Raw genomic sequence first — 229,118 nt, forward strand, 5'->3', positions numbered from 1 at the left:
GATAAAGCTGTCTTCGAGGCTTGCAAGGAGGCTTGCTGTCGCAGCCCGCGACCGCCGGAATGTCCCGAGCGACCATGCGCTCAAGACCAGTAGAAGGAGGGCAGAAACGACAAGCACGAGGTTCTCGTTTCGCTGCAATACGCCCAGCTCAGCGTCCTCCAGCTCGGTGAGGTCGTCAGAAGCCTTCGAAAGGAGGTCGAGCCGGTCGTCGCTGCCGAAGTCCGGGTTACCATGCGCCTCGCGCAAGGGGGGCGCAGCGCTGCGCTCACGGGGGAACGTCTCCGTCCTGTGCGCTGCAAGCGCACTACTGAGAGCCTTCGCCAACACCCGTTCCTTGGGGCTGTCTGCCGACGCGGCGATGGCATCGACCGATGCCTGGGCCCGCTTGGTCGCCAGTTTCAACCCGTGAAGGGACGCGGCGTCGTTTTCCGGCGTTGGTCCGGAGACGGCTATTCTCATTAACTGGCCCTGTCGGGCGACGTCCCTGGCGTCGAGCATGATGGCGTGGCGCTTGGCGATTTCCGCCTGCACCTCCAACACGCCGGCAACCGTCGAGATCCATGCAATCAGCAGTACGACGACGAGCGCTACGGATGCCCGTGTGTTCCGGTCGACTAGTTTGGAGATGTCTCTGTGGCGCGCTTGGGGCATCAACGTCTTCTGCGGGCAAGTTCGCCGTATCTTCGACCGGGCCGGGGTTGTGCCGGACCGTATCCGGCTGTCGGATGGTGGTATGACGGACGATATCCCAATCCCTCAAAGGTTGCGATAACCCGGTTGAGGTGGTTGGCTTTCAACCAGGACACGTCGCCAACGGGGACTCAACGTTTCTCGCCGGACAAAACGGGGGGCGATCTTTTTGATGTGTGGAACCGGTTTGCGCGATGCGTTGCACTGCTGGGACCTCCGCCTGGGTAGGGACCCGAAGGTGCACGCACTGGTCAGCCTGCGTCGCGCAAAACAGCGTGCGCTGTCGCCATCGTCGCCCGGTTTGAGAATCGTGGTCTGGCCAGACTCGGTCGGTAGACGCAAGCGTGCGGCTGGGTCTGGCCATTGATCTACGGGGCACCGGATTGGTCGCACGGCTCCGGGTCTCGGCCCGCTTTTACCGGACTGCCACGACGGACCCCGCAATGGCGTCCGGGAACGCCGATGCCCGGCCGAATGTAGAGGGCAGCAGGGCCGTCCTCTACATTCGGCCGTCGGGCAGCGTCAGGTGTAGATGCGCTGATCGAGAAATGTCGACACGAGCTCCGCCACTTCCGCGGGTGCCTGGAGGGGGACAAGGTGGCCGATGCGGCAGCACATGGAACTCAACATCCGCCACACGGGGCAGCAACTCGCTCTTGTGCGCGCCAACTGGATCGACCTTGTCGCCGCCGCCGGCAATGACGAGCGCTGGGACCCGCACAGACGCCAGCTCACCGCTGATGTCTTCGCAGTCAGCCTTGCATTGTCGATAGGATGCGCGAGAGTGCGGCTATCTTCCCGACGCAACGGCTTGACAGCGCGGCATCACACAATGGGTCAGGAGATCGGCAACGTTTTCGCAGGCCAGTCAGGCGGTCGGATCCGCGAGCGAAGCAGGAGGCTGGGACAGACAGAGGGCCGGAGCCTGCTCGCCTGTTTGGGTTCGGTGGCCGCCCGCGAAGCGCTGTTCGCCCATGCGGAGCAAGACGGTGTCGAACCATCCGCCGGCTGTCGAAAGGACGTACGCGTGCGCGTCGGGCCCATCCGCATCGATGGCTGATTGGGATGTCGGAACTGTTGGCTGAGATGCGCATCCGGATCCCTCGGCAGGGCTTGTAAATACGCCGAATGGAAAGATTCCGTGGTCGTCGTCACGCTCAGAGTCGTTAGGCCGTAGATACCTCGTTTGAGGTATCTACAAGAGTCGCGCTTGCGTCGCATGCTATGAGATCGTTGACGAAGCCCTCGGTTCAATGGAAAGACACCCATGAAGTTCGTTACCATCCCTGTGCTTGTTTTGGCCCTTGCCGCATGTGTTGCTGCTCCGGTGCACCCCGGCGACGTCGCCGCTCGACCGGTGGATGCCCCCGAGGCGACCGTTGAGCGAACCACGTCGTCCGAGCTTGTTTCCAAAATCAACGGCGAGGCATATCGGATAAAGGTTTTCCTACCCGCCGCCAAAGCGCCCGATGCGGGCTTCCCGGTCGTTTACGTCCTAGACGGAAACATACTCTTCGGGACTTTCGCAGGTGCGGTCCGCAACGAGTCCCAGGCCCGCGACATCAAGCCGGCCATCGTTGTCGGCATCGAGAGCGGTGAGGGTAAGCTGAGCGCTGGTCGTACTTACGACTTTACTTATGCGGACCTGACCGATTACGAAAAATCGATCATCGTCGACCTGGGTGATCATCCCCGGTTTGGCGGATACGAAAAGTTTCGCCGGGTGATTGAAGAAGAGGTCAAGCCGATGGTTGAAAAAATGGCAAGGGTAGATCGCACACGCCAAGCCATCTTCGGCTGGTCGCTGGGCGGTCAGTTTGTTATCCACACGATGCTGAAATTCCCCGAATCGTTCAGCGCCTACGTTGCGGTAAGCCCCGCATTATGGAGGAGCAATCGCTCGGTGTTTGGCGAGCTTGAAGGCCTTCAGCGCGGCGCGACAGAAGGGAATCTACCGTTTCTGTTCATCGGTGTGGGCGGCGAGGAGGGTGAGTACACGTCAGCCTTGTCAAAATGGCCTGTCGATCAGACAAAGTTTGCTGCCGAGGTGAAGTACGCCCGCATGGTCGAAAACGTACGCGACTTCGCGAGCGACGTGAGCCCATATTTCAAAAAAACGCCGCAGCGTCTGCAGATGCGGATATTCGAGGGGGACACTCACAATACAGTGCCCTGGTCGGCGCTTAACCCGGTGCTTCGATTTCTCCTTGCCGATCCTTCAGGCGCCCTGGCTTCCCCGTGAAGTAAGTCGACAGTCCGCCAAAAGACAAGGAAGGGCGTTAGACCAGGGCCAGTTGACGACGTTCCTTTTGGTGAACTTCCCCAGGACCAGGTACGGGGTCGTCTGGTCAAACCTCGAGGTATTCGAAGGCGAAACGTTGAAGACCGACATCGACATGGTCCTCAGGCTGGGACGTCGTGTCGGCATTGCCGAATGCAGGTCACGCGCCGGGTTCGGTGAGGCGCCGCTACGCGCCTTGCCTGATGCCAGCCATGAAGAGCGAATTTGTCTTCTTTTCGACCTTGCTGTCGCCGGATGATGACTGAATCCGTGCTGTAGTTGAATCGCTCGCGTTGAGAGACCTTCCCTTTCCGGTGTTTGTCGTTACGGACGGCTCCTTGATTGATACACAGAAAGCGCTGCTCGCCGAACACTTTGAACTCGGCCGGGTCGGGTTCGCCCTCGCAGCGCCCATTCTTCTTTAACGACCCGAAGGTCGCCGGCCGAAGCAGCGGTGAAGGATTCATGTCGAACCGGCAGGGTTGGCCAGTGGAGCTTTCTCGCTTGCAAGGACTTGCTGGCTAAACGTTAACCCGGCTTAGCCGGACGACTACGTCCGTTGATATGATTCCCATCCTAGAAGTCAGGGAGAGATGCAATGGAAACGATGCCGGGTTGGGGTTGGGCTCTTTTAGCGGGAGTGGGCGTCATTGCAGCGGCGATTGTGGTCATCGTTCGGGCGGGAGCCAGCGCGGCACAGCGCCAGCTCCAGGCTCGTCTGGAGCTGGCGCTGGCGGACGCGAGTCGTTTTCCCGATGCGCAAGACCGCGCTACTCGGGCAGAATCCCGCGCCGAAGCCCTGACCGCTGACGTTTCCGCTGCTGCGGCAAGAGAAGCCGGGCTCGTAGCTCGCGCGAACGAGGCGGCTGGCACGGTGCTGAGGCTGGAAGCAGGCATTGTCGCCCGCGACGGCGACAGTTCTGCACTTCGGGAAGCAGTCGGACGCTTGCAGCGAGAACTTGCAACAGCCAACGCGACGTCCGAGTCCAGGGCGAGCGAGGTTACGCGTATCCGGCAAGAACGCGACGCATCGCGGGCCGCACGCGACGAGACGACACGCACAGTCGACGGGATCCGGCAAGTCGCGGCGGTGGCGGAGGCCAACCTCGCGTCCAAAACGCAGGAAGCGGCCCAGCTGTCCATCGAGCGAGATGCCGCGCGGGAAGAGCTTCGGTTGTTGTCGGCCCGGTTCCAGCAAATGCGCGCCGACCACGCGACAGCCGCATCCGAGCGCGATGCCACGAGGGAGGCGGTCGTCGATACCAAGGCCTTCCTCGCCAGGGCTCAAGCCGAGATGCGGACGGCGTTTACCGAAGCGGCAAGCAAGGTGTTCGACGAGAAATCCCTGCTGCTCGACCAGCGCATCCAGGCAAGTTCCGAGGTGTCAAAGGTGAGCCTAGAGGCAACACTGAAGCCCTTCGCCGAGAAGGTCACCTCGTTCCAGGCCAAGGTCGAGCAACTGGGGACCGACCAGGCCAAGGAGCATGCGCAGCTCGTGGGCACCATCGGCGAACTGAAGGGCCTCAACCAGAACATGGCCACCGCCGCCGAGGCGCTGACCCGCGCGCTCAAGGGAAATGCAAAAACGCGCGGTGACTGGGGTGAGCTTATTTTGGAGACGGTGCTCAAAGGCTCTGGTCTTGAAGAGGGCAAGAACTACGTCACCCAGATGCACACGGTCGACGAGGACACCAACCAGCGGAAGTATCCGGACGTGGTGGTGAACCTACCCGACGGGCGCCGCGTCGTGGTCGACTCGAAGATGAACTTCGTTGCCTGGACGGAAGCACAAGATGCCCAGACGCCCGAAGGGCACCAGGAAGGCCTAATTCGGCATGCGGCGGCCCTTCGCGCTCACATGCGCGAACTGTCAGACAAGAATTATCCGAAGGTGCTCGGTGCCGATGCGCTGGACTTGACCATCTTGTTCGTGCCCATCGAGGGGGCCCTGTCGGCGGCGCTCTCTGTCAACCCCGACCTGCAGACCGAAGCTTTTGCAAAAAAGGTGGTGTTTGCATCACCCAACACGCTCATGGCCATGCTGCGCGTGGTTGAACGGCTCTGGACGCGAGACCGGATTCAACGCCAGGTGGGCGTCATCAACGAAGAAGCGACCAAGCTGCTCGACGCGCTGGGCGCCTTCATGGATGACTTCGACGCCATCGAGACGCGTCTTCGGCAAACGGGCGAGGCGTACTCAAAAGCCAAAAACCGCCTCAACGAATCAAACCAGTCCGTGGTCTCCCGCGCGCAGAGGCTGGTTGCCGCCGGCGCCCGGCCAAAGAAGAGCCGGCGGGAAGAACTGCTTCCGGTGTCCGGGGGCGCGGAGATTGCGTTGGCTCTCGCTACCGACGGCGCCGAAGACGGGACCGAAGCGTCAAGCAACGTCTAAGCGAACGGCATCTCGCCGCCAGCCAACATCAAAGGCCCACTGGGCCAGCGTCGGATGGAAACCATCCGCGAAGGGGATTGAACATGGAACCCGTCACCGAAGTTACCGACGCATTGATTTTCCAAAGCTCGCTTCCCAATGCAGAGAAGCTCGAACGCGCCCGTACACAGTTGCTCGACTTGTCGGCCCGGAACCGTCTGCTGAATATGCCAAGGACCAGCAAGTCGATGGCCATCGCGGTCATTGATGAGAAGGCTGCGGAGGTTTACCGACTGCTGGTTCGCGAAAACAAGGCGTTCACCTTCCTTGCTGGCAAAGCCGCGGCGGGAGAAGGTGTTGAAGAGGACGCGGAGGCAGAGGAGGCAGCAGGCGACGAGCCCGACGAAATCGACCAGCTTGCGCAGCCCGACGACGACGGCACGGACGAGCGTGGCGTGCTGTTGCGGCACACCGACACCAAACTCCAGACACGGCTCACGGGCAAGGGCCTGCAAAAAAGACTGCTCGAGTTGTACCTCAATTCAAAGACGCTTGAAGAAGAGCAGGGCGTCAACGTTCTCTATGCCACGCTCGGTGCCTTGAAATGGGTTGACCCGAACAAGGCAACGAACGTCCGCTACGCCCCCCTGGTCCTCATCCCGGTTGAGCTCAGTCGTGGCGCCGCCGGCGAGCGGTTTCGGCTGAAGGCCCGAATGGAAGATGTGGCGTCCAACCTCTCACTTGAAGCGTACCTCGACCGTGTCCACAAGCTCCGCATGCCGGTGTTCGACGCGACCGACGCCTTTGACATCGATGCGTACTGCGCTGACGTCGCACAAACCGTGTCGGAAAAGCAGGGCTGGGAAGTGCTTGCCGACGAGATGACGGTCGGCTTTTTCTCGTTTGCCAAGTTCTTGATGTACCGCGACCTCGACCCTGCCATCTGGCCCAAGGGCAACACCATTGTCGACCGTGCCCTCGTCAAGGGGTTGTTGTCCGACGGGTTCCCCGGCGGTGAAGGGATGCTCGACGAAGGGGCAAACATCGACCCGGTCATTCCGCCGGCCGACATGCTCCATATTCTCGATTGCGACAGCTCGCAAGCCATTGCCATCCGTGAAGTGCGCCGTGGCCGCGACATGGTCATCCAGGGCCCTCCCGGCACCGGAAAAAGCCAGACCATCGCCAACGTCATTGCCTCCGCCATCAAGGACGGGAAGACCGTGCTGTTCGTCGCCGAGAAGATGGCAGCACTGGAAGTCGTCAAGCGGCGCCTTGATGAGAAAGGTGTGGGCGACGCCTGCCTCGAACTCCACAGCAACAAGGCCAACAAGCGGGCCGTGCTCGAAGAGCTGCGCCGCACCTGGGAACTGGGCGCACCCAAGGCAGCACCGACCGGGACTCTGATTTCCCGTCTGACCGAAGCAAGGGACGAACTCAACGCGCACGTATCCAGGCTCCACAGTGTCGACCCCGCGTCCGGCCTCTCGCCCTTCCAGGTGATGGGCCACCTCTCCCGCTTGCGGCAGGCCGGCGTGATGCCCAATGATGTGGCACTCCAGGGCATCGATGGTTGCGGTCCGGATGGGTTCGAACGGCGTCACGCTCTCCTGAACGACCTCGTTGCCCGCATCGACATCATCGGCAAGCCGGACGACCATGCCTTTACCGGCGTCGGCATCGAGGCGATGGCGCCAACCGACCGCGAGCGGCTTGTGGTCCGCATCGAAGCGCTGCGTGACCAGCTCGAGCACGCGCGCGAACACATGGCGGCAACCGCCGCACTGCTCGAAGCCGGTGCGCCGCTTCGGCTCAATGATGTTGCTCCCCTCAGTGTGCTCGCCCAGCGCGTCAGTGCTGCCCCCGTGCTCGACGCTGAGGCCATGGCCCGTGACGCCTGGACTGAGGCATCGGCTGTCGATGCCCTTCTTGGCGACGGCCACCGCTTTGCCGCCTTGCGCCAGGCCCTGTCTGCGGAAGTCGCCCCGGGCGCCTGGGATGAGGACATCCGGGAAGCGCAGCAGGCGCTCGCCGGCTTGCCCGAAGCATTCGATGCGGCTGCCATCGAACGCCTCGCGTCGGTCCGCGACGCAATTCCGGGACTGGTCCAGGCGGCCAAGGGCCTGTCGCACGCCCTGGGTCGCGAATGCTCGCCGACGACCAGCGAATTTTCCCGGATGGCCAAAATCGGCGAGCGGGTCGCCAACGCGCCACCGGCGAGTCCGGAGACGTTTGCTTCCGAACTGTGGGAGGGGGGCGTCGAGCGTGCCGGTGGCATTGCCAACACGGTCGCCGATCTCGAGGGCGTCCGTGGCTCGCTCGCCGGTCAAATCCAGGAACTGGCGTGGGACATCGACGTCGGGTCGGCCCGCGCCGTGCTTGCTGCGAAGGGCACCGGTTTGCTCCGGTACCTGAGTGGAGAGTGGCGGGCAGCCAACAAGCTCATGCGCTCTGTGCTGACGAACCCGGCGCAACCCCTCCCTGTGACACTCGCCTCCCTCGACACGCTCATCCGGGGTCAGGAGGCACGTCGAATCTTGCGCGTAGACGACAGTTTTGCGCGTGCGGCATTTGGCGGTGACTGGCAAGGGGAGCGGTCCGCGTCTGCGCCCCTGATTGCACTCGTCGAATGGATGCGCTCGTTGCGCGGGCTCGGCGCAGAACCCAGGCTCATTGCTTCCCGTGGTCCTGAAAAAGAAGACGTCGCCCAGCGCTCAAAACAGGTCAACGTGCTCCTCGCACAGCTCGCTCCGGACCTCTCCGGCGTCCATGCCGACTTCCTCTCCCGGTCCGCGCAGGTCTTCGGTGAGGCAACAGGTCCGGAGCAGGTCGACTTGGAGTCCCTGCTGCAACTCGCTGTGCGCCATACCAATGCCTGGGCCGTGGCAAGCCGCCTGCTTGCTGCGCCTCCGGCGAGTGCGGGTTCAGTCAACGCCATTTTTGACCGGCTCGACGCCGGGAGAAACGCAAGGCAGCGACTGCAAGACAAAGACATGTTGGGCCGTGCGCTGTTCGGGTCGGCCTGGAACGGTCTTGACAGCGACTGGGACGCGCTATCGGTGGCGGCCGCCTGGGTGCACGCCAATGGCGACATCCGCGCGCTCGCAGGTCGTGTCATTGAGCGTTCGGCGCTCATCCCGCGTGCCAGGGTTCTCGACGCGTCGGTTACACACCTAAACGCCGCGTTCCGCGCGATTGCAGACGAGCTTGATCTCGATTTGTTGGCGAGCGTTGGTGCCGACGTCATTCATGACGTGCATCTCGACACCCTGGGCTGGCGTCTGTCGCGTTGGGTAGCCGAGCAAGAAGAGCTTCATCGCTGGGTGACTTACCGCGACCGCGCGGCAAGGGCCATTGCCGAAGGATGCGGGGACGTGGTCGCCCGCCTTGCCGATGGGCGTCTTGCGGCCAACGCTGCGGTTGCCGCCTTTGAGTTTGCCTACTTTGAGGGGCAATACCGCCGTGTGCTCAAGGCAGAGCCCGCTTTGGGTCGGTTCGACGGAGTGGCGCACGGCCACCTTGTCCGCGAGTTCGCCGACCTTGACCGCCAGCGAATTGTCGCCGCATCCGGGGAGGTCGTCCGTGCCCACCATCAGAACGTTCCCCGGCGCGACAGTGGCTCGGTCGGACCGCTCGGCGTGCTGCGTGGTGAAATCCAGAAGAAAAAAGGCCACATGGCGTTGCGAAAGCTTGTCGAGCGAGCGGGGCCGGCGCTGACTGCGCTCAAACCCGTTTTCATGATGAGCCCGTTGTCGGTCGCCCAGTTCCTCCCGCCTGGGGCGATGGAGTTCGACCTGCTCGTCATGGATGAGGCAAGCCAGATCCAGCCCGTTGACGCCCTGGGTGCTGTGGCCCGCGCGAAACAGGTCGTCGTGGTCGGCGACCCCCGGCAGCTGCCGCCGACGAACTTCTTCGCCAAGATGACCAGCGGCGACGAGGAAGTCGACGAAGACGAGCCGACCAAGGTGGGTGACGTCGAAAGCATCCTTGGCCTGTTTACCGCGCGCGGTCTGCCCATGCGCATGCTTCGCTGGCATTACCGCAGCCGGCACCAGTCGTTGATTGCCGTGAGCAACCGGCAGTTTTATGAAAACAAGCTCTTCATCGTGCCGAGCCCCTGGACGCAGGAAGGGGGACGGGGGCTGAGGTTCCATCATGTCCGGGATGGTGTGTTTGGGACGCCGGTCAAGAGCGTCAACGCCCCAGAGGCACGGATGGTCGCTGAAGCCATCGTCGAGCACGCGCGGCTCCATCCGAAGCTGTCTCTTGGCGTGGCAGCGTTCTCGGCAACACAAAGCCGTGCCATCAACGATGAGCTCGAAGTCTTGCGCCGCACCTTGCCGCCTGAAACCGAAGCGTTCTTCAACCGCCGCAACAGCGAACCGTTCTTCATCAAGAACCTCGAAAATGTCCAGGGCGACGAGCGCGATGTCATCTTCATCTCGGTCGGCTACGGCCCCACGGTACCCGGCGGAAAGGTGCCAATGCGCTTTGGCCCCCTCAACAACGAAGGGGGTGAGCGGCGCCTCAACGTGCTCATCAGCCGCGCCAAGCAGCGATGCGAGGTGTTTTCCTCGATGACGGATGAAAACATTGACCCGTCGTTCTCCGCCAATCGCAAGGGTATCGAGGCGTTCCGCATCTTTCTCCGATACGCGCGAACCGGAAAGCTCGACACTGCCGCCGTCTCGGGCCGTGATTTTGATTCCGTGTTTGAAGAGCAGGTTGCAACCGCCCTTGAAGAGCGCGGTTATGAGGTCCACCGACAGGTCGGTCTCGCGGGCTTCTTCATCGATTTGGCCATCACCGACCCCGAGCGCCCCGGCCGGTTTCTCCTTGGCATTGAGTGCGATGGCGCTTCGTATCACAGCGCGCAGTCCGCCCGTGACCGCGACCGCTTGCGCCAGCAGGTGCTCGAAGACCACGGATGGAACCTCCACCGCATCTGGAGTACCGACTGGTTCCAGCGCCCGCAAGAGCAACTCGACCTCGTCTGTCGGCAGATTGATGCGGCACGCGCTTCCTTCGACGAGCACGCCGCTGAAGAAGCCGTCGCATCCGAGCTCGCAGCAGCTGCAGCCGTCGTCGAGCGCGAGGAAAGGGCGGAGGACGGCGACTTTGCTTTTGCCATGTATGTTGAGGCGAGTCCGCGACGGCCGATGCATCGCACCGAGGAGATTCACGAGATACCCACCGGAATCCTCACTCAGCTTGCTGTGGACGTCGTCACCACCGAGGGACCTGTGCACACCGACGAGGTTGTCTCCCGCATTCGCGATGCCTGGGGCGCCAAGCGTGCCGGCAGCCGCATCCAGATTGCCGTGGAAAAGGCCATTGACGTTGCAGTAAGGCAGCGCTACATCGAGCAAGACGGCGTGTGGCTGTCGATGCCCGGTGCAACCATCATTCCCCGTGACCGGTCGGAGGTCGCGTCCGTCGCCCTGCGAAAAGCCGAATATCTGCCGGAAGCCGAACTGGTTGAAGCTGTCTTGCTGGTCGTCGAGCGCAACTTCGGTGCGAGTCGTGACCAGGTCGTTGAGCGTGTGGCCCGCGCCATGGGCATCCGCGCGATTTCAGCCCAGGTCAGGGAGCGTATCGGCGGTGTGGTGGACGGAGCAGTGTCCAGTGGTCGTCTGGCGGCGGACGCAGGCCTGTTGACCATCGCGTCTCCGTAGGGGACCCGCACGACCCGCACGACCACAATGGGCGAAGAATGTCACACGGCGGGGTGCCAGCCCGGCATTTTCGTCGATGTCCGGTGAGAGTCTCCGGGCTAACAAGGCAACTGGGATGGGAACGGGTTGCTCGACGGCGAGGGCTGGCGTTTCATGTCGACCCGCGCCAGCGCCGTCGCCGACGGATATAGCGCCCAGAAGACGAATGTATGGCGGGCAGTGGGACCAGGGTGCTGGCTGGCCGACAGGTCTTGGCGGCGTTTTTTTGAGTCAAACTACCGGTTCGAAGTTCGACTGACCAACACCAGGGGGCAACATGGGTCGGGTTATCATGATGTGCGTGACAGTGCTTACTCTCGGCGCGTGCGCGAGCGTCCCACCGAGCAGCGTCTACCTCTCACAAATGCGGCAAGCGCATCCGGCGGACATCGCTTCAATCGCTTCCGGCGACGTTGCTGCGCCACTGCTGAAACCCGGCGTCAACAAGTTTGACGTCGGTGCCGGTGACAGGGTGCTGGAGCTTTCGCACTACTCGTCATACTACAAGCTCCTGAGGGTCGGTCAGGCCCGACCGCTCAAGGTGACGATCAATTCGTATTGCTCGTGTCTCGGCTATGACAAGCGGGTGATGATGCCCGTGGTCTATGGTCTCTCGGTGACAGGGCAGGTGGTCGACGCCCACCCGGGAACCTATGCCCTTCACCAGGCAACCGGTCTGACGTCACCACTCCACATCTCGCTGGAGACAGACTTCGCCAATGCCAACGTCGCCTACGTCGTCGTGGCAGCGGACAACTCGCTTGTCGACAGGAAAATCGAGAGTCTGACCACCGTCGTCAATGCCATCAGCTTCGGGCCGGTGTATGTCCGCACATATCCTGTCGGAAGGTTCGAGATTGAAGTTGCCGGGTTGGCCCCGGCGGCGTCAGCACCGCACTGAGGGCACAGCGGTGTAACGATGGCCGGCCGCTCATCATCGACCAGCCGGAAGAGAATCTGGACCCCAGGTCCATCTACGCCGAACTCGTCCGGCTGTTTTGCGAAGCCAGGACCCGGCGGCAGGTCTTCCTGGTTACACACAACGCGAATCTGGTGGTCAACACCGACGCAGACCAGGTCATCGTGGCGACCGGTGGAACCCACGAAGCGGGCGGTCTGCCTTCCATGGCCTGCCAGGCAGTCGGCATCGACGACCCGACCGTCCGGGGATTGGTCTGCGAAATTCTTGAGGAAGGCCGGAGGCTTTCCGGGAGAGAGCGCGCCGTTTGCGGGTAGACCCCGCTGTTGCCGCACCGTCCTCTGAAACACTCAAACGCTGGTTCTCTCGTGCCGAATGGCGCGTCCCACTGAGTCCCTTCCGAGTTGCGGTCGTCCCGAGCAGGCTTTTTGGCTATCTGGTTCTATCGGCCACTGGCCGCCGAGAACATGATTCCAAGACGGCTGTCAGGACAGGCAGGCGTGGCGACACGACGATGGGCACGGTGACAGCCTGGACGGGATGCGGGGCGTCCCGATTATCGCTTGAGGCCGTGACGTTTCGGCAGACGGCTTCGAGGTCAAAACGGAAGTGCGCGGCGAAGAGACCCAGGTGGAGCGGGCATGCCTGGCGTCTTGGTTCCGTTTAACGCCCCAAATTCCTGTTACATGATGGTTGAACTTTGATAATGTACGGGCGCTGTCGCGCACGTCCGCCATTCACGGAGGTGGGCGCTCGCTGTGGCAGCAACCGCCGGTTGGCTTGCCTTTCTAATTACGAAATGGAGATTCGAATGTTTATCATCATGGTCATTGCCTGCGGGGTCGTGCTCGCCGCCGGATTGCTCGACATTTCGCGTTTTCCGACTCAGAACCGGCTTTTCCGCTGGGGCATCGGTTTCATCGTTCTGGGCCTTTGCTGTTCGCTTTTGGGTCCAGCCTATGTGGATGTGGCGAACGCTCCCCAGGCCGACTATCTCAAGAACTGGTTTTTGATCGTGGCGAGCATCGGTGCCAACCTCGTCGCCGCGAGCACCATCCAATCCAAGAGCAACGCATGCGCGTGCGCGTGCAGCGCAACCAAGCCGGGCACAGCGTGCACGCAAGTAGGGGCCGCGGAAACACCGTCGACCCCGTGAAAAATGGAAGCCGCGGAAAAACGTCATTTGCCATGGCCGGGTGGGCGTGTTCATGGCTCGGATTTTCCGGGCCGCCGGCCACGCTTTCGTGTTGTGTGCCGCGGCGGAGTGGCGGCCCACCAACGGATGATCCAGCTGATGAGGAGTCCCAGCAGAACTCCTCCGATTACCTGAAAGCTGAGCGCGGTCGTGTCTGACATCGTTATTCCTTGTGGAGTGCACGGACATCCTGGCTGTCGCACAAGGCGCGTCTACTAGACTGCGACAAATTGCGCACGGGCCACAGGGTGCCTGCATGGCTGACCCGAGGCCTGAGTGTTCAGCAGCAGGGCTCTTGCACGGCGCCCAGCCCGGCTTCGACCGTGCACATTCCACCTACCACGGAAGGAGGTGCAGCTCCCGGTAACGCCCGGTCAGGTTGCACTGGCGTCGGTCCTCCCGCGAGAAGGCTTAGCCCGCGAGTCATCCAGCTGACACCAACGAAGCGGCAACATTCGCGGATTGAGGCGGCAGCTGGCTGCGCTTGCCATGATGAAGTCGGTGTTCTGCGCCCGAGCGTTTCAAGCGGCTGCCAATGCCATCTGCAAGTGAGGCGACAAACAGACAAAGCAGCTGACGTGGGGAAGCATCCACCGAAGGGGTGACTGACCCAGACCAACGGATACTCTCGTCAGGTTCGTTGGATCGCGCTGGTTTGTCGACGGGGGGGGGCAAATCAGCCCTGCAGAAAAACGTAGAGCACGTCTTAGCATGCGTTGCATGCGAGCGGTCCGCGTTGCTCCCCGGGTCAGTGCATAGCGTCCGGTGCAGATGTCCAGTCGCCCAGATGTACAGTCGTTCAAGTCAAAAGCCGTGCTTTTCGGCTGAAATCGCTAAGTTGAGGGGTCTGTTTATGATCCTGAAAATGGCGACACCCTTGTCTGCACATCGCACCCGACTGGTCGCGTTACACCCAGGTTGACACCCAAAAATAATTTCGCGTCACCCCTTGACGGCGTCGTTATTCGATGTATGCATATAAGCAATGCGGACGGGTTTGTAATTTACCCAACTGCCAAACCGGCCAGGAAGGCCAATGACCAACGACAAGGAAGTACACCAATGGCAGAGCACGCCCGTCCGCATCTCCACACCCACAACCGAGACCGCAACCACAGCGCGGTTGCGGCCGCCGCCTACAGGCTCGGCATCAAACTCTTCGATGAGCGCACCGAAACCTGGCACGACTACTCGAAACGTTTCGGCAAGCAAGTCGTTTATGGCGAAACCATGGGGCCGCAAGGCGCGCCCGCATGGCTGCTTGAACCCGGAACCCTGTGGAACGAAATCGAGAAAGCAGAAAACCGCGTCGACGCGCAAATCTGCCGCGACTACCGCATCCCCATCCCCCTCGGCGTCGATGAAAAGGCAGCGATTGCCATGGCCCGCTCCATGGCCGGCTACATCGTCGCCCGCTTCAATGTGCCCGTCTGCATTGCTGTGCACAGGGACAACACCGTTGATCTGGATGGCAACGCGAAGCCCGGCGAGAAGATTGGCTTCCACGCGCATCTCCTCTTCCCGACCCGTGAACTCATTCGCGAAGGGGAGGGCGGTTCCGATAGCTGGCGCCTTGGCCGCAAGCTCTCGGAATTGTCCAACCGCCGCCAGTCCGCACCCATCGTCGATTCGATGAACGAAAAATGGGCAAAGCTTGCCAATGCACATCTTGCGGCGGCAGGGCTCCCCGCAACGTACGAGTCCAAGAGCTACAAGCGCCTCGGGCTCGACAAGACACCGAAGCCCACCCGGGCACGGCGCCATGGCGCAAAGAACCAGTGGTATCCGAAAACCACCGGTGCGGCACCGGTGCCGCAACTCGACGCTTCCTCGGTCAAGCAACGCCTGCATGCAAGGCGGGAAAAATCGGTGGAGACCGCGCTCAAGGGTGGTGTCGTGCGCGCCCGGCGTGCGGCAACGCGGGAGATCCGCGGCAAGTCACCGCTCATCAACCGGGCATCGTTCGTCGGTGGCCGCACTTTGCGCATCGACTCCCACCTGCGGCTTGCGGAACTCATGCGGAGCGTTGGCCCTCGTCCGACCAGTGACGCCGAGCAAGCCGCGTTAGAGCGTTCGATGCTTCTGGCGGACTTCATCGAGTCACTCCTTTTCGCACAGGAGCGCGCACGGCAGGCACAAGGCGACTTTGATATGCAGATGATGCGGGAAGAGTCCGCGTTGGCCGACGCGCGCGCCCAGAAAGCTGTTACCGACGCGGCCTTGCACCGCGCCGAAGAGCGACTGACCGCCTGGCTCGTGGCCAACCCCTTGCGGGCGCGGCTGCACATCCCGTCGGACGAGTGGTCCATTCTGCAGACCAACCGTGAAACATCGGCGAGGCTTGCCGCGCGCGCACAGTCTGACATCCATCAACACGTCGAGGTCATCAAGACACTCTCGATGGCGCGGGACATCGAGAAGGATCGTGACGAAAAGGTCCGGGCTGACATCGTTTCAAAGATGAACGCCTACAAGCCTGACTTCCGGTCTGTCATCGGTACCATCGCGGTAGCCTTGTCTGACGAGCAAAAAAACGATGTGGCCGAGCTCGCCACCGTCCTTGAGCTCGAGGTCCAGGACGTCATGTCTGCCGCGCGGGCTGAAGCACCGTTCCTGTCACCCCGGAAAACCAACCCGTAAAACACTGGCCAAGGAGGGCCTTTCATGAACACCAATCTGGATCTCGACCTTCAACTGATGACCCGGCCCGATTCGGGCAACGCCGTGGCCCTCGTCGCCGAACGCCTGCGCCTCCGCCTGCTCGATGGACGCTCGGGGCTGACCCACGACTACCGTCTGCGACGAGACGAGCGGCACACGGCAACGACGCTTGCCCCCCTCAACTCGCCCGGATGGGCAACCGACACCGAAAACGTGTGGGGAAGGGTGGAGTGGACCGAGCGCCACGGCCCGGCACCCTTGCTGTTTGAAGTCAGGTCCGAAGTGCCGGACTCCATGGACGACGACGGGATGCGCGAGTTCGCGTGGGCACTGGCCGGGTTCGTCTCGCGCGAGCTCCGTGTCCCGGTGACCTACGTCGCCTTCGATGGCACGGCACCCGTGCCGACGCCTGCAGACGCAGGCCGCCAGGTCCGCCTGTGCTTTCCCACGCGCTCACTGGCGCTGCCCGACGGGTCCGACTCGGTTCTCGACCGCTCGAGCACGCGGTCGGGCTTTGCCGGTCGCCTGGCGATGACTGGCAATCCCCATTTGGGCAAGGCGTTTGCCGGGCGACTGATGCGGGAATCGTCCCGGCTGTGGGACCTGGAATCGGCAGGCTACCAGCGGGGAAAGACAGCCCTGTCTCGCGTCACCAAAAGGCCGTTCGTGTTCGACTTCGTGGACGATGAACCCCCGGTCGTGTTGGAGACAGATCCCAAAACCCATCCTCTGGTCGCCCGCCTTCGTCGAGAGGCTCCACGGGACATGTCGCTCCCCGAGTTGCGCGACTTCGAGTTCGCCATGGGCATTGCGACCCACGTTGAAGACGCACTCAAGGCCGTCAGCGAGCAGGAGGGCACTCATGACACACTCGGTGAGCAGCAGACACGGTTGACCGCCCACGCGCTCGACCATGAGTTTGAGCTCGACCGCGCACGCGAACGACGGGCAAAGGCCCGGGAGGCACTTCGCGAGGCCAACCAACGCGCGAACAGTCTGTTTGAAATGCTTCGCCGCAGGATGGACGCGGCATCCCGTGTCCGGGACCGTGTGGCGGCCGAAGCGGCAAAAGCCAACGACCACGTCCAGGAATTGAAAGCCGCAGTCAGCTCGTTGCGCGACGAGGCGGAACACATGCGGCAAGAGAAGGTTGTCGCGGCTCATACCCTGACCCGGGTGAGGGATGAACTCAAAACCGGGGTGCGACGACTGCACGGGACGGATCCGAGGCTGCTGGAGCATCTGCTCGGCATCATCACGGGGGTCGAGCGGACCTATCTGCAATCGGCCATGGCCAAAGTTGTCCCGGTCGGGGAAAACCCGGCCGAGTCAAACACGGACCAGGGTAAATCGGGCCCACCGGTCAAACCGTCGAGGGGCAGCGGGCCGGGGCGGTAAGCGGGAGGCACATCCTGCAGCCGGCGAGTGGTGTATCCACCAGCCGACAACGACAGGCCGCCGGTGGGATGGATGAGAAACGGGAGGGGCGGCCGCTCAGTGCTCAGTGCCCGCGTGGGAGGGGCGGGGCGAGATGCAACAGGCCTTTTTGCTGCAGGCTCTGCAGCGTCTGCATCTCACCCTGCGTCAGTTCGAAGTCAAACGCAAACGCATGGCCCGGCATCATCACGCGAATCTTCCGCCCAATGTCAGCATGCACGCGCGTGACGGGGACAGGCAGGCCGTCCATTTCCGTCATTCCATAGACAAACCCGCTTGGCAGAACGGCGATATAAGCGTAGTACTTCGCGACGCGGCCCCGGTCGCATTCGATGAGCGGCTTCTCCGGCAGGTGTCGCCGGGCCGCCGCCGCCGCATCCTTCTTTTGAGCATTGAGCGATGTGACGTGACCCGCAAAATCCGGCGCAATCAGTGCCGCCCGACGGTCGAGCCACGCGATGGCGAGCTTGGCTTCCGATTCCGGCAGCAAGCGGCTCCAGTTGCTGGCGACAAGATTGCTGTGGTCGATGGCGTGGACGCTCTCTTTCTCAAAAACATCCGGCACCTTGAATGACGTAAGCCACAGACGCGCCCGGCCGGTCTTCGGCGGCGTTTGCCCCGCGCGCACGGGAACGGGCACGAAGTCGGGTGCGTGGTATGACGCGACCGAGCCGAGCGGCATGCGCACAACGCCCGCATCATCATTCATTGTGATGACAAGGTCCTTGTTCGCCTCATCGATGGCCAACGTGAGGTGGCCACCCTTGAAGACCGGCGCGCGTACGACAGAAGCGCGGCGCATGGCTTCGACAATCAGAAAGAGCAAAACAAGGCCTGCGAGGACGGCGGCCGCGTACCACGGCGAATAATTGGACATGGTGACTCCGAATTTGGGGGACGTATTCGCCCCCGCCTCACCTGCCGCGCATGAACGGCAGCAGCAGGGGTGGGGCGGGGACGACGGTAGGACACGGCTGACTCAGCCTCTGTTGCCGTTCGGGTCATAGCCGGCAATCCACATCCTGTAATCGTGTCCGTTCGCGATGCCGGCGCCGAAACCAGTGACGCGCAACAGACGCGTGAGCACGGACCACTGGGCTTGCACGAGCCCGGATGGGATGTCGCGCATGAAAAGCATCGTGGGCGGATTGGGGCCTTCAGTTCCGACGACGCCCGTGGTCTGGGTCGGCGGGTACGTCTGGGCGCCTTCCGCCAACCGCGCTTCCTGATCGTTGGGCATCGCATAGCCTGACTGGCCCAAATCATTCGTGGCTTTGATGGGCGACTTGCGACAAATCTGGAAACGTTCGTCGTGGTGATTCATCGCATCGGTCCAGATGCGTGCACGGGCTGTCCAGCAGTTTTTGTGCTCACCGTACTCTTCAAAGGTCACGGCCACACGCGGCCACGCGAGGTGTCGCAGGGCAGCTTCGCCGGCCTGGCTCTTCGGGAAGATGTCGACGAGCTGACTTGCGCCAGGGGTGAGCGGCCGGAACGCATCGCCTTGGGTCGAGCCCGGATTGCTGATTTCCTGGCCGACCCGGGACGCGGAATCTTTGATGCCGCTACCGAGGCGATGCCAAAAGGAGGGCGCGGTCGATGCGGGTGCGGGTGCTTCCTGGCCGATGGCGGGCAGGCCGGTAAGCAAGAGCAGAGCGGTCAGAGCGGTTTTCATTCCAAGATCCCCAGGTCCATGTGGGGCAAATGGTAGATCGAAAAATACAACAACATGGAGTATCCCATCTTGTTGTTTAGCGTCGCTTCACGATTCCGAGAAGCGAGCCGATGCCAAAGGGAAAGACGATTTACGCCAAGGAGTACCCCATTCTCCTTGAGCTCCTGCTCGAGACCCGCGAAAAGGCAGGCCTTACGCAAAAGGAGCTCGCCACCAGGGCGGAAATCTCCCAGCAATACGTGTCGTCCGTCGAGCGGGGTAACCTTCGCCTGGATGCGTTGCAGCTCCGGCGCTGGCTGCGGGCATGTGGGTCGAACCTCGGCAGGTTCGGGCGCGAGCTCGACAAGAGGCTCGAAGCGGCAGGGTTCTGAGACGGTGTGCCGCCATCCACGCCATCGTAGCTAACGAGCTTCCGTATTGTGACGATTCGGCATGCTTCGCGTCGGCTTATCCACGGACAGAAATCTTCAACGCGCTTTTTTGGTGACTACCGGGGCGGCAGCACGACATGGTTCACCACGTGTTGACCTGTCCAGCACTGGTGCCCAATGCGGCCCACTTCGCCGGCCCCACCACATGCTTGCCGCATGTGGATCAACAGACCACATCCGGTTGACAGCCGTCGACCTCAAAGAAACGCGGGCGGGAGTGGGCAGTTGGTGGCTTGGGGGAGGGCGGCGGCTTGGTCGATGACGACAAACAAGGCTTCAATGGCATTGGCGTGCAAAGCGGTTGTCACCGGTTTATTGGCCGCAGTCACAAATTCGAGGGCCACCCCGGTTATACATCCCGCTTGTAGGGGACTGCCTACATACATTCTTGCGAGGTACTGCTATTTCTTGCGCGCGGAAAGGCCCGCACCAAGGAAGTGAGATGAGAATAAGTAATTTCCTAGGACTCCTCGGACTGCTTGTGAGTTCTCAAGCAATTTCCCAGTCCGTGCCAGGTGAACCCATCAGCATCACGCTTGAGCGTTCACCGAATCCGGCGGACGCGCCAGTTGTCGTGCATCTGACGATTACCAACAACAGCGATCAAACAGTCATCCTGTCGCGCCGAACGATACCGTTCAGTTTTGACAACGTTCTCCCCCCTAACCAGTTTTCGGTTAGAGACGAGGGCGGAGCGGAAGTCGACTACCGGGGCGACTTCGAGTACATCATCGAAGACAGCAGCTCGATGCCGCGACTGGGACCCCATCAATCCATGGATGGCCTGATTGACCTCAGAAAGACGTATCTCTTCAGCAGCGCCGGAATTACCAACAAAAAATCCATTACCTTCATTCTTCCTCTTGGGTCGCTTCCTCCAGATCTCGAACCGGATCCGAATGACCCCGGGTATGCATCGAATCCAAACCGCGTACGCACTGTATCGTCGAACGAGCTCATCGTTGTCTATAACCCTGGCACGTGGACTCCTCCGCCTTCAGTCCATCCAAAAGGACTGAGCTCCTGGCAAGGCACGGACAAAGCCAGTGACGAGGCGCTCGCGCTCGGCATGTCTCCCGCACTGAACTTGCTCTCTGTGCCTTCCATCCTCGAACCGGACCCGCGTGACCCGTCTACCCTCAACGACCCCAAGGGCACGTGCAACGCTGACCAAACCACATCAATCCTGACCGCGTACCAGCATGCAAACGACGGTGCACAAACCACGGTCACTGACATCAACGCTGCCATTCTTCCCGGTGGAATCGATACGTCCACGCCCATCGGCAAGATATATGCCTCGTACTTTGGGGCTGATCTCTATGGCATGTCTGGCAGGATTTCCACCCGCATTTTGGCGCTGTTTTCGGCCACCCAGCGACCCAATCCGGGATTGAAGAACGACCACATCACCTCATGCTATTGCGTGGGCAGAGACCCGAGCGTTGCCGCGTTCATTCGGCCTGGTTTTGAAATCGTTCTTTGCCCCAAGTTCTTCAGTTTGCCGGCGGTAGGGGGTTACCAGTCACGGGCGCTGGTACTGCTCCACGAAATCAGTCACTTCAACTATTACGTTGGAAGCCAGTATGTCGCTCGGACGTGGGATTACACCTATGGTCAGACGTCGGATCGGGCCATGGCCAATGCGGTGGGTGCCCGAAACTCTTCGCTTAACGCCGACAGCTATGAGCAGGTCGTCCGCGAGACGATGTTGAACCACGGCGCACCCGGGTGGTGATCTCCTGGTGAGCCAATGCTTCGCAGTTTCCTAGCCAGTGGCCGCGGGAACGCCGGCTTGGTTACGACGCTTTGATCCCGAGCCCAGCGACGCCGCCCATCGTGTGACGAGACGGAACGAACGCTGGGATCCATCGCCAGGCTTTGACTGACATGCCAAGCCTTATGTGGTGCCCTTGCTGGGAGACGGGGGATCAATCTAGTCCCCAGTCAAAAAACAGAGGGCCCTGATTACTGAACTGACCTTCGGAAGCTCGATACCTACGGTCATCCCTATGCGCATGCCCGGTTGAGCAAGCCGGGCGATGCTGACATTTGCGCTTGTCCAGGCTCCTATGCGGTGGCGCGCACGTTCCCGCCACCGTCCAGTGAGCGAAGTGAGATGCCGCCATAATGCTTGTGCACGCCGGAGTGTCGGTCCCGATGCATGATGCATGCGTCAGCGTTTGCTTCCTTACTTGTTCCGTCTCTTTCGACCTCAGCGCATGCACGAAGCCATGCGTCGTCACCCAGGCGACAGCAGGCGTGCTGAGGACGTGAGTCCGCGCGGTCGACTGTGGCCTCAAGTTTTGACACGGCTTCCGCCGTGGTGCCCCCGGGGCGGCGGACAGCGATTGCCGAAATTACCTGGCGATGCGACCGATTGCCCCGGTTGACGCGCTCCTCTCGATTGCCAGGATGAAGCCTGATCCATGCGCAGCACCAGGAGCTCTCATGCCAAAGGCAGTTCCGCGCAAGACCCGCGACGCCCCGTCCTTTTCGACCTTCTCATCGAGACGCGCAATAAAGCCAAGCTTACCCAGACCGAGCTCGCTGAGGCCGCTGGCGTCTCCCAGCCGTACGTGTCGCAAGTGGAAAGCGGGCTCGTCCGGCTCGATGGCTTGCAACTCGTCGACTGGCTGCAGGCGTGTGACTCGAATATCGAGCGGTTCGGCCGGACATTGACGAAACGGCTGGTAGCGGCGGGATACTGAAGACCTTCGGCCGGGGCCGGAGTTGCCCGGCGCCCAGGTCGCATGGAGTGGCTCGCCCATCGGCAAAATGAACGTGCCAGGCCCGGACCGGAATGTTAGCCTCGCCGGCCGCACATTCGCTCAAGGATCACATCTCATGCAGCCGTCGTCCGCCATACCGTGGTCCGTGCGAAGGGCGGAGTATCTGAAACTCCTTCCCTCCTTCGTCGGTGCGTCCGTCGTGTGTGGGGCTGTTCTGTCCCTTCTGAAGTCAGGGTTATTCCCGTTGGGCTTGGATGAGCGCGCGACCATCGGGGTCACGGTTCTCGTCATCGCCTCGACAGCGGGCTACATCAGGATGGCGCGCCAGATTTCACGCTCGCTGGTCATCCGCGAGAATGACTTGCCCCATGCTGTGTTGGCGTATGCAGGGCTTGCCGGTCTGCTTGTCTCGCAGTGTGCGCTCTTCGGCTGGTTACCCTACGATCTTGTCGTGGCGACCGACGCAGCGAGGCACAGCGGGGCGTTGTCGCTCATCGACGGGATGTACTTCTCGGCGGCCACGTTCACGACCCTGGGGTACGGTGACTTCGTGCCGGCAGCGGGGCCTGGCCGGTGTCTGGCCATGTACGAAGCGTTGCTGGGTTCAGCGCACTCGGTCTTTTTTATTCTCATTTTCCTCAAGGGCGGCGCGCCGACCGCCGGTGATGACCGAATTGGGATGCGTCAGCTTCCGGAGTGACCCGGCGCTGTCCCCGTCGGCAAACAGTCGATATGAGTGTACTGGGGCCGCCGGTCAGCCTGACATCTGCCAGCGTGCGTTGACTTCCTCACAGGCTGCTTCGACGTCACTCATTTTCTTCTTGTTCGCCTTCGTCGCACAGGTCACCGAGCGGGTTGGCACGTCCACGACATAACACCGCTTCGGGTCGACCGAATCGGCGTCGTAGTTCAGCGCCAGGTACTCGCGGAGGGTGGTCGCAACGTAGTCAGGCGCTTTGTCCGTCAGGGGCGCGGTCTTCGGGAAGTGCAGCTTGACGGCGCCCACGACGTCGCCAGTGAGCTCGTCGCGAAGCAAAACCTCCGGCCGGACCGAGACTGTGACGTTGGCTATCTCCATCGAGGCCGACGCAGTCGGGTCGGTTGGCTCGACCGTCAGGCCGTCGAAGTTCAACTGGTCAGCCACCTCGAGGAAATCTTCGATGGCGTCAGCCGAATTTGCCTTGTCCTGGCGGACGAAGTCGGTTCCCGGCGCCTGCCGCAAATGGGCAGCAGCGTTGGCCAAGGCATCGTCATTGGTCATCCCGCCCTCCATGTAAGTCACAATCTCCTGCCGGGCGTCGGCGTAGCGGGCGACGATGAACGTACTGGGTTCTTTCTGGTCCTTGACGATGCGCCGCCGACGGGCGGGGGACGCGGTCAGGTATTCGCCGAGCTTGTTGACACTGATGCGGGCTTTGGTCATTCCATTCTCCCTATGCGATGCCCGGAAGCGTTTTTGCTGACGGTGCGCTGTGACATTACGGCGGTGATGTGACGGATTGTCGATACGCCCTTTGTCTTACTGCGCCGTTTCGGCCAGCGGGCGTGTCTGGCTTCTCGCATGGTTTTCCGGCCTGAGAGCCAGCATCGAAATGACCAGGTGCCCCGCGGCTTCCCGCTTGCAAGCCAGGCGCCGGCGACGAGCCGGCAGGCCGTCGCCTCTGCTTCTGACCAGCCGTGGCAGCAGGTTTGTCCCGCGCGGAGCTTCTGGTCGACGCAAGGTCGCTGTGAATCAACGGCGAATAACAGTTATGCAGCAGGGTGCGACAGGGATGGGGACCTGCTATGGCACGGAAGGATTTTTTCCATACGACCTTCGTTGCGCCCGCGGCCATATGTCGTTGCGCGATAATCGACGTTTCCATCCCTCAGACCAATCCATGTCAGCTGATCGAATTTCCCATCCCGTCTTGCGCGACAAGGTTGTGACCGCCGAGACCGCCGCCGCGTTCATTCTGCCGGGGGAAACCGTGGCGATGAGCGGCTTTACCGGGTCGGGCTATCCGAAGGCCGTTCCGGCCGCGCTGGCACGACGAATCGAAGCGGCGCACAGTGTCGGAGAGTCTTTCAAAATCACGTTGATGACGGGCGCATCCACCGCGCCGGAGCTCGATGGCGCCCTGGCCAAGGCCGAAGGCCTCGCGCTGCGCATGCCTTTCCAGTCTGACCCCGATGCGCGCCAGCGCATCAACGCGGGGACTCTCGATTACATCGACATCCACCTCAGCCATGTCGCGCAGCATGTGTGGTTTGGCTTTCACGGCGAGATAGACACGGCGGTGATCGAGGTGTCGGGCATCCGCGAAGACGGAAGCCTGATTCCGTCGACGTCGGTGGGCAACAACAAGACGTGGCTCGATCTCGCCAAAAAAGTAATTATCGAGGTCAACGATTGGCAACCTGAAGGCATCGACGGGATGCACGACGTGTACTACGGGACCGCATTGCCGCCCAACCGAAAGCCCATTCCGCTCGTCAAGGCCGACGACCGCATCGGCGAGCCATCGCTCCGGTGCGACCCCGACAAGGTGGTTGCTGTGGTGCGCACGCACGGCCCGGACCGCAACAGCCCCTTTGCCGCGCCGGATGAAAACAGCGAGCGCATCGCCGAGCACCTCATCAGGTTCTTGAAACACGAGGTGAGTCAGGGCCGACTGCCCGCCAACCTGTTGCCGCTCCAGTCGGGCGTGGGCAACATTCCCAACGCTGTCCTCGCCCGCCTTGCAAGCAGCGGGTTCAGGGATCTGACCGCGTTCACAGAGGTCATCCAGGACGGCATGCTCGACCTTTTGCGGAGCGGTGTTCTCAAGGTCGCTTCTTGCACGGGTTTTGCGCTCAGTCCGGCGGCCAACGAGGAGTTCAAGCGCAACATCGGTTTTTACCGGGAGCGAATCATCTTGCGCACGCAGGAGATATCGAACCATCCTGAACTCGTGCGCCGGCTCGGCTGCATCGGGATGAACGGCATGATTGAGGCGGACCTGTACGGCAACGTCAATTCCACCCACGTCATGGGCACCCGCATCATGAATGGCATCGGCGGATCGGGGGACTTTGCCCGCAACGGATTTCTTTCCATTTTCCTCAGCCCCAGCACAGCAAAGAACGGGGCCATCTCGTCCATCGTGCCAATGGTCAGTCATGTCGACCACACCGAACACGACGTGTCCATAGTGGTGACTGAGCATGGCCTCGCCGACCTTCGTGGGCTGTCCCCACGCCGCCGCGCGCGCGCGGTGCTCGACCATTGTGTGGACCCGTCCTATCGCGCGCAGCTCTCGGACCACTTTGACCGCGCCATGAGCGAGAGTCATGGGAAGCACACGCCGCATGTGTTGCCTGAGGCTTTGTCCTGGCACCAGCGTTGGCTCGATACGGGAACCATGCACCTGTCTCAATAGGAGTCATCCCGCCGGGGTGAGACCGCAATGGCCCAGCCGCCTGGGCCTCGCGGCTCAACTATCCGGCAGTGGGGCAGCTTCGGTCGGGGTGGGGTGGATAGGAGACGGCAGCCTGGCTCGCGGCACATGTGACGGCCAACGGCGACACGTTGCACGACGGATGGCAGGCGAGAGGGGGCGAGAGCATGGAAGTGCGGGTTGGTCTGTCTCTCATGTCCATCGCCGTCCCCGACGGCGGTCCCAAGGCAGCATCCGCGTCGGTAAAAATGCCAAGTCGCTTGCCGAATATGCCTGGCATGCGACCAAACGTCCGGTTGACGCGTCCATCCCGGAGGCCAGGCTGTGTACCCGCACCGTGCGCTTCATCAGGAGCCCGCTCATGCCCAAAGGCAGTTCTACCAACGATCTGCGACGTCCCGTCCTTCTTCAGCTGCTTGTCGAGACGCGCACTAAGGCAAAGCTCACTCAGGCCGAACTGGCCGAGGCTGCCGGCGTGTCACAGCCGTACGTGTCGCAAGTCGAAAGCGGACTCATTCGGCTCGACGGCCTGCAACTGGTCGACTGGCTGCATGCATGCGACTCGACTCTTGGCACGTTCGGCAGGGCGTTGGAGAAGAGGCTGGATGCCATGACCTAAAAGTGCCCCCGCCGGTCGCAGCGTTGTCGCTGGCCGAGCGGGCTGACCGGTACTTTCCGTGTCGGCTGTAGCGTGACAAAGTCCGCCAATCGCCCAGGAGCACGTCCGTCATGGAAGAACAGAGCACCACGAGGCTGGGAACCACCGTCCACGCCTATGCCGTGACCGCAAGCCTTTCTTCGCCGACCGCCTTCCGGTGTTATGCGCCCTATGCATCGCTGTTTGCGGATGGACCGCTGCCTGTGGCGCCAGCGGGGCCGCGTGATTGCGATAGAGAACTTTTAAGATCATCGGACATCCGTTATTAAACTAGCGCGATGTGGTCGCCCCAAACTCGCGGGAGTGTCGCAATGAGCAGACGGCTGGCAACGAGGGTCCAATTGTTGGACATTTTGAACCGTATCTCAAATCCGAAACGACACGCCCTGACCGCAAAAGAGTTGGAGCAAGCAGTGGAGGATTTTTGTGCCGCTTGCCCTGATCCCATCCGAGCGTACTCGCTTATTGCGGAAAATCCTGATTCGTTGACGGACGAGGAAATTGTCGATGTTGCTCTGAGTATGGCGTATCTCCCGATATCATCTGTGCCTACATCCATTGTCTCTGCTAGCCATTCTGTTAGGGCTATCATCGCTTAGGCGAGATGCTTCGACTCATCAAGTTCTATGGAAAGGGTGTCTGTATCTACGCGTTTGGTGGGATGACGCCCGCTTGGTTCAGACAGAAAATTGACCTGTCCAGGGCGAGCGGCGCTGAGCTCGGAATTCGGCCCTTCGTTGAACGACGCCCTCGTCGGAGCTGTCGAATCTCCTGCATTACTGGTCGAGCGAATGTTGGTCCCGTGGTCTACGGGAGCAAGTGATCTGACTGCAGAAGAAAAAATCTGCTTGAGATGGGAATGGAAGATGGATGGCAATAGGGCTGTTCAGCTCGCTACGCGCGCCATTGTGGACCTCGTGTGCGATGGTCGCTTCGAAGAGGCGATTCGGATGTGTTCTTCGTCACGGCTTACGGCCAAGGATCTTGAAAGAACAACCAGACGCTATGGATGCACGTTCGTTCAGCCCCCCTTGGCATTCGATTGGCTCGTCGACGCCGTCGCCATCAAAGGAATGGGGCCTCTTGCGTGGTCGGTCAGGGCCCCCTTGTGGACTCTCGAGGAGGGGCGTTCTGACTTAACGCTGGAGTTGACGGTTACGGCGTCTTCTACCGGTGCAGTCGTGGAGCTCGATGACCTTCGTGTTCTGTAGCGAGAGTCGAATTTAAGACCGCCGGTCTGGTAGATGAGTCGGGATACCATTCCACGGCAGGGCTCGCTCCAATGTCTCATAACGTTTTTCTCATCCATTCGACAACAAAGGCAGGCTCATGGGGGATTGAACTCGAAACCGGCGCGGTACTCAAAGTTAGGGGGACGTCGCGTAAACGCGCCTTACACGCCGCGGCAGCTTGGTCACTTTGATAACCTTCGCGAGTACGGGGGTGTTATTGTTGGCAAGAATGGCGTCTCACTTGGTCTCTCGCCTGGTACCCGCATTGGCCGCTGCCAATTCGACGCATTGACGGACCAAACGCATCAAATGTTCAGTTTGATTGGGATGCAAAATGAATATTCTAGAGAAGCGCGTGGTCAAAGCCCTTCGACCTTCGCTCGAGAAGAGCCGATTTCGGTGGGTTTCGTCGCGCGAGATGTTTATTCGTGCGGAGAACTTTGGCTACTGCGCAGTCGTATGGACAGCGCATCGAGATCTCACGGACAACGCAGTCGGTACCACCTTTACGCCATTCTTGACGTTACGCCAAACGATTGTTGAAGACTTGGTCAATGGTCTTGACGTCATGTACGGCACCGATAATCAGAAGTATTCACCCACAGTGGTTAGGGCCGGTGCCACGTCCGCGCCCTCCGGGGACTTTAAATTTTTTCTTAACGCCGACGCCCAGGATGCAGAGGTTGAGGCAGCAGCATCTGAAGTGACGCGGATCGTATTTCACTCAGAGGTGCCGTTCTATGCGCATTTTTCATCGTTACTCGCTTGTTCTCAGGGACTGAACAGCAATCCGGAGCAAGTGATTCATCCATTAGGTCGGGATTTCGCAACGCGCGTGTACCATGGCATTGTTTGTGCGAAATTAAGCGAGCCTGAGCGTGTCGATTCCTTGGTGATGAGCTACCGTCGTGCCGCGTTGACCTTAGGCCGACCCAGTCAAATCATAATCGAGAACATCGGGAAGTTGCTCGCAACATTTGATAAGTTGGATGTTGAGTCAGACTTGAGTGCTTGACTGCGTGTCAGATGGGATTGGGGCATGCCGGTCAGGACGCCGTACCGCAACCATGACTTCGGCGAGGTCGCGTTCGGCCTTTGGCGAAGCGAGTGGTATGACCGTTCGCGCGGCCAACCGACTGAGGGATCTCTAGTCAGATAACGGCCACTTCCAGAAGGGCTGGCCGAGCAGCTTCTCCAAAATGACGTCGAAAAGGAAGCCTTTCGGAAAAGTGGTTAGTGCTCCCGGCTCGCTCAAACTGACGTGCTATCTGATAGGTCAGAACCTGAGTGGAAGCAGGCCTCGGCACGAGTGCAAGCGCCATTGAAACGAACGGTGACCCGACCTCAACGTGGATCTGCGTGCTCGAAGATCGCCATGACTGGCCCATCTCCATTCCAACAGCACCGGTGGCGGAAGACCGTCGATGACCGGCGGTGCCTCTGCCGCGGCAGGGGCTTTGGCGTCCGGGCCGGCCATTCACGTGGAAACGCTGCAGCCGGATTCGCGTCGTGCATCGATTCAGGGAATCAACGCACCCAACAACTTCATCACCGTGGAAATTGGCTCGGCTTCACCGGCCGGCACAGGTTCCGGCCCGACATCGCAGCAGGCGGCGGGTGACTCGAGCAACTCAACCGGACATTCGGCAAATGGCTATCGTCCAGCAGCGGCTGATTCGGTCAGCTCTGTACATGATCTCAGTAACCTTCAGATTGTTTCGCCTAGGACTCACAATGACATCCACTACAGATCCGGACTGTGAGAAATGAGCGAGGTATCCAGTCGGGAAGACTTATTGGAAACGTTGAAGGTCATGCGTAAGCTTCCCCGTCAAGCAGACATTTCAAAACTAGAGCATCAGGCGGCTTGTTGACGGTACTCGCTGGGTGTCATGTTGCCCAACGAGGCGTGCGGTCGTTGCTCGTTGTAGTCGATGATCCACCAGTGCGCTGCTTCGCGTACGTCTTCGAGGCGAGCGAAGAGGTGTTGATCGAGGACTTCCTCGCGGAAGGTTCGATTGAACCGCTCAATGTACGCGTTCTGGTTGGGCTTGCCTGGCTGGATGTATCGCAAGGCCACGCCGTTAACCTTGAGCCATTGAACGAAATTCTCGCCCAGGAACTCCGGGCCGTTGTCCGAGCGAATCACCTGCGGCAATCCGTGGTCGCGCTTGATCTGCTCGAAGATGCGCACCAGCCGGGCCGATGTGATCGAGGTATCGACCTCGATGTGCAAGGCTTCCCGATTGAAGTCGTCGACGACATTGAAGGTGCGGAAGCGTCGGCCGCACGCCAGCGCGTCGCTCATGAAGTCCATCGACCAGACAGTGTCCGGATGCCTTGGCACGTAGAGCGCGACCCGCTCGCGCTTGGGAAGCCGCCGTCGCGCAGCACGTCGAAGGTTGAGCTTCATCGCTTTGTAGACTCGGTATATTCGCTTCGGATTCCAGTCCGGACGCGTGCGCCGCAGGATGGCGCAGCACTTCCAGAAGCCGCGACTGGGTCGGTCCTCGACCACCTTGGACAAGGCCGCGATCAGCTCCGCATCACGTACCGCGGGGTCAGCCGGCGGCCGGTAATACGCGGCGCGAGAAAGCCCGACGCATTCACAGGACCGGCGGAGCGGGCGCGCATGCACCTCGATGAGGTACTGCACCGCCTCACGCTTGCGCGCCGGCCCTAGAGTTTTTTTGCAATCAGGTCCTTCATCGCGACGTTGTCCAACGCCAGTTCCGCGTACATCCGCTTGAGCTGGGAATTCTCCGCCTCCAGCTCCTTGACCCGCTTCAAATCCGACGCTTCCATGCCACCGTATTTACTCTTCCACTGGTAGTACGTCGCCGAGCTGATCGCTGCCTGTCGGCAGATATCCTTGATCGGCACGCCTGCATCGGCTTGCTTGAGAATGGAGACAATCTGCGTCTCGGTGAACTTTGATTTCTTCATGGATCCTCCGGAGGGAAAGATGCCAGAAGTTCTAGTTCTTGTGTGTCTACCTATTGGGGAAGCTTACGACGTCAGCGGGTCACGTGGCGCCAAGTTCGGCTGCCACAGAGCAACGCTCATCGACGCCACTGTGGCAGTCGCGGCGGTGGGAATTTCCGGCGGTGCCGCTGGGGCTGTAACGACCCGCCTTGGCACGGGTATTGCCAGCTCAGCCATCACAGCGGGTGCCGCTGGCGGCGCACTCGACGCCGCGGTCCAGGCGGGGCAGCTCAGCACCTACACCGCAACCAGTGGCCAAGCGGGCAACCAGCACTTCTCGGGAACGGAGTTTGGTACGTCGGTCGTCGCCGGGGTGGTGCTCGGCGGTGTGGGCAGGGCGGCAAGCGACGTGTCCATCGGGGTCGGTCGTGGCGGTGTGACTGTCACGACACCGAATCAGTCTTATCGTCTTCAGTCGCCAATTTATCCCGCCGGTTCGCCCTATCAGCTCAATTCGGGGGTGCCAATTGGCGTTCGGTCACCGCTCGCGCCTCTCGGCTTGAGCCGTGGTAATGTTCCAAACACGACGGCGACCTCTATCGGAAAGTCGGGCTATGCCTCGGTGCAAGAGTTCTCGGATGCGGCCTATACGAAATATCAGGGGTTCGTTGACGAAGGCTACGCGGCGGCTAAGCAGGATCTTCAGGATGGAAGGTGCGGCCCAGCAAGAGACTGTTGAGCACGACCCAGGCCACCAGGATGGACACGAAGACGATGATGAAGGTCCACGAGCCGCCGAAGGCCGCGACCTTGTCCGCCAGGCGTTGGCCGTAGGTGGTCTTGGCATCGATACGCTGGTTGATATCCTCGGTGACCGTCGCGCGCCGCGTGGCTCGTTCGAGCACGCGCCGGGCGGTCTGGTTGAGCTTCGCGCCTTCCGTGCCGAACCAGCGTGCGGACGAGGTCAGGTAGTCAAAAGGCGGCAGGTGGCTCATTGGGGCGTGCTCCGGGGAAAAGGGACGTGCTGCAAATGCGCTGAAATTACGCTCCTGCCGTCGCAATGTCTTGTCTGATGGCATGGCGGCGGACGAGAATGACTCCTTTACGTCCTTCCGTGGAAAGGAGCCCTCGTGGCTACCGTCGTTGCGCAACCTGTCGTCGCCACGCTTACGCGATCGGCCATCTTCCTCGTCCTCAAGGTCAATCCCGGTCGGCAGGCCGAAGAGGCCGTGCGCTCGCTTTGTGGCGATCTCGCCGGCTTGCTGCGTGCCGTCGGCTTTCGTGACCTCGATGGGCGGCTCACCTGCGTCATGGGGTTCGGCTCGGAAGCGTGGGATCGCCTCTTTGCCGGCCCTCGTCCCGCCGAACTGCACACGTTCCAGGAGATTATCGGTGTCCACCGGGCCGTATCGACGCCGGGCGACATCCTGCTGCACATACGCGCGACCCGTGAAGACCTCTGCTTCGAACTGGCTGCGCAGATCCTCTCGCGTCTGGGCGACGCGGTGACCACGCTGGACGAAGTACACGGCTTCAAATACTTCGACGACCGCGACCTGATCGGCTTCGTCGACGGCACCGAGAACCCACAGGACGCCGAGGCCATCGAAGCGGCCGTGATCGGTGACGAGGATGCCGCCTTCTTCGGCGGGAGCTACGTGATCGTGCAGAAGTACCTCCACGACCTGAAGCGCTGGAATGCCGTACCCGTCGAAGCGCAGGAGCGCATCATCGGCCGGGAGAAGCAGACGAATATCGAACTCGACGACGCCGTGAAACCGTCGTACGCGCACAACGTGCTCACCTCCATCGTGGAAAACGGCGTGGAGCTGGATATCGTCCGCGACAACATGCCGTTCGGCGAAGTGGGGAAGGGCGAGTTCGGCACCTATTTCATCGGCTATGCCCGTTCGCCCGCGCGTACCGAGCAGATGCTCACGAACATGTTCGTCGGCAAGCCGCCGGGTAACTACGACCGCTTGCTCGACTTCAGCACGGCGGTCACCGGAACGCTGTTCTTCGTACCGTCGGCGACCTTCCTCGACGGTATTCCGGATGCACCGGGTGTCGCGCCAGGCGCCTCGAACGACGCGAACGCACAAGACAACACGCCGCGGGCATCGGATGGTTCACTCGGCATCGGTTCGCTAAAAATGGAGAACACCCATGAATAACCTGTTTCGCGAACTCGCGCCTATCAGCGGCGGCGCCTGGGAGCAGATCGAAGATGAAGCAACGCGCACGCTGAAGGAATACATGGCGGCACGCCGCATCGTCGACGTGATCGGCCCCAAGGGTTACGACTACCCGGGCGTTGGCACGGGACACACGCGCGTCATCGAGACGCCAGCAGACGGCATCCAGGTGCAACAGCGCCAGGTGGCCGCCATGGTCGAGCTGCGGGTGCCCTTCGTGCTTTCGCGCCAGGACCTCGACGATGTCGCGCGCGGCTCGAACGATCCGGATCTTCAGCCGCTGAAAGATGCCGCGAAGAAGCTCGCCTTCGCCGAGGACCGCGCCGTGTTCGACGGCTATGCCGCCGCCGGCATCGCAGGCATTCGCAACACCACCAGCAACAAGGCGATCGCCCTGCCTGCCGACCTCACGGCGTATCCCGTGGCCGTGGCGCAGGCGCTGAACGAACTTCGCCTCGCCGGCGTGAATGGGCCCTACAAGCTGGCTATCGGCGCAAAGGCCTATGCAGACCTCAACGGGGCAACCGATGAAGGTTACCCCGTGTTCCGCGAGCTGCACGCCATGCTCGATGGCGGCATCGTCTGGGCACCGGCCGTCGAAGGCGGTGTGCTGATGACGGCCCGAGGCGGCGACTTCGAACTGCACCTTGGCCAGGACGTCTCCATCGGTTACGACTCGCACGATGCATCGAGCGTTCGTCTGTACCTGCAGGAAACCTTTACCTTCCTGTCGCTGACCACGGAAGCATCGGTCAGCCTGAGCGCCTAGTTGCTGAGCGCTCAGGCTTTCTGCAACGTGGCCATCAGGGCGAGCAGCGCCTTGGCGGTCACGGTCGACGACGCCGGGTTCTGGCCTGTGATCAGGTGGCCGTCGGTGATCGTGAAGGGCTGCCAGTTGGCCACCTTCTCGAATTTGCCGCCCAGCCGTTTCAGTTCGTCTTCGACGAGGAAGGGCACGACCCTGGTCAGGCCGACTTCCTCTTCCTCTTCATTGGTGAAGCCGGTGACGCGCTTGCCTTTGACGATGGGCTCGCCCTTGTAGGTCACGTGGTGCAGCACGCCGGGTGCGTGGCATACCGTGGCCACCGGCTTGTCTGCGTTGTAGAAGGATTCGATCAGTGCGATGGAGACGGGGTCTTCCGCGAGATCCCACATCGGACCGTGGCCGCCCGAGTAGAAGATGGTGTCGAAGTCCTTCTCGGAAACGCTGTCCAGCTTCACCGTATTGGCGAGCACCTTCAGGGCGGCGGGATCGGCCTTGAAGCGCGTCTGCGCCGGTGTCTGGTTGTCCGGCTCGTCACTTTTCGGGTCGATGGGCGGTTGCCCGCCTTTGGGCGATGCGACCGTGACAGTCACGCCCGCGTCGGTGAATACGTAATAGGGTGCGGCGAATTCTTCCAGCCAGAACCCCGTCTTGCGCCCTGTGTTTCCCAGCGTGTCGTGCGACGTGAGCACCATCAGAATCTTCATGGCATACCTCCGCAGTGGCCCCCCGGCCGGGCACTCTAGCGCTGACTTTTCCGGCGGGACAATCATCCGCAGGTATGAGTGGTTATCGCAGGATCATCACGTTCAAACCGTCGGGTGCGCTTCCAAGACCGCCGGAACACGTTCGTCAGACGCTGATGAACGCGTCCGATCGGCCCAGCCGTCCGCGATGCACGACTCTGGCAGGTACGACCCACGTCAAACGGAGGGGTATTGTCATGGCGTCACCATTCATTCGCTCGGCGCGTTCGCAGTTCCTGGGTGCGGCAGTCATCGCCGGTGTGGTCTGTAGCGTCCTTCCGGTACCCGCTCACGCGGCGGCTGCCGCACCCTTGCAAGCCGCATCATCGGCTGAAGACACGTCCATCCGCCCATTCCCGAAGATCCATTTCTCCGACGAAGCTCTCCAGGACCTTCAGCGACGCGTCGCCGCAACCAGCTGGCCAAGCCCTGAGCTGGTGCCGGACGCTACACAAGGCGTGCAGATCGCCACGCTGAAGAAGCTCGCCGATTACTGGCAGTCGGGGTACGACTGGCGAAAGGTCGAAGCGCGTCTGAATGCGTTACCGCAATTCGTCACGACGATCGACGGTGTGGACATCCATTTCATCCACGTCAAGTCGAAGAACAAGAATGCCTTGCCGATCATCATCACCCACGGCTGGCCCGGTTCGATCATCGAGCAGATGAAGGTGATCGATCCGCTGGCCAATCCCACGGCGCACGGCGGCAAGGCTTCGGACGCGTTCGACGTGGTGGTTCCGTCCCTGCCGGGATACGGTTTCTCCGGCAAGCCGACCGCCGTGGGCTGGGACCCACAGCACATCGCCCGCGCCTGGACGATCCTGATGAAGCGCCTCGGATACAAGCACTTTGTCGCGCAAGGCGGCGACTGGGGTGATGCCGTTACCGAACAGATGGCCGTGCAGGCGCCACCTGAATTACTCGCCATCCACAGCAATATGCCGGCAACCGTACCTGACGATATCGCCAAGGATCTCGCTGCCGGCGCACCGGCGCCTGCCGGCCTCGCGCCCGACGAGAAGAACGCGTACGACATGCTCGACACGTTCTACAAGCACGGCCTCGGCTATGCGCAGGAGATGACGAACCGTCCGCAGACGCTCTATGGGCTGGAAGATTCACCGGTCGGCCTGGCTGCCTGGATGCTCGACCACGATGCGCGGAGCTATGCCCTGATCACACGTGTCTTCGACGGCCAGCCCGAGGGCCTCTCGCGTGACGACATCCTCGATAACGTCACGCTCTACTGGCTGACACATACGGCCGTGTCGTCGGCACGACTGTACTGGGAGAACAAACTGGCGTTCTTCCAGCCGAAGCACGTCACCATTCCGGTGGCAGTAAGTGTCTTTCCGGACGAGATATACGCAGCGCCCCGCAGCTGGGCCGTCAAGGCGTTTCCCAAGCTCATCCACTTCAACACGTTGCCCAAGGGTGGTCATTTCGCCGCATGGGAACAGCCTGATGAATTCGTGACCGAGATCAGGGCGTCGTTCAAGACCGTGCGCCCGAAATAGTCGTGCTTAGACCAGGCCCCGGGCCTTCAGCAGGCCCGGGACCTCGCGCAGGTCCGAGGCCTCTTGCAGGCCCGGGGCCTCATGCAGGCCCGGGACCTCATGTGGGAGCCGCTTCATCGGCGAAGCTCTACCCGCCCGACGCAACCCGCACACTCTCCCGCTGATCCACCCGCGCCTTCCACTCCCGCAGCGCCACCAACGACTCAGGCACCGGGATCTGCGCATACGACGCGAACAACAACCCGCCAATCACCGTCGTGTCCGCCATCGAAAATGCCTTGCCCGCAACATAAGGCTGCGTCTTCAACACCTCATCGAAGTACCGCATGCCTGCTTCGGCCTTCTCGCGGTGCATCTGCCCCCAGTGGTTACGGCCTGCCCATTCCGGGCTCTTGTACGGAAGAAGCCCATCACCGAGCCCCGCCGTGGCGTAATGAAAATAGATGCCGATCGCGTCGATCAGCTCCGACTCCGCACGCTTCTGCATCATGTGGATCGTGGCTTTCTCGAGCGGCGTGGTACCGGTAAGCGTGGGGTGACCGTCGAGGTTGTCGAGGTATTCGGTAATGGCCGTGCATTCGGAGATGTACGTGCCGTCGTCGAGTTCGAGCACGGGGACCGTGCCGGTGGGATTGATGGCGAGGAAGGCGGCCTGCTTATGCTCGGCTGCCGGCAGATCGACCTTCACGAACTCGACCTTGTCGAAAAGGCCCTTCTCGGCCAGGACGATGCGGACGCGGAGGGGGTTGGGAAAGCCGGGGTTATCGTGGATTTTCATAGTTCACCTATCTAGTGGTAGATAGATCGTGAGCCTTGCAATGCAGGCTGTCAACCCCTATCAATCGATAGGTAGCCTCAAGGACATGCCAATGAACGCCCCCGACACTCGCCAGAGCATCCTTTCCACCGCCCGGAAAATGGTGCAGTCACGCGGCTATTCCGCCTTGAGCTTCCGCGATATCGCAGCGGCCGTCGGCGTAAAGAGCGCGAGCGTGCACTACCACTTCCCGACCAAGGGATCGCTGGGTTCGGAACTTGCCAGGGAGTACACCGAAGAACTGGGGGGCTATCTGGCGGAGGTTCTCGACGCGAGCACCACGGCTGCGGCTTTCATGACGAAGTACGTCGGCGTGTTTCGCGCCGCACTACTCAACGAAAATCGCATGTGCATGTGCGCGGCGTCATGGCTGCGGAGCGCGATGAGTTACCCGAAGAAGTGCAGGTGGAGGTCGAGCGTTTTTCCGAGACCAACGTGACCTGGTTGGCGAAGGCGTTGGAGCGGGATGACGTGAAGGTCTCGGCCAAGGTCAGGCAGGGGAGGGCGCTGGCTATTTTTGCCGGGGTTGAGGGCGCGCAACTGGTAGCGCGCAGTCGTGGAGACGTTGCGGTTTACGATCAAGCAATTGCGGCCATGCGCGTGGCTGGGCTGATTCCTTAGCCTGTCACCACACAAAACTCGTAAGCACGGTGTCGGCATCGATGAACTGGCTGCGCAACGTGAAGCGTCGCCCCTCGGGAAGCGAATCTGCCAGCGAACGCATGAGCGTGAGTTCGAGCGTGCCGGCAGCGACATCCAGCGCCGTGAGCTCAACGGCATCGAAATCGAAGTAGGTGCCCACCGTGGCGAAGCAGCCCTTGAAAAAGCTCTCCTTCGCCGAAAACGCGATCGTCAGCAGCATCTCGTAAGGCAGCTGGCCACTATGCGCGCGGAGCAGTGTCCGCTCCGTCGGACCGATCACGGTCCCCTCGACGGACTCACGCGTCGCCACCCCAATCCGGCACTCGATATCGATGCCGATACCCGTGATGCCACTGGCGCTGGCGGTCACGGCAGCCGCATAGCGGCCGGCATGCGAAATACTCCCGACAACCCCCTCCACCCAAACCGGCTCCCGCGACCGCCCAATTCCAACGCTCGCCGGCTGTCGTGGGAGCCGATTCATCGGCGAAAACCCGCCGCGACCACCCCCCACCAACCCCCCAACAGCATCCGACGCCGCCAACCGCCCCATAAAAAACTCAGCCTGCCTTTTCCGGACGCTACGCCCAATGCTCGCGGGCATCTCAACGCCATGCCGCGCAAACGCAGCCACATCGAACGCATCGACGTCATAGCTGATGAGCACAACCGGCGGAACGACAACCTCGCCCCAGCCCAGATCGAGCAGCCGAATGTCCACGACGCCCGATGCGCGCCGCTCGGCAGAAACCGGCTGGCTGCCTCGCTCATCGCTATCGTGGGAGTCGGAGTCGCTCATGGACGATGAGCTTATCTCAACACCAACGCTCAATCCGGCTTCTTGTCGAGTGCCCTTTCGTCGAGCAGCAGACTCGTCCGCGGATTCGAAATAACGATGCCGACCTCACGGAAGTGCTCGAGGATCCGGCGGTTGAGCTCGCGCTGCACCCCCCAACGCCCCTTGTCCGTGCAACTGATCTGCCCGGCCAGGGTGAACATGCCGCCGTCGACCGCATCCACGCCCCAGACTTCGATGTCGGCAAGGATTTGCGGTGCGAAGGCAGGGTCGGCGCGGAGCGATGCGCCGATCGCCTTGAGCTCGGCAATGGCGCGAGCCACGTCCGTTCCGTACGCCACGCTGACACGCATGGCCGCATTACCGATGCCGCGGTTCGTGTTGTTCACCGTGGTCACCGAGCTGAAGGGCACGATGTAGAGCGAACCATCGCCGCCACGCAGTCGCACGGTGCGAATCGACAGGTATTCCACGGTGCCCGACACATCACCGACCGTGACCGAATCGCCCACCTGCATCGCGTTCTCCATCAACAGGAAGATGCCTGTGATGAAGTCCTGCACGAGCTTCTGCGAACCGAAGCCCACGGCCACACCGATAATGCTCGCGCCCGCCAGCAGGGGCGTCGTGTTGACGCCGATCTGATTCAGCACCGTCAGGCCGACGATCAGGACGATGGCCACCAGTAAGCCGGTACGCAACATCGGTAGCAAGGTGCGCAGGCGAGCGGCGCGCATGATGTCGCCGGCATCCTTCCAGCGCGTGAGCCGCCTCTCGACACTGGCATTCGCGGCTTCCCAGACGAGGACGGCAATCGTCGCGGCGACAAGAATCGTGACGACCGCCGATGCGAGGCTGCGGCCGATCGTTCCGCGAGAGAACCAGGAGAGCGCATCCACGCCCCAGACCTGAAGAAGCGCAACAGCGGAACACACCACGAGGACCGCCGTGACGATGGAACGCACCAGCGGGTAATAACGTTGCGCGTGAAGACGCTGCGCCGCCGCTTGAGCCGCGGTCTCGGTGGCGTCCTTCGTTGCGGCGGGCTGAAACAGGTGACTCACGCCACCGAGTACCAGCACCGCGACGATGCGTGCGCAAACGATCACGGCAGCCGTCACTCCCACGAAATGAAGCAGCTTCGGAAAGCCGTCTTCCACGCCGAGCGCCCAGACGAACCAGGCGCCCATGACGACCACCGCAGCCAGAACGGCCCAGACATCGGCTAGCCAGTGCCTGACGGTCGCGAGGGGCCCGACGGCGTTCTGTGGCCCCCTGATCGCCGCAGCGACGGGTCGGCGAACCTTGAATAGCAGGACAACCAGGAGCACGTGGACCACGAACGAGATCGCCTTGATAAAGACCAGACGCTGTTCGTCGGCGGCGCCCAGTTGCTGGAACGCGTTGGCGAGCGCAAAGCCGACGGTGCCGACGATAAGCATGGCCCGGAACGAGCCGATGATCCGTCGTGCCGTGTGTTCGCCGACGCGGATGAGCCGCAGTCCGTGTCCGACCGGGGAAACGAGCAGGCGAAGCACGGTCATGCCGATGCGCGCCGTGACGTATCCATCCACGAAACCACTGACGATACTCGTCATCCGCGGATCGTCGCTCATCCAGCGCAGGATGAGCCCAGCGATGAGGAAGAAGATCGCGATCGGGATCAGGTCCAGGAGAAGTCGCGCCAGCGCGAACGGAAGATGCCGCAAGGTGCGCCAGTGATCGACGTGCTTCGGGGCATCCGCGCTGACGGCGGTCTTCGTGACGTCGGGCGCAACGTCAGCTGGCGGCGGCCCGCCTGCCGCGCCCTGGCCGGCCTCCACCGGTACCGCTTCGACGTGTTCGACGCCATCGCGCTGGGTGCGGATCAGCGCCACATCCGCGGCGACGGGTTGCACCCCGGCGTTCGCATCCGCGCGGGCAGCCTCAGGCGGTGTTTCGGTCGGCGGAGGTGGTGCAGCGACGATATCCTCGGCGCGTGCGCGTTGATCCGCCTCATCCGCATGCTCCGCCAGGCCACCTCGCGGCTTCGCCAGCAGGCGAAAGACGCCCCATTCGACCGCCAGTCCCAGCCCGAAGACGAGCGCGAGTGCCAGCAGGATATGCCCGAGCAAGGCGCGTTGTTCACCCTGCGCGACGTTACCCGCGGCTTGGTGGGCGGCCGCCGGGAGCGCTGCGACGACATGGCGTAACTGCGCGAGCTGGCCGCCCAGTCCATTCTCCCACCGACCGATGCGGCGAAGCATGCGGGCGATGAGGCCGTCCTGCTCAAGTGGGATGGCGGCGGGCGTCAGGGCAGGCGCTGCGGCCGGTGGCGCGGCGGAGGCGGGTGCTGTGGCGGGTGCAGCGGCGTTAGCAGCCGATGAGGAGGCCGCCGGTGCCGGCGCACCCGCTGCGATCGCCTGCAGCGTGCGAATGGCCTCCGCACGCTTGTGGTCGTCCTGAAGCACCTCGGCAGCGCGTCGGGCATCGGCGGGCGAGAGGGTGGCCGATGCGGAGTTGTCCTGCGCACAGAGAGGCGTCGCGACAGCCGCAAGCAGCATGGCCAGGAGTGCGCAGATAGGGGCGAAGCGAACAGCGGAGCGGGGCATGCGATGGACCGGAGCGAGGGCAATGCTCTTAACCCTCGGCTATGGCCGGGGGATCGTCAATCGAAGCTGTGTGAAACCACGCTCGTTATTTCGCTCAGTCCAGCCCGATCCACCGATGCTTCTCCGCCATCGCCAAGGCCAGCTTCGGCCCGCGTCGCGCAACACGCTCACGCGTTTCGCGCTCGCTGCGGATCGTCGGCCATGCCGCGAGATACGCCGCGAGCGTGTCGGCATCGCACGCATAGCGGGCGAAGGCCTCTGGTGTCGCCGAGCGCAGCGCGACGGCACCGTTGTAGCCCCCGAAGCCCTGGGTAGCGCAGATCGCGCCACCGTCGGCATTACCCGGCGACGGCTCGGCCTGCAGGTGAAAGTGAGCTGCGATCTCGGCCAGGTCAGGGTCCAGTCGACGCAGCGTGGGCACGCCCGGTGCGGTGCGGCCGAGCACGAACTGCACGGCCTGCGACATCGCTTTCAGGCCGGTCTCGCCCATGGTGTGTCCGTCACCGACGGCCTTCGGCGTGCCGACCATGAGCTTGGGTAGCTCTTCCGTGCGGCCCTGGCGCTGGGCCGCGCCGCGCAAGCCGGCCAGTGCCGTGCCGAGGTCCGTTTTGGAGTTAGTGCGGGTACCGGTCGCGTGCGCTGCCAGGTACTGGAAGTCGCCGACGCTATAGCCATGGCCTTCGAAGGCCATGTCCAGTGCCTGTACCAGCGCGTTCTCACCGCCGAAGCCCACGCCCGCGAAATGCGCCTTGCCACCGGCTTCGCCGCTCTGGCCCCAGCCGACGATGATGGACGTGACATCCAGCTGATTGCGCAGTGCGAATTCCAGCGTGGTAACCAGCAGGCCCGAGCCGCCATGACCGACCACGGTGCCATCGGCGTCGATGTCGAACGGGGCGAGCGAATCGTGCACGCTGCGAACGTTGCCATCGGCATGCGCGGCATTCTTGGCCGCCAGCTTGTCGCCGGTCATCAAGGCGCCACCACCGAAGGCTTCGAGAATGCCGTAACGAGACTGCAAGGCGGCATCCGCAGCGGTCAGCAGCACCATCGTCGGCTTATGGAAGCCGGGATAGTCGAACAGCATCTGCGTTGCCACGTCCGCCAGCGCGATGAGGCTGGAGGCGCAAGCGCCCACGGCGGTCATCGGTGCCTGCGGCACGCGGGTATAGCCGATGTCCTCCGAGCGCAGCGATTCGCGCAGCTCCGGATTCTTCAGCACGCGGCTGATGCTGTAGCTCGGTGCGAGCATCGTCGACACCAGCGCCGGCCCATGCGAGCCCAGCGAATGCGACAGGCGCACGGCGAAGGTGTCCTTGGGAATGCCGCCTTCGGGCAAGGGGGCGTCCGGCCGCAGCCACTGGGCGAGCGCGTCCATGCCGCCGAAAGCGGTCGCCGAGGCGACGCGGAAGTCGAACGGGTTCGGCACGAGTTCTGACAGCGGGCGCGGCAGGCCAGCGAGCGCACCCAGTGCGCCGTAGGCGAAGAGTTGCGCCTGCAACGAGGGGCTCAGGAGCGCGTCGTCCTGGAAGAGGCCGTGCATGTCCTTGAGCTTCGAGCCGCGGATGTCTTCGTAGCGCAGGCCGGCCAGGCGCCGCAGGCCGACGGTTTCGAGATCGTGCGGCAGCGGCGCGGCGATGTCGGTGACCACGCGCGGCGCCAGTTCGCGCACGCCCGGCACGTGCCGGATGCCGCTGTTGGCGCGGAGGGCATCGCCGTGCAGCCGCTTCAGCTCATCGAGCGTGAGTGGCTCGCCGGCTTGTTCACCCGTGGCCCAGCGCATGCCATCGACGGCACTCGTGGCCTCGGGGTCGATATCCACCAGGCCGGCGTCGAAGGCAGCAAGGGGGAGAAATTCGTCCGACCGGGCTACGAGGGCCTGGTAGGTTTCCGTCGAACCCACTGCCGAAAGGGTGCAGGCGGTGCCGACGGTGACAAGAACTTGGTCGCTTCTCAACATGTTTTTGGGTACGTAGTGAAACAAACGAGTCACATAGTATAAGCGTCAGGGGCCCAGCAGGCGGTTGCGGGCCCGCGTCGTTCAGCGAGGCTGCTTGTCCAGGAAGGCCAGGACCAGCGCAGCGATCTCGTCGACCTTTTCGTCCCACGGAAAATGCCCGGCATCGACCAGATGCACCTCGGCGGCTGGCACGTCGTGCTTATAAGCCTCGCCGCCCTGATCGATAAAGGAAGGGTCGTTCTTGCCCCAGACCACGAGGGTCGGCGGTTTGTGCTCGCGCAGCCATGCCTGCCAGGCAGGGTACGAGGCCACGTTGGTCCTGTAGTCATACAAAAGCGCCGACTGGATTTCCTGTTGTCCGGGACGCGACAGATGCGCGAACTCGTCCGTCCAGGTGTCGGGGTTGTAGCGCTCCGGGTGCGATGTTCCCAGGCTGTGCCGCGCCTCCGTGGCGGCCGGCGAGACGAAGTTCGCGAAGACCTCGGGATGAGCCTTCGGGTCCTTCCAGTATTCGGCTATGAGCGCCCACTTTTTGCCGAGGCCTTCCTGGTAGGCGTTGGCATTGGAGACGATCAGGGCCTGCACCCGCTCGGGGTGCTTCACCATGATGCGAAAGCCGACCGGACCGCCATAGTCATGCAGGTAGAGGGAGTATTTTTTGAGACCCAGTTGTTCGAGCAGGCCGTTGGTCGTTTCGGCGAGGTGATCGAACGTATAGGCGTATTTCGAGGGGTCCGGTGCATCGCTTTGCCCGAAGCCCGGGTAGTCCGGCGCAATGAGGTGGTATCGCGTCGCAAGCAAGGGAATGAGGCTGTCGAATTGGCGCGACGACGAAGGGAAACCATGCAGGAGCACGAGGGTGGGCGCATCGGCGGGTCCCGCCTCCCGATAGAACACGCTCACGCCATCGACGGTGGCGCGGTGATAGGTGGTGGTCGTGTTGGTGGAACCCAGGGGCGCGGCGTGCAGAGTGGAAGCCATGATCATTCCGGCGGCAAGGAAAGCGAGGGTCTTCATGAGGGTGATCTCTTCGACGGACTTTCCCAGTATCCCTCCGGAAGCCCGTCTGCGGCACGTGAGCGACGCATACCTAGGTTTGATGGGCGCCTTGCCGGGGAAGTGCTAGCGTGACCGGAGGCAGGTTCCCCCACGGGAGACACGGGATGAACGAGCAGAGCATCCGGACGGCGCTTGACGAGCATTGGGCGGCTTCCGCTGCCGGCGACCAGTTCGCCGAGCATGCGATCTACCATGACGACGCCATCTGCGAGTACCCGCAATCCGGGGAGGTAATCCACGGACGCCACAACCTGCAGGCGTTGCGCAGTCATCATCCCGGCAAGCCGTCGGGTTTCAAGGTGCGGCGCATCGTTGGACAGCACCACCTGTGGGTCACCGAATACATCATCACTTACGAAGGCAAGCGCGCCTTCACCGTGAGCATCATGGAATTCAGGGACGGCAAGGTGGCTCACGAGACGCAATATTTCGCGGATCCGTTCGACGCGCCGGCGTGGCGAAGGCAATGGGTTGAAGTGCGCACCTGAGGGCGTTCAGTGCATGCCCAGCGCGGACGCGATGAATCCCGCCAGCACGCCGAACGCGACGACGGCCGTGGCGAGGGAAAGAAGCAACGGCACGGGCAGGGAGCGCCAGAGCATCGCCATCGACGGCAGGCTCACCGGTGGCAGCGTGATGAGCAAGGCGGCAGCAGGTCCGATACCCATGCCAAGGGCGAGCATGGCCTGCACGATCGGCACCTCGCCGGCCGTTGGTATAACGAACAGCATGCCGGCCACGGCGAGTGCGACGATCCAGAACCATTGCTCGCCGATGTCCGGGCCGATGTGCGGGAACATCCAGGCGCGTACGGCGCCGAGCAGCAGCACGATCACGATGTACTCGGGAATCAGGCGCAGCGTCATGCGAGCGAAGAGGGATATCCACCGGCGGCCCACGTCGACCAGTGACGAGGCTTCGGGTTCTGGCACGGGCCGGCTGCGTAGCGCGTCGTCGGGAGCCGCGTTTTCCGGCGTAACGAACCGGTTTGCCAGGTAACCCAGCCCGAACACCATTGGCACGCTCAGCACGATGCGCAGCAGGGTCCAGTGCCATCCGAGCACGAAGCCGGTAAAGATCAGCGTGGCCGGGTTGAGCATCGTGTTCGCCAGCCAGAAGGCGACGGAGGGTCCTGCCGCCGCCCGGTGTTTGCGCAGCCCCACGACGACGGGTGCGGCACAGCAGGTGCACATCATGCCGGGTATCCCCATCAGGCCACCGACAACCGTGCCGGCAAAGCTCGGGCTGCCCAGCGCACGCTGTACCCAGCTCGCCGGAATCAGGGCCTGCAGCCCCGAGCCGAGCAGCAGGCCAAGCAGCATGGCCTTCCAGATGGCCTTACCGTAGGCGAGGGCGTAACCGAGGGCAGCGGCCAGCGAGGGATCCGGCGCACTGGACGCATCGCCCATGAGGATGGACTTGCCGATGGAATGTTGGGCGGCGGCATCGAAGGCACGGCCGTAATACGGGTACCACTTGACGTAGAAGAGGCCGACGACAGCCAACAGCAGGAAGACGGACCAGCGTACGGTGCGGGCGCTGCGCAGTGCGACAGTCATGGGGTCCCCTCGTGCATTCGTCTGAGGTTATGCTGCCGCAACATCCGTCCTTCGCGCTATCGCGACTTTGGTGGAGCGTCTCATGACTTGTACGCGTTTGACTGAACTTGCGCATGGTGGGGGCTGCGGCTGCAAGCTCGCGCCCTCGGTACTGCGGCAGTTGCTCGCCGACACGCCTGCGGCGGGGCCGTTCGCCCAGCTGCTCGTGGGCAACGAGTCGAGCGACGATGCCGCGGTTTGGCAGGTCGACGACACTACCTGCGTGATCGCGACGACCGATTTTTTCATGCCGGTCGTCGACGACCCGCGAGACTTCGGCCGTATCGCCGCCGCCAATGCGCTGTCCGATGTCTACGCCATGGGCGGCAAGCCGATCATGGCCCTGGCCATCCTTGGCATGCCGCTGGGGAAGATCGAGATCGAGACCGTGCGGGCCATCCTTGCCGGCGGCGAATCGATCTGCGCCGAGGCGGGCATTCCCATCGCGGGCGGTCACTCGATCGATTCGGCCGAGCCAATCTACGGTCTTGCGGCGATCGGCCTCTGCGCGCCGTCAAATGTTCGGCGCAATACCGGCGCGAAGCCGGGTGATGTCCTCATCCTGACCAAGGCGATCGGTGTCGGCGTCTACTCGGCCGCCTTCAAGAAACAAGCCCTGCCAGCGGACGCTTATGACGAAATGATCGCCTCGACCACCTTGCTCAACCGCATCGGCCACGAGCTGGGCAAGGACGAAGATGTGCATGCGATCACCGACGTCACCGGCTTCGGCCTGCTTGGCCACGCGATGGAACTGGCGCGCGGAAGCGGTGTTCGCGTGGCCATAGATGAGGCACGGGTACCGTTCTTTGCGCAAGCGAAGGCCCTGGCTGAGGCCGGATTCATCACCGGCGCGTCGAAACGCAACTGGGACAGTTACGGCGAGGGGGTGACCCTGGATGCGGCCATGCCCTCATGGCGTCGCGACCTGCTTACCGATCCGCAGACATCGGGCGGACTCCTTGTGACCTGCAACGCGGAGCGCGCAGCTGCCATACGGGAGACGATCGAGGCGGCGGGTTATCCGCACGCGAGCATTATCGGCACCGTCCTGGAGGGCACCCCGGGAATCGTCGTGAGCTGACGATGGCGGAAGAGCATGGGAGTCGAACCCACCCAAGGCAGTCTGGCTGCCTCACCCGGATTTGAAGTCCGGACGCCCCACCGGGGACGATGCTCTTCCATGACCTCGCACGCTACGTGGTCGGCGCGAAAAGGTCCAGAAAGCGTGGCTGGATCCGGCGCAGCGTGCCGCGCCTGAGCATCACGCCGTGACGGTCGAAGAACTCCAGCACGAGAATCGCCACCTTGCGCCCGCAATCCAGACGGTCGCGGAAGGGCGCAGCGGTGAGCCAGCCATCCGCGGCATGTGCCTCGATATCCGCGGCGATCTGCAGCATCTCGTGCACGGTGCTACGCAGGAAGTAGTGGTCGTGGCTGACCTCGTCCACGAGACCCATGCGCGCGACCTGCTTCAGGAGTTCGCGTATCTCGCCTTCGGGTCGTGCAAGCACACCGGCGATGTCGCGCACGCGCGGTGGACGGAAACGTGCTTCGCCACCTACCAATGGCATGACCGATGCCCATCGTGCCTCGCTTGCAAGGCTCAATTGCATCGTATGACTGGCAAGGCGTACGAACGCGCCGTGGCGCCGCACCCGGCCCGCAAGGTCACTGTGCTGGAGGGCAACGAGGAAAGCGCCCGGCGGAAGCTCTGGCTTCACGGCCTTGCGGAGTTTTTCACGCGCGATGCCTTGAAGGTCCGGCGACGCCGCGTGAAACGCTTCGAGGCGCTCGATCACCGCGGTGATCCACTGCTGCCATTGCGCGTGACTGAGGGCGGTACGCTCCCCGTCCGCCTCCAGCAATAGCGGCGATAGCGCGCCGACCAGTTCGTCGAGCGCTACAGAGGAGAGCGCGCGGTCGCGCGCGAAGGCATCAAGGTTACGCGCTCGCGACGGCACATCGAGCAAGGCGGCCAGGCTTTGCGCGGAGTCGGCGATACCCATGGCCGCCCGTTCGGCGTCTCTCGCCGGGGTGCGGCGCCGACGCTCCGGCGCGCGAAGGTCGAGGAACTGTCCCCCGCCCATGGTGCGTCGGGCGGAGACATCGCGCAGCACGAAACGATCCAGCACGGCAGCGGCGATGGGACGGTCAAGCACGAGCTGCACGTCCGCCGTGTCGCCAGGTCGCAACTGCGAACCTTGGAGAGGGACGACACGTGCCCCGATTTCCGCGGAACCATGGTGCAGCCGGACCGCGGTCCACGCATCGATGGGCTTCGGTTCGGAGGGGAGCAGGTACAACCGTGCATCGACACGGTCGGTCGGCGCATGAACCAAGGGATCCACCACCATGTCACCGCGATGGATGGCATCCTTCGCGATGTCTTCCCCGGCGAGGTTGAGGGCGCAGCGATCGCCTGCGCGTGCCGTCTCGACGGGGCGGTTCTGCGCATGCAGGGAGCGGACGCGCGCAGCTAGTCCGGATGGGCTGAGTTGCACAGCGTCGCGCACGCGAACCACGCCCGAGAGGATCGTGCCGGTGACTACCAGTCCGATGCCGGGCAGGGTGAAGACGCGATCGATCGCCAGGCGGAAGCGTCCTCCATCGCTGCGTTCGTCCAGCGAGCGTGCCTCGGCGACGAGTAGCTCGCGCAGCACATCGATACCTTCGCCCGACTCGGAGGACACGGGCACGATCGTGGCGTTCGACAGTCCTGTGCCCGTTGTCGCGTCGCGAATCTGCGCGCGAACCTCGTCAAGACGCTCCGGTGTCGCCAGATCGACCTTGGTCAAAGCGATGATTCCGCGTCGCGTGCCGAGCAGGTCGAGGATCGCCAGATGCTCGCGTGTCTGCGGCATCACGCCGTCGTCGGCGGCGACCACGAGCAAGGCGATATCGATGCCGGCAGCGCCCGCGACCATGGTGTGTACGAAGCGCTCGTGGCCGGGAACATCGATAAAGCCCAGTGTCTTTCCATCCGCCAGCGGCAGGTACGCGAAGCCGAGGTCGATCGTGATCCCACGTGCTTTTTCTTCTTTCAGACGATCGCCGTCGACGCCGGTGAGCGCCCTGACGAGTGACGTCTTGCCGTGGTCGACATGCCCTGCGGTGCCGACGATCACGGGGCGCGGGCGGCCAGTCCGGCCGTGTCCAGTTCGCCCAGGGCGACGAGGAACGAGGGCTCCTCGGCCTCGACCAGGCAACGCAGGTCAAGCCAAAAAGCGCCTTCGGCTACCCTCCCGATCACCGGGCGTGAGAGGGCGCGCAGGTCGTTCGCGAGATATTCGAGGGCCGTCTGGCTACCGCGCGCGCAGATGCGCAGGGCGGCGCTGGGCAGGGTGTCCATCGGCAGCGCACCCGACCCGATCTGGCTCTGGCAGTGGCTGACGTCGACCACGAAGGCCTCGCCGACGCATCGCGCGACGTGCGGCAGGAGGCGCTTTGCCTGTGCCTCGATATCGAGATGCGCACGGGCGAGAAAGCGCAACGTCGGCAAGCGTTCGGCCAGGCGATCCGGATCCCGGTACAGCGCCAGCGTCGCTTCAATCGCCGCTAGTCGCGTCTTGTCGACGCGGAGCGCGCGCTTGAGCGGATTGCGGTTGATCTCGGCGATCAAGGCGCGATCGCCGACGATGAAGCCCGCCTGCGGACCACCGAGCAGTTTGTCGCCAGAGAACGTGACCAGCCGCGCGCCTTCGTCGACCGCCTCGCGCACCGTCGGTTCCTTCGCCAGCCCATGGCGCGAGAGATCGACAAGGCTGCCCGAGCCCAGATCGTTGAGCAGCGGCACGCCGGCGGCATCGGCGATGGTTGCCAGCTCGCGCGCCGCGACTTCGGCCACGAAACCCTGGATCCGGTAGTTGGACGTATGCACCTTGAGCACGATGCCGGTGCGTTCGTTTATCGCATCGCGGTAGTCGGCGGCATGGGTACGGTTGGTCGTCCCCACCTCGACCATGTCGGCGCCAGCACGCGTCATGATGTCCGGCATGCGGAACGCGCCGCCGATTTCGATCAGCTCACCGCGTGAGACGACGGCCTCACGACGCAGCGCGAAGGTGTTGAGGCAGAGCAGCACGGCCGCCGCGTTGTTGTTGACCACGGTGGCGTCTTCGGCGCCGGTGAGTTCACGCAGCAGATCGCGCACATGGTCGTCGCGTTCGCCACGCGAGCCCGTGTCGAGGCTGTACTCGAGGGCGACCGGGTGGCGCATCGATGCCACGGCCGCGTCGATGGCGCTTTCTGCCAGCACCGCACGGCCGAGGTTGGTATGCAGGACGGTGCCGGTGAGGTTGAATACCGGTCGTAACCCTGGGGTTCGGGCATCGAGCAGGGCGCCGGCGCGCTGCGCCAGTTCGTCGGCATCAGGAGCGAGCGCAGCGGTAGTGCGTACGGCGGAGCGCGCCTCGTCGGTTACCTGCCGAATGGCGTCCGTGGTTGCGGTGCGCCCGTGGCGTTCCAGCAACACGGCGGCACCAGGGGTCGCCAGGATGGTGGCGACGGCGGGGAGGCGACGAAGGGCATTCGATACGGGCTCGACCATGCCCTGATTATTTACCCGATATCGTCCTCGCTGTCTCCCGTCAGCAGCAGCGGGTTCGGTGCGTGCCGGGCGAAGCCTTCTTCACTGACCATCAGGTCGAGGCCGAAGGAGGCGAGGTCGTCGGCATAGGGGTCGACCTGGGTGTCGTGCAGCTGGTAGAGCAGCTTGCTGTAGGTATGGCAGTCCGCGCAGGTTTCCGCCTTGACCACACCGTTATCGCCTTCGATGCCCTGCAGCGAAAGGTGCTGCGTGTGGGTGCAGGTGACGCACACGGCGCGAGTGTGGTTCCACGCCGTGGAGCACATCGAGCAGTAGAGGTAGCGGGTGCCCGGAATGATGCCGGTGGCGGTAATCACGCCAGCCACCGAGGGCGAGCCGCAGCAGGGGCAGAGGGCGCGTTCTTCGAGCAGACGCAGGTCGGAGGCGGCCAGGCGTGCTGCGGAGCCGGTGAAGTAGACCTGGAGGGCGGCGACGATGAAGACGGTGGCGCCGGTGTCGGCGGCGGGGATGTGGCCGCGGAGGAAGTTGTTGGCGAGGGTTTCCAGGGCTTCGGGGGTGCTGTGACGCAGGTTGTCGATGGCGGTGAGGGTGGCTGGGGGGAGGTCGGGTTCTTGCGGGTCAGAGAGCGCAGCCAGGAGCCCGGCCAGGGCTTCGCGCCAGCGGGGGGGTGCGGTGGTGGCCGTCGGCGGCGAGGGGTGGGAGGCGGGCTTCTACGGCGCGGGCCACGTCGTCGGGATCGAGGATGGCGGCAGGGGCGAGGGTGGTCGCGACGGCGTGTTGGGCGCGGTTGAGCCTGGCGACGAAGCGTAGCCAGGGTTCCATGGGATGGCCTGCAGCGAGGCGATCGAGCCGGGCCGCTGTTGCTGCGAAACGTTTCGCGGGGTCGGGCGTGACGATCGGGAAGGGCGATTTCACTCCGGGGTGGGAGGGGCCGCTCCATGCCTTGTCGGGTGGTGCCTCGGCTTGCTTCACGGATTCTTCCTGGGCGTGGTCTTGCTGACGCGACGGCTCGCGGTCAGCTGGTAGAACCACTTGCGATGATGGTGCCATGCCCAGCCGGGAGTGACGTAGCCCTGGGTCATGCTGCGCACGGAGTCGCGGATCCAGATGGCCGCATAGACGTGGACCACCCAGACCAGGATGGCGCAGATCGCGGCCGCGCTATGGATGAGCACCGCCACGCGTTGAACGGGGATCGAGGTGGCTTCGCCGAAATAGACTTCCCAGATCAGCAGGCCGGTGACAAACAGCACCGGAATCAACAGGGTCATCGACCAGAACACCAGTTTCTGGCCACTGTTGTTGCGGCCGATCGGCGGCACGTGCTCGTCATCGTTGACGATCACATGGCCGATCGCCTTCGACCAGGCGACATCGTCTTCGGTCGGAAGGTTGGCGCGCCAGAACTGGATGATCATGCCAATCCAGCTGATCACCAGCAGCACGCCGAACCACGGATGCGCCGCACGCGCCCACTGGCCACCGCCGAACAGCCCGGAAAGCCAGAACAGGATCGGGTGGAACATCGAAAGGCCGGACAACACCAGCAGCATGAACAGGCCGGCGTTGATCCAGTGATTGACCCGGTTCAGCGTGGTGTAACGCGTGATGGCACGGTCCGGGCGGGTCATGTCGACTCCTCCTCTTCTTCCTCCCGCAGCACGCGGTCGGCCTCGAGCTCATCGTCGACGGTGACCTCGTTCGGGCCAACCGTGACCCAATGGAAGAAGGCGCCGACGGCCGCCAGCGCGATGCCGATCACCGCGAGCGGCTTGATGACGCCCTTCCACAGTTCGACAATTGGGCTGATCCGCGGTTTGTCCGGCAGGCCCGAATAGAGCGACGGCTTGTCCGCGTGGTGCAGCACGTACATCACATGGGTGCCACCGACTTCCGGCGGGTCGTACAGCCCGGCTTTCTCGAACCCGCGCGACTTAAGGTCCTCGATGCGCTCACCCGCCCAGTTCGTCATGTCGGTCTTCGAGCCGAACATGATCGCGCCAGTCGGGCAGGCCTTCACGCAGGCCGGTTCGAGGCCCACGGCAACGCGGTCGGAGCACAGCGTGCACTTGTACGACTTATGGTCGGTCTTGCTCACACGCGGGATGTTGAACGGGCATCCCTTGATGCAATAGCCACAACCGATGCACTTGTCGCTGATGAAGTCGACGATGCCGTTGGCGTACTGCACGATCGCGCCCGGCGCAGGGCAGGCCTTCAGGCAGCCGGGATCCTCGCAGTGCATGCAGCCGTCCTTGCGGATCAGCCACTCGAGGTTGCCTTGCTCGTTCTCGTACTCGGCAAACTTCATCAGCGTCCATACGCTGGGCCCGAGGTCCATCGGGTTTTCATACGAACCTTCGAAGTGGCCGATCTCGGGTCGCAGATCGTTCCACTCCATGCAGGCGGACTGGCATGCCTTGCAACCGATGCATCGACTCACGTCGATGAGCTTGGCCACCTGGTCCTCATGACTTCGCGTCGCCGGCGGCGTCATCGTCGTGGCGGAGCGACGTACATAGTCTTGCGATTGCATGTCCGACATGACGTTCGCCTCAGGTGACCGGTGCAGCGGTGCGTTCGATATTGACCAGGAACGCCTTGAATTCCGGCGTCTGCGTGTTGGCGTCGCCGACCGACGGCGTCAGGGTGTTGGCGCCATAACCCTTTCTTGCCTGGCCGGTGAAGCCCCAGTGCAGGGGCACGCCGATCACATGCGTTGCCCTGCCGTCGACGGTCATCGGCTTGATGCGCTTGGTCACATAGGCCTTGCAGATCACCTCGCCACGCTTGGACGACACCTTTACCCAGCCGCCTTGCGCGATGCCTTTTTCCTTCGCCAGCACCTCGCCGATCTCGATGAATTCCTCAGGCTGCAGGATCGCGTTGATCAACGCGTGCTTGGTCCAGAAGTGGAAATGCTCGGTGAGCCGGTACGTGGTCGCGACATACGGATAGTCGTCCCGATGGCCGAATGACGCGCGATCGTCCGCGAAGACGCGCGCCGCCGGGTTGTTGCTCACCTTCGGATGTAGCACGTTGTCCGAAGGCGATTCGAACGGCTCGTAATGCTCGGGGAAGGGACCTTCGGCCATCAGGTTGAGGGCAAACAAGCGCCCCAGGCCTTCGGTATTCATGATGAAGGGACCGACGTTGTCGGCGGGCTTGGTGGTGGGGATGTAGTCGGGCACGTCGATGCCGGCCCAGCGTGTCCCGTTCCATTCGATGACGGGCTTCTTCGGGTTCCAGGCCTTGCCGTCCAGGTCGGCACTGGCCCGGTTGTAGAGGATTCGGCGATTGGCCGGCCACGCCCACGCCCAGTTCGGCGCGATGCCTTGCTCGCGCGGGTCCGTGGCGTCCCGGCGAGCCATCTGGTTGCCCTTCTCGGTGAAAGAGCCGGCGAAGATCCAGCAGCCCGAGGCTGTCGTTCCGTCGTCCTTGAGCTGCCCGAACCCATCGAGCAGGGTGCCGGCCTTGGTGACGAGGTTGGTGACAGGGTCGGTCAGGTCGGCCAGCGCACGACCGTTCATTTCCTTGGCCAGTTCTTCCGGATCCGGCGCCGTGGGGTTGGTGTACTTCCAGCTCATGTTGAGGATCGGGTCGGGGAAGGCACCGCCGTCCTTGCGATACATCTCGCGCAGGCGATGGAAGATGCCGCTCATGATCCAGATGTCGGACATGGCCTTGCCCGGGCCTTCGGCCGCCTTCCAATGCCACTGCAGCCAGCGCGCCGAGTTCACCAGCGAGCCGTTTTCTTCAGCGAAACAGGTGACGGGTAGCTGGAACACCTCGGTCTGGATGTCGGCCGATTTGGCCGGGTTCTGCGGACCGAAGTCCTGCCAGAAGCGCGAGGTTTCGGTATCCAGCGGGTCCATGGTGACGAGGAACTTCAGGTTACTCAGGCCGCGACGGATCTTGCCGCGATCCGGGAAGGCCTGCAGTGGGTTGAAGCCCTGGCAGATGTAGCCCGTCATCTGTCCGTTATTCATCATCTCGAAGGCCTTGATGATGTCGTACAGCGGTATGTCGAGCTTGGGCAACCAGTCGTAGCCCCAGTTGTTTTCCTTCGTCGCAGCGTCGCCCCACAAGGCCTTTTGCAGGCTCACCACGAACTTGCCGTAGTTCTGGTAATAGCTGGTCTGGCCCGGGCGTAGCGGCTTGAACAGCTTGGTCTTCATGTACTCGTCGTACGTGGTTTCCTTGTCCGTCGGCAGGCTCAGGTAGCCGGGCATCTGGTTCGACAGCAGGCCGATGTCGGTCAGCCCCTGGATGTTGGAGTGGCCGCGCAAGGCGTTCATGCCGCCGCCCGCCACGCCAATATTGCCCAGCAGCAACTGCACCATCGCCATAGCGCGGATGTTCTGCGCGCCCACCGAGTGCTGCGTCCAGCCCAGCGCGAAGAGGCTGGTCATGGCCTTGTCAGGGGCGGCGGTGCTGGCGATCAGCTCGCACACATGCAGGAATTTATCCTGCGGCGTGCCGGTGATCCGCGAGACCATCTCCGGCGTGTAGCGCGACACGTGCTGCTTGAGCAGGTTGATCACGCAGCGCGGGTCCTGCCAGGTGTCGTCCGCTTTCGCGAAACCCTGGTCGTCCAGCTGGTAGTTCCAGGTGGCCTTGTCGTACGTGTTGGTCTCGGCGTTGAACCCGCTGAAATGCCCTTCCTCGAACGCGAAGCCGTCGGCGACGAGCAGGCTGGCATTGGTATAAGCACGCACGTACGCATGCTGGATCGCATCTTTTTCCAGCAGGTAGCGCATCACGCCACTGAGGAACGCGATGTCCGTGCCCGGGCGGATCGGGGCGTAGTAGTCAGCGACCGAAGCGGTTCGGGTGAAGCGCGGGTCGACCACGACGAGCTTGGCCCCGTTCTCGATCTTCGCTTCGATCACCCATTTGAAGCCGCACGGATGCGCCTCGGCGGCATTGCCACCCATGACGATAACGACGTTGGCATTCCTGATGTCCTGCCAGGTGTTGGTCATCGCACCGCGACCGAATGATGGGGCCAGACTGGCCACCGTCGGTCCGTGTCAGACGCGCGCCTGGTTGTCGAACACCACCATGCCGAGGGATCGGGCTACTTTCCAGGTCAGGAAGGCGGTTTCGCTGGAGGAGGCCGAAGCCGCCAGCATGCCCATGCTGGTCCAGCGGTTGACGGTGGTGCCGGCTGCGTTCTGCGTGATGAAGTGCTTGTCGCGGTCCTCCTTCATCAGCCGGGCTATTCGATCCAGCGCGAAGTCCCAGGACACCTCCTCGAACTCGGTGCCTCCCGGTTTTCGGTATCGCGGCACTTTCAGGCGGGTTGGCGCATGCACGATGTCCAACAGGGCCGAACCCTTCGGACACAGCGTGCCGCGGTTCACCGGATGATCCGGGTCGCCTTCGATATGGATGATGTTGGAGAGGGCGTTCTTGGCGCGGTCGCCCATGCTGTAGATGAGGATGCCGCAGGCCACCGAGCAGTACGTACACGTGTTACGTGTCTCGGTGGCGTGGGCCAGCTTGAAAGGTCGCACCGCAGCGGCCTGGGCCACCCCCGAGGCGCCGAAGCCAAGCATGCCCATGCTTCCGGCTGCCAGGCCGAGGCCGGTGACTTTGAGAAATTCACGACGAGTGAGAGGCATGACTTGAAGCTCCCTCGAAACCTGGCTTGTTAATGCCGACCGGCGGGCGGTCGGCGACTTGGCTCGGATTCACGTGGGAAAAACGTAGCACGAATGATCGGGCGCGGTCGATGACGTTTCTGCTCCGCTTTAACTCGTTGAAGCGAAAGCAAAAATAGCGTTTCCGGCGTGCCTGGATGTACGCGACCACCGCGGCGTCACTCGCTAAGTAGTTATTCGGAACGATGCCCAGCAGAACTGCGCTAGCGACGCCTGGTGTGGAGGACAAGACTTGCGTTACTCGTTACGCAGGAATTTTCCATGTCGAAACGTCTTCTCGCCGAGTTCTTCGGCACCTTCTGGCTGGTCTTCGGCGGCTGCGGCAGCGCCGTCCTGGCCGCGGCCTTTCCCGAGCTGGGTATCGGCTTCGCAGGCGTCGCCCTGGCGTTCGGGCTCACCGTAGTCACCATGGCTTACGCGGTGGGTTACACCTCGGGTGCTCACTTCAATCCCGCCGTAACGGTGGGGTGCTTCGCCGCTGGCCGCTTCGCCGGCAAGGACGTCGTGCCCTATATCGTGGTGCAGGTCATCGGCGGCGTCGTCGCCGGTGGCGTCCTCCTCATCATCGCCAGCGGCAAGCCGGGCTTCGATATCGCAACAGGATTCGCGACCAACGGTTACGGTGAGCATTCCCCCGGCGGATTCTCCCTTGGCGCAGCGGTCGTGACGGAGTTCATCCTCAGCGCGTTTTTCCTGGTTGTCATCCTGGGCGTCACACACAAACGTGCGCCCGTCGGTTTCGCGCCCCTCGCCATCGGCCTGGCGCTGACGCTTATCCACCTGATCTCGATTCCGGTTACCAATACCTCGGTCAACCCGGCACGTAGTACGGGCGTCGCGATTTACCAGGGCGGTTGGGCACTGGCCCAACTGTGGATGTTCTGGGTGGTTCCGTTGCTCGGCGGCGCCTTCGGCGGCTGGATCCATCGCACGTTGCTGGAAACGGCCCCGGATGATATCGAAGGTGGCAAGCGCCCCAACGCCGATACGCCTGCGTAATACCGCCCTCGACGCCTTGTCTTCGCGGACAATGCTTAACGGTTGAAGCAAACGCTCACTCCTGTTTCACGCGCGCTCGATACGCTTATTCGGCGCAGCCCCGGCTGTCCCTAAAGTGATCGAGAACAGGAACCCGCACGAATGATTGACCAGGTGTCCGCCGAGGACCAGGCACGACCGACCGCACCGCTCCTTGGAAAGACGCCGACCGGCATCGAAGGTCTGGATGCACTGACCTTCGGAGGCATTCCGGAAGGGCGTCCGACCCTGCTGTGTGGTGCTGCCGGTTGCGGCAAGACGCTGATGGCGATCACCTTCCTGGTCAAGGGTGTCCAGGAAAGCGGTGAGACCGGCGTCTTCATGAGCTTCGAGGAGCGCGAAAGCGAGCTTGCGACCAACGTCTCGTCACTGGGTTTCGACCTGAATAAGCTGGTCGCTGACAAGCAGCTGGTCATTGATCATGTCCGTATCGAGCGGGCAGAGATCGAGCAGGCGGGTGACTACGATCTCGAGGGCCTCTTCGTGCGTCTGGGCCACGCGATCGACACCATCGGCGCCAAGCGCGTGGTGCTCGACACGGTGGAAGCCCTGTTTGCCGGCCTGGAAGACTCCGCCACGTTGAGGTCGGAGCTTCGCCGCCTGTTCGCCTTCCTGAAGCAAAAGGGCGTAACGGCCATCGTCACCGCTGAGCGCGGCGAAGGTCAGCTCACGCGTTACGGCATCGAAGAGTACGTGTCCGATTGCGTGATCCTGCTGGATAACCGTGTGATCGACCAGGTGACGACGCGGCGCCTGCGCGTGATCAAGTATCGCGGCTCGTCGCACGGCACCAACGAGTACCCGTTTCTGATCGACGAGAAGGGTGTCACCGTCCTTCCGATCACCTCGGCAGGCCTGGCGCACGAAGTATCCACGGAGGTCGTTTCCTCGGGTGTTCCCGGGCTCGACGCCATGCTGGGACGCCACGGCTACTACCGCGGCTCCAGTGTGTTGATTTCAGGTTCCGCAGGTACGGGTAAGTCGACCATTGCTGCCTCGTTCGTCGACGCGGCCTGCGCGCGTGGCGAACGCAGCCTGTTTTTTGCTTTCGAAGAATCCGCGGCACAGGTCATTCGCAATATGGCGTCTGTCGGCATCCATCTGCAGCGGCATCGCGATGCGGGCCTGCTGAAGTTCGAAGCGGCGCGACCGAGCCTCTACGGCTTTGAAATGCATCTGGCGCGGATGCACCGCGACATCGACGCCTTCAAGCCCTCCGTCATCGTGATCGATCCGATATCCGCCTTCCGTGGTCCGGCGGTCGAGGTCAATGCCACCCTGTTGCGGCTGGCGGACATCTGCAAGAGCCGTGGCATCACCGCACTGTTCACGTCGCTGGCGCCGTCGGGTGCATCGATGAGCGACAACGAGCGCAACGTGTCGTCGCTGATGGATATCTGGGTGGCCCTGGACGATGTGGAGTCCAATGGCGAGCGTAATCGCGTGCTGTCCTTGCTCAAGGCACGCGGCATGAATCACTCCAAGCAACTGAGGGAGTACCGCCTGACCGACCAGGGTATCGATATGGTTCCGGTCTATGTGGGACCGGACGGCGTGCTCACCGGCACGGCGCGGGTCGCCCAGGAGGCCCGCGAACGCGAGGCCGAGCAGTCCAGGCAGGATGCGATCTCGGCACGTCGCCGTGTGCTGGAACGCCGCCGCGTCACGGTCGAACGGCAGATCGCGGAATTGCAGGCCGAACTGGAAAGCGAGGAGGCCGAGGTGGGACGCATTGCCGAGCAGGACCAGGCCCATGCAACCAACCGCGATGCCGATCGCTCCATGATGTCCACCCTGCGGGGTGACCTGTGATCGCCGCCAATGACATGCCCTCAGCCGACGACGGCAAGGTCCACCTGCGCCTGTACGTAGCAGGCCAGACCCCGAAATCGCTGGCCGCCATCGCCAACCTGAAGCGCCTGTGCGAGGAACATCTTGCGGGGCGCTACACCATCGAGGTCGTCGATCTCCAGGTGACGCCACAACTGGCCGCGGGCGACCAGATCGTCGCGGTGCCCACGCTCATACGACGGCTGCCGCCTCCGCTTCGACGGGTCATCGGAGATCTCTCCAACGCCGAGCGCGTGCTCGTCGGCCTGGACATGCTTCCCCGGCCGTCCACGCCATGACCACCACGACGACTTCGCCATCGCTGCCTCACTATCAACTGCGTCTGTACATCACCGGATCGACGCCGCGGTCGACGCGCGCCATCGAGAACCTGCGGCGCATCTGCGCGGAAAACCTCGACGGCCGGTATGAGATCGAGGTGATCGACGTCTACGATCGCCCCGAGACGACGCGCGACCTGCAGATCGTCGCCACGCCGACCCTGGTCAAGATATTGCCCGAGCCGATGCGACGCATCATCGGGGATCTCTCCGATGAGCTCAAAGTCCTGGCGGGGCTCGATCTTGCCCCGCGGCCATCTCAACAGGGCTGACCGTGCACGTGGACGACTACCCGAACAACGATGTGCCCAGCCGCGAGGAGCTGGAAGAGCGGCTGCGCGAAGCGGAAGAAACCCTCGATGCTATCCGCCGCGGCGAAGTGGACGCGGTGGTCGTCCATCATCCCGATGGCGAACGCGTTTACACGCTGGAAAGCGCTGATCGGCCCTATCGCGTGCTGGTGGAACACATGCAGGAGGGTGCGGTCACCCTCACGGGTGAGGGCGTCATCCTGTACTGCAACCACCGGTTCGCCGTACTGCTGGGTTCGACGCGCGAAGCGATGATCGGGCGCTCAGTGGTGCCTTATCTTGAGCGCGCGGATGCTGCGGTCATGGCCGAGATGCTGGCGCCCGGCGCGGATGCGGGCCGGGCCGCCGAAGTGAGCCTCCGGCGGATCGATGGCCGCATCGTCCCGGTGACGCTGTCTGCGGTCGACCTTCCGTTCGAGCCGGGCATGCCGCGCATCGTCTGCGTGATCGCGACGGATCTGACGCACGCGCGCCAACGCAGTCATGAACTGTCCGCCGCGAATGCACAGCTGGCGGGGGAGATCGCCGAGCGACGCAGCGTCGAGGATCGCCTCGCCGTGGCGCTCGACGCGGCGGGCATGGGCAGCTGGGACATCGACCTGGAACACGGCACGGTGACCATCTCTCGCCAGGCGGAAGTGATCCTGGGGTTGTCGGAAGCTGGCGCCGAGCCGCGCACTCTGGAGTCGCTCTCGCTGCCTTTTCTTGTGCATGAGCAGGCAGATGTAAGAGCCGATTTCAATCAGGCTATGACGACAGGCGTCCTCGAGTTCGAGCGTCGCGTGCGCCCCAAGGGGGACGCCGCCTCGCATCGCTGGGTTCACGTCAAAGGTCGTACCTATCACCGTGAAGGCGTCCCGGCACGGCTCGTCGGCGTGGTTGGCGATATCACCGAGCGACGCCTGATGGAGCTGCAGCTGCGTCAGGCGCAGAAGATGGAAGCGGTCGGCCAGCTCACCGGCGGTATCGCTCACGACTTCAATAACCTGCTTATGGTGATCGGGGGCAGCCTCGACGTGCTGGAAAGCGCGGTTCCAACCGACAATCCGAAGGCCCAGCGTTTCTTCTCGGCTGCCAAAGCGGGTGTCGAGCGCGGTGCCAGCCTGAACCAGCAACTCCTCGCTTTCTCCCGTCGACAGGATCTGCAGGCTCAATCGGTCTGTGTCGACGACCTCCTGCGCGGCTTCGCCACGCTGTTGAGCCGCGCACTCGGCGAAACGGTGTCGCTTGAGCTTCCGCAACCGGCCCAGCGCTGGTACTGCCGAAGCGATCCGCACCAGCTGGAAACCGCGATCCTCAATCTGGCGATCAATGCGCGCGACGCTATGCCCCACGGCGGTCGCCTCACGATCATGACGGCGCTCACCACACTCACGCCGCGCGAAGCGCTGGCGATGTCGGCTGAACCGGGAAGCTATGTCGTGTTGCGCGTGCGCGACAGCGGCACCGGCATGACCCCGGAAACCGCCGCACGCATCTTCGATCCCTTCTTCACCACCAAGGCGATGGGCAAGGGCACCGGGCTCGGTCTCAGCCAGGTCTACGGTTTCGTACGGCAGTCGGGTGGCTTCGTCAGCGTCACGAGCGAGCTGGGGCAGGGCACGACCATCGACCTGTGCCTGCCGCACACCGAGGACGAAACGACGGCAGCGCCCAGCGCAACCGCCGCGCCGGCGCAGGCCGACGGACGTATTCTCGTCGTCGACGATGACATCAACGTCCGCGACGTGTCAGTCGCCATGCTGGGTGCGCTGGGATACGCCACGGTGGAGGCCGGCGACGCGGAACAGGCGCTCGCCATCCTCGCGCAACGCAGCGATATCGACCTTGTATTCAGCGACGTCATCATGCCCGGCGAACTCAACGGCCTCGACCTCGCGCGAGAGGTGCGTGCCAGGTACCCCACGGTGGCCGTCGTCCTCGCTTCCGGCTACACCGCTCAACTCCAGGGCGACAAAGGCAGCCCCAGCGACGTAGAAGTCCTCCGCAAACCCTATTCCCGCACCGCCCTGGCCACCGCCCTGACCCAAGCCCGGACCACGCAACGCTAACGGCAACGGCCCTTGTGGGAGCCGATTCATCGGCGATGCTCTCACCTACCCACAAAACGACCACCCCACATTCACCCTCTCAGGCGCCCGATAAACCTCCCCACCCAAGAGGCCCCGCCATGACCCACGACCGACAGGACGTAAACCACCCCAACCACGGCCAGCCCACTCACGCTGAAACACCGGAAGAGAAGAAATCCCGTAAGGACAAGGCAAGCGACAACCAGGACCAGGCCCTCGAAGAGACCTTCCCGGCCAGCGACCCGGTGTCGCCGTTTGTGCCGGCGAAAGCCCCGGACTGACCCGCAAATGCCCGTCCTTGGGCTCTGTGCCACTGCCCGCGCCGCCATCCAGAAGGTAGCGGGCCGCCGGAGCGATAGGCCAGACTTGGGTTTCCCAGGCCGTCCAGTCGGAGTAATTTCATGAGGTCTATCGATTTCGCCCAAATCAGATCCGGCTTCGACAAAGTGCTTGAGACCGTCGCAAAGACCGGTCGTCCCACTCTCATCAAGCGATTCGCATCCGAAGACGTTGTTGTCATGTCCGCACGTGAATACAACTCCATGTCTGAGACCCTTTACTTGTTCGGAAGCTTTTCAAATGCGTCAAGGTTGCGCGACGCGATGGTCGAGGCAGAGGCAGCATTACCGCCGGGCGCACGGGTGCAGGAAGCGGAGGCCAGCTAATCGGCTAGCCACCTCGGTGCGGGCCGGGGCCAGGTCGAGTCAACGCTTCTCGGTATTGAAAGCAGGCATTTGAACCTCAAAGTTCACGCGCATGACCAAGAAAATGAAGATCGACTTCGTCTCCGACATCGCCTGCCCCTGGTGCGTCATCGGCCTTGGTGGCCTGGAGATCGCGCTAGAGCGCCTGCAAAACGAGATCGAACCGGAGATTACCTTTCATCCATTCGAGCTCAATCCGAACATGCCGGCGGGCGGCGAGAACACGGTTGAGCACATCGTCGCGAAGTACCGTATCCCGGCTGACGAAGCGCGCGTCAATCGCGAGCGCATCAAGGCGCGCGCGGCAGAGGTGGGCTTCACCATGAACACCTCGGACGCGACCCGGATCTACAACACCTTCGATGCGCACCGCCTGCTGGCGTGGTCGGCATCGCAAGGTAAGCAACAGGCGTTGAAGCGTCAGCTGTTCGTCGTGAACTTCACCGATCAGACCGATCCGGGGAATCACGATGTCCTCGTCGACGCGGCCACGAAGGTTGGCCTCGATCCGGCCGAGGCGCGTGCCGTGCTTGAATCCGATCGCTACGCCGAAGAGGTCCGCCGCGACGAGGCGCTCTGGCAGAGCCGCGGGATTACTGGTGTGCCGGCGGTTATCGTCAACGACCGTTACCTGATCTCTGGTGGCCAGCCGCCCGATGAGTTCGAGCGTCAGTTGCGTAAGATCGCTGCTGAAAGCGAGGCTTGAGTCAGCCGGTCCTGCTCACGCGGATGAGCAGGGCGCCATGGCGCGGGACGTTTCCCTCAAACGGTTTTTGCGTGTCGACCGCCGCGTGTCGCCACAGATCGCGGGCATGGATGCTCTTGGCGAACCGGGTACCGAGTGTCTGCCACGGCAGTTGCACCGAAGCCTGACGCTCGCCCCGGTTGAAAAAACCCACAACGACTGACCCGTCACTCATGTCGCGCACCAGAACCTCCACGTCACCTCGTCGCTGCAGGCGCCGCGCCGGATGCCCCGCAGGATCCTGATCCACGGCGATCACTTCTCGGTTCAACAGGATCTCCCGCGTCGTGGCATCCATCGTGCGCAGGTCGTTACCCGCGAGTAGCGGCGCCGGCAGCATCGACCACAAGCTCATCTGCGTGCGGTATTCGTCAGCCGTCATGCCACCGTTACCTATCTCCAGCATGTCGGGATCGGACCAATGCCCCGGCCCTGACCACGCGCTGAGATCGAGCTGACGAAAGCCACGTTGCGGCATGGAGTCCCAGGTGTCGCTGATATCCGGCGTCGTGCGCCACAGGTTGGCACCGGTCTGCGGGCCCCACTTCCAGATGTCGAAGTCACCTGACTGCGAGAGGCTGTACACGACAGGCCGGCCCGCCTTGCGCAGGGCGTCGCCCATCTTCCGGAACAGCATTTCCTGGTTCCGCTGGGTGACCGGGTAGATGTCACGGGCGCCGCAATAGTCGTACTTCAGGAAATCCACGCCCCAGGCCGCAAAGCGGCGCGCATCCTGGTCCTCGTGGTCGTGGCTGCCTGCGAAGCCGGCGCAGGTCTTTGCCCCTGGCGACGAATAGATGCCGAGTTTGAGCCCGCGTGCGTGGACGTAGTCGCCCAGGGTCTTCATGTCGCCGAATTTGTCGTTGGTCTGGATATCGCCAGCCGCATCGCGTTCGCCTTCCCAGGTGTCGTCGATATTGACGAACACGTAGCCGGCGTCCCGCATGCCGTTCGTGGCCATGGCATCGGCCATCGCACGGACATCCGCGGCGGTGATCCTGCCGGCGAAGTGGTTCCAGCTGTTCCAGCCCATCGGCGGCGTCATGGCCAGGCCGTTGGCGGGAACCGGGGCAACGGCGGCGGGCGCGGCGGCCTCGCTGGCTCCGACCAACCCGGTGGCGGAGGCGGCGATGGCAGCAAGGAACGTGGTGACGACACGACGAGCAAGGGGAAGGGGCACGGCGGCATCTCATGGCGCGAAACGAAGCATGGTAAACGGGATAGGTGCAGGCATACGATAACTGCTCGCGATTTCAACCGGACGGGCCTCATGGAAACATCCGCTGCAGCGCATCACGATGTGACGATCCGCGCCCTCGTGCCTGGTGACCGCGAGGCGTGGAATGTTCTGTGGGACGGCTACAACACGTTCTACGGTCGCCATGGCGACACCGCCTTGCCGCAGGACATCACGGACATGACCTGGTTGCGGTTCTTCGATGGCTACGAGCCGATGTATGCCGTGGTCGCCGAGAAAGGGGGCGAGCTGGTCGGCCTGGCTCACTTCCTCCTGCATCGCAGCACCACGCAGATCCTGCCGAACTGCTACCTGCAGGACGTGTTTACCGCGGAGAATGCGAGAGGCAAGGGCGTCGCCCGCAGGCTCATCGAAGAGGTCTACCAGCGCGCAGCCGCGTTGGGGGCAGCGCGCGTTTATTGGCAGACCCACGAAACGAATACGACGGCGATGTTCCTTTACGACAAGATCGCGGAAAAGTCGGGCTTCATCGTTTACAAGAAACTTTTGTGACCCATCCCCGGAGAATCCCATGAAGCGAGTCACAGGTATCGGCGGCATCTTCTTCCATGCGAAAGACCCCGTTGCATTGATCGCCTGGTACAAGGACCGCCTCGGCATCGACGTGCAGCCATGGGGTGGCGCGGCATTCGACTGGACGGACGAAGCAGGCAAGCCCACGGGAGGCACGACCGCCTGGTCGATCAGTGCCGCGGGCAGCGACCAGTTCGCGCCGAGCACGTCCACCTTCATGGTCAATTACCGCGTCGACGACCTGGATGCGCTGCTTCAGGCGCTACGCAAGGAAGGCTGCAACGTGCTCGAGAAAGCGGATGACTCCGAGTACGGAAAGTTCGGCTGGGTCATGGACCCGGAAGGCAACAAGGTAGAGCTCTGGGAGCCGCCGAAAGACGCATAAGCAGTCGTCGCTCCACGGTGGTCGCGCCCCCTGTGGGAGCCGATTCATCGGCGAAGCTCTTCGCCATGTAGCCAGACCCGTTCGCCGATAAATCGGCTCCCACAAAGGCGAACACGCGGCAAATTTCCGATTGCACCTACAGACAACAAGAAGTTGTTTTGATACGGTCGTCCACGTTGTCTGCGTCGTCGCGTGCAAATGCTGCGCAGCCAACCATCGCTCAATGCGGTGAGAAGCGCGGGCCAGAGGTGGTGAGACACCCCTGACCCGCTAACCGAAACCAACTAGAGAACAGTTGATATGGCTACCACCGATCATACGGTAACCGCTCGCCCGCTGGCTCCCCCCAGCGACACCCCCATCGGTCACCGGACGCTCTGCAGTCCCTGCAGATACGGTTGAAGAACGGCGGCGCCAGCCGTTTCCCTGAGTATTTTCTCGGCCGTGCCACACGGCACGTCGCCGTGCGACCCGAGATCGGGGGCTGCCGCCGCCACACACTTCGTCAATCAAGCCGCACGGCGTCCGGACACGGACAGCCGATGAACCCGCGAATCCGTTAGATCCGCGGCACGCTGCGTTCGCGTGGCGTGCCGCACCTGGACGGCGGGCAGGGCGATATTCAAGGAGAGCGTCATGAGCAAAGCGAAAGGCCACCACACCCATCCCGGCTTCCATTACCACATTGATCCCGAAGCCACGTCGCACGATCTGATGAATGAGGCCACCGAATGGCTTCAGTACGCACGTAGTCTCACGAGGCTACTGGCCGACTTCATCCACGAGTCCGAGACGGTGGACTGCCAGCGTGTATCGCACGGACTGGAGGCCATCTGTGCGCTCACCCACATGGGTGTGCAATGCACGGCGCAGGCGCACGCGCGGATGTGTTGGGAGAAGAGCAGTGCCTAGCGGCACGGTATATGGTGGGCGTCCGTGATGGTTGAATTCACGACCGTTTTTCGAGATACTCCGCTCAACACACCCGCCACGCCTCTGCAGCTGTTCACCGCTGCACGCGCAAATAGGCGGGTTTTTTTTGCGCTTGCAAGGAGCAGGGCGGCGGTGCAGTACTCGAAAGGACCTCTCTCGTACGCGGAGCAGCTGCAACAGCTCCAGCAGAGGGGCCTGCACGTTGCAGACCCTGGGCGCGCACTCCACTATCTGGAGCGTGTCGGCTACTACCGCCTCATGGGCTATCTGTTCCCGTCTCGAAGGCTCGGAAGCGATGACTACGGTGCAGGGGCTACTTTCGAGGATGCCGTAGCGCGCTATGAGTTCGATCAGGTGTTTCGTTCCTTGGTCATGGAAGCGATCTGCAACATTGAGGTGGCAGCAAGAACGGCGGCCACGTATCGAATGGCTCATACCTACGGCGCTTTCGGCTACAGCGACCCTGCCAGCGTGGCCTACAATAGCCATTGGCACGCCACATGGATTGCTGCTGTCGAAGACGAGGTGCGGCGTTCGCGAGAAACGTTCGTACATCACTATAAATCGAGGTATACGCTGCCACCCCATCCATGCGTGCCCATCTGGATGGCGAGCGAGGTGATGTCGTTCGGTTCCTTATCGCGACTCGTCCAAGCAATGCATCCCGCCGACAAGAAAGCCATAGCAGGTACTTTCGGCGTCGCTGCGCCAGTGCTGGCGAACTGGCTACACGCCATCAGTGCAATTCGAAATATCGCCGCTCATCACGGCCGTATGTGGAATCGGGTCTTAGGCATTATTCCTGTGAGGCCGAATCGCGGGCCTTGGCACAACATGGCGGACACCTATCCCGCAGATAGGATGTATTTCGCACTGCTTGCCATCAAGGCGTTACTTGGCTCATGTGCTGGAGACGTAAATGATTGGCGAGAACGCGTAAGCAATCATCTACGTCCACTCCTTGCTAGCTACGATCACAGACAAAGCATGGGCGCTCCTGACAATTGGGAGCAGCATCCGCTTTGGAGATAGGTGTGCGCATTCGTTCGAAAGGCCACTGCGAAAAATCGAATCGATAAGGTAAAGGACCATGGCTGCTCGACAAGGCTGGAAAATCGTGATGAAAGTTGAACACGCCGCAGAATCGATAACGGCCTTCGAGGAACTCGCGTCAGCAGCTGGCTATCAGATTGAGGTGGACAAGCCCTCAGACGAGAAGGCGGAATGGTTCATCGACGTACAGCGAGGCGAGTTTCGAGAGTCGTTGTCGTGGCAATTCGGACGTGGCTTCGGGTTCTACACCGGAGAGCTGGGATACGGGGACAAGCCCGATAGGTTGTATCTCGATGCAACTCAGGCATTCGAACGACTCAGGCATTGCCGAGCCGCATTGATCGACGTATAAGCCTCAAGGGGTCCGGTGATCCATCAAGCTCACTCAGGGGAAGTCGTGGAAGACAAGCGCGCGTTCGAAGAAGAGGTTCGGTACGTTTACGGGGTGCTGCTCGATCCGAAGCAAGAAGGCCTCCTGGTAACGCAGAACGCACGGATCAGGGGCAAGTCCCGGGCGTTCCATCACTTCGATGTTTATTACGAATTCGAACGCGATGGCGTCCGCCGCAGGGTTGCCATCGAGTGCAACGATCCGAAGCAGCCGGTCGACAAGGGCACGATTGGTGAGTTCGCCAACAAGCTTGGCGACATCGGTAACACCGTGGGCGTCGTGATTTCCCGCGCCGGATACCTCCCAGGCGTGGACGCGTTCGCCCGGCAGTCCGGTATCGACCTGCTGCGGCCAGAAGACCTGCCATCGCTAGGCGCGCTCCTGGCAAAGCGAGCCGTAACCATCGCCGAGCCGGCAGCACCGATTGCGCCGGATGAAGCTTCGCGAGCTGAGCCCTTCTGGACCATCATGGAGCTCAACGAAGGGAGGGCGGTGGGCTATTACGCCACCGAACAGCCCGGGACCAAACGAGGCCGTATCCCGTTGCTGTACGCCCGCAAGCACGCGGAACGCATCATGCGCGAAGGTAAGCTGGACCCGCGCAAGTGGGGCGTGAGAGGGCTTTCCCGGCCCTCCCTGCACGCCTTCATCGGGATGCTCGGGCAGTTCGAGACGCAAGGCGGCGCCGCCATGCTTCTCTTCCTCCCGCCGGCCGCGCGGGAGGATGCCGATTTCATCGCCATGGATATCTCACGGCAGCAGCTGATCGACCAGTACGCCAGCGCTTAAGGGCGCTTCGGCGGAGCGTCCCTCAATGCCTTGCGGTGATTCGCCCAGAAACCGGCGATCACCGCCAGGATCATGAGGACTTGCGCCGCGACGCTTTGAACCGTCGGAAATAACCCAATCAGTTCAAGGCGTGGCACACCCGCAAGCGGTCGGATGCCGACAATACCGGCTTCCTGAAGCGCAGCGATGCCCTTGCCAGCGAGCACGACGGTGAGTATCGCCATCAGCCACGAGCTGTAGTTGAAGAACTTGGCGATAGGAAGAATGCGGCTGTAGCGAAGCAGGGCCCAGGCGATGATCGCCAGGGCGACGCACGCGGTTGCGGCACCGCCGAGCAGGGCTGCGCCGCTGCCAGGTGTCCACAGCGCGGCGTAGAACAGGATCGTCTCGAACACCTCGCGATACACCACGATGAAGGCCAGCCCGAACAGGAACCATGCCGAGCGGCCCGAGAGTGCCGTGGCCATGCGTTCCTTGATGTAGCGTTGCCACTGTCCGGCCTGCGACTTTCCGTGCATCCAGATGCCGATGGACAACAGCACCACGGCAGCGAACACCGAGCCGAAACCTTCGGTCAGCTCGCGACTCGCACCGCTGATGCCGATAAGCCACGTCGCCACCACCCAAGTGAGGAAGCCGGCGCCCAACGCGCCTGTCCACCCGGCGTGGACATAGGGCATGACCTCCATCCGTTCGGCCTTGCGCAGGAACGCGATCATGGCGACGACGATCAGCAACGCCTCGAGTCCCTCTCGCAGAAGAATGGTCGCCGCGCCGATGAAGGTGGAAAGCGTGCTGCTGGCATGCGGCGAGAGCGCCGCCTCCGCGTCGTCGAGCAAGGTGCCGAGGACCTGTTCGCGCATCGCGACATCGTCCGCAGGCGCACCGTGTTCGATGGCCGCGCGGTACTCGCCCATCGAACCTTCGATGTGCTCGAGCAGGGTGCTGTCGCGCGTGCCGAGCAGGGGCTCGATCGGCTCGAAGCCATCCAGGTAGGCGGAGAGCGCCAGCGTGCTCGCGCCCGGGCGGTCACCGGCCTGGTAAGCGACGAGACTCGCCTTGAGCTTCTCGCGGACGACGGACAACGACGAGGCCGAGACCTTCGGTGCCAGCACCTCCGGATGGCGACGCAGGTAGCCCATGATCTCGTCGGCCTGCTCCTGACCGATGTGCTTGCCGAGCGCTGCGGGGGTCGTGGTGACCAGTGCGGTGAGGTCAGGGACCTCCTTGTGCATGTTCGCATCGCGCTGCCACAGGCCTTCGCCCTTGGTGGCGACCGCATCAGGCGCGGCAAAGTGGCCGACATAAAGCGCCAACGCCCAGCGATCGTCGTCGGGGAGGCTGGCAAAGCTCGGCATGGGCGTGCCGTCGACGCCCTGCGTCACGATCTGATACAGCGAGAACAGGCTGCGCTCACGGGCGCGATCCTGGTCGGTGAAGGCGATCGGCGGTGTGGCCAGTGCTTTGGCGGCTGGACCGTCGCCGTTGCCGGTGGCGCCATGGCACGCCATGCAGTTCTGTTGAAAGAGCTGGGCGCCGCGCGCGAAGTCGGGCGTGCGCGCCGGTGCGAGGGGTACGGGATAAGCGGCAAGCAGCGAAGACGCCAGCTTGTGCGACGCGTCCGCGACGTCCTTGGTCTCGGCCTTGCCAGCGATCGCCTTCTGCAGCGCGCTCGCCTTGGCCACGAGGTCGGCTTTTGCGGGCTTGTCCGGGAGCGCGGCGATCCTCGCGGCAACAGTGCTCGCAAATTCTTGCTGTTCGGCGAACTCGGCGGGGCTGGAGACTACGCCATGGTTCACCGCACCGGCATAGTCCACAGCGATGTAATCGAGTAATCGCCAGGCCGTCTGCGCGTCTTTCGCATACGGTTCGGCGGCGAGGCTGGCAGTGGCGACCAGGAGAAAGAGTGTCAGGCCAGCGAGCCACCGGGTTGCGCGGGGGAGCATGTTGCGGCGCCATTGCTATTGAGAATCGTTATCGTACAGCAATGGAGGCAGGGGACGCTTTAGTTGACGGTATATCCCCGCCCCCTCATACATGAACCGTACGCCTGAGCCAGCGACGCATCGTTCTGCGACTGCACGTTGGAGGAGGCCTGGTTCTGCTCCCGCTTTGCACGGCGGGCGCGAACACCGCCAGCGACCACACCCGCCGTGGCGCCGACGGCGGCACCATGTCCGGCATCGCCGTGCCCGACGCCACCGATCACCGCACCGGCCGCTGCGCCGCGCATGGCACCCCCGACACGCTGCCCGCCGCCAACGGCGGCCCCGGTCTGCTGTGCGGGCACGGCTTGCGTCTGTGCGTTCGACCGCGCCCACGAATCGCAGGCGCTCCTGTCGCTCGCCTGCTTATCCTGACTTTGCCCCTTGGCAGGATAGGCAGCAGGGAACTGCTGCGCGAAGGCTACCGGGGCCGGCACGACGACCGAGACCATGAGCAAGGCAAACGCCGCTTTCGAGGTGAAGTTCATATGCTTGCTCCGGATGGATAGCGAAAGTCCGGCTTGCATGTTTCGCGAAAGGCGACCGCGTGGCATCGGGATTCTTGCGGAGCGCTACCTAAGTACTACTACCGGTGTGCCTGGCGCGGCGTCACCTACGAGGAAGAATGCCAGGCCGTACGACGGCGTCACACGGCAATAACCGGTCGGTGTCGTCCAGTTCCTCGGCGTGACGTTCACCCCATTGCCGGAGCTGGGCAATCAAAGGCTCCAGGCTCATGCCCAGCGGGGTCAGGGCGTAGTCGACGCGGTGCGCGTCGTCAGCGCTTGCCTTGCGATACACCAGACCGTGCTCCTCCATGGCGCGTAACTGCTGGATCAGCACCTTCTGGCTAAGCGACGGGATGTGTCGTTCCAGTTCACTGATGCGTTTCGGACCGGTCAGAAGAACAAAGATGATGACGGCCTTCCAACGGCCCGAGATGACGCCGAGCGCTCGCTCGATGGGAAGGCCCGGGAGGTATTTGGTGATGGTCATGATGCTCACCAAATGGTGTGTGGATGGCGGAATACAAGCGGACTAGCGTACGTCGATCCCATCTTCTCTTGAGGAACTATCGATGACGACCTTGTTCGAAACGCACATGTTGGGTGCGGGATTATTGCTGAAGAATCGCGCCGTGATGGCGCCCATGACACGGACGCGCACGTCACCTGGTGATGTACCCAACGCGATGATGGCGACCTACTACGGGCAGCGCGCCGGTGCCGGATTGATCGTGACGGAAGCGACCGACGTTTCCCCTCGCTCGAAGGGCTACGCGTGGACGCCGGGTATCTACTCGGGGGACCAGATACGCGGATGGCAGCTGGTGACGGACGAAGTGCATCGCCGTGGTGGGACGATCTTTCTTCAGGCGTGGCACGTGGGCCGACTGGCGCATACGTCCATGTTGCCCGAGGGTGAAGCGCCGTGGGGCGCAACGGGCGAGCGCGCAAGCGATTCGGATGTCTTCGCCCACGATGCCAGCGGCAAGCTGACCTTCGTCCGCGCAAGTACTCCACGCCAGATCGAGACCGCGGAGGTGGCTGTCGTGGTAGACGAGTTTACCGCCGCGTTCGAGCATGCCAGGCGCGCCGGCTTTGACGGCGTAGAGCTCCATGCAGCAAACGGTTACCTCTTCGACCAGTTCATGAATGCAGTGTTGAACACGCGTAGCGATCAGTACGGTGGCCAGTCACCGCAGAATCGCACCCGGCTATTGCTTGAGGTCGTGGATGCGGCGATACGTGTCCTGGGGGCGGGCAGGGTAGGTGTGCGTCTCTCGCCCTTTGGACGGTACGGCAGCATGCCGTTCGATCCGCGCGTGGAAGAAACGCTGGAGTACCTGAGTGACGAACTAGGGCGTCGTGGTATCGCCTATCTGCATCTGGTCTACCAGCTGATGCCATCGGGAAACGTCGAGAACAGCCGCTTCGATCAGCCAAACCTCAGCGATGAGCTAATGCGCACCGTACGCGAGCGCTTCCCGGGCACTCTGATCTGGTGCGGTGGTTTCGACGGCGTGACCGCGCAGGCGGCGCTCGACAGCGGTCTGGTCGACCTGATCGCCTTCGGTCGTCCCTACATCGCCAACCCCGACCTGGTCGATCGCCTTCGGCATGGCTGGCCGCTGGCCGTGGCTGCGCAGGCGGACTTCTACACTCGTGATGGGGAGAAAGGATTTACGGATTTTCCGGCGTGGGACGCTACCGTGCGGCTGTTCGGCTACCGGTAGGCTTCGGCATGTAGAAGCGGGCCGGCTTGCCCATTTTGGTGAGGACGCCGGCCGCGTTTTAACTACTCCACGATATTCGCCGTCACATGATAAACCCGCCCACCCCAACCGTCGTTGGGGAACGCATCCGAAACCTTCAGGTAAACCGGCTTCGATCCGTCGACGGCTGCACCCAGGTACGGCGTCAGGTCAATCGTGCGGTCACCCTTGTTCGATCCGTCGGTCACCGCTTGGGTTTCCTGCAGTACGGTCGTCCAATGCTCGTTGTCGGTGCTGGCCTGTACCAGGAACTCGGCATCGATCGTCAGGGTGACGTGTGCGCTTGTGGTGTCGGCGGGCAAGGGGAATCGATAGGTGAAGTGGGCGTTGCCGTCCGCGAAGCGATTCTGCACGCCATTGCTCTGCGAGCCGCCTGCGTCGAACAGCCACGGATTCTCGTCGACAGTGCCCGTGTCGAAGTTGATGGTATGCGCGATCAGCACGTCGGCTTGCGTCGTGAAGCGTAGTCCCGCGGCGACCAGGTTAGTGGTGATCACGTGGTGACCGTCGGCCGCCGAACCAGGCACGCTGACTTTCAGTGCGGTGACGCTGTTGGCAGGGATCGCGTTGCCATGCGGTTGCAGGCGCACGAGAGAGCCGCGGGGCGATGCGGTCCATCCCGAGGGAACGTCGACCGAGGCCAGTGCGAGCAGGGGGAAGAAGCCGGTTGCTGAGCTGGTAAGCGCGATGGGAAGGGTCGTTACACCCGATGCCGCCGGCATGATCACGGGCTGGGCTGGCGACATGGTCGCAGCCAACGACGCCAGCGGCGTGAACGTCGGCACATCGCCAACCAGTGCACTCAATGCACTGGCCTGCGTGCGCCAGTCGAACACATTGGGATGGTCGTCGCTGGTCAGTCCAGACCAACGCGTGCCGAGGCGACCGGCGGCGTCGCGATCGTTGTCCCAGATGGTGTCCGCCTGCTGATCGAGGAAGTCTGCGTAGCGGCGATCACGGGTGGTGTCGACAAGGTCGGTCCAATAGCGCGTGAAGATGCCCTTGAACTGCTTGGCATTGTCGTCGCAGGTCTGGTCGCTGGCGTCACAGGTTTCGGTGAGCACGCTGTTGGTAACGAGCGCCTCCGGACCGATCGCCGCGTCGGCAAGGCGCCTTACCGAGGTGAGAATCTGCGGATCACGCGTGGCGCGCCAGAGTTCGAGGCCCGCGCCGATCGCCAGGCCCTGGTTGTAGCTCCACACGTTCTGGCCGTTGTTCGTGCACGCGTCGGTGAGGCCGTCGTTGACGAGCCCCTTCGCGTTGATCATCCCGCTGCCCTGGAACCACGACCAGGCTGTTTTCGATCGACCGAGCCACAGGCTGTCGCCAGGAATCCGATTGTGCAGTTCGGCGGTGAGGCGGATCCACAAGCCATTGACGATGGCGTTCTTATAGGTGCGCTCGCCGTCCCACCACACGCCGCCACCGCAGGTGCTGGTGTCCCAGTAGCCATTCACGTACTCGGCGATGGTCACGGCCATGTTGAGGTACTTGGGATCGTGGGTGAGGTCGTAGGCCTGCAGCCAGGTGAGGCCCCACCACTCGGAGTCGTCGATGGCCCGGCTGGTGAAGTTGCCCAGCAAGGGGTCACCCGACAACACACCCGCGGGGAAGACACCCTTGTCCTTCTCGAAGGTGTTGTTCAGCTGGCCGAGATAGCGCCGGTCGCCCGTACGTTGCATGTAATCGCCGATGGTCTGCAGGGCCACGGCGGAATTCCACCAGCTCGAGGGGAACCAGGCCTTGTCGGGCTCATAGGAACTCATCAGTACGTCCGCCGCGACCCGCGCGCGGGCCATGGCCGTCGGGCCATCGGTCTGCCGCGACGCCGCGGCGGCCTGTCCGGCCGTTACGGCGGATGATGCGGCGGCCATGGTCGTGGCCGCGAGGCTGGCGACGGCCAGCACGATCTGAATGCGTAAACGCCGTGCGCCAAGCTTCATATCGGAAGCGCTCCTCTTGAGTTACCCACGAAAATTTAGACGTCTAAATTCGTGCAATGGCTCGTGGGATTCGGGCGAGTGTTGCAGAGCGCGTTCGTCGATAGTGAGAACCGTGTCATGACACGGGCGCTCACTTTGAGTCTTTGCGAATGCTGCGCCGCAGCTTGCGGACAGGTAATGAATAAATACTACAATTGAATCACAGGGGAATTCGATCGGCGAACGAAGCCAAAGTAGGGAGCAAGGCGACTTGCTTCCCGGGGATTCGTGCGCCGTGCATCCATCCAATTACAGGAGTAAGGAATGCAGCAGCTTGTCACGCAATCGTGGGCGCACCTTCGCCGATCCGTTCCTTCCCTGACTCGCCTGGCCGTGGCTTGCGGGCTTCTGTCCTTATCGGCGGGCGCGGCGGCACAGGTCAACGGTGTTGGCCAGAAGCCCTATCTGGGCTGGAGCAGTTTCAGCCAGCAGACACTCGATTCTTCGTTCCTGACCCAGGCCAACATGATCACGCAGTCGGACGCCCTCAAGGCATCCGGACTGCAAGCGCATGGGTACACCTATATCAATCTCGACTCCGGCTGGCAGGGCGGATTCGACGTCAATGGTCGCCCCACGCCGGATCCGAAGACATTCCCCGACATCAAGGCGATGATCGACCACATCCACGCCAACGGGCAGAAAGCCGGCATCTACTGGATTCCCGGCGTCGAGCAGCCGGCGGTACAGGCGAATGCTCCCATCCTCGGCACGCCGTATCACATCACCGATATCCTCGCGGTGCCGTACCGCGCGGGTAACGCCTTCGGTGCGCCGGGTACATCGCCGTACCACTACAAGATCGACTTCTCGAAACCGGGTGCGCAGGAGTACATGGACTCCGTCGTGGCCTTGTTTGCGTCCTGGGGTGTGGATTTCATCAAGCTCGACGGCGTGACGCCCGGCTCGTACAGCGACGACCTCAGCATCGACAACCGCGATGACGTGAAAGCCTGGTCCACGGCGATCGCAAAGAGCGGACGCCCCATCTGGCTCACGGTGTCATGGGCCGTCGACAAGGATTACAAGGACGTCTGGACCACGTATGCCAACGGCCGTCGCATCGACGACGACGTGGAATGCGAGAGCCGCTGCGCCACGCTGACCAACTGGCCGCGCATCGAGAAGCGCCTTCGTGACCTTCCGTCGTGGCAAGAGACCGCGGGTCCGGCGACAGGCTGGAATGACCTCGACTCGCTGGACATTGGCGATGGCGCACTGGACGGCCTGAGCATCGACGAGAAGCGTTCGGCCATGACGATCTGGGCGATGGCGAACGCACCGCTCTACCTTGGCGGCGACCTCACTCGTATTGATGCCGACGGCAAGAGCCTCGCTGGCAATGACGAAGTCATCGCGGTGGACCAGTCGGGCAAGCCTGCGAAGCAGGTCCTCGGTGGTGACCTCAATGTATGGGTGAGCGATCTCGGGAATGGTCGCTACTACGTGGCGCTGTTCAACATGAATGCCACGACGACGGTGGCCACCGTGCCATGGCATCTGGTCGGCCTGACCGGAGCGCGGCGCGTACGCGATCTCTGGAAGCACCAGGAAATGGGTCCTTCGCTTGGCGATCATGAGGTCGTCCTGCCGGCGCACGGAACGCAGTTGCTGTTGGTCGAAGCGTTACCGGGGCACGTGCCCGTGGTGCCAACGGCGAGCTACGAAGCGGAGCAGGGCACGCTGAGCGGCAACGCCGCACCCTACGCGTGCCCGGGTTGCTCGAATGGGACGAAGGTCGGCGGCTTGGGGCTCGGTGCCAACAACACCGTGAGCATCGACGGGGTTTACGCGCCGCAGAACGGCATGTACCTCATGCAGATCGACTCGCTCACGCTGGGCCTGCGTTCGTATCTGTACCAGGTGAACGACGGTCCGTTCCGCACGTTCAATTCCGGCGGTAGCAGCTTCCAGTTGCCCTCGAGCACCACGGTTCCCGTGTGCCTTCTAAAGGGTCTGAACCATATCCGCTTCGGTAACACCGTCAGCTATCCGCCGGATCTCGATCGTATCGTCATCAGCGGTCGCGGCGACGCGCCTTTGCCGACCAGTACGACATACGAGGCGGAAGCTGCCGTGCTTGGCGGCGGCGTCACTGCGGGTTTCAGCAATTACTTCTCGGGCCTGGCCAAGGCGGGGAACATTGGCGGCGGCAGTGCGAACAACGTGACGTTCAATAACGTCACGGTTCCCATTGCTGGCGTGTACCAGCTCGAAATCGACTACGCCACGCAAGGGCCGCGTTCGCTCTTTCTTTCCGTTAACGGAGCGACGGCGCGTGAGCTGAGCCTGGACGGAAGCAGCTTCGACGATCCGGTGGCGAAGGTGCTGGAGGTGCCGCTCCATGCGGGGCAGAACACGATCCAGCTCGGCAATCCCGCCGGCAACGCGCCAGACCTTGATCGCATCGTGGTGACGCCGCGTGTGCTGCCTGCGGTGCTGGGCGTTTCCACCCAAGGGTGCAACGGCGCCCGGTAGCAGCCGTGAAATGACCAGGCCTTCCCGTGGAATCGGGAAGGCCTGCTTTTCTGATGCGGGAAATCGCTGGCCGGGAGAATCCCTGCTATTGCGCCGACGATGGTCGAGGGGTAGAAGGAAGGTTCACTCGTGGCCGAGGGAACGGTCATGACCGTGTCTGCCAAGCGATTGCCCGTGGCTGGGTAGCACGCCGTGGAGACGATTGATCAAGGGGAACCGAATGAGGCATGCGATCTTTAAGGTGATCGTCATATCCGTCGCCATCGTGTGCACGGTACCGTCCATTGGATTGGCGCAGACAGGCCTTGGGAGAACGGTGAAGCAAGCGTCCCAGCAGCTCCACCAGAAGTTCCTTAAAGCGGATACGGACAAAGACGGGTTCCTGACCCTCGATGAAGCCAGGGCCGGCAACCTGCGTTCGACCACCAAACACTTTGCCGATATCGACACTGAGCGCACGGGGAAGGTGTCGGAGAAGCAGATTCAGGATTACTTCGCGAAGCGCGCTGTTATGCAATCGAACGCCAAACAGTAGAGGAACATATGGCGACCCTGCGTGTCATTCGGCTCGCGGCGCCCGGAGTGCTCCTCTTGGTTTGCGGTATGGCGTGGGGACAAAGTGCACATGGAGACGACAGCAGCGGATGGGGTGCCGTCGTCAGCCCTTTTGTATGGGCAAGCTCGCTTGGAGGACATGCTTCGGTCGCCGGGATATCCACCCCGGTCCATGCGCCTTTTCGAGACGCCGTGAAGAACCTTGACGGTGTTTTCATGGGCAATATCGAGCTGAAAAACCGTCAACTAGGCGGATTCTTCGTTGATGGCGTCCACATCGACGCCAGTGCCACTGAGCAGCTCCTAGGCCTGCGCGCAAAAGTGTCCGTCACGTCCACCACAGGCGCATTGGGTGCCTTCTTTCGCGCCTATTCTCGACCGCTGGACGGGCTAAACGCATTTGGCGAGACCCGATCGTTCGCGATCGAACCTGCCGCCGGCCTGCGGTGGACCCGTCTCTCCGCGTCCACACCAGGGATTTTACGAACCATCGGTTCGTCTACGACATTGTCCAAAAAGGGCCGGTCATCGGCGTCTCCATGATGTTCTGATCAGTCGTCGTTCGTTCAACGTTCCGCCTGCGGAGTAGAACCATGCGATACAAAGCTGATGTCATCCTCGGATCGTTGCTTCTCCTTGCCGCCTGGACGGTGGAGGCGAGCGGGCAGGCGGCACCCTCGGAGCCGCCATCCACTCAATCGTCGGTTACGCCGAAGCCTCAAGTGATGTTTAAGAATGTGCGCGTCTTCGACGGCAAGGCGACCGCACTTTCCGGACCCAGCGACGTACTGGTCCGAGGGAACCTTATCGAGAGCATTTCCGGGCACACCGCGACGGTCACCGAAGATGCGAGCGTAAAAGTAATTGATGGTGCAGGCCGGACGCTGATGCCTGGGCTGATCGACGCACACTGGCACGCCACGATGGCCGCCATCCCGATGGACGCGCTGATGACCGCGGACTACGGCTATATCTTCATTCTGGCCGGGAATCAGGCGACCGCCACGCTGATGCGTGGGTTCACCAGCGTCCGCGACATGGCTGGCCCGTCGTTCGGATTAAAGCGGGCCATCGATTCCGGTGTGGTTCCAGGTCCGCGAATCTGGCCGTCGGGCGCAATGATTTCCCAGTCCGGTGGACATGGCGATTTCCGTTTTCCCTTTGAGGTGCCTCGGCCCGAAGGTGCGCCTCTTACACGGGGCGAGCTCTTCGGTGCGGGAATCATTGCCGATGGTCCCGCTCAGGTCCTTCAGCGCACGCGCGAGCAGTTGATGCTTGGCGCGTCGCAGATAAAGCTCGCGGCAGGAGGGGGTATTGCCTCGAACTACGATCCCCTGGACGTCAGTCAATACACTGAAGCCGAATTCCACGCTGCCGTGGAGGCCGCCGATAACTGGGGGACATACGTGACCGTTCATGCGTACACCCCCAAGGCGATTCAGACCGCTATCCATGCCGGCGTGCGTTGTATCGAGCACGGCCAGCTCATGGATGAGGACACAGCCAAGCTCATGGCGAAAACCGGCACCTGGCTGAGTACGCAGCCCTTCCTTGACGACGCTGACGCCAATCCTTACCCGGACGGATCGCCGAACCGTGCCAAGCAGCTGCAGATGACCCAGGGAACGGACAATGCGTATCGGCTGGCCAAAAAGTACCACCTGAAGACAGCATGGGGCACGGACACCTTGTTCGAGCCCAAGCTTGTGGGCCGCCAAGGCGCTCAATTGGCAAAGATGGTGCGCTGGTACACGCCCGCGGAAGTCTTGCGCATGGCTACGAGTACCAACGCCGATCTGCTCGCCATGTCCGGGCCAAGAAACCCTTATCCGGGGCGACTCGGCGTCGTGGAGCCCGGAGCGCTGGCAGACCTTCTACTCGTTGACGGTGATCCGCTCGCGAACATTCAACTGGTAGCCGATCCGGACCGGAATTTCGTCGTAATCATGAAGAACGGCGTGGTCGTCAAGGACTCTCTCGACAATCACCACTGAAAACGAAGAACGCGCTCGAAGCGTGTCGCCGGTGACCCTCGGCATCGGACATTCTTCAGCCGGCCTGTCGAATTCCCTTCACGCCGTTCGTCGTACTCATGAAGGCAGGCATCGGGCCGCCTCACGACTGACCCTGGAGAAGACAATGCCGCAGTATCTGGTAGCTGGTTACCTTCCCGACGACTTCAGCCCGTCTCCCGACTGATCCGGCACTGGAGTGCGGCGCCATGGCAAAACTCGTCTTTGGGTTGAATCAGTCCCTGGATGGTTACATCGACCATGAGGCATTCGTGCCTCCTCCAGAGCTCTTTCGACATTTCATCGAAGAGTTACGTCACCTGACGGGCAGTGTGTACGGCCGGCGCATGTATGAGGTCATGCGCTACTGGGACGACCAGTCTTCCGACTGGGGGCCCGAAGAACGCGAGTATGCCGTGGCCTGGCGGAGTCAGCCAAAGTGGGTCGTTTCGCGCACCCTGACTTCCGTTGGCCCCAACGCGACACTGATCTCCGAGGACGTCGGGAGCGCGATTCAGCGGCTGAAGGCGGATCTTCCCGGAGAGCTCGAAGTCGCCGGCCCGGAACTCGCCCAAAGCCTGGGCGACCTTGGCCTGATCGATGAGTACCGGATCTATCTCCACCCCGTCGTGGTGGGTCGCGGCAAGACCTTCTTTGCGGGTGCCCGGCCACCACTGCGCCTTCTCGCCCACGAAGTGATCGTCGGCGATGTGCTCAGGTTGAGGTACGCCCCCGGCTAGCGGGAGAACTCAAAGGTGTCGAGCATGGTTTCGAGTTTCGTTCGCTCATCGTCGGGGAGGCTCGGTGAGTCGAGGAGATCCTTGACGAGATAGAACTCTTCCTCGTTCTTCAACACGCCACGTTTTATCGCCGGTGTCAGTTTCTTCGACATTAGCGCTCTCACACTCGCGATAGGGGGCGCATTCGCCGCAGCGAGTCGTTCAGAGAGCAGGGCGACCTTCTCTTGGGGCGCATTTTTTACATCCGCAAGGGCATCTGACACGCCGAGCCGAACCGACTGACGTCCGGCTGCTGGACTTCGCTTTTCAAATTCAGCGATCAGGTGCATAGGCCTTTCATTTTCAGGCACAGAACTCAGATCGATCATGGTCTCCGTATAGATTTTAAAGAAACGCTTGAAACTCTCGTGTTGGTCCATCGCGTTGACCCCTAACCAAGCGAAAACTCAAATGTGTCGAGCATCATCTCAAGCTTCCTTCGCTCATCATCGGGGAGGCTCGGTGAATCGAGGAGGTCCTTGACGAGATAGAACTCTTCCTCGTTCCTCAGCACGCCACGCTTAATGACTGGTCCCAACTTCTTCGACACCAGGGCGCGCACACTCGCGACGGAAGGAGCGTTAGCGGCGGCAAGTGCGGCAGATAGCGATTCAAGCTCCGGGGCCGACAGGTCTCTCAGGTTAGAGACAGCGTCCGCTACGCTAATTCGAAGAGCCTTTCGTCCCAAAGCAGGGCTTTGCCTCTCAAATTCAGCCAGGACGCTCATTGGGCGGTCTTCTTCCGGGTAAGAATACAGATCGAACATCGTTTCCGTATAGACCTCAAGGAAGCGTTTGAGATCCTCGTATCTGCTCATATAGCCTCAGTGAATCGCCGTCGTGTCTGGGGTCGTCCCATGCATCGGTCTTCGTCTCAGATAGTAAGTCCGGAGCACGCCGAGAGCACAATTCGGGCGACGGAAGGCTGAGGTCCACATTCCGGTCGTCGTATCCCCCCCCCCGCCCATCTCGACATGTAATTGTGTAGCAGCCAGTGTCGGAGTAAGTTACGCGTAACGTTACGCCTAACACTGTTCCCGAGACCGGATCGTCCCGACCATGCCGCCCACGAAGAAAGTCAGTACCGGAGCGGAGCGCCAGAAAGCGCTTCGTGACCGCATGACACAGATGGGCATGACGATCCCCAGGATCTACATGACCGAGGGCGAGCAGGGGCTGGTCAGGGAGTTCCTGCAACATCACCGCACCGAGCGCACCGATCAGTTGATTGGTGGAATGGATTTGCAGGCCATGAGCCAGAAATGGACGACGCAGCGCTTGTTCGATGCTTTGCAGGAACACGCCAATAACCAGCAGCAGTTCTCGCGAGTGTGGCTGCAGGCTACGCCATCGTCGATCGAGCTTGCGCTGGCCAGCTATGGCGACCAGCCCGTGCACCTGGTGGTGACCGAGTACGAGATACGCATGACGACGCCGCTGTGCGAACAGCGCACGGTGCGCGATCCCTTGCGTTTCAACGAGGCCTGCCTTCGCCTTGGGCCGAATATGCCGCTGTCGAACGTGGGCCTGGTCGGCTCGCATTACATTTTGTTTGGCCAGCTGTCCGTGCGATCGCCGCTGGCGAATATCGTCGAGGAGCTCGACGTCATGGGGCGGAACGTGATCGATGCGCAAGCCGGGCTATCTGACCTGATCGGGTAAGAACAGACGCTTCAACCCCATTGTCCAATAACTTTTCTACTCGCGTAGTGGCGGCCGCCGCTTGCGCTGTGTTTCGTGTCGCCTGTTTTTCAGATGTACCGCGTTATTCCCCCGGCACATGCCGGGCCTTTCTACCTTCAAGGACATTCAGCCATGACCTGGCTTATTGCTATCGCAGTCGCCGTTGTCGTACTGATCGTGCTCGTCGCTATTTCCAATGTCATTGTCTACATCCCCAACGACCGCGTGGGCGTGGTCGAACGGTTATGGGGTGCTCCCTCGGTCAGTCGTGGACTGATCGCGCTCAATGGTGAAGTGGGTTACCAGCCGACCGTGCTGCGTGGTGGTCTGCATTACTTCGCGCCCTTCCAGTATCGCGTGCACAAGGTGGACCTCGTGACCATCCCGCAGGGTGAGATCGGCTACGTGTTTGCACGTGACGGCCACGACCTCGAGGAAGGCCAGGCGCTCGGCCGCACCATTGCGGAAGGTATCGAGGATGTCTCCGTCTTCTTGCGTGCCGGTGGCCAGAAGGGACCGCAGCGCACGATCCTTCGCGAAGGTACGTATGCGTTCAACGTCGCCCAGTTCGCCATTATCACGGCGTCGCGCGTGCACGGCCTGCTGCTGTCCGAAGAGGAACGCGGCACGATCGACCATATGGGCAGTGTGTTGAAGGAGCGTGGCGGCTTCTCGCCGGTGATCATCGGTGGGCGTCGCGAAAAAGCTTCGGCTGACGCGGACGACACGGCCAACGATATGCTGGGTGTGGTGACGGTGCACGATGGCCCGGTGCTCCCGCCGGATGAAATCGTTGCGCCGCGCGTCGGCCAGGACACGACCGACAAGGCCACCTTCCACAACAACTTCCAGAACATCGACGCCTTCCTGCGTGCCGGTGGTAACCGCGGCCGTCAGCACCAGGTGTTGGTGGAAGGTACGTATTACATCAATCGCCTGTTCGCGACGGTGGACTTCATCCCCAAGACGGTCGTGCCGGTCGGCTTCGTCGGCGTGGTGGTCTCTTATATCGGCAAGGCCGGTGCCGACCGCTCGGGCGAGGGTTACTCCCACGGTGAGCTGGTCGACAGCGCGTGCCGCGGTGTCTGGAAGGAGCCGCTGCTGCCCGGTAAGTATGCGTTCAACCTGTATGCGGGCAAGATCCAGCTCGTGCCGACGACCAACTTCATCCTGAAGTGGACGCCGGAGGTAACCAATGTGCACAAGTTCGACGAGAACCTCTCCGAGGTCTCGTTGATCACCAAGGACGCGTTCGAGCCGCTCCTGCCGCTGTCCGTAGTGGTGCACATCGACTACCGCAAGGCGCCGCTGGTGGTACAGCGCTTCGGCGACATCAAGCGCCTGGTCGACCAGACGCTGGACCCGATGGTCAGTGCCTACTTCAAGAACATCGGCCAGACGAAAACCCTGATCCAGCTGATCCAGAACCGCGCGGATATCCAGCAGCTGGCGAGCGTGGAGATGATGGAGCGTTTTGCGGCCTACAACCTCGAACTGCAGGAAGTGCTGATCGGTACGCCGCACGGTAGCGCCGGCAACCCGTCCGGTGCGCGCATCGATACGCTGCTAAACCAGTTGCGCGATCGCCAGGTCGCGATCGAACAGGTCGCTACCTTCGAGCTGCAGGAGCAGTCGGCGGTGAAGGAGCGTTCGCTGCGTGAAGCGCGTGCCAAGACGGATATCCAGGCCGAGCTGACCAATTCGGTGATTCATATCGAGATCAAGAAGAACGTCGGTGACGCCAACGTCGTGGAGGCCACGAAGCGAGCGAACGTCATCGGCATCGACGCGGATGCGGAACGTCGCCGCCTGACCGCGGAAGGTGACGGCCGTGCCTCGGCGATTGCCGCAGTGGGTAAGGCCGAGGCCGAAGCAATCGAGGCGAAGTCGACGGCTTTGACGGGCGAGGGTGCTCGCTTGCAGCTGATCAACACGCTGGGTTCGCAGTTTGCCGACGCCATTCGCGATGGCCACATTGCCATCGTGCCGAAGATATCGCTGGGCGGCGGCGACGCCGGCGGCAATGGGTTGTCGTCACTGATTCAGTTGGCGAGTTCGTTGTTGGCTGAGCGGGCCGATGCGGGGATGTCCGAGGGCAAGGCGCTGCAGGGCTCGCAGGGGTGAGGTAAGCCATGGCCCCCTCTCGTCAAAGGACGAGAGGGGGCTGGCGTCGTTATAGAGACGGCCAGGCGACTAGCCGGGCCGGAAGACGGAAGACGGATGACGGATGACGGATGACGGATGACGGAGGTCGCGAGGCGGTAAGCGCACGACTAACGCTCACTGCCGTTTCTTTGGTAAAAAGCGATTTGACCGTTTAAAGGAAGATAAACGATGAGTCGTCAGTGGATAGTGGCATTCCTGCTGCTAGCGGTTTGCACATGTGGCCACGCCCGGGCGACCGAAAAGGTGACCGATCCCGCGGTGGCTTCCTCGCCCACCCAGTACCCAGCCTCGGCGGTGGCCGCCGGGGAACAAGGTGTTGCGTCTGTAAAGGCCCTAGTAGAAGCGGACGGGCACGTTTCGAGCACGACCCTCAACAAGTCCAGCGGACACGCGTCGCTGGATGCCGCGGCTCGGCAAAGCGTCGCCCAATGGACGTTTACTCCCGCAACCAGGAACGGCGTACCGGAAGCCCGGTGGGTGGTTATCCCCGTCGGCTATCAACTACAGGAGGCGCCCGTCGATGGCGCGGTGCGTCATGTCAGCTGGCTCGCCATCGCGAGCTCGGCGGCTGGTGTTCTGGGGACGGCCATCTGGCTATTCGCCTTCGGGTGGTCGGTCGTCCTGGCAAAGCGAAAATCGATCTTGTGGCTTTCCGGCATGGTCGCGCTGTGGTTGCTCACGTATCCGCTGTTCGTCGCCACGCATTGGTCACTGGCGAAACGAAACCTGCTCGTCGTCGCCATCGCATTCGCCTTCCTTGGCATCGGCTTCTACCTCGGGCCGTACCAGATCAAGGTTTAGGCGCTGGAGCCGCTACAACAACCATCGAGAGATCGTAATGTGACGCATCAACCCCTGGCTTCGTGGTGAAGCTCAGCGTGACGTCGCGGTTCTCCTGGTGACTGCTCCAGCGATGTGGACCAGCCGCTTTCCACAGCCCGGTCTTGCGGACGCCCACGTCGAGGCGGTCGAGTAGTTCGGCGGCTGGCGTAACCGTCTGTACGTGGTAGCGGGTCACCCATTGATCGAGGTCGCCGACGGAGATGTACTCGTCGAATTTCGCGTCCTTCGGCCAGTCGACGCCAGCCTGCACCTGCTGCTTGGTCAGGTAACGATCGGCGAAACGTGAGCGGACGAAGCCGCCGTCGGGTTTCCAGTCGTATTCGAAATGAACGACAGCAGATAGCGGCGCATTGTCAATTCCCTGGACGTGGCGTGGCGCACCTTATCACCCATGCCGGCGTAGATCACAAGGTGTCCGGTGTGTCCTGTGTAAAGTGTCCGCGGACACACGGCTGCGGGCGCCCTTTGCTCGAGGCGCGCGGAGCTACCGCGCCTTCCGTTTGGCACTAATATTGCTCAGCCTCATTCAGGAAAGGGGATAAAGGGACGATATGTGGGGGCATTACGTTGCGCTGGCGTTGCGCAGCACCAGGCGAAGCAAGGCACTCACGGCGCTGGTCGTCGCACTGCTGGCTTTCGGTGTTTCGACGTGCATGGTCTCGTATGCGGTATTCCGCGCGACGACCAGTGACCCTATTCCGGCCCGATCCTCGCGGCTGTATACGCCGTTGATCGATAATGCCGGGCCGGAGCATGCAGACGACGGCAAGCCGCCCGAGATGCTGAGCTACGCCGACGCGATCGCGCTATGGCAGGCCGGTAAAGCGAAGCGACAGGCCCTGGTGTATTCGACGCGGTGGGGCGTGGAATCGAATGAGCGTTCGGCTCCCGCGCTGTCGATGGCGGGCGACGCCATCACAGCCGACTTCTTCCCGATGTTCGACGTGCCGTTTCAGTTCGGCAGCGGCTGGTCCGCAGCCGACGACAACCGGCATGCCTCGGTGGTGGTGATAAGCCGGGCATTGAACCAGAGGATGTTCGGCGGTCGCAACAGCGTGGGGCAGGGTATCCGGCTCGACGGCAAGGCGTTCCAGATTGCCGGCGTCCTCGATACCTGGAATCCGAAGCCGCGCTTCTTCGACATTGTGACGATGGGATCGGCCAGCCCGTTCGATGATACGGGAGATGTCTATATCCCGTTCACGCGTGCGATCGACATGAAGAAGGACATCAAGTTTCCACAGTGCGGGGCCGTTTCCGGGGAAGTTGATACCCATAACTGGGACGCCTACCTGCACAGCGAATGCAACCGCATTGCCGCGTGGGTCGAGCTTCCGACCGCGGCCGATGTTTCGCGCTACCGCGAGTTCCTGCAAGGCTATTCGCTGGAGCAACAACGTACGGGCCGCTTTGGCTGGCCGCCCAACGTCGGCCTCCATGGCCTGATGGAATGGATGGACTACCAGCACGTCACCCCCGTGGCATCGTCATTGTCGATGCTGATCTCGGCCAGCTTCCTGCTCATCGTCATGGTCAATGTCGTCGGCCTCATGCTTGCCCGCTTCATGCGACGGGCGCCGGAGATCGGCATTCGGCGGGCGCTCGGCGCATCGCGTGCTTCGGTCTACCGGCAGTTCCTGGTGGAAGGCGCCGGCATCGGCCTGGCCGGTGGCGTCCTTGGCGTGACCCTGACCTTGCTGGGCCTGTGGTGCATCGGCGGACTGTTCGAGCCGGGCATCGCGCGCCTTGTGCACGCCGATGCATCGCTTATCGGCCTGACGGTGTTGCTTTCGATCGCGGCGACGGTGGTAGCTGCCCTGTATCCGACCTGGCGGGCGGCGCAAACCGAGCCCGCCTGGCAGATCAAGATCAATCCTTGAGGTTCCCGATATGGCACTGACCAGGGCATTCATGCAGCTGCGCCCGATTCTTGCTGCGTTGGGTCGGCACAAGGTCGCCACCTTGCTGATCGTGCTGCAGGTAGCGCTCACCCTCGCTGTGACATCGAACGCGCTGTATATCGTGGCGACGCGTGTCGTCCATTTTTCTCGTCTTACTGGCACCGACGAGTCGCATATCTTCGCGATCCGCAATGGCTGGAGGAACGGGCAGAATGCCGCCCAGATCGACGCCGATATTCGGGCCGACATCGCCGCCCTCCGTGGGATATCGGGCGTGCGCGATGCCTTCGCCAGCCAGACCTACCCGCTGGCGGGGGCCAATGGCGTCATCCTGCCCGGCCTCAAGCTGACACAGGACCAGGCCACGAATACAGCGCGCGGCGTGGCTTACCTCGCGGACGACCATGCGCTTGATACGTTCGGCGTATCGGTGCAAGAGGGGCGGAACTTTCGGCCCGACGAGATCAACCCGTTCAACGCGGAAGCGCCGACAGCAGCGCCGACCATCATCGTGACCCGAAGCCTGGCCAACAAACTGTTTCCCGATGGCTCGGCCCTCGGCAAGACGGTTTATCTACCGGGTGGGGCGACGACGATCATCGGTATCGTTGCCAGCCTGCAGTCGCCTCTCAGGGCGTCAGCGGTCCTCGACTACAACACGATCCTGCTGCCGGGCCGGTCTATGGATCCGGAGGGCGTCGTCTATCTGGTACGCACCCAGTCCACACCCATGGCGCCGGTGATTGCGGCAGCCCTGAAGATATTGGATCAACGCGGCAGCATGCGCGTCATCGACCCGAAAGACGGGGTCGTCACGCTGCCCGAAGCCCGCGAGCGCGCCTACGCGCCCGATCGCAGCGTCGCGACATTGCTGAGCATCGTCTGCGGCTTGCTTCTCCTGGCGACGGCAGGCGGCATCGTCGGCCTGAGCAGCTTCTGGGTCAGCCAGCGGCGCACGCAGATCGGCATTCGCCGTGCCCTTGGCGCAACGACGGGCGACATCCTGCGTTATTTCCACACCGAGAACTTCATGATTGTCACGGGTGGCGTGGCCCTCGGGGTGGCGCTTGCTGTCGTGACGAATATCGCGTTGATGAAAACGTATCCACTGGATGCGATGCCACTGTACGTGCCCGTGATGGGCGCGCTGGCGTTGTGGCTGCTCGGTCAGCTGGCTGTGTGGGGCCCGGCGTCGTACGCGGCGAAAGTGCCGCCCGTGGTCGCGATTCGTACGACGTGAGTTCCATTGGTGCGTCACCGGCAACATCGTGAGCCCCTTGCGATGCCTACCGGCGATTCCTGCTGAAACCTAGGATGGGGACCACATCGGTTCCCACGCCGTGGTTAGCAGGAGATGAAGATGAGCGCCGTACACACGATTCCGCAGACCGTTGAAGCAGCATCCAGCAAAGATCTGGTCCCCTCGCGCTACGCGCTGAAGATCGGAGAGATCGACGTCCTTGTAATCAGCGATGGCGTGTTACCGCTGCCATTCGCGACGATGTCCACCAACGTCGAGCCAGCGGGTCGGACGGCCTGGCTGGACAACATGCTCCTGCCGGAGTCGTTCGATTGGGCGGTAAACGTTGTTGTCATTCGTAGCGGCGATCAGACCATCCTCGTCGACTCCGGTCTGGGCGGGGAGTTCGAGGGTTTTCCGCGCGCCGGGCAGTTGGTCAAGCGACTGGAGGACGCCGGTATCGCGCTGGCTTCCCTTACCGACGTGGTGCTCACGCATCTGCACATGGATCACGTGGGCGGCCTTCTGGGCAAGGGCGTCAAGGAGCAGTTGCGTCCTGACGTACGCATCCATGTCGCGGCATCCGAGGTTGCGTTCTGGGAATCGCCCGATTTCTCCCGCACGGTCATGCCATCGCCGATTCCGGATGTGCTCCGTGTTACCGCCAAGAAGTTCCTCGCCGACTACGGCAGCAAGCTGGTGACGTTCGAAGAAGAGCATCAGGTGGCTCCCGGGGTGATTGCGCGTCGCACGGGTGGTCATACGCCCGGGCACTGTGTCGTTCGTATCTCGTCCGGAAACGAGGCGCTGACCTTCGCGGGCGACGCCCTGTTCCCGGTCGCCTTCGACCACCCCGAATGGCAGAACGGTTTCGAACACGATCCCGAAGAAGCGGTGAATGTTCGGCTCCGCCTGTTCCGCGAGCTGGCATCGACCGGCGAGCTGCTGGTGGCCACACATCTGTCGTTCCCCTCCGTTGGCCGCGTTGCAGCGAATGGAGACGCTTTTCGTTGGGTGCCGGGCTATTGGGATTACTGAGCGGCTATAGCGCCAAAGCGGGTGCGGCCCACACGTGATTGACACCGTCGCTTCAGGCGATGACGATACGGGATGTATCGAGCTTCGAGAGTCATCATGCAGGCACCTCCAGGGATCTGGGTATTGCCGCCCCCCGTAAGTGCGGATGCCATTAGCGGGGGTTGCTGATGAACGCCCGCGAAAACTTCCTCGTCGCCGGCATTGGCGCGTCAGCGGGCGGCGTCGAGGCGATCGAAGGCTTCTTTAAGCGGGTGCCGTCGGATGCGGACGCGGCGTTTATCATCGTCACGCATCTCAGCCCGGACCGGGAGAGTCTTCTTCACGAAGTCATCACCCGCTTCACGCCGCTTGCAGTGAAGGTCGTCGCCGATGGAACACCCATCGAGCGAAACACCGTCTATGTCGTGCCGTCGAATGCCAGCGTCAGTGTTGACGACGGCATTCTTCGCATGCGTGTCGGAGGGCATCGCGAGGCGAAGCCTATCGACGTTTTCTTCGGTACGTTGGCAGTCGACATGGCGGAGCGCGCCGCCGGTGTCATTCTTTCCGGCGGGAACGCGGATGGGACACTCGGGCTGAAGGCGATCAAGGAATATGGCGGTCTCACCTTTGCGCAGATCCATGACGGGTTCGGCCCCAGGCATCCGGACATGCCCGACGCCGCGATTCTCTCCGGTCTGGTGGACTTCGCCTTGCCCGCCGAAAACCTCGGCGAGAAGCTGGTTCAGCTGGCAAGGGACGTGGCGCGGGGCAGCGAAGGCTCAGGCGACACTGCGCGGGTAACGAGCACCGAGAACGCGATCATTTCCTCGCTCCCGGTGATTTACGACATTCTTCGCGGACAGGTCGGCCACGATTTCAGCGGTTACAAGACGCGCACCTTTGTCCGCCGCGTGCAGCGCCGGATGCATATCGTGCAAGTGCCCGCCGTCGATGCCTACCTCGATCGCCTGCGTGGCGATATGCAGGAGGTGGCTGCCCTTTTTCGTGATCTGCTCATCAATGTTACTAACTTTTTCCGCGATGCCGATGCCTTCGAGGCGTTGGCGACGCAGGTCATTCCTCGCCTTTTCGAAGGGCGCGAGACCAAAGAGCCCGTACGCGTCTGGGTGCCTGGCTGTGCCACGGGCGAGGAAGTGTATTCACTGGGCATTCTTTTCCGGGAGTATCTCGACTCCGTCGACGAAGCACCGGACGTCCAGATATTCGCCACTGATATCGACGAACGCGCGCTTGCCGTTGCGCGGGCAGGCCGATATCCCGCGCCGTTGCTGGAGAGCGTCTCGCTCGCGCGTCGCAAGCGGTTCTTCGTTCCCGACGCGGACGCCTTCGTTGTGTCCAAGGAAGTGCGTGAGCTATGCATCTTCTCACCGCACAGCGTTATCCGTGACCCGCCGTTTTCTCGAATCGATCTGGTTTCCTGCCGCAACCTGCTGATTTACTTCGGTTCGGACGTGCAGAGCCAGGTCATTCCGACGTTCCATTACGCGCTTCGGCCGGGTGGTTTCCTGTTTCTGGGCACGGCGGAAAACGTGTCGCAGTTCGGCGACCTGTTCGCGCCGGTCGAAAAACGTCATCGCATCTTCCAGCGTCGTCACAGTGCTGCGGCCAGTCTTCCGATGTTGCCCCTTCCGCATGCACTGCGGGAAGGGAGCGTTGCCTCGCTGGTACCCCGTCGACCGCCACTGAGTGGACTGGCGCTGCGGCACGCCGTGGATCAGCAGGTCCTCGAACAGTTCGCTCCGGCGCATGTCGTCATCAATCGTGACGGTGATGTCGTCTACTTTTCCAGCCGGACCGGGAAGTATCTCGAAGTCCCTGCGGGATCGCCGACCCGGCAGCTGCTGACCATGGCCCGCCGCGAGCTTCGTCTCGACCTGCGCGCTCTGCTGCGCGAGTGTTTTGAAAGCGGCCGTGGTGCCAGTCGGCAAGGCTTGACGCTGGATGTGGACGACCACCGGGTCCAGTCGGTGACCATCAGTGCGGAGCCCCTGGCTGAGCGTCCTGTCGGCGAGCAGCTCTTCCTGGTCTCTTTCATCGACCAGGGCCCGGTCGTTACGATGCAAGGAAGTGAGGAGCGGCGTGCGGCGCTGGATGGAGCGGCGCTGGCCGTCGAGCGCGAGCTCCACGAGACTCGCGATCGCCTGCAATCGATCATCGAGGAATACGAGACCGCCATGGAAGAGCTCAAGTCTTCCAATGAGGAGCTCGTATCCGTCAACGAGGAACTGCAATCCTCGAACGAAGAGCTGGAAGCGTCGAAGGAAGAACTGCAGTCTGTCAATGAAGAACTGCATACCGTCAACGTCGAGCTCGGCGGAAAGGTCGATGCGCTGGACCGGGCAAACAGTGACCTTACCAACCTGTTCGAAAGCACCAACGTTGCGACGGTGTTCCTCGACGACAAGCTTGTCATCCGCAGCTTTACGCCTGCGGTATCCGAGGTCTTCAGTATTCGCGCCACCGATAGTGGACGACCCATCACCGACCTGACCAGCCGTCTCGACGTGGCCGAGCTGGGAAGGGACATCGCGGATGTATTCCGTGGTGGCACACCTGCTGAGCGCCGTATTCCCACGGTCGATGGGAAAGGAACGTTCCTGCTTCGCGTTGCGCCTTACCAGACCAGTAACCTTGCCAGCCGTGGTGTCGTTGTCACCTTCCTCGACATCACGACGATCGCGCGCTCCGAAGTGCGCCAGCGCGTCCTGATTTCCGAACTTCAACACCGCACGCGCAACCTGCTCACGCTGATTCAATCCACCGCGCAGAAGACACTCGGCCGGTTGCCAGAGGTCGGTGAGTTCTCGTCACGCCTGGATGCCCTCAGCAGGGTCCAGGGCCTGCTCGGCGGTCACCTCGACGAATCCATCGACTTGCGTGACGTCATCCGGCTCGAGCTGGAGGCCCTGTGCATACCGTCGCAAAGCGTCAATGTCACCGGGCCGGAGGTGTTGCTCGGTTTCGATGCCGTACAAACCTTCTCCTTGGCACTGCACGAGCTGACGACGAATGCGTTGAAGCATGGCGCGTTTGCGGATTCCGGGAGTGAAGGGCGCCTGGATATCGCCTGGAAGGTGCAGCCCGATGGCCAGGGCGCGGACCATCTTGTCTTCGACTGGGTCGAAAGCGGCGTCTCGATCGACGATCGGCCCCAACACCGAGGCTTCGGCCGCGAGCTTCTGGAACGTGCGCTCAGCTTTACCCTTCGGGCTCAAACCACACTGACCTTCCGGCCCGACGGCGTGACCTGCCACATTGACCTGCCACTTCGTTCCTTGAATGGGGGTCAGGCTTCCCACGTGGAGACGACGACATGACCGAGAGAGTCCTTCATGACAAAACCATCCTGGTGGTCGAGGACGACTATCTCATTGCCGAGGTGCTCGTCGAGTTGCTGGAGAGCGCCGGCGCCACGGTCATAGGACCTCATGGTCTGGCTCAAGAGGCGCTGTGGGTCGCCATGGACACCAGCCAGCGCATCGATGCCGCCGTACTGGATATCAATCTCCACGGAATCGTTTCTTATCCCATCGCAGACGTGCTGATTGATCGTCAGATCGGCATCGTATTCGCTACAGGATATGACGCGGGCGGTGTCGATGAAGCCTACCGGCACCATGCGATCTGCACGAAGCCGTTCAATAAGAACGCGTTGCTCGCCGCGCTACTTGCTGCGTTTGTTCCGGCGGCGGTCACTGGATCACACCCAGCACGCAGTTAGGGAAGTGGCCCAGGCTGAGAAAGCGTAATCATCGCGTGCACGGCTGCAAGGTGACTCAGTCCTTGCGGCACGTTGCCTAGCCACGCATGCGTCTCTGGGTCGACCATTTCGGCCAGCGTGCCCGGGCCGCCGGCAAGTGCGGCGAATGCCGCTTGCATCGTCGCGTTGGCGCGTTCGGTTTCACCGAGCAGGTGCCACGCCTCGGCAACCCAGAAGGTGCACGCCACGAAACACCCCTCGGCACCTCGAGCATCCGTGTAGCGGAAGTGGAAGGGTCCTTCGCCGAGCTCCCGGTCGATGGCGGTGAGCGTACGTTTCAGTCGCTCCTTTCCGTCGAAACCGAAGCGCACGGCAAGAGCGAGCGAGGCATCGAGCTGGCTGCTTCCCGGGTAAAAAACGAACGCGTCCTTTTCCGCGGACCAGCAGTGTTCCTCCACCCACGCGGCGATGCGGTCTCGCTCCCTGGCCCAGCGATCGCGGCAAGTGGTCGGAAGATGCCCGGCATCGGCAAGCTCAACGGCACGGGCCAGTGCCTGCCAGGCACTCACCTTTGACATCGTGTAGTGCTGCGGTGTTTCGAGCTCCCAGATACCGGCGTCCTTTCGTCGCCAGCTGTCTGCGCATTGATCGGCGAGACGCGAAAGGACACCTTCGCTTTCGGCGTCCAGGATGTTGCCCCCTGCGACGAACCGCGCGGCGGTTTCGAAGATGTCGCCGTACACCCCGTGCTGATGCTGATGGGTGGCCTGGTTCCCGATGACGACCGGCCTTGAGTTCCGGTAGCCCGGCACGTCGATGCTTTCTACCTCTGCCGGGTTGCCGCCGTCGAGCCGGTAGAAAAGGTCGCCGTCGCTGTCGCGCAGTCGCTTGAGCAGCCATGTGAAGGCGGCTTTCGCTTCGGCTTCGGCGCCGATGCGCAGGAATGCCTTGATGGTGTATCCGGCGTCCCGCACCCAGGCGTAGCGATAGTCGAAGTTGCGCGTGCCGCCAATGAGTGCGGGCAGGGAGGTCGTCCCCGCTGCGGCAATCGCACCCGTTGGGGAATACAGCAGAAGCTTCAGGGCGAGTGCGTGGCGCACGAGGAGGCAACGCTGTTCACCGTCGAAGCGAACCGTTGAGGACCAGTGCTTCCACTCTTCGTCGGAAAGATCGATGCGCCGGTCTATCTCGGCAATGGTTGGAACGACCAACGGCTCGTCCTGTCCCGCTACGATCGCCAGGACCTCCCTTTCCCCCGTGCTCACGGTAAGGTGACCCCGAAGGCCGAGGTCGTCTTCCCTGTCGATGTCGAGACCGCTGCTGCACAGGAAAACGCCAAGTACCCGGCCAGCGTGGAAAACTCGCTGCTGCCCCGACTCCGTCAGATAGGGATTCACCTTCCCGGCCTGGCGCCCTGGACGAAACCGCACCTGGAAGGTCACCGATCCCTCGACGCCTTCGATGCGTCGCGCGAGTTCCTCCCAAGGGAGACGCCCGGCGCTTCCGCTATTGAGTGACTCGGTGAGGCGCGCGGTACCGCCGGCCGTCTGGAAATCGGTTTCGAGGACGTTGCTGCCGGCCCGATAACGACGCTCGACAGCGAAAGGACCGACGGGCTCGATGGCAAAGAAGCCGCCGTCGTCAGGGTCGAGGATCCGGTCGAACAGAGGAGGGGAATCCATATTGGGGACGCACCACCAGTCGATGCTGCCGTCGCCACCGGACAGGGCGATGGTGCGGCCATCACCCAACACGCCATAGGCTTCGATGGGCAGGAACCCGTCGTGGCGTCGGGTGGCATTGAATTGCGGCGGCATTAGGCGGCCCTCAAAACAGCAGTCGACCAAAGCGCTCGTGGAGCAGACGTGTGCATACCTGCACCTCTTGGGCACACATCCGTTACGGCGGTCGCGGCATCGTCAGACAATCCTTTGCTGCGGAGTCTGCCTCATGACCCTTCCCAACTATCCCCGCCCGCCCTTTGACACGCCGAAGCAGCCGTATCCGGGCACCACTGAGCAGATGACGCCCGTTCCCGATCACGGTGAAAAGACCTATGTCGGCCATGGGCGACTGAAGGGCAAGGTGGCGCTGATCACGGGCGCTGATAGCGGCATCGGCCGTGCGGTCGCCATTGCGTTCGCCCGCGAAGGCGCAAATGTCGTTCTCTCTTACCTGGAGGAGACGAATGACGCGCAGGATACCGTCAAGGTGTGCGAAGAGAGCGGTCAGAAGGCAAAAGCTGTCGCTGGCGATATTGCCGATTCGAAGCATTGCGACGCGCTCGTCAAGACCGCAGTGGATACCTTCGGCCAGCTGGACATCGTGGTGAACAATGCCGCGTATCAGAAGGAAGCGCAGTCGCTCGCCGATATCACCGACGAAGACTGGAGCCGCCATTACAACGTGAACATCCACGCGATGTTCTACATTCTTCGCGCTGCGGAACCGCATCTTAAAGCCGGTGCGTCGGTTATCAATACCGCGTCCATCAACGCAAAACGTCCCCCCGTCGGCCAGCTGGCCTATTCGTCGACCAAGGCGGCCATCACCAACTTCACGACTGGCCTCGCAGGACTCTGGGCGGAGAAGGGCATTCGGGTGAATGCGGTGCTCCCTGGCCCGATCTGGACGCCGCTCATCCCGGCAACCATGAAGCCCGAAGCAATCAAGGACTTTGGCAAACAGGTACCCATGCAGCGCCCGGGGCAGCCTGCTGAACTCGCAGGGGCGTACGTCTACCTTGCCTCCGACGAAAGCAGCTACACGAGTGCAGCGATGATCACGGTAGCGGGTGGCGCGCCGAATCTTTGAGGTGCCATCACCAGCATCGTTTGATTGCAACGGTTTAAAAGTGTGCCCGCAAGGTCACACCGACGAGCCTGGGGTCGCTGGGTTGGCCCAGGATCAAACCCGAATTACCGGTTTGAACGGTAAGCGCCGTGATGTAGTTCCGGTCGAAGAGATTCCGCGCGAACACATCGACCTCCCAGTTGTCGTTGAAACGATAGCCGATGCTTCCGTTGACCACGGCATAGCCTGCGATCTTCGTGTAGATCGAATTGGCGGTATCGGAGTTGTATCCGCTGCGCGCACTCGTGTCCGCATGAACGAGGAAAGCGTCATTGCCGATGGGCAGCTCGTAATCGAAGCCCAACGATCCGGCCCATTTGGACAAACCTGCCAGAGGCATCCCGGTCAGCACGTAGGCACCCGGTACGTCGGGATTGCCACGAGGGTTCGACGTCTTGATCGCCAGGCTGGCAGGCGCAACCAACGGCTGGCAGCCGCCGGCGGCGTTCGGATTCTGCCATTCAAGCGGGCAGGGGCCTTTGGGGTAATCCGTGTACTTGCCATCGGCATACGCGAAGGACGCACGTACGGTGAAGCCCCTGAACACCAGCGCTGCAAAGTCGGCCTCGACACCTTGCACGCGCACCTGCGGAATGTTCGCCGGGTAGGTACGCAAGGCTGCGGTTTCGGTGCTGGACGTCACGTTTGCCTGGTAGTTGTTGACCACGGTGCGGTACGCGGCGAGGTTCAACGTGGCGCGGTCCTCCCACCAGGCGGTCTTCAGGCCCAACTCTGCTGTCCTGTTGATTTCGTCCTTGATCACGGCCGTCGCAAGGGCCGGGTTATTGGCCGCGTCCAACGGAAGGCCGGACATATTGAGGCCGCCCGACTTATAGCCATACGCGTAGCTGGCGTAGCCGAGCACGTTATCGGTGAACTGATAGCCGAGGTTGACCCGGCCCGACGGATTGCCGCCGCTATCCGACGCGCTGTAACTCTGGGGCCGGAACAGCGACAGCTTCGCGTTGTCCTGGATAGAACCCGGTGTGGTCGGCAGGCCGCCGGAAATAGTGGTCGAGTAGTTGCCGTTCTTGTCTTCGTAGGTGTAGCGCAGGCCGAGCGTGGCAGTCAGGCGATCGGTGATCTTGTAGTTCGCCTCGCCGAACGCCGCGTAGCTCTTCATCCGGTAGTGTGAATTGCCGAACTGGCCGTAACCATCGGCAAGGTTGTCGGGCATGCGGGGAAAGCTCGTGGTGCTGACCAGCCAGTACGTGGCGGCGGGGCCATAAATGCTGATCGGCTTGCCGTTGATCTCCTGGGTGTAGAAGTACAGGCCACCTACGTAGCTGAAGGGGCCATCGCCGTTGGAGGCGATACGGAATTCCTGGCTGTATTGATCCTGGCGCGAGGGGATGCGCTGGACGGTCTGAATGGGTACGCCGATGTAGTCACGATCGTTGGCGACATCCCATTTCCAGTAACGCCATGCGGAGATCGAGGTCAGCGTGACGGCACCCACGTTCCAGTCGGCGTTGAGGGATACACCGCCATCCTGCGTATCGATATGCAGGGGTGCATCGATGTCGGTCAGTCGATCGTAGACGTTACGGCTCGGCGGTGCGTACGCCGGAAATCCATGGGCGGGAAGATTCGCGGCCAGTCCGTCGAACTGCCGCGCCGCACTGCGCAGGCTGCTCCCGACGCGAAGGTAGTTCTGCGTGCAGCAATCGGAATCCAGATTGGAGACGTCGCCGATCAGCCGTACATTCAGGCTGTCGTCCGGCTTGAACAACAGCTGGCCACGCAGGGCGTAGTTGTTGATCTCGTTTTCGTCCTTGCCGGTGGTGACGTTGTGCAGCGATCCGTCTTTCTCGGTGAACTGCGCAGAGAAGCGGCCGGCTACCGTGTCGGTCAGCGGGCCGGACACCGTGCCTTTTGCCTGCAGGAAACCCTGGTCGCCGTAGGAAATTTCACCGCTACCTTCGGGCGTGAACGTGGGTGCGCGGCTGGTGATGTTGATGGCTCCGGCTGTCGTGTTCTTGCCGAACAGGGTGCCCTGCGGCCCGCGAAGCACTTCAATGCGGTCGATGTCGGTGAAATCGAATGCGGCGGTGGCCGGACGTCCGTGATAAACGCCATCCACATAGAAACCCACGCCGGGCTCGATGCCGTCGTTCGCCGCGCTGACCGACAGGGTGTTCGATCCGAGGCCGCGGATCGTATACGCCGTGTTCCGGGGGTTTGCGGAGTTGTAGTACAGCGACGGCACGAGCTGGCTGAGCTGCTGGGTGTTGACCGTGTAGGAGCGGTCGAGCCATTCGCCGCTGACCGCCGAGATCGCCATGGGGACCTTTTGCAGGTCCTCCTCGCGCTGGCGGGCCGTGACCGTCACGTTCCCGAGGGTCGTGGCGTCTTTCTGGGCTTTCTGGTCGTCGACCGCCGCAGGAACATCCGAGGCCTGGGCGGAGATAGCAAATAGCGGACAGAACAGCGCCATGGCGCCGAGAACAAGCCTTTTCATGGTGTCTCCCCTTTTCCCCAGGCGCGCCGGGCCCACTCCGGTCGCGATATAAAGCGGACTATATAGCGAAATATCGAGGCTACAAGATGGGCAGGCGGGTGGCCTGTAGATTCCGGTCATCCATTTGGAGGGACCGGCTCCGGAGACTAGACTGCTTCGGTCCTCCGGATCGGTACAGACATGCTTCAGTACGAAGGCTCCCTGTGGCTCTCCGACGGCGCGCGACGCTGGGGAGGGGTGGACCGCGTCGAACTGCTCTACCAGATCGGCCAGACCGGCTCGATCACTGCCGCCGCGAAGGCGGTGGGCATGAGCTATAAGGGCGCGTGGGACGCGGTCGAAGCCATGAACAACCTCGCCGGCGAGCCCCTCGTGTTGCGTGCCACGGGCGGCAAGGGCGGCGGCGGCGCGAGCCTTACCTCACGTGCCGAGCGCCTTATCGCCTCGTTCCGCAGTATCGAGTCCGCTCATCGCCTCTTCGTCGACCACCTGGCATCGCTCGGGGACGAGGCTACCCATGACATCCATCTTTTGAGGCACCTGACTATGCGAACCAGTGCGCGGAACCAGCTTGCCGGCGTCGTCGATCACGTCCAGCAGGGCGCCGTCAACGACAGTATTGCCATCCGAACCACGGGCGGTGCCACCCTCATCGCGACCGTGACCCGCGAGAGCAGCGACAGCCTGGGCCTGGCTCCAGGCCGTCCGGTCATCGCGCTTATCAAAGCGAGCTGGGTGATGCTTGGGCTACCGGGTGGAGGGCGCCTGTCTGCGTCGAACCAGCTGCCTGGCAAGGTGGACCGCATCCATCCGGGCGCGGTGAATACCGAGGTGACGGTAGCGATCGAAGGGGGCGGGACGATTACCTCGATCATCACGAAGGACAGTGTCGAGAACCTCGGTCTTGTCGAGGGAATGGACGTGCTGGCGATCTTCGATGCCGCGTCGGTCATCGTGGGTGTGACGGACTGATCAGCGCTTCGACGTCGCCATACGAACTGCGAGCACACCCAGGACGCTACCCATGAGCCAGCGCTGCATGAGCATCCAGCGGGGGCGGGTGCTCAGGAACAGCGAGATCATCCCTGCAAGAAACACGATCGTCGCATTGAACGTGACGCTGATGGCGATCTGGGTGAAGCCGAGCCATAGCGACTGGCTGAGCACGTGGCCGAGCTTCGGTTGAATGAAGGGCGGTAGCAGCGAGAGATACATGACCGCCGCTTTGGGATTGAGCAGGTTGGTCAGGAAGCCCATCAGCACGAGGCGCCGTGGGCTGTCCGGCGCGAGCTCCCGCACCTGGAACGGGGAGCGGCCGCCAGGCTTCAGCGCCTGGAAGGCCAACCAGGCGAGATACAGCGCGCCGGCGATGCGCAGCGCGTCGTAGGCCAGCGGCACCGTCGATAGCAGGGCGGTGATTCCCATGGCTGAGAACAGCATGTACACAAGAAAGCCGATGCAGGTGCCGATCAGCGAGACCAGCGCGGCGTTCCTGCCCTGGCTGAGCGCCCGCGAGATTAAATAGACCATGTTCGGGCCTGGCGTCAGCGCAAGGCCGGCGCACACGAGCGAAAAGGCGATCCAGGCGGACGTTGCGGGCACGGGAAGCTCCGGTCTTCGGGTAGCCGTAAATCTTCCGGCGTCGGCGCCGGGTTATCAATAGCCGCTCGGCCATGACAGTCATGGCGGGATGTCGCCAATCGCCGCAAATTATGGGTACGATGGCCACCCAAACGCTCCAGGAGGGTTCGCGTTGAAGACCAGTCTCGAACGAACGGTGTGCGCGATGTCGCTCGCCCTGTTTTGCCTGGCGCTCAGCACAGTTTCGGCACAAACGCGTGCCGACACGAGCGACGACACGGCCAGGGCGGAGCTTCGCAAAGTGGTCACGGGTTGCGCGGAAGGCCTCGAGCGGTTTCTTCCAGGTGACTATTACTTCTGCGCCGCCGCGCGCGACATGGGGGAGGGTCACGATTCACTGAGCCGGGATCGTCTGCGTGACGCCGCCCATTGGGCTAGCAAGCCGGCCCAGTACGTGTTGGGGCTGATGTCCTTCCACGGCGACGAAGTCCCTCTGGACAGGCCGCTGGGTATTGCCTGGCTGGCGTTGGCGGCGGAGCGTCATGATCACCGGTTCGAGGGTGCCTTTGCCGAGGCGTATGCGAGCGCTTCCCCCGAGGAACGTGCCCAGGCCAACATCTATTGGCGGAAGATGCGTGAGGAATATGGCGACCGCGTAGCCGGTCGCCGCGCAAAGCGCCGTTTCGAAGGCGCGATGCACGACGTCTCCGCGATGGCGCAGCACGGCGGTATGGTCGAGATCACCGGGATGGGTCCGATGGATCAGTTCGCCTTTGTGCGGAAGATGGACGACAAGAGCGAGGAGTTCTTCCGTGGTCTTGACGGCACGGTGACCGTGGGCGAGGGACAGATGTCGCTGGTGCCGGTAGGTAAGCTTGCCGACCGTGCTGGCACCGGGGCCGACAAATAACCCTGTAGGCAGGCCTGTCGCGCGGGGCGGTGGCTGCCCGCCCTCGACCGGCCAGACGTGCGAAAATGGCCGGCCAAGCCGCCCGACCGCCATTCCGCATGATCCGACTCACCGACATCAAGCTTCCCCTCGACCACGCTGAAGGCGCTATCGAGGCGGCCATCCGCGCCAGGCTGGGGCTTGGCAAGAGCGGAATGCTCGGTTTCTCGGTCTTCCGTCGGGGCCATGACGCCCGCAAGCGCGGCAATATTCAGCTGATCTATACGCTGGACGTGGAAGTGACAGACCAAGCGGCGCTGCTAAAGCGCTACGCCGATGACAAGCACGTCCAGCCGTCCCCGGACACGACTTATAAATTCGTGGCGCAGGCCCCTGCTGACTTGCAGCAACGGCCGATCGTCATCGGCCTCGGACCATGCGGCTTGTTCGCTGGCCTGCTGCTCGCGCAGATGGGTTACCGGCCGATCATCCTGGACCGCGGCAAGGCCGTGCGCGAGCGCACCGTCGACACCTGGGACCTGTGGCGCAAGAAGAAGCTGGATCCCGAGTCGAACGCGCAGTTCGGTGAAGGCGGTGCGGGTACGTTCTCCGATGGCAAGCTGTATAGCCAGATTTCCGACCCGCTGCACCATGGCCGCAAGGTGCTCACCGAGTTCGTGAAGGCCGGCGCACCGGACGAAATCCTCTACGTCAGCAAGCCGCACATCGGCACCTTCCGCCTGGTGACCATGGCGGAAACCATGCGCGAAACGATTGAGTCACTGGGCGGCGAAATTCGCTTTACCCAGCGAGTCGACGACGTATTGGTCGACACCGCTGCCGACGGTTCACGCCAGCTCCGCGGCGTGGTGCTGGCCAGCGGCGAACAGCTGCTGAGCGATCATGTCGTGCTTGCCGTCGGGCACAGCGCGCGCGATACCTTCTTCATGCTGCACGACCGCGGCGTTTACATGGAAGCCAAGCCGTTCTCCATCGGCTTCCGTGTGGAGCATCCGCAGTCGATCATCGACCAGGCGCGCTTTGGAGCGCAGGCGGGACACGAGCTTCTCGGCGCCGCCGATTACAAGCTCGTGCACCACTGCAAGAACGGTCGCTCGGTATATAGCTTCTGCATGTGCCCAGGCGGTACCGTGGTGGCAGCCACGTCCGAACCGGAGCGCGTGGTGACGAACGGCATGAGCCAGTACTCGCGTAACGAACGCAACGCGAATGCGGCCATCGTGGTGGGTATCGAGCCGGAAGACTTTGCCGCCTTCGACGACAGCGGCAGCCCGCTCGCCGGCATCGCACTGCAGCGAGACCTCGAATCGCGTGCGTATCAACTCGGTGGCCGCGATTACAGTGCACCGGCGCAGCTGGTGGGCGATTTCATCAAGGGCAAGGCGTCCGCCGAATTCGGCAGCGTCCAGCCTTCGTATAAGCCGGGCGTGCGCTTGACCGACCTCGCGCCATCCCTGCCTCAATACGCGATCGACGCGATCCGTGAAGCCCTGCCGGCGTTCGATCGCAAGATCAAGGGCTACAGCATGAACGACGCGATCCTCACCGGCGTGGAGACCCGTACGTCTTCACCGGTGCGCATCCGCCGCAACGAGGAGTTCCAGAGCCTCAACACACGTGGACTGTATCCCGCGGGCGAGGGTGCGGGTTATGCGGGCGGGATTCTTTCCGCCGCGGTGGATGGCATTCGTGTTGCGGAGGCCGTTGCGCGGAGTATCAACAGGATCGGTTGATCAGGACTTGCCTGCGTGATCGCCGTACTCCCAGTCAAAGGGAACGCCGGCATCGCCAAGGATGAACCTGATCATCTCAGGGTAGCCAGCCTCGGCGCGGACGTCGTTGGAAAGGAGGACAGCACATCGCTGGGTTTTCTCCAGGCAAACGACGGTGTTCGCGGTTTGCTCGTCGTGTCCACCCTTGAAGAACCCGTGACCTTGCGGCCCGTCGAACACGATGACGCCCAGTCCTGCATACAGGTCCTTCCGTTGCTCGCTTACCGGAATCGAAGGTGCAAAGTTGGGAAACTGATGCGCGGTGGTGATCTTCAGTTGCGGCTTGGTCATCTCCGCGCGAGAGGCTTTGCTGAGGCCATCGCCGCGCACGAGCGCGGCAACGAACTTCGACAGGTCCGAAATCGTTGTATCCATGGATCCGGCGACGCGCACCTTGCTGCGGGAATCGTGCTCCTTCGGCTCGCCTCGATCATTCCAGCCGTCGGCAAGGTTCGGCGCAAAGTCCTCTCGCCACATGAGACGGGTACGCGACATACCCAGCCGCGTGAAGGTGGCTGTGGTCAGAGTATCCACCTCGATGCCAAGCCCCTGGGACGCCTTACCGTTTTCGATGGCGAACTGCAGGAGACTGAGGCCTTCGCCGGAATAGCTGAACTGCGTGCCTGGGTCGAAGTGGATATGCAGCTTCTGGTCCGGTTCGATGAACCAGAAGTTCGCGAAGCCGGTGGAGTGGGTCAGCGACATGCGGGGAGTGATCTTCTCCCAGCGCGGGTCGTTGGCGAGATCGGTATAGGGGCCGTACTTGCCGATGAACTTTTCGTCCTTATGGGCGCCGTAATCGATGAGCGGTTTGTCGAGATCGTCCTTGATCGGTGTGTCGAGTTTGAGCGCACCCCGGTCGACCAATTGCATCACGTGATAGCTGAAAACCATCTTCGTGAGTGACGCGCCGTACATCACTGTGTCCGTGGTGAGGCGGTCACGGTGCGCGTTACGTATCCCATAGGCTTGCACATAGGTGACTGCGCCGTGGTCGATGACGGCGATGGCCAGGCCGTTGGCGTGTGTGCGAGCCATGAGTTCCTTCACGTGTGCGTCGATCGCACCCGGGATGGGAAGCACGACAGCCGCCGGGCTGGCGGCGAGGTTTGCGGACATCAACATAAAGAGCGTCGAGACTAGTGCGCGCTTCATCAATGGCAACCCCGTGGTGGATTGGCCAGCAGCATGGGGCAAGGAGTAGTCGGGCGCAATTACCTGCGTAATGGTCAAGGAGGCGGGAATTATTGCGCCGGAGGGGGCAAGGCCGATGGGAAGCCGAAGCTCAGACTGGAGAAAACAGTCTCATAATCGGTTTCAGCCGACGGTGGTTGGGGCCTGGTCCAGATGACATTCACAAGCCACGTCCCGCTGTTGGGCATCGTAAAAACCGCCCGACCCGAAGCGTCCGTCACGTGCGTCTCGAATGGTGTCGCGTCGTTCTCCAGTCGGGTCAATTTTACTAGTGCGCCAGGTAGTGGGTGGCCTTCGTAAATCACCCGAACTGGCAGCGTCGCCGACCGGGGCTGGGCGTACGGACTTTGCTCGGGAACGATCTCAAGCGGGAGGCCCAGCGGCCGCGTGATCTGCGCTTGTGAGCTTGCGCCGGCTGGGCCGGCCTGCATGATCGCCTTGGCACATCGGCTATAGCTTTCCGACTCGTCGGCATCCATGCGCTTCAGTCGCGTACGCTGCGCGATAGCCGGGGTAAGTCCTTCGACCTGCAGGTAGTCGTTGAACCGAAGCGCAGGGAGATGCGTCTGCGCCTTGTCATCGGTTTGCAGTACGACCATGTATGTGCCGGCGGCTGGAAGCGCGATATCACCGTCCTTTTGCGCTTCGCCTAACTGCAACCTGCCTCGCAAGTCCTCCGCCGCGCCATCCGGCCCGATGACGTCGAACCGCAGGACCCTCCGCAGAGTGATCGGCGAGCGTTGCCGGGCCGGCCCGTGCCCGACCTGGATCGTCATCGGGACGACGGCTCTCGGCTGCACCCAGTAAGCGCCCGGTTGGACCCAGAAATCGTGGGCATGGACGACGGAGGTGCTGCACAGGGCAAGCAGCAGCAAGGCCGTCACGCGACCTTTTGAAATGTGCATGGCGATTCCTATTCCAGGTGATCGGGCATGTAGCCCGGCGTTACCGGCAGAAACGGAAGAACCGCGGCGAGCAGCGCAATGGCGATCAGCCAGCTCGATGCGACCTTGACGGCGATCGAGGCTCGTCGCGCGACGAGCCAGGAAGCGGGCAGCACCAGAAGAGTCCAGGGAACCGCCTTGACGAGGTCGAGTGGTGAGCCCGACAGGTCGACGACTGCGCTGGCCCACATGGCCGCGTTGAAAGACAGAGCAAGCGTGCCGGGCATGCCCAGGCCACGAGGTAGGTGGACGAGGGCGGCGGTCACTGCGACGCTGATCCAACATCCCAGGAAGGCCGTCTCGAGCCAGTCGCGCGGAACGGTCACGAATGACAACGCGGCCAGTGTCGCGACTAAGAGCAAGAGGCTCCATGCCCTCGCACGAGCCGGCGCGAACGCGAGTGCCAGCCCAAGCGCCGCGAACAGCAGGGCAGGCGGGAGCGCTCCGCCTCTCAAGGTACAAGCGCCTTGTAGAGGAACCAGACACCAATGACCGCGATGATCCCGCCAGCACTACGCGTCATCACCAGTCCGCCTGGCCGGTCGTTAAGCGTTCCGATCCCGATACCCAGAACGTGCAGGAGCCCTGTCGCCAGTACAAATCCTACGCTGTAGCCGACGGGATCGGCGGCTGACGGTAGCTCGATACCGTGAGCGTAGCCATGGAAGAGCGCAAAGGCGGCAACGATGATGGAGGCGACCCACACCGGCGCTTTGACCGCAAAGGCGATGCAAGCCCCCAATACGAGCACCGAGAGCGCTATGCCGATTTCCACGGGGGGCCAAGCGCAGTCCGATCATCGCCAGAACAGCACCGCCGGCCATGACGGCGGGGAAGATCACCGGCAGGAGATAGATCAGGGGCCGCCCGAGGAATGCGCCCCACAGTCCGACGGAGACCATGGCCAGGAGGTGATCTAGCCCGCTGAACGGATGCCTGAAGCCCGAGGCGAAACCGCCCGGTAGTCCGGTACCGGTATGCGCGTCCGCCTGACCACAGAGCAGCGCCAGGGAGACCAGCGTGGTGATCAGCAGCGTGGTCGTGAACTTCAATGATCGATGCCGTGTGGATCCGGTGGTGCCAGGAAGGGGAAGACAGTCGCGGAGGGCGGATGCTCGTCACCGCTGAGACCATCCCAGTGGATGCCGTCGGTGCGTCCGTCGACGAGGAGCGACCTCCACTGGTTCGGCGTGTCGTAGACCGGTGAGCGGCCCCCGCAATCCCGTTCGAATTCCTTGCGGCCGGCAAGGCTGGCGAGTTCGACGGCGAAGAACTGGGTACAGACCTGCGATGCGCTGTTTACCCATAGGCGGTCGTCCGCGAAGACGCGTGCGAGTGCGCTGTAGCGTGTCGACGACCCTGCATCCTTGCCGGCCAGTAGCTGGTTGCCGCACTTGCCGTCCAGGCTGTCCTGCATGGCCAGGCCCTTCTCGATCATCGGCGCGAACGACCCCGATGTAGCGGGCGTCGCTGCGTCGAAGCGGTCCCGGATGTCGGCGCTTGGCTGGTCGGTCGAGAAAGGCGAGGCGCCTAGCAGCGTGTTGCCGACGTAGGGACGTGCCATGCGGTCGATCTGTCGTGTGGGTGACGCCGTGGAGCCCCAGACCGCCAGGAGGTTACCTCCCTTGTTGACGACATCCAGGTCCAGCGAGATGACGATTGCGGAGGCCGTCCAGTTGGCCAGGAGATTGGTTGCAGGGCCACCGTCGGTGTGTCGCCATTGTTCCGCGACCTGCTTCGCGGCCGACGGATCGAGCTGCGCGCATCCCGCCTTGTCGACGACCGCACCGGCTTTAACGGCCGCGGCCTGCGCGCCATAGGCGCCGAGGGACCCCTTGACGTTGTTGTAGAACGGATCGTCCCGCAGTCCGGCGAAAACGCGGAACCGATGATTCTTCCCCTCGAGGCCCGCGGGGCCGGTTGCGTCACCGTGGGCCGAATCTGCTTCGCCCACCTGGCAATCGGCAACCTTGGGTCCCGGGAAACGACAGACGATCAATGTCGAGGCGGTCGTCTGGCCGAACACCTTGCCACTGTCGACATGAAACGCGTAGGTGATCCTGTCGGAGAAGCTGTGGCCGACGATGGTCATGACCAGGTTGAGCCGGTTGTCGGCTGCCGTCCAGGCGTAAATATCTGCGATGTCCGCCTGCGGATTGGCCACCATCGCTGGGGAATCGAAATGGTCCGACGCCCATGTTTCTTTCGTTCCGCCGAGGGATAACGCCACGACAAGTGCAGCGGCCGCGAATCCCGCGGCCGGGAAGTTCGATGACTGAAGCATCGTCCTCACTCCTGCTTGTGGTGACAACGGGACCGATATCCCGCGTCATCCGGCAGATGCTAGGCCTGCGCGCTGTCGAAAAACATAAAACCAAGGTATGACCGGTCGCAACCTATCCCGTCGTTACGGGCTGAGCGGCCTGACCCAGATATTGCGGAAGCTGATGGGTTGGGAGTGGTCGCCATGCGCCTGAAGCTTGATCGGCGCGTCCGTATACGCCTTGTACTTCGGCTTTCCAATGTAGAAGGTCTCGCCGGTAAGTTCGGTGTGGTTCTGCACGAGCACGCCGTTGTGGAACAGGGTGACGTACGCCGGCGATTTCACCGAACCATCGGCAGCAAAAACCGGCGCCGTCCAGACGATGTCGTAACGCTGCCATTCGCCAGGGCGACGTGCCGCATTGACCAGGGGTGCTGCCTGTTTGTAGACACTCGCAGCCTGTCCGTTGACGTAAGTCTTGTTTTCCCATGAGTCCATGATCTGGATTTCATAGCCTTCATCGCCCGGTCCCGTGGAGGCGAGGAAGACACCGCTGTTTCCTCGCGCCTGGCCTTCGCCGGTGATGTCCTTCGGTATCTGCCACTCCAGGTGCAACTGGTAACTGCGGAAACGCTGCCGGGTCTGAATGTTGCCGGCGGTCTTGTCCACGGTGAGCACGCCGTCATGCACCTTCCATCGTGCGGGAGAGTGATCCGCCGATGCTTCCCAGCCGGCGAGATCGCGGCCATCGAAGAGGACGATCGCGTCGGAGGGCGGTGCATCCTGTGTTGCGCCTGAAGCGACGACACGGGGCACCGGTTCCCATTGTTCCGTGGCCTTTGGATCGTCCTGCGCCGCTGCACCGGACGATCCTGTCACGGCCGCAGCGACGGTGAAGAGAGCAAGCGTTGCCGAAGTGAAACCGTTCATTCGCATTCCTGGTGTGAGTTCATACCGCGCATATCCTGAAGGCTTCAGCAAACGAATCGAAAGGATCGGAACGGGACGGCATGAACTCATGCGCGATAAAGCCCTGGTAGTTCAGATCTGCGATGGCGGTGGCAATGGCGCGATAGTTGAGCTCCTGCGTGCCGTCGATTTCGTGTCGGCCGGGGACGCCGCCGGTGTGGAAATGGCCGATCCACTGGATGTTGTCGCGGATGGTGCGGATCACGTCGCCTTCCATGATCTGCATATGGTAGATGTCGTAGAGCAGCTTGACGCTGGGGGAGTTGATGCCCTTGGCCACCGCCACGCCGAACGCCGTGCTGTCACCCTGGTAGCCATGGTGATCCACCTTGCTGTTGAGCAACTCGACGCACAGCGTGATGCCGTTTTCAGCCGCGTAGGGTGCAATTTTCGAGAGACCGGCGACGCAGTTGTCGATGGCCTGCTGGTTGTCGATGCCCGCCTTGCGGTTGCCGAACATGGTGATCACGTTGGTCACGCCGGCACGCTTTGCCAGCGGAATCGTGGTCTCGATCTCCTTGATGAGCGTGGCGTGGTTAGCGGGATCGTTGAAGCCCATGGTGATGAAGTTATCCCGTTTAGCCGGGTAACCCATCGAAACGGTCATGCCGTTGTCCGCCACTACGGCCCATTCGTCCGCGTAGAGCAGGTCGACGCCCGTGAATCCGATGGTCTTCAGGCGCTTGCAGAGCTCGGGGAGAGGTGCCTTGGATGTCCAACGGCTCAGCGACTGCTTGAGCCGTCCGCCCGAGGCTGGCGCCGTCGCCTTGCCGCTGGCGGTCATGGCGGAAGCGAGCAGGGGCGCGGCGCCTGCCAGTGCCGCAGCGGTGGCGAGGCGCCCCAGCGCGCTACGGCGGCCGATATCGGTGCTGTCGTCAGCTACGTTCATTCGAGCCCCAGGATCTGGCGGTTGAAGGCGCGATCGCTGCCCGACGAGGCGAAATCGTCGAAGGCACGTTCGGTGACCTGGATGATGTGGTCGCGGATGAAGGGTGCGCCTTCCCGGGCACCCTGCTGCGCATCCTTGATGCAGCACTCCCACTCGAGCACGGCCCAGCCCGGGTAATCGTATTGCGCGAGCTTGCTGAAGATCGCGCCGAAATCTATCTGGCCGTCGCCAAGCGAACGGAAACGCCCGGGACGATCGATCCAGCTCTGATAGCCGCCATAAACGCCCGAGCGCCCGTTGGGCCGGAATTCGGCGTCCTTGACGTGGAAAGCACGGATGCGCCCGTGGTAGTTATCAATGAACTGCAGGTAGTCCATCTGCTGCAGCACCATGTGGCTTGGATCGAAGAGAATGTTGGCGCGTGGATGGTGGTCGACCGCATCGAGGAAGCGCTCGAAGGTGGCACCGTCGTGCAGGTCTTCCCCGGGGTGTAGCTCATAGCAGACATCGACGCCCGCTTCGTCGAACGCATCAAGGATCGGTGTCCAACGCCTGGCGAGTTCCTTGAACGCCTCTTCGATGAGCCCTGCCGGACGCTGGGGCCACGGATAGAAAAGCTGCCAGGCCAGTGCGCCGGAGAAGGTCGCGTGCGCCGTCAGGCCAAGGTTCCTGCTCGCCGTGGCGGCGAGCTTGAGTTGCTGCACCGCCCACGCCTGCCGCTCCTGCGTATGGCCGCGCAGGGCCGGCGGCGCGAAGCCATCGAACAGGCGATCGTAAGCGGGGTGCGATGCGACCAGCTGCCCTTGCAGGTGTGTGGAAAGTTCCGTGACCGCCAGGCCGTGTTCGGCGAGCATGCCCGTGATGTCGTCGCAGTAGGTCTTGCTCGCCGCTGCCTGCTCGAGATCGAACAAGCGACTGTCATTGGATGGGATCTGCACGCCGACAAAGCCGAGCGATGACGCCCAGCGCGCGATGTCGGGCAGGGAATTGAACGGCGCCTCGTCCGATGCGAACTGGGCGAGGAAGATGCCTGGACCCTTGAGTGTCTTCATGTCAGATCTTCAGTTCGGTCTCGACCGCCCACGCGCGGCCATTGCCTGCCTGGGACAACGGAATGTCGGCTTTCCAGGCTGCGGGAACCGGGTCGTACTGGAGCACCTGCGTGCAGCCCGGCTGCGAAAGGAAGAAGCCGAGCATCGTCAGCTTCTTGGTCATCAGCACGAAGTCGGCCGTCGGCGACAGCTTGCCGCCACGGGGCACGGCCAGCGCCTCGGTATGCAACCGGGCTACCAGGGCCTTGCGCTGTGTGTCGTTCATTTGCATGAAGGGTTTGCCGCCCGCCTTGTCGAAGGCCGACAGGGCGGCAACGTAGCGCGACTGGTCGGTGCTGTTGTAGACGGCCTTGAACAGCTGGTCGATGAACAGGGGTACGCCCGCGTCGACCGCTCCCGGCGTATCGGTGCGTGGGATGACGATGTCCGACACGGCACCGACCAGGCTGTATTGCGCCGGATTGAAGAACTGGGGCTTCGCATCGGGTTTCTGCGACGCGGCGTGCGCGTCGAAGACCATCAGCAGCGACGGGCCCGCGATGGCACCGACCGCCAACGCCGACATGCTTTTCAACCATTCGCGACGATTCATGGGCGATCCTCAGATGTTGCCGCGCTTGAGTTCTTCCACGGCGTGGTTGGCCGCACGTGCGGTCAGCGCCATGTAAGTGAGGGACGGGTTCTGGCAGGCGGACGAAGTCATCGACGAACCGTCGGTCACGAAAACGTTCTTGCAGGCGTGCATCTGGTTCCAGCCGTTGAGTACCGACGTCTTAGGATCGCGGCCCATGCGCGCCGTACCCATTTCATGAATGCCGGCGCCGACGTTCGCCTTCATCGTGAAGGAGTTGACGTTGCGATAGCCCGCGCCGCTAAGCATCTCGACCGCGTCGGCGATGATCGCCTTGCCCATCATGATTTCGTTTTCCTGGTGCGCGGCATCGAAATTCAGGACTGGCAGGCCGTACTTGTCCTTGTGGTTACGATCCAGCGTCACGAAATTCTTGTGGGAGGGCAGCATCTCGCCGAAGCCCATCATCGACACGTACCAGGGTCCGGGATTCTGTGCCGCGCGCTTGAGCTCTTCACCCAGTGCATCCTCGTTGACCAGGCGTGTCCAGTCCTGGCGACCCGCGCCGCCCTGAAAGCCAAAGCCGCGCAGGTAGTTCTGCTTGTCGGTACCGACGTTGCGATATCGCGGAATATAGAAGCCATTGGGGCGTCGGCCGGAGTAGTACCGATCTTCATGGCCCTCGACCATGGCGCGCGCGCCGGTACCGAACAGGTGATCCATGATGTTGTGGCCGAGCTCGCCGCTGTCGTTGCCGAAGCCGTTGGGGAAACGGCTCGAGGTCGAGTTCATGAGCAGGTGCGCCGTACCGAAGGTGGACGCGCACACGAAGATTACCTTGGCGAAATACTCGGTCTGGTGGCCGGTCTCTGCGTCGAGGACACGGATGCCGGTGGCCTTCGCCTTGTCGTTGTCGTAGATCAGCTCGTAAACGATGGCGTTGGTCACCATGGTCATGTTGCCCGTGCGCTCGGCGGAGGGCAGGGTGGACGAGTTACTGCTGAAATACCCGCCGAACGGGCAGCCACGCATACACAGATTGCGATACTGGCAGGTGCCGCGTTGCGGGCTCTGGTCGTGTTTCAGCGGCGCAGAGAGGTTGGCGGTGCGGCCGATGATCAGCTTGCGATTGAACTTGCTGTCCAGCTTGCCCTGGAAATCCTTCTCGACGCAGTTGAGTTCCATGGGCGGAAGGAAGTCGCCGTCCGGCAACTGGGCAAGATGGTCGGTATTGCCGCTGACGCCGATGAAGTGCTCCACGTGGTCGTACCAGGGAGCGAGGTCGTCATAGCGGATGGGCCAATCCACGCCCACGCCTTCCTTGCCGTTCGCCTCGAAGTCCATCTGGCTGAAACGATAGCTCTGCCGGCCCCACATCAGGGAGCGCCCGCCGACGTGGTAGCCACGGAACCAGTCGAACGGCTTGGTTTCTTCGTACGGATTGTCGATGTCGTCGGCGAACCAGTGCTTGGTGGACTGGGTAATGCCGTAGAACGAGGGACGCGTATGCTTCGGCCACCGCGCGATGTCTTCCTGCGTTGGCTCATCACCGTAGGGCAGCTCCCACGGCGCCTTCATGGCGGTGGGATAATCCAGGTGTTTGACCATGGGGCCGCGGTCGAGCACGAGCGTCTTCAGGCCCTTCTCGGTAAGTTCCTTGGCGGCCCAGCCACCGCTGACGCCGGTACCGATGACGATGGCGTCGAATGTGTTCTTTTCCATGCTCTTCCTTCAGCGCAACGGATGCAGATAGGCGTAATCCACGCGGGCCGCGTCGAGCGCGCTCATGCGAGCGTACGGACCCTCCTGTTCGACGAAGCAGTGCTTCAGTCCGGATGCGTCGGCTGCCGCCATGATCGGTTTGTAGTCGAGCTTTCCGCGGCCGAGCTCGGCACCCGGATAATCCTTCTGGTCCCCGCGCAGGAAGTCCTTCGCGTGCATCAAGGGGATGCGACCCGGATTGGCCTTGAAGTAATCGGCCGGGTTCTTGCCGCCGGCAGACACCCAGCCGCAGTCGAGTTCGAACTGCACGAGATGCTTATCCGTTTCCTTCAGGAGGACGTCGTAAAACACCTGGCCGCCGCCAACGTCGGTGAACTCGGCGTGGTGGTTGTGGTACGCGTACTGGAGGCCGGCCTTGCTTGCCTTCTCGCCCAGGCGGTTCGCGTATTCGGCGGTGCGCTTGGCGTCATCGAGCGAATAACCCGGGTCGCCGGATGTCTTCGCTTCCTTCTGCATGATCGACGGCAGCATGCTGCTGACGATGTATTTAGCGCCCAGCGTATGGGCGGCATCGATACCGGCCTCGAAGCCGAGGCCGTCGAAATGCAGGCTCGGACAGGCCAGGCCGGCTTCCTTCAGTTGATCGCGCAGGGTCCCGGCCGTGGTGGTGATGATGGCTTCGACTTCGGTGTAGCCGATCGCCTTGAGGGTCTTGAGGGTGCCGACCGGGTCGGCCTTGTAAGCGTCGAGCACCATGTAGAGCTGGATGCCCAGCCCTTTGGACTTCCCGGCCGCAGCGGCGGCGGCAAAGAGCTTGTCCGGCGCGGCAAGGCCGAGGCCCAATGCGGTGCCACACAGCGCGGAGCGCGCAAGGAACTGCCTGCGATTCATCATGTGTACTTATTCCGGGTCAATGGGTGCCGACAACGGCAGCGGGCGCGGGCGCGGCGGCCTTGCGATCCTTGAAGAGCAGGACGAAAAGGACGAAGACGAAGGCCGCGAACGCGCCGGCGACGAGCCAGATGCCGTGCCAGTCGTGCGATCCGTCGCTGCGTGTGTACGTTTCAACGGCTATGCCGGACAACCACGAACCGACGAACATGCCCAGGCCGTAGGTCAGGAAGGTGATAAGCCCCTGCGTGGCCGCACGCAGGGCGGGCGGCGCTTCGCGGTCGATGTAGATCTGGCCGACGACGAAGAAGAAATCGAAGCAGACGCCGTGCAGGACAATACCGAGCCAGAGCATCCACATCAGCTCGCCGCTGCTGCCATAGGCGAACATGGCGTAACGCACCACCCAGGCAAGCATGCCGACGGCGAGCATCCACTTCACACCCAGGCGCCGGAAGAACCAGGGAATGAGCAGCATGAAGAACAGCTCGGACATCTGCCCGCCGGTCATCTTGCCGGCGGCGTTGACCACGCCGGCCTCGTTGAGGAACAGGTTGGTGAAGGCATAGTAGAACTGCAGCGGAATGCAGATCAGGAACGAGGCGAGGGCGAAAACCGCCATCGAGCGCTCACGCAGCAGGTGAAGTGATTCGAGCGGCAGCACATGGCGCCATTCGAAGCGCGTGTGGCGCGCCAGGGGTGGCGTGGCGGGCAGGGTGAAGCAGTAGCCCGCCATCACCACCGAGAGGCCGGCCGCCAGCAGTAGCGGAGACGCCGTGGCTTCCACGCCCCACGCGCCGACGACCAGGCCGACGACGATCCAGCCGATGCTGCCGAACACCCGGATAGCGCCGAATTCTTCCTGCGGGTCCTTGATATGGCGCATCGCGAGCGACGCGGTGAGGGCCAGGGTCGGCATGTAACAGAGGCTGTATGCCAGCAGCGGCACGTATACACCGGCGAAGCTCGTCTGCTGCGCGGCTACGACGAGCAGGACAGCGCCCACCAGGTGCAGCAGCGTCAGCACCCGGCGCGTATCGAAGAGGCGATCGGCGAGGAGCCCGACAAATAGCGGCGAGATGATCGCGCCGACGGCGGTGGTGCCCGCGACGGCGCCGATTTCCGTGCCGGTGAAATGCAGCGTCTTGCCGAGCCAGGTGCCGACCGTGACGTACCAGGCGCCCCAGATCCCGAACTCGAAAAGCATCATCGTTCTAAGGCGCCATTTCATCCGCGTTTCCTCGTTGTCGGTGTGGTTTCGAGTGGGTCTTCGACCGGCTGCCACAGGCCGCCGGCAGCATGGCTCTTCAGCATCGCGTCGATCACAAGGCTATTGCGATAGCCGTCGGCGAACGTGGGCAGCGCGGGCGGTTTGGCTTCTGGCACCGCACCGCGTCGGATCCACGCATAGGCGTCCGAGATCACATTGCGGAACGCGTCCGCCCAGGCTTCGGGATGACCCGCGGGCAGGTGCGCGTAGCCGCGAGCGGACGGATCCAGGAGCGCGGGGTCGCGCGTAAGCACGGTGTTGGCCTTCGCGTGGTGCCCGATCCAGAGTTCGTTGGGTTGTTCCTGGCGCCACGCCAGTGAGCCTTCGCGGCCGTTGACTTCGAGCCGGAGGTCGTTCTTGTGGCCGGGGAGCACCTGGCCGACGGTGACGCAGCCGCGGGCGCCGTTGTCGAAACGCAGCAGCACGCTTGCCAGATCTTCGCTGGTGATCTGTTGCAGCGTTCCGTCCGGGCCTTCACGGGCAGGCACCACCGTCTCCAGGTCGGCGAGCACCTCGGTGATGCGCGCGCCCGTGACGTGTTCGGCCAGATCGCACCAGTGCGAGCCGATATCCCCGAGCGCGGAACTGGCACCGCCGAGCTTCGGGTCGAGGCGCCACGTGTACGCGTGGTCATCGGTAAGCCAGTCCTGGAGGTAGCATCCGTGAACGAAGACGCTGCGGCCTATCGCGCCTTCGGCGATGGTCGAGCGCGCCTGCTGCACGAGTGGATAGCCGCGGTAGTTGAACGTGACCACATGGGCGAGGTTTGCCTCGCGCGCGGCCTCGTAGAGCTCGCGTGCTTCCAGCATCGTGGCGGCGAGAGGCTTGTCGGATATCACGTGCTTGCCTGCACGCAGCGCCGCCAGCGAAACCTCGCGATGCATGTGGTTCGGCGTGGTGTTGTGCACCACGTGCACGGCGGGGTCAGCCAGCAGGTCGCGGTAATCCGGGTAAGCGCGGCCGGCATTCAATGCTTGCGCGCGTCGGGTCGCGGATTCAAAGCTGGAGCCGGCGATACCCACGATATCCACGTCACCGAGGCGCCGCACGGCATCGAGGTGGTGTGCAGCGATGAAGCCGGGGCCGACGAGTCCCATGCCGAGACTCATCGATATGTGTTCCTGGCGCTTGTCGATAGCGACTGGCTTGCCATGTCATTCCCCCGGCGGCTCTACGCCAACCGAAATGTATTCGATTACATTTACGCAGGACGGAAGCCAGAGGCTTACAAACTGCAAGGATTGGTGATTTCCCCGGGCCTTCCGTGAGTGAAAGACCGTGAACATGCCAAGATATGTATCAGACCGGTGAAGGTCACTGCAACGATTTTATGTAATCGGTTACATTGCGATGCAACATATTGGCGGCGTCACAGGCTGCTATCGTCAGGGTCGCCACGGGCAGGCAAGAGGGCGGAAAACGCGTGAGTGCAGACGGAACTAAATCTAAGCGGACGAGCGCGAGGGGCAAGCAGGCCGATGTTGCGCCGCAGCCGGCGCGCGTGCGCACGGTGAAGGAAATTGCCGCGGCCGCAAAAGTTTCAGTGGCAACCGTTTCGCGCGCACTGCAGCGTCCGGAACTGGTGAGCGAGAAAACCCGTGAGCGTATCAACGAGGTTGTCAAGCGCCTGGGTTATACGCCGAACGCGCTCGCCCGCAACCTGCGGACGTCGCGAACGCGGTTGATCGTGGCGCTGCTTCCGGACATCGCCAATCCGTTCTTCTCGGAGGTGATCCGCGGCATCGAGCAGGTCGCTTACGAGAAGGGGTACTCCGTCCTTCTGGGCGAGACGCAGAGCAATCTCGTTCGCGAGCAGGCCTATGCGGACATGGTCGCTGCCCGGCAGGTCGATGGCATGATTACGATGTTCCATCGCGTGCCGGCCATCCCCATGGATGGACGTCTGCCGCTGGTCAATGCCTGCGAATACGTCAAGGACAGCGCCATCTCAAGCGTCTATGTCGATAACGTCGCAGCGGCCGAAGCCGCCATCGATTACCTCGTTGCCCTGGGGCACCGCGACATCGCTTTCATTGCCGGGCCGTCATCGAGCCCGATCTGTGTCGATCGCGAGCAGGGTTACCACCTCGCATTGAAGCGAGCGGGCATTGCCGTCGATCCCGCCCTTACCGCCGTCGGGGATTTCTCCATCGAAGCCGGCGAGCGAGCCATCGAGATGTTCCGCACGCAGGGCCGCACGTTCAGTGCAGTGTTCTGCTCCAACGACGAAATGGCCATCGGTGCGATGCGTGCCCTGAGTTCCGCTGGCCTGCGCATTCCCGAAGACGTTTCCGTCATCGGGTTCGACGACATCCGCTTCTCCCGCTACACGACGCCACCGTTGACCACGCTTTCCCAGCCGAAGAACGCGCTGGGCCGCGAGGCCATGACGATGCTGATCGAAATCCTCAACGACCCCACGGTACCACCGCGCAAGCGGGTGTTGTCCGCCGAGCTGGTGGTGCGTGGGTCGACCGGGCCGCGCTAGATCACCCAAGGACCCAGCCGGGACGATACTCGCGGCGAAGGAAGGCGTTGGCCTCGGGCAGATTGGTGATACGCATGTTGTCGGCGTCGTATTCGATTCGGCCACCGGCACGCAGGGAAACGATGCCCAGCAGCATGACTTCAGTCAGCCGCGCGGCGTAAGCAAAGGGCGATGAAGCCTCTGCCTTGCCCTTGCAGGCATCGACCCAGTTCATTTCATGCGACGTGCCAATGCGCGCGAATTTCCGGGGCGGCGTACCTACCGAATCGTGCAACGACTGCGGCAGCAGGCGCGGGTTCGCACCGTAGGTCTCGTGGATCAGCTTGCCCTTGTCGCCCACGTAGAGCACGCCACCATCCTTGCTCATCTGTCCGGCGCCGAGCGCCTCCAGTCCGGGTGGGAGCAACGCACCGTCGTACCACGTGAGCCGCACAGGCGGCCGGCTGCCGCGTGCCGGGAAGTCGTAGTACGTCATGGTCGCCGAGGGGTACGACTCATGGTTAAAGGGTGTCGAGACGGTCTCTACGGACGTCGGGAAACCCAGGTCCAGCGACCAGAAAGGCGAATCGATCAGATGCGCTCCCATGTCCCCGATGGCACCGACACCCCAATCCACCCAGCCGCGCCAGTTGAACGGGTGATAGAGCGGGTGGTACTCGACCACGGGGCCCGGCCCGAGGAAGAGGTCCCACGCCAGACCCTGCGGAACCGGATAGTAGCCGGCCATGGCATTGGCCAGGCGGTCCGTCACCGCGCCCATGTCCCAACTCGCATCATCCGGCTTCGGCCGGGATTGTGGCCGCGGGATACCCTGCGGCCAGTAACCCAGCGGACGATTCGTCCAGACGTGGACCTCGCGCACATCGCCGATCGCCCCGGCCGCGATGTATTCGTTGATCAGGCGTGCGTCGTCGGTCGAGTGCCCCTGATTGCCCATCTGCGTGACGAGCTTCGGGTTGTTCGCTGCCTTCGCAGACAATGCGCGGGCCTCGTGGATCGACCAGGTGAGTGGCTTCTGTACGTAGACGTGCTTGCCGAGGCTCATCGCCGCACTGGCAATCACGGCATGCAAGTGATCGGGCGTGGCGATGACCACCGCGTCGATGTCCTTCTGCTTCTCGAGCATCTGGCGATAGTCGGTATATCGCCTGATCGAATCGAATTTGGCCGGAGAGCAGCTTGGTCTGCTGGATCTGATCGAGGAGTTCCCGGCGCTTTCCAGCAGTCTGAGCCTTGTCGAGCCGGGCCTGGGCCGGGCCGAGATCGGCGAACATCTTGCGGAACGTCTTCTCGGTATAGCCCCAGTCCACGTCGCACAGGGCGACGATGTTCTCGCCGGCCAGCGCGCGGATGTTGTGTGCGCCCATGCCGCCAACGCCTATGCCGGCAATGTTCAGGCGATCGCTGGGGGCTGTGTAGCCGGTTCCGCCAAGGACATGACGGGGCACGATAAGCAAGCCGGTCGCGGCGACGGCCGTGCCGGCGAGGAATTTACGACGCGAGGTATTTTCGATCTTCGATTCGTCAGTCATGCACTGCAATCTCCGCCTGGTTGGGTGCTTAAGCAGTCATAGATACACCTTTTGGCCTATGTCAAAAGCCCAGTCAACTTCCGCGTGCATCTTTTCCCCGATGCGCTACGTAAAACAATGGCTGCCGACGGAACGGTAAGGCCGACCGGGGGGTTGATGACATGCTGGTGGCAGAGGTAGGAACCGCAGGCAACGTCGACGGAATATCGGGAGCGGGATCCGTGTGAGGGAACCGGACGCGCCCAGGTGGCGCGCCGGTCACATCCATCCGTTCGACGTGAGAGATACGATCATGATCTTGAAACATACCTGTTTGGCCATAGCGTTGGCCTCCTTGCCCGCGCTTGCCATGGCATCCAGTCACCGGGAAGCGCCGTTCATCGCGACGCAGCCTCAGGTGGACGCCAGCGACTTCTACATGTTCATGAGCTATGAGGCCAACAGGGCCGGCTACGTCACCCTGATTGCTAACTACGATCCGTTGCAGGACGCCTATAGCGGGCCGAATTTCCATTCGCTCGACGAAAGCGCGGTCTACGATTTTCACATCGACAGCAACGGCAATGGCCGCTCCGACCTGACGTTCCGTTTTCGCTTCGACAATCACGACAAGAATCTCACGGTGCCCGCCGGCGGCAAGCCGCAGGCCGTGCCGCTGATCAACATCGGTGGCATCACGGCCACGGACCAGAGCAATCTCAATCGCATCGAGACCTATTCGGTCGAGGTGATGAAAGGGGAATCCCTCGCCTGGCGTGGTCAGGCCCTCCTCAATGCGGCAAACGGCTCCGGGCTCTTTACCAAGCCCGTGGACAATATCGGTAACAAGTCCATCGCCAATTACGAGGGCTACGCGAACGCGTACGTCTACAACGTGAAGATTCCCGGTTGCGCGGCTCCGGGGCGCGTCTTCGCAGGGCAGCGCAAGGATGGCTTCGTGGCTGACCTGGGCGGCATTTTCGACCTGGTGAACCTCAATCCGCTCGGTGCGCGCGACTCGACGCCCAATGCGTTGACCCAGAAGAACGTAACGACGCTCGCACTGGAGGTGCCCGCCACCTGCCTGGGTGCGACGAAGCAACAGCCTGTGATCGGTGGGTGGACGACGGCGAGTGAGCCGCGCTACCGCGTGCTCAACAATGGCGACAAGCCGTATAGCTTCGCGGACTTCGTCCAGGTATCCCGACTGGGTTCGCCGCTGGTCAATGAGCTCGTCATTGGCCTGAAAGACAAGGACAAGTTCAACGGCAGTCAGCCCAGCCAGGACAAGCAGTTCCTCAGCTACGTGACCAGTCCGACGGTGCCAGTGTTGCTGAATGCCTTGTTCGCCACCAACGTGCCGCACACGCCGCGCAACGATCTGGTCAGCGTGTTCCTCACCGGCGTCCAAGGGCTGAACCAGCCCGCGCACGTCACTCCCGCCGAAGAATTGAGGCTCAACACCTCGATCGCGCCGACACCAGCGGCTTCGCAGAATGACCTTGGCGTACTTGCCAACGATCTGGCAGGTTTCCCGAATGGTCGTCGTCCGTACGATGACGTTGTCGATATCGCGCTGCGCGCGGAAGCCGGGGCGCTGTGTAGCACCACGATCGGGACCTGCGGCGACCAGACGGCGGATCCGAACAACGCTGCGCCACTCACCGACGGTGCGCGTGCTGCCGGCGCGACGGCGGCGACCTCGGTGGTGACAGGCAAGATCTCCGCCGCAGATACATACCTGGACCATTTCCCGTACCTCAACACGCCCGTGCCCGGTTCGGTGAACCCGGCGGTCGCTAGCCAGTAAACCGGCGGCCCAAGGGCATCCACGCATGTACACCCACCTCGAGGTGGCACGCTCCAAGGCCATACGCCCTTCCTTACGGAGGGGCGTATTCCTCGTGGCCGTTTCCGCCGCGCTTTCCAGTGGTTCCGTCATCGCCGGGCATGCCACGCCGTACGTACCCGATTCACCGAACGTCATCCTGCAACGTGTTCCACCCGTAACCGATCCCCGCGTGCGCCAGTTCGAACGACTTCGCATCGATGCGGATGCCCATCCGGGGGACGCCCAGAAAGCTGTGGTCCTTGCTCAGGCGTACATCGACTTCGGACGTTCTACCGGCGACGCGCGCTACCTCGGGCGCGCCATGGCAGTGATCGATCCTTACATGAAAGCCTCCTTGCCACCGATCTCCGCGATGCTGGCCCACGCCACGATTCAGCAGAGCCGGCACGCCTTTGCTGCCGCGCGTAAGGAGCTCGACCAGATCATTCGCCGCGCGCCCGATAACGCGCAAGCGTGGCTCACCGTGGCGACGGTCGCCATGGTCCAGGGTGATTACCACGGCGCCAACGATGCCTGCGTCCACCTGACCAATACCGGTGGCGACTTCATGGGCATGATCTGCACCTCATCACTACGCGCGCTCGATGGCCGGGCGAAGCAGGCTTACGCGCTCCTTACCCTTATCGAGGACCCGGGCTCGAAGGCTCCTGCCGTCATTCGCGCGTGGATCGAAAGCCTGATGGCGGAAACGTCCGCACGCACGGGTAAGCTGGACGTCGCCGATGCGCATTTTCGTCGCGCCCTGCAATGGACCCCTGGCGACAATTTCCTGCTGGCGGACTACGGGGAGTTCCTCCTCGATCATGGCCGACCTGCCGACGCCCTCGCGCTGGTCGGCAACGACACCACCTCGGATACCTCGTTCCTGATTCGTGTCGCCGCAGAGGTCGCGCTTCAATCACCGGAAGCTACCCGCGATATCGCGGCGATGGACGCGCGCTTCGCCGCCATGGAACAACGCGGCGACCACATCTTTCTGCGCGAAGAGGCCACCTACCTTCTTCATGTCCATGGAAAAGCAGCAGAGGCACTCGCGCTTGCCCGGCAGAACTGGACCGTGCAGCGGGCACCCAAGGACGCGCAGGTGTACCTGGAAGCGGCGCTTGCGTTGCACGATGCGTCTGCCGCCAGGGAGGTGCTCGACTTCATCGCGCAAAGTGGCATGTCCGACGACATGGTCGATCCCCTGGCAACGCAGGCCCGGGTGGCTATCGCCAGCAAGAAGGCAGCGGGTCCGGCATCGGCAAGCCCCCGGACCGCACCTCGATGAAGGCGCCATGGTGGCTCCTCGCTTGCTACCTGGCCTTATCGCTGTTTACGCCAAGTGCATGGGCTCATAAGGAAAGCGACGCCTATCTCAGCCTGCGCACCGATCCGAAGGATGACCATCGGATGCATGGTCAGTGGGACATTGCCTTGCGCGATCTGGACTACGCGATAGGCATCGACGGAAACCACGATGGCGCGATCACCTGGGGTGAGGTTCAGGCCCATCGCCAGGCTATCGAGGCTTATGCCTTGCCACGGCTGACCGTCAAGGGCGATGGCCTGACGTGCGAGACGACGGCGACAGGTCAGGCCATCGACGATCATACCGATGGCACGTACGCCGTGATCCTGTTCGACGCGGTGTGCGACAAGAACATCCCCAGCCGGCTGACGGTTGTCTACACGTTGATGGTGGACATCGATCCCTACCATCGGGGCATCGTGACCCTTTACGCGGGAGATCGCGTTGCCGGCGCCGTGCTGGGACCGGATCGGCCGGAAGCCAGTCTCGATCTGCGTGTACCCGATCGGTGGAACGAATTTACGAGCTTCCTGAACGATGGTATCTGGCACATCTGGACGGGAACCGATCACATTCTGTTCTTGCTTTCGTTACTGCTGCCCGCCGTGCTCATAATGCGACAACGAACCACGACGGCAAACCTCGCATGGCTGCCTGTCGAGAGCTTCTGGCCGGCATGTCTCGATGTCATCAAGATCGTCACGGCCTTCAGCATTTCCCACTCCGTCGCGCTGTCGATGGCGGTGCTCGGCATCGTGCACGTTCCGAGCCGGCTGGTGGAATCGGGCATCGCGTTGTCCGTGTTGGTCGCTGCCTTCAACAACGTTTATCCCATGGTCGCCAAGCGGGTATGGTTGATCGCGTTCGCGTTTGGTTTCATCCATGGGCTGGGTTTTGCGAGCGCCCTGACGGGGTTGCAACTGCCTGCGGGTGCCATGGCCGCATCGCTGGGAGGTTTCAGCGTGGGTGTGGAAATCGGCCAGGAAGCTATCGTCCTGGCCTTCCTGCCTGCAGCGTTCGCGATACGGCGCACGAGGTTCTACCAGGTCGGCCTTGTGCGCTGGAGTTCGTGGATCATCGTTGCCATTGCCGCGGGCTGGTTGGTCGAGCGCGTGTTCGACGTATCGATCCCCGGCTTCGCCTCGATCTTTCCCAATTGATTCTAGAGATTCACGTTCAGTGTCACACGGTACTGCCGCGGCTCGCCGGGGTGAACCGTAATGCCATCCGCCACAAGCGGCCGGGTCGGTGCAATCTGATAGTCCTGATCGTAGGCGATGTCGAAGTAACGGCGATCAAAGGCATTGAGCACATCGAGGAGCAGGGTCATTCGCGGCGTCAGCGTACGACTCAGTCGCAGGTTCGTCACCAGGGACGACGGAGCACGCAGCGCGCCGTCCTGCGACAGAGGATAGCCGCCGATGTAAAGTGTCTTGATGCTCGCCGACCAAGGTCCAAAACGATGGAGGGTCACTCCCAGTGACGCGACCTTGCCAACGGCGTTCGGAATGCGATCGCCGGATTCGTCGTTCTCGTCGGCATGAGCATAACGCGCGTGGGTCCAGGCCAGATCGGCGTCGATGAGCAGGTAGCGGCCCAGTGTCAGGTGATTGTTCCATTCCACACCGCGGCGCCGGCTCGCGCCATTGATCTGCGTGCCGCCCGAGTCGGCACCGTAGACGAGTTCCGAATCGCTATTGAGTCGCCATAGTGCCAACGAGCTTTGCAGGCCGGGCACCCATTCGGTACGAAGGCCGATCTCTTCGCCGAAGCTACCGACCAGTGCCGGCGCGCGTTGTAGCGTGGCACCGGATGACGCGTCGAAACGGTCGACGGCGCCGCGCGCATCATTACTGTGGAAGCCCTCGCCAACGTTCGCGAAGAACTCCGTCTTCTGCCACGGCCCGAAGATCAGCGCCAGTTTCGGCGAGACGCGATGATCGTAGACGTTGCCGTTGTTCGAATGGTAGGTACTCGAAGTGAGGTCCAGTGCGATGCCGTCGGTCCGCACCCCGACGATGCTTCGAAACCAGTCGCGCCACTGCGTCGTATTCTGGATATAGAGGCCCGCTTCGGTCTCGCTGACCTGATTATCGCTGACCGTGTTGAACGCCTCCCGCGCCTGGGAATCGTAAAGGGATACGTGAATGCGATCGTGCCGCACCTGCAAGCCGACTTCGGTCGTGCTGTCGTGACCGAGCCAGGATCCCTCCCAGCCTTTGATCACATCGCCGCCCACGATATTGCGGGCGTCGCGCTGGTTGAACTGGTCACCGCGGATGGGGTCGTTCTCGAAGTAGGTGAAGTTCGACCACAACTGCAAGCGGTAATGTTCCAGATAACCCGATACCCGCGTGTAGGTATCGCCGTCCTGCGCATGCCATTCGCCGGAAAGGATGGCCCGTGCGGTGCGGCCGCCGTCGGTTGGGTCCAAGGCACAGAATCGACAGAGCTCCCCCGAACGGATGAGCTCCAGAGGCACTTGGTCGGTCGAATTCCAGCGTGCGGCATAGCCCAGTGCCTCGGCAGACCAGCCGTGACGCTCGTCGCCATCGGAAAGTCGAAGCAGGCCGTTGAGCTTGCGCATGCGATCGGGGTGCTTCCAGGGGCCGTTCTCCTGCATCGACTCGAAGGCACCCAATAACGTCATGCCGTTCGGCAGCACCGTTGAACCAGCGAGCAGCCCGCGCCGGTAGCCGTTGGATCCATAAGTCGCGCTCAGCAGGGGAGCCGGCAGGGAGGTGCGATAACGGACATCGGCGGTCCCGGCGGAGGAGAAGTCGCCGCTCTGCGCGAAATAGGGGCCTTTGCGGTAATCGATGCGATCGACGAGTTCCGGGATCAGGAAATTGATGTCGCTGTAACCCTGGCCGTGGCCATTGGTCGGCATGTTCACCGGAACGCCGTCGACGCGCGTCGCGAAGTCCGTCCCGTGGTCGAGGTTATAACCGCGCAGGAAATACTGGTTGGCTTTTCCCTCACCCGAGTGCTGGGTGACGACGAGGCCTGGGATTGCCTCGAGTATCTCGCCCGGTCGCAACGCCGGCACGTCTTGCAAGAGTGCGCCCAGGATCACACCCTGCGACGCGGCATCGGACTTTCCAACGCCGTTGTCATAGTGCCCATCGACCATGACGGGAGTGAGGTTCACCGGGGGAGGGGAATCCACAGTGTTTTCGCCAGCGTTGGCCGTCTGGGATGCGAGCAGCACTAAAAAAAGGCGGGCGATAAGCCCGAGGTGCCAATCGACGCGGTTTCGCTTGTTCACGCGTCGTCCCCCGAACCGATGACGAACCCGGTGCACCCCTGCGGAAGGGTATACGAAACGGATCGTCGGCCGGATGCGGTTCGCGAGCTAGCGGCTAGAGCAGGGCGTCCCGCTTGGCGAAGATGCGTGTCATCTCCGTCATGTTCTCGGTTCCCCACGTGCATAGCGGAAGGATCGCTTCGGCCAGCGTGCGTCCAAGCGGACTTAAGGCGTAATCCACGCGTGGCGGCACCTCCTTGTAGTCGTTCCGCGCGAGCACGTGATCGGCTTCTAGGTCCTTCAATTGCTGGATCAACACTTTGTCGCTCACGCCCGGGATCAAGCGCTTCAGTTCGCCATAACGCTTCGGGCCGTCGCGCAGGAAGAACAGGACCAGTGGTTTCCACTTCCCCGAGATGATACGGAGCGTGGCATTGAGGCCGCAGCCGGGATCGCAGGTTTCGGGAGGTGTCGTCATTTTTTTGATACTTACCAAAAAGTGCATACTTGTCCATTAGTTATCAGGGCCGCATCCTTCTTTTCAAGTAAGCAGTACCTCTGCTTCCGCACAACTTGAATGAAGGATGCACGTGATGAACCGACTGAATGGCAAGACCGCAGTAATCACCGGTGGCGCTACCGGCATTGGCCTCGCTGCAGCGAAGCGCTTCGTCGAAGAAGGCGCTTTCGTCTTCATTTTCGGGCGCCGACAGGAGCAGCTTGACGCTGCTGTAGCGGGCCTGGGACCCCATGCCCGCGGCGTGAAGGGCTCGGTCTCGGATGAGGCCGACCTCGATCGACTGTACGCAGCTGTGAAGGCCGAGCGCGGCACCCTCGACATCGTCTTTGCCAATGCCGGGGCAGGTAGCCAGGCGAAGCTTGGGGAGATTACTGCGGCGCACATCGACGAAACGTTCGACACGAATGTGAAGGGCACGATCTTCACGGTGCAGAAGGCGTTACCGCTGATGGGTGAGGGCGGTTCGATCATCCTTACCGGCTCGAGCGCCGGCACTACGGGCGCGCCGACCATGAGCGCTTACAGCGCGAGCAAGGCGGCTGTGCGCAACCTGGCACGTACCTGGGCAGAGGATCTGAAGGGCACCGGTATCCGGGTCAACGTGCTGTCGCCCGGCGCGACGGCGACCGAACTGGCAAAAGCAGCGTTGGGTGAGGAAGGCCAGAAGGTCTACGCCGCGATGACTCCGTTACTGCGCATGGCCGATCCGTCGGAGATCGGAGCGGTGGCTGCGTTCCTCGCCTCGTCCGACAGCAGCTTCATGACTGCCAGCGAAGTCGCGGTCGATGGCGGCCTGGCGCAACTCTGACCGACTACCGAAAGCGGAGATATCCCATGAGCACTGAAGAGAATGTTCAAGTGGTGAAGGCGTTCTTTGAAGCCATTGGCAGCGGCGACAAGCAACGTCTGCTAGAGCTGGCTGCTGAAGATGTCGAGTGGATACTCCCCGGCAAGGACTGGCCGCTTGCCGGAACGTACCGCGGACATGCGGGAATGGCGGAGCTGGTGAAGAAGGAATCCGACACCATCGAGATGTCGCTCTCCGAGCCCCGGGAATTCGTCGCGCAGGGAGACCGGGTTCTGGTTGTCGGCGCAGCGAAGGGGACCATCAAAGCCACGAACAAGCCGTTCGAGGACGAATGGATCTTCGCTATCACCGTGAGGAACGGCAAACTGGTGGGCATCCGGGAGTACATTGACACGCAGGCTATGGCGCGGGCGGCGCAAGCCGGCGCCTGAAGGCCGGCGTCATGCCAAAAACCGTAACGGAGATCATGATGTACGACGAATCCCAGCAGTCCGAGTTGATCCGGTTCGCCCGCGTCGATGCGGGATCGACGGTTATCGATGTTTACCCGGGAGACGGTGACTGGACGCGCCGCTTCTCCGAGGTTGTGGGGCCGGAAGGCCGTGTCTACAGCTTCGTGCCGACAGAAATTTCCGACCTGAAGGCCGATCAGGTCGATCGCATGCGGGCGATCGCACAGGAGCCCGGTCGCGCAAACGTCGAAGCCGTCTCCGCGGATCTCATCGGGATGCCGGAGGCGACGCAACCCGTCGACGTGCTTTGGATGCACCTGTTCTATCACGATCTCCACACCGAGCTGATGCGGAAGAAGGGAGGGAACGCGGCTGACTTTAACCGGATCGTCTTCGAGCGGCTCAAGCGTGGTGGTGTCTATGTCATCGTCGACCACGCCGCTGCTGATGGGTCAGGCACGAGCGACGCCCAGTCACTGCATCGGATCGACCCTGCATCTGTCCGTGCGGAAGTGGAGTCGGCCGGTTTCGTGCTCGACGCTGAAAGCGCCTTGCTCGCGAATAAGGACGATCCTCGCTCGATCAAAGTGTTCGATCCCTCGATCAAGGGACAGACCGATCGCTTCGCCTATCGGTTTGTGAAGCCCTGACAGCTACCCGGGGATGATCCGGCCCAGACTCGAAAGAGGTTGTCCCCGGGCCCGTTGCGCGCGCATCATCAGCCGATGAAGGTTTACCGCCACCGTTGGCCTGTACGGCTCATGCACTGGATCAACGTCATTTGCCTGACGGTGTTGCTTGGTAGCGGCCTGCAGATCTTCAACGCACACCCGAGCCTCAGCTGGGGGGAGACCAATACTCCCCAGTCGACCTGGCTGGAGCTCACCGCAGTCCGTGCGACGGACGGACGCCCGTACGGCCAAACCGTCCTTTTCGGGCACAGCATTCCGACGGACGGGGTGCTGGGGGCTTCGACATCCGGAGGGGAGCATGTCCAGCGTGGATTCCCCTCGTGGGCAACCATTCCCGGGCCTCGCTCCCTCGCCATGGGGCGCCGATGGCACTTTTTCTTCGGCTGGCTATTCGTCCTGAACGGGGCGGCTTACATCGCATGGTCGGTGGGATCCAGGCATCTTTCCCGTGACCTGATACCGACCCGAAGTGACTGGCGCAGCCTCGGCCAGTCGATCAAGGATCATCTTCGGTTGCGACATACCGATGGTGCCGACGCGCGTTATAACGTGCTGCAACGGCTTGCCTACCTCGGCGTCATCGTTGCAGCGTGCGCCATCGTGACGATGGGACTGACCTTGTCACCACGACTGAATGCGGCGTTTCCGTGGCTTGTCGATCTCGTAGGAGGCAGGCAGTCGGCCAGGTCGTTTCATTTCCTGCTGGCCTGCAGTCTCGTTGTCTTCGTCGCCGTGCATCTCTTTGAAGTCCTGATCAGTGGCGTGGTCAACCAGCTACGGAGCATGATTACCGGCTACGTCAGGGTGGAGGACAAGCATGAGCACGAATGAGCGTCGCGACTTCTTGCGGAATGCGATCACCTCCGCGCTCGGGCTGCTCCTTGTCGGCTGTGACCGGGTGTCGGACAGCGACAAAGGTAGCCGTATCCTCGACAGTGCGGAGGGCCTCACCCAGAGAGCTCAGGGCCTGCTGTCGCCGTCGACGCGGCTGGCGAAAGAATTCACGGTCGCGGAAATTTCCCCCGTTTTCAGGGGGAACGGCACGCTCATGCCGGACACGGCGGACTACGTCCAGTTGATGGCCAATGGGTTCCGGGACTACCGGGTGGCCGTGGGCGGCCTGGTGGAGGCGCCTCGGACATGGAGCATCGACGAGCTCGCGTCCCTGGGACAGCGCACACAGATTACCCGCCACGACTGCGTCGAAGGCTGGAGCGCGATCGGCCAGTGGACGGGTACGCCATTGGGCAAAGTTCTCGATGCCGTGCGTCCCCGCAAGACGGCCAGGTACGTCGTCTTCCATTGCTACGACAAATGGGACGACGACACGTTCTACTACGAGAGCATCGACATGGAGGAAGCGCGACACCCCCAGACGATCCTCGCCTACGGGTTGAACGGCGCGTCCTTGCCCGTGGCCAACGGCGCTCCCTTGCGACTCAGGGTGGAGCGGCAACTGGGCTACAAGCAGGCGAAGTACATCAAACGCATCGAACTCGTCGACAGCTTCGACGACATCGAAGGCGGTTATGGCGGCTACTGGGAAGACAACGGCTACGAGTGGTACGCAGGAATCTGACGAACCCGCGTCGCTCGCTGTTCAAGACGCTCCGTCTGTAAGCAAAACCGTGCCGTGCCCCCCGCACCGCAAAGAGTTGCATCGCGAGTGATCACATCTCGTTATGCCTCCTATACCAACCAATGATTTCAGCTCCGGCCGGGGTCGGCCGAGAATGGCCGCTCGATTGATGTCATGAAAAAGTGACGTCATATCCATTGATCGTATCTATCGATTACGTAGGAAAAACGATGGCAAAGTCGAGCAGCCAGAAGTTCATTGCACGAAACCGCGCCCCACGCGTCCAGATCGAATACGACGTGGAGCTTTACGGTGCCCAGAAGAAGGTGAGCATTCCCTTCGTGATGGGCGTCATGACCGATCTCTCCGGCGCGAGCGCGGCTGACCTGCCGCCGGTCGAAGAGCGCAAGGCACTCGAGATCGATGTCGACAACTTCAACGACCGTCTCGAGTCGATCCGGCCGACGGTGTCGTTCAACGTCCCCAATACGCTGACCGGCGAGGGCAACCTGGCCATCGAGATGCGCTTCGGCCACCTCGACGATTTCTCTCCCGCGGCCATCGCTCGTCATGTCGAGCCGCTGGCGAAGCTACTCGAGGCACGTACGCAGCTGGCCAACCTGGGCACCTATCTGGACGGGAAAGCGGGCGCCGAGAAGCTGATCGCGCAGGCGATCCAGGACCCGGCGTTGCTGGCCGCGCTTGCCGCGACCCGCTCGGCAAGCACCGATACGAAGGAAGACTGACCGATGGCGACCACGCAGACCCAGGCCGCCGAGGCCCTCGTCCAGACCACCGAGGGCGGTGACTTCGCCGCCTTGCTCACCAAGGAATTCCGCCCGAAGAGCGAGCGCGCCCGTGTCGAGGTGGAGTCCGCTGTTCGCACGCTGGCCGAGCAGGTGCTCGACCGCTCGGACATCGTTTCCGACGACGTCACGCAGACGATCAACGCCTATATCGCCGAGATCGACCGCAAGCTGAGCGAGCAGGTCAACCTGATCCTCCACCACCCGGACTTTCAGAAGCTGGAAGGTGCCTGGCGCGGGCTGCATCACCTGGTGACCAACACCGAGACGGATCCGCAGCTGAAGATCCGCGTGATGAACCTGTCCAAGAACGACCTCGGTCGCACGCTCAAGCGCTACAAGGGCACGGCGTGGGACCAGAGCCCGATCTTCAAGAAGGTGTACGAAGAAGAGTACGGCCAGCTCGGTGGAGAGCCTTACGGCTGCCTCATCGGCGACTACTACTTCGATCACGGCCCGCAGGACGTCGAGTTGCTGCGCGGTATGGCGCAAGTCGCAGCGGCATCACACGCGCCGTTCATTGCGGCCGCGGCGCCCGGCCTGCTCGGCATGGACGGCTGGAATGAGCTCGCCAACCCGCGTGACCTCGCCAAGATCTATTCCACGCCCGACTACGCGGCATGGCGGTCACTACGCGACAGCGAAGATGCCAAGTACGTGGCCTTGACCATGCCCCGCACGCTTTCGCGGCTTCCTTATGGTGCGAAGACCGACCCGGTGGAGGAGTTCGATTTCGAGGAAGACACCAGCGGTGCCGACTCCACGAAGTACACCTGGCAGAACGCTGCCTATGCGATGGGCGTCAACATCAACCGCTCCTTCAAGCAGTACGGCTGGTGCACGCGTATCCGCGGCGTGGAGTCGGGCGGCACGGTGGATAACCTGCCGGCGCACGTCTTTCCGACCGACGATGGCGGCGTGGACATGAAGTGTCCGACGGAAATCGCCATCACCGACCGTCGCTCGGCCGAGCTGGACAGGATGGGCCTGATGCCGGTGGTGCATCGCAAGAATTCCGACATGGCCGCCTTTATCGGGGCGCAGTCGCTGGCCCGTCCGGAGGAGTACGACGACCCGGATGCGACAGCCAACGCGGCGCTGAGCGCGCGCCTGCCTTACATGTTCGCCTGCTCGCGGTTCGCGCATTACCTGAAGTGCATCGTGCGGGACAAGATCGGCTCCTTCAGCACGCGTGAGCAGATGCAGGACTGGCTCACCCGCTGGATCCTCAATTACGTGGACGGCGACCCGGTCAACTCCAACGAAGAGACCAAGGCGCGCAAGCCGCTCGCTGCGGCGCAGGTGGTGGTCGAAGAGGTGGAGGGCAACCCCGGCTATTACACCTCCAAGTTCTACCTCAAACCGCACTACCAGCTCGAAGGCCTCACGGTCTCGCTGCGTCTGGTTGCTCGCCTGCCTTCCGGCAAGGCCGCCTGAGTCCTTCCCTAATCAAGCGTCATACGAGGAAAAGCGTTCATGGCTTTCGACATGCATCTCAAGTTCGGCCCCGGTCAGGTAAAGATCGAGGGTGCTTCCAATCACGCCAAGCACAAGGACCAGGTGCCGATCATCGCCTGGTCGTGGGGCGCCAGTAACTCGGGCAACCTCCACACCGGTGCGGGCTACGCGTCGGGCGGCAAGGCGAATGTGCAGGACATCACGATCACCAAGTTCGTCGATTCCTGTTCGAACGCGCTGATCAACGCCGTCTGCACCGGTGCACGCGTGGACAGTGCGACCCTTTACGTCACCAATGCGACGGGCGAACAGACCGACTTCGTGACCATCGAGCTGACCGAGGGCGTCATGATCACCTCGGTGTCCACCGGCGGCAGCGGCGGCGATGAGCGCCTGACCGAAAACATCACCCTGCATTTCGGTAAGTTCAAGTACTCGTTCCAGCCCCAGGACGACAAGGGCAAGGCGACGGGCGGCACCAAGGACTTCACCTACGACATGCAGCAGGTGAAGGGCACGGCCTGATCGTCGCATGGCCGAGCTGACCACCCAGGAGCGACTGCAGCCCTCGTTGCTCGATCGCCTGCGCGACGACGAACCCCACGTTGCGCAGGAGAGCCGGGACAAGCGCGTGATCACGGCGGCCCGCTTGCGTGAGTACGTCGTGCGCGACCTGGGCTGGCTGTTCAATACCACGCGCCACTGGTCGTCGGAGCAACTGGCCGGGTTGCCGTATGTCGAGTCTTCGGTACTCGACTACGGCATCCCGGACCTTACGGGTGCGGCCATCGCGGGACTGGATATCGAGGTGCTTCGCCAGCGTATCCGCACGGCGATCACCACGTTCGAACCACGCCTGGATCCGGCCACGTTGCACGTGGACGTCAAGGCCGACACCGCGCGAATGGACCGCCTGACACTGTCTTTCAGCATCGAATCGACGATGTGGGCGCAGCCCTTGCCACTCAACCTTTACCTGAAGACCGAAGTCGACCTGGAAACCGCACGCTTCAGCGTTTTCGACGGCCTCGGCTGAGATTATGGATCCCAGACTTCTCCGCTATTACAACCAGGAACTTCAGCACGTCCGTGAAACGGGCGCGGAGTTTGCCGCCGCGTATCCGAAGATCGCTGGCCGCCTGGGCATGGATGGCATGGAGTGTGCGGATCCCTATGTCGAGCGTCTGCTGGAAGGCTTTGCCTTCCTGTCGGCGCGCGTGCAGATGAAGATGGACGCGCAGCATCCTGTCTTCACCCAGCACCTCTTGCAGATGCTCTATCCCCAGTATCTCGCGCCCGTTCCATCGATGACCGTGGTCGAGATGTCGCCGGACAGCGGGGAAAGCCTGCCGGGCGAAGGTCATCTCGTGTCGCGCGGCACGGCGCTGCGCAGCCAGATCGGCTTCGGCGAGCGCACGGCTTGCGAATATCGCACGGCCCACCCGGTGAACCTGTTGCCCTTGTCGCTGGACGAGGCGCGTTATCTGTCCAGTCCCGCAGCGATTGCGGCGGCAGGACTGCATGTTCCGCCGGGGAGCAGTGCGCGCGCCGCATTACGCCTCCGCTTCAAGCTGAGTGCCGGCGTCCAGCTGGATGCGCTCGCCTTCGACGAACTGCCGGTGTTCTTCGCTGGTGCGGGCGACCTTGCCAGCCTGCTGTACGAGCAGGTGCTGGGTAACGGCATGGGCTTCTCCGTCGTCGCCGGCGACTCCGTTCGACACACGGGTCAGGCGGCCATCGAGCCGCGTGGTTTCACCGATGCCGAAGCCTTGCTGCCGGTGAGCGATCGCTCGTTCAGCGGTTATCGGCTGCTGCAGGAATACTTTGCATGCCCGCAACGCTTCCAGTTTGCCGCGTTCACCGGCCTGCGCCGGCTGCTTCCACGTTCCAGCGCAACCGCCTTCGACATCGTGGTCTGGCTGGACCGTTCCGTCGCGCGGCTGGACAAGGCGGTCGACGCATCGTACCTGCGGCTCTTCTGTACCCCGGCGATCAACCTCTTTCCGCGCCGATCGGATCGCATCCATCTTCGCGATGGCGCCGCCGAGTACCACGTGCTGGCCGACCGCACGCGGCCGATGGACTTCGAAATCTACGGTGTCGAAGACGTGCAGGGATTTGGCGATAGCCAGGAGCCCGAGCAGAGCTTCTTTCCGTTCTATGGTGGCAATGCGCGGACGTGGCACCAGCCCGCCTCGGCGTTCTATACGCTGCGCCGCGAACCGCGCGTGGCTTCCCAACGACAGCGCCGTGACGGGCCGCGCTCCAGCTATGTGGGCGGTGAGGTGTTTCTGTCGCTGGTCGATGGACGCGAAGCGCCATACGCGAGCAGCCTCCGCCAGCTGGGCATGCGCCTGCTGTGCAGTAACCGCGACCTTCCGCTGCATATGCCGGTGGGGAAGGGCAGTACGGACCTGATGCTCGACACCGATGCGCCCGTGCGGTCCATTCGCTGCGTAGCGGGACCAACGCGCCCGCGTGCTGCGATGGCGGAAGGGCAGGCGGCGTGGAAGCTGGTCAGTCACCTGCAACTGAACTATCTCTCGTTGCTGGAGCACGATGACGGCGCGGCGGCGTTACGCGAGATGCTCCTGCTTTATAGCGATGAATACGACGCGGCATCGCGCCGTCTGGTCGAGGGGCTGCGCGAGGTGCGTTCGGCGCCTATCGTGAGGCGTCTTCCGATCGCTGGCCCGGTGACCTATGGCCGTGGCCTGGAGATTCGCCTGACCTGTGAGGACCAGGCCTTCGAAGGCACCGGTGCCTTCCTGTTCGGCTCCGTGATGCAGAATTTCTTCGCCCGGTACGTCTCGCTGAACTCGTTCACCGAGACCGTGCTGCATACGCTTGAACGCAATGAGGTGGCACGGTGGACGGCTCGTTCCGGCACGCGCCCGATCCTGTAGCGCTGCTCGATACGTTGCGTGCCGATCCGTCGTCGTTCGACTGGTTCCAGGCATTGCGGCGGATCGAGTGCGTTTACACGGAGCATCCGCGGCTCGGTTATTCCGTGCGCCCCGCGGATGACCCCGTGCGTCTGGCGCACACACCCGCGCTGGTGTTTGCTTCGCGCACCATCGATCGCGTCGAGAACGACGACGGCCCGACCCCGCGCATCCACAGCCTGATGCTGGGCCTATGGGGCCCGAATGGCGCCTTGCCCCTTCACCTCACCGAGTACACGCTGGAGCGCGAGCGACTCGCGCGCGACCGCACATTCACCGCCTTCGCGGATGTGTTCCATCACCGCATGCTGAGCCTCTTCTACCGGGCCTGGGCCGACGCGCAGCCGACGGTTCAGATGGACCGGCCCGAGGAGGACGCCTTCGCGCACTTCCTTGGCGCGCTCGTGGGTATCGACAGTCCTTCGCTGGGCGCACGCGATGCCTTGCCGGACCGTTTCCGCCGTTACATGGCGGGACGCATCGTTGCCCAGGCGCGGAACGCCGAAGGACTCGTGGCGCTGCTTGCCGCCTTCTTCGCCGTGCCCGTGCACCTGGATGAATTTGCCGTGGCCTGGCTGCCGCTGCCCGACGAGGGGCGCCTGCGCGTGGGCAAGTCCATGGCCGGACTCGGCACGACCGCGGTACTCGGCGCCGCCGTGCGCGGTGCACAGCATCGCTTCCGCATACGCCTGGGGCCCATGGCGTTCGCCGATTACCGACGCTTTCTTCCCGGCGGAGATGCCCTCGGTGAGTTGCTCGCCGCCGTGCGCTTCTACGTGGGTGATGGGCTCGACTGGGACGTCCAACTGGTGCTGCGTCGCGACGAGGTGCCGCTGACGCACCTGGGTCGTGGTGCCCGGATGGGCCTGTCCGCGTGGATGGGCCGGTTCGCCGGTCCTGGCGACGCCGACGACCTGGTCCTGCAACCCCTTTCTGTTTCGAATCGTTCGAGGACGCCATCGTGACCGACATCAGTCGTACCGCCCTGTTCGGCAAGCTCAACGCCGTTGCCTATAAAGCCATCGAGGGCGCCACGGTCGCCTGCCGCCTGCGTGGACATCGCGAGGTCGAGCTAGTGCACTGGCTGCAGCAGATCCTGCAGCTGGGTGATTCCGATCTCCATCGAATTGTCCGCCATGTGGGTATCGATCCTTCGCGCCTGGCGCGTGACGTGGACGAGGCGCTGGAACGGCTGCCTGGTGGGGCAACCGCGGTCAGTGATCTCTCCGCCGACATCGAAGAAGCCGTCGAGCGCGCCTGGGTGTACGCCACGCTTAGCTTTGGCGAGACGCAGGTGCGCACGGGTTACCTGCTTGCCGGCATCGTTCGTACGCGTCGGCTTCGTCACGTGCTGACCGGGATCTCGAACGAGTTCACCAAGGTGCGTGCGGAAGGCCTGGTCGACGAACTTCCCGGCATGATCACCGGGTCTCCCGAGGAGCATCTCGCTGCCTCCGATGGCTTCCGGATGAGCGACGCCCCTGGGAGCTCGGCGGATGGCGCACCGGCACCGGCCCAGATGGGCAAACGTGAAGGGTTGCAGCGCTACACCGTGGACCTGACCGCGCAGGCGCGAGAGGGCAATATCGATCCCGTCGTCGGTCGCGACGATGAGATTCGCCAGGTTGTCGACATCCTCATGCGTCGTCGGCAGAACAATCCCATGCTGGTCGGCGAGGCCGGTGTCGGCAAGACCGCGGTCGTCGAAGGCTTTGCGCAGCGTATCGTCGCCGGCGATGTGCCGCCGTCTCTTCGCGATGTGGAATTGCGCGTGCTGGACGTCGGGCTGCTACAAGCCGGCGCAAGCATGAAGGGCGAATTCGAGAGCCGCCTCCGCCAGGTAGTGGATGAGGTGCAGGCATCGGCAACACCGGTGATCCTGTTCATCGACGAGGCGCACACGCTGGTTGGCGCCGGCGGCGCCGCCGGTACGGGCGATGCCGCCAACCTGCTCAAACCCGCCCTGGCCCGTGGCACCCTGCGCACGATCGGCGCAACTACCTGGGCCGAATACAAGAAGCACATCGAAAAGGACCCGGCCCTGACCCGTCGCTTCCAGACGGTGCAGGTCGCCGAGCCGGACGAGGCGAAAGCCGTGCTGATGCTACGCACGGTGGCCGGCGTGATGGAAGCGCATCACGGTGTCCAGGTGCTGGATGAAGCGATCGAAGCGGCGGTGCGCTTGTCGCATCGCTACATCCCCGCCCGACAGCTTCCGGACAAGGGCGTGAGCCTGCTCGACACCGCCTGTGCGCGGGTCGCGGTCAGTCACCATGCGGTGCCGGCACGCGTCGCCGATGCCCGTCGGCGCATCGAGGCACTCGAAGCCGAGCAGGCCATCATCGCTCGTGAAGGCGCGATAGGTATCGACGTCCTCGAGCGCAAGAACGCCGTCGAGGCCGCGCTGACCGCTGAAGTGCACCGCGTGAGCGAGCTGGAACACGACTGGACTGAGGAGGGCCATCTGGTCAGGGCCATTCTCGAACTGCGTGCCCGGCTTCGCGGCGTCGCGGAGGTGCCGCCTGGCGACACCGGTGACGGACGCGAGGCCATGCTCGTCGAGCTGCGCACACTGCAGGCTGAGCTCGCCGAACGCCAGGGCGAAGCGCCGTTGATCCTGCCCGCCGTCGACCAGCAGGCGGTGGCTGCGGTCGTCGCAGACTGGACCGGCATTCCTGTCGGCGGCATGGTTCGCAGCGAACTGCAGACCGTGATGAACCTGGCTGCCCTGATGAGCCAGCGGGTCATCGGGCAGGACCATGCCATGGAAATGATCGCCAAACGCGTGCAGACCTCGCGCGCCGGACTGGACAACCCCGACAAACCCATCGGCGTCTTTATGCTCGCGGGCACGTCCGGTGTGGGGAAGACCGAGACGGCGTTGGCGCTGGCCGAGACGCTTTACGGGGGCGAGCACAACCTCATCACGATCAACATGAGCGAGTTCCAGGAGGCCCACACCGTCTCTACGCTGAAGGGAGCACCTCCCGGATACGTGGGTTACGGCGAGGGCGGCGTACTTACCGAAGCGGTGCGTCGTCGTCCCTATTCGGTGGTGCTGCTGGATGAGGTAGAGAAAGCTCATCCCGATGTCCATGAGATCTTCTTCCAGGTGTTCGACAAGGGCGTCATGGAGGACGGGGAAGGGCGCCGGATCGATTTCCGTAACACGCTCATCATCCTGACGACCAACGCGGGCACTGAAACGATCGATCGCCTCTGCGCTGACGCGGCGCGCGTGCCGGACCTCGAGACGATGACGTCCGCACTGCGCGCGCCCTTGCTCGATGTCTTTCCACCCGCGTTGCTGGGGCGGCTCGTTGCTGTTCCGTATTACCCACTGAGCCAGCGGATGCTCGGCGAGATCGTCCGGCTGCAACTTCAGCGCATCAAGCGACGTGTCGAGGATCGCTACCGCGTGCCTTTCGAGTGCACCGAGGCGGCCATGTCGCTCGTCGTCAGTCGTTGCACCGAGAGCGAAAGCGGAGGTCGCATGATCGACGCGATCCTGACGAACACGATGCTCCCGGAGATCAGCCGCGAACTGCTGACGCGGACCATCAGTGGACAAACCGTGCAGTGCGTGACCGTTGACGCGGCTCCGGGCGGATTCCTGTACCGATTCGACCGCGCCGATGTTCAAGCCGAGTTGACCAGCGCCTGATGCCTAGCGAGACGACACAATGAACAAGAATCACATCGACAAATTCATCAAGGACATGGAGCTCTTCCTCCCGACCGGCAGTGACTATCACGCCAGGGCAGCCTCCGAACGCGACGATTCGGTGGAACTCATCGTTGCAGACATCAAGAAATACTCCGTCGAGTACGACCAGATCGTGGCCTTCGGCAAGCGCTATATCGAGGCGTGGGATCTCGTCATCTACGCGCGCCTGAAAGCCATGGTAAAGGCGTTCGATACCGGCAAGCGCGTAGCGGTTGACGAGACTGACGCCTCGAAAGGAAAAGTGACCTTCGACGACCTGTTGCAGCGGTGGGGGCGAAACGTGTCGTCCCGCACCGATATCGGGTTGATCCGGTTCGGCCAGAAGCGGGTCGCTTCCACCTTCGCTGAATCACGCACCGGCGATCAGAATCAGACGCTGGGCGTGCCGTTGATCAATGGTCGGCCATTGAGGGTCGTAGCATCCGAGTTCCAGGAACGTGGTCTGGGCATCGATCGGAATCCCCTGAAGATCTTCTATCACGAGCCCCATAACTGCTGGGTTGCCGCTAACAACCGTTCGTATGCAGCGCATTGCATGGCGGGCACCCGCCCCTTGCGGTTGTGGCCCGGTGAGGCTGACGACGGCGAGCGCAGGCGTCTCACGGAGACACTCACGTCGGGCGACGTCAAGTTGACTGCCGGGGTACGTGTGACCTTGCCCCGGTCGCTACCCTCGCTAGAGATGCCCATCACCAACGGGCAGCAGGACCTGATGGTCACCGATGTCGTCACGGTACCTCCGACGTTTTATCTGGACTGGTCGCGGTGACCCACGCCATCAAGCTGACATCGGGCGTGGGTGAGACGCTGCTCATCGCCAACATGAGCGCGACCGAAGAGCTCGGGCGGCTTTCCACGTTCCGTATCGAAGCGATCAGCAAGAACGCCTCGGTCGACCTTCGTGCGTTGCTGGGCACCCCGATGACAGTGACGGTGACCACGCCACAAGGCTATGTCCGTTACTACAACGGCATCGTCGCCGAGGCGGAGCAGGGCGCGTTCGTGCAGGTCGATAACGTGCGGTATGCCGTCTACACCTTCATGGTGGTGCCCAAGCCCTGGCTGCTGCGGCAGACCTCGGATTGCCGCATCTACAAGAGCAAGACGGTGCCGCAGATCGTTCGGGAGGTCCTGGCCGAGTTCGGCTACGGCGATGTCCGGCTCAGCCTCACGGCGAACTATTCCCCGCGTGAGTACTGTGTGCAGTACCGCGAGAGTTATTTCGATTTCATCAGCCGGTTGATGGAGCAGGAGGGTATCTACTACTACTTCACGCACGCATCGGGAAGCCACACCATGGTGCTGGCCGACGCCCTCGGGGCGCACTCGGCGGTAGCCACGTTCGAGACGATTCCTTACGCACCGCCCACCGAGCGGGGCCATCGGATGAAGGCATCGATCAGCGACTGGACAAGCGGACGTACCGTCAACCCGACGCGCGTGCGGCTGGACGCTTACGATTACCAGCGTCCGCGTGCGTCGCTGTTGGCGAACGAGCAGGCGACAGATAGCGCCGATCTGCATGGCGTTCCGGGTCTGGAAATCTATGACTATCCCTACGGCTCGGTAGGCTACGCACAGCAACTTGCGGACGGACAGCGTTACGCGCAGGTCCGCGCCGATGCGCTGAACGTGCCGCAGGCCACTTCTTCGGGCGCGACCGATGCCGTCGGGCTGACTACGGGCGCCCTGTTCCGGTTGAAGGATTTCCCGCTCGCCGACGCGAACCAGGAATACCTGGTGGTGTCTGCGACGACACGGCTGGTCGAGGTTGACTACCAGGGCGGCGGCGTCGAGCCGGACCAGGACGAAGCGCCCTTTGCCTGTCAGTTCCGGGTGATCCGCAGCCGCCAGCCTTTCCGCTCGGCACAGACGACACCGCGGCCGGTCATCGCAGGCGTGCAGACAGCCGTGGTGTACGGGGAGACGGATGAAGACATCGAGGTCGACAGTTACGGGCGCGTCCAGGTCACGTTCTTCTGGAATCCATCCTCCAAACCGAAGGCCGACCAGTCCTGTCCCGTACGCGTCGCCTCGAGCTGGGCGGGCAAGCGGTGGGGAGCGCAGTTCATTCCGCGCGTCGGCCAGGAGGTCGTCGTCGGTTTTCACGAAGGCCATCCGGACCGTCCGCTGATCCTGGGCAGCGTCTACAACCAGGAGCACATGCCACCTTACGCGCTGCCCGAGGACCGCACGCGCAGTGGCGTGGTCAGCCGCAGTCTGCGTGGGGCTTCCGGTGAGGCCAACGAGATCCGCTTTGAAGATCGCAAGGGCGCCGAGGAGTTGCTCTTCCACGCGCAGCGTGATCTTCGCCATGAGGCCGAGAACGACCACATCTCGACGATCGACCGCGACGAAAACGACACGATCAAACGCGACCGCTCCCACGACGTGGGTCGCGACGACACGCTAAAGGTTGGTCGCCGCCTGAGTATCGAGGCCGGTGAGGAGATCGAACTGGTGACCGGTCTGGCGCGCATCGTGATGAAGCGCACCGGCGAGATCCAGATCATCGGCAGCAGGATCGCGCTCAACGGCGCGGCCACGATCAATCTTGTTTCCGGTGGTGCGACCTCGCTTACATCCGGCGCCGCCGTGTCCATCACCGCCGGAGCCACGGTCACGGTGAACGCCACCGCGGCGATAGCGGTGACGTCGGGCGCCGCGTTGATGCTCTCTTCCACCCTGGGTCCGGCCGTGCTGAAAGGCATGCCGCCGTTGCTGCTGTGACCGCCATGCGTCTCACCATAACGGCGGCAGCCCGCGAGATGGGTCTGGACGTCCATGCCGTCGCGCTGCTTCGAGACGACATGAGCGAACGTGCGGCTGTCCGCGTGCTCCTCGCTCACGGGGACGTCGGGGTTGCCCTGCGCATGGCGCTGCGCCTGGCGCCGCGTGGCTACGTCGTGCCGTGGCTCTGCCAATGCGTCCGCGCCCAAGTGCCCGAGGGCGACGCCTTGGATGGCCTACTTGCCGCCGAGGCGTGGCTACGCGATCGAGGCGAGCCCCGCCGACGCAGCGCGCTGGCCTTTGCTGCGGACAGGCACTACGTCGGCGTCGGTGCGCTGGTCGCCGCGAGCGCGGCCTGGTCGGAAGGCTTCCTCCTTGACGCCGAGGGCAGTGAGGTGGCACCCGTCGCCGCCCAGCTCATGGCGGTCGTGGCAGCGGCTGCATTGCTGTCACTGGCATCCACGTTTCCCGATTTTGATGCGCGCAGCCGCGCGTTCGTCGCCTCGGCGATGGCACTGCTTCCCCCGGAGGAATCCGCATGAACTCATCCACCGCATCGAGCCTCGTGCTCTCGGTGCTCGGCGACCATGCCGGCGACGTGTCCGAACGCACTTCTGTGCGCATCGAGGGCCATGACCTGAGCATCGGCCGCGCCGAGCACTGCGACTGGGTGCTGCAGGCCCAGGGCGTGTCCCGCCAGCATGCCTTCGTGCGCCACCTCAATGGTCTCTACTTCCTGGAGGACCGGAGCACAAACGGCATGCTGTTGAACGGCGCGCCGCTGCGTGGCGGGGAGCCGGTATCGCTCAGTGATGGCGATCGCCTGCAACTGGATACGTTCGAGATCCTGGTGACCGTGGAGTTGCCGACGCCGGACGTGGCGGAGGCGACCGCGCGTCGTGACCGTGACGAGACCCTGCAAACCTTGCGCGTCTCGCGAAGGGAGCCCGCGGTGTCCGAGCCGGTACCGCTTCCCTTCATGGCACAGAGCGCGTCGCCCTCGCTGATACCTGGTGTCGCCGACGCTGTGGGGTCGCTCGATCCGCTGGCGTGGTTGGGTAGCGACGTGCCGTCGGCTCACGAGGCAAGTCGCGACATCGAGTCTGCCGCCCACTGGAGTCATGCGTCACCGATGGACGGACATTTCGATGCGCCGCAAGTGCAACCGCTAACCATCGAGCGGCAGGGTCCCGCGGTCCTACCCGAGAACTGGGATCGCACACGCAGCGTGTTTACCTTGCCGACGACGCAGGAGCGCGCCGCCCTTCCAGACCTCGTTGCCCCGGTTTTATCCGGGCCCGCATCTGTAGCAGTAGCCGCCGTCGCAGCGGTGGCCGTGCGGGAAGCCAATCATGCACCTGCATTTACGCAGGTAGCTGCACCAACACCGTCGTCGCAGACGCAGACGCAAGCATCGATACCGGTAGCGACCAACATGGAATCGCTGTTTACCCTAGTCCTCGAAGGGGTAATGGATGTACTGCGTGCACGCGCGGAACTGAAGAACGGCTTCCGCCTGCCGGCCACCTTGATCCAGCGACGGGAAAACAACCCACTGAAGTTCGCGCCCACGGGCAGTGAAGCCTTGTCACGCGTCCTGGCGGCGCCCAACGAAGCATTTCTCTCGGGTGAGGCGGCGATCACCGATGCGATGGACGATATCCGTCTGCACCAGGTCGCCTTGTTGGCAGGCGTGCGCGCGGCCTTCGACGACCTGATCACGCAGTTCGATCCGTCGCGTTTCGAGGAGGGCGAATCGCGTCGCCCGCGCTTTGGCTTCGCTGCGGCGAAGGGGCCGTGGGAACGCTACCGCGCACATTTCGATGGCCTGGCTGCCGACCCCGAAGAACGTTTTCGCCGCCTTTTCGGCGATGAATTCGCCCGGGCCTATGAAGATCAACTGGCGCGCGCCAAGCGCGACGGCGCTGACCGGAACCGACCATGACAGCATTCAATAAGGTGGTGTGGAGCGAGGGCCTGTTCCTTCGCCCGCAGCACATGCAGCAGCAGGACCGCTATACCGAGCGTTACGTGGAGTTGCGCGCAGCCACGTTGCGCCCGCATCCGTGGGGCTTCGACGAACTGGAAATCGAGCGCGACCTGCTGTCGATCGGCAAGCTCGGCATTCGGCGGGCGCGCGGTGTCTTCCCCGACGGCACGCCATTCTCCATGCCAGATCGCGATCCGCTACCACCGCCGCTGGAGATCGACACGAACTGGCGCGATCAGGTGATCTACCTGAGTCTGCCATTGCGGACGCCCTCCCAGCCGGAAAGCCTCTGGCCGGGTACGCAGGTGCCGGGCCAGCTCGCGCGGTTCGCGGTGCGCGAGGCGGAAGTCAGCGATGCCTCCGGAAGTACGACCGAGAGCGTGGTGCTTGAAGTCGCCGGCATGAGCACCCGGTTGACGGCGGCATCTCAGGCGCGCGAAGGGCTGGTCGAGCTTCCACTCGCCCATCTGGTGGAGTGCCGGGCGGACCGTCGCGTTGTGCTCGACGATGGCTTCGTGCCCAGCGCACTGGCCTGCCGGGCATCCGAAAGGCTCACGCTGTTCCTCACCGAATTGCTTGGCCTGCTGCACCAGCGCGGCGAAGCATTGGCCGGCCGTGTCGGGGGTACCGACCGGACGAGCACGGCCGAGCTTGCCGACTTCCTCATGCTGCAGCTGGTCAATCGGTACCAGCCGCAAGTGGCGCATCTCGCCGAGGCGCCCTTGCTTCATCCGGAAGACCTCTACCGCCTGCTAATAGGCATGGCCGGGGAAATGGCGACCTTCACCACGCCGGGCAAGCGCAGCGAGACGTTTCCCCCGTATCGGCACGATCGCCTTCGCGAGAGTTTCGAACCGGTCATCGCGGGACTGCGCGTGAGCCTCAGTGCCGTCCTGGAGCAGACAGCGATCCCCGTGCCGCTGCAACAACGCAAGTACGGCGTGTGGGTGGGAACGGTTGCCGATGGCAGCTTGCTCGACGGCGCGTCCTTCGTGCTTGCCGCCAAGGCCGACATCGCCGCCGCCGACATGCGTCGTCGGCTGCCGTCGCAGTCAAAGATCGGCCCGGTGGAGAAGATCCGCGACCTGGTCAACCTTCAGCTGCCCGGTATCGCCGTGGCGTCCCTCGCGGTCGCACCGCGACAGATTCCCTTCCACGCGGGCTACCAGTACTTCGAACTGGATACCGCCTCGCCGATGTGGAGAACCCTGCGTACTTCGGGCGGCGTCGCGCTGCACTTTGGCGATGGCTTCGACGGCCTGGCGCTGGAGCTGTGGGCGGTAAGGAGTTGATCGCATGAAGCAAGACGATTTCAACGCCTCGCAGGGGGCGGATGCCACGATCGTGCGGCCGAGCGGCGTGCGTGCGCCGACACCGCTGCCGCTTCGCGAACGCGAATCAGGGCGCGATCTGTCACGCGCGGCACAGGAGCTGCCGTCGGCTGGCGGCAATCCTCTTGTTCGCGCCGCGAATCCGCTGCTTCTGCTCGCGGCGCAGCTGCGCAACAGCGCCGAAGCCCCCGATCCGGCGTTGCTGCGCGACCGTGCCATCGCCTATCTGCGGCGCTTCGAGGACACGGGCGCCCGCGCCGGCATCGATGCGCAGACGGCGGTCGCAGCGCGTTATGTGCTCTGCACGATGATCGACGAGGCCGTGCTGGATTCGCCGTGGGGCGAGCAGACAGGATGGAGCCGGCAGACCCTGCTGGTCACCTTCCACGGCGAAACCTATGGCGGTGAGAAGTTCTTCGTCATTCTCGATCGCCTGGCCCAGGACATGGTTCGTCATATCGACCTGGTGGAGATGATGTATCTCTGCCTGGCGCTCGGCTTCGGCGGCAAGTATCTGGTCGAACCCGGCGGCATGGCGCGACTCGCCGACCGCCGCGAGGACGTCTACCGGCGGATCATGGCGTATCGCGCGGCGCCCGCCGCGGCCTTGTCACCTCGCTGGCAAGGCGTCGATCGTCCGCTCAAGCCGCGTCGCGGCGTTCCCGTGTGGATGGCCGGGTTGGCCGCATGCTGCCTGCTCATCGGCGTCTGGGTGTTCCTGCATACACGTCTTAACGGCACGGTCGAACCGGTCAGCGCACGACTGGCGACCATCGGCCTGCGCGGCGTGCCGTTGCCGGCTACGGCCGCGGCGAAGCCCGTCTCGGCAAGCCTTCGTCAGCTTCTCGCGGACGATGCGCGCGCAGGCGCGTTGTCGGTCGATGAGCGTCCGGATGGACAAGCGAGCCTGCGGCTCGCCGCCGCCGAGATGTTTCCCTCGGGCGGAGCAGACGTCGGGGCCGATCAGGTGGCCCTGCTTGGACGGGTCGCCCGTGCGCTGAACCAGGTGCATGGCCGCGTCATCGTGGTGGGGCACACCGACGACCAGCCGATCCGCTCGCTGCGCTTCAAGGACAACTTCGAACTTTCCACGGCGCGCGCACGCAGTGTCAGCGCCATTCTTTCCCGTGACCTCGACGACCCGCGACGCGTGGAATCGAGCGGGGCCGGTGCGTCGCAGCCGATCGCGACGCCGGCCGATCTGCCAGCCAACCGCGCGCGCAACCGTCGCGTCGACATTCTGTTCGTCCCGGAGGCCGGATGAAAAACCTGGACGATGTGTTTCGTCATGTTTGGGTGCGAGCCGCTATCGGTATCCTTCTCTGTGCGTTGCTGATCGCTTTTGGCGGCCCGTACCTCGGCATTGGTGACCACCAGCCACTGGCTGGCGTGGGTGCGCGTGTCGTCGCCATCTTCATCGTCGCCGCGTTATGGATCGGTATCGTCCTGTTGCGTCACTGGCTGGCGGGGCGACGTAGCCGGCGCATGGGAGACGAGATGGCCGCGCAGGAGGACCTGCAGCGGAGGGACGTCGAGGCGCGTACCCAGGCCGAGCGCGATGGACTGCGCAAGCGCTTCGTCGAGGCGCTTGCCGTGCTGCGCAAGCGACGCGATGGCGGCGGTAGCCTCGAGGCGCTGCCCTGGTATCTGTTGATCGGTGCCCCGGGGTCGGGCAAGAGCACCCTGCTGGAGCACTCGGGACTCGAGTTTCCGTTGCTGGGAGGTACGGGCAAACGCTCCGTGGCCGGCGTCGGCGGCACGCGCCAGTGTGATTGGTGGTTTACCGACAAGGCGGTCTTCCTCGATACGGCGGGCCGATACACCACGCAGGACTCCGATCCCGGTGTCGACGCGTCGGCATGGGAAGCCTTCCTGCAACTGCTTCGCCGTTACCGGCGTGGACGACCACTCAATGGCGTGATACTCACGGTCAGCGTGGCCGAACTGCTCACGATGAACCCGGAGGAACGCCAGCGTCATGCCGATGCGCTACGCGAGCGTATCGACGAGATCGGCACGCATCTTGGCGTGGCCTTGCCGGTCTACCTGGTGTTCACCAAGCTCGACCTGGTCGCTGGTTTCCTCGACCATTTCGACACGCTCGACGCAGCGGGTCGTGCGCAGGTGTGGGGCATCACCTTTCCCGAAGCGCGCAGTGTCGATGGCACGGCGCCCGACCTGCTTGCCGACGAATTCGATGCCTTGCTCGAATCGATCGACGGCGCCGTCGTGCCGCGCATGCACACGGAGCGTGACGTGCGCCGGCGCGCGCGCATCCTCTCTTTCCCTCAGCAGCTGCGCCATCTCCGGGAACTTGCCCTACCGTTGTCTTCGGCCGTGTTCGGTCGCCATGCCTATGGCCGGCCGCCCGTCCTGCGCGGGTTGTACCTCACGTCGGGTACCCAGGAGGGCACGCCGATCGACCGCGTGCTGTCGGTGGTAAGCCGTTCTTTTGGCATGCCTGCCACCACGGCATCGGCCTCGCGGTCGCCTCGCCGGACGTTCTTCGTCGAGCGCCTGCTCAATGAGGTGATCCTTCCCGAGGCGGGCTTCGCCGGCAGCAATCCGGTAGCGTTGCGTCGTCGTCGCGTCGCCGGGGCGGCTGTGATCGCCGCCATTGCCATCATCACCGTCGGTTTGCTGGTAGGCATGTTCACCAGTGCGGCGCGCAATGCCGACTTCGTCGCGAGCGTCGGGCAGGTGCTGCGCGATTATCCCGACGATGCCCGCACGGCGACGCCGTCGTCGCTACGTCAGTACGATGCGCTGGCCCTGCAAGGGCTGGACGTGCTCGGCCGCGCCGAGCAACTGGCCGCACAGGTGCGTGGCGAGTACCCGCTGTCGATGCGTTTCGGCCTGTTCGAAGGCAACTCGGTCTTCGACGAGGTGCGCAATGCGCATATCCGCGAAGTCAACGCCAGCGTCGTGCCGGGGCTTGCCCTGCAATTTCGCGATGGCGTGCGGGATGCAGCCAGCGATCCGCAGCGTCTTTACTACGCGCTGAAGGGATACCTCATGCTGGGCCAGCCAGGGCATCGCGACGGCAACAGCCTGGCCGCGCTGGCCCGGGAACGTTGGCGTGAGGTGTTCCCCGACGACGACGGCCTGGCCGATGCGCTCGAAGGTCACTTCCGCATCCTGTTCGACGGTCGCGACGCCTTGCGGACGTTCCCGCTGGACCCGGCCCTGGTCGATGCGGCACGGGCTTCCCTGCGTGCCGCGGACCTGGCGACACTGATCTACGGCGGGCTGAAGCTCGACAGCGAATCGCGTCAGGATGCACCGGTGCGGCTCGACCGCACGCTGGGGCTGCTGGGCAATGTGTTCCGCCGACGGAGTGGTGCGCCATTGTCGAAGCCCTTGCCCGCGCTGTACACGCGGCCGGTCTTCGCCGCCATGGTGCAGGAGGGTAATGCCTCGGGCATCGGTGGCAGTGGCGGCATCGCGTCGGCCGTGGCGGCCTTCGCCAAGGACGACTGGGTGTTCGGCGTCAAGGTGAACGATCCCGTGCGTCGCGCCTCACTCGCATCGCAGGTGAGGACACTCTACGTCGCGGATTACATACGCGCGTGGGACGAGCTCATTGGCGACCTGCAGTTGCAGCCGGTGAGCAATGTGCAGGAGGCCAGCGGTGTCGCGGCACGGCTCGCCGGCGCAGGTTCGCCGTTGAAGGCGCTGCTGGTACTGGTTCGTGACAACACCACGGATCTGCTGCGACAAGCTCCTTCGGACGGCACCGATCGCGTGGCCGCCGCGGCGGAGCGGCGTGTTTCCGATCAGCTCAAGAGTCGCAGCGAAGTTGCCCGCCTCGTCGCCGAAGGCAATACGCCGACGGTAGCGGCTGCAACGCAGCGCCCGGATGCGCCGATCGTCGAACACTTCGCCACCCTGAATCAGCTGACCGACGGGGCAGCGGGCGCGACGCCACTCGATCGTATCCTCGGCGTGCTGGACCAGATGAGCAAGACGCTGCTGACGTCGCGGCCCACGACGGATGCACTGGGGCAGACGGACCCCGCACTGGCCATCGCGCGGCAGGAGGCGGGGCAGTTGCCAGCGCCGTTGTCGACATGGCTCGGCAGCCTTGTCGGGGCCAGCCAGTCGTTGGTCAGCAAGGGTGCGGACGGCGCGCTCGCCGACGGATTTCGGCAGGCGGCAGGAGGCGACTGTTCGCGCCTGGTCCAGGGGCGTTATCCCTTCGCGGCTGAGAGTCGCTCGGACATTCCGCTGCAGAACTTCGCCGACCTGTTCGGCAACGGCGGCCGCTTCGACACCTTCTTCAAGCAGGTGCTTTCAAAGTCGGTCGACAGTAGCGGCAGCACGTGGACGTTACGCGAGGCCGACGGTGCACGCTCGGGTGGCGCGGTGGTCGCCCAGGCACAACTCGCTGACGCCATACGCCAGGCCTATTTCCGCGACGGTCCGACGCCGCAGGTAGGCTTCACGCTGTCGATCACCACGCCCCCACCCGGCGTCGGCCGTCTGCTGATCGAGATCGACGGGCAGCGCTTCGAGTACAAGGCGGGCGAAGCCAGTACGCCGGTCACGATGCGCTGGCCCGGTCCGACGCCGGGCACGACGCGGATCAGTGCGTGGGACAGTGGCGGCAATCCCTTGCCCGTGCTGGATTACCCCGGTGAGTGGGGTTGGTTCCATGCCCTGGACGCGGCGTCGATGCAACGGCGAACCGAAACACGTTTCGGTGCGAACTTCGGCTTCGGTGCTGCACACGTCACCGTCGATATTGAAGCAGCGAGCCTGCACAACCCCTTCGGCGATACCAGTGCGCGTCGCTTCCGGTGCCCGTCATGACCCGCGTGCTGGTGGGATTTCACGGCAAGCTACCGAACGTCGGTGATTTCGTGCAGCGCCGACTACCGGCCGGTTTTGTCGATCGATGGGACGCGGCGATGCAGTCGGCGCTCTCGACGGCGTCTGCTGCCATCGGTGATACGTGGCGGGACACCTTCCTCGCTTCGCCGTCATGGCGATTTGCGCTGGCCATGGACGTCTGCGATCACCTGCCCTGGGTCGGAGTGGTCATCCCGTCGCGCGACCGCGTGGGCAGGGTCTACCCACTCGTCCTTGCGGTATCCCCGCCGTGCGACGTGGAGGGCTGGCCGCGCATGCCGGCCAACGCGTGGTTCGACGCGCTCGACGCCGCCGCCGCGCGCACTCGCCAGGGCATCGACGTGAGCATGTTCGACGCCCTGGTGGCGATGTTGCCTGATCCGGCGGCGTCAACGGCGCAGAACCCACCTCCCGTCCTCGGTCCCCGCATCGGCAGCCTGTGGTGGCGCGGTGAACATCCCACCGATGGCATCGCCTTGCCCGGCCTTCCCGACGGCGCCGACTACCTCCGCCTGCTCGGCGTCGACATCGACGAGGTGACTGCTTGAGCCCGCCATACCTTTCCGCCGGTCGTACCGAGACCGGTCATGTGCGTCGCCACAATGAGGATGCCATCCTCGTTGGTGACGAGCCCGGTATCTGGGCCGTTGCCGATGGCCTCGGCGGGCATACAGCGGGCGACGTCGCCAGTGCGCTGATCGTCGAGCAACTGGGTTCGCTGCATCTGTCCACGGACATCACGGACACGATGGATGCCATCGAGGACGCGCTGCTGCGGATCAATCACCGTCTTCGCGCCATGGCGCGCGAGCGACGGGTAGACGCGGTCGCCTCGACGGTAGTGGTGTTGGTACACACCCGCGATCTCGTGGCGGTGGGCTGGGTTGGCGACAGTCGCGCTTACGTTTTCGAAGACGACCGGCTCCAGCAGGTGACCCGGGATCACGTCCACGGTGACCGCAGTGACGAGACACGGTTTGGTGGCGCACATGCCCATGCGTCGGCGGGTGTGCTCACGCGCGCCGTGGGCGCGGAGGATCGGCTCTTCGTCGATTGGGTGGTCCGCGCGCGCCGCCCGGGCACCTGCTTCGTCCTGTGTTCCGACGGCATCAACAAGGAACTCAGCGACGCCGAGATCGAAATCCATTGCCGCCGCAACGCTGACCCCCAGGCGCTGATCGACGCGCTGGTGGGAACGGCGCTCGATCGTGCCGGGCGGGACAACGTGTCGGCGGTCGCCGTGAGGCTGGACCCCCTTAAGGAAACGCACTCATGAAACAACCCAACGACGAAGAAACCCGCGTGCTGCCCGTGGGCGACAGCGATGCCACTGTGTTCAAGCCCTTGCACGCGCATGGCGGGGAGGGCACGGCGACCGGCTCCGCATCGCAGGGCACCGGTGACAGCTGGCGGCACATGGCCGACATGGCGCAGGGCGAGCGCATCGGCGTGGGCAGCCTGCTCAAGGACAGGTTCTTCATGGAGCGGGAGCTCGGTCGAGGCGGCATGGGTGTGGTGTACCTCGCCCGTGACGAGCGCAAGGTCGAAGCGCGCGACCGCGACCCCTATGTGGCCATCAAGGTGCTCAACGATGAGTTCCGCAAGCATCCGGATGCCCTGATCGCCCTGCAGCGCGAATCGCGCCGGGCGCAGCATCTGGGCAACGACCACATCGTGCGCGTCTACGACTTCGATAAAGACGGCACCAACGTCTTCATGACGATGGAGTACGTCGAGGGCCAGGACCTGCGCACGGTTATCCGCACGAAGGCGCGAGATGGCATGCCGTTCGACGAGGCCTGGCCGCTGATCGCGGATATGGGCGAGGCACTCGTGCGCGCTCATGGCGCCGGCATCGTCCACTCGGATTTCAAGCCCGGCAACGTCATGGTCACGCCTTCGGGCATGGCGAAGGTCTTCGACTTCGGGATCGCACGGGCAGGCAAGATAGGCGCCGAGCACAGGGACGACCGCACGGTATTCGATGCCGGCACGCTCGGTGCCATGACCCCTGCCTACGCCAGTCTCGAGATGCTGCAGGGGAAAGCGCCGACGCCCTCGGACGATATCTACGCGTTCGCCTGCGTTGTATTCGAACTGCTGACGGGGCGTCACCCGTTCGACAAGCAGAATGCCGAGGAGGCGATGGCCGCGGGTCGTCGTCCACCCGCCGTGCCGGGACTCGACAAGCGCCAGTACAAGGCACTCGTCGACGCGATCGCATTCACGGCAGACAAGCGCAGCAGCGATATCGGCAACGTGATGGCCGGATTGCGTCGCAGGCGCTGGCGTGAGCGCGCTACGCCGTGGCTCATCGCGACCGCCGGACTGATCCTCCTCGTTGCGGCAGGCGCATGGTTCGGGACGATGGAGGCCGAGCGCCGCCACACGGCGGATACCTTGCGTCGCTTCGCGCCAGCCCAAGTGGATGGCTTTCGAAGCGAGGACGACGTGCGCGCGGCGCTTGCCGCACTCGACAACGACGAACGTCGACACGTCGTGGTGGACGGTGCGGACGCCATCGACAGCTTCCTGGTCCGCCTGGTCGCCGCTCGCTGGGATCCGGCGAATCACCGCTATGACTTCGCCGGGGCCCAGAAAGTGTTCGCCCTCCGTGCGGAGTTGAAGACCTTCGCGCCGAAGGTCGATCGCCGTCGCGAGGAAGTGACGCACGAGCGCGACGAAGCGCTCAACAGCCTCGACACGCGTTTGAGCCAGGCGATCCTCGCCAATCGCCTCACCGGAAGCGGTACGGAAGACGTGCCAGCGATCCTGGCGACGATTCGTGCGATCGATCCCTCGAGCCGCTTGCTGGCAAACCCGGAGTTGAAGCTGAAACTGGCGGATGCCGCGAATGCCGCTGCGACACCGGCCGGCCGCGACCCGGGCGAGGTGCGTGATGCGGAACGCGCCGCGCGACTGGAATCCCTGCGTCAGGCCTCCGCCGCCGGCGACTTCGACAAGGCGCTGGACAGTTACAAGCAATTGCGTGGGACAGATGGTGCTGCGGCGACAGCGACGGACGAGCCAGCCAACCTGCTTGCGCGGGCGACACTCGACGCGGCGCGTGCGGCGTGCAGCGCCGGGCACTGGAAGGACGCTGCGGAGAAGGTTGCCGCTGGCCTTGCCGCAACGGGTGATCGGACCGACCTGGCCGCAGCAAATACGCGCTACCAGTTGGCGCTGGCGGTGATGACGGCAGCCAGGGCTCCGACAGTATCGGTTGCCGATCAGGACGCGCTGCGCAAGCAGGTGGATGCCGTAAAGGCCGCCGATCCCGAAGGACTCAAGGACCTCGAGGCGGCCATGAAGACGGCAAAGGCGTTGCCGGAGGGTTCCCTCGCGAACGTAGTGAACCGGTTGCGGAGTGCGCCGGTCGCCGCGACGCGCGTCGACGCTTGCGCGCGTCGCGGCCTGGCTGGCAGTGCGCGGGAGTGCTTCGACACCTTCTCGGCCGGTGCGCACGGTCCTGCGCTGGTGGTCGTGCCACATGGTCGCAAGCCCTTCGCCATGACCCGCACGGAAATCACCGTGGCCGACCTGGACCAGTTCTGCCGGGCCACGCGCACCTGCGCCATCACCCGTGGGCAGGTACCGACCCAGCCGGCGCGTTCGATCTCGGTCGAATTCGCACGGCGTTACGCGGCGTGGTTGTCGCAGGTCAGTGGTTACACCTATCGGCTGCCGACGGACGAGGAATGGCTGCTGGCAGCGCGTGCCGGCGCCGACTGGGACAGCAAGGCTGCGACGTGCGGCACCGCGACGACCGGTCTCGGTCGCTTTGTCCGCGGCGACGACTGGAGCAGCAAGGGTGTGACCAATCCCTGGGGCCTGGTGGACATGGTCGGTGGCATCTGGGAATGGACGACCAAGGGCGCGGGCCTTGCCGTTCGCGGGGGAAGCTATCGCAGCGGTCCTGATGCCTGCTCCGTGACGAGCACGCGCGAGAGCGATGGTTCGGCCGAGCGCGATGTCGGTTTCCGCCTGGTGAGGGATATCCCGTGATGGCTTGGGAAACGAAGGTGAATCGCGAACTGGGGCATCTGAACGACGCGCACAGTGCGGCGCGTATGGCCACGCCTGAATACAGGCAGCGTCGCCGCGCCTTGCTGCAGGCGGCGCTGCTGTCAGAAGGTTCGGCCTCGCATACGCTGCGTCGGCCCGCCGGTGGTGCGGCGGACGCGGTCAGCGCGACGACGATACGCGCGCTGCCGATGCGGCGCGCCGTGACGCGTCCCGCGCACGGGCGCCGGACGCGTCTCTCCTGGTGGCTCGGTAGCAGCGTGGTCGTCGTTCTCGTCGCGTTGCTGCTGAGTTGGACGCTGCTGCGTTAGTCCGCGTTGTCCTCGCCGGACAGCTGCTGAAACTCGGACAGGCCGCCCGGCGCGAGCGTCCGCAGCAGTTCGGCGAAACTCAGGCCGACCAGGCGGCTGGCCCGACGAAGCAAAGGCGGCACGGGACTGGAAGGCTCGTTCCGCGCATACCACGCACAGATCTCGTCGAGCATGCGCAGCACGTCGTCGGTGCCGCGAACCGGCCCCCGAGCCACGGGGACCGCACCGCTGGTCGGCTCGTTCCCTTGGTCATTGCCCGGGGCACCATCAGCGGCGACGAGTGCTTGTGGCGCACGTATCGCCACCTGCGTGCGCAGGAACGCGTCGATGTCACGAAGGTCACGCTCGAGCGTATCGAGGTCCGGTCCCAAGCCGGGCGTTTGCTCCTCGAAGAGACGGCCGATCGACCGGACATGAACCAGAGCGCCGGCAACCGCCGCCTCGGTGGTCACGAGCAGATCGATATCCACGTGCTGGACGACAGCGTCCACGATGTCCTGCGATACAGGTACCGCTTCCGGCGTGCTCTCACCGGATTTGAGCGTGCCGTTGAGCACCCGCAGGTCACGCAGCGAAAAGGCGCCGATGCGATCGGCGCGAAGGAGCGGCACGCTACGGAGGTAGCCCACGGTACCGTCGGTGGCGGCGAGCGCTGCCAGCGCGTTGATCCGCTCGACCGGGTCACCCTCATCCAGGCGCGGATGGACCTCGTTCCAATAGCGCGTCAACAGGCCCGCGACCAGCCCGACGGTCGCGCTCCAGGCCGTGAATCCCTCGGTCTTGAGGCGCGCATTGGCCCAATGGATGGCGACACGCAGGTCGCGCGTGCGTCCGGCCACCTGCTCGGCCTGGCGCGACACCTCGCGCCAGTCGGGTTCTTCCGCCTGCTTCACCGTGTCGCCGATCGCACGCTCCGCGCCAGGAGCCGCGAGGTTCTCCAGGATCAGGAACGCCGGATCGTACTCGAGGTTCGGGCCGCACGTTTCGGTTTCGTCGAGCGGCTCGAGGAAGGGTTCAGTGGTATCCATCGCGTGCAAGGTCCATCAAAGGGAAAGGGGGCGCCTGTGCGTGTCGCGTCGGCCGCAGGCCATGGCTGATGCGGACAAGCTCGTCGCGTAACCAACGATGAGCTGGCTGTTTATCGAGGCGACTGTGCCAGGCCATGGCAAGCGACATATCAGGCTGGTTGAAGGGCAGGGCGAAGGTCTCCACGCCCGGGCCGACTGCCGCGATCATGCTCTGCGGCAATGTGCAGACCAGGTCGGTCGTGTTGAGGAGCGAGCCGATGATGTCGCCGTAGGGGGCGGACACAAGGACATCCCGCGAGCGGCCCAACTCCTTCAGACGAACATCCATCAAGCCGTCCATCCGTCCGGTCGAGGACACGATGAGATGGCCCAGCGAGCAGTACTCGTCGATCGTGAGCTCGAAATTGCCCCGCGGGTGGCCAATGCGTTGCAGCATCACGAAGTCGTCCGCTAATAGCTCTTTCGCTTTCAACGAAGGTGGCACCTGCTCGTTCGGGACGAGGAGGATGTCGAGCTCCCCGCTTTCGAACTGCGCGAGCACGTCTGCATCTTCGCTGCCGCAGCGGAAGGCCAGCCGAAGGTGGCGGTTTCCCATGTCATGGAACGAGCGAATCAGGGGACGGGTGAAGCTACTGATGGCGCTGAAAGACCCGCCAACCCGGAACATGGCGGCGTCGCGCGTGGGATCGAACGAATCGGCGGGATCGGCAAGGGTCCCCAGTTGGGCAAGCGCGTCGCGGAGCGACATCGCCATTTCCTCCGCCTTGGGCGTTGGGACCATGCCGCGCCCGGTCTCCGACGGAATGAGCAGCGGATCCTTGAAAAGGCGGCGAAGGCGAACTAGCTGGGCTGATAGCGCCGGCTGGCTGACATGTAGCCGGGATGCAGCACGTGTGACATTCCTTTCTTCAAGAAGCATATCGAGCGAGACGAGCAGGGGGAGGTCACTCGGTTTCAGATTCATGACTACTTTTTGGTTGCGCTCGTGGGGACGGCGCGGGTTATTACGTGCGTGTGCGATTGTAGGCTGGAGTTCCTCCGCGTGCGTCAAAAAAATGACGATACGCGGGCGTTAGGTGACCTACTTCTCACTTGGGCGCGCAAGACTTTGATAGCGTCGTCGAATCCCTCAAAAGGGTGTTGTGTGACGGTGTGATGTGTGAGTCCGGGGACGCGTCGTGATTGCAACGACTAAGTGGGTGCGAACGGGCGCTTCCTGAACGACCGTCCGGGTCACGACAGTCAGGGCATCGTGCCGCTAGTCAGCAGCTTATAGTCCTTGTCGAGCACCGCGCCGCGGTCCGGCTTGTGCTGATCGTAGCCGCGCGCATCACACTGCAGCCCGCCGTTGATGCAGTGCTCCACCAGGGCAGCAAGCGTCTCGGGCTCCCAGGCGTTGAAGAAGTCGTAGTGCCATGAATACCCACGACCGCTGGCGAAAGCCAGGTTGGTCATGTCGCTGACCGGGAACGAGATCTTGAACTCGAGCATGGGCACTGCCACGGGAAAGTCTGCGGGGCAGACGCCCTCGACCGGGTACTCCATATTCTTGCCCCGTCCAGCCGCTGCCGCTTCAGCCGGTGTCAGGTCCATGCCGTTCCAGCAGCTCGGCGAGTGGTAGCGAATGACCAGGTGAGTACCTTCCGCGCAAGAGGTCGGGAAATCCCAGTTATTGAAATTGCTCCCGCACTGGAACCCTTCGACCTTGCCGGGAGCGTTCTCGAATTCTTCCTCGGTGGCCATCATGTCGCCTGTGATGAAGCGCAGGCCGACAGGGAAGGGAACGACCTTGGTGTAATCGGTGATGCCGGACTTGTAGTAGATCACCTGTGCAAAGTTCGGAAGAATGGCGCCTTTGGGACCAAACAGCGTCGGGAACCAGTAAGCGGAGCGATCCGCCGGCACCTTGCAGGTGGTCGTCCCTGCGTTGAGGGTGGCAAGGGTGCTGTAGGCGTTGGTGGTGACGTTTCCGAGGAACGTGTGGTTGTGCGAGCGACCCGGCTGGCCAGGGAACACGATCGGGTCGTCCGACAAGGTGTGCGCCACCGAGCAGTCGACCTGAAATTCGTGGTGGGTCACGTCGTCGTCGCGGTTCGATGCGTGACTTGCCGAAGAGACGAATAAGAGCAGCGCCGTACAGCCAGCGAGCCAAGAGGAAGCACGGTGGTTTGTCGATCGGGCTTGCATAAGAGGGCATCCATAGTGTGGGTGGCTGCACGATAGGGCCCACTCGCAAGATATTCCTATAACGTGATTAGCTCTTTCCGCTGGCGCAGGTCAGCAGGCGTCGTTCCAGTAAGCTGGCGCAAGGTTCGGGTCAGGTGACTGTGATCTGAGAACCCGCACCAATGTGCAATATCGGTCACGGAATGTTCTGTGCCCATGAGATAACGGATAGCGTGCTCCGCTTTGAGTCGACGCATGTATTCGCGCTGCGTGCATCCGAAGTACAGAGGGAAATACTTCGCGACGGTCACTGGATGGCAGCCGGCAATGTCGCCCAATTCCTTGAGGGTCGCGTGTTTCGTTCCAATGGATGTGCATGTCGTCGCGCAAACGTTTGGCCCAGCGGCTTTCCAGCATCTGGCGGTTGCAAAGCGACGAGCTCATCCATTGCGTGATCAAGGCCCCTGATGACGTCAGGGAACCGTCGCTCCGATGGCGAGAACCGTATGCCAGCCTGAGGACCACGAGGTTCGTTCCGGGAGACGAATAAACCGCCTGTGCGAGGTTGCCTTCTTCCAGGCCGCAGCGTGTCATGTACGACGCCGTAATGTCGATGTTGACCGTCTGTCCGCTGATCGATCCGGGTTCGATGTGATACCTGACATCGCGATGAAGGATCATGACGTCCCCGGGTTTGGCCGTCTGTACGCCGTCGGGGTGACGTACGACGAGGCGACCCGTCAGCACCATGACCACGCGCGTGGTGGCAAAAGTCACGGGACCGATGAAGCGGGACATGTCGACGAACGTCTGCGAAACGACGAGTCCCTTTACGGGGCTTTCGACCTTATCGGTCGTTGCGGCGTAGTCTGTGCGACCCGTTTCTGGAGTGACAGCATCGGACGCAATGGTCCCGCGGCGGACGTACGGCATATGCGGGGGAAAGTCGTTCATCGTAGGGAATATTCGTTTGAGCAGCTGATTACGGCGCGCCGGAGGGCCATCATCAGGTACCTAACCTTTCGCGAGAGTTACCTCGATCACTTGTCGTCGATCGGCTCGCGGGCCGTGAACATGGCGACCACGCCTTTCTTCCTGATCCGCACGTCGCGGAAGTGACTACCAAGCGCTGATCGCAGCGCGACGATCGAGTCGGACCTGTTATGAAACGTACCATCACGGTTGTATGCGCGAAGCAGCTTCTGCCCTATGGGGTTGTGCTGCGCCGTATCGCCCAGGATCATCGCGCCGAACAACACGCCGCCGTCGTTCAAGTGGTGCTTCAGGTTACCGATAACCTTCGCCTTCTCAACGAAGTCGCCCGCTATGACGTGCAGGACATAGAGAAGCGCAATCGAATCGTACCGGTGTTCGGAAGCGAAGAGCACACGGGCGTCATGACGATACGCCTGGATCGATGAATGTGTGTGGATAGCGGCAACGCGCGCGGTCGCACTCAGGAGGGCTTTCTCGTCGATATCCATGAGGTCGATGCGACGCGCGGTGTGGTCCTTCATGTGCGCCGGGTAAAATCCTGAGCCGGAACCTACGTCCAGGTGACTCAGACCCACGTTTTCCAGGTAGAACGGCAACAGAACCGTCTCGGTTGGGCATCGCCACGCGAAGCGATTGCAGAAGCCCAGCACCCACGCGTCATAGATACTCAGTACGTACGAGGAATCGAGGGTCGCTTCAGCTTGCATGGCACTCCATGAGGTTGCATGTCAGCGCCAATGGTGGGTCCCAGCGCCATCATGCTCATCTGTCGGCCCGACAGGCCCCGCGCCAGAAGGCTCGCATCGACCTCGTTTGGATCGATCCAAATTTCGGGGGAGGGTCGACGTTCGGGGGGCTGACTGCTTGGCATGCGATGAGTTCTGGGAGGTGGCCCACGCATGGGCTTGCGAGCCAGGGCTCGGTCGTCGTTGTTGGTGATGCTAGGGGGCGCCCGTTGGACTACCTAGAACCGGATTAGCCTGCGCACGTCGGACGAATGGCCCGTGTTCTGACTGTTCAGGTGACGGTGGTTCAGCGGATGTGATCCGGATCGACCATGCGCGAACGCATGGTCGTCACTCGCCGTTTGACTGCCGGTAAGTTGGCTTTGGGAGGAGGGGGAGGGGCGCCTTAGATTGAAGACGACTCTCGCCACAGGTCAGTCCCGCCATCGATGGCATGGACATCGATGTTTGCGAGTTCTTCCGCCGAGAAGTCCAGGTTGCGTAGTGCACCCAGTGAATTCTCGAGCTGCTCGACCGTGCGCGCACCGATCAATGCCGACGTGACGCGAGGGTCGCGAAGGGCCCAGGCGATTGCCATCTGCGCGAGCGTCTGGCCGCGGCGCAGGGCAATGTCATTGAGTGCTTTGATTCGTTCGATGTTTCCCGGGCTGAGCATGTCCTTGCGGAACGAGCCGTCCCGAGAGACGCGGGCATCCGACGGTGTGCCGTTGAGATACTTGTCAGTGAGGAGACCCTGGGCAAGCGGTGAGAACGCGATGCATCCCGAACCCAGGTCCGTCAGGACATCGAGAAGACCGTTCTCGATCCAACGATTGAACATGGAATAGTTGGGCTGATGGATGAAGAGCGGCACGCCCTCGTCGGCGAGCATGGCCGCTGCCTTCCTGGTCAGCTCGGGCGAGTAACTCGATATGCCGACGTAGAGCGCCTTGCCCTGGCGGTGGATATGGGCGAGGGCGCGCATGGTCTCTTCGAGCGGTGTTGTCGGGTCGACACGATGCGAATAGAAGATGTCGACGTAGTCCAGGCCCATGCGTTGTAGCGACTGGTCAAGGCTGGCAATGAGGTGCTTTCGGCTGCCGCCGATACCGCCTGTTCCGCCATACGGACCCGCCCACATGTCCCAGCCGGCCTTCGTCGAAATGATGAGTTCATCACGGTGGTTTTTGAAGTCGCTGGCCATGATGCGGCCAAAGTTCTCCTCGGCCGAGCCGGGGGGAGGCCCATAGTTATTCGCCAGGTCGAAATGCGTCACGCCCAGGTCGAACGCGCGACGCAGGATGGCACGCCCCGTCTCAAAGACATCCGTGCCTCCGAAGTTCTGCCACAGCCCCAACGAAATGACCGGGAGGTCGATGCCGCTTAGTCCGCACCGACGAAAGGGCATCTTGCCGTTGTACCGATCTGCGGATGGCTGGTAGGTCATGATCTGGTCCTCGAGAACGTGGGTGCGATGCGTGGGGATCCGCAATTGGGCGGGGCATCGGGCGGCGAAGTCAAGAGCGCGGAGGAGGCGGGGCGGGCTATGATCTCCCGGTCCAACACCATCGGGGTGAACGCAAATGACATCGGAAATTCGCTTTGCAGGTCGCCTGGCAATCGTCAGTGGCGTCTTCGGAATCGCGGCATTTGCGTGCCTCATTGTATTCCTGGTGACGAGACCTTCCGACCAGCAGACCTCGCATATTCTGCTCAGGAGTCATGATGCCGGGATCATTCTTCAATCCCTCTGCCTGATGCCGTTCGCTCTTGCACTGGGCGCGATCGCTCGCCAGCAGTCGCCCGAATCGAGTCGGGTGATGGGCACCGCGGCCGTTGCCTTTCTCGGCCTGGTCGTTCTCCTGGTGTTGCTGGGCTTCGTCAAAGTCGTCGCGGATGTGCTCTATATGATCCCCCAGGGCGCGGTCGGCGGGTGGCTCATCGCTGTCTGTCTTCAGAAGGCCAACGGTCTACCGAAAGGTCTGCGGATGCTGGGCGTCGTGGCAGGGGTCGGCCTTATCCTGATCAGCCTTTTCCCGATCGGCTATTCGCTGTTCGTCGATCCGGCGATGTTGCGCGGTCCGATTTCCGATAATGCTCCGACGCCGCCCGGGACGGACAGGGCGAACGGGATTGTCCACATGGTGCTTGCTGCTGGCACGTTGGTCGGTTGTTCGATGTATCCGCTGTGGAGTGCTTTGGCTGGGCGTTGGATGCTAGCCCGCGTGGGGCGGTGACGCCCGGGGTCTAGATCTAAGGTGCCGCAGCGCTTAGGGGTCGCAGTCCGGCTCGTGTTGCGCCGCCTCGGTCTAACGCGATCTCAGCGAGTAGCCTTCCACTTAAGCCCGACGCGGTGGCGCTGAGTGGAGCTCGAGATCCGCTCAGCGCCGACCGTATCTGGTCATGGTCACGTGCACGAACGCCGGCATTCTTGGCGGAAGATGGGGAATTCAACCGTGGGGAAAGCAAGTCGAACGAAGGCGCAGCGCCCAAAGCCACCGCGCCATCAACATTCACCAGTCGCGGCTTCGTACGTCTTGGTGATCGAGTGGTTGCCTCTAAACGACGGCGAGCGTCGCACCGGCACCGAACTCGCTGAGGCGATCGAGCAATGGCAACGTGTCGAACTGCGTGTCTGCTGGACGCGTGACGATATTATCGCCGCACTAACGGAGGCGCATGCGCACCTCAAAGCGACCGGTGAAATCCCTATCGTGCACTTTGAAGCACATGGATTCACAGATCGCGAAGACGGCGCCGATCGCGCCGGAATCTGTTTTTCCCAACGCGGCGGAATAGACCAAGAACTCACCTGGTCGGAAATGGCGCCATACTTGCGCGCCCTCAATCACGATTCTCAATGCCGCCTGCTGGTCGTGGGTGCAGCGTGCTTCGGCCTGGCAGGCCTCGACATGTGGAGTCTCGACTCATTCGCTCCGTTCTCGTCGATCATTGGTTTCAATGCCAAGGTCAGCACAACCACATTGGCGTGGTCGATGCGCGAGTTGTACCACCAGCTATTCGTTGGCGGCCACAAGAATATTCCCCTCGCGGTTGAGGCGGCGAATCGGGAGCTACGCGATGGCGAGCGCTTGGTTACGACCTCGATGCACAAGCACGTAGGCGATACGCTGCGCGGCTTCATAAATCGGGAACTCGATCCACGCACCCGGACTGTGGACTTCGAGCGGTTAAAAATTCTTCATAACGCGAACCATCCGGATGATCCGTGGGGTGATGAGACGCTCGACGGTCACTGGAGGGTCGTCGCCGAACGTCACTGCAATAGACTGCTCGAGGTGTGTTTCGACTACGCCACGTTTCCCGAAAACCGCCGTCGTTTTCCGGTGAGCGTGCGAGCGCTGTTCAACGCTGCTACGCGAAGAGTCGAGAAGGCGAAGCCCTTTTGCCGCGTAGTCGAGCAAGGGACAAGTGGCCGCCAGTGAGTGCCCCAGTGATTAACGCTTAATTGTGCCGCACGATCCCGCCAGACGGTTACTAATGCCGCAGGCGTATGGGACCGCGGACGACGCTGCCGCCGACCTCGATACGTGAAATGGCAGCGGGTCGACGGCAGCAACTCGGCGTGAGGAGCAGGGCCGCGTTGCCCGCAGGATGATCGGCGCGAGATCGAATCCTTAATTACTAACAAAGTCCATATGTTAGGGACCAAAGTGCGCTTTTTTTTCCGAATTCTCCGCCGTCCCTCTATTTCATTCGCGCTGTCGAACATTCTCGTGGCTATGAACATATCGTGCATCTTGGAAAAATCTCGTCTAAAGCGATGACTCTCCGCTGTAGCGCATCGAGGTGAGCTTTTACTTCAGAACTGTGTCGCTGGTAAGCCGAAGAAGGCAGCGAGATACGATGCCGAAAACGCAGCTCGAAGCTCCTCATTCGGCATGGCCTCAAGCTTCGCCTCACTGAACGGGAACAGTCGGTCGTATTCCGCGACAATGAGGTGGTCTCGTGTGTCCTCGTGCGGTTGATCGCGTATGCGCGCGTGCTCGTAGTCCTCGAGAGCCTGAAGTCGTTCCGCAGGCGCTTCCTGTGCGGGCGTTGCCGCGGCGAGCGCGCTTGTAGTGATCGCGATCAACGTGAGAAGACTTAGTGCGTGCTTGCTTAGTGGCAAACGCGCGCGCGCCCTCAAAGCAGCAAACGTTCTATCTCTAGTCGAGATGCTATTTGCACTTACCGAGCAACCGATGCACACATTTGGCAGCACTTTCTTGCGGAGTAGGGGGCGAGGGAGAACATTGACCGCTCACCATTTCTCTTCGGATCCGCGCTAATCATCCCTCGGCTTTGCCAAGTGTTTCCTGCTTCTTCCTTACTTCATCTAAGGCACCCTGGAGGTGCATGTCCATGGCCTCGAGTCGGCTCTTCGTCATGGATGAGGTCCAGGTCAACACGTAGAAGAGAAGCAGCGCGAAACCAAAAAGCCAGTCGACCACCGACAAGTGTCGACCTTCGAGCAACTGACGCCCTTGAAAATAGACAGCGATCACGACGGGGATGACGCCAAGCGTAGGAATCGCACCAGCTAGCATAGGAAGCTTCTGTGTGAAGCGTTCCCTGCGGAAGGCCGCCATGGAAGCGTACTTTTCGAGCCGGTCCTCGGGCTGGGCGATGAGCCAGTTGCGAAGCTCGAAATGGTGGGGGAAATCATGGTCAAGTTGCTTCGAAAACTCTTCAAGTGGTCGAATCAGGCTCGTGAACTCTCCACGCGTGAACCAGATGTTCATCGACAGTCCGACCACTTCTATGACGAGGACCGCCACAAGCAGGGCCGCTTTGGTGACGCCATCGATAGGTAACCTCGGTAATATCAGGGCTGCAAGGTAGGCAAGCGCGACGGTTAGCATGCCGATGCGCGACCAAAGGCGCGGCTGTGGCGAGGGCGTGTCGTAGTCTGGCATGGACGACAGGCGCCGGTTCAAGGATTCAAAGGTCAGTAAATCGACAGTGGACACTGTTTCTGCTGGGATGCCATCCGAATTAGCAGCTCCGTGACCCGTCGGCGAAACAATCGATTCCATGCGATATCCCTGATTCTGCGCGCCACCCGTTGGCAGCCATATCCCAGGAATATAGGATAAATGGAATTCGCCGTGACGCCTGATTGACAACTGATTGACCCGGTAAGCGGCATCTTGCCCTCTCATTCGGGAGAATTTCGATGAGCGACAACAAAAACCTTCGCGGGCCGGCAGATGCAAAGCGCATTAACGTGAACGAGGATTACGAGGTTCAGTACTGGACCACGGAACTCGAAGTCACCGAGGAGAAGCTGCGCGAAACGGTCAAGAAGGTCGGCGTCATGGCGGCCGACGTTCGGAAGGCCCTTGGCAAGGCATGAGTGACCAACTTACGGTCTACATATCCCCGCCGGCAATCGATCGGGGCCTCTGGCGGGTGCGCTGCGATGGCCGGCCCATCGAGGAGTTCCGTGAGGAGCAGGCGGCCATTCGCCGGGCTGCTGAATGCGTCCGGATGGCTGAGACGGCCGGCGGCGCCGGCATTGTAAAGATCGAGCTCGCGGACGGATCCTGGAAGGTTTTCAGGACCTGAGGCAGATACCGCCGTTCGGCTGACGGCCAACGTGCGCTCAACGCGGTGGCTCTTACGCCTGTTTGAGCTGCTCGAAAGCGTCCGTCAGTCCGACGAGGGCGTGGCCGAGCCCCGCTTTGGGCGAACTGCCAGCTGGTCCGAGAACGCCCATCAATTGGTCTGCGGCAGCGCGCAGACGCTCAAGACCGGAGGCGCCGAGCTTTTCCCGCATTTGGGCCAGGCAAAGCCGAGCTTCGTCAAAATTGCCGTCCAGCGCACCGACATTTACTGTGTGGATGCACGCTTCGAGCCCCTCGGGCAGGGCGGTGCGGGACAGGTGCGCATTCATGGCGGCTCCCTGGCGAAAAGGGCCTTCGATTTTAATCAGGCTGGACGCCATGACAACCCCTCACTGGCCCAGATTTCTCCTGACAAGGGTAATTTTCCCATTGGGCTCCAGGCGGCCCGTTTCCACGTCGGCGTCTGTCTCGATCCCGGCGCCGTGAAGCGCCCGGTCCAGCGCCGCATCGGGAATGCTCTGGCTACGAAGCGCCGCAGGATCCCGCTTTCCGTGACGAACCAGAATCGTTGGGAACCCCTCCATCAAGCGGTTGAATCCTGGTGACCGCGCCGAGCACCATGCAATCGCCTTGTCGGTCACCAGAATCCCCATCACGCCGAGGAAGGGCCCGAGCATTCCCTGGTCGTCGCCAATGATGGCGGTCCGCAGGGTGCCACCTGCCAGGGCAATGACCACGACATCGAACGCTGACATCTCTCCAAAGCTTCTTTTTCCGGCGAGCCGCATGAGGACGAGAAGACCGAGGTAAGTGATGGCCCCTCTCACGAGATAGGTCCACCAGGGTGCTGTGAGTTCGAAGATGTGGTTCATGGCGGTTTCCCTCGACTGGATGCCAAGTGAACCGGGGAGGGGGTCTGGAAAATGCGAAAACGACAGCCCGTCCACACTTTGCGGTGCTTGCCTTCACGGGTCATTGCGCATGGTCGGGACTTTCCCGCCAAATGAGTCCAGCCCATGAAAGCCGTTGTTTTCCATGCACTCGGTGACATCCGCCTTGACGAAGTGCCGGAGCCGAGAATCGAAGCCGACACCGACGCCATTGTCCGGCTGACCGCCTCCGCCATCTGCGGGACGGACCTGCATTTCATTCGCGGCACGATGGCAGGCGTCGAGCCTGGCACCATCCTCGGGCATGAGGGCGTCGGCGTCGTCGAGAGCATTGGCAATGGCGTACGGAATCTCAAAGTCGGCGACCGCGTCGTCGTGCCGTCGACAATCGCTTGCGGTTACTGCCCACTTTGCCGGGCTGGCTTTTACGCCCAGTGCGACAACGCCAATCCCAACGGCCCGGGCACGGCTTTCTACGGTGGTCCGAAGGAAGCCGGTGGCTTCAATGGCATGCAGGCGGAAAAAGTCCGGGTGCCGTTTGCCAACATCAACCTTGTGGGTCTTCCGGACTCAGTCAGTGATGACGAGGCGATCCTGATTTCCGACATCTTCCCGACCGGCTATTTCGGTGCCGATCTCGCGGGCATCAAGCCCGGCCACTCCGTTGCAGTGTTCGGCTGCGGTCCGGTTGGCCAGTTTGCCATTGCCTCCGCCAAGCTTCTTGGCGCAGGCCGCGTGTTCGCCATCGATCAGCATGAAGACCGGTTGGAAATGGCACGCAACCAAGGCGCTGAAGTCATCGATTTCTCGAAGGAAGACCCTGTCGAGACCATCAAGAAACTGACCGGCGGGGTTGGTGTGGACTCCGTTATCGATGCGGTCGGTGTTGATGCCGAACACGCTCACACCGGGCCGGCCAAGAAATCAAACACGCCCGAGGACGCCAAGAAAGCATCCCCCACGGCACGCGATGAAGGCGAACACTTCAAAGCCGGCGACGGTCCGATGCAATCCCTTGCCTGGGCCGTTGATGCCGTTGCGAAAGCCGGTACCGTGGCCATCATTGGCGTCTACCCGCCCGGTGACAATCTGTTCCCGATTGGTGCGGCGATGAACAAGAACCTCACCGTGCGGATGGGCAACTGCAACCACCGGAAATACGTGCCGATGCTTGTCGAGCTGGTTCGCACGGGGCAGGTGACACCGACCGCGATTCTCACTCAGCGCGAGCCGCTGAGTAATGCTGTCGATGCCTACGAGCAGTTCGACCTGCGGCAGCCGGGCTGGATAAAGGTTGAACTCGAGCCGGCGCACTGACGCATTCGGACGAGCACTGATGATTGGGGCATGGGGCAACTTCGGTTGCCTCTTTTTGTTGTGCCTAACCGCCGTGAAACATCATGTCAGGCTGGCTCCGTCGATTCTTGCGAAGGCTTTTCCTCCTGTTCGTGCCGGCGCCTGAGGTAGATGACTTGACCCGTGATGCCGGCAACCAGCAAAGCCGCGTTGCTGGCGATGAAGACGGGGTTCTTCACCAGGATGCTGTAGACGAGATAGAGGACAGAGGCAGCCATTTGCCCAATGAAGAGCCACTTGGACACGCCTTCAACTGTCGGTGCACGGGCTTGCCGCCAGATTTGCCTTCCGATAGTCGACAGTAGAATCAGGGACGCGAGCCATCCGAGCGGCTCGGGGCTGAGAAGGTGTGAAGTGAAGTCCATGCGCCAGTGGTAACAGGGGTAATGTGCGCAAGGCATCACGGCTGTGCATCCGGAAATACGACGCTTAAGCGCACGATGGCCGGAGTGCTCAAAAGCCTGGACAGGACGAGGATCTGCGAGGGCGCGGGGCTTTGGTGTAACAGCCAAACATCATCCAGCACTTCGCATAATGTATATTATGTAAAATACAGGACTGGGGAATACCAAGGTCTAGCTGTCGGTGTCGCGCGGCCCTTCCCGCCGGGGCTGCTCCCTCTTCAGCCGGCCCCGCAAAGATCCCGCAGTTCCCTTAAATAGGCTGCACCTCCTGAAAGGAGGAGCTGCCGAACTTGTTGTCCGGTCGACCGGCATAATCTGTTCTTCATCGGCAGCATTCGTTATCACTTGATTCTCAGGCGCGTCCCCGACTTTTCGCCTGGAAACTGGATACGCCTCCCCGTATTTCTCACGTTCTCTTTGGCCTGGGCTTCTCCTTGGATTTGCCGAGTACCCAGTTCAACTTCGCTTTCAAGGCGGCTTCGCGCTTCGTCGAAGCTGCTAGCGCTTTCTGCGCCGTCAATAACGCTGCGGGCAAACCATCTATCCTGGTCAATTGCTCCTCGCGTGCCCCAGCGCGAGCACCTCTTTCTGCGGCGATCTGCTCCGCGGCCCGAGCGGAAGCTAGGCGGCTTCAAGCCGTATGGCGCCATCCGTCAGCGCTCGAAGCGTCGTCGCTCTCATCGAGCGCGCGGCCCTAAAGGGCGAAAAAAATGCCGCCTGCTCAAGCATGAGGACAGACGGCACGGGGGTGCCACGTGTTGCCCTGAAGGGCGTTTCTTCTTATTGCGGGCGGGGGCCCTTAGAAATCGTAAGTCGCAGTCAGACGTGCATAGCGCGGCGTCTGGAAGTACGAGCCGACGTCATACGTATTGGACACTGTCTGCGGCGAAGCTTCGTAGGTCGACGAATGTGGTAAGCGGTTTTTGTTCATTCGTGACGTTGAACACGCTCAGGCCGAAGGCCAGCTTGCTGTCGAAGGACGCAGGACGATACGTGATCGCGAGATCCAGCTGCTTCACCCATGGATAGCGCTTGTCGCCTGGGTGAGACGGAACACCATTGCAGTTGTGGTACATGGACCCGTAGTTGATGGGATCCGGATCTGCCTCGCCGTCCAGATAGCCCAGGCATGACTTGGGCCCGCCGGAGGCCAGCCGCAGGTTTCCTGAGGCCATCCACTCCGGGGTGAACTGATAGGCGCCGTAAGCCTTGAGCTGATGAGTCCGATCGTTAGAGAGCAGTCCGTTCGCGTCCTGCATCAGCAGCGCTGAATCCCACGCCGTCGTCTTGGAAATATCTGTCTGGCCGATGTCCGAACGGGTCTGGCCTTCGGTGTTGCCGTACGAGCGCGAGAAAGTGTAGTCGACGCGAGCCTGCCACTTTCCGTCGAACGGATGTTCCAGATACATGTCGAGGGCGTAATAGCGGCGCTTGGCCTTGTCAGCAAAACCCCAGTCCGCTGCGCTCATCTGCACTTCCGTACGACCGACTCCATTCGCATTGGCCAAGGAGAATGTGTTGGTTTTGCCCGGATTGAAAATGACGCAGCCAGGAATCGTGACCGAGTTCGGATCGACGCCTTGCGCCGCAAGCTTGTCGCCAAGAAGGCCGGTGTCGCACACATCGTCGATAGCGGTGCGCAGCTTGCGAACTGTCACCTTGGCGCCAGTCACCCAGCTGTCGCCAAGCATCTTGTCAAAACCGAAAATTCCTTCATCCTGGTACTGGGCCTTCAGATCACGAGCGGCAACTGACACCGCGTCAATGGGCTGGCCGTACTCCCCGTCTGGAGAGATCGCACCTGGCGAAATCATGGTCAGGCCGGTCGGTCGGCCCAAGGAGTCGATACCGGAGTAGGTAAAGTAGGTATCCGTGTACGTCGACGGTGACGCCGCGCGAAGGGCCACGTTATTTGGCAACGCGAGGTAGTAACGGCCGAGGTTGCCGTACACCTTCAACGTCGAGTCTCCGAACACGTCCCAGGATGCGCCAAGCCGCGGTGCCCACTGCGCGGCGTTATTCACATACGGTCGGTTCTGGTCGTTGTAATTCTTGAAGCGATCGTTGCGGACGCCGATGCTCAAGAGCACCTTGTCCGTTACCTGCCAGCGATCCTCCAGGTACTGGGCTCTCTGGTCCACCGACATGTTGGTGATGTCGTTGAGATAGCGCTGCGTTACATAGTAGCCGTCACCGCCAGGGGCGCCCACGCCCTGCGAAACGATGAGCGGGTTGTTCTCGTTGCCTGCCGCGACCTTGCGGTAGCGGTACGCGTAACCCGGCCCGCTGGTGATCTGACCCTGATCTTTCGCGCTGTAATGCATGTTGTCGATGCCCCCCGCCAAGTGGTGGTCGCGTAAGCTTCCCCGTCAAGCAGACATTTCAAAACTAGAGCATCAGGCGGCTTGTTGACGGTACTCGCTGGGTGTCATGTTGCCCAACGAGGCGTGCGGTCGTTGCTCGTTGTAGTCGATGATCCACCAGTGCGCTGCTTCGCGTACGTCTTCGAGGCGAGCGAAGAGGTGTTGATCGAGGACTTCCTCGCGGAAGGTTCGATTGAACCGCTCAATGTACGCGTTCTGGTTGGGCTTGCCTGGCTGGATGTATCGCAAGGCCACGCCGTTAACCTTGAGCCATTGAACGAAATTCTCGCCCAGGAACTCCGGGCCGTTGTCCGAGCGAATCACCTGCGGCAATCCGTGGTCGCGCTTGATCTGCTCGAAGATGCGCACCAGCCGGGCCGATGTGATCGAGGTATCGACCTCGATGTGCAAGGCTTCCCGATTGAAGTCGTCGACGACATTGAAGGTGCGGAAGCGTCGGCCGCACGCCAGCGCGTCGCTCATGAAGTCCATCGACCAGACAGTGTCCGGATGCCTTGGCACGTAGAGCGCGACCCGCTCGCGCTTGGGAAGCCGCCGTCGCGCAGCACGTCGAAGGTTGAGCTTCATCGCTTTGTAGACTCGGTATATTCGCTTCGGATTCCAGTCCGGACGCGTGCGCCGCAGGATGGCGCAGCACTTCCAGAAGCCGCGACTGGGTCGGTCCTCGACCACCTTGGACAAGGCCGCGATCAGCTCCGCATCACGTACCGCGGGGTCAGCCGGCGGCCGGTAATACGCGGCGCGAGAAAGCCCGACGCATTCACAGGACCGGCGGAGCGGGCGCGCATGCACCTCGATGAGGTACTGCACCGCCTCACGCTTGCGCGCCGGCCCTAGAGTTTTTTTGCAATCAGGTCCTTCATCGCGACGTTGTCCAACGCCAGTTCCGCGTACATCCGCTTGAGCTGGGAATTCTCCGCCTCCAGCTCCTTGACCCGCTTCAAATCCGACGCTTCCATGCCACCGTATTTACTCTTCCACTGGTAGTACGTCGCCGAGCTGATCGCTGCCTGTCGGCAGATATCCTTGATCGGCACGCCTGCATCGGCTTGCTTGAGAATGGAGACAATCTGCGTCTCGGTGAACTTTGATTTCTTCATGGATCCTCCGGAGGGAAAGATGCCAGAAGTTCTAGTTCTTGTGTGTCTACCTATTGGGGAAGCTTACGGTCGCCGACCTGCCATTCCAGGTCCAGACGCAGGCCACGGGTATTGCTCTTGGCGCCGGGATCCTGCGAGTAGATGCTGACGTTACGATTGAGAATCGGCGTACCGCCCGTGTAGGCAGGATTCTGCAGATCCGGGCGATCGAGATAGGGCTCCTCGCCCAAGCCAGGTGTCGGGTTATGCTCGTAGTCGTCCGTCTTACCCTTGCCGTACGTGGCGGTAAACGTCACGTCATCGGTGATGTAGCTCGTGTACTTGGCAATAGCGTACCGCGAAGTGAGTTTGCTCGTATCGGCATCCGAGCCGATCGGTCCGCCCTGCGAGCGGGTATCGTAGTTGTAGTCGTAGTAGGTGCCACGCTGTTCGTCGACCGAACGGATGCCCGTAAGCTCGAGGATGTTGGTCTCGTTGATATTCCAGTCGAGCTTGGCGTAGTACTTGGGCAAGTTGTACGTGTAGTGGTTATTCGCCACCGGGTTTGCCTGTTCCGAACCCGTTGAGGTGCCCTCCGACTTTTCTGCCTCGGCCGCGACGAAGAAGAACAGCTTGTCCTTGATAAGCGGGCCGCCCACGTAGGCACTGTAGGTGTTCGTCCACTTCTTGTTATCTGCGCGGTTCCGGTAGATCGTGCCCGGCGTATCCGGAATCTCGTAGCCGTAACCGGCGGGAAGACTCGCATTCTTGTAATAGACGCTACCCGGACTCGCGGAGGCGAACTTCGGTTCCCACAGAACCTGGGCGCCGAAATGCCACTCATTGGTGCCGCGCTTACCGACCTGCGAGATCACGCCGCCATCGGACCGGCCGTACTTGGCGGAGTAGCCACCTGTGTAAACCTCCTGCTGGTCAATCGCCCCATAAGGAAGACCGACGCCGCCGAGATTCTTGTACGGGTCTGACGACGAAAAGCCATTGATGTAGTACGCGTTCTCCGATGCGCCGGAGCCGCCGAATGATACAGTGCGGTACCGTCCGTTACCCAGGCTGCTGGAACCGGCGACGGCACCTGGGGCAAGTAGCGCAATGGCCTCTGCATTGCGACCCAGCGGCAAGCGGGCCAGGGTCTCCGCGGTGACGACGGTGCGTGAATCCACGGCTGTTGCGTCAATAGGCGGCAGGCTGTTGGCTACCACTGTGACCGAATCAAGCGCTTGGGCATCCTTAGCCGCTGCCTGGCTGAAGGAAACGTCGGTGCTGCCACCGACCTTGATTTGTACGTTGGCACGCGAATCGATCACCTTCCCGTCCCGCAGCACGTTGACTGTGTACCCGCCGAGCGGAAGGTTGCCAATGCGGTAGCGGCCTTGCCCGTCGACCGGAACGTCGCGGGTCACGCCCGTCGATCCTGTGACCGAAATCGTTTGCCCTGCCCCACCCCCGACCTGCCCCACAATGTCGCCGGTGGTGGACTGCGCATGCACGCCGATCGGCGTGCTAAGAACGATGGCGAGTGCGACGGCAATCGCCGTAGGCCGAAGCGAATTGCGCCCCTGGTTCGTGATGTTGCTCATGTAACTCCCCCGATGCTTGCCTGCATTACAGGCTTGAATGACTGCACCTGACACCGCCTGCCGCGCACCGGACAAACGTTTGGCGGAATCCGGCATTTCCCTTCCCGTCCGGACTCCAGTGCCAGAGGCAGTCGTCGATGAACGATGCGCTCTGTCAAACTCGCCTCTTTCGCGCAGTCGCCAACTGGGCAACGCGCCGATGGAGGTCGGCCGCCCGCCTAGGTGGACGGCGGCCTACAAGCCCTGCCCCGCGGAGCAACCACTGCAAGAAGAGCCGCGATCACGGCGATGGCGGCGGCCGCATAGAACGCGTCCTTGATACCCGGTACGAAAGCACCTGGCTGAGATCCGAGTGCGTAAACGGCGGCGATCGCTGCAATACCCAGCGCTCCACCAATCTGTTGATCCATTTGCAGAAGACCTGACGCTGCGCCCGACTGGTGCGCCGGGACCTCATGCAGGACGGCGACCGTAGCCGGAGCAAAAACCAGGGCTATGCCCACGGCGTGCAAGATCAGCGGCAGGAAAACGCTAGGAAAGTAGCTCCCAGTTGCATCCATCCTGGCGAAAAGACCAAAGCTCACCGCCACCAGCATGCTGCCCGTAACTAAGAGCATGCCGGCGCCGAATCGGTGGATAAGCCGCGGCACGAAATGCGTAATGACGAACACGGTCGCGGTCAAAGGGATATATGCGAGACCGGCAACGAGTGGGCTAAAGCCCAGCACGCGCTGCAGGTACTGCACGAGCATGAAGATGAGCGAAAAGTGCATGCCGACGATCAGTGCGATCACGGCCAGCCCAATCGCGCGCTGCCCGTTCCGCAGCAGCGCAAGGTCAAGCAACGGTTCCGGATGTTTGCCCTCGATGCGAACAAAGGCCGTGATAAGCGCGACGGCGAGCATGAACGGTGCTGCGGTGCCCTTGGAGGACCATCCAAATTCTCCCGCGTGGATAAAGCCGTAGACGAGGCCGGCTGACCCTAGGGTTGCCGCTATTGCGCCCATGACATCCAGGCGTGCGCGCTTGGGACGGGTTTCGGGAACGAGGCGGCCGACGAGGGCAAGCACGCTAAACCCCACCGGGACGTTTATGAGCAACGACCATCGCCATGAGATGAATTCGGTCAACACGCCGCCGAGGATCAGGCCTGCCGACGCGCCGATGGACGACACTGCGATGAACAAAGAGAGCCCGCGTGTGCGCTCGACCTCATTGCGAGACAAGAGGCTCACCAGCGCCAAGACGCTGGGCCCGGCTAATGCAGCGCCGATGCCCTGGACCACCCGGGCAGCAATGAGCAGCTCTGCACTCTGCGCAAATCCGCCCGCTAACGAAGAGAGCACGAACACGGCCAGGCCGGTGCGGAAGATCCGCACCTGACCGAACATGTCACCAAGACGGCCGCCCAAAAGCAGCAGGCCGCCGAAGGAAAGTGCAAAGGCGTTTGGAACCCACGACAGCCCTGCCGCGCTGAATCCCAGATCGTGTTGAATGCGGGGCAGAGCCACGATGACGATCAGGAAATCCATCTGAAGCATCAGTTGCGCCGCAAGCACGGTCCAAAGCGCAAAGCTTCGGCGCCGATCGCGCGGAACCAACCCAGGAATGGATGTAGTCGTCATGGCCGCGTCTCGTCTGTGAGGCCCGGGGCTTAAGCCGCACCTCCGTCGACAAAGAGCTCCACGCCGTTGATGTATCCGGCCTCATCGCTTGCGAGAAACGCAGCCGCGGCGGCCACGTCATGTGGGAACCCGATACGGCCCACTGTGCTGCGGCGAATCAGCTCGGCGAGCATCGCGTCGCCCTGCTCACCCGCGAAGAACTTTTCGAGGCCGGGGGTATGCACCGGGCCAGGACTCACGAGATTGATACGGATATCGCGCCCATTGAGCTCTTGGACCCAACCCTTGACCAAGGCGCGCAGAGCCGCCTTTGCGGCGCCATAAACACTCATGCCCGGCGGCGGGAGGATTGACGCCGTCGACCCGATGATCACGACGTTGCCACCAGCACCCATCAGGGGCAGCGCCTGCTGGACCGTGAAGATGACTCCCTTGAAGTTCGCGCCGATGACCTCGTCCACGTGGGCCTCGGTTAGTGCGCCGACAGGAACCAGTGTGGTCGCCCCCGCGTTTGCCACGACGATGTCCAGCTTGCCGTGATCGCGCTTGACATCGGCCATCAGGCGGTCAATGTCAGCGACCTTAGTGACGTCGACCACATGCGCGGTGGCCGCTGTTCCTAGCGTCTCCCGTGCCTGCTCGAGCTTGGCGGTATCGCGGCCAGTGATAATGACGCGAGCGCCGGATTTAACCAGGCGGTCTGCAATGGCGAGGCCGATGCCGGAGGAACCACCGGTCACTAGGGCGAGCTTGTTCGAGAACGTCATAACAGCGCTTTCCTTTGGTTTATGTAGTCATCGCTACATGTATGTAGCGGCCACTATAAACATGAGAAATGCCCTCGCGCAAGCTTTTATGTAACAATCGCTATATGAGATGCCCCCGGGCATCCGAGAGGTAGGTATGACCAGCATTAAGAAGACGGTTCGATCGACCGATGCGCCGCGTCAGCGCAGGCCTGCGTTTGACCGCGAAAAAGGGATTGAGATCGCGCAGAACCTTTTTCACGAGCGCGGCTACGACGCAGTCAGCGTTGCCGATCTGACGGCAGCGCTGAACATCAATCCGCCGAGTCTTTACGCCGCATACGGAAGTAAACTCGCCTTGTTCGAGCGTGCCTTGGTGCGGTATACGGAGACTGATTTCCTTGCCATCGAGGAGATCTTCGCCTCGGACAGGCCGGCGGCTGAGGTGCTGACCGACCTATTCAGGGCGACCGCCCGCCACTACACCCGAGAGACGGCACTGCGTGGATGCATGGTTACCGAGGCGATGCGGGCTGATGATGAAAAGGCAGCTGCCGTAGCCGCTGCTCTCGCCGCGCCGGCAATCGATGTTATTCGCAGCTACATCGCTAGATATGCGGCTCAGAAAGACGTAGAACGAATCCTCGATTACGTGATTCTGACGTTGCGCGGCATCTCATCTTATGCGTGTATGGGCGCAACAACGGCCAAGCTCGTCGACTGCGCAGGAATCGCCGGCCGCGCCCTGGATAGCGAATTCCCTCCCGTGTCGAGCAAAAGAGTGTCAGCCAAGAAAACGGCTTGACAGCTGCCTGAGATGGCCGGGCCACGCGGCGGCGAATGCTTAGTCATATGCTCGAATGCTTCGCCTTAGCGCCGAGCAGGCCGGGCGATTTCAAGCGCAGCAAGTCGCGATTGATCCCGTCGCTTAACTGTTGCCCACAGTCGATGGACGATTCCATAGCGAGGTTCTTTCTGCCCCACAAGCAATGCCTCGGACTCATCGTTGAGTCCGCCACCGAGTTCGGTGCAAGTGGCCCCTGACGAAACGGCGTTGGCACGAATCCTACGTTCACCGAATTCCTTCGCCATATAACGCGTGAGTACTCCCAGACCTCCCTTAAAGACGGCATAAGGCGCGACGCCAGCTGTCGCGAAACGCGTTGGGGTCGCCATAGTTCAAGCCGGAGTCATTGCGACTTTTACGTCGCTAGCGGCGGTCGCAGCGCTTCACGCCAAAACCGCCGAGCGAATCAAAGCGTTCGCCCCTATCACCAAGGCTGGCGGCCATGGCTTCCGAAGAATCCACCAGTGGGACCATCCGAGTTGAGTAACGCCATGTTGATGGCGGTAACCGCCCCTTCCTCGGGGGTCATGAAGCCGGAGTTTCCGTTCAGGTCGGTACGAACATGTCCCGGCTCAACGGCATTCACCTTGATCCCGAACGGTTCCAGCTCCTTCGCAAAGGAGACGGTGACCGCGTTTAGCGCGACCTTGGATGAGGTGTAGTCGAGGATATTGACGGTCGAAAAAAGCGAGGTCGGATCGGTAATCAAAGTGAGTGAGCCGACGCCGCTTCCCATCATGACGACGCGAGCGTCCTTCGCGGCCTTCAGAAGCGGTAGGAACGCTTGCGTGACGCGAACCGGGCCAAACAAATTGACCTCGTAGACTGCCTTCATGTCTTCCATCCGGACCTGACTCGGCGGCGTTGTGACGTCGGTGATGATGCCCGCGTTGTTGACGAGTACGTGGAGCAAGCCGACCTCAGCGGTGACCTTCAGGGCGGCCTGCTTCACGCTTGCCTCGTCGGCGACGTCCAGCTCGAGGAACCGCACATCTAGCCCTTGCTCACGCAACTGGGCGACAGCGGCCTCACCGCGTGTCTGGTCGCGCGAGCCAATCCATACTGACATGCCAGCTTGGGCAAGGCCTTTCGCAATCGCCAAGCCTATGCCTTTGTTTGCGCCGGTGACCAGCGCCTGTCGCTTGTTCGTCATGACATCTTATCTCAGGCGGCAGAGGAAACAGAGGGATCGTTCGAGCCTTTCACATGATGGCTAAGGTCGCCTGCCGAGTGCAGCGTCACCGCGCGGCGAGCGAAACGCCACTGTCCTTCATTGCGTACAAACTGGTCGACATACTTGCCCGTGCAGATCGGCTGCAGTGCAAAGCCCTCGAGCTGCTGGTGAACGGTGTAGTAGCTAACCGAGGTCGCCGTTTCGCCCGATGCGCCGACGTCGATGAGCACGTTGGCGACCGTATGCCAGGTGCGCGGCGTACCGTCTTCGTGAACCTGAAGACCGGCGTCGTAAAATGCCTTCAGACCTTCGAGAGTCGAGACGACATGCCCTAGGACATCCAGTTCAGCGTGCTGAAGAAGCTCCGCGACACCAGCGAAATCGCCGCTATCGAGGAAATGGGTGTAAGTCGCGTGGAGCTGACGGATTGCGCTCTCAGCGTCTAGGCGAGTAAGGGTATCCAGCTTGTCGGTAGCATTAATCACGTGCGTTACTCCAGGGCGTAGGCCCAATGTGATGATCTATGTAGCGGTCGCTATATAGATCATCACATGTCTCTGCCCCAACAACAAGCGGCAGATGCGAGTCGCAGTTCCCAGCAGGCAATCGCGTGATTGTGGAAGGAAAATGGCTATCGATTCCGATCAGGCATAGCACGACGTTACGGCGTGATATCAAGTGTCGGATTGATGCATTACCTACGGGTGAAGCCGGTCGCTCAATCGTTTCAAAGAATTGCGACACGCTTCCTTCGCAGCTCTGTTCGATGACCCGCGCGCCGTAAGCTCACAGCGCATTCAGATGTATAGACGGACCAGGGAATCCTCTGGAAGTGTTCGCTTCGGCTCGAAGGTCGCCCTCCCCTTACCCCGGATAACCGTCCCCAATTGTCGTACGGCTAGCCGGCACCTGCCTTGCGTAGCAATGCATCAAACGCCGCAGACGTCTGCTCCTCGGTGAAGTCGCAGTGGCCATCGCCCACCGGATCGAGCACGGTAAGCCATTTCTTGCCTCCCGCCGCTCTGATCTGCGCCGGGTACACCCCATGGAATCGTGATGGGATGGTCTGATCAAAGACATTCCACTGCATCACAAGTGGCACTTCGATATGGCCCGTCAGGGTGACGTTGCGCCTGGCATAGGCCATCGCCTCCGGTGAAGCGCTGTAGCGATGCACCTTATGGTTCAAAGCGACGTCGTCCCCGAAGCCCTCGTACACCTCCTTCCGATTATCGACAGGCATCCCACCCGCGCGCTTCTCGATCTCCCGGAACGCCATGTAATACAGCGCCAATGTCGGCAGCGTTTCCGGCCTCTGCTCCAGGCGTGTTGCCAATACGGCAGCCTCCCTCGGGTGCGTTTCCAATGCACTAGCGATGGCGTCGGGCGAGATCGCTGGTGGTGAACCAGGTGCGGCAAGGTCGGGGATGACGCCCGGTATGAGCGCGTCAAACGCGACGAGAGGCGTCACTACGCCTCGAGCCAGGAAATCCGGTGTGGACACCGTCAACCCGCACGTGATCATCGCGCCGGTATACGCGCGGGGATAACGCTGCCGATGCTTGCGGCGACCGCCAACCCGCCTAACGAAAAGCCGTAGATATAGGTGTGGGTCGGCTGAACATATGTTCGGACAAAGTGTTGGCGGAGTCGCTCGTTGTCGGCAATCGCGTCGCTCACCGCCCAACCTTGCGATGCATATTGGCTCTGGGCGACTGCAAACCCTTTTTTGAGGAACACGGGCGTTGTATCTGCAGGCGTCATTGGCGTCGAGACAGGGGCTCCCACCGGCTGATAGCCATGCATCAGCATGACAAGATCACCGTTCCAGTTGGCAGGTACATCGATGCGGTACGCGGCATCGTTCAACTTGCCGGTATAGGCGCCAGGGATGGGTTTTGCGGCACGGGCGGGCCAGGAAGCGACGAAGCAACACATGGCCGCGACAAGGCAGAGCCCAGTAACGTTGCGCAGTCCTTTAAAGGTCATCTCACCACTCCAGCGGTCAGGATAGTTTATGAAGCTTACAAGCCCATCCCCCCAGTCGGCTCCTCCGCACTCGGCCCACGCTCCAGATACGTCGACAACGCAATATAACTACGCGTGCCCTTGAACCCTTCCATCGCATGGATACGCTCAAGCAAATGCTCCAGCCCGCGAGTGTCCGCCGTTCGCACCTTCAGCAGCATCGCGCTTTCGCCGGTCACTGTATGAATTTCTTCCACCTCAGGGAACGCCTGCAACGCGAGCAGTTGCCTCGTCACCGCCCAACTGGTGGTGTCCACATGCACGAAAGCCAGCAAAGGCCGGCCCACGCGTACGCCGTCGAGCCGCGCGACTGTCGCTTTGATAACGCCATCCCGGCGTAATCGCTTTACCCGCTCATGTAACGCCGGCGCGGAAAGGTGGAGACGCTGGCCAAGTTCGGCGTAGCTGGACGTCGCGTCGTCGGCGAGCGCAGCTAATAATTTTCGGTCGATGGCGTCCAGCTGGGCTGCCTCCGTCTCCTTTAGCTGAATGTCCTTCGTTTTTCTCTTCATGCGGCCAATTCACCCTTTTGCAGAATGCTGTTCGGCGCTTTACTGGATCAGCCTAACAGACGTTCAAACGGGACCACCATGACTGCCTTCGATACCCGAGTCGCCATCCTCGTACGGTCCGACCTGCTCACCTGGCAGAAGCTCAACGTGACGGCCTTCCTCGCCACAGGCATCGCCGGCGCTGCAATGGAGGCGATGGGCGAGCCTTATGTCGATGCCGCCGGGCGTGCCTACACTCCCCTGCTCGGCCAGCCGATCCTGGTATTCGCCGCTGATGCTACTCAGCTCGCGAACGCCCACCGCGTTGCGATCGAACGCGATGTGACGCGAGCGGTGTACGTCGAAGCGATGTTTTCCACGGGCAACGACGAGGCGAACCGTGAGGCCTTCCTGGCCGAGGATGCAGAGGCGCCGAATCTGGTCGGTATCGCGCTGCGTGGACCGCGCAAGGCGATCGAGAAAGCGACCAAAGGCGTATCCCTGCATCCGTAAACCGCCGCATGCCTACGCCACGTAGCATCTGGGCACCTCTGACAAGGCCGCCGACGTTCGGCGGCCGCGTCAGCAATCGCCTGATCAGGGGACGCGCACCACCATCTCAATCTCGACCCGGATGTCCGGCGAATAAAGCGCCTGGACACCAATCGTCGTGATGCTGGGCATCGCGTCACCAACCAGTTCGGACAGCGCTGAGATGACCTGCAGGAACGCGTCTGTCGTTGCATCCACGACGTAGACCCGCAGCATCACGATGTCTTTCGCAGATGCCTCCAGCTCCTTGAGTGCGGCGGCGAGGTTGGCAGCTGCAATTCTTGCCTGGCCGGCGACGTCCTTGGGGGCTTCCTCACCGCTGGGCCGCCAAGCCACCTGGCCGGACAGAAAAGCCAAACGGCCTGGCTCCGCCACACTGATTTGCGAGTAGCCGCCCGATGCCATATCCCACAATGTTGAGGGATTGCGGCGGCTCACCGACGCATATGAACCAGACGGAATGCGCGCGGTCACCTTGATCTCGAAGTCGAAGCCCGAAAGCCAATTGACACCAACAGCAGTCCAGTTCGGATACGGGGTTTGCGGAAACTTCTCCCCTTTTACCGTCATGACAGTGGCCATCTGCTTTTCCGGGTCCGTATGGAACGTCGTTACGTCGACTATGTCGTCCAATGTGCATCCTGCAGCCGCGAGCGTGGCCTCCAGATTGGCGAAGGCCAGGCGAACCTGGGACTCGAAGTCGGGTTCGGGCGAACCGTCAGGCCGGCTGCCAACCTGCCCCGACACGAATAAAAGGTCATCCGATCGTACGGCGGGCGAATAGCCGTGAGCTTCGTAAAGGGAGTGTCGGTTGGCGGGGAACACTGCTTCGCGCTGAGCCATTTCGTCGTCCTCATATTTTGAGCGCGTTCACCCGACCAGCTTCTCTGGACATTCCAGGCAAGCTTCGGTGTAACATACGCTCCGTATATGAAAGCACCTAAACCTGCCCGCGGTCAATCCCACATACGCGTCGTATTCGAAATAGGAGATTCTTATGGCAGGAAAGCGACGCGCTGAAACGATGGAGGAAAACCGCATCAAACTGATCGGCGCTGCGCGCAAAGCGTTTGCGGCGTCGGGGTTTGCTGCGGCGTCCATGGATGATCTGACGGCGGCTGTCGGGCTCACGCGGGGCGCCCTTTACCATGGCTTCGGGGATAAGAAGGGACTGCTGGCGGCCGTAGTGGCGCAGGTGGACGGCGAGATGGCCGCCCGTGCACACCAGGCTGGCGCATCTGCGACGACGGCGTGGGAGGGGCTTTTGGCGGAAGGCGAAGCGTATATCCAGATGGCGCTGGACCCGGAGATTCGCCGGATCGTTTTACTGGACGGGCCCGCCGTCTTGGGCGACCCATCGCAATGGCCCAGCCAGAATGCCTGCCTGAGCATCACGAAGCAGTCGGTCGCTGACTTGATCGCCGAGGGCGTCATGCGGCCGGTCGATGTCGAGGCTGCGGCACGCCTTCTGAGCGGCACGGCTCTCAATGCCGCGCTTTGGATTGCAGCCAGCGATGAGCCGCACATCGTCCTGCCAAAGGCGATCGAGGCATTTCGGCTCATGGCCGAAGGATTCCTCGCCCGTCGAGACTGACCCGGATCAGGACGACGGCGCATGACATGAGTGGCTCACTCGATATGCTGGAACGCACCAGGATGTACGGACGAGCTTAAAAAAACCGTCACACCCAAACGCCAATGAGACGGCTACGATCCCCAAGTCACCCGACCGCAAGGAAACAAGCAAATGATGAAGCTGGCAAGCGGGTTCCTGCTTGGCGCTCTGCTCACAAGCGCCGCGCACGCGCAAACCAACGCAGGCGAACAGAAGCCCGAATCCGACCTCCCCTTCACCGTCACCAAGGTCGCCAGCCTCGACCTGCCCTGGCGCATCGCGTTCCTGCCCGATGGCCGCATGCTAGTCACCGAGAAAGTCGGCCGCCTCCAGCTTGTCACCCCGCAAGGTGCGAAGACCGAGATCAAGGGCGTACCGGCCAGCTATTTCGAAGGCCAGAACGGCATGCTGGGCGTGTTCCTCTCGCCCCACTACGCCACAGACCACAACGTCTACCTCACGTACGTAGCACCCGGTGACTACGGTGGCGGCCTGGCCATGGGCCGTGGCCAGCTCGTGCTCGATGGCAACCAGGCCCGCCTGGAAAACTTCCAGGTCCTCTGGCGCCAGTTGCCCACGGGCAAGGGTGGCCAGGCCGGCGCGCAGATCGCCTTTGCACCCGACGGCAAGACCCTCTTCCTCAGCGTGGGCGACCGCCAGCGCTTCACGCCCGCGCAGGATCCAAACCAGCCGGTCGGCAAGATCCTGCACCTGACCCTGGACGGCAAACCCGCGCCGGGCAATCCATGGGCAGGCAAGGTCGGCACGCCCACCATTCCGCTGATCGATCCGGCGACCGATACCGAGACAGCCAAGACGGCCCCGGTCGTCAGCACCTATACGTTCCCCGGCCCCAACCTCACGCCGTCGGAAACCTGGAGCACCGGTCATCGCACGCCGTATGGCCTCGCCTTCGCGCCTGACGGTCGCCTGTGGGAGCTCGAGCACGGCCCCAAGGGCGGCGACGAACTGAACCTGATCCAGCGTGGCAAGAACTACGGCTGGCCGCTGGTTTCGTACGGCCAGAACTACAACGGCGTGCCTATCCCATCCCCGGATACGCGGCCCGATCTCGTCAAGCCGGTGATCTATTGGTTGCCGGTGATCGCGCCAGGCAACCTCATGTTCTACAAGGGCAGCCTGTTCCCGCAGTGGAATGGCAGCGCCCTGATCAGCGGCCTCGTCAGCATGGGCATCATCCGCGTCACATTTGACGGAAAGGGTGGCGCGACGGCCGTCCAGCGCTGGAGCCTCGGCAAACGTATCCGTGATGTCGAAGAGGCGCCGGACGGTTCGCTCTGGCTGTTGGAAGACGCCCAGCCGGGTGGGCTGTACCGCCTCACGCCGAAATAAGCACGCAGTGCCCTCCCGCGCGCCTTGCCTGATGCGATGCACCATGGCAAGGTGAGCGGCTTTCGTGGCGGCCTGGGCCTGTCTGCGTACGCTGCACAGGAATCCGAATGTCCCCGTCTGCTCTCTCCGTCCGCCAGAACCTCCTGGCTGGACTGACCACCGCATTCGCGCTGGTGCCTGAAGCCATGGCCTTTGCGCTGGTGGCGCACCTCAATCCGTTGATGGGCCTTTACGGCGCGGCGATCATCGCGGCGCTGACAGCAGCCTTTGGTGGCCGCCCGGGCATGATCTCCGGCGCCGCCGGCTCCATGGCCGTGGTGATTGTCGCCCTGGTGGTGCAGCACGGCAGCGAGTACTTCCTGCTCACCGTTCTGCTCGGCGGCCTGATCCAGTTCCTGTTCGGCTTGCTGCGACTGGGCAAGCTGGTACGGATGATTCCGCATCCGGTCATGCTCGGCTTCGTCAACGGCCTGGCGATCGTGATCGCCGGTTCGCAGCTCGAACACCTGCACGCGCCGGGCGGCGGCTGGCTCACCGGCAACGCGCTGTACTTGATGCTCGGCCTGGCACTCGTGGCCATGCTGGTGGTGTATCTGATGCCGCGGCTGACCCGCATCGTGCCCTCGGCACTGGCGTCGATCGTCATCGTCAGCCTGATCGTGCATCTGTTCGGCCTGCCCACGCGCGCAGTCGGCGACATCGCCTCGATCAAGGGCGGCCTGCCGTTGCTGCATTGGCCGCAGTTGCCATGGACGCTGGATACGCTGAAGATCGTGTTTCCTTATGCGCTCGTGATGGCCACGGTGGGCCTGCTCGAAACCCTGCTCACGCTCAATCTCGTCGATGAAATCACCGGCACCGAAGGCCAGCCCAATCGCGAATGCATGGCGCTGGGCGCGGCGAACGTGGTGTCCGGCTTTTTCGGCGGCATGGGTGGCTGCGCCATGATCGGCCAGACCATGATCAACCTCACCTCGGGCGGACGCACGCGCTTGTCCGGCATCACCGCCGGCGTGCTGGTGTTGTGCTTCGTCCTGTTTCTCTCGCCGTTGATCGAGCGTATCCCGCTGGCCGCGCTTTTTGGCGTCATGCTGGTGGTGGCACAGAAAACGTTCGCCTGGGGAAGCGTGCCGCTGCTTCGACGGCTGCCGGTGTCCGATGCGCTGACCATCGTCGCGGTCACCGTCATCACTGTGCTGGCCAATCTCGCCACCGCCGTGCTGTGCGGTGTACTGATCTCCGCGATCGCCTTTGCCTGGAAGCACGCCGACCGTCTCAGCGTGAATCGCGAAGAGCTGCCCAACGGGGGCCGCATCTATCGCCTGCGCGGCACGCTGTATTTCGCTGCCACGTCACGGCTGATGGCCATGTTCGACGTGGAGAACGATCCGGCATACGTCGAGCTGGATTGCTCTGGCGCGCATCTGGAAGATCATTCGGCTGTCGAGGCGATCGAAGCATTGCGCCGACGTTATGCGCAGCAGGGCAAACAGCTGCATGTCACGCAGTTGAATGACGACTGCGAGGCGCTACTGATGCGCGTGGGCTCTCTCTAACGCTCAAACCGTCAGTGCGCGAAGAGACGGCTATTGGCTTTCCCGGTATCAGGGACCAGGCAAGGCTTCTGCTCAGTAGCCCCGGCCGGTGAGGATCAGAGGTCCAGATGCAACGGTGCGGAGCCCTCGGCAGGCATGGCGCAGCAGATCAGCGCTTCGTCCCCGGGCACCTTGAATTCGGTGGGTCTGGCGTAAGTCACGCTGCCGCTGATCACCTTGGTGCGGCATGAGCCGCAACTACCGCCGCGACAGCTGTATTCGGGTGTAAGGCCACGTTGTTCGGCGAGGTCCAGCAGGCTTCCGGTCTCGGGCGACCAGCGTGCTTCCTTGGCGCTGCGCATGAACATCACGGGCACGGACGATGTCGAAACGGGGACGGCGGGTTTCGCCGGCTCCCCGGTGTCCGACGTACGCGCCACGCTTGAAGGACCGAAGGCCTCGGCATGGATACGCGCATCCGCGATATTGAGCTTACGCAGCCCGTCGTACATGTCTTGCATGAAGCCGTTCGGGCCACACAGGTAAAAGTCGTAGTCGTCGAAGGGGAGCTTCGCTTTCATCAGCTCCAGACCGAGTCGACCCGCGGCGTCATAGTCCCTCCCCTCTTCGGCGCCTTCGGTATCGCCCAGAACACGGATGTGATGCAGGCCGCCATGTGCTTCACGCCCCAGCACGCCGAATTCGTCGTCGAACGCGCGCTCGCGCTTGCTGCGTGCCGACTGGAATACCCACATCGGACGTTGATGGCGCGTACGCAGGCCTTCGCGAACGATATGCCGCACCATGGCCAGCACCGGCGTGATACCGACGCCCGCTGCGAGGAACACCGCGGGACGGCGCACGCGCGCGTCGATGGTGAATCCACCAGCCGGCGCGCGTGCCTCGATGACATCACCCACCTTGATATGGTCGTGGAGATGGCTCGAAGCGATGCCTTCACGTTTTACGCTGATGCGCAGCCTCGCATCGCCGGGCGCGCTCGACAGCGTATAGGTGCGCCGCACGGGTATGTCCTGTCCCTCCACCTGCAGCCGTAACGGCAGGTGCTGACCCGGCAAGGAGGCTGGTAAACCGGCACCATCGGCAGGGCTGAGGTGGAAGGAGCGGATCGAAGCGCTCTCGTCGATGACGTGCTCGACGCGATAAGGACGCCACTGTTGCGCGAGCTCGGCGGCCTTCATGCGCGCTTCGGTATCTTCCCAGCTGCCGGTGATCAACACGTTGGGCGACGTACCCTGCTCGATCTCGGTCCAGCGCAGCGGAAGGCCAGCCGGACGATAAACAATGCGCTTCGGGCGGAAACGCCACATGCGCTCCGCACCAAGGAACGCGGCCACTTCGGGGGCATCGAGCACGACTTCGCTGCTGCCGGTCATCTGCAGCACGTCGCCGGTGTGGAAGTCGACGAAGATGAGTCCGGCACGCGGATTGACAAGGAAATTGCCCAGCGTATTGAAGAACAGATTGCCGGAGAAATCGGGGATCGTCAGCGTGCCATCGTCGTCGATACGAACGAAGCCGGGCCTGCCGCCGCGATGGGATGCGTCGACCTGGCGCACGCCATCGCGCACGATGTACGAGGCCACGTAGAACGAATCGGAGGCCACGATCATCTGACGCGCACGATCGTCGAGTGTCGTGCTCTCGACCACCTGACCCGGACCGGCATCGTCGAAGCGGTAGGCGCGTAGCTGGATGTATTGCGGACAGTTGCCGTAGCTTTGCGTCGGCTCGATCACAAAGCCCGAATCGCTCGTGCGACGGACATTGCCATTGAGGCGGTTGCGACGCCGGGTGTGCAACTCGATGCCGAGCATGCCGATGCCGTCACCATCTTCCATGCCTGCATCGGCGGGATCGTTCGGTTCGCGCGGAAGATCCACCTGCAGCACGCGCGGCACCGGCGAGTGCATGAAACCCGGCTCGCCCGCACGTAGCGTTGCCCAGACGTCGCCCTGCGGATCGACGGCACCGAGCACCACGAACGGCAATTGCGCATAGAACTCGCGATGCTGGTCGGGCATGTAGTCGCGGGCCATCTGGCGCTGACCGGGAATCTTCATGCGTTCCACGGCACCGACGCTGGCTTGCAAGGTAAGTTCGCCCGTGTGCCACGGAGACGCCGTTATGGCATTCAGCGGTGTCTCCATGGCAAGCACCTCAGGCGGCCAGACCGACGGGCGTCTTCTCGAATGCCAGGAAGCCCGGCTGGGCCTCGAGACGACGCAGCCACGCGAGCACGTTCGGATAGCCCGAGGTGTCGACATTGCCTTCGGGCGCCGCGGAGATATAGCTATAAAGCGCCACGTCGGCGATGGTCGGGCGAGCGCCCGCTATCCAGTCGCGTGCAGCGAGCTCGTGATCGACGACGGCAAGAATGCCGTGCGCCTTCTTGATCGCCGCAGGCGCATCGAGCGTCGAGCCGAACACGGTAACCAGACGGGCGGCAGCGGGACCGCTTGCAATCTCGCCGGCCGCAACCGACAACCAGCGCTGCACGGTGGCAGCTTCGACAGGCGACTCCGGCAGCCAATCCGTGCGCTGCTTCGACTTGGCAAGGTAAACCAGGATCGCATTGGAATCGGCGATCACGTTGTCGCCATCGATCAGTACGGGCACCTGGCCCAGAGCGTTGATCTTCAGGTACGACTCGGTCTTATGCTCGCCCTTGGCAAGGTCGACGAACGCAGGTTCGTAGTCGACGCCGAGAAGGGAAAGAAGGAGCCGGGCGCGGTGGGAATGACCCGAGAGATGATGGAAATAGAGCTTCATGCGATTGCCTCGAATGGCGCGGGTAGTGTGTGAGTCAAAGTGTGACTCCACCATCCGGGCAGCGGAATATTCGCTAATTAGAATTGGCTATTACTAAAATAGGAATAATGGGATGAGTAATCGACCCCGGAGATAGTCTGTCGCCCGCCGATTACCTCGACCGCACGCCTTCACCGCAGAGACTGATCGTCCCGCAGCGTCTGGCTAGCCAGATCCACGAACGCACGCACTTTCCGCGCCGCGTGGCGTCCTTCGTGGTGCATGACGTGAATTGGCAGCGGGAGGACTTCCTGCTCGCGTAACACTTCAACCAGGCGACCGGACGTCAGGTGGTCGGCCACCATGTACGAGGCCACCCGCGTAATACCGAAGCCATCGAGCGCTGCGTCGATAGCCGCATCATTGCTCGACACATTGAGGCGGGGATGCACGCGGATCACGGTCGTCTGCTCGCCGGCGGTGAAGCGCCAGTCGACCGACGGCGTAATGCCATTGGCCATGATGACGACGTGCTCGGGAAGATCGGTGACCGACCTGGGGGTGCCATGCTTGGCCAGATAGGCTGGCGAGGCGCAGACCACCCGGCGCACCTGCCCCACGCGCAGGGCGTGATACCCCGAATCCTGCAGCGTGCCAATGCGTATCGACACGTCCACGCCTTCGTCGACCATGTTGACCACGCGGTCGAGGAAGCGGCATTCCACCTCCGTATCGGGGTACCGGCGCAGGTATTCCGTAACAATCGGTACCACGCGCATGCGGCCGAACATGGTCGACGAGGTGACGACCAACCTGCCCCGTACCGCACCGTGGGAACCGGTGGCAGCCTCCTCCGTTTCGGTCACATCGGCGAGGATGCGCCGGCAGTCCAGGGCATACCGGGCGCCGACTTCGGTAACCCGGACGACCCGCGTGGTCCGGGTCAGCAAACGAACTCCCATCACTTCTTCGAGTTCGGTAACCGCGCGGGTCGCGACCGGTGGGGACAGTTGCAGCTTGCGGGCCGCAGCAGCGAAACCGCCCTCGTCGACGACGGCGACAAAGATCGCCATGGCGTGCAATCGGTCCATATTGTTCCACCTCACGCAGTAATCCGAAGCCGGAGCGTATGATTATAATCATACGTCTTGGCAATGCTACTGCGGTAGCGAGAGGACGAACCGGTGCTTTGCCTTGGCCAGCGCGCCCTGCCGCGCATAGAAACGTATCGCGTCGTGGTTCCATTCCGGGGTCTGCCACTGCACTTCGCGCAGGTCCAGACGTTGCGCCAGGGCAATCACCGTGTTCATCAGGGTCTCGCCCGTACCGTTCCCGCGGGCCTTCGCATCGACGAACAGGCAATCCATATGGACGTACTCACACGCGTTGAACGTCGAGAATTCGACCGATGCGGTGGCGTAACCGATGGGTATGCCGCCCCTCCAGGCCAGCCACGCATACAGCCGCGGCGGATTCGCGAAGAGCGCGAGCTGCAGCGACCGGGTCTTTCCCGCCGGATCGTAGGATGCCTTTTCGTAGCCGGCATGATCTGCGCATAAAGCGACCAGGAGAGGGACGTCGACAGGCCTGGCAGGGTGCACCCCGTCCCCCATGAGGAGGCCAGCGTCGTTTGTTTTCATAGGTTGAGCCCCTTCCAACGAAGAAGTGCATTGTTCGTTACAGGGGCCTTGTCGACGACTCAGGCCGGCGCCCTTGATCGATCAGATTCTGCCAGAAGACACCGTGTCGAGGCGTTGCCCATGTTCACGGCACAGCTGCTCGACGAGCGCACGATGATCCGGCAGATCGTCCAGTGCACGCGAGGCGGCTTGCTGGATCATCGCGAATTCCCTGCGCGCCGCTTCCATGTGCGGATAGGCGCTACGCATGGGCTCGAGATCGGTCCGGAATTCCATCCCGTACAGCACATACTGCCAGCTGGAGGTCATGAACATCTCCAGGTCGCTGACGAAATCCAGGCGATGTGGCGGACGTTGTTTCCACTTCGCAAGCTTGTCCTGCAGGGTCTGCGGGATGCTGGCAACGTCGGCGTTGTCGATCCAGAAGGCTGAGTCACGCCTCTGGCTCAGGCAATAGTGCATCTTGATGAAGTCGATGATGCGGTCGTAGCGTGCAACCATCATCTCGTTGAAATGGCGCGCCGCACTTTCCATGTCGTCGGTGTCGCCTGGCAGCAGGTGTGTGAGCAGGTAGGTTGCCAGCTCGATCAGCGCGATGCCGGTGGATTCCAGCGGCTCGACGAAACCACCGGCCAGACCCACCGCCACGCAGTTCTTCCGCCAGTGCTCGGGGCGATATCCCGTTTCAAACTTGATGTGCAAGGCCTTCAGGCCGTCGCCGGCGGGGCCAACATAGCGTCGGAAGACCTCTTCGGCCCGCTCATCGGTGGTGTGTCGTGACGAATACACATACCCCGTGCCACGTCGCTTCTGCAAACCGATATCCCAGATCCAGCCGGCCTCCTGCGCGGTGGAGATGGTGTACGAGGGGATCGGCGCATCGGGCGTTTCGTACGGTACCTGCAAGGCCACCGCGCGATCAGCGAACAGGACATCGGCACGGCTGCGGAACGGCGACTGCATCACGTTGCCGATCAGCATGCTGCGTAACCCGGTGCAGTCGACGTAGAGATCGGCGGTGAGATCGCCCTCCTCCTTCGTCACCACGCGGGCGATGGCGCCGTGCTCGTCCAGCTCCGTACGCTCCACCGTCGCTACATGCCGAACCACGCCAAGCGACTCCTGGCCGTGCTCGGCGAGCACGCGTGCAAAGCAGGCGGCATCGAAGTGGAACGCATGATTCATCGGACCTTGATAGTCCGCATCCTTTGCACGCCTGGGTGCGCGCGAGTGATCGACCAGCCGGCTTTGCATGGACACCGCGTCAGCGAAGGGCATGCCTTCCGGTGCAGCGCCCAGCAGCCAGTACGGCAACAGGTCCGGGCCACCCGGACGCTGGCTGGGTGCGTTGAAGGGATGGAAAAAGTGGTCCGCGCCGGGTGTTCCCGGCGGTCGTACCCAATGGCGATAGTGGATGCCTTGCTTGTATGTCGCCGTGGCACCCACAAGAAAGCGACGCTCGTCGAGCCCGATGGCTGCCAGCGTGCCGCGGATCGAGGGAAACGTTGCCTCGCCCACGCCAAGCAGGCCGATGTCCGGCGACTCCACCAGATGCACCTGCACGCTGCGTGGATCGACGGCATTGACCGCCTTGGCCAGGTAGCACGCCGCCAGCCAACCGGCGGTGCCGCCGCCCACGATCAATACTTTCTTCAGACGCGCCATGGTGTGCTCGAGAAAGAATTGCCGGGCGCGCCCCACGCGAACCCGGCAAAAAGCCATTCAGGGAGAGAAACGAACGGCAAAAGTTACGTCAGAACCACACGCCGACCTGCACGCCATACGTACGCGGCGCGAGGTACTGCGACACGTACTGCAGCGAACCGTCGGCCATCAGGAAACGGCCGGCGCTGGTGCGGGTCTTCTTGTCGGTCACGTTCTGCACGTACCCGTTGACCCACCACTTGTCGCCCGGCTCGCTGTAGCGCAACGACAGGTCGCCACGCACGTACGCCTTCTGCTTGTCGCCCTGCCCCAGGTTGAAGTAGCTCAGCCACTGCGAACTCTGGTACTGCGCACTCGCACGAGGCGTGAGGCGTCCGCCGTTGCCAAGGTGGAAGGTGTGCTCGTAGATCGCAGTGAGCGACACGTCCGGTGCATGCGGCAGATCGTTGCCGGTGACGTTGGCGCAGTTGGCGAGGTTGGACGCCGGCGGACACGCCGGAAGGCCCTGGTAGTCGTTCGACCCGGCGTAAACCAGCGTGCCGAGCTTCTTCTTCGGGATGGCCGAGAAGATCAGGTTGAAGCGGTCGTCGGTCGTCTGGTAAGCCAGCTCCGACTCGAAGCCGAGCACCTTGGTGGTGCCGCCGACATTGGAGAAGCCCAGGCCGTGGTTACCGTCGGGATAGACGATGGGCGCGGACAGCTGGAAGTTCTTGAAGGCTTCGTAATAGACGGCCGAGTTCCACGTCATGTGGCCGTCGAAGAAGGCGAACTTGCTGCCGACCTCATAGTTGACCAGCGTCTCGGGCTTGTACAGCGTGCCCGCGTCCTGCGTGCCGCCCGACTTGTAGCCGCTGGATACGCTGGCGTAAACCAGGCCGGTTTCGCTGACGTCGGCATCCAGGCGCAGCAACCAGGTCGGCTTGCTCTTGCTGTACTTCGCGCTGTTCTGCTGCGAAACGCTGAAACCATTCGACGGATCCGGATACACGTCCGGGGAGATCGGCACCTGCGGCACGGTCGGGTCGTACGCCCAACCCCAGTTGACGCCGCCCTTGTTCTCCTTGTCGTCATGCGACCAACGCAAGCCGCCGGTGAGGCGGAAGTGGTCGCTGATATGCCAGGTGCCCTGTCCGAACAAGGCGTACGACTCGACGGTTTCCTTCGGCTGGATAAAAGAACCCTGCCAGCTCACGGTGCCGTAGCGCGTACCGTTCATGATGGGGATGTCGAACCGGATGTCGTTGTTCTCGTAGCCGTAGTACGCACCGAGAATCCAGTCCACGGTCTGCGGCCCGGTGGACTTCAGGTCGATTTCCTGGCTCCAGTTCTTGTAATGGGAGCTGTTGGTGCGATCGTCCTGGTAAACGCCGTTGGTCGTGAAGCTGGTCGGCACGCTTACGCCGACGTCCTGGTCGAAGTCGCTTTGGCCCGAGTACTTGTTGTAGCCGGCGATGTAGCTGAGCTGCACGCCGTCGTTGATGTTCCAGTCCATGCGGCTGCGCACCGTGTTGGACGTACGGTGCAGGTACGGCGCGGTGTCGATCAGCGCCGACCAGAACTTCTGCCCATCCCGCGGGGTCTGCATGAGGCTCATGCTGGGCGTGCCGCGATCGATGAAGTACTCGTAAGACAGGTTCCACTTGAACGAGTCGCTCGGCTGCCACAGCGTACTGACGCGTGCGGCGGACTGGTCCTGCGCGTTGTACTTGTCACCCTTCTGCACGTACTGACCGGGGTCGATCGGCTTGAATCCGGCCGCCGTGCCACCCGAGGCGAGATAGGTCTGCTGCTGCTGCGCGACGCTGGGCAGCTGTCCCGACGGGCTCTGGTAATCGACATAGCCATCGTGCTGCTCGTGCACCACGGCGACGCGCATGGCAAAGGTATTGCTGATCGGCAGGTTGAATGCGGCGCGGGAACCGATCTGGTTGTAGTTGCCCGCTTCCACCTGCGCGTTGCCGTAAAAGCCGGCACCGATGTCCGGCTTGGCCGTCTGGAAGCTGATCGCGCCGGCCGTCGAGTTGCGACCCCAAAGGGTGCCCTGGGGGCCACGCAGCACTTCGACGCCGTCCATATCGAGCAACAGGCCCGACGCCGCCTCGGCGCGAGGCGCGTACACGCCGTCGACAAAGGTGGCGACTTCGGGATCCGCGTATTCCGTCTTGGCGCTATCGTTGCCGATGCCGCGCAAGGTAAGCGTCACGACGCCATGATCGCCCTGCGACGTACCCTGCAGGCCCGGGACCAGCTTGGTCAGGTCCTGCACGGTCATGACGCGCTCTCTGTCGAGCGTGTCGACGGTGATCGCCGTAACCGCCACCGGGGTCTTCTGCAGTGGCGTATCGCGCTTGGTCGCGCTGACCGACACGGCATCCAGGTTCTGGACCTTCTTGTCGGGGGCCGTCGAATTCTTCGACGACGTGTTCTGCACCGTCGCATCCTGGTCCGCTGCAAGCAGCGTACCCGGCGCAAACGCGAGTGTCATGGCGACATACAACATCTTGTGACGCAGGTTCATCTGACTCTCCCCATCAAACGTTCGGATAAATGTTGTCCGCCGTACGCGACGGTCGAGACAAGGTTTCCTAACTCCCCCAGCGCGCTATCACCCCGAATGACAGCGCTGTCATTACGGAATAATAGAGCTCCCTCGCGATGAATGCTTGCCGCATGGCAGCAACACACCAGCGCGCTTACAAACGCATGCAACACGGCCCCTCGCCGCATTGCCAACCGTTCAATCAACCCATATTGGTGCAGAGCACCTCGACGCTCAGGGCTTGTCCGCTTGAGCCGGACAAGCCAGCGTCCGGTCCGCTACCGTGCTCAGTGACACATCGGTGATGGCGATCTTCGCGGCGGAGTGACTTGTCCACTCAAAGGGCCGATCCACCTTGCTCATGTTCGCGCCGGCATTGCGGAAGCATTTCAACGGAATGCCCACGCGCAACCACTGCCCTTGCGGCAACGCGGACAGCTGGCTCCCTACGGGTACCCGGGCATTGCAACCGGCACCGCAGCCGAGTCCGATCGTCGACGTATCGCCTGGTGAGACGGCATCAACCTTCAACGTCGTCACCAGCAGGACGTCGCCATTGGCTTCGCGTTCCACATCGAGCGGCGCCGGCGCCACCAGTTCAACACTTGCCGCCGCTGCCCCTGCACCGGACCAGCTCAGGCTGCGTGCGTCTTCCTGCGCCTTGTAATCGAGCGCGCCGATCTGCAGGCTGCCGTCCGGTGTCGCGGCCGGTGTGGCGGCGACGTTCAAGGCGACACCGTTCGCACCCGTCAGGCGCACCTGGAAATCCTGTGCCGGCTTGCCCCGGGTGAAGTAGACGCCAGCCTGCTCGCTACTTAGTACAAGCCCCGGATCCTCGGGCAATGTGCCGGTCTTTGCGGCTTTGGCATAGGTAAGACCGAAGCCGTACGGAAATTGCGGAGACTCGCCGTGTGCGATGGCGGCGACCGGAATCTGTACCGCGCTACGTGGCCACGCATAGGCCAGCTTGCCGTGGAAGTCGTGAGCTACCTGGCCGTCGCTAGTGCGCAGCAGTACGTCCGCGATGCCTGCCCCTTCGCTACCCGGCAGCCAGGCCACGACGAAGGCATCGGCGGCATTGATTTCGCGATTCATCCACAGCGGCCGACCGGTCAGGAACACGGCGACCACCGGGATGCCCTGCCCGCGCAGCTTGCGAAGCAGGTCGAGGTCGTGATCGTTGCCCGGACGGTAGGCAAGGTTAGCCCGGTCGCCCTGGAACTCGGCGTAGGGATCTTCGCCGAACACCACGATGGCGACATCGGGCTTCTGCTTGTAGTCGCCATCCACCGACAGCTCGGCGCTACCGCCCGCCGCCTTCGCCTGTGCCTGGAGTCCGGCCCAGATGGAGGTAGCTCCCGGGAAATTCGCATTGGTTTGACCCGTGCCCTGCCAGGTCAGCGTCCAGCCACCGTTCTGCTTCGAGATATTGTCGGCGCCGTCACCGGCAACGAGGATGCGTTTGCGTGGATCGATCGGCAGCACGCCCCGGTTGTTCTTCAGCAGCACCAGCGACTCGCGAACGGCGCGACGAGCCACCTCACGGTGTGAGGCACTGCCGACCACCTCGGCCGACCTGACGGCCAGTGCGTTGGCCGATGGCAAGCCGGCCTCGAACATGCCCAGGCGCATCTTCACCCGCAGGATGCGAGTCACTGCGTCGTCGAGGCGGCTCATCGGGATGGTGCCGGCCTTCACCTCGGCCAGCGTGTTCGTGTACAGGCCCTTCCAGGAGTCGGGCGCCTCGAGCATGTCCAGCCCGGCGTTGTATGCCGCGGCGCAATCTTCGTTGGTGCAGCCGGGCACTTGCCCGTGCGCGTTCCAGTCGCCGAGCACGATCCCGTCGAAGCCCATGCGTTCTTTCAGCACACCGGTGATCAGGGCCTTGTTTCCAGCCATCTTCACCCCGTTCCAACTCGAGAACGAGACCATCACCACCTGCACGCCAGCCTTGATCGCGGGCGGATACCCAGCGGCATGTATGTCACGCAACGCCGCCTCGCTGATGTGGGCATCGCCCTGATCCTTGCCGTCGCGGGTGCCGCCGTCGCCGAGGAAATGCTTGGCAGTCGCGATCACATGCTCGTTGTCGAGGAAATGGTGCGTACCCGGTTTCCCTTCGAGTCCGCCGACCACGGCAGCGGCGTATTGCGCCACGAGCGCCGGGTTCTGTGAGTAACCTTCGTACGAACGGCCCCAACGACCATCCTGCGGCACGGTGAGCGTGGGCGCGAACGTCCAGCTGATGCCGCTGGCACGCAGCTCCCGTGCGGTGACCTCACCGATGTCGTGGATCAGCTGCGGATCGCGCGTAGCGCCCAGCGCGGAGTTCTGCGGAAAAAGCGTGCTGCCGACCAGGTTGTTGTGGCCATGCACGGCGTCGATACCGAACAGCACCGGGATCGCCGGTCGCCCTTGCGAGGTATCCATCGACGCGCGGTAGAAGGCGTCGGCCAGCGCCTGCCATTGAGAGGCAACCGGGTATGGCTGTCCGGGCGGTTTGGAATTGCCACCGGCCAGCACCGAGCCCAGGCGGTATGTGCGTACATCGTCCGGGGTCACGTACTTGATGTCAGCCTGGATGAGCTGGCCGACCTTGTCCTCCACCGACATTTTCGCCAGCAGATCGCGGACCCGGGATTCGATCACAGGGTCAGGCCGAAGCGGCGATTGCCCTTTGGGCCACTGGTCGGCGTGCACATCGGTGGCGTCGCCAGCCATGACCGGAACGGTCATGAGCACGGCGCCGGCCATGGACAGCGCCATGGGAAGGCTTCGCAGAAACAGGCTCGATCGCTGCAGCAATGGCACGTCAAAGCTCCGGGCTGACGCACCGGCGGTGCGCTTCCGGGCGGCATGTTGGCAGAAATGACAGCGCTGTCAATTTGCTATGCAGCATGACCTTTGCGCCTCTGGGCGCGAGGGACCTCAGGCTGGAACAGCCGTTGAACCGCGGATCTGCAGGACGAAAGGGAGTTCCACGAGGCGCCCGGCAGTGTGCCCGCGTAAGACGGTCAGCAGCTGCTCGGCGGCGAGCTTGCCCATCTCGCGGCTGGGTTGTTGAACCGTGGTGAGCGCCGGCCACAACTGGCGAGACAGCGGCGTGTCGTCGAAACCGCAGACCGAGAGGTCATGTGGAATCTTCAGGCCGTACTCGGCCGCCGCCCACATCACGCCGGTTGCCATGTCGTCATTGGCAGCGAACACTGCGGTCGGTCGGTCGGCGAGGGAAAAAAGCTGCCGCGCCGCCTCCACACCCGAGCCAAAGGTGAAAGCGCCCTGCACCACCATTGCGGGATCTTCGGGTAGACCCGCGGCGGACATAGCCTGTCGGTAACCCGCCAGTCGCCAGCGACTGGCACCATGGTCGGCAATACCGACCACGTGGGCGATCCGCCGATGGCCCAGTTCCAGCAGATGCTCGACCATCGCACAGGCGGCGCGCTGCTCGTCCATCGTCACGCCCACGTTCTTGCCGCGACGCAGCGGCGACACGCTGGCGAAGGGCACGTTGCGCTCGCGGAGGCGTTTCAGCAGCGGCGCATAGTCAGTGATGGGCGGCGTCAGTACGACGCCATCGGGGTGGTGGTCGGAGATCAGCGCGTCGAAGCGACGGACGAAATCGACATCGCGCATGCGCAACGGCCGCACCATCATGCTGTAGCGATGCGCGTCACAAGCCTCGAGGACGCCATCCTGGACTTCGGCCAGGTACGTCGAGGACGGGTTGTCGTTGTTGTCGTACAACATCGCGATCAGGAACGAACGATTGCCCGCCAGGCTGCGCGCGGAAAGATTGGGCCGATAATCCATCGCCTCCATGGCCGCGCGCACGCGCTCACGCGTGGCATCGGTGACATTGGCCTCGTCATTGAGCACGCGCGACACCGTCTTGGGCGATACGCGCGCTGCGCGTGCCACATCTTCGAGGCGTACTCGCATGGATTCTCCGCTCTCTTCATACTGTCGAACGACTATGCCGCCAGAGCCCTGCGCTTGACAAGGACGACCGGCCTTTCGGCGCATCCATGCCCGGGCGCTGGTTGCTGCACTGCGATGCTGCGTACCATGTAAGACTGTTGCCGCCGGAGGGGCTCATGACCAGGATCAACGATGACACATAAATCGGAGCTGTCGTTCTGGCAGATCTGGAACATGTGCTTCGGCTTCCTTGGCCTCCAGTTCGGCCTCGCACTGCAAAACGCGAACGTCAGCCGGATATTCCAGACGTTGGGTGCCAACGTCAACGACATTCCCGCCCTATGGATTGCCGCACCCCTGACCGGGCTGATCGTGCAGCCCATCATCGGCCACTACTCCGACCGCACCTGGAACCGGATGGGCCGTCGCCGCCCATACTTTCTGGCCGGCGCCGTGTTCGCCTCGCTGGCACTGCTGTGGATGCCGAATGCGCCGGCCTTGTGGGTAGCCGCAGGTCTGCTGTGGATCCTCGATGCGTCGATCAACGTCTCGATGGAACCCTTCCGGGCCCTGGTCGGTGATCAGCTGCCCACGCAGCAACGCACCGCCGGCTATGCGATGCAGAGCTTCTTCATCGGCGTCGGTGCCGTGGTCGCCTCGATACTGCCCTGGGTGCTCGCCAAGTTCGGCGTGACCAATGTAGCCGCAGGCGGAGGCATTCCCGATACGGTGAAATTCGCGTTCTACGGCGGCGGCGCTGTGCTGCTGGGTTCGGTCCTCTGGACCATCCTCACCACACGCGAGTACCCACCTGCGCAGCTGAACTCCTTTTCGGACAACATGCCAGACGGTCCGCCGGTCGATGTATCAGGCGCGGGTCGACCGGGCCTTCTGTTGTTCTTGAGTGGAGCTGCGGTACTGGTCCTGATCAGGCATTTCGCCCTGGAAAAGGAGGTCTACCTGCTGGCATGCGGCTTGATCGTGTTCGGCCTGCTTCTTACCTGGCTCAGCCGCACACCCAGCCAGGGCATGCTGCGCAAGGTGATGGGTGATCTCTACGGCATGCCGGTGTCGATGCGGCGACTGGCCGGCGTGCAGCTGTTTTCCTGGTTCGCGCTGTTTGCCATGTGGATCTACACGACCGCAGGCGTGACGCAGACGATTTACGCCACCACCGACACCAGCTCATCCGCTTATAACGAAGGGGCCAACTGGGTTGGCGTGCTGTTCGCCGCCTACAATGGGTTTGGCGCGCTGGCCGCGGTGGTCATTCCGCTCATGGTGCGTCGATGGGGCCTGCGCATCAGTCATGTCGTGAACCTGTGCCTTGGCGGAGCGGGCCTGCTGTCATTCCTGTACATCCGCGATCCACGCTGGTTGCTGGCCTCGATGGTCGGCGTCGGCTTTGCCTGGGCCTCGATCCTGTCACTGCCGTATGCGCTGCTTTCGGACAAGTTGCCCACAGCGAAGATGGGCGTTTACATGGGCATCTTCAATCTGTTTATCGTGATCCCACAGTTGGTCGCCGCGAGCGTGCTCGGCCTGCTGCTGCGTTTATGTTTTCACAACCAACCCATCTGGGCGTTGGGCATGGGCGGTGTCAGCCTGCTCGTGGCTGGCCTTTGCACGCTGCGCGTCCACGAGCCCTCGGGCCGTAGCTGATCACTTCAGGTACTTTTCAATCGCGCTGACAACCTGCTTGCCCTGCACGCTTGACCCTTCCGGATTGAAGTGCACGTCATCCATGTAGAGGTCCGGATGATGTGCCATCAGCGCGTACTGGTCGTCGATGGGGATCGCGTCACGATCGACGATTAGCCGTGCCGCTTCGTTTCTCGCCTTGATGCGGTCGTTCGATGGGCCGGGAGATGTGTCTTTCCTCACCGGCGTCGTTGATGCCCAAACGAACCGCGCGCCAGGAGCGATCCTTCGAAGCGTTGCCACGTAGCGAGGAAACGATGCCGCGTATTCCTTATCGCTGTAAGCCCAGCCATGCATCCCGTTATTGAAATGCACGATGCTGAACTTCACGGCCTGCAGCGCAGCGAACTCGTTCAACTGCCTGTCCAGACGCGGATCGCCCAGGCTGGTCGAGGCAGCAAAGAGGTAGACGTTGGCGCGGCCAGCGAGCTCGTGCTGAACTTCGGGGAAGTAGTTGCGGGTAATGGAATCGCCGACCAGCAGAACGTTTGGCAACTTGGTATCGATCTGCTCGGGCCTGACTTCCCAGGTCCACTCGGTGACTTCGGGTCGGGAAACCGACTGCGCCTGGCAGTAAGCAGAAACGCACAGGAGTGCCGATACACCGAGTGCCAACCATGTCTTGCGGCGATTACAGTTCATTTGTTCCCCGAGCGTCCGATGGAATGATAATGCGCATCACCTGAGTCCGCTCTAATGCGTAAGGAACGCGGACGCATACTGCGTCAGAAACGGCGACGCGATGACGTTGTAATGCGTCGTGCCGGGAATCACTGCAAGCTGATTGGGTGAGCGCAGTGACCCATCCAGTCCCGCATCCCGCTGCCCACCGCCAAGCAGTTTGTAGAACGCCGCCATGTGCTCGGGCCGTATGGAGTCCGCATCGGCAAAGATGAGCAGCGTACGCGCCTTGATGCCATGTACCCCGGCAGACCAGTCGTAGTCTTTCTTGTTGAGGTCCGCTGTCTTGCGCATCAGCGTCGGCCAGTCGACGCCCGGATACATCTGTGCGAGCGGAGACTGTGCGATCTGGGCACCGATCGTATCTGCCGCCGCCGACATCTGATCGAAGGCCGTCCTGATCTCTGGATACTCGCCCTTGCGCGTGTAGTCGATCGAGATGAGTACCAGTCTGTCGAGCATGTCGGGATGCCGAAACGCGAACTGCAGCGCAATTCCACCGCCGAACGAGTATCCCATCACGCTCGCCTTCGCGATGTTCAGGCTCCTTAGCACCGCAGCCACGTCATCGGCATCCTGCTCGAGCGACCATGGCGCGGCCGTATCCTTGCTCAATCCATGCCCGCGGGCATGGATGGCGATGACCTTGAAGTGCTTCGCCATGGCGTCGAGTGGCGCGCCGAACATCTCCGACGGCGTCACTCCGCCGTGGAGCATGACGAGGGGCGGGCCCTCCCCCCGGACCTCGTAGTAGATCTGGGTGCCGTTCACCGCGGCGTAGCTGCCCTCAGGCTTGGCCAACAGGGGCGAGGACATCGCCGTGAAAGCGATAAGCAGAAGCGCCCGGACGATGTTCCTCGACATGATCGTTACCCCTTCCCCAAGGTGAGCCCGGGTAAAGGCTACCGCTTTGCCGAATCCAGTGCAGCATCCTTGCACTGCCCCTTCGTGGTCAGGACCGGGTTGCATCGCACGGTCACCCCACCGGGGAAACCCACCGAGTAGCCGTGTTCCGAAGGCTCTCCGGCCGGGTAATCCGTGCTGACCAGCTGCGCGCCGCTGGTCAGCACCACGTCACGGCGTGAGCCATCGTTCTTAAGGCCCTGCCCCTGCGCGGGATCGTCGGTGCGCGCGCGAACGATATAGCCCCGACGGACCAGCGCATTGATGTCATCCGCCGAGCACTCGTTGCACTCGGTGAATGCGGCATCTTCCGCGCCCGGGGTGGCGTTGGTGAAGATCAGTCGCCCACGCAAGGACGGATGGCCATCGGTGTAAACGCTTTCCATCTTGCGCTGGTCGAGGAGGAAGACCACCTTGCCGCGCGCCTTTGCGACGGTCGGCCAGCCACCCTCACGCACGGCTTCGTCCAGGCTTACGTGCTTGCCGCGCACGTCGTCGGGAACGACCATCTCGTTACGCGGGAAAACAGACGCAATCTCGGCATCGAGGGCATCGAACACCGCCGGCGTGAACTGCTCCGGCATCACGGTGGGGATCTTCGCTTTCAGCGGTTCCTGTTTGGTCTCTACCAGCACGAAGAGCGGCGTGTGTCCCGGGTGGGCTTTCGACCAGGCGCGTAGCTCGGTCAGGCAGGCCGTGAACGGCTGGCACGTACTGCGCTGATCGACGCCCTGGATGTGCATGACCTTGAAGCCCGGCTTCTCCCAGACCCCCGGGGCCGCCGTCGGTGGATCGGCCGGGAGGCCGTTGAGCGCGATCATGTGGTCCATCGCCGGGTCGAGATAAAGGCCGCCCTTCGCATCCGAGAAGACGTCCAGTTCCACCTGGCGCACGCCGTCATCGAGCTGGCGGGTCAAGGAAGGGTGGCTGTAATCGATCGCGAAGAATTCTTTGGGCGCTTCTTTTTGCATCACCCTCCTGGCGCTGGGTGCGAAGCCGGCGTGGTAGCTGTTGTGCGTGCCGATGACCTGGATCTGGTTGATATGGATATCGGCCGTCGCGGCGAGCAGCGATGCGGATGCGACGAGGGACGATGCTGCTGCAAACGGCAGCAGGTAGGAACGAAGGGAAGCCATGGGTATCCTTGGTGTTGATCAGCGGCTATGACGCTTGCAGAGGGCGAAGTCGGGGTCGGACATCGAAGGAGGCGGTGAGGTGGTCCCCCAGCGCGACGGCGACGGCCCCATGACCAGGTCCAGCGTGCCGCCGCTGGCGATCTGACTGTGGTGGAACCACGCGGCGTCGAGCGGTTGGCCATTGAGCGTCGCCGACTGCACATAACGGTTCGTGCCATCGGGCGTGAAGTTTTCGGCCCGCACGGTAAAGGTCTTGTCGGCGCCCAGGTCGATCGTCGATTCGCGGAACGACGGGGTACCGATCAGGTAAACGTCCTGTCCGGGGTTCGGATAGAAACCCATCGACTGGAAGGCATACCAGCTGGACATCGCGCCGGAATCGTCGTTACCCGGGATGCCGGCCCGATCCGCGCCGAACGCACGGTGCAGGAAGGTGGTGACCCGATCCGCGGTGAGATCGGGCCGACCGGCCCAGAGGTAGAGGTCAGGAATGAGGAAGCCGGGCTCATTGGTGATATCGAAATGCAGATGGTCGAAGACCGTGTCCAGTCGCTTCACGAAAGCCTCGTTGCCGCCCGACATGGCGATGAGCTTACGCACGTCCTGTGGGGCATAAAGCGAATACGTCCACAGGTCGGCCTCGTAATAGAAGTCCGGCCACGTGCCGCGACGGTCGAGGAACAGCGGCCCCCAGCTGCCATCTTCATTGCGTGGACGCAGGAAGCCGGTGATGCCTTCCTGTTCGCTCGACGCATCCCACAGGTTCGCCCAGTTGCCGGCATGGCCGCGATACAGCGTCGCCTCGTCGTCGTGCCCCAGACCGCATGCCACCTCGGCGATGGCGAAGTCGTCGTACGCGTATTCCACGGTGCGTGAGCCCGCGCGCTCGGTGGGCTGGGCAACGTAGCCCAGGCGGTTATACGATGCCAGGCCGCCGCGTCCTTCCTTGCGGGCATCGGCAGGCGCCACCGTGGCGTCCTTGATCATGGCCTTGAACGCCGTCGGGTAGTCGATACCCGCGAGACCCTTCACATACGCGTCCGCGACCAGCACGTTGGCATTGCTGCCACCCTGCGTGCGACCGTTGTCATTGCCGACCCGCGCATCCGGCATATAGCCGGCGTGGCGGTAGGTATCCACCAGCGATCGCACGATATCGCGCTGCACGTCCGGCGCGATCAAGGTCAGAAGCGGGCCCTGGCTACGGAACGTATCCCAGATCGCCTGGAAGTCGTCGTAGTACGGCTCGGTCGATGTCCACTTGGGGTTCTCGCCCGTGTGATCGGACGGCATCATCATCGTGTGGTACAGCGCCGTATAGAACGTACGGCGCTGGGTGTCGTCCGCCCCGGCGATCTCGATGCGACCAAGCGCCTTGTTCCACGCTGCGACGGCTGCCTGGTGCACGTCGTCGAAGCTCCAGCCGCGTGCCTCTTCCGTCGCATTGCGATGGGCCTGGGCTTCGCTGACGAAGGAGATGCCCACCTTCGCCTGGATCGCCTGCCCTGCCCTCACGTTGTAATCAAAGGAAGCGCCGAGCGGCATGGCGCTGGTGGCATGTACCGACGGTGCGCTGGTCACGCTCTTGTCGAGCCAGGTGCGTGTCGTAGCCGCCGGTGTATCGACGATCATGTCCACGTAGACGTCGTACGGGCCGCCTTCGTTCCAGCCGCCCGCATAGTGACCGACGCCGACGATCTCGGTCGGCGAGACCACGCGCAGGTCGCCGCCGAGGAACTGCTGCGTCTCTTCGCCGGTGCCCTTGTAGAGGAGGTCGAGGTCGATCGTGACATGTCCATCGCCATCCTTGGCGAACGTGTAACGGTGCATGCCCATGCGCCGTGTGGCGGTCAGCTCCGCCTTCACCCCGTAGCGCGTGAGGTCGACGGCGTAATAACCCGCGCTGGCCACCTCGTTCGCCCGCGGCGAATGGAAGGCACCCGGCTCGAGCTCACCAGTGGTGGCAATCACGCGGGCATTTTCGTACTTGCCGGACCCGCCGCTGAGGTGGAGGTGCGAGAAGCTCCGGATATCGCCGGTGCTCTGGAAGCCCTTCCGATAGCCGTAGTCACGAACGTCGGGGCCGACTTTCACCATGCCGAAGGGCATGGTGGCACCGACGAAGACCTCGCCAAACCAGTCCGAGCCGATGAACGGATCCACATCGGCGGCATGGTCGTTGGCGACGACGGCGGGAGCCGCCAGGATCAGGGAAGCAATGGCGACCGCGAGGGTGCGCTTCGCCAGGGAGTAAAGGGTATGCATCGAGGGACTTTCCTGTTCAAGCTGCCGATCAGAACGTGTAGGTGGCCTGCACGGTGTAGTTGCGCCCAGCCAGGTAGTAGAAGGTGGGGTCCTTTGCCAGGCCGTTGCCCTGGATAGCCGTGCGGTGGTCGAACAGGTTATTGGTCGACAGTTGCAGTCTCAGGTCAGGCGCGAAGCGGTAACCAATGTTGAAGTTGGTGTAGTTGTACGTGGGCAGCTTCGTGTTCGGGTTGTACGTAGCGCCGCTGGTCTCGCCCACGCCCGTGTAGCGCGTGCCCACGTACTTGACCAGGAATGAGCCATACAGCGGGCCCTGGTCATAGATGAAGCCGACATCCGCCGTCGACATGGGCGAGTTGGATATCTGCAGGTGCGTCGTCTTGGAATACGCGCTGTTGACGCTGCCATTCGCTGTAAAGCTGAAGCCGGAATCGCCGAGGACGTGTGTCACTTCACCCTCCACACCCTTGTAGATCACGCCACCCTGGTTCACGAACACGCTGATCAACGAGCCGCCCGGGCCGATCGGTTCGTCGATGCTGCTGACGAGGTTGCCGAAGTCGATGTAGTAAACGTCGATGTCCGCCACCGTGGTCGGCGTCTTCCAGACCAGACCGGCCTGGTAGTTCGTCGTGGTCTGCGGATCGATATGACCGGCCGGACCCTGTAAAACGTTGACCTTGGGCGCCTGGAAGCCCTTGGCCACCTGGGCATACGCCGCAAGGTTCGGCGAGAAGCGGTAGTTGGCCGCCAGCGAGGTGAGCGTGGTCGCGAAGTGGCCATCGCCGCCGACCGTCAGAAAGTTGGAAACGCCCTCGAGGGTGCGGTCGAACACGATCTGCTTGACGCCAGGAACGATGCTGAGGTTCTCGGTGGGATGCCAGTTGATCTCGAAGTAGCTCTGCGTCGTATTCGTGTGCTGGCTGGTATCGATGATGTTGGCGTTCGGCTCGCCCTTGAGTACACGAGGCGTCATCGTCGACAGATCGACCGTAACCTGGTCCTGCACCTGATAAGTACGCTCGGCCCAGATACCCGCCTTCAGGGTGCTCTCCAGCCAGCCGCTGCCAACATCCTTTTCCGCTGTCAGGAAGTCACCTGCCGCGCGGTAGCGGCTGAGGTTGACCGCGCCCGGCACGCCGCCGTTCGGAAGTAGCGCGACGTTCGGCGTATTGCCCAGCAGATCGACACCACCCGGACCGCTGTCGCGCAGGCCATAGGTATAGAACTTGTTGTCGACACGCCAGTCGCCGTAGTCGCCGTTGAGCTCGAGATACTCGAAGTCGGCATGCCGGTCGTCGATGTTGTAGTTCGCGAAGCCCTGTGAGGTCGGATCGTCATTGAGGCCACCGAACTCGAGGCCGAGGATGTCCGTGCGCTTCTTCGGCTGGGCGGTAAAGGTGTTCCACTTCACCTTGTTGTAGTCGGCCACAAGGGTCAGTGTCGTGTTGTCGCCGAGCGGCTGCTTTACCTTGAAGAGCACATTGTCCTGGCGGAAGCCGGCGTCGTCGATCAGGCCGTTGGATTCGATATGGCTGTAGTTGACCGAGGCTTCGGTACCGATCTTGTTCATCACGCCCGTATTGCCGGAACCCGCAACCTGCCAGGTAGCACCGCTGCCATACATGGCAGAGAGCTCGCCGGACGGCTTGTCGGTGGTGGGCGCGGAATACAGCGCTACCGTGCCACCGAAGGTCGCATTGCCCAGGTTGCTTGCCGTACCCGGACCGCGATCGACCACGACCTTGTCCAGCGAAGGCCCGGGAAAGAACGCCGTCGTAGCGTGGCCAAAAGCACCCGGATCGCCGAACGGGATGCCGTCGAAGGTTACGTCGTATTCGCCGTCCTGGAAGCCACGGATGGTGCCGCTCTTGCTGGAGAAACCCGCGCCATTCGGGGACGCATTGACCGCGGAAGGCGTGAGCTCCAGAAGCGCGAGGTAATCCGCCTTGGGCGTGGCGATCGTCTGGATGAAGTTACGACTCAGGACCGACTGCGGCTCGATCTCGAACAGGTTGCCCTGCGACGGCGCGAGGGCGGCGGCGCTTCCGGGTGGCGCGAGGTTCGGATCGTCGATCCCGGCGGAGACCGCGACGCCCTGCAGGGTCGTCGTGTGCTTCGTGATATCCGCGTCCGTGGTTTCCGCGGCGGCGCTGATAGCGGCGGCGAGTGCAGCCAGACCAAATCCAAAACGTACGGCGTGATGCATTGCGTTGGAACTCCTGCGTGAATCGACCGCGCGGTTACCCGCAACGGCCAGCTCTGTCGAGCCCGAAGGGATGGGGGGAATGGCGAGTTGGAAGGGGGTTGGGGGAAACAGTAGTTAAAGCTACTGTGTGCACATGACAGTGCTTTGACGATTAATTAGTATCGTCTGGAACCATTTCGTCTTCGCCACAACTTGCGAAGATCCTCGCCGAGGTCACTCCATGAAAAGCAGCACGCGTCGGAAGAAATCCGATGCGCGTCCGGCCATCGCGCTGGACACGAAGCAACAGCCGGTGCAACAGCGCTCGGTGCAGACGTTCGAGTTGATCCTCGAGGTCACTTCGCGCCTGCTCGGCGAAGTGGGCGTGGAGCGCCTTTCGACAAACCTGATCTGCGCGCAGGCGGGTATCTCGCCCCCTGCCCTCTATCGGTACTTTCCGAACAAATACGCGATCCTCAAGGAGCTCGGCGAGCGCCTGATGAAATGCCAGAACATGGCGTATCGCGCGTGGCTGGAAGAGGAAAAGGTGCTCGATTACGACGGCTCCCGTGAAGCCAGCATTCGCGGCCTGCGCGACATGCAGGCCGCGATCAATGCGGCAACCCTCGCCTTCCCCGGCGCCGTCTGGATCATGCGTGCCCTACGCGCCGTGCCCACGCTGCGCCACATCCGCCTCGACTCGCATGACGATGTCGCCGAGACGTCGTACAACGGCTTGCGCGACCGCTACCCGAGTGCGGATCCCGATGCGCTGCGCGTCGCAATGCGCCTGTCGACCGAAGTGATGTACGCCGCCACGGAAATGGTGGTCGACAACCCGACGATGGACGGTGATGTCATCAACACCGAGGTCGCGGAAATGGTCGTGCGCTATTACGACAAGTTTGTCGAAGGTGAGGAGCGCTACGCGGCGGCGAACAGGAAGGCAAGGAAGGTCGTCAAGGGGCGGTGAGACGCCTCACCTCACTGCCGTCCGGGCGACGGGCTTCTTGCCGCTGCCCTTGGCGGACGCCAGGGCCAGTTCGCGCGCATCCAGCACGTACGCGGACGATTGGCCCAATCGGTCGACAACAAAGTCGATGAAGGCGCGGACGCGGGAAGGCTGGCGCGCCCGGCTCCCGTAATAAACAAAAAGGCTCAAGTGGTCTGCGACATGTCTGGTCAACAGCGGAACGAGCTGCCCCGAACGAATCAGCGGCGCGACCGAGGAACTTGCGAGCAGGCCTATGGCGTGACCCGACAGCACCGCCTCGATTTCCAGGCCCGCATCGTTCGTCGATAGCGATGGCTGAAGATCGAGCGAGATCACCTCGCCATCTCTTTTCAGAAGCCAGGGCAATACGCGACCCGTCGCCGAGTGTCGCAGCACACTGCAGCGGTGCGCGACGAGTTGTTCGATCGATGTCGGTGCGCCGTAGGCCGCGATGTACGAAGGTGCGGCGCAGACGATCAGTTGCACGGCGAGGAGACGCCGGACCGCGACCCCGTCTTCCGGCGCCACGCCAATGCGGAAGCCTACATCGGCGCGGTCATGCACCCAGTCGCCGACGCGGTCATCGAGCTTCAGGTGTGCCTCTACCGCGGGATGAAGGTGGCAGAACGCGTCGATCAGCGGCCATAGCAGCGTCCCGAAGCCGTATCGTGGAGCGACGATGCGCAAGGGCCCGGCAATTTCGTCCTTCGCGGTACGCACGCCCTCGATGGCACGCTCCAGGGCGGCCAACGCAGGCTGCGCACCCTCCAGGAACTGCTGACCTTCGGAGGTGAGCGCGATGCCGCGCGTCGTCCGATGCAGCAGTCGAACACCAAGCTTCTGCTCCAGAGTCGCCAGTGCCTTGCTCGCTGCCTGCGCGCTCACACCATGGACGCCTGCCGCGCGCCGGATGCTGCCTAACTCCACGGCCTTGGTGAACAGGTCGATGGCGCGAATGTCGTGGATGGCCATCTCATGCTTCCCGCCCGGGATTCTTCGACTCTCAGTATCAACCCTCAGTTGCTACTGGATCAATCCCAGCGCGGCTATCGGGTTGACGGCTTGCTGCCTAAAGTCGGCGGCAGTCAACCACGGGAAAGCGTCATGAGCGAGAACATCGACGGAAAGGTCATCGTCATTACGGGTGCGAGTAGCGGGCTTGGGCTGGCAGCCGCACGCATGCTGAGCGCCCGGGGAGCGCGTGTCGTGCTCGGCGCGCGTCGCGTCGATCGACTCGATCAACTGGCTGAGGAGCTGAATGTGCAAGGGCATAGGGCACTGGCTGTCGCGACCGATGTGACGGTGGCTGGTGATGTGAGACGCCTCGTCGATAGCGCGGTCGAGACGTTCGGTCGGATCGACGTCCTCGTCAACAACGCGGGCGTCATGCCACAGTCGCCGTTGGCGCGGCTTAAGGTCGAGGAATGGGACCGGACGATCGACGTCAACCTCAAGGGCGTGCTCTACGGCATCGCGGCCGCACTGCCTCACATGCAGCGCCAGATGTCCGGGCACATCGTGAACGTATCATCCACAGCCGGACATAAGGTCATGCTTAACGGTGCTGTCTACAGCGCGACCAAGCACGCGGTACGCGCGTTGTCCGAGGGCTTCAGACAGGAGGTCAAGGACTGGAATATCCGCACCACGGTCATCTCGCCAGGCGCTGTCGACAGCGAACTTCCAGGCAGCTCCTCCGAGCCCGACATGAAGACGCGGCTGGACGCTTTCTATGCGTCCGTTGCCATCCCGGCGGATTCATTCGCCCGGGCCCTGGCCTTTGCCATCGAGCAACCTGAAGACATGGACGTCAACGAGATCGTGTTCCGGCCGACGCGTCAGGTTCCCTAGTCCTTGAAGATCGCCGGCGTCCCCACCCAGATCATGCGCACTTCGGACTTGCCCGCGTTACGCATGCTGTAGGGATGCCGCTGATCGAAGTGCGCGCTATCACCCTCGTTCAGTACGAACTTCTTCCTTCCCACGGTCATCTCGAGCGTACCGCTCAGGATGTACCAGAAGCCTTCGCCTTCCCGATGGATCGTGGGTGCGACGAGGCCAGGCGGAACGATCAAGCGCAGCGCTTCCATCTTGCGCTCGGCATGACGGCCACTCAAACGCTCGTAAACGACCGGCGATTCAAGGTCGATACGGTCGTGCTCGTTGGCCCGGCAGACTATCTGCCCGGGCGTGGGCACGCCGACGAAGTAGTCGACGTCGACGTTCAGCGCCTGGGCAATCGCCTCCAGTGACAGCAGCGATGGATGCGCAAGGTTTCTTTCTACCTGTGAGAGGAACGGTATGGAAAGTCCCGAGCTGTCGGCAAGGGCCTGAAGGGTCAGTCCCAGGCCGCGCCGCCGGTCACGAATCGCGGAGCCTATGCTAAGTCCCGCTGCCATGCTTACGAACTGTGATCGCTGCTGATCAACCATCGCGTGCCGACCTTATGGAACAGCAGCGTGGTAATCCCGGAGATCTCCGCACCCATGTCCGGCTTGAGGTGGTAGCGGCCAACGACGAAGGCGTACTGGGAACCCAATGGCTTGACGTCGATCAGTTCCAGGGTGAGCTTGCCGAAGCTGGCACCGGGCTTCTGGAAGCGCGATTTGTACATCGCCTCGATCGCTTCATAGCCCTCGATGGTGCCGCTCGAGCTCACGTAGCGCGTGCCGGGAGCATGCTCGTAGCACTCCATGAAGGTCTTGAGGTCACCCGCTGACCACGCCGCGGCGCTGGTATCGAGTGCCTGCTTGATGGCCTGGGCGGTCGACACGGCCGGTGTTTCAGCCGACACGGTGGCGGTCGCCACCACTGCGCTCACGGCGCAGAACAGAACGGACATCGTTTTCATGGGACCCCTGGAGCATCGGATAAGTAGCGCTGCCGCCCATGGCGGGACCTTTTAGGTGGCTAATTGCGATTGCAACCTGATCGTAACGTAAAAGCTTGACGCCATCAAAACTTTTTGATCTGATCGGAATCAGGAACGATGCACCGCAGCAATCGCGGTTCAGACGGCTAGACATCCGGTGCCAGGGTAACGAGGGCGCAGCCGGTCAGGGACTTCCGGCATTAACCGAGCAAGGGCCGCCGCCCATGGGTTCTTCCATGGCATCGACGACCAGGGGCAACGCACACGAACTCAAGAACACGCTCTCATCGAAGAGCGTGCGTGAAAGGTATGCACGTCATTTCGGGGGAGTTCCATGAACAACGATCTCAAGCGCACCCTGCTCTACACGGCCCTGCTGTCCATGGCCCTGACCTCGGGCCTTGCCAGTGCGCAGGACGCAGCTGCGCCCACCCCGGCCGCCGAGAAGAAACGGGCCCAGGCGTCCGACACGCCGCAGACCCTTGAAGGCATCACGGTGACGGCCGCCAAGCGTGAGCAGGACATCCAGAAGGTGCCGATCAGCATGACCGCGCTGACGGGAGAGCAACTCGAACGCCAGGGTGTAACCAGTCTCGTCGACCTGGCGCGTATCGCGCCGTCGTTGACTGTCGCCTCCTCGGGCCCGGGCGAGAACAACCTGATTATCCGCGGCATCTCGTCGAGCGCGGGCTCCGCGGCCACCGTCGGTTACTACCTCGACGATGTGCCCATCGCGGCATCGAGCAATGCCGCGCTGCTATCGACGCGTGGTGTCATCGACCCCTCGGTGTTCGACATCGAGCGCGTCGAAGTGCTTCGTGGACCGCAGGGCACGATCTACGGCTCGAGCTCCATGGGTGGCACGGTCAAGTACGTGACCAACCAGCCGGACCTGGATTTCGTCGAGGCCCGCATCAAGACCGATGTCTCGGGCACGCACAACGGCGGCCCGAATGCGAACGTCAACGGCGTGCTGAACGTTCCCCTGATCAAGGATACGGTCGCGCTGCGCGTGTCGGCCTACTACCGCGATGACGACGGCTATATCGACCGCTATCCCATCTCGCCGACCAACTATCTCGAAGCGGACCCGGACGGCAAGAAGAAGGATAACGTCAACACGTACAAGACCTACGGCACGCGCGTCGCCATGTTGATCAAGCCGGACGACACGCTCACCATCACACCCAGCTTTATCTACCAGTATTCCAAGCTCGGATCGCCGTTTACCTACGATAAGATTCCCGCGACGCTCGACAACCCGTACCAGGTGCGCGACGTCAACGAGAACAACGTGCAGAAGTCGACGATCTCCAATCTTTCCATTCACAAGCAGTTCGACGCGTTCGAGCTGATGTCATCGTCCTCGTACTTCACCCGCGACGTGAACATCCACGATGACAGCTCCAAGGTCATCAACTACTTCTTCGGCCTGCCCAGCGTGTACCCCACTACGATGTACGGCAGCTACAAGAACAAGGAGTTCACCGAGGAAGTGCGGGCCACCAGCAAGTTCGATGGACCGGTACAGGCGATCCTCGGCGGCTTCTATCACGACGTTCGTGCGCCGCTGGTCTCGTCCATTCCGTATCCCGAGGGCTTCAACCAGACGTTCAACAATCCGTTCCCGGACTACTCGACCATTTATGCCGGCGCGCGTAGGGCCACGCTGCATGAGTACGCCGTGTTCGGCGAGCTGTCCTGGAACATCACCGACAAGCTGAAAGCCAGCGCGGGTATCCGTGCGTTCGAGGTCAAGCAGGGCTTCTCGCAGACGGGCGACGGCTTGCTCAACGGCGGTCCGAGTGCCGTGCAGAGCAGCTCGAAGGATTACGGCAGCACGCCCAAGTTCACGCTGCAGTACCAGATCAGTCCCGAGAACATGGTCTACGCCACGGCCTCGCAGGGCTATCGCCCGGGCGGCCCGAACAATCCCGCACCAGCTGCACTGTGCGGCACCGAAGTGGCGGGCCTCGGCCTGAGCCAGTCGCAGTTGAACAAGTACAACCCGGACACCCTGTGGAACTACGAGCTGGGGTTCAAGAGCGCATGGCTCGAACGCCGCTTGCTCGTCGATGCCTCCGTCTACCACATCGACTGGAACCACGTTCAGCAGCAGATCGTGCTCGGTTGCGGCTACAACATCACGGCCAACTTCGGTAAAGCAGTCAGCCAGGGCGCGGAACTGGAAATGAAGTTCCTGCCCATCAACGCCGTGACGTTGAGCGCCGGCTTCAGCTACAACGATGCGCACCTGAAGAACGACGTCCCCGGTACCGATGCGAAGGACGGCGATCGCCTCGTCAACGTGCCGCGCTTCACCGGCTCGCTCGGGGCCGAGTATCGTCACCGCGTCAACGTGGAATACGACGGCTTCATGCGCGCCGACGTCAGCTACGTGGGCAATTCGAACTTCCTCTACGACCGTGACAGCCCGTTCTATCGGCGCGGCGGCTTCGCGACCACCAACATCCGCATGGGCGTGGAAGGTCGTAACGGCATCGACATCTCGCTCTACGCGACCAACCTGTTCGACAAGCACGGCGAGACCGACCTGCCCGTCGCGATCTCAGCCGACCTGCCGACGACGCGGCGTGTGGCGCTCAACCAGCCGCGGACCATTGGTGTGACGTTGCAGTATCAGTATTAAGAAAACGATCACACCAGGGGATGATTATTTGTCGTAGCAATCCGTGGCTACCCGCGCCTGTGCCAACGGGCACAGGATGGCGGCAAAACCCCCGTTTGCCGGCACGTCAAATGACAGGTTTCCATCCGCAGCAACGACCTGGGCACTGCGAACGACATCGCCGCGACCTACACCGTCACGGACGATGTCGGCGTGCCACGAGCCGGCCTGCAACCAGGCCAACGGTACGGTGAGGCGGCGCCCCGCACCGGCGGAGATGGCGCCAATAAACCACCGGTGACCGCTGCGCCGGGCAAAGATCGCGTCCTGGCCGGGCGTACCTGAGATGAGTTTCGTTTCGTCCCACACGGTCGGGATCTGGTCCAGGAACGCCAGCGCGACCGGGCGTGATTCATAGGCTTCCGGGCGGTCCGCCAGATGCGTCCATCCGGATTCGAATACGATCGGCAAGGCGACTTCGTGGGCAATGCTCGCCTCCTGCCGACCGGCGTCGAGGGCGACTGGGGTGTAGTCCATCGAGCCCACCACGTTCCGCGTGAATGGCTGGATCGTGTTGCCGACAGCGGGCGGATTATTCTCGGCGCCGCGCACGCCTTCCATGGACATCAGGTGCGGCCAGGTTCGCGCCAGGCCGTGCGGAACCGTGGCCCCATGGAAGTTCACCATCAGCTGCAGGCTGGCCGTGTCGGCAAGGGTGGCGTCGTACCAGCGGAAGCGGTCTTGCGAATCCGATTCCATGAAGTCGATCTTGACGCCTTTGACGCCCCAGCCTTTCACCTTGGTCAACTCCGCCATGCGCTTCGCAGGCGTATCCAGCTTCGACCAGTGGTACCAGAGCAGGATATCGACATGCTTCGCGTTGGCGTAGCGCACCAGGTCGGGAACCCATGCGTCTTTCCAGCCCTCGTCGACGAGTACGTAAGGGATGCCGTTGCGTGCTGCGAAATCCACATAGGCACGCTGCCGCTGGGGGTCGGAGGGACTGTCGTGCTCGCTGAGCCAGGACCAGGCCACCTTGCCCGGACGAACCCATGAGACATCGGTGAGCTTCGATGCATCGGCGAGATCGTCCACCAGCGTGGATTCGGTGACGGTGGCGAGATCGCCCGTGATGACGGTACGCCACGGCGTGACACCCGTGCTGTCGACACGCGCATCAGCGAGGGTCAGGCCCCACGTTCCGGAGCCGGCGACATGCGACAGGCGGCTCCCATCGTAGCGGCCGTCGGCATTGGCCTCGGTGACCAGCACATAACTTCCGCCGATGCGAAACAACGATGGATAACCGTAATCACCCGAGGCGGCGCCGCCCGCCGTGCTCTCTATCCTTTCCTTCTCGTACTGCGGGCCGTATGGCAGCAGCCATGCCCTGGCATCCACGGGCACGATGAAACGGGTGGCCTCTCCGAGCACGGTAGTCCGTGTCACGCCGGGCAACTCGTAACGGAAGGCCACGCCGTCGTTCGCCACGCGAACCACCACGTCGAGCGCCTGACCCTTGGCGTTCTTCAACGAGTACCGGGTCTCGGCGAGATTCGCGGTGCGATCGAGCCGCTTGCCGGTCGTCATGCGGTATCGCTCGGTCACCGGCCGCGTCTGCGTCCCGGCAAGCTTCATGTCGTGAGTGAGATCGGCATCGATGGTACGAAGACCGAGGACTTCATCCACCAGCGGCGCACCCTTCGGATCGGTGACCGAAAGGACGGGCCGACCGCCGTCGCGGAAGACCAGCGTCGCCAGCGGAGGGCTGGCGACGGCCGGTATGGCAATCAAGGCCGCAAGGGCGGCGGTAAGACGGCGTACTCCCCTCGAACGGATTTCAGACGGCATGCGTGCATCCTGTCGGTGGCCAGTCCTCGAGAATCCCACATGTGGCGCGACGGCTCAACGAGCCATCGTTGAGAGTTAATCGAGATCGCCCAGCTTGGCGTTCTTCGTCGGCTCCTTCAGCCAGGTGCCAACGTCCTCGCCGATTTCTTTCGTGATGCGGACCAGCACCGAGCAATTGCCCTTGAACTGACCGAACGCACCGCCCATGGAAATGCGGCGGTCCTTGAAGTTACCGACGATCTCGCCGCCCTCGTAAAGCTTCCCCTTGACGGCCATGGACTTGTGATGACCCATGAAAGCGTTTCCGTCGGAAACCGCTTCGGAGATTTCCAGTTCGAGGACCCGACCGGGGCCAGCGGTGGTGACGTCGGACGACACGGCGACGGTGAGGCCGTTATCTTTCGCCGACGACAGGATCGCATCGGGAAGTTCTTGTTCGAGCTTGCACTCGTCCAGGACCGATTTAGCGATATCGGCATCTTCATTGAACGTAACCGGCTTCTTTAGCGTCACGCTATCGCCGGCGAAGGCCGCATGTGCCACGACCAGCATCGCCATTGCGGCGATGATTTGCTTCGTCATATCGATTTCCCTGTCTGACTAAAATGATCTACCCGTATCGCCCGGCAGCGACATTCCCTGCAGCGGGCGGGCGATTCTAGTACGTCTGGTGGACGCGGTCGATGCGGTCAACGGAAACATCCGCATCGCGCCTCGGTGGGGCCGCATCACCAATCCGTCGGCCGGTAGTCCTTCAGGAACTGCCCCCACACATGCTCGCCACTGTTGATTCCGCTGATAATCGGATCAACAATGCGCGCCGCGCCGTCAACGATATCCAGCGGCGGATGGAAACGCTCTTCAAGCACCTTTTTCGCCGCAAGATCCGCCGGATCCTCGTCGGTCACCCAGCCGGTGTCGACACTGTTCATGTGGATGCCGTCGTTGTGGTAATCCGTGGCCGAGGTACGCGTCATCATGTTGAGCGCGGCCTTCGCCATGTTCGTATGCGGGTGACGCGTCGTCTTGAAGTTCCGGTAGAACTGCCCTTCCATCGCCGAGACGTTGACGATGTGCTTGTCGCGTTCGGGGGTGCGTAGCATCAGGGGCTTCAGGCGCGCGTTGATGATGAACGGCGCGATGGCATTGACCAGCTGCACTTCCAGCAGTTCGACCGACGAGACCTCGGCCATCAGCAAGCGCCACGAATTGCGCTCGCGCAGGTCGATCTGCTGCAGGTCCTGGTCGAGCCTGCCCTCGGGGAAGAGATGGCTCTGGGCCAGCAGTTCTTCGGGCAGCAAGGGAATCTGGGACAGTTCCGCGGCACGCGTCAGGCCAGACAGCTTCGCAGTGTCGCTAGTCAGCGAGGTCATCGACACACCGGCCTCAGGCAGGATGTTCGAGCCACGCAGTCCTTCATAGTGACCGACCAGCTTGCGAACGTGCTCCGGCATGTCGTGCAGTGCGGCGGTCTCGCCGTCCATCATGTGCGCGTAGAAGTCGGGCGGACGACGCACGGTCTGGCAGGCGTTGTTGATGATGAAGTCGAGCCGCGGCCGCGTGGCAACCAGCTCCTGGCAGAACGCTTCGACGCTGGGCGTGTGGCGCAAATCGAGGCCGTAAACCTGCAGGCGATGGCCCCACTCGCCGAAGTCCGGCTCCTCGGCATAACGTGCCGCCGAGTCGCGCGGGAAGCGCGTGGTGACGATCAGTTCCGCACCGGCGCGCAGTAACTTCAGGCCAGCCTGGTAACCGATCTTCACGCGACCGCCAGTCAGCAGCGCGACGCGTCCGCGCAGGTCGACCAGCTCGGTGCGCTTGGCGTAATTGAACGGAGCACAGTCCGGGCACAGCTGATCGTAGAAGAAATGAATCGACGAATATTTCTTCTTGCACACATAGCAATGCTTGGGCTCGATCGACTCACGCGGCTGCGCGGCGTCGGACTCGGGCGGGACGTCGTTCGCTTCGAAGCCTTCCGGAGCAAACACATTGGGCGTAGTGAACACCGGCTTGCGGCGCAGTGCGCGAATGCCGGTCTCGTTGAGCACCGTGTCCTCGGCCTTGATCTTCGACGCATGACGCGCCTTCTGTGCCGCCTTCAGCCTGACCCGACGCTCGCCCGGATCGGGATGATAGACCTGCGCCACGGCCTGGAGCAGGCGCTGGCGGTCATCCGCAGGCATGCCCTCCAGCAGAAGTCGATCGGCAGCAACCGATTCAAGGAGCTGCGCCGCTGCGCGCAAGCGCTCCAGCAGTGCGGTGTCGGCGGCCGACGGCAGCGGTGTGGCAGTGGTCACGAGCATTTTCCGTATCGATGGGCGGCACCGTTTTAGATGCACGAGCAGCAGGTAGCGCAGGTAGTGAACCGCCTATCTTGCCCGTTGTGTTCTCGATTGTCAAATATACGCTGTTAGATCAGTACGTTACGCTCGACTCACGGCCGCGGGGCAAAGGCTCATACCGGGTCGTGGTCCCGGGCGCTATTCCCGAAAAGCATTAGCGATATGCCAGCGACGCAGCTTCAGCATGCCGCTTCGTCGGAGCAGCATCTCTCTCGTCCGAAGCAACAACGCTTCGTCTTACCACTGAGAGAGAATCATGAAGCAGCCCCTCGAACATAAACTCGCCCTGGTCACCGGTGCATCACGCGGCATCGGTGCCGCAATCGCCACGCGTCTGGCGCGCGAAGGCGCGGCTGTCCTCGTCAATTACAGCGCCAGTGCCGACAAGGCCGACGCCGTCGTCAACGCTATCCGCGCCGACGGCGGTCAGGCCGAGGCGGTGAAGGCAGACCTGTCGACGACGGCAGGCATCGCAAGTCTTCTCGCCGCCGTCGACGGCGCGTTCGACGGTCGTTTCAAGGGTCGCCTGGACGTGCTCGTGAATAACGCCGGTACCGTCGACTACGGTCCGTTCCTTGAATCGACGGATGAGTCATACGAACGACAGTTCAACCTCAACGTACGTGCACCGATCGCCCTGGCTCGCGAGGCGGCGAAGCGCATGGTCCCCGTGGGCTGGGGACGCATCATCAACATCGGCTCCGCGTTCGGCGAAGCTGCGCCCTTGCCCGGCGTAACGTTGTACATCGCCACGAAGTTCGCCGTGCGTGGCTTCACCCGCGGCTTGTCCCGCGAGCTCGGCCAGTTCGGTATCACCGTTAACGCCGTACAGCCGGGTCCCACCGATACCGAGCTGTCCCCTCCGGCGGGCAGCGAAGCGCACGGGATCATGACGCGGTTGGCGAGCGTCGGGCGCTTTGCACGTGTCGACGAGATCGCGGCCGCCGTCGCGTATCTCGCGAGCCCCGAAGCCGGTTACACCAATGGCGAAAGCCTCACCGTGGATGGCGGCTGGAACGCGTAAGTCGCAGGATTGGCGACGAGGACAGGACTGGGACCGAACAGCGGTCCCGGTTCCACCTCAGGCAACGATGCCTTGCACGAAGCTGGTGAACGCGCGGGCCTTCGCACTCGCCATTCGTCCCGAGGGGTACACGACCCAAAGATCGATGGAGGGAAGGTTCCAATCCGGCAGCAGGCGACGCACCGAACCGTCGATCAGTTTGTCGGCGAACATCCAGTCGGACGTCACCGCGAGGCCCATGTCGGCGAGCACGGCTGCTCGGATGCCTTCCGCGGCGCTGAAACGCGCCCTGCCCCGCATCACTACGGGCACTTCCTCCCCCGCCCGTTCGAACACCCAGGCATCGGGGAGCTGGCTGTAGACGACGGCTTCGTGTGTGGCGAGTTCTTCGGGGCGCGTCGGCTCGCCCGCGCGCTGGAGATACGCTGGCGTCGCAACCACGGAGCGTCGCCCGGTCGCCAGTTTCTGGGCGACAAGGCTGGAATCGGCCAGGTTGCCCATGCGCAACGAAAGGTCGATGCCCTGCGTCATCAGGTCGATCATCCGGTCGTCGAGGACAATGTCGACTTCGATATCCGGATGCGCCGCCAGGAACGCTGGCAGATGCGGAACGATGTGCAGCCTCGCGAAGGTCGTCGCAGCGGATACCCGGAGTCGTCCGGACAGGCCCTGGCTTTCGTCGCGGGCCGCGCGTTCTGCCTCGTCGGCGTCCTCGACCGCCACGCGTGCCCGATCGAAGAAGCGCTGGCCAGCCTCGGTTGGACGGAGCCCGTGGGTCGAGCGGACGAGCAACCTGACATTCAGTCGTTGCTCGAGCTGGGCTATCACTTTTGAAACGGCAGGCTGACCGACCTTCAGTACGCGTGCCGCCGCCGAAAACGACCCGGTTTCGACGACGCGCACAAACGTCAGCATGGATTGGTATCGATCCAACGGCTTCCTGAGACCTCGGTTTCTTTCAGGGCATTCTAATGCCTGATCAGCTCCCAAAGGCCGGATCGGAGAAGGAAGCCTTACCCGTCTCGCGATGCCCCGCGAACCTGCGCAGGAACAGCGGATCGGCATCCGAGGTTGCAGTCAGGTCATACCAATGGTCGCAGCTGCCGATGTCGAAGTGAGCCTCGGCACGCTCCCCTGGCTGCAGCCAGAAGCGCTGCGGCGGCTGGTGGAGATACGCCGTGGCCTCGACCGTGATGGCGCAGGGCCTGCCACCGGCATTGGTCAGCATCAGACGTAGCTCACCCGTGTGGCGCCCCTCGGACATCGTGACTTCGGGCAGCGCAAAGCGACGGCGATCGTCGCCCTGGGCTGGCTGCTTGCCGCTGAACTGGCGAAGGAAGCCATTCGGACCGAGCACCGTAAGGTCGTAAGCATCCCCGCTGTTCGCGCTGGTCCAGTAGTCGGACAAAGCCTTGCCTGCCTCTACCGTATAGGTCCAGGGTCCATCGGAACGTAGCGACGACGACACGCTGAAGCAGGCACCGAGGGATCCGGTGTTAGCAAAGTCCAGCACATAGCGTCCCTGCCCCTGGTCGATTTTTCCCGTGACTTCGAGCGCGTACGCCAGCGCGCGCGCCGGGCGCTGACCCCGCTCCTGCCGCGGTAGGTGCTGACTGGTCGGCGGCGTCGGACTGAAATCGGTGTGTGTGCCCTTGTCAGGCTCGTAGGCTTTCGTCGGCGGCAACGGCGGCACACGACCATCGTGGCCTTCAAAATCGAAGGCTCGCGTCAGGTCGCCGCAAACGGCACGTCGCCACGCCGAGATGTTGGGCTCGCGCACACCAAAGCGTTGTTCGAGGAAGCGGAGGATCGAGGTGTGGTCATAGGTCTCCGAGCATACCCAGCCACCCTTGCTCCAAGGCGAGACCACCATCATCGGCACACGCACACCCAGGCCATACACGCCCGGATTGAAACCGTTACCGCCCGCATAGACTTCGCCATCGGTGCTGATCGTCGACAGACCACGATCGCGCGATGCCGGCGGGTACGCAGGCAGCATGTGATCGAAGAATCCGTCGTTCTCGTCATAGGTGATGAAGAGCGCTGTCTTGCTCCAGACCTCCGGGTTGGCGGTCAGGGCATCGAGGACCTGATCGACATACCAGGCGCCATAATTGGCGGGCCAGCTGGGATGCTCGGTGTACGCTTCCGGAGCCGCGATCCACGAGACCTGCGGCAGGCGGTCGGCCATAACGTCTTTCTGCAGGATATCGAACAGCGACTGGCCGCTCAGCGTGTTCGTGCCCGTGCGTGCCTTGTCGTAGAGCGGATTACCGGGCTCCGCATTGCGGTACTGATTGAAGTAGAGCAGCGAGTTGTCGCCGTAGTTGCCAATGTAGGGATTAGATCCCCAGCCCCAGCCGCCCGCGGCGTCGAGACCCGTACCTATGTCCTGGTAAACCTTCCAGGACACGCCCGCGGCCTCAAGGCGTTCCGGATACGTCGTCCAGCCGTAGCCGAGCTCCGCATTGGAGAGCACCGGTCCACCGCCCTGCCCGTCGTTGCCGACGTAGCCGGTCCACATGTAGTAGCGATTGGGATCCGTCGAAGAGAGGATCGAGCAGTGATACGCGTCGCAGACGGTGAAGGCATCGGCCAGCGCGTAATGGAAAGGGATGTCCTGTCGCGTCAGGTAGGCCATGGTCGTCGTGCCCTTCGATGGCACCCATTGGTCGTACTTGCCGGCGTTGAACGCGGCATGCGTATCGTTCCAGCCGTGCGGGAGGTCTTCGATGAACTGCAGGCCCAGGTTATCGGCCTGCGGACGGAAGGGGAGCAGGTAGTCATCGCTGCCAGCAGTCACGGGCTGGTGCCAGACCGAACGACCGCTCGAAAGCGTGAGCGTCCGCGGATCACCAAAACCACGTACGCCACGCAGGCTGCCGAAGTAATGGTCGAACGAGCGGTTTTCCTGCATGAGGATGACGACGTGCTCGATATCCTTCAGCGTGCCCGTACGTCGCGCCGCTGGAATCGCGAGCGCCTTCTGGATCGACGGTGGCACCACCGATGCCGTGAGAGCGGCGCCCGCGGCGCCGAGCGAAAGCTTCAGGAAGTGCCGTCGGTCCTGGATCGTCATGCGTATCCTTTATTTCCGTGCGCTGTCGTTTCCCCTGCCGCCGCGATTGTCGCGGTGGGATGTGACAGTTTCTGCACGCTGCCGGTGGCGCTGGCGCCGCCGGACCGAAACCGCAACGCGCGTCACATTTCCCGACGGGCGTCACAAGTCGGCTTCCTGGCTGACAATGGCCCGATGAACGAATCAAAAGGATCGCCGGGCGCCATGATCGCCCTGGGTGCCACGCTGGTCATCTGGGCCTTCAGCTGGATCGTGATGAAGCTGGTCCTGCAGTACTCGGGCCCCTTCGAGTTCTGCGCGTTGCGCTACGCGATGGGTGCCGCGCTGCTGTTCGTCGTGCTGGTCGTCATGCGCAGGCCGCTTGCACCTCCGCCGCTGGCCGGCACGATCGTTACCGGCCTCGCCCAGACAGCAGCCTTCCAGGGTCTGGGCCAGCTGGCGCTGACGTCCGGCGGTACCGGCCATGTGGTCCTGCTCGCCTACGCCATGCCGTTCTGGGCCGTGTTGCTGGCGTGGTTGTTGTTGAGTGAGCGTCCGACACGCCGGCACTGGATCGGACTGGCACTGGCCGCCGTCGGCCTCACCTGTGTCATCGCGCCATGGCATGGCTTGGGCAACCCGGTGAGCACGGTGCTCGCGTTGCTCGGGGGCCTGTGCTGGGCGCTGGGCACCGTTACCAGCAAGCGCATGTTCCAACGTCACCAGCCCGACCCGCTCACCTTCACCGCGTGGCAAATGGCTTTCGGCGCCGCTGCACTCGCCATCGTCGCGTTCTTCGTGCCCGAGCGGCCCATCGAATGGAGCCCGGCATTCATCGCCGGCCTGGCTTATTCGGTGATCCTGGCCACCAGCCTGGCCTGGACGCTCTGGTTGCTGGTGGTTCGGCGCTTGCCCACCGCCGTCGCGTCGGTGTCGTCGCTGGCGGTCCCCGTGCTCAGCGTGCTCATGGCCTGGGTGGTGCTGCATGAGAAGCCGATGCCCAACGAGTGGTTGGGCATGGCGTTTATCGTGGCCGGGCTGCTGGCTGTGAGTGGCGTCAAGCGGCGGCAGACGGCAACGACGAACTGATCGAAGGCCTGGACAGAACATAAGGTCCGGCCGGATTCACCAAGACACAGGCGAATCCGCATCTACACCATGCGAAGCACAGTATGCAGCGGCCCGTTCACCCGGAGGTTCGCATGAGCAGCAGCGCAGTAGAAATGAAACTCGAGATCGTGGTGATCCCGGTATCGGACGTCGATCGCGCCAAGCGATTCTATGACACCCTCGGGTGGAGGCTGGACGCCGATTTCGCCTCCGACGACGGCTATTTCCGCGTCATCCAGTTCACGCCGCCGGGTTCCGGTTGTTCGGTGATCTTCGGCAAGAACGTGACTCCCGCCGCCCCCGGATCCGCTCAAGGTCTGTACCTGATCGTCTCCGACGTCGAGGCTGCCCGCAAGGAACTCATCGGCCGCGGTATCGAGGTGAGCGACGTGTTCCACGATGGCGCTGGCGTCTACGAGGGACCCGACGCGCCGTATCTGTTCGGTCGGGTCAGGGGCGGTGGTCCGCATCCGGAACACAGCAGCTACCGCTCATTCGCGTCGTTCGCCGACCCCGATGGCAACGGCTGGCTCTTCCAGGAGATCACGCAGCGACTGGCTGGCCGCGTCGACCCGAACGCAGCAACATTCACTGCGACGGCCGAGCTCGCAGCTGCGCTACGCCGCGCGGGCGCTGCGCATGGCGAGCACGAGAAACGCACGGGTGGTCAACACGATGAGAACTGGCCGGATTGGTACGCCAGTTACATCCTGGCTGAGCAGACGGGGAAAGAACTGCCGCAGTGATGCGCCTGCTTGTTAATTCCAGCAGAGCACAACCGCATGGCCCGCACCCCGGTCTGCCGCGCGTCGTTGGGTTCGTTCGCTGGCATTAATCAGAAAGGCCTCCTGCGCCCGCGCAAGCATGGGCGCGTCCTCGTCACTGTCGCTATAGGCCCATCGCCAGGCATCGCCGTGTCCTGCTTCGGCAAGCATCGTGCACTTCTCCTGCCCTCTGCAGTGGCGCTTGATGACCCAACCGCTGGCGGTCCTTTGCAGGGTTGAACCAATAACCTGCACGTCGCCGTGGATCGCGACGACGAGGCGCTCTGCGAGCCACTGGGGAGCGGCGGTGACTACGACGACACGATGGCCTTCAGCCATATGCTCCCGCACCTTGACGATGGCGTCGTCGAACCAGCGTAGTGCCCGGGTGCCCTCCCCGAAGCGCTTCACGAATGCGTCGATATTCTTCTTCAACGCGGCCTCGTCAAGTCCGAACGTGGCGATCCACAGCAGCACCGATGCACCTATGCCCCGCGTCGATGCCGGCTTCAGGAGAAGCAGCGCGGGCACGAGGGCAACGAGCGCGGCAAGCATCCTCACCGGGGACGCCTGCAACAGCACGCGCATCCAGACCGCCGTCGAATCCGCCGACAAAAGGGTCTTGTCGAGGTCGAATACGGCGTAATTCCCGTCGTGCTGCTTCATGGAGCGGATGATATCCGGATTGCCGATCGGAAAAACTTATAGCAGTGATAATCAACCGATCTTGGACGTTATGGAAAGGAGCGCTCATGCTCGCGGCCATTCTCACCGACGGCCCCTTGGTTATGTCAGTAAATGCAGACTTCGACCTTTACGCCTTCTGGCGCACAGCGGCGACGCATCGCGTGCGGATCGCGCTGAACCTGAAAGGGCTGGCGGCGCATGAGCGATTCGTCGACCTGGACAGGAACGAACAGACCTCGCCGGAATACCTGGCGATCAGCGCCGCAGGAGTGATCCCCGCGCTTGTCGAACACGGGAACCCGCCGATGACACAGTCGATGGCGATCCTCGAGTTTCTCGAGGAAAAGGTGCCCAACCCGCCGCTGCTTCCTGACGATCTTCATGGGCGCGCGCGGGTCCGTTCCATCTCCGCCCAACTGGTCACGGATACTAATCCTCTGCTGCCGCCCCGGGTAAAGAAATACCTGGCGACGCACCACGGTTTCGACGAGGGAGCATGGATCGCGTGGCAGGTGCACTGGCTGACGACCAATCTCGAAAGCCTCGAGCAACGCCTGGCGTCCGAGTCGGAGACAGGCAAGTTCTGCCACGGCGACGCTCCCACCATGGCGGACATCTGCCTCGTCAGCCTCGTCTTCCGTGCTCAGGCCCTGAAGATCGACCTGACGAGTACGCCGACCATCGAGGGAATCGTCAGGAACTGCGCGGCGCTCGATGCCTTCGCCCGCGCGCACCCGCTGCTTCAGCAAGGCGCCCCCGCATGAAAACGCGGCATCCTCCGAGGATCGCGCGCACCGGCCCCTGACTTTGGGGCCATCGATCCTCAGCCCTGTGCCACGGACCTGCACTGGCGACGCCATGCCCCAGGCGTCATGCCCATGCGTTCTGTGAAGACGCGCCGGAACGCTGATACCGATTGATAGCCCACCGCCTCGGCAACCTCTTCCGTCGCACGATCCGAGACTCTCAAAGCATTGGCTGCCGCGCTCATGCGTATGTCCTGCAGGAACTCCGCAGCCGAGCGTCCGAGGCCCTCCTGGAAATGCCGCATGAATGTGGCCCGCGACATGTTCGCCAGGGCGGCGAGCTCGGGAAGTGTCCACGCGCGCGCCGGCTCGTTGAACATCGCGGAGATGGACGGCGCGAGCCGGGGATGTCCGGCCAGCGCGAGAAGTCCCGGTGGCGGCGCTTCGGCTTCGCTGGACGCTCGCAACACCAGCGCAAAGAGCGCGGATGACAACGCATTCAACAGGGCATAGCCGCCCAGCCCGCCATCGAGACTTTCCTCGCGCATGAGCGACACCAATCGCTTTAAACGGGCCGCGGATGACTCACTCTCTTTTGCCGATTTCCCGGCACGGACCACGAGCGTCGAAGGAAGGTAGTGACGAAGCCACCGATCATGCGGTGGCGCGATCACGAAGCGGCCGCACAACATTTCGAGGCGCTCCCCCTCCCCGTCGTTCTCACTGAGCAGCACATTCATCGCGCCGCCTTCGTGCACCGGGCCGGGTGCGTGGCCACCGCCATCGCGAAGGACATGCGCGCCGCCGTGTGGCATCAGCACGATATCCCCCGCCGTCAGCATTGCTGGCGTTCCTCCGGCTGGCGGCTCGAGGACAGCCGTGCCGCGAATCACCAGGTGATACGGTATTTCGCCAGGCGGCGAGTCGACGTACGTGACATTCCAGGGGGCGCCATACAGGCAGCGAATCTCCAGCCGGCCCGTAACGGACAGCGTGGCGAGAAAGCGACTGAGCCAATCGATGTCGTGGGACATGCTTATCCACTGATCCTTTTGGGCATGCTATCGCTCCGAACGGGGCTCGTCGAGGTCAGGCCCCATCGCAATTCCCGCCATCGAATCCGCTGCGCCGGCTCTGCGCCTCACCATAGATGGATGCTGAAGCCCTTAGCTTGCCGACACCAGCTTCAGCCCGATGACACCGCCCAGGATGAGAGCGATGCAGAGCAACCGCATCGGTGCGGCCGAGTCACCCAGGAAGGCCACGCCGAGAATCGCGGTGCCAGCCGCGCCGATGCCCGTCCATACGGCGTAGCCCGTGCCGACGGGGAGTGTGCGCAACGACAGGGAAAGAAGAACGACACTGGATAACCCGGTGACGACGGTCAGCACCGCCGGCAACCACCGGGTGAATCCCATCGATGACTTCAGGAAGAAGGCGAAGGCGATCTCCAGAACGCCCGCCAGACTGAGCAAGGTCCAGGCCATGTCCGCGACCCTCAGGTGTTGGCTACGGCGGCAGGCGTCGAGCGGAACGCGACGCCGAAGCGATTGAAGGCGTTCATCAGGCCAATGGCGTAGGTCAGGTCCGCGAGCTCCGCGCCATTGAATTCGCCTGCGGCGGCATCGTAGTCGGCATCGGGAACACCGGTCGCCGACACGTTGGTCACCGTTTCGGCCCAGGCAAGCGCCCTCTTCTCGCGTGCGCTGAACACGTTGCCGGCGTCACGCCACACTGCAACGAGGACCAGCTTGTCCACGGCAAGGCCGGACTTGAGCAGATCGCGCGAATGCATGTCGATGCAGAAGGCGCAACCGTTGATCTGCGACACACGCAGGTAGACGAGGTCGATGAGCTCCTTCGGCAGGCTGCCCTTCAACAGGGTGACGTAGACGCCGCCGAATGCCTTGTAACCGTCCGGGGAAGCTTTTGAGTAGTCGATGCGCTGGTTCATGGCGGTGCTTCATGTTGGGTAGGTGGACGCCATGCTCCTGCTTCTTGGCATACCCAAGAAGATCCAAGTAATGAGTTATCGACTAGGCCATGATGTCGAGCATTCGCTTGCCGAGCCGCTCCGCCATGCCTTGCGACTCGATGTTCGTGAAGTTGAGAAGCAGTCCCCCGGCCCCATCGCGGCTCACGGTCCAGTCGGTCAAAGCCTCCGCGTACAGACCCGCATCCATAAGTCTGGCGACCAGGCGGCGATCGGAACGCCTGGCTTTCAACCGCAGGATCAGATGCATGCCACCGGGCTGGGGTTCGATGCTCACGTACTTTCCCAGCACGTTCTCCAGCCCCGCCGCCGTGGCCTCGCGGCGGTCGCCGTAGAGCTTGCGTGTGCGCTGGATATGACGCGCGAAGTGCCCTTCCTTGATGAAGGCCGAGACGATGGACTGGGTCAGCCACGGACTGCCGCCAGCGAACACCTGGCTTACCTCTTCAAATCGTTCCACCTGTGCTTCGGGGACGACGAGGTAGGCGAGGCGAATGCTGGGAAAGAGAACCTTGCTGAACGTGCCGGCGTAAAGTACGCGCCCTTCCCTGTCCAGACTCTTCAGTGCCGGTAACGGTCGACTGACGTAACGGTATTCGCCGTCGTAGTCGTCCTCGACGATCCACGCCTTGTTTCGCGTGGCCCAGTCCAGCAGTGCCCAGCGCCTGGCCAGGGAAAGGGAAACGCAAAGCGGGCTCTGATGCGCTGGCGTGACGACGGCAGCCCTTGCGCGCGGTGCCAGCCGGAGTCCCTCGGGAACGATCATGCCTTCCTGATCCACGGGCACGGGTACGCTGGCGATCCCCATGTGACCGAGTAGTTCCCGCGTCGGCGGATAGCCCGGGTCTTCTGTCCAGACCTTATCCCCTGCTTTCATCAGCGCCTGGGCGATCATCGACAGCGTGTGACGGTATCCCGAGGTGACGAACACCTGCGATGGCTGGCAATCGATGCCGCGCGACACCTGAAGGTAGGCGGCAATCTGGTGACGAAGTTCTTCGAGGCCATGCACGGCGGGATGGACCATGTCGACAGGATGCATCTCACGTGCGCATCGCGCGCCGAGCCGCGCCCATATCTTTCGCGGAAACGCGTCCAGGGCTGGAAGCCCCATCTGGAAAGGCCGGATCGAATCCGGGCGGAAGGCGTTCGGCGTGGCTCGCATCGGCGCCGCCGGTTTACTGGAAACGTCCAACAGGGCCCTGGGCTTGATGCCGGGCGTGACGATGGTGCCCGCCTGGCCGCGGGTCTGGATATAACCTTCGGCCACCAGCAAGGCGTACGCTGCGTCGATCGTCCCTCTCGCGAGGCCGAGTTCATCCGCCAGCGCGCGCGCGGACGGCACGCGGTCTCCGGGTTTGAGTGTGCCGCTGAAGATGGCATCACGGACGCGATCGTAGATCTGCCGGTAATAAGGCGATGATGCCTCGGCGTCCAGCGAGCCGATATAACCTGGTCGTGCGATTCCCATGGACCAGTTATTTACTCCATTCTTGGCACTTCGGTCTAGACCACGCGGGCCGTACGATGGCAATCATGAAAACCATCCTACATCTGAGTTGCAGTCCCCGCGGCGAAGCCGCCGAGAGTTACCGGCTCTCGAGCCGCATCGTCGAGTTGCTGCTTCAACGCGACCCTACAGCGGTCGTAGCGAACCGCGTGATCGGCGACGGCTCCCTACCCCATGTCGACATGAACTACGCGATCTCCCAGGCATCGACGCATGACGTCTCGCAGGACGGATCGATGGCCTTGTCCGACGTGCTGGTCGGGGAGCTCGAGCGTGCGGACATCGTGGTCATCGGCACGCCGATGCACAACCTCACAGTGCCATCGTCGCTGAAGGCATGGCTCGATCACGTCGTGCGCGCCCGGCGGACCTTCACGATGACCAACCATGGGAAGGTCGGAACCCTGCACGACCGCCCGGTCTACGTCGCCATAGCCTCCGGCGGCCGCTTTTCAGGCGAACGCGCGCGTCAACCGGACTTCCTGACGCCCTACCTGAGGACCATCCTGGCGATGATCGGCCTGCACGACCTGTCGTTCTTCTCCGTCGAAGGTACCGGAGCCGGCCCGGACGCCGTGGTGGCGACCCGGATCGAGACGGAGAAGGCATTGCAGGCCCACTTCTCCGCCCTGGTCCCGTCGAGCTGAGTTTTACTTCGCGCCGCCGATCTTCCGGTCGAGGAAATCCCTGATCAGCGGCACCATCTCGTCGGCGCGGTCTTCAAGGGCGAAGTGCCCCGTCGGGATCAGATGGAACTCGAGGTCTTTAAGGTCGCGCTTGTACGGATGTGCACCGTCAGCGGGGAAAATGAAGTCGCGCTCGCCCCAGACGATGAGGGTCGGTGGCTGGTGTTTGCGGAACAGCTCCTGCACGGCCGGATACAGCGGAAGATTGGTGCGATAGTCGTACATGACGTCCATCTGCACGTCCGCGTTCATCGGTCGATCCAGCAGTGCCTGGTCGTGCACCCAGTTGTCGGGCGAGATGCGCGTCTTGTCGTCGACGCCATCGGTGTACTGGAAGATCGTGGTCTCCAGCGTGACCAGGCCCAGCAGCGCGTCCCTGCTCGCCTTCGTGCCGTCGTTCCAATAGACCTTGATCGGGTCCCAGAAGGTCTTCAGCCCTTCGTCGTAGGCGTTTCCGTTCTGGATGACCAGGGCGGTCACACGTTCGGGCGTCTTCAGGAACAACCGCCAGCCTACGGGTGCGCCGTAGTCCATCAGATACATGGCGAACGACGTGACGCCGAGTTGTGCCAGCAATGTTTCCACGATCTCTCCGAAGCCATCGAAGGTGTATGCGTACTTCGATGGATCGGGCATGTCGCTCTGGCCATAGCCCGGATAGTCGGGCGCGATCACGTGGTAACGATCGGCCAGGAGCGGAATCAGGTTGCGGAACATGTGCGACGACGTGGGAAACCCGTGCAGCAGAAGGAACACCGGCGCGTCGGCAGGGCCGGCTTCACGGTAGAAGATCTTCAGGCCGTCGATCGTGGCGAACCGGTGGTGAACCACGACGGGCGAGGTGTTGGTAGAGGGTTTGACTTGCGCGCTCATGAGCAGGGACCTCCGGATTGAACAACGCGTTTCAGGCTACGGCCTTCGGATGGCGACGGCTTGTCGCCCCGGGCGTTTCTTGACGATTCGCACAGTGGATTGCGGTGGGGATAAGATCGTCGCGTGCCTGCCTATCGAGGTGACGATCGTGGCCACGCTGGTATCCGTGAATGTCGGCCTTCCGAAGGAGGTTCCCTGGCAGGGTCAGGTCGTCTACACCGGTGTGTGGAAATCCCCGGTCTCCGGCCGCGTCATGGTGCGGCGTCTCAACATCGACGGCGACGGGCAAGGTGACCTGAAAGGCCATGGAGGCGAACACCGCGCCGTGATGGTGTACCAGGTGGATTCGTACCGGTACTGGGAGGCCTTCCTGGGCCGGCCGCCCATGGCGATGGGGTCGTTCGGCGAAAACCTCACGGTGGATGGCTTGCCGGACAGTGACGTATGCGTCGGCGACCGTTTCCGCATCGGCGGCGCCTTGCTGGAGGTAACGCAGCCGCGGGTCACCTGCTATCGCGTGGGGTTGCGCCTGGAAGAGCCGCGCATGCCTTCCCTGCTGGTCTCGCACAAGCGGCCGGGATTCTATTGCCGGGTGATCGAAGAAGGCTTGATCGGAGCCGGGGACATCATCACGAAGGAGCTCGCAGGAAACGACGTGAGCATCACCGAAGTCGATGCACTGCTTTACCTGGCCGACCATCCACGCGCGGCGCTCGAACGCGCCGTCCGGGTGCCCGCCCTCAGCAAAGGCTGGCGGGACTCATTGGCGTCCATGCTTGCGACGGGTCCTGCCGCGGCGCCCCGCGAAGAGCCTGCCTGGCATGGCTTTCGCGACGTGCGGATTCGTTCGACGCGCATGGAGGACCCCTTCGTGCGGTCCTTCGTTGTCGAAGCCGCAAACGGCATCCCGCTCCCCGCCGCACGTGGCGGCCAGTTCATCGTCATCAAGGTGACGCCACCCCCACCCCGGGTACCGCTCATACGCAGTTACTCGCTGTCCGACGCCAGCACGCCCGGCCAATACCGGTTCTCGGTGAAGCGGGCACTTGGCGAGGGGAGCGTTTTTCTCCATACGCAGGTCAAGGACGGCGACCGGATCGCCATCAGCGCACCGCGCGGCGATTTCTTCCTCGATCAGGACGAGCATCCCGTGGTGCTCTGGAGCGCCGGTATCGGAATCACTCCCGTCCTGTCGATGCTCCACGAACTCGCCAGCCATCCGGCATCTGCCAGGAAGCATATCTACTGGGTTCACGGAAGCCGGAACGGCGAGGAAAACGCGTTCTCCGCCGAGGTACACGACCTGCTGGGCCGCTTCCCGTCCGTGACACGATTGATCGCATTCAGCCGCCCGAATGCCACGGACGCCCAGGGCCGCGACTATGACCTTCATGGGTGGATTACCGTCGACGCGCTCAAGCGCCTTGGCGTTCCACTCGATGCACACGTCTACCTTTGCGGCCCTTCGGTATTCATGCACGAGGCTCGTGCCGGACTCCTCGCCCAGGGATTCGCGGAAGCCCGCATTCATTCCGAGCTGTTCGGTGGCGTGGAAGCCATGCGTCCGGGCCTCGTGCATACGACATCACGACCGCCGCACCCACCGGGTGATGAACCAACCGAAGGCGCGCTGGTCACGTTCGTTCGCAGTGGCCTGGCCGTGCACTGGAACCCACGGTATGCCAGCCTGCTCGAGTTGGCTGAGGCCTGCGACGTACCCGTGCGATGGGCGTGCCGCTCGGGCGTCTGCCACAACTGCGAGACGTCGATGCTCGACGGTAGTGTGTCGTACGGTATGGAGCCGTTACAGCCGCCGGCCGAGGGCAACGTCCTGATCTGCTGCTCATCGCCATCGCAGGACGTGGAGCTGGATCTCTAGGCACACACGAAAAACCGACAGGAGCCTATCGTGTCCGATTCGAATCGATCGAAGCTTGCCTCGAAGTGGCACGCCGGAGAGCGCGAGATGCAACACCGCGCTGGGGTGGATGAAGTCCTCTCGGATCTGGACGTCCGGATCTTTCGCAACAATATGAGCCCGGTGCAACAGGCGTTCTACGCCCGCCTGTCCTACGCCGTCGTCGGCAGCGTCGACACCACCGGTGACGTATGGGCGACCATGATCGAAGGTGTGCGCGGCTTCCTGTCTCCGCACGGAACGTTCGCCCTGGATGTCGCCGTAGAGCGTAATCCATCGGACCC

The 229,118-nt window shown here is 62.6% G+C and carries 200 protein-coding genes, 1 tRNA gene and 5 pseudogenes (2 of these 206 only partly in view); 106 read left to right on the plus strand and 100 right to left on the minus strand.

Annotated elements, in window-relative coordinates; all coding sequences use genetic code 11:
* A protein-coding gene (locus tag ACVWWJ_RS09330) for a diguanylate cyclase domain-containing protein (RefSeq protein WP_456967545.1) crosses the window boundary here: on the minus strand, window positions 1–651 show its 5' portion. The gene continues 1,641 nt to the left of window position 1, outside the view; only the first 651 of its 2,292 coding nucleotides appear in the window; it begins with the start codon at window positions 649–651; the stop codon falls past the left edge of the window.
* Between the two features lie 655 nt (window positions 652–1,306).
* Here ACVWWJ_RS09330 and ACVWWJ_RS09335 point away from each other — a divergent pair.
* The 10 genes from ACVWWJ_RS09335 to ACVWWJ_RS09380 all read left to right on the plus strand — a co-directional run bounded on the left by ACVWWJ_RS09335 (window position 1,307) and on the right by ACVWWJ_RS09380 (window position 17,229).
* On the plus strand, window positions 1,307–1,750 hold the full coding sequence (locus tag ACVWWJ_RS09335; RefSeq protein WP_456967546.1) for a hypothetical protein: 444 nt from the start codon (window positions 1,307–1,309) through the stop codon (window positions 1,748–1,750).
* Window positions 1,751–1,957: 207 nt separating this feature from the next.
* Complete coding sequence (locus tag ACVWWJ_RS09340; protein WP_456967547.1) at window positions 1,958–2,932, plus strand: alpha/beta hydrolase; 975 nt, start codon at window positions 1,958–1,960, stop codon at window positions 2,930–2,932.
* A gap of 70 nt (window positions 2,933–3,002) precedes the next feature.
* A complete protein-coding gene (locus ACVWWJ_RS09345; protein WP_456967548.1) occupies window positions 3,003–3,230 on the plus strand; it encodes a hypothetical protein in 228 nt (75 codons plus the stop codon).
* 339 nt (window positions 3,231–3,569) lie between these two features.
* Entirely contained in the window at window positions 3,570–5,363 is a 1,794-nt protein-coding gene (gene rmuC, locus ACVWWJ_RS09350; RefSeq protein WP_456967549.1) for a DNA recombination protein RmuC, read from the plus strand.
* A gap of 83 nt (window positions 5,364–5,446) precedes the next feature.
* Entirely contained in the window at window positions 5,447–11,017 is a 5,571-nt protein-coding gene (locus ACVWWJ_RS09355; protein ID WP_456967550.1) for a DUF3320 domain-containing protein, read from the plus strand.
* A 316-nt stretch (window positions 11,018–11,333) separates the two neighbouring features.
* A complete protein-coding gene (locus ACVWWJ_RS09360; RefSeq protein ID WP_456967551.1) occupies window positions 11,334–11,957 on the plus strand; it encodes a hypothetical protein in 624 nt (207 codons plus the stop codon).
* A gap of 71 nt (window positions 11,958–12,028) precedes the next feature.
* A complete protein-coding gene (locus ACVWWJ_RS09365) occupies window positions 12,029–12,292 on the plus strand; it encodes a hypothetical protein (RefSeq protein ID WP_456969689.1) in 264 nt (87 codons plus the stop codon).
* 494 nt (window positions 12,293–12,786) lie between these two features.
* Entirely contained in the window at window positions 12,787–13,131 is a 345-nt protein-coding gene (locus ACVWWJ_RS09370; RefSeq protein WP_456967552.1) for a hypothetical protein, read from the plus strand.
* Window positions 13,132–14,232: 1,101 nt separating this feature from the next.
* A complete protein-coding gene (locus ACVWWJ_RS09375) occupies window positions 14,233–15,810 on the plus strand; it encodes a MobA/MobL family protein (RefSeq protein ID WP_456967553.1) in 1,578 nt (525 codons plus the stop codon).
* Between the two features lie 24 nt (window positions 15,811–15,834).
* Window positions 15,835–17,229 carry a hypothetical protein gene (locus tag ACVWWJ_RS09380; RefSeq protein ID WP_456967554.1) on the plus strand — a complete coding sequence of 465 codons (1,395 nt, stop codon included), beginning with the start codon at window positions 15,835–15,837 and terminating at the stop codon, window positions 17,227–17,229.
* A gap of 103 nt (window positions 17,230–17,332) precedes the next feature.
* On the opposite strand, the gene ACVWWJ_RS09385 is transcribed toward ACVWWJ_RS09380, so the two are convergent.
* Together ACVWWJ_RS09385 and ACVWWJ_RS09390 are read right to left on the minus strand one after the other, a co-directional pair.
* Window positions 17,333–18,016, minus strand: coding sequence for a hypothetical protein (locus tag ACVWWJ_RS09385; protein WP_456967555.1), 684 nt, complete (start codon window positions 18,014–18,016; stop codon window positions 17,333–17,335).
* Window positions 18,017–18,247: 231 nt separating this feature from the next.
* Window positions 18,248–18,916: a hypothetical protein gene (locus tag ACVWWJ_RS09390; RefSeq protein ID WP_456967556.1), complete on the minus strand. Its 669-nt coding sequence runs from the start codon at window positions 18,914–18,916 to the stop codon at window positions 18,248–18,250.
* A 137-nt stretch (window positions 18,917–19,053) separates the two neighbouring features.
* On the opposite strand from ACVWWJ_RS09390, the gene ACVWWJ_RS09395 reads away from it, so the two are divergent.
* The 4 genes from ACVWWJ_RS09395 to ACVWWJ_RS09410 all read left to right on the plus strand — a co-directional run bounded on the left by ACVWWJ_RS09395 (window position 19,054) and on the right by ACVWWJ_RS09410 (window position 22,806).
* The gene (locus ACVWWJ_RS09395; RefSeq protein WP_456967557.1) at window positions 19,054–19,314 is read left to right on the plus strand and encodes a helix-turn-helix domain-containing protein; all 261 of its coding nucleotides are present in this window, start codon (window positions 19,054–19,056) and stop codon (window positions 19,312–19,314) included.
* A gap of 541 nt (window positions 19,315–19,855) precedes the next feature.
* A complete protein-coding gene (locus ACVWWJ_RS09400; protein ID WP_456967558.1) occupies window positions 19,856–21,112 on the plus strand; it encodes a M35 family metallo-endopeptidase in 1,257 nt (418 codons plus the stop codon).
* Between the two features lie 691 nt (window positions 21,113–21,803).
* Complete coding sequence (locus ACVWWJ_RS09405) at window positions 21,804–22,085, plus strand: helix-turn-helix domain-containing protein (RefSeq protein ID WP_456967560.1); 282 nt, start codon at window positions 21,804–21,806, stop codon at window positions 22,083–22,085.
* Between the two features lie 136 nt (window positions 22,086–22,221).
* The gene (locus tag ACVWWJ_RS09410; protein WP_456967561.1) at window positions 22,222–22,806 is read left to right on the plus strand and encodes a potassium channel family protein; all 585 of its coding nucleotides are present in this window, start codon (window positions 22,222–22,224) and stop codon (window positions 22,804–22,806) included.
* A gap of 54 nt (window positions 22,807–22,860) precedes the next feature.
* Here the strand turns inward: ACVWWJ_RS09410 and ACVWWJ_RS09415 are convergent, their stop codons facing one another.
* Window positions 22,861–23,529 carry a hypothetical protein gene (locus ACVWWJ_RS09415; protein ID WP_456967562.1) on the minus strand — a complete coding sequence of 223 codons (669 nt, stop codon included), beginning with the start codon at window positions 23,527–23,529 and terminating at the stop codon, window positions 22,861–22,863.
* A gap of 457 nt (window positions 23,530–23,986) precedes the next feature.
* Here ACVWWJ_RS09415 and ACVWWJ_RS09420 point away from each other — a divergent pair, with 457 nt between their 5' ends.
* The 5 genes from ACVWWJ_RS09420 (at window position 23,987) to ACVWWJ_RS09440 (ending at window position 29,178) form a co-directional block, all read left to right on the plus strand.
* Window positions 23,987–25,507 (plus strand): acetyl-CoA hydrolase/transferase family protein, encoded by a 1,521-nt coding sequence (locus tag ACVWWJ_RS09420; RefSeq protein WP_456967564.1) that lies wholly within the window; start codon window positions 23,987–23,989, stop codon window positions 25,505–25,507.
* A 379-nt stretch (window positions 25,508–25,886) separates the two neighbouring features.
* Entirely contained in the window at window positions 25,887–26,144 is a 258-nt protein-coding gene (locus ACVWWJ_RS09425) for a helix-turn-helix domain-containing protein (protein ID WP_456967565.1), read from the plus strand.
* A 905-nt stretch (window positions 26,145–27,049) separates the two neighbouring features.
* A complete protein-coding gene (locus ACVWWJ_RS09430) occupies window positions 27,050–27,394 on the plus strand; it encodes a DUF7668 domain-containing protein (RefSeq protein ID WP_456969690.1) in 345 nt (114 codons plus the stop codon).
* 355 nt (window positions 27,395–27,749) lie between these two features.
* Window positions 27,750–28,430: a hypothetical protein gene (locus tag ACVWWJ_RS09435; protein ID WP_456967566.1), complete on the plus strand. Its 681-nt coding sequence runs from the start codon at window positions 27,750–27,752 to the stop codon at window positions 28,428–28,430.
* Between the two features lie 409 nt (window positions 28,431–28,839).
* Window positions 28,840–29,178, plus strand: a complete 339-nt coding sequence (locus tag ACVWWJ_RS09440; RefSeq protein ID WP_456967567.1) for a hypothetical protein — start codon at window positions 28,840–28,842, stop codon at window positions 29,176–29,178.
* Between the two features lie 95 nt (window positions 29,179–29,273).
* On the opposite strand, the gene ACVWWJ_RS09445 is transcribed toward ACVWWJ_RS09440, so the two are convergent.
* Window positions 29,274–30,361, minus strand: a protein-coding gene (locus tag ACVWWJ_RS09445) for an IS3 family transposase (protein WP_456967568.1) whose coding sequence is annotated in 2 segments (ribosomal slippage) — window positions 29,274–30,109 and window positions 30,109–30,361 — 1,089 coding nt in all. Because the reading frame shifts where the segments join, the coding sequence is not laid out codon by codon here.
* Between the two features lie 19 nt (window positions 30,362–30,380).
* Between ACVWWJ_RS09445 and ACVWWJ_RS09450 the strand changes: the two genes are divergently transcribed.
* Complete coding sequence (locus ACVWWJ_RS09450) at window positions 30,381–31,079, plus strand: hypothetical protein (protein WP_456967569.1); 699 nt, start codon at window positions 30,381–30,383, stop codon at window positions 31,077–31,079.
* On the opposite strand, the gene ACVWWJ_RS09455 is transcribed toward ACVWWJ_RS09450, so the two are convergent.
* The gene (locus tag ACVWWJ_RS09455; protein WP_456967570.1) at window positions 31,030–31,335 is read right to left on the minus strand and encodes a hypothetical protein; all 306 of its coding nucleotides are present in this window, start codon (window positions 31,333–31,335) and stop codon (window positions 31,030–31,032) included. The two genes, ACVWWJ_RS09450 and ACVWWJ_RS09455, sit on opposite strands and share 50 nt — an antisense overlap.
* A 135-nt stretch (window positions 31,336–31,470) precedes the next feature.
* Between ACVWWJ_RS09455 and ACVWWJ_RS09460 the strand changes: the two genes are divergently transcribed.
* Entirely contained in the window at window positions 31,471–32,514 is a 1,044-nt protein-coding gene (locus ACVWWJ_RS09460) for a Dyp-type peroxidase (RefSeq protein ID WP_456967571.1), read from the plus strand.
* Complete coding sequence (locus tag ACVWWJ_RS09465; RefSeq protein WP_456967573.1) at window positions 32,507–33,304, plus strand: family 1 encapsulin nanocompartment shell protein; 798 nt, start codon at window positions 32,507–32,509, stop codon at window positions 33,302–33,304. Before ACVWWJ_RS09460 ends, ACVWWJ_RS09465 begins: the two co-directional genes overlap by 8 nt.
* A gap of 11 nt (window positions 33,305–33,315) precedes the next feature.
* On the opposite strand, the gene ACVWWJ_RS09470 is transcribed toward ACVWWJ_RS09465, so the two are convergent.
* Window positions 33,316–34,005 carry a type 1 glutamine amidotransferase domain-containing protein gene (locus ACVWWJ_RS09470; RefSeq protein WP_456967574.1) on the minus strand — a complete coding sequence of 230 codons (690 nt, stop codon included), beginning with the start codon at window positions 34,003–34,005 and terminating at the stop codon, window positions 33,316–33,318.
* Between the two features lie 236 nt (window positions 34,006–34,241).
* On the opposite strand from ACVWWJ_RS09470, the gene ACVWWJ_RS09475 reads away from it, so the two are divergent.
* Window positions 34,242–35,564, plus strand: a complete 1,323-nt coding sequence (locus tag ACVWWJ_RS09475) for an epoxide hydrolase family protein (RefSeq protein WP_456967575.1) — start codon at window positions 34,242–34,244, stop codon at window positions 35,562–35,564.
* A gap of 127 nt (window positions 35,565–35,691) precedes the next feature.
* Here the strand turns inward: ACVWWJ_RS09475 and ACVWWJ_RS09480 are convergent, their stop codons facing one another.
* Window positions 35,692–36,342, minus strand: coding sequence for a glutathione S-transferase family protein (locus ACVWWJ_RS09480; protein ID WP_456967576.1), 651 nt, complete (start codon window positions 36,340–36,342; stop codon window positions 35,692–35,694).
* A 91-nt stretch (window positions 36,343–36,433) separates the two neighbouring features.
* On the opposite strand from ACVWWJ_RS09480, the gene ACVWWJ_RS09485 reads away from it, so the two are divergent.
* Entirely contained in the window at window positions 36,434–36,820 is a 387-nt protein-coding gene (locus ACVWWJ_RS09485) for a TetR/AcrR family transcriptional regulator (RefSeq protein WP_456967577.1), read from the plus strand.
* 186 nt (window positions 36,821–37,006) lie between these two features.
* Here the strand turns inward: ACVWWJ_RS09485 and ACVWWJ_RS09490 are convergent, their stop codons facing one another.
* The 4 genes from ACVWWJ_RS09490 to ACVWWJ_RS09505 form a co-directional block, all read right to left on the minus strand.
* On the minus strand, window positions 37,007–37,744 hold the full coding sequence (locus tag ACVWWJ_RS09490) for a 4'-phosphopantetheinyl transferase family protein (RefSeq protein WP_456967578.1): 738 nt from the start codon (window positions 37,742–37,744) through the stop codon (window positions 37,007–37,009).
* Between the two features lie 107 nt (window positions 37,745–37,851).
* Window positions 37,852–40,410 carry a mechanosensitive ion channel domain-containing protein gene (locus ACVWWJ_RS09495; protein WP_456967579.1) on the minus strand — a complete coding sequence of 853 codons (2,559 nt, stop codon included), beginning with the start codon at window positions 40,408–40,410 and terminating at the stop codon, window positions 37,852–37,854.
* A 94-nt stretch (window positions 40,411–40,504) separates the two neighbouring features.
* Complete coding sequence (locus ACVWWJ_RS09500) at window positions 40,505–42,370, minus strand: hypothetical protein (RefSeq protein ID WP_456967580.1); 1,866 nt, start codon at window positions 42,368–42,370, stop codon at window positions 40,505–40,507.
* An 81-nt stretch (window positions 42,371–42,451) separates the two neighbouring features.
* Window positions 42,452–43,387 (minus strand): alpha/beta fold hydrolase, encoded by a 936-nt coding sequence (locus ACVWWJ_RS09505; RefSeq protein WP_456967582.1) that lies wholly within the window; start codon window positions 43,385–43,387, stop codon window positions 42,452–42,454.
* A 146-nt stretch (window positions 43,388–43,533) separates the two neighbouring features.
* Between ACVWWJ_RS09505 and ACVWWJ_RS09510 the strand changes: the two genes are divergently transcribed.
* Window positions 43,534–43,917 (plus strand): nuclear transport factor 2 family protein, encoded by a 384-nt coding sequence (locus ACVWWJ_RS09510; RefSeq protein ID WP_159896616.1) that lies wholly within the window; start codon window positions 43,534–43,536, stop codon window positions 43,915–43,917.
* Between the two features lie 6 nt (window positions 43,918–43,923).
* Here ACVWWJ_RS09510 and ACVWWJ_RS09515 read toward each other — a convergent pair whose 3' ends face one another.
* On the minus strand, window positions 43,924–44,988 hold the full coding sequence (locus ACVWWJ_RS09515; protein ID WP_456967583.1) for a permease: 1,065 nt from the start codon (window positions 44,986–44,988) through the stop codon (window positions 43,924–43,926).
* An 82-nt stretch (window positions 44,989–45,070) separates the two neighbouring features.
* On the opposite strand from ACVWWJ_RS09515, the gene selD reads away from it, so the two are divergent.
* On the plus strand, window positions 45,071–46,111 hold the full coding sequence (gene selD / locus ACVWWJ_RS09520) for a selenide, water dikinase SelD (RefSeq protein WP_456967584.1): 1,041 nt from the start codon (window positions 45,071–45,073) through the stop codon (window positions 46,109–46,111).
* 3 nt (window positions 46,112–46,114) lie between these two features.
* On the opposite strand, the gene ACVWWJ_RS09525 is transcribed toward selD, so the two are convergent.
* From ACVWWJ_RS09525 to fdnG, 9 genes and pseudogenes are all read right to left on the minus strand, one after another.
* Window positions 46,115–46,210 (minus strand) — tRNA-Sec (locus ACVWWJ_RS09525).
* A 13-nt stretch (window positions 46,211–46,223) separates the two neighbouring features.
* Complete coding sequence (gene selB / locus ACVWWJ_RS09530; protein WP_456967585.1) at window positions 46,224–48,155, minus strand: selenocysteine-specific translation elongation factor; 1,932 nt, start codon at window positions 48,153–48,155, stop codon at window positions 46,224–46,226.
* Complete coding sequence (gene selA / locus ACVWWJ_RS09535; RefSeq protein WP_456967586.1) at window positions 48,152–49,576, minus strand: L-seryl-tRNA(Sec) selenium transferase; 1,425 nt, start codon at window positions 49,574–49,576, stop codon at window positions 48,152–48,154. The genes selB and selA overlap by 4 nt, the downstream gene beginning before the upstream one ends.
* A gap of 11 nt (window positions 49,577–49,587) precedes the next feature.
* Window positions 49,588–49,932 carry a hypothetical protein gene (locus ACVWWJ_RS09540; protein ID WP_456967587.1) on the minus strand — a complete coding sequence of 115 codons (345 nt, stop codon included), beginning with the start codon at window positions 49,930–49,932 and terminating at the stop codon, window positions 49,588–49,590.
* A 117-nt stretch (window positions 49,933–50,049) separates the two neighbouring features.
* Window positions 50,050–50,223, minus strand: a pseudogene (gene fdhE / locus ACVWWJ_RS09545) (formate dehydrogenase accessory protein FdhE domain-containing protein); the annotation flags it as partial.
* Window positions 50,195–50,548, minus strand: coding sequence for a formate dehydrogenase accessory protein FdhE domain-containing protein (gene fdhE, locus ACVWWJ_RS09550; protein WP_456967588.1), 354 nt, complete (start codon window positions 50,546–50,548; stop codon window positions 50,195–50,197). The pseudogene fdhE (ACVWWJ_RS09545) and the gene fdhE (ACVWWJ_RS09550), both read right to left, overlap by 29 nt.
* Window positions 50,545–51,207 (minus strand): formate dehydrogenase subunit gamma, encoded by a 663-nt coding sequence (locus ACVWWJ_RS09555; protein WP_456967589.1) that lies wholly within the window; start codon window positions 51,205–51,207, stop codon window positions 50,545–50,547. The genes fdhE (ACVWWJ_RS09550) and ACVWWJ_RS09555 overlap by 4 nt, the downstream gene beginning before the upstream one ends.
* Entirely contained in the window at window positions 51,204–52,121 is a 918-nt protein-coding gene (fdxH, locus tag ACVWWJ_RS09560; protein ID WP_456967590.1) for a formate dehydrogenase subunit beta, read from the minus strand. Before fdxH ends, ACVWWJ_RS09555 begins: the two co-directional genes overlap by 4 nt.
* A 10-nt stretch (window positions 52,122–52,131) precedes the next feature.
* A complete protein-coding gene (gene fdnG / locus ACVWWJ_RS09565) occupies window positions 52,132–55,203 on the minus strand; it encodes a formate dehydrogenase-N subunit alpha (protein WP_456967591.1) in 3,072 nt (1,023 codons plus the stop codon).
* A gap of 300 nt (window positions 55,204–55,503) precedes the next feature.
* Here fdnG and aqpZ point away from each other — a divergent pair, with 300 nt between their 5' ends.
* The 8 genes from aqpZ to ACVWWJ_RS09605 all read left to right on the plus strand — a co-directional run bounded on the left by aqpZ (window position 55,504) and on the right by ACVWWJ_RS09605 (window position 62,244).
* Window positions 55,504–56,241, plus strand: a complete 738-nt coding sequence (aqpZ, locus tag ACVWWJ_RS09570; RefSeq protein ID WP_159896856.1) for an aquaporin Z — start codon at window positions 55,504–55,506, stop codon at window positions 56,239–56,241.
* Between the two features lie 141 nt (window positions 56,242–56,382).
* Window positions 56,383–58,092 (plus strand): circadian clock protein KaiC, encoded by a 1,710-nt coding sequence (gene kaiC / locus ACVWWJ_RS09575; RefSeq protein ID WP_456967592.1) that lies wholly within the window; start codon window positions 56,383–56,385, stop codon window positions 58,090–58,092.
* The gene (locus tag ACVWWJ_RS09580; protein WP_200852003.1) at window positions 58,089–58,409 is read left to right on the plus strand and encodes a circadian clock KaiB family protein; all 321 of its coding nucleotides are present in this window, start codon (window positions 58,089–58,091) and stop codon (window positions 58,407–58,409) included. The genes kaiC and ACVWWJ_RS09580 overlap by 4 nt, the downstream gene beginning before the upstream one ends.
* On the plus strand, window positions 58,406–58,723 hold the full coding sequence (locus ACVWWJ_RS09585; protein ID WP_159896860.1) for a circadian clock KaiB family protein: 318 nt from the start codon (window positions 58,406–58,408) through the stop codon (window positions 58,721–58,723). The genes ACVWWJ_RS09580 and ACVWWJ_RS09585 overlap by 4 nt, the downstream gene beginning before the upstream one ends.
* A gap of 2 nt (window positions 58,724–58,725) precedes the next feature.
* Window positions 58,726–60,813: an ATP-binding protein gene (locus tag ACVWWJ_RS09590; protein ID WP_456967593.1), complete on the plus strand. Its 2,088-nt coding sequence runs from the start codon at window positions 58,726–58,728 to the stop codon at window positions 60,811–60,813.
* Between the two features lie 119 nt (window positions 60,814–60,932).
* Entirely contained in the window at window positions 60,933–61,115 is a 183-nt protein-coding gene (locus ACVWWJ_RS09595; protein ID WP_456969767.1) for a hypothetical protein, read from the plus strand.
* 120 nt (window positions 61,116–61,235) lie between these two features.
* A complete protein-coding gene (locus ACVWWJ_RS09600) occupies window positions 61,236–61,499 on the plus strand; it encodes a type II toxin-antitoxin system Phd/YefM family antitoxin (RefSeq protein WP_456967594.1) in 264 nt (87 codons plus the stop codon).
* A gap of 91 nt (window positions 61,500–61,590) precedes the next feature.
* The gene (locus tag ACVWWJ_RS09605) at window positions 61,591–62,244 is read left to right on the plus strand and encodes a DsbA family oxidoreductase (protein ID WP_456967595.1); all 654 of its coding nucleotides are present in this window, start codon (window positions 61,591–61,593) and stop codon (window positions 62,242–62,244) included.
* Between the two features lies 1 nt (window position 62,245).
* Here the strand turns inward: ACVWWJ_RS09605 and ACVWWJ_RS09610 are convergent, their stop codons facing one another.
* A complete protein-coding gene (locus ACVWWJ_RS09610; protein WP_456967596.1) occupies window positions 62,246–63,463 on the minus strand; it encodes a glycoside hydrolase family 27 protein in 1,218 nt (405 codons plus the stop codon).
* A gap of 90 nt (window positions 63,464–63,553) precedes the next feature.
* Between ACVWWJ_RS09610 and ACVWWJ_RS09615 the strand changes: the two genes are divergently transcribed.
* The 6 genes from ACVWWJ_RS09615 to ACVWWJ_RS09640 all read left to right on the plus strand — a co-directional run bounded on the left by ACVWWJ_RS09615 (window position 63,554) and on the right by ACVWWJ_RS09640 (window position 67,605).
* The gene (locus tag ACVWWJ_RS09615) at window positions 63,554–64,033 is read left to right on the plus strand and encodes an N-acetyltransferase family protein (protein ID WP_456967597.1); all 480 of its coding nucleotides are present in this window, start codon (window positions 63,554–63,556) and stop codon (window positions 64,031–64,033) included.
* Window positions 64,034–64,052: 19 nt separating this feature from the next.
* Complete coding sequence (locus ACVWWJ_RS09620; RefSeq protein ID WP_456967598.1) at window positions 64,053–64,439, plus strand: VOC family protein; 387 nt, start codon at window positions 64,053–64,055, stop codon at window positions 64,437–64,439.
* Between the two features lie 636 nt (window positions 64,440–65,075).
* Window positions 65,076–65,351 (plus strand): hypothetical protein, encoded by a 276-nt coding sequence (locus ACVWWJ_RS09625; RefSeq protein WP_159896112.1) that lies wholly within the window; start codon window positions 65,076–65,078, stop codon window positions 65,349–65,351.
* Between the two features lie 27 nt (window positions 65,352–65,378).
* The gene (locus ACVWWJ_RS09630; RefSeq protein ID WP_456969691.1) at window positions 65,379–66,404 is read left to right on the plus strand and encodes an Abi family protein; all 1,026 of its coding nucleotides are present in this window, start codon (window positions 65,379–65,381) and stop codon (window positions 66,402–66,404) included.
* 58 nt (window positions 66,405–66,462) lie between these two features.
* Entirely contained in the window at window positions 66,463–66,777 is a 315-nt protein-coding gene (locus ACVWWJ_RS09635; protein ID WP_456967600.1) for a hypothetical protein, read from the plus strand.
* Between the two features lie 45 nt (window positions 66,778–66,822).
* Window positions 66,823–67,605, plus strand: a complete 783-nt coding sequence (locus ACVWWJ_RS09640) for a hypothetical protein (protein ID WP_456967601.1) — start codon at window positions 66,823–66,825, stop codon at window positions 67,603–67,605.
* Here the strand turns inward: ACVWWJ_RS09640 and ACVWWJ_RS09645 are convergent.
* The 3 genes from ACVWWJ_RS09645 to ACVWWJ_RS09655 all read right to left on the minus strand — a co-directional run bounded on the left by ACVWWJ_RS09645 (window position 67,602) and on the right by ACVWWJ_RS09655 (window position 70,586).
* Window positions 67,602–69,551, minus strand: coding sequence for an FTR1 family protein (locus tag ACVWWJ_RS09645; RefSeq protein WP_456967603.1), 1,950 nt, complete (start codon window positions 69,549–69,551; stop codon window positions 67,602–67,604). The genes ACVWWJ_RS09640 and ACVWWJ_RS09645 overlap by 4 nt on opposite strands.
* Before the next feature lie 59 nt (window positions 69,552–69,610).
* A complete protein-coding gene (locus ACVWWJ_RS09650) occupies window positions 69,611–70,078 on the minus strand; it encodes a hypothetical protein (RefSeq protein WP_200851949.1) in 468 nt (155 codons plus the stop codon).
* Window positions 70,079–70,199: 121 nt separating this feature from the next.
* Window positions 70,200–70,586, minus strand: coding sequence for a winged helix-turn-helix transcriptional regulator (locus ACVWWJ_RS09655; protein ID WP_456967604.1), 387 nt, complete (start codon window positions 70,584–70,586; stop codon window positions 70,200–70,202).
* A gap of 82 nt (window positions 70,587–70,668) precedes the next feature.
* Between ACVWWJ_RS09655 and ACVWWJ_RS09660 the strand changes: the two genes are divergently transcribed.
* On the plus strand, window positions 70,669–71,826 hold the full coding sequence (locus ACVWWJ_RS09660) for an alkene reductase (protein WP_456967605.1): 1,158 nt from the start codon (window positions 70,669–70,671) through the stop codon (window positions 71,824–71,826).
* A 62-nt stretch (window positions 71,827–71,888) separates the two neighbouring features.
* Here the strand turns inward: ACVWWJ_RS09660 and ACVWWJ_RS09665 are convergent, their stop codons facing one another.
* Complete coding sequence (locus tag ACVWWJ_RS09665; RefSeq protein WP_456967606.1) at window positions 71,889–73,808, minus strand: glycoside hydrolase family 76 protein; 1,920 nt, start codon at window positions 73,806–73,808, stop codon at window positions 71,889–71,891.
* 303 nt (window positions 73,809–74,111) lie between these two features.
* Between ACVWWJ_RS09665 and ACVWWJ_RS09670 the strand changes: the two genes are divergently transcribed.
* The 5 genes from ACVWWJ_RS09670 to ACVWWJ_RS09690 all read left to right on the plus strand — a co-directional run bounded on the left by ACVWWJ_RS09670 (window position 74,112) and on the right by ACVWWJ_RS09690 (window position 79,632).
* Window positions 74,112–76,325: an alpha-galactosidase D gene (locus ACVWWJ_RS09670; RefSeq protein WP_456967608.1), complete on the plus strand. Its 2,214-nt coding sequence runs from the start codon at window positions 74,112–74,114 to the stop codon at window positions 76,323–76,325.
* Window positions 76,326–76,545: 220 nt separating this feature from the next.
* Window positions 76,546–76,860 carry a hypothetical protein gene (locus ACVWWJ_RS09675; RefSeq protein WP_456967609.1) on the plus strand — a complete coding sequence of 105 codons (315 nt, stop codon included), beginning with the start codon at window positions 76,546–76,548 and terminating at the stop codon, window positions 76,858–76,860.
* Between the two features lie 212 nt (window positions 76,861–77,072).
* Window positions 77,073–77,423, plus strand: coding sequence for a hypothetical protein (locus tag ACVWWJ_RS09680; protein ID WP_456967610.1), 351 nt, complete (start codon window positions 77,073–77,075; stop codon window positions 77,421–77,423).
* Window positions 77,424–77,473: 50 nt separating this feature from the next.
* Window positions 77,474–78,874, plus strand: coding sequence for an amidohydrolase family protein (locus tag ACVWWJ_RS09685; protein WP_456967611.1), 1,401 nt, complete (start codon window positions 77,474–77,476; stop codon window positions 78,872–78,874).
* 227 nt (window positions 78,875–79,101) lie between these two features.
* Window positions 79,102–79,632, plus strand: a complete 531-nt coding sequence (locus ACVWWJ_RS09690) for a dihydrofolate reductase family protein (RefSeq protein ID WP_456967612.1) — start codon at window positions 79,102–79,104, stop codon at window positions 79,630–79,632.
* Here the strand turns inward: ACVWWJ_RS09690 and ACVWWJ_RS09695 are convergent.
* Window positions 79,629–80,051: a hypothetical protein gene (locus ACVWWJ_RS09695; RefSeq protein WP_456967613.1), complete on the minus strand. Its 423-nt coding sequence runs from the start codon at window positions 80,049–80,051 to the stop codon at window positions 79,629–79,631. The genes ACVWWJ_RS09690 and ACVWWJ_RS09695 overlap by 4 nt on opposite strands.
* 11 nt (window positions 80,052–80,062) lie before the next feature.
* Window positions 80,063–80,488: a hypothetical protein gene (locus ACVWWJ_RS09700; protein ID WP_456967614.1), complete on the minus strand. Its 426-nt coding sequence runs from the start codon at window positions 80,486–80,488 to the stop codon at window positions 80,063–80,065.
* 337 nt (window positions 80,489–80,825) lie between these two features.
* Between ACVWWJ_RS09700 and ACVWWJ_RS09705 the strand changes: the two genes are divergently transcribed.
* The 3 genes from ACVWWJ_RS09705 (at window position 80,826) to ACVWWJ_RS09715 (ending at window position 84,320) form a co-directional block, all read left to right on the plus strand.
* Window positions 80,826–81,332 carry a YjfI family protein gene (locus ACVWWJ_RS09705; protein WP_456967615.1) on the plus strand — a complete coding sequence of 169 codons (507 nt, stop codon included), beginning with the start codon at window positions 80,826–80,828 and terminating at the stop codon, window positions 81,330–81,332.
* Window positions 81,333–81,485: 153 nt separating this feature from the next.
* Window positions 81,486–83,477 carry an SPFH domain-containing protein gene (locus tag ACVWWJ_RS09710; RefSeq protein WP_456967616.1) on the plus strand — a complete coding sequence of 664 codons (1,992 nt, stop codon included), beginning with the start codon at window positions 81,486–81,488 and terminating at the stop codon, window positions 83,475–83,477.
* 228 nt (window positions 83,478–83,705) lie between these two features.
* Entirely contained in the window at window positions 83,706–84,320 is a 615-nt protein-coding gene (locus tag ACVWWJ_RS09715; RefSeq protein WP_456967617.1) for an energy transducer TonB, read from the plus strand.
* Here ACVWWJ_RS09715 and ACVWWJ_RS09720 read toward each other — a convergent pair.
* A complete protein-coding gene (locus ACVWWJ_RS09720; RefSeq protein WP_456967618.1) occupies window positions 84,310–84,612 on the minus strand; it encodes a hypothetical protein in 303 nt (100 codons plus the stop codon). The two genes, ACVWWJ_RS09715 and ACVWWJ_RS09720, sit on opposite strands and share 11 nt — an antisense overlap.
* A 301-nt stretch (window positions 84,613–84,913) precedes the next feature.
* Here ACVWWJ_RS09720 and ACVWWJ_RS09725 point away from each other — a divergent pair, with 301 nt between their 5' ends.
* The 5 genes from ACVWWJ_RS09725 (at window position 84,914) to ACVWWJ_RS09745 (ending at window position 92,265) form a co-directional block, all read left to right on the plus strand.
* On the plus strand, window positions 84,914–86,242 hold the full coding sequence (locus ACVWWJ_RS09725; RefSeq protein WP_456967619.1) for an ABC transporter permease: 1,329 nt from the start codon (window positions 84,914–84,916) through the stop codon (window positions 86,240–86,242).
* Window positions 86,243–86,252: 10 nt separating this feature from the next.
* Complete coding sequence (locus ACVWWJ_RS09730; protein WP_456967620.1) at window positions 86,253–87,503, plus strand: ABC transporter permease; 1,251 nt, start codon at window positions 86,253–86,255, stop codon at window positions 87,501–87,503.
* Between the two features lie 120 nt (window positions 87,504–87,623).
* Window positions 87,624–88,541 (plus strand): MBL fold metallo-hydrolase, encoded by a 918-nt coding sequence (locus tag ACVWWJ_RS09735; RefSeq protein WP_456967621.1) that lies wholly within the window; start codon window positions 87,624–87,626, stop codon window positions 88,539–88,541.
* A gap of 167 nt (window positions 88,542–88,708) precedes the next feature.
* Complete coding sequence (locus tag ACVWWJ_RS09740) at window positions 88,709–91,861, plus strand: CheR family methyltransferase (RefSeq protein WP_456967622.1); 3,153 nt, start codon at window positions 88,709–88,711, stop codon at window positions 91,859–91,861.
* Window positions 91,858–92,265 carry a response regulator gene (locus ACVWWJ_RS09745; protein WP_456967623.1) on the plus strand — a complete coding sequence of 136 codons (408 nt, stop codon included), beginning with the start codon at window positions 91,858–91,860 and terminating at the stop codon, window positions 92,263–92,265. The genes ACVWWJ_RS09740 and ACVWWJ_RS09745 overlap by 4 nt, the downstream gene beginning before the upstream one ends.
* Here the strand turns inward: ACVWWJ_RS09745 and ACVWWJ_RS09750 are convergent.
* On the minus strand, window positions 92,262–94,061 hold the full coding sequence (locus ACVWWJ_RS09750) for a glycoside hydrolase family 15 protein (protein WP_456967624.1): 1,800 nt from the start codon (window positions 94,059–94,061) through the stop codon (window positions 92,262–92,264). The two genes, ACVWWJ_RS09745 and ACVWWJ_RS09750, sit on opposite strands and share 4 nt — an antisense overlap.
* Before the next feature lie 133 nt (window positions 94,062–94,194).
* Between ACVWWJ_RS09750 and ACVWWJ_RS09755 the strand changes: the two genes are divergently transcribed.
* Window positions 94,195–95,058: an SDR family oxidoreductase gene (locus ACVWWJ_RS09755; RefSeq protein ID WP_456967625.1), complete on the plus strand. Its 864-nt coding sequence runs from the start codon at window positions 94,195–94,197 to the stop codon at window positions 95,056–95,058.
* 34 nt (window positions 95,059–95,092) lie between these two features.
* Here ACVWWJ_RS09755 and ACVWWJ_RS09760 read toward each other — a convergent pair whose 3' ends face one another.
* Window positions 95,093–97,558 (minus strand): TonB-dependent receptor, encoded by a 2,466-nt coding sequence (locus ACVWWJ_RS09760; RefSeq protein ID WP_456967626.1) that lies wholly within the window; start codon window positions 97,556–97,558, stop codon window positions 95,093–95,095.
* A gap of 180 nt (window positions 97,559–97,738) precedes the next feature.
* Here ACVWWJ_RS09760 and ACVWWJ_RS09765 point away from each other — a divergent pair, with 180 nt between their 5' ends.
* Window positions 97,739–98,530 (plus strand): TOBE domain-containing protein, encoded by a 792-nt coding sequence (locus ACVWWJ_RS09765; RefSeq protein ID WP_456967627.1) that lies wholly within the window; start codon window positions 97,739–97,741, stop codon window positions 98,528–98,530.
* Here the strand turns inward: ACVWWJ_RS09765 and ACVWWJ_RS09770 are convergent, their stop codons facing one another.
* The gene (locus ACVWWJ_RS09770; RefSeq protein ID WP_456967628.1) at window positions 98,531–99,160 is read right to left on the minus strand and encodes a LysE family translocator; all 630 of its coding nucleotides are present in this window, start codon (window positions 99,158–99,160) and stop codon (window positions 98,531–98,533) included.
* Between the two features lie 151 nt (window positions 99,161–99,311).
* On the opposite strand from ACVWWJ_RS09770, the gene ACVWWJ_RS09775 reads away from it, so the two are divergent.
* Together ACVWWJ_RS09775 and ACVWWJ_RS09780 are read left to right on the plus strand one after the other, a co-directional pair.
* Window positions 99,312–100,049, plus strand: coding sequence for a hypothetical protein (locus ACVWWJ_RS09775; RefSeq protein ID WP_456967629.1), 738 nt, complete (start codon window positions 99,312–99,314; stop codon window positions 100,047–100,049).
* A gap of 98 nt (window positions 100,050–100,147) precedes the next feature.
* Entirely contained in the window at window positions 100,148–101,782 is a 1,635-nt protein-coding gene (locus tag ACVWWJ_RS09780; protein WP_456967630.1) for an NAD(P)/FAD-dependent oxidoreductase, read from the plus strand.
* On the opposite strand, the gene ACVWWJ_RS09785 is transcribed toward ACVWWJ_RS09780, so the two are convergent.
* The 14 genes and pseudogenes from ACVWWJ_RS09785 to ACVWWJ_RS09850 all read right to left on the minus strand — a co-directional run bounded on the left by ACVWWJ_RS09785 (window position 101,783) and on the right by ACVWWJ_RS09850 (window position 114,695).
* On the minus strand, window positions 101,783–102,976 hold the full coding sequence (locus ACVWWJ_RS09785; protein ID WP_456967631.1) for a serine hydrolase domain-containing protein: 1,194 nt from the start codon (window positions 102,974–102,976) through the stop codon (window positions 101,783–101,785). It abuts the gene before it with no gap.
* Window positions 102,977–103,065: 89 nt separating this feature from the next.
* Entirely contained in the window at window positions 103,066–103,899 is an 834-nt protein-coding gene (locus tag ACVWWJ_RS09790) for a DUF4198 domain-containing protein (protein WP_456967632.1), read from the minus strand.
* Window positions 103,900–103,928: 29 nt separating this feature from the next.
* Window positions 103,929–104,321: a hypothetical protein gene (locus ACVWWJ_RS09795; protein WP_456967633.1), complete on the minus strand. Its 393-nt coding sequence runs from the start codon at window positions 104,319–104,321 to the stop codon at window positions 103,929–103,931.
* An 89-nt stretch (window positions 104,322–104,410) separates the two neighbouring features.
* Complete coding sequence (locus ACVWWJ_RS09800; RefSeq protein WP_456967634.1) at window positions 104,411–104,734, minus strand: HupE/UreJ family protein; 324 nt, start codon at window positions 104,732–104,734, stop codon at window positions 104,411–104,413.
* A 16-nt stretch (window positions 104,735–104,750) separates the two neighbouring features.
* Window positions 104,751–105,011, minus strand: a pseudogene (locus tag ACVWWJ_RS09805) (HupE/UreJ family protein); the annotation flags it as partial.
* A complete protein-coding gene (locus ACVWWJ_RS09810; RefSeq protein WP_456967635.1) occupies window positions 105,008–106,243 on the minus strand; it encodes a hypothetical protein in 1,236 nt (411 codons plus the stop codon). The gene ACVWWJ_RS09810 and the pseudogene ACVWWJ_RS09805, both read right to left, overlap by 4 nt.
* Window positions 106,244–106,366: 123 nt before the next feature.
* Window positions 106,367–107,152: a 3-keto-disaccharide hydrolase gene (locus ACVWWJ_RS09815; protein ID WP_159894568.1), complete on the minus strand. Its 786-nt coding sequence runs from the start codon at window positions 107,150–107,152 to the stop codon at window positions 106,367–106,369.
* Window positions 107,153–107,171: 19 nt separating this feature from the next.
* Window positions 107,172–108,080, minus strand: coding sequence for a hydroxypyruvate isomerase family protein (locus tag ACVWWJ_RS09820; protein ID WP_456967636.1), 909 nt, complete (start codon window positions 108,078–108,080; stop codon window positions 107,172–107,174).
* Window positions 108,077–109,132, minus strand: a complete 1,056-nt coding sequence (locus ACVWWJ_RS09825) for a sugar phosphate isomerase/epimerase family protein (RefSeq protein WP_456967637.1) — start codon at window positions 109,130–109,132, stop codon at window positions 108,077–108,079. Before ACVWWJ_RS09825 ends, ACVWWJ_RS09820 begins: the two co-directional genes overlap by 4 nt.
* A gap of 1 nt (window position 109,133) precedes the next feature.
* The gene (locus ACVWWJ_RS09830; RefSeq protein WP_456967639.1) at window positions 109,134–109,724 is read right to left on the minus strand and encodes a gluconate 2-dehydrogenase subunit 3 family protein; all 591 of its coding nucleotides are present in this window, start codon (window positions 109,722–109,724) and stop codon (window positions 109,134–109,136) included.
* Between the two features lie 9 nt (window positions 109,725–109,733).
* Window positions 109,734–111,425 (minus strand): GMC family oxidoreductase, encoded by a 1,692-nt coding sequence (locus tag ACVWWJ_RS09835; protein WP_159894576.1) that lies wholly within the window; start codon window positions 111,423–111,425, stop codon window positions 109,734–109,736.
* Between the two features lie 9 nt (window positions 111,426–111,434).
* The gene (locus ACVWWJ_RS09840) at window positions 111,435–112,319 is read right to left on the minus strand and encodes a sugar phosphate isomerase/epimerase family protein (protein ID WP_456967641.1); all 885 of its coding nucleotides are present in this window, start codon (window positions 112,317–112,319) and stop codon (window positions 111,435–111,437) included.
* Window positions 112,320–112,335: 16 nt separating this feature from the next.
* A complete protein-coding gene (locus tag ACVWWJ_RS09845; protein ID WP_159894580.1) occupies window positions 112,336–113,547 on the minus strand; it encodes a nucleoside permease in 1,212 nt (403 codons plus the stop codon).
* The gene (locus tag ACVWWJ_RS09850; RefSeq protein ID WP_456967643.1) at window positions 113,544–114,695 is read right to left on the minus strand and encodes a Gfo/Idh/MocA family protein; all 1,152 of its coding nucleotides are present in this window, start codon (window positions 114,693–114,695) and stop codon (window positions 113,544–113,546) included. Before ACVWWJ_RS09850 ends, ACVWWJ_RS09845 begins: the two co-directional genes overlap by 4 nt.
* Window positions 114,696–115,096: 401 nt before the next feature.
* On the opposite strand from ACVWWJ_RS09850, the gene ACVWWJ_RS09855 reads away from it, so the two are divergent.
* Window positions 115,097–116,074 carry a LacI family DNA-binding transcriptional regulator gene (locus ACVWWJ_RS09855; protein ID WP_456969692.1) on the plus strand — a complete coding sequence of 326 codons (978 nt, stop codon included), beginning with the start codon at window positions 115,097–115,099 and terminating at the stop codon, window positions 116,072–116,074.
* Window position 116,075: 1 nt separating this feature from the next.
* On the opposite strand, the gene ACVWWJ_RS09860 is transcribed toward ACVWWJ_RS09855, so the two are convergent.
* The gene (locus ACVWWJ_RS09860) at window positions 116,076–117,200 is read right to left on the minus strand and encodes a Gfo/Idh/MocA family protein (RefSeq protein ID WP_456967645.1); all 1,125 of its coding nucleotides are present in this window, start codon (window positions 117,198–117,200) and stop codon (window positions 116,076–116,078) included.
* 37 nt (window positions 117,201–117,237) lie between these two features.
* Between ACVWWJ_RS09860 and ACVWWJ_RS09865 the strand changes: the two genes are divergently transcribed.
* From ACVWWJ_RS09865 to ACVWWJ_RS09880, 4 genes are all read left to right on the plus strand, one after another.
* The gene (locus tag ACVWWJ_RS09865) at window positions 117,238–117,648 is read left to right on the plus strand and encodes a hypothetical protein (protein WP_456967646.1); all 411 of its coding nucleotides are present in this window, start codon (window positions 117,238–117,240) and stop codon (window positions 117,646–117,648) included.
* Window positions 117,649–117,955: 307 nt separating this feature from the next.
* Entirely contained in the window at window positions 117,956–119,395 is a 1,440-nt protein-coding gene (locus tag ACVWWJ_RS09870) for a DUF4331 domain-containing protein (protein ID WP_456967647.1), read from the plus strand.
* Between the two features lie 25 nt (window positions 119,396–119,420).
* Complete coding sequence (locus tag ACVWWJ_RS09875; RefSeq protein ID WP_456967649.1) at window positions 119,421–120,707, plus strand: hypothetical protein; 1,287 nt, start codon at window positions 119,421–119,423, stop codon at window positions 120,705–120,707.
* Window positions 120,704–121,888, plus strand: coding sequence for a HupE/UreJ family protein (locus ACVWWJ_RS09880; protein WP_456967650.1), 1,185 nt, complete (start codon window positions 120,704–120,706; stop codon window positions 121,886–121,888). Before ACVWWJ_RS09875 ends, ACVWWJ_RS09880 begins: the two co-directional genes overlap by 4 nt.
* Window positions 121,889–121,890: 2 nt before the next feature.
* On the opposite strand, the gene ACVWWJ_RS09885 is transcribed toward ACVWWJ_RS09880, so the two are convergent.
* Window positions 121,891–123,996 carry a TonB-dependent receptor gene (locus ACVWWJ_RS09885; protein WP_456967651.1) on the minus strand — a complete coding sequence of 702 codons (2,106 nt, stop codon included), beginning with the start codon at window positions 123,994–123,996 and terminating at the stop codon, window positions 121,891–121,893.
* Window positions 123,997–124,090: 94 nt separating this feature from the next.
* Window positions 124,091–124,453, minus strand: a complete 363-nt coding sequence (locus ACVWWJ_RS09890) for a winged helix-turn-helix transcriptional regulator (protein WP_159894604.1) — start codon at window positions 124,451–124,453, stop codon at window positions 124,091–124,093.
* A 115-nt stretch (window positions 124,454–124,568) separates the two neighbouring features.
* Here ACVWWJ_RS09890 and ACVWWJ_RS09895 point away from each other — a divergent pair, with 115 nt between their 5' ends.
* The 23 genes from ACVWWJ_RS09895 (at window position 124,569) to ACVWWJ_RS10005 (ending at window position 152,198) form a co-directional block, all read left to right on the plus strand.
* Window positions 124,569–125,303, plus strand: a complete 735-nt coding sequence (locus ACVWWJ_RS09895; protein ID WP_159894592.1) for an SDR family oxidoreductase — start codon at window positions 124,569–124,571, stop codon at window positions 125,301–125,303.
* A 26-nt stretch (window positions 125,304–125,329) separates the two neighbouring features.
* Window positions 125,330–125,734, plus strand: coding sequence for a nuclear transport factor 2 family protein (locus ACVWWJ_RS09900; protein WP_456967652.1), 405 nt, complete (start codon window positions 125,330–125,332; stop codon window positions 125,732–125,734).
* 11 nt (window positions 125,735–125,745) lie between these two features.
* Window positions 125,746–126,405: a class I SAM-dependent methyltransferase gene (locus tag ACVWWJ_RS09905; RefSeq protein WP_456967653.1), complete on the plus strand. Its 660-nt coding sequence runs from the start codon at window positions 125,746–125,748 to the stop codon at window positions 126,403–126,405.
* A gap of 75 nt (window positions 126,406–126,480) precedes the next feature.
* Window positions 126,481–127,278, plus strand: a complete 798-nt coding sequence (locus tag ACVWWJ_RS09910) for a cytochrome b/b6 domain-containing protein (RefSeq protein WP_456967654.1) — start codon at window positions 126,481–126,483, stop codon at window positions 127,276–127,278.
* Window positions 127,265–128,026 (plus strand): molybdopterin-binding protein, encoded by a 762-nt coding sequence (locus ACVWWJ_RS09915; RefSeq protein ID WP_456967655.1) that lies wholly within the window; start codon window positions 127,265–127,267, stop codon window positions 128,024–128,026. Before ACVWWJ_RS09910 ends, ACVWWJ_RS09915 begins: the two co-directional genes overlap by 14 nt.
* 230 nt (window positions 128,027–128,256) lie before the next feature.
* A complete protein-coding gene (gene tssB / locus ACVWWJ_RS09920; protein ID WP_456967656.1) occupies window positions 128,257–128,772 on the plus strand; it encodes a type VI secretion system contractile sheath small subunit in 516 nt (171 codons plus the stop codon).
* 3 nt (window positions 128,773–128,775) lie between these two features.
* Window positions 128,776–130,269, plus strand: coding sequence for a type VI secretion system contractile sheath large subunit (tssC, locus tag ACVWWJ_RS09925; RefSeq protein ID WP_456967657.1), 1,494 nt, complete (start codon window positions 128,776–128,778; stop codon window positions 130,267–130,269).
* 39 nt (window positions 130,270–130,308) lie between these two features.
* Window positions 130,309–130,815: an Hcp family type VI secretion system effector gene (locus ACVWWJ_RS09930; RefSeq protein WP_456967658.1), complete on the plus strand. Its 507-nt coding sequence runs from the start codon at window positions 130,309–130,311 to the stop codon at window positions 130,813–130,815.
* 7 nt (window positions 130,816–130,822) lie between these two features.
* A complete protein-coding gene (gene tssE, locus ACVWWJ_RS09935; RefSeq protein WP_456967659.1) occupies window positions 130,823–131,326 on the plus strand; it encodes a type VI secretion system baseplate subunit TssE in 504 nt (167 codons plus the stop codon).
* 4 nt (window positions 131,327–131,330) lie between these two features.
* The gene (gene tssF, locus ACVWWJ_RS09940; RefSeq protein ID WP_456967660.1) at window positions 131,331–133,196 is read left to right on the plus strand and encodes a type VI secretion system baseplate subunit TssF; all 1,866 of its coding nucleotides are present in this window, start codon (window positions 131,331–131,333) and stop codon (window positions 133,194–133,196) included.
* Window positions 133,160–134,200 carry a type VI secretion system baseplate subunit TssG gene (tssG, locus tag ACVWWJ_RS09945; RefSeq protein ID WP_456967661.1) on the plus strand — a complete coding sequence of 347 codons (1,041 nt, stop codon included), beginning with the start codon at window positions 133,160–133,162 and terminating at the stop codon, window positions 134,198–134,200. Before tssF ends, tssG begins: the two co-directional genes overlap by 37 nt.
* Window positions 134,197–136,899 carry a type VI secretion system ATPase TssH gene (tssH, locus tag ACVWWJ_RS09950; protein WP_456967662.1) on the plus strand — a complete coding sequence of 901 codons (2,703 nt, stop codon included), beginning with the start codon at window positions 134,197–134,199 and terminating at the stop codon, window positions 136,897–136,899. Before tssG ends, tssH begins: the two co-directional genes overlap by 4 nt.
* 19 nt (window positions 136,900–136,918) lie before the next feature.
* Complete coding sequence (locus tag ACVWWJ_RS09955) at window positions 136,919–137,731, plus strand: hypothetical protein (RefSeq protein ID WP_456967663.1); 813 nt, start codon at window positions 136,919–136,921, stop codon at window positions 137,729–137,731.
* A complete protein-coding gene (locus tag ACVWWJ_RS09960; RefSeq protein WP_456967664.1) occupies window positions 137,728–139,692 on the plus strand; it encodes a type VI secretion system Vgr family protein in 1,965 nt (654 codons plus the stop codon). The genes ACVWWJ_RS09955 and ACVWWJ_RS09960 overlap by 4 nt, the downstream gene beginning before the upstream one ends.
* Before the next feature lie 5 nt (window positions 139,693–139,697).
* Window positions 139,698–140,234 carry a DUF6931 family protein gene (locus ACVWWJ_RS09965; RefSeq protein WP_456967665.1) on the plus strand — a complete coding sequence of 179 codons (537 nt, stop codon included), beginning with the start codon at window positions 139,698–139,700 and terminating at the stop codon, window positions 140,232–140,234.
* A complete protein-coding gene (gene tagH / locus ACVWWJ_RS09970) occupies window positions 140,231–141,637 on the plus strand; it encodes a type VI secretion system-associated FHA domain protein TagH (RefSeq protein ID WP_456967666.1) in 1,407 nt (468 codons plus the stop codon). The genes ACVWWJ_RS09965 and tagH overlap by 4 nt, the downstream gene beginning before the upstream one ends.
* Window positions 141,634–142,974, plus strand: a complete 1,341-nt coding sequence (gene tssK / locus ACVWWJ_RS09975) for a type VI secretion system baseplate subunit TssK (protein ID WP_456967667.1) — start codon at window positions 141,634–141,636, stop codon at window positions 142,972–142,974. Before tagH ends, tssK begins: the two co-directional genes overlap by 4 nt.
* A 4-nt stretch (window positions 142,975–142,978) precedes the next feature.
* Window positions 142,979–144,277, plus strand: coding sequence for a type IVB secretion system protein IcmH/DotU (icmH, locus tag ACVWWJ_RS09980; RefSeq protein WP_456967668.1), 1,299 nt, complete (start codon window positions 142,979–142,981; stop codon window positions 144,275–144,277).
* A complete protein-coding gene (gene tssM / locus ACVWWJ_RS09985) occupies window positions 144,274–147,825 on the plus strand; it encodes a type VI secretion system membrane subunit TssM (RefSeq protein ID WP_456967669.1) in 3,552 nt (1,183 codons plus the stop codon). The genes icmH and tssM overlap by 4 nt, the downstream gene beginning before the upstream one ends.
* Window positions 147,822–148,412: a type VI secretion system-associated protein TagF gene (tagF, locus tag ACVWWJ_RS09990; protein ID WP_456967670.1), complete on the plus strand. Its 591-nt coding sequence runs from the start codon at window positions 147,822–147,824 to the stop codon at window positions 148,410–148,412. The genes tssM and tagF overlap by 4 nt, the downstream gene beginning before the upstream one ends.
* The gene (locus ACVWWJ_RS09995) at window positions 148,409–149,140 is read left to right on the plus strand and encodes a PP2C family protein-serine/threonine phosphatase (RefSeq protein WP_456967671.1); all 732 of its coding nucleotides are present in this window, start codon (window positions 148,409–148,411) and stop codon (window positions 149,138–149,140) included. The genes tagF and ACVWWJ_RS09995 overlap by 4 nt, the downstream gene beginning before the upstream one ends.
* Window positions 149,137–151,869 carry a protein kinase domain-containing protein gene (locus ACVWWJ_RS10000; RefSeq protein WP_456967672.1) on the plus strand — a complete coding sequence of 911 codons (2,733 nt, stop codon included), beginning with the start codon at window positions 149,137–149,139 and terminating at the stop codon, window positions 151,867–151,869. Before ACVWWJ_RS09995 ends, ACVWWJ_RS10000 begins: the two co-directional genes overlap by 4 nt.
* Window positions 151,869–152,198 carry a hypothetical protein gene (locus ACVWWJ_RS10005; protein ID WP_456967673.1) on the plus strand — a complete coding sequence of 110 codons (330 nt, stop codon included), beginning with the start codon at window positions 151,869–151,871 and terminating at the stop codon, window positions 152,196–152,198. Before ACVWWJ_RS10000 ends, ACVWWJ_RS10005 begins: the two co-directional genes overlap by 1 nt.
* Here ACVWWJ_RS10005 and tssA read toward each other — a convergent pair.
* The 6 genes from tssA to mgrA all read right to left on the minus strand — a co-directional run bounded on the left by tssA (window position 152,195) and on the right by mgrA (window position 158,560).
* Window positions 152,195–153,226 carry a type VI secretion system protein TssA gene (gene tssA, locus ACVWWJ_RS10010; protein ID WP_456967674.1) on the minus strand — a complete coding sequence of 344 codons (1,032 nt, stop codon included), beginning with the start codon at window positions 153,224–153,226 and terminating at the stop codon, window positions 152,195–152,197. The two genes, ACVWWJ_RS10005 and tssA, sit on opposite strands and share 4 nt — an antisense overlap.
* On the minus strand, window positions 153,213–154,190 hold the full coding sequence (locus ACVWWJ_RS10015) for a LysR family transcriptional regulator (RefSeq protein WP_456967675.1): 978 nt from the start codon (window positions 154,188–154,190) through the stop codon (window positions 153,213–153,215). The genes tssA and ACVWWJ_RS10015 overlap by 14 nt, the downstream gene beginning before the upstream one ends.
* 278 nt (window positions 154,191–154,468) lie before the next feature.
* Complete coding sequence (locus tag ACVWWJ_RS10020; protein ID WP_456967676.1) at window positions 154,469–155,305, minus strand: DUF1996 domain-containing protein; 837 nt, start codon at window positions 155,303–155,305, stop codon at window positions 154,469–154,471.
* A gap of 164 nt (window positions 155,306–155,469) precedes the next feature.
* Window positions 155,470–155,703 carry a helix-turn-helix domain-containing protein gene (locus ACVWWJ_RS10025; RefSeq protein ID WP_456969693.1) on the minus strand — a complete coding sequence of 78 codons (234 nt, stop codon included), beginning with the start codon at window positions 155,701–155,703 and terminating at the stop codon, window positions 155,470–155,472.
* 729 nt (window positions 155,704–156,432) lie between these two features.
* Entirely contained in the window at window positions 156,433–157,095 is a 663-nt protein-coding gene (locus ACVWWJ_RS10030; protein ID WP_456967677.1) for a class I SAM-dependent methyltransferase, read from the minus strand.
* A gap of 424 nt (window positions 157,096–157,519) precedes the next feature.
* Window positions 157,520–158,560, minus strand: coding sequence for an L-glyceraldehyde 3-phosphate reductase (gene mgrA, locus ACVWWJ_RS10035; RefSeq protein ID WP_456967678.1), 1,041 nt, complete (start codon window positions 158,558–158,560; stop codon window positions 157,520–157,522).
* Window positions 158,561–158,696: 136 nt separating this feature from the next.
* Between mgrA and ACVWWJ_RS10040 the strand changes: the two genes are divergently transcribed.
* Window positions 158,697–159,350 (plus strand): hypothetical protein, encoded by a 654-nt coding sequence (locus tag ACVWWJ_RS10040; RefSeq protein ID WP_456967679.1) that lies wholly within the window; start codon window positions 158,697–158,699, stop codon window positions 159,348–159,350.
* 300 nt (window positions 159,351–159,650) lie between these two features.
* Window positions 159,651–160,559: a hypothetical protein gene (locus ACVWWJ_RS10045; protein ID WP_456967681.1), complete on the plus strand. Its 909-nt coding sequence runs from the start codon at window positions 159,651–159,653 to the stop codon at window positions 160,557–160,559.
* A gap of 846 nt (window positions 160,560–161,405) precedes the next feature.
* Here ACVWWJ_RS10045 and ACVWWJ_RS10050 read toward each other — a convergent pair.
* Window positions 161,406–162,152 carry a hypothetical protein gene (locus tag ACVWWJ_RS10050; RefSeq protein WP_456967683.1) on the minus strand — a complete coding sequence of 249 codons (747 nt, stop codon included), beginning with the start codon at window positions 162,150–162,152 and terminating at the stop codon, window positions 161,406–161,408.
* A 140-nt stretch (window positions 162,153–162,292) separates the two neighbouring features.
* Between ACVWWJ_RS10050 and ACVWWJ_RS10055 the strand changes: the two genes are divergently transcribed.
* The gene (locus ACVWWJ_RS10055) at window positions 162,293–162,472 is read left to right on the plus strand and encodes a DUF3606 domain-containing protein (protein ID WP_456967684.1); all 180 of its coding nucleotides are present in this window, start codon (window positions 162,293–162,295) and stop codon (window positions 162,470–162,472) included.
* A gap of 264 nt (window positions 162,473–162,736) precedes the next feature.
* Here the strand turns inward: ACVWWJ_RS10055 and ACVWWJ_RS10060 are convergent, their stop codons facing one another.
* Together ACVWWJ_RS10060 and ACVWWJ_RS10065 are read right to left on the minus strand one after the other, a co-directional pair.
* Window positions 162,737–163,012 carry a hypothetical protein gene (locus ACVWWJ_RS10060; RefSeq protein ID WP_456967685.1) on the minus strand — a complete coding sequence of 92 codons (276 nt, stop codon included), beginning with the start codon at window positions 163,010–163,012 and terminating at the stop codon, window positions 162,737–162,739.
* Between the two features lie 60 nt (window positions 163,013–163,072).
* Window positions 163,073–163,555 carry a DUF421 domain-containing protein gene (locus ACVWWJ_RS10065; protein WP_456967686.1) on the minus strand — a complete coding sequence of 161 codons (483 nt, stop codon included), beginning with the start codon at window positions 163,553–163,555 and terminating at the stop codon, window positions 163,073–163,075.
* A gap of 144 nt (window positions 163,556–163,699) precedes the next feature.
* Here ACVWWJ_RS10065 and ACVWWJ_RS10070 point away from each other — a divergent pair, with 144 nt between their 5' ends.
* Complete coding sequence (locus ACVWWJ_RS10070) at window positions 163,700–164,890, plus strand: zinc-dependent alcohol dehydrogenase (RefSeq protein WP_456967687.1); 1,191 nt, start codon at window positions 163,700–163,702, stop codon at window positions 164,888–164,890.
* Window positions 164,891–164,976: 86 nt separating this feature from the next.
* Here the strand turns inward: ACVWWJ_RS10070 and ACVWWJ_RS10075 are convergent, their stop codons facing one another.
* The 6 genes and pseudogenes from ACVWWJ_RS10075 to ACVWWJ_RS10100 all read right to left on the minus strand — a co-directional run bounded on the left by ACVWWJ_RS10075 (window position 164,977) and on the right by ACVWWJ_RS10100 (window position 172,786).
* A complete protein-coding gene (locus ACVWWJ_RS10075; protein WP_456967688.1) occupies window positions 164,977–165,174 on the minus strand; it encodes a hypothetical protein in 198 nt (65 codons plus the stop codon).
* A 958-nt stretch (window positions 165,175–166,132) separates the two neighbouring features.
* Window positions 166,133–167,693 (minus strand): annotated as a pseudogene (locus ACVWWJ_RS10080) (TonB-dependent receptor domain-containing protein); the annotation flags it as partial.
* Window positions 167,694–167,729: 36 nt separating this feature from the next.
* Window positions 167,730–168,817 (minus strand): IS3 family transposase gene (locus tag ACVWWJ_RS10085; RefSeq protein WP_456967568.1). Its coding sequence is split into 2 segments (ribosomal slippage): window positions 167,730–168,565 and window positions 168,565–168,817, totalling 1,089 coding nucleotides; the frame shifts between segments, so codons are not numbered across the junction.
* Between the two features lie 50 nt (window positions 168,818–168,867).
* Entirely contained in the window at window positions 168,868–170,394 is a 1,527-nt protein-coding gene (locus ACVWWJ_RS10090; RefSeq protein WP_456967689.1) for a TonB-dependent receptor, read from the minus strand.
* A gap of 218 nt (window positions 170,395–170,612) precedes the next feature.
* Window positions 170,613–172,019 carry an MFS transporter gene (locus ACVWWJ_RS10095; RefSeq protein ID WP_456967690.1) on the minus strand — a complete coding sequence of 469 codons (1,407 nt, stop codon included), beginning with the start codon at window positions 172,017–172,019 and terminating at the stop codon, window positions 170,613–170,615.
* A gap of 29 nt (window positions 172,020–172,048) precedes the next feature.
* The gene (locus tag ACVWWJ_RS10100) at window positions 172,049–172,786 is read right to left on the minus strand and encodes an SDR family NAD(P)-dependent oxidoreductase (protein WP_456967691.1); all 738 of its coding nucleotides are present in this window, start codon (window positions 172,784–172,786) and stop codon (window positions 172,049–172,051) included.
* Window positions 172,787–172,922: 136 nt separating this feature from the next.
* Here ACVWWJ_RS10100 and ACVWWJ_RS10105 point away from each other — a divergent pair, with 136 nt between their 5' ends.
* Window positions 172,923–173,570, plus strand: coding sequence for a TetR/AcrR family transcriptional regulator (locus ACVWWJ_RS10105; RefSeq protein WP_456967692.1), 648 nt, complete (start codon window positions 172,923–172,925; stop codon window positions 173,568–173,570).
* A 170-nt stretch (window positions 173,571–173,740) separates the two neighbouring features.
* Here the strand turns inward: ACVWWJ_RS10105 and ACVWWJ_RS10110 are convergent.
* The 6 genes and pseudogenes from ACVWWJ_RS10110 to ACVWWJ_RS10135 form a co-directional block, all read right to left on the minus strand.
* Window positions 173,741–173,944 (minus strand): annotated as a pseudogene (locus ACVWWJ_RS10110) (SDR family oxidoreductase); the annotation flags it as partial.
* Window positions 173,945–174,036: 92 nt separating this feature from the next.
* Window positions 174,037–174,765, minus strand: coding sequence for an SDR family oxidoreductase (locus ACVWWJ_RS10115; protein WP_456967693.1), 729 nt, complete (start codon window positions 174,763–174,765; stop codon window positions 174,037–174,039).
* An 11-nt stretch (window positions 174,766–174,776) separates the two neighbouring features.
* On the minus strand, window positions 174,777–175,271 hold the full coding sequence (locus ACVWWJ_RS10120; protein ID WP_456967694.1) for a nuclear transport factor 2 family protein: 495 nt from the start codon (window positions 175,269–175,271) through the stop codon (window positions 174,777–174,779).
* Between the two features lie 413 nt (window positions 175,272–175,684).
* Window positions 175,685–176,257, minus strand: coding sequence for a hypothetical protein (locus ACVWWJ_RS10125; protein WP_456967695.1), 573 nt, complete (start codon window positions 176,255–176,257; stop codon window positions 175,685–175,687).
* Between the two features lie 50 nt (window positions 176,258–176,307).
* On the minus strand, window positions 176,308–176,775 hold the full coding sequence (locus ACVWWJ_RS10130; protein WP_456967696.1) for a hypothetical protein: 468 nt from the start codon (window positions 176,773–176,775) through the stop codon (window positions 176,308–176,310).
* A gap of 35 nt (window positions 176,776–176,810) precedes the next feature.
* Window positions 176,811–177,326 carry an Lrp/AsnC family transcriptional regulator gene (locus ACVWWJ_RS10135; RefSeq protein WP_456967697.1) on the minus strand — a complete coding sequence of 172 codons (516 nt, stop codon included), beginning with the start codon at window positions 177,324–177,326 and terminating at the stop codon, window positions 176,811–176,813.
* A gap of 78 nt (window positions 177,327–177,404) precedes the next feature.
* Between ACVWWJ_RS10135 and ACVWWJ_RS10140 the strand changes: the two genes are divergently transcribed.
* Window positions 177,405–177,818 (plus strand): DUF2000 family protein, encoded by a 414-nt coding sequence (locus tag ACVWWJ_RS10140; RefSeq protein WP_456967698.1) that lies wholly within the window; start codon window positions 177,405–177,407, stop codon window positions 177,816–177,818.
* Window positions 177,819–177,902: 84 nt separating this feature from the next.
* Here ACVWWJ_RS10140 and ACVWWJ_RS10145 read toward each other — a convergent pair whose 3' ends face one another.
* Window positions 177,903–178,262 (minus strand): RidA family protein, encoded by a 360-nt coding sequence (locus ACVWWJ_RS10145; RefSeq protein WP_456969694.1) that lies wholly within the window; start codon window positions 178,260–178,262, stop codon window positions 177,903–177,905.
* Between the two features lie 42 nt (window positions 178,263–178,304).
* Window positions 178,305–178,700 (minus strand): annotated as a pseudogene (locus ACVWWJ_RS10150) (RidA family protein); the annotation flags it as partial.
* Between the two features lie 154 nt (window positions 178,701–178,854).
* On the opposite strand from ACVWWJ_RS10150, the gene ACVWWJ_RS10155 reads away from it, so the two are divergent.
* The 3 genes from ACVWWJ_RS10155 to ACVWWJ_RS10165 all read left to right on the plus strand — a co-directional run bounded on the left by ACVWWJ_RS10155 (window position 178,855) and on the right by ACVWWJ_RS10165 (window position 182,381).
* A complete protein-coding gene (locus ACVWWJ_RS10155; protein ID WP_456967699.1) occupies window positions 178,855–179,451 on the plus strand; it encodes a TetR/AcrR family transcriptional regulator in 597 nt (198 codons plus the stop codon).
* Window positions 179,452–179,604: 153 nt separating this feature from the next.
* Window positions 179,605–180,825: a PQQ-dependent sugar dehydrogenase gene (locus ACVWWJ_RS10160; protein WP_456967700.1), complete on the plus strand. Its 1,221-nt coding sequence runs from the start codon at window positions 179,605–179,607 to the stop codon at window positions 180,823–180,825.
* A gap of 107 nt (window positions 180,826–180,932) precedes the next feature.
* On the plus strand, window positions 180,933–182,381 hold the full coding sequence (locus tag ACVWWJ_RS10165; RefSeq protein WP_456967701.1) for a SulP family inorganic anion transporter: 1,449 nt from the start codon (window positions 180,933–180,935) through the stop codon (window positions 182,379–182,381).
* Window positions 182,382–182,476: 95 nt separating this feature from the next.
* Here ACVWWJ_RS10165 and ACVWWJ_RS10170 read toward each other — a convergent pair whose 3' ends face one another.
* The 8 genes from ACVWWJ_RS10170 to ACVWWJ_RS10205 all read right to left on the minus strand — a co-directional run bounded on the left by ACVWWJ_RS10170 (window position 182,477) and on the right by ACVWWJ_RS10205 (window position 194,918).
* Entirely contained in the window at window positions 182,477–184,531 is a 2,055-nt protein-coding gene (locus ACVWWJ_RS10170; RefSeq protein ID WP_456967702.1) for a 2Fe-2S iron-sulfur cluster-binding protein, read from the minus strand.
* A gap of 10 nt (window positions 184,532–184,541) precedes the next feature.
* Window positions 184,542–185,153 (minus strand): glutathione S-transferase family protein, encoded by a 612-nt coding sequence (locus ACVWWJ_RS10175; protein WP_456967703.1) that lies wholly within the window; start codon window positions 185,151–185,153, stop codon window positions 184,542–184,544.
* A gap of 170 nt (window positions 185,154–185,323) precedes the next feature.
* A complete protein-coding gene (locus ACVWWJ_RS10180) occupies window positions 185,324–186,223 on the minus strand; it encodes a LysR family transcriptional regulator (protein ID WP_456967704.1) in 900 nt (299 codons plus the stop codon).
* Window positions 186,224–186,289: 66 nt separating this feature from the next.
* Entirely contained in the window at window positions 186,290–186,772 is a 483-nt protein-coding gene (locus tag ACVWWJ_RS10185) for an N-acetyltransferase family protein (RefSeq protein WP_456967705.1), read from the minus strand.
* Window positions 186,773–186,853: 81 nt separating this feature from the next.
* A complete protein-coding gene (locus tag ACVWWJ_RS10190; RefSeq protein ID WP_456967706.1) occupies window positions 186,854–188,437 on the minus strand; it encodes a tryptophan halogenase family protein in 1,584 nt (527 codons plus the stop codon).
* 88 nt (window positions 188,438–188,525) lie between these two features.
* On the minus strand, window positions 188,526–190,955 hold the full coding sequence (locus ACVWWJ_RS10195) for a TonB-dependent receptor (RefSeq protein ID WP_456967707.1): 2,430 nt from the start codon (window positions 190,953–190,955) through the stop codon (window positions 188,526–188,528).
* Window positions 190,956–191,210: 255 nt separating this feature from the next.
* Window positions 191,211–193,742, minus strand: coding sequence for a glycoside hydrolase family 3 N-terminal domain-containing protein (locus ACVWWJ_RS10200; protein ID WP_456967708.1), 2,532 nt, complete (start codon window positions 193,740–193,742; stop codon window positions 191,211–191,213).
* 162 nt (window positions 193,743–193,904) lie between these two features.
* Complete coding sequence (locus ACVWWJ_RS10205; protein ID WP_456967709.1) at window positions 193,905–194,918, minus strand: LacI family DNA-binding transcriptional regulator; 1,014 nt, start codon at window positions 194,916–194,918, stop codon at window positions 193,905–193,907.
* A gap of 171 nt (window positions 194,919–195,089) precedes the next feature.
* Here ACVWWJ_RS10205 and ACVWWJ_RS10210 point away from each other — a divergent pair, with 171 nt between their 5' ends.
* A complete protein-coding gene (locus tag ACVWWJ_RS10210) occupies window positions 195,090–196,559 on the plus strand; it encodes an MFS transporter (RefSeq protein WP_456967710.1) in 1,470 nt (489 codons plus the stop codon).
* Here the strand turns inward: ACVWWJ_RS10210 and ACVWWJ_RS10215 are convergent, their stop codons facing one another.
* The 5 genes from ACVWWJ_RS10215 to ACVWWJ_RS10235 are packed head-to-tail and all read right to left on the minus strand — an operon-like array spanning window position 196,560 to window position 203,792.
* Complete coding sequence (locus ACVWWJ_RS10215) at window positions 196,560–197,240, minus strand: SGNH/GDSL hydrolase family protein (RefSeq protein ID WP_456967711.1); 681 nt, start codon at window positions 197,238–197,240, stop codon at window positions 196,560–196,562.
* Between the two features lie 51 nt (window positions 197,241–197,291).
* Entirely contained in the window at window positions 197,292–198,143 is an 852-nt protein-coding gene (locus tag ACVWWJ_RS10220) for an alpha/beta fold hydrolase (RefSeq protein WP_456967712.1), read from the minus strand.
* 38 nt (window positions 198,144–198,181) lie between these two features.
* Window positions 198,182–199,318, minus strand: coding sequence for a phosphatidylinositol-specific phospholipase C1-like protein (locus tag ACVWWJ_RS10225; protein WP_456967713.1), 1,137 nt, complete (start codon window positions 199,316–199,318; stop codon window positions 198,182–198,184).
* An 18-nt stretch (window positions 199,319–199,336) separates the two neighbouring features.
* Window positions 199,337–201,583 carry a GH92 family glycosyl hydrolase gene (locus tag ACVWWJ_RS10230; protein WP_456967714.1) on the minus strand — a complete coding sequence of 749 codons (2,247 nt, stop codon included), beginning with the start codon at window positions 201,581–201,583 and terminating at the stop codon, window positions 199,337–199,339.
* A gap of 28 nt (window positions 201,584–201,611) precedes the next feature.
* Window positions 201,612–203,792: a TonB-dependent receptor gene (locus ACVWWJ_RS10235; RefSeq protein WP_456967715.1), complete on the minus strand. Its 2,181-nt coding sequence runs from the start codon at window positions 203,790–203,792 to the stop codon at window positions 201,612–201,614.
* A gap of 220 nt (window positions 203,793–204,012) precedes the next feature.
* On the opposite strand from ACVWWJ_RS10235, the gene ACVWWJ_RS10240 reads away from it, so the two are divergent.
* Entirely contained in the window at window positions 204,013–204,744 is a 732-nt protein-coding gene (locus tag ACVWWJ_RS10240; protein ID WP_456967716.1) for a TetR/AcrR family transcriptional regulator, read from the plus strand.
* A 6-nt stretch (window positions 204,745–204,750) separates the two neighbouring features.
* On the opposite strand, the gene ACVWWJ_RS10245 is transcribed toward ACVWWJ_RS10240, so the two are convergent.
* Window positions 204,751–205,737, minus strand: a complete 987-nt coding sequence (locus tag ACVWWJ_RS10245) for a LysR family transcriptional regulator (protein ID WP_456967717.1) — start codon at window positions 205,735–205,737, stop codon at window positions 204,751–204,753.
* 132 nt (window positions 205,738–205,869) lie between these two features.
* Here ACVWWJ_RS10245 and ACVWWJ_RS10250 point away from each other — a divergent pair, with 132 nt between their 5' ends.
* A complete protein-coding gene (locus tag ACVWWJ_RS10250) occupies window positions 205,870–206,616 on the plus strand; it encodes an SDR family oxidoreductase (protein ID WP_456967718.1) in 747 nt (248 codons plus the stop codon).
* Here ACVWWJ_RS10250 and ACVWWJ_RS10255 read toward each other — a convergent pair.
* A complete protein-coding gene (locus ACVWWJ_RS10255; protein ID WP_159891973.1) occupies window positions 206,613–207,164 on the minus strand; it encodes an XRE family transcriptional regulator in 552 nt (183 codons plus the stop codon). The genes ACVWWJ_RS10250 and ACVWWJ_RS10255 overlap by 4 nt on opposite strands.
* A 2-nt stretch (window positions 207,165–207,166) precedes the next feature.
* Window positions 207,167–207,616, minus strand: a complete 450-nt coding sequence (locus tag ACVWWJ_RS10260; protein ID WP_456967719.1) for a YybH family protein — start codon at window positions 207,614–207,616, stop codon at window positions 207,167–207,169.
* 355 nt (window positions 207,617–207,971) lie between these two features.
* On the opposite strand from ACVWWJ_RS10260, the gene ACVWWJ_RS10265 reads away from it, so the two are divergent.
* Window positions 207,972–210,287, plus strand: coding sequence for a TonB-dependent receptor (locus ACVWWJ_RS10265; RefSeq protein ID WP_456967720.1), 2,316 nt, complete (start codon window positions 207,972–207,974; stop codon window positions 210,285–210,287).
* 24 nt (window positions 210,288–210,311) lie between these two features.
* Here ACVWWJ_RS10265 and ACVWWJ_RS10270 read toward each other — a convergent pair whose 3' ends face one another.
* The 3 genes from ACVWWJ_RS10270 to ACVWWJ_RS10280 all read right to left on the minus strand — a co-directional run bounded on the left by ACVWWJ_RS10270 (window position 210,312) and on the right by ACVWWJ_RS10280 (window position 214,423).
* Window positions 210,312–212,117: a glycoside hydrolase family 97 catalytic domain-containing protein gene (locus ACVWWJ_RS10270; protein WP_456967721.1), complete on the minus strand. Its 1,806-nt coding sequence runs from the start codon at window positions 212,115–212,117 to the stop codon at window positions 210,312–210,314.
* A gap of 75 nt (window positions 212,118–212,192) precedes the next feature.
* Entirely contained in the window at window positions 212,193–212,699 is a 507-nt protein-coding gene (locus tag ACVWWJ_RS10275; protein ID WP_159891981.1) for a hypothetical protein, read from the minus strand.
* A 146-nt stretch (window positions 212,700–212,845) separates the two neighbouring features.
* The gene (locus ACVWWJ_RS10280) at window positions 212,846–214,423 is read right to left on the minus strand and encodes an SDR family NAD(P)-dependent oxidoreductase (RefSeq protein ID WP_456967722.1); all 1,578 of its coding nucleotides are present in this window, start codon (window positions 214,421–214,423) and stop codon (window positions 212,846–212,848) included.
* Window positions 214,424–214,718: 295 nt separating this feature from the next.
* Between ACVWWJ_RS10280 and ACVWWJ_RS10285 the strand changes: the two genes are divergently transcribed.
* Entirely contained in the window at window positions 214,719–215,486 is a 768-nt protein-coding gene (locus tag ACVWWJ_RS10285) for an SDR family NAD(P)-dependent oxidoreductase (RefSeq protein WP_456967723.1), read from the plus strand.
* A gap of 57 nt (window positions 215,487–215,543) precedes the next feature.
* On the opposite strand, the gene ACVWWJ_RS10290 is transcribed toward ACVWWJ_RS10285, so the two are convergent.
* Together ACVWWJ_RS10290 and ACVWWJ_RS10295 are read right to left on the minus strand one after the other, a co-directional pair.
* Window positions 215,544–216,401 (minus strand): LysR family transcriptional regulator, encoded by an 858-nt coding sequence (locus ACVWWJ_RS10290; protein WP_456967724.1) that lies wholly within the window; start codon window positions 216,399–216,401, stop codon window positions 215,544–215,546.
* 64 nt (window positions 216,402–216,465) lie between these two features.
* Window positions 216,466–218,568: a phosphocholine-specific phospholipase C gene (locus ACVWWJ_RS10295; protein ID WP_456967725.1), complete on the minus strand. Its 2,103-nt coding sequence runs from the start codon at window positions 218,566–218,568 to the stop codon at window positions 216,466–216,468.
* 174 nt (window positions 218,569–218,742) lie between these two features.
* Here ACVWWJ_RS10295 and ACVWWJ_RS10300 point away from each other — a divergent pair, with 174 nt between their 5' ends.
* Together ACVWWJ_RS10300 and ACVWWJ_RS10305 are read left to right on the plus strand one after the other, a co-directional pair.
* Window positions 218,743–219,636 carry an EamA family transporter gene (locus tag ACVWWJ_RS10300; protein ID WP_159892017.1) on the plus strand — a complete coding sequence of 298 codons (894 nt, stop codon included), beginning with the start codon at window positions 218,743–218,745 and terminating at the stop codon, window positions 219,634–219,636.
* Window positions 219,637–219,749: 113 nt separating this feature from the next.
* On the plus strand, window positions 219,750–220,403 hold the full coding sequence (locus ACVWWJ_RS10305; RefSeq protein WP_456967726.1) for a VOC family protein: 654 nt from the start codon (window positions 219,750–219,752) through the stop codon (window positions 220,401–220,403).
* Between the two features lie 12 nt (window positions 220,404–220,415).
* Here the strand turns inward: ACVWWJ_RS10305 and ACVWWJ_RS10310 are convergent, their stop codons facing one another.
* Complete coding sequence (locus ACVWWJ_RS10310; RefSeq protein WP_456967727.1) at window positions 220,416–221,087, minus strand: haloacid dehalogenase-like hydrolase; 672 nt, start codon at window positions 221,085–221,087, stop codon at window positions 220,416–220,418.
* Between the two features lie 86 nt (window positions 221,088–221,173).
* On the opposite strand from ACVWWJ_RS10310, the gene maiA reads away from it, so the two are divergent.
* Window positions 221,174–221,872: a maleylacetoacetate isomerase gene (gene maiA / locus ACVWWJ_RS10315; protein WP_456967728.1), complete on the plus strand. Its 699-nt coding sequence runs from the start codon at window positions 221,174–221,176 to the stop codon at window positions 221,870–221,872.
* A gap of 59 nt (window positions 221,873–221,931) precedes the next feature.
* On the opposite strand, the gene ACVWWJ_RS10320 is transcribed toward maiA, so the two are convergent.
* The 4 genes from ACVWWJ_RS10320 to pdxR all read right to left on the minus strand — a co-directional run bounded on the left by ACVWWJ_RS10320 (window position 221,932) and on the right by pdxR (window position 225,318).
* On the minus strand, window positions 221,932–222,888 hold the full coding sequence (locus ACVWWJ_RS10320) for a cupin domain-containing protein (RefSeq protein ID WP_456967729.1): 957 nt from the start codon (window positions 222,886–222,888) through the stop codon (window positions 221,932–221,934).
* 132 nt (window positions 222,889–223,020) lie between these two features.
* The gene (locus tag ACVWWJ_RS10325) at window positions 223,021–223,341 is read right to left on the minus strand and encodes a DMT family transporter (protein ID WP_159891999.1); all 321 of its coding nucleotides are present in this window, start codon (window positions 223,339–223,341) and stop codon (window positions 223,021–223,023) included.
* 11 nt (window positions 223,342–223,352) lie between these two features.
* Complete coding sequence (locus tag ACVWWJ_RS10330) at window positions 223,353–223,808, minus strand: carboxymuconolactone decarboxylase family protein (protein ID WP_456967730.1); 456 nt, start codon at window positions 223,806–223,808, stop codon at window positions 223,353–223,355.
* A gap of 82 nt (window positions 223,809–223,890) precedes the next feature.
* Window positions 223,891–225,318: a MocR-like pyridoxine biosynthesis transcription factor PdxR gene (gene pdxR / locus ACVWWJ_RS10335; RefSeq protein ID WP_456967731.1), complete on the minus strand. Its 1,428-nt coding sequence runs from the start codon at window positions 225,316–225,318 to the stop codon at window positions 223,891–223,893.
* A 65-nt stretch (window positions 225,319–225,383) separates the two neighbouring features.
* Here pdxR and ACVWWJ_RS10340 point away from each other — a divergent pair, with 65 nt between their 5' ends.
* Window positions 225,384–226,004 (plus strand): FMN-dependent NADH-azoreductase, encoded by a 621-nt coding sequence (locus ACVWWJ_RS10340; protein ID WP_456967733.1) that lies wholly within the window; start codon window positions 225,384–225,386, stop codon window positions 226,002–226,004.
* 3 nt (window positions 226,005–226,007) lie between these two features.
* Here ACVWWJ_RS10340 and ACVWWJ_RS10345 read toward each other — a convergent pair whose 3' ends face one another.
* The gene (locus ACVWWJ_RS10345; RefSeq protein ID WP_456967734.1) at window positions 226,008–226,916 is read right to left on the minus strand and encodes an alpha/beta fold hydrolase; all 909 of its coding nucleotides are present in this window, start codon (window positions 226,914–226,916) and stop codon (window positions 226,008–226,010) included.
* Between the two features lie 79 nt (window positions 226,917–226,995).
* On the opposite strand from ACVWWJ_RS10345, the gene ACVWWJ_RS10350 reads away from it, so the two are divergent.
* Both ACVWWJ_RS10350 and ACVWWJ_RS10355 read left to right on the plus strand, forming a co-directional pair.
* Window positions 226,996–228,795: an MOSC domain-containing protein gene (locus ACVWWJ_RS10350; RefSeq protein ID WP_456967735.1), complete on the plus strand. Its 1,800-nt coding sequence runs from the start codon at window positions 226,996–226,998 to the stop codon at window positions 228,793–228,795.
* 30 nt (window positions 228,796–228,825) lie between these two features.
* Window positions 228,826–229,118 carry the 5' end (the start) of a hypothetical protein gene (locus tag ACVWWJ_RS10355; protein ID WP_456967736.1) on the plus strand. Its footprint extends 676 nt past the window's final position, so 293 of the gene's 969 nt are visible here — the first part of the coding sequence; its start codon is at window positions 228,826–228,828; its stop codon lies beyond the right edge, outside the window.

This window comes from Luteibacter sp. HA06 (assembly GCF_054061215.1).

Bases quoted from the DNA above. Each gene is read 5' to 3' on its own strand.
- ACVWWJ_RS09335 (WP_456967546.1), top strand. From the start codon at position 1,307: ATGGAACTCAACATCCGCCACACGGGGCAGCAACTCGCTCTTGTGCGC.
- ACVWWJ_RS09340 (WP_456967547.1), top strand. From the start codon at position 1,958: ATGAAGTTCGTTACCATCCCTGTGCTTGTTTTGGCCCTTGCCGCATGT.
- rmuC (WP_456967549.1), top strand. From the start codon at position 3,570: ATGGAAACGATGCCGGGTTGGGGTTGGGCTCTTTTAGCGGGAGTGGGC.
- ACVWWJ_RS09355 (WP_456967550.1), top strand. From the start codon at position 5,447: ATGGAACCCGTCACCGAAGTTACCGACGCATTGATTTTCCAAAGCTCG.
- ACVWWJ_RS09360 (WP_456967551.1), top strand. From the start codon at position 11,334: ATGGGTCGGGTTATCATGATGTGCGTGACAGTGCTTACTCTCGGCGCG.
- ACVWWJ_RS09370 (WP_456967552.1), top strand. From the start codon at position 12,787: ATGTTTATCATCATGGTCATTGCCTGCGGGGTCGTGCTCGCCGCCGGA.
- ACVWWJ_RS09375 (WP_456967553.1), top strand. From the start codon at position 14,233: ATGGCAGAGCACGCCCGTCCGCATCTCCACACCCACAACCGAGACCGC.
- ACVWWJ_RS09380 (WP_456967554.1), top strand. From the start codon at position 15,835: ATGAACACCAATCTGGATCTCGACCTTCAACTGATGACCCGGCCCGAT.
- ACVWWJ_RS09395 (WP_456967557.1), top strand. From the start codon at position 19,054: ATGCCAAAGGGAAAGACGATTTACGCCAAGGAGTACCCCATTCTCCTT.
- ACVWWJ_RS09405 (WP_456967560.1), top strand. From the start codon at position 21,804: ATGCGCAGCACCAGGAGCTCTCATGCCAAAGGCAGTTCCGCGCAAGAC.
- ACVWWJ_RS09410 (WP_456967561.1), top strand. From the start codon at position 22,222: ATGCAGCCGTCGTCCGCCATACCGTGGTCCGTGCGAAGGGCGGAGTAT.
- ACVWWJ_RS09415 (WP_456967562.1), bottom strand. From the start codon at position 23,529: ATGACCAAAGCCCGCATCAGTGTCAACAAGCTCGGCGAATACCTGACC.
- ACVWWJ_RS09420 (WP_456967564.1), top strand. From the start codon at position 23,987: ATGTCAGCTGATCGAATTTCCCATCCCGTCTTGCGCGACAAGGTTGTG.
- ACVWWJ_RS09425 (WP_456967565.1), top strand. From the start codon at position 25,887: ATGCCCAAAGGCAGTTCTACCAACGATCTGCGACGTCCCGTCCTTCTT.
- ACVWWJ_RS09430 (WP_456969690.1), top strand. From the start codon at position 27,050: ATGGATGGCAATAGGGCTGTTCAGCTCGCTACGCGCGCCATTGTGGAC.
- ACVWWJ_RS09435 (WP_456967566.1), top strand. From the start codon at position 27,750: ATGAATATTCTAGAGAAGCGCGTGGTCAAAGCCCTTCGACCTTCGCTC.
- ACVWWJ_RS09440 (WP_456967567.1), top strand. From the start codon at position 28,840: ATGACCGGCGGTGCCTCTGCCGCGGCAGGGGCTTTGGCGTCCGGGCCG.
- ACVWWJ_RS09450 (WP_456967569.1), top strand. From the start codon at position 30,381: ATGCCAGAAGTTCTAGTTCTTGTGTGTCTACCTATTGGGGAAGCTTAC.
- ACVWWJ_RS09455 (WP_456967570.1), bottom strand. From the start codon at position 31,335: ATGAGCCACCTGCCGCCTTTTGACTACCTGACCTCGTCCGCACGCTGG.
- ACVWWJ_RS09465 (WP_456967573.1), top strand. From the start codon at position 32,507: ATGAATAACCTGTTTCGCGAACTCGCGCCTATCAGCGGCGGCGCCTGG.
- ACVWWJ_RS09470 (WP_456967574.1), bottom strand. From the start codon at position 34,005: ATGAAGATTCTGATGGTGCTCACGTCGCACGACACGCTGGGAAACACA.
- ACVWWJ_RS09475 (WP_456967575.1), top strand. From the start codon at position 34,242: ATGGCGTCACCATTCATTCGCTCGGCGCGTTCGCAGTTCCTGGGTGCG.
- ACVWWJ_RS09480 (WP_456967576.1), bottom strand. From the start codon at position 36,342: ATGAAAATCCACGATAACCCCGGCTTTCCCAACCCCCTCCGCGTCCGC.
- ACVWWJ_RS09485 (WP_456967577.1), top strand. From the start codon at position 36,434: ATGAACGCCCCCGACACTCGCCAGAGCATCCTTTCCACCGCCCGGAAA.
- ACVWWJ_RS09495 (WP_456967579.1), bottom strand. From the start codon at position 40,410: ATGCCCCGCTCCGCTGTTCGCTTCGCCCCTATCTGCGCACTCCTGGCC.
- ACVWWJ_RS09500 (WP_456967580.1), bottom strand. From the start codon at position 42,370: ATGTTGAGAAGCGACCAAGTTCTTGTCACCGTCGGCACCGCCTGCACC.
- ACVWWJ_RS09505 (WP_456967582.1), bottom strand. From the start codon at position 43,387: ATGAAGACCCTCGCTTTCCTTGCCGCCGGAATGATCATGGCTTCCACT.
- ACVWWJ_RS09510 (WP_159896616.1), top strand. From the start codon at position 43,534: ATGAACGAGCAGAGCATCCGGACGGCGCTTGACGAGCATTGGGCGGCT.
- ACVWWJ_RS09515 (WP_456967583.1), bottom strand. From the start codon at position 44,988: ATGACTGTCGCACTGCGCAGCGCCCGCACCGTACGCTGGTCCGTCTTC.
- selD (WP_456967584.1), top strand. From the start codon at position 45,071: ATGACTTGTACGCGTTTGACTGAACTTGCGCATGGTGGGGGCTGCGGC.
- selA (WP_456967586.1), bottom strand. From the start codon at position 49,576: ATGGTCGAGCCCGTATCGAATGCCCTTCGTCGCCTCCCCGCCGTCGCC.
- ACVWWJ_RS09555 (WP_456967589.1), bottom strand. From the start codon at position 51,207: ATGACCCGCCCGGACCGTGCCATCACGCGTTACACCACGCTGAACCGG.
- fdxH (WP_456967590.1), bottom strand. From the start codon at position 52,121: ATGTCGGACATGCAATCGCAAGACTATGTACGTCGCTCCGCCACGACG.
- aqpZ (WP_159896856.1), top strand. From the start codon at position 55,504: ATGTCGAAACGTCTTCTCGCCGAGTTCTTCGGCACCTTCTGGCTGGTC.
- kaiC (WP_456967592.1), top strand. From the start codon at position 56,383: ATGATTGACCAGGTGTCCGCCGAGGACCAGGCACGACCGACCGCACCG.
- ACVWWJ_RS09585 (WP_159896860.1), top strand. From the start codon at position 58,406: ATGACCACCACGACGACTTCGCCATCGCTGCCTCACTATCAACTGCGT.
- ACVWWJ_RS09595 (WP_456969767.1), top strand. From the start codon at position 60,933: ATGACCCACGACCGACAGGACGTAAACCACCCCAACCACGGCCAGCCC.
- ACVWWJ_RS09600 (WP_456967594.1), top strand. From the start codon at position 61,236: ATGAGGTCTATCGATTTCGCCCAAATCAGATCCGGCTTCGACAAAGTG.
- ACVWWJ_RS09605 (WP_456967595.1), top strand. From the start codon at position 61,591: ATGACCAAGAAAATGAAGATCGACTTCGTCTCCGACATCGCCTGCCCC.
- ACVWWJ_RS09615 (WP_456967597.1), top strand. From the start codon at position 63,554: ATGGAAACATCCGCTGCAGCGCATCACGATGTGACGATCCGCGCCCTC.
- ACVWWJ_RS09620 (WP_456967598.1), top strand. From the start codon at position 64,053: ATGAAGCGAGTCACAGGTATCGGCGGCATCTTCTTCCATGCGAAAGAC.
- ACVWWJ_RS09625 (WP_159896112.1), top strand. From the start codon at position 65,076: ATGAGCAAAGCGAAAGGCCACCACACCCATCCCGGCTTCCATTACCAC.
- ACVWWJ_RS09630 (WP_456969691.1), top strand. From the start codon at position 65,379: ATGGTTGAATTCACGACCGTTTTTCGAGATACTCCGCTCAACACACCC.
- ACVWWJ_RS09635 (WP_456967600.1), top strand. From the start codon at position 66,463: ATGGCTGCTCGACAAGGCTGGAAAATCGTGATGAAAGTTGAACACGCC.
- ACVWWJ_RS09645 (WP_456967603.1), bottom strand. From the start codon at position 69,551: ATGCTCCCCCGCGCAACCCGGTGGCTCGCTGGCCTGACACTCTTTCTC.
- ACVWWJ_RS09650 (WP_200851949.1), bottom strand. From the start codon at position 70,078: ATGAACTTCACCTCGAAAGCGGCGTTTGCCTTGCTCATGGTCTCGGTC.
- ACVWWJ_RS09655 (WP_456967604.1), bottom strand. From the start codon at position 70,586: ATGACCATCACCAAATACCTCCCGGGCCTTCCCATCGAGCGAGCGCTC.
- ACVWWJ_RS09660 (WP_456967605.1), top strand. From the start codon at position 70,669: ATGACGACCTTGTTCGAAACGCACATGTTGGGTGCGGGATTATTGCTG.
- ACVWWJ_RS09665 (WP_456967606.1), bottom strand. From the start codon at position 73,808: ATGAAGCTTGGCGCACGGCGTTTACGCATTCAGATCGTGCTGGCCGTC.
- ACVWWJ_RS09670 (WP_456967608.1), top strand. From the start codon at position 74,112: ATGCAGCAGCTTGTCACGCAATCGTGGGCGCACCTTCGCCGATCCGTT.
- ACVWWJ_RS09675 (WP_456967609.1), top strand. From the start codon at position 76,546: ATGAGGCATGCGATCTTTAAGGTGATCGTCATATCCGTCGCCATCGTG.
- ACVWWJ_RS09685 (WP_456967611.1), top strand. From the start codon at position 77,474: ATGCGATACAAAGCTGATGTCATCCTCGGATCGTTGCTTCTCCTTGCC.
- ACVWWJ_RS09690 (WP_456967612.1), top strand. From the start codon at position 79,102: ATGGCAAAACTCGTCTTTGGGTTGAATCAGTCCCTGGATGGTTACATC.
- ACVWWJ_RS09695 (WP_456967613.1), bottom strand. From the start codon at position 80,051: ATGGACCAACACGAGAGTTTCAAGCGTTTCTTTAAAATCTATACGGAG.
- ACVWWJ_RS09700 (WP_456967614.1), bottom strand. From the start codon at position 80,488: ATGAGCAGATACGAGGATCTCAAACGCTTCCTTGAGGTCTATACGGAA.
- ACVWWJ_RS09705 (WP_456967615.1), top strand. From the start codon at position 80,826: ATGACCGAGGGCGAGCAGGGGCTGGTCAGGGAGTTCCTGCAACATCAC.
- ACVWWJ_RS09710 (WP_456967616.1), top strand. From the start codon at position 81,486: ATGACCTGGCTTATTGCTATCGCAGTCGCCGTTGTCGTACTGATCGTG.
- ACVWWJ_RS09725 (WP_456967619.1), top strand. From the start codon at position 84,914: ATGTGGGGGCATTACGTTGCGCTGGCGTTGCGCAGCACCAGGCGAAGC.
- ACVWWJ_RS09730 (WP_456967620.1), top strand. From the start codon at position 86,253: ATGGCACTGACCAGGGCATTCATGCAGCTGCGCCCGATTCTTGCTGCG.
- ACVWWJ_RS09735 (WP_456967621.1), top strand. From the start codon at position 87,624: ATGAGCGCCGTACACACGATTCCGCAGACCGTTGAAGCAGCATCCAGC.
- ACVWWJ_RS09740 (WP_456967622.1), top strand. From the start codon at position 88,709: ATGAACGCCCGCGAAAACTTCCTCGTCGCCGGCATTGGCGCGTCAGCG.
- ACVWWJ_RS09745 (WP_456967623.1), top strand. From the start codon at position 91,858: ATGACCGAGAGAGTCCTTCATGACAAAACCATCCTGGTGGTCGAGGAC.
- ACVWWJ_RS09750 (WP_456967624.1), bottom strand. From the start codon at position 94,061: ATGCCGCCGCAATTCAATGCCACCCGACGCCACGACGGGTTCCTGCCC.
- ACVWWJ_RS09755 (WP_456967625.1), top strand. From the start codon at position 94,195: ATGACCCTTCCCAACTATCCCCGCCCGCCCTTTGACACGCCGAAGCAG.
- ACVWWJ_RS09760 (WP_456967626.1), bottom strand. From the start codon at position 97,558: ATGAAAAGGCTTGTTCTCGGCGCCATGGCGCTGTTCTGTCCGCTATTT.
- ACVWWJ_RS09765 (WP_456967627.1), top strand. From the start codon at position 97,739: ATGCTTCAGTACGAAGGCTCCCTGTGGCTCTCCGACGGCGCGCGACGC.
- ACVWWJ_RS09780 (WP_456967630.1), top strand. From the start codon at position 100,148: ATGATCCGACTCACCGACATCAAGCTTCCCCTCGACCACGCTGAAGGC.
- ACVWWJ_RS09785 (WP_456967631.1), bottom strand. From the start codon at position 102,976: ATGAAGCGCGCACTAGTCTCGACGCTCTTTATGTTGATGTCCGCAAAC.
- ACVWWJ_RS09810 (WP_456967635.1), bottom strand. From the start codon at position 106,243: ATGCTTCAGTCATCGAACTTCCCGGCCGCGGGATTCGCGGCCGCTGCA.
- ACVWWJ_RS09815 (WP_159894568.1), bottom strand. From the start codon at position 107,152: ATGAACGGTTTCACTTCGGCAACGCTTGCTCTCTTCACCGTCGCTGCG.
- ACVWWJ_RS09820 (WP_456967636.1), bottom strand. From the start codon at position 108,080: ATGAACGTAGCTGACGACAGCACCGATATCGGCCGCCGTAGCGCGCTG.
- ACVWWJ_RS09825 (WP_456967637.1), bottom strand. From the start codon at position 109,132: ATGAAGACACTCAAGGGTCCAGGCATCTTCCTCGCCCAGTTCGCATCG.
- ACVWWJ_RS09830 (WP_456967639.1), bottom strand. From the start codon at position 109,724: ATGAATCGTCGCGAATGGTTGAAAAGCATGTCGGCGTTGGCGGTCGGT.
- ACVWWJ_RS09835 (WP_159894576.1), bottom strand. From the start codon at position 111,425: ATGGAAAAGAACACATTCGACGCCATCGTCATCGGTACCGGCGTCAGC.
- ACVWWJ_RS09840 (WP_456967641.1), bottom strand. From the start codon at position 112,319: ATGATGAATCGCAGGCAGTTCCTTGCGCGCTCCGCGCTGTGTGGCACC.
- ACVWWJ_RS09845 (WP_159894580.1), bottom strand. From the start codon at position 113,547: ATGAAATGGCGCCTTAGAACGATGATGCTTTTCGAGTTCGGGATCTGG.
- ACVWWJ_RS09850 (WP_456967643.1), bottom strand. From the start codon at position 114,695: ATGAGTCTCGGCATGGGACTCGTCGGCCCCGGCTTCATCGCTGCACAC.
- ACVWWJ_RS09860 (WP_456967645.1), bottom strand. From the start codon at position 117,200: ATGCTCGAGAAGCAGAAGGACATCGACGCGGTGGTCATCGCCACGCCC.
- ACVWWJ_RS09870 (WP_456967647.1), top strand. From the start codon at position 117,956: ATGGCATCCAGTCACCGGGAAGCGCCGTTCATCGCGACGCAGCCTCAG.
- ACVWWJ_RS09875 (WP_456967649.1), top strand. From the start codon at position 119,421: ATGTACACCCACCTCGAGGTGGCACGCTCCAAGGCCATACGCCCTTCC.
- ACVWWJ_RS09880 (WP_456967650.1), top strand. From the start codon at position 120,704: ATGAAGGCGCCATGGTGGCTCCTCGCTTGCTACCTGGCCTTATCGCTG.
- ACVWWJ_RS09890 (WP_159894604.1), bottom strand. From the start codon at position 124,453: ATGACGACACCTCCCGAAACCTGCGATCCCGGCTGCGGCCTCAATGCC.
- ACVWWJ_RS09895 (WP_159894592.1), top strand. From the start codon at position 124,569: ATGAACCGACTGAATGGCAAGACCGCAGTAATCACCGGTGGCGCTACC.
- ACVWWJ_RS09900 (WP_456967652.1), top strand. From the start codon at position 125,330: ATGAGCACTGAAGAGAATGTTCAAGTGGTGAAGGCGTTCTTTGAAGCC.
- ACVWWJ_RS09905 (WP_456967653.1), top strand. From the start codon at position 125,746: ATGCCAAAAACCGTAACGGAGATCATGATGTACGACGAATCCCAGCAG.
- ACVWWJ_RS09910 (WP_456967654.1), top strand. From the start codon at position 126,481: ATGAAGGTTTACCGCCACCGTTGGCCTGTACGGCTCATGCACTGGATC.
- ACVWWJ_RS09915 (WP_456967655.1), top strand. From the start codon at position 127,265: ATGAGCACGAATGAGCGTCGCGACTTCTTGCGGAATGCGATCACCTCC.
- tssB (WP_456967656.1), top strand. From the start codon at position 128,257: ATGGCAAAGTCGAGCAGCCAGAAGTTCATTGCACGAAACCGCGCCCCA.
- tssC (WP_456967657.1), top strand. From the start codon at position 128,776: ATGGCGACCACGCAGACCCAGGCCGCCGAGGCCCTCGTCCAGACCACC.
- ACVWWJ_RS09930 (WP_456967658.1), top strand. From the start codon at position 130,309: ATGGCTTTCGACATGCATCTCAAGTTCGGCCCCGGTCAGGTAAAGATC.
- tssE (WP_456967659.1), top strand. From the start codon at position 130,823: ATGGCCGAGCTGACCACCCAGGAGCGACTGCAGCCCTCGTTGCTCGAT.
- tssF (WP_456967660.1), top strand. From the start codon at position 131,331: ATGGATCCCAGACTTCTCCGCTATTACAACCAGGAACTTCAGCACGTC.
- ACVWWJ_RS09955 (WP_456967663.1), top strand. From the start codon at position 136,919: ATGAACAAGAATCACATCGACAAATTCATCAAGGACATGGAGCTCTTC.
- ACVWWJ_RS09965 (WP_456967665.1), top strand. From the start codon at position 139,698: ATGCGTCTCACCATAACGGCGGCAGCCCGCGAGATGGGTCTGGACGTC.
- tagH (WP_456967666.1), top strand. From the start codon at position 140,231: ATGAACTCATCCACCGCATCGAGCCTCGTGCTCTCGGTGCTCGGCGAC.
- tssK (WP_456967667.1), top strand. From the start codon at position 141,634: ATGACAGCATTCAATAAGGTGGTGTGGAGCGAGGGCCTGTTCCTTCGC.
- icmH (WP_456967668.1), top strand. From the start codon at position 142,979: ATGAAGCAAGACGATTTCAACGCCTCGCAGGGGGCGGATGCCACGATC.
- tssM (WP_456967669.1), top strand. From the start codon at position 144,274: ATGAAAAACCTGGACGATGTGTTTCGTCATGTTTGGGTGCGAGCCGCT.
- tagF (WP_456967670.1), top strand. From the start codon at position 147,822: ATGACCCGCGTGCTGGTGGGATTTCACGGCAAGCTACCGAACGTCGGT.
- ACVWWJ_RS10000 (WP_456967672.1), top strand. From the start codon at position 149,137: ATGAAACAACCCAACGACGAAGAAACCCGCGTGCTGCCCGTGGGCGAC.
- ACVWWJ_RS10005 (WP_456967673.1), top strand. From the start codon at position 151,869: ATGGCTTGGGAAACGAAGGTGAATCGCGAACTGGGGCATCTGAACGAC.
- tssA (WP_456967674.1), bottom strand. From the start codon at position 153,226: ATGGATACCACTGAACCCTTCCTCGAGCCGCTCGACGAAACCGAAACG.
- ACVWWJ_RS10015 (WP_456967675.1), bottom strand. From the start codon at position 154,190: ATGAATCTGAAACCGAGTGACCTCCCCCTGCTCGTCTCGCTCGATATG.
- ACVWWJ_RS10030 (WP_456967677.1), bottom strand. From the start codon at position 157,095: ATGCAAGCTGAAGCGACCCTCGATTCCTCGTACGTACTGAGTATCTAT.
- mgrA (WP_456967678.1), bottom strand. From the start codon at position 158,560: ATGACCTACCAGCCATCCGCAGATCGGTACAACGGCAAGATGCCCTTT.
- ACVWWJ_RS10040 (WP_456967679.1), top strand. From the start codon at position 158,697: ATGACATCGGAAATTCGCTTTGCAGGTCGCCTGGCAATCGTCAGTGGC.
- ACVWWJ_RS10050 (WP_456967683.1), bottom strand. From the start codon at position 162,152: ATGGAATCGATTGTTTCGCCGACGGGTCACGGAGCTGCTAATTCGGAT.
- ACVWWJ_RS10055 (WP_456967684.1), top strand. From the start codon at position 162,293: ATGAGCGACAACAAAAACCTTCGCGGGCCGGCAGATGCAAAGCGCATT.
- ACVWWJ_RS10060 (WP_456967685.1), bottom strand. From the start codon at position 163,012: ATGAATGCGCACCTGTCCCGCACCGCCCTGCCCGAGGGGCTCGAAGCG.
- ACVWWJ_RS10065 (WP_456967686.1), bottom strand. From the start codon at position 163,555: ATGAACCACATCTTCGAACTCACAGCACCCTGGTGGACCTATCTCGTG.
- ACVWWJ_RS10070 (WP_456967687.1), top strand. From the start codon at position 163,700: ATGAAAGCCGTTGTTTTCCATGCACTCGGTGACATCCGCCTTGACGAA.
- ACVWWJ_RS10090 (WP_456967689.1), bottom strand. From the start codon at position 170,394: ATGAGCAACATCACGAACCAGGGGCGCAATTCGCTTCGGCCTACGGCG.
- ACVWWJ_RS10095 (WP_456967690.1), bottom strand. From the start codon at position 172,019: ATGACGACTACATCCATTCCTGGGTTGGTTCCGCGCGATCGGCGCCGA.
- ACVWWJ_RS10100 (WP_456967691.1), bottom strand. From the start codon at position 172,786: ATGACGTTCTCGAACAAGCTCGCCCTAGTGACCGGTGGTTCCTCCGGC.
- ACVWWJ_RS10105 (WP_456967692.1), top strand. From the start codon at position 172,923: ATGACCAGCATTAAGAAGACGGTTCGATCGACCGATGCGCCGCGTCAG.
- ACVWWJ_RS10115 (WP_456967693.1), bottom strand. From the start codon at position 174,765: ATGACGAACAAGCGACAGGCGCTGGTCACCGGCGCAAACAAAGGCATA.
- ACVWWJ_RS10130 (WP_456967696.1), bottom strand. From the start codon at position 176,775: ATGACCTTTAAAGGACTGCGCAACGTTACTGGGCTCTGCCTTGTCGCG.
- ACVWWJ_RS10135 (WP_456967697.1), bottom strand. From the start codon at position 177,326: ATGAAGAGAAAAACGAAGGACATTCAGCTAAAGGAGACGGAGGCAGCC.
- ACVWWJ_RS10140 (WP_456967698.1), top strand. From the start codon at position 177,405: ATGACTGCCTTCGATACCCGAGTCGCCATCCTCGTACGGTCCGACCTG.
- ACVWWJ_RS10145 (WP_456969694.1), bottom strand. From the start codon at position 178,262: ATGGCATCGGGCGGCTACTCGCAAATCAGTGTGGCGGAGCCAGGCCGT.
- ACVWWJ_RS10155 (WP_456967699.1), top strand. From the start codon at position 178,855: ATGGCAGGAAAGCGACGCGCTGAAACGATGGAGGAAAACCGCATCAAA.
- ACVWWJ_RS10160 (WP_456967700.1), top strand. From the start codon at position 179,605: ATGATGAAGCTGGCAAGCGGGTTCCTGCTTGGCGCTCTGCTCACAAGC.
- ACVWWJ_RS10165 (WP_456967701.1), top strand. From the start codon at position 180,933: ATGTCCCCGTCTGCTCTCTCCGTCCGCCAGAACCTCCTGGCTGGACTG.
- ACVWWJ_RS10170 (WP_456967702.1), bottom strand. From the start codon at position 184,531: ATGGAGACACCGCTGAATGCCATAACGGCGTCTCCGTGGCACACGGGC.
- ACVWWJ_RS10175 (WP_456967703.1), bottom strand. From the start codon at position 185,153: ATGAAGCTCTATTTCCATCATCTCTCGGGTCATTCCCACCGCGCCCGG.
- ACVWWJ_RS10180 (WP_456967704.1), bottom strand. From the start codon at position 186,223: ATGGACCGATTGCACGCCATGGCGATCTTTGTCGCCGTCGTCGACGAG.
- ACVWWJ_RS10185 (WP_456967705.1), bottom strand. From the start codon at position 186,772: ATGAAAACAAACGACGCTGGCCTCCTCATGGGGGACGGGGTGCACCCT.
- ACVWWJ_RS10190 (WP_456967706.1), bottom strand. From the start codon at position 188,437: ATGGCGCGTCTGAAGAAAGTATTGATCGTGGGCGGCGGCACCGCCGGT.
- ACVWWJ_RS10195 (WP_456967707.1), bottom strand. From the start codon at position 190,955: ATGAACCTGCGTCACAAGATGTTGTATGTCGCCATGACACTCGCGTTT.
- ACVWWJ_RS10200 (WP_456967708.1), bottom strand. From the start codon at position 193,742: ATGGCGCTGTCCATGGCCGGCGCCGTGCTCATGACCGTTCCGGTCATG.
- ACVWWJ_RS10205 (WP_456967709.1), bottom strand. From the start codon at position 194,918: ATGCGAGTACGCCTCGAAGATGTGGCACGCGCAGCGCGCGTATCGCCC.
- ACVWWJ_RS10210 (WP_456967710.1), top strand. From the start codon at position 195,090: ATGACACATAAATCGGAGCTGTCGTTCTGGCAGATCTGGAACATGTGC.
- ACVWWJ_RS10215 (WP_456967711.1), bottom strand. From the start codon at position 197,240: ATGAACTGTAATCGCCGCAAGACATGGTTGGCACTCGGTGTATCGGCA.
- ACVWWJ_RS10220 (WP_456967712.1), bottom strand. From the start codon at position 198,143: ATGTCGAGGAACATCGTCCGGGCGCTTCTGCTTATCGCTTTCACGGCG.
- ACVWWJ_RS10225 (WP_456967713.1), bottom strand. From the start codon at position 199,318: ATGGCTTCCCTTCGTTCCTACCTGCTGCCGTTTGCAGCAGCATCGTCC.
- ACVWWJ_RS10230 (WP_456967714.1), bottom strand. From the start codon at position 201,583: ATGCATACCCTTTACTCCCTGGCGAAGCGCACCCTCGCGGTCGCCATT.
- ACVWWJ_RS10235 (WP_456967715.1), bottom strand. From the start codon at position 203,792: ATGCATCACGCCGTACGTTTTGGATTTGGTCTGGCTGCACTCGCCGCC.
- ACVWWJ_RS10240 (WP_456967716.1), top strand. From the start codon at position 204,013: ATGAAAAGCAGCACGCGTCGGAAGAAATCCGATGCGCGTCCGGCCATC.
- ACVWWJ_RS10245 (WP_456967717.1), bottom strand. From the start codon at position 205,737: ATGGCCATCCACGACATTCGCGCCATCGACCTGTTCACCAAGGCCGTG.
- ACVWWJ_RS10250 (WP_456967718.1), top strand. From the start codon at position 205,870: ATGAGCGAGAACATCGACGGAAAGGTCATCGTCATTACGGGTGCGAGT.
- ACVWWJ_RS10255 (WP_159891973.1), bottom strand. From the start codon at position 207,164: ATGGCAGCGGGACTTAGCATAGGCTCCGCGATTCGTGACCGGCGGCGC.
- ACVWWJ_RS10260 (WP_456967719.1), bottom strand. From the start codon at position 207,616: ATGAAAACGATGTCCGTTCTGTTCTGCGCCGTGAGCGCAGTGGTGGCG.
- ACVWWJ_RS10265 (WP_456967720.1), top strand. From the start codon at position 207,972: ATGAACAACGATCTCAAGCGCACCCTGCTCTACACGGCCCTGCTGTCC.
- ACVWWJ_RS10270 (WP_456967721.1), bottom strand. From the start codon at position 212,117: ATGCCGTCTGAAATCCGTTCGAGGGGAGTACGCCGTCTTACCGCCGCC.
- ACVWWJ_RS10275 (WP_159891981.1), bottom strand. From the start codon at position 212,699: ATGACGAAGCAAATCATCGCCGCAATGGCGATGCTGGTCGTGGCACAT.
- ACVWWJ_RS10280 (WP_456967722.1), bottom strand. From the start codon at position 214,423: ATGCTCGTGACCACTGCCACACCGCTGCCGTCGGCCGCCGACACCGCA.
- ACVWWJ_RS10285 (WP_456967723.1), top strand. From the start codon at position 214,719: ATGAAGCAGCCCCTCGAACATAAACTCGCCCTGGTCACCGGTGCATCA.
- ACVWWJ_RS10290 (WP_456967724.1), bottom strand. From the start codon at position 216,401: ATGCTGACGTTTGTGCGCGTCGTCGAAACCGGGTCGTTTTCGGCGGCG.
- ACVWWJ_RS10295 (WP_456967725.1), bottom strand. From the start codon at position 218,568: ATGACGATCCAGGACCGACGGCACTTCCTGAAGCTTTCGCTCGGCGCC.
- ACVWWJ_RS10300 (WP_159892017.1), top strand. From the start codon at position 218,743: ATGAACGAATCAAAAGGATCGCCGGGCGCCATGATCGCCCTGGGTGCC.
- ACVWWJ_RS10305 (WP_456967726.1), top strand. From the start codon at position 219,750: ATGAGCAGCAGCGCAGTAGAAATGAAACTCGAGATCGTGGTGATCCCG.
- ACVWWJ_RS10310 (WP_456967727.1), bottom strand. From the start codon at position 221,087: ATGAAGCAGCACGACGGGAATTACGCCGTATTCGACCTCGACAAGACC.
- maiA (WP_456967728.1), top strand. From the start codon at position 221,174: ATGCTCGCGGCCATTCTCACCGACGGCCCCTTGGTTATGTCAGTAAAT.
- ACVWWJ_RS10320 (WP_456967729.1), bottom strand. From the start codon at position 222,888: ATGTCCCACGACATCGATTGGCTCAGTCGCTTTCTCGCCACGCTGTCC.
- ACVWWJ_RS10325 (WP_159891999.1), bottom strand. From the start codon at position 223,341: ATGGCCTGGACCTTGCTCAGTCTGGCGGGCGTTCTGGAGATCGCCTTC.
- ACVWWJ_RS10330 (WP_456967730.1), bottom strand. From the start codon at position 223,808: ATGAACCAGCGCATCGACTACTCAAAAGCTTCCCCGGACGGTTACAAG.
- pdxR (WP_456967731.1), bottom strand. From the start codon at position 225,318: ATGGGAATCGCACGACCAGGTTATATCGGCTCGCTGGACGCCGAGGCA.
- ACVWWJ_RS10340 (WP_456967733.1), top strand. From the start codon at position 225,384: ATGAAAACCATCCTACATCTGAGTTGCAGTCCCCGCGGCGAAGCCGCC.
- ACVWWJ_RS10345 (WP_456967734.1), bottom strand. From the start codon at position 226,916: ATGAGCGCGCAAGTCAAACCCTCTACCAACACCTCGCCCGTCGTGGTT.